Source organism: Streptomyces sp. NPDC087310, from assembly GCF_044744405.1.
Classification (GTDB): Bacteria; Actinomycetota; Actinomycetes; order Streptomycetales; family Streptomycetaceae; genus Streptomyces.
Genome location: NZ_JBIUYF010000012.1, coordinates 1 through 188392, shown reverse-complemented (window position 1 = coordinate 188392; position 188392 = coordinate 1). Strand labels below are relative to the sequence as shown.

Sequence of the window (188392 nt, the reverse complement as noted above, 5' to 3'; positions counted from 1 at the left end):
TCGGTACGCAGCGGGTTGATCTCCGAGACGGCGCCTACGAACGTGGTCTTGCCCACGCCGAAGCCGCCCGCCACCACGATCTTCGCGCTGGTGGTTGAGCGGGCCGCACCGCCGCTAGAGCTTGCGAAGTCCACTGAGCACCCTTTCGAGCAGTGTCACGTCTGGCTGGCCACCGGTGGCCTCGTCGCCACCGGGCTGATGGATGGCGACAAGGCCCGCCTCCGCCAGGTCGGCTACGAGGATCCGGGCCACGCCGAGGGGGATGGAGAGGAGCGCCGAGACTTCGGCGACCGATTTGATCTCGAAACACAGTTGGCAGATCCGCTGGTGCTCGGGCAACTGCCCCTGCAACTGGGACGGATCGGCCGTCGTACTGACCAGCGCCTCGATGGCGAGCTGGTACCGCGGCCGGGTCCGGCCGCCGGTCATGGCGTACGGGCGCACCAACGGATTGTGTGTGCCCATGGAAGGCTCGGCTTCCGGGGAACGCCTCGGCTGCACCGGCTGGATGCGGGGCTGCCGGGGCTGGTCGTACTCGTACGGCCGCGGCGGGGGAGGGGGAGGGGGCTGGTACGGCTGCCGCTGCGGTCCGCCGCGCCCACCGCCCTGCCCGCCGTGGCCCTGTCCGCCCTGGTCATGGCTCGGCTCACCCTGTCCACCGCCCTGTCCGCTGGGCGTGGAGGGAAAGTTGAACCGGTTCTGGGCATACTCACCCGGAGACCGGGGGCCACCGTCATAGGGATGCCCGCCTGGGGGTGTAGCCACGTTTCCTCCTCCGACTGCCGGGGCGCCGGGCCCGATCCTGGCGGACCTGTGAAATCCGCGCCACCGCACCCTAATGGTGCGGCGGCAAACAGCGCACTGTCTGTCAGTTCAGCAGACTTCCCTGGAGCTCCGCACGCAGGTCCGGGGTGAGGACCGTACCGGCACGGTCCACCAGGAGGGCCATCTCGTAGCCGACCAGGCCGATATCGGCCTCGGGGTGGGCCAGTACGGCGAGGGACGAGCCGTCGGAGATGGACATCAGGAAGAGGAAACCGCGCTCCATCTCGACGACGGTCTGGTTCACGGCCCCGCCCTCGAAGATCCGGGACGCCCCCGCGGTCAGCGAGGTCAGACCCGACGCGACGGCCGCGAGCTGATCGGCGCGGTCACGCGGGAATCCTTCGGACATGGCCAGCAGGAGTCCGTCGGCGGAGACCACCACCGTGTGGGACACCCCGGGGGTGTTGTCCACAAAGTTGGTGATCAACCAGTTCAGATTCTGCGCCGCCTGGCTCATCGGGCTCACACTAACGCTCCTGGTTGTAGGTACTGCCCGGGCCGCGGCCCGGTCCGTTCGTGTCCGCTCCAGCGTTGCGGCCCCGCTCGACGCCGCGCCGCAGGTTGCTCAACCGGCCCCGGATGTCCTCCGGGGCGCGGGAGACCTGGGGGCCGCTGTGCGTGGTCTGCTCCGCGGCGCCCTCGACCAGGTTGGCCTTGGGCACACGGCGCGGCAGACCGGACGAGGTGACGCCGCCGGCCTTGGGCTCGCGCAGCTTCTCCGCACGGTGCCAGCGCTCGTCGTTCCTCGCGCGCCAGTCGTCCGAACCGGCCGTCTCCGCCTGCCCGTTGCCATTCTGCCCGGCACCGCTCTGTGCACTGCCGTTCAGCCCGGCGCCGTCGCTCGGGAGACTGCCCTCGCCGCGGCCCGGGTCCTGCTCAACGCTCTGCTCGTCCTGGAAGTTGCCCGAAGTGGTGCTCCGGCCGTTCAGCGCCGTCGATGAGGTCTGTCCGGCCGGCTGCCCTTCACCCTCACCCGCGGGCTGCCACGGCGCTGGTGACTGCGGCTGCTGGGGCTGGCCGCCGCCACGGCGCGGCAGACCCGCGTCCGTCAACGCGTGACTGGCGCTCGGGGAGGGACCCGGACGGTTCAAGCCTACGTTGTCCCGGGCGTTCCCGGGAGCGCCGAGGCCCGATTCCGGTTCGGCCGGACGCTCGGAGTCGTACGTACCGGGGTAGGCACTCTGATCGGCCCACTCGCCCTGGTGGGGCTGGGGGTTGAACAGATTCTCGTACGTGCCCTCGGCGCCCTGCGCGGCGGGGTACGGGGACTCCGTATATCCCTGCTGCCCCGGGGACCCCTGCTGCTGCGGAAAGGCGTCGGACGGCTGGTACGTATCGGGCGAAGGGTATGTCTCGGACTGCTGGTACGTGCCGGGTGCGCGGTACTCCTCGAATCCGCCCGTGGCGAACTCGGCGCCCGCCGGGGGGAAATCGGCCGCGGGGGCCGGGAAGTCCGCGCCGGGTGCGGGCTGTTGCGGTGCGTAGCCCGGTTCGTACCCCTGCTCGTACGACGACTTCCCCTGTGCGTACCCGCCGTCCGCCCCGTCGCGGTACTGGCCGTCCACCTGGTCCTGGAACAGCGGCTGGTCGCCCACGGCGTCCCGCGGAGGCGTCCCGAGGGCCGCACGCCGCTCCTCGCGCTTGAGCGAGCGGTTGACGGAGTCGAGCGGCGCCGGCTGGTCCGCCTGCGGCTGCTGGTCGTACCGCGAGTCGTCGAAGCCCAGCTCCGCCGCCGTCAGCATCGGGGCGCTCTGGAAGACCTGCTGCTCACCCTCGGGGAGGTTCGGCTGGTCCGGCATGATCTGCGAGACGGTGAAGTCCTCGCCCTGTCCCGGGGCGCCGCCCCCGCCGCCGTGCGTGATCGCGTCCGGCAGCATGACCAGCGACGTCGTGCCCGCCTGCTCGCCCGAGGGGCGGAGCTGGACCCGTACACCGTGCCGGTCGGCGAGCCGGCCGACCACGAACAGGCCCATGCGCTGGGAGACCGTGGCGTCCACGGTCGGCGGGTTGGCCAGCTTGTGGTTGATGTCCGCGAAGTCCTCGGCGGTGAGACCGATGCCCTTGTCGTGGATCTCGATCATCACGCGGCCGTCGGGCAGCCGGGTCGCGGTGACACGGACCTTCGTCTGCGGCGAGGAGAACGTGGTGGCGTTCTCCAGCAGCTCGGCGAGCAGGTGCACGAGGTCGGTGACGGCCTGGCCGTGGATCTCCGTCTCCGGGACCCCGGTCAGCTCGATGCGCTCGTACGACTCCACCTCGGAGGAGGCGGCGCGCAGGACGTCCACCAGCGGCACCGGCTGGTTCCAGCGGCGGCCGGGCTCCTCGCCCGCGAGGACGAGGAGGTTCTCGCCGTTGCGGCGCATCCGGGTCGCGAGGTGGTCCAGCTTGAAGAGGTTGTCGAGCTGGTCCGGGTCGCCCTCGTTGTTCTCCAGATCGGAGATGAGGGTCAACTGGCCCTCGATCAGCGACTGGTTACGACGTGAGAGGTTGGTGAAGATCGCGTTGACGTTACCGCGGAGCATGGCCTGCTCGGCGGCGAGCCGCACCGCCTCGCGGTGGACCTGGTCGAAGGCGCGGGCGACCTCGCCTATCTCGTCGCGCGAGTCGATCGGGATGGGCTGCACCCGGGTGTCGACCCGGCCGGGCTCCGCCCGCGAGAGCTGGTCGACCAGCATCGGCAGCCGCTGCTCGGCGATCCCGAAGGCGGCCGTACGCAGCGACAGCATCGAGCGGCTCATCTGCCGCGCCATGATCCCGGCCAGGATGAAGGCGGCCAGCAGCGCGATCAGCACGATCGCGCCGTTGATGATCGCGTCGTTCCTGGCGTTGCCGGCGATCGAGGACGCCTCGGAGACGGCCTTGTCGACCAGGTCCGTCTCGATCGTGTTGTACCCGTCGAACTTGGCGGTGGAGGCCGCCATCCACGTCTCCGGGGTGACCCCGCGCTCGGCGAGCTTCTCGGGGCTGTCACCGGTGGCGATCGCCGCCACCATGCCGTCGAAGACGGAGCCGTCCTTGGTCGGCGGGGCGGTGAACTCCTTGCCCGCGGCGGCGGCCTGCTGCTGCGCGGCGGCGAGCTTCTCGCCCGCCTCGGCCGTCTGCGCCTTCATGACCTCCTGGAGCTTGACCGCGTCCGCCTGCGTGCCACCGGAGACGTACTCGCCGATGGCGATGTCCTCCAGGTAGGCGTACGAGGAGAACGCGATCGTCTGGCCGCTCTTGACGTCGTCCTTCTGGCTCGGCCTGACCAGCAGATGCGTCCCGATGGAGCGCTGCAGCGACTCGGCGCCCTTGGCCAGCCCGATGGCGTAGACCGTACGGCCGTAGCTGGTGATGTTCCCCGTGCCGAGACCGAGTTCGTTGGCGAACTCCATGAGGGTGTGCTCCAGCGGCACGTACGCCTCTTCGGTGGCCACGGGGCCGCCGTTGCCGCCGCTCTTGTCCGGGGTCTCGACCCCGGCGGTGAACGCGGTCTTGCGGATGCTCTCCAGCGTGGGCTCCACGCTGCGGAACAGCCCCAGGCGGCGTTCGAGACCCTGCTCGGCGGGCATGCTCCGCACCGCCAGGTCGAACTTCTTCTTCGCCGCGTCCGTGGCCGCGTAGCTCTCGGTGACGATCTGCGCGTCCCGCTTGTTGGTGAGCAGGGACTGCGCGGTGAGGTCGCGCTCGTTGAGCAGCGCGTGTCCGTATTCCGAGGCGGCCCGCACGACGAGGGCCGTCTTCTCGGCGTCCTGCGCCGCCTGCCAGGTGTCGATGGAACCCTTGACCTGGAAGCCGCCCATGACGAGGCCGACCATGACGGGGACGAGGAGAATCGCGTACAGCCGGGTGGTCACCCGCCAGTTGCGCGGGGAGAACCGGCTGGAGCTGCCGGCCGCCGGAGGCGGACCGGTCGTGACGGCAGGCGCCGCTGCGCGCGGCGGCGGGGTGAAGTTACCCCGCGCCTTCTGCTCCGCGGAGCTTGTCGTGCTTCGCCTCACTCGACCAACAACCTCTCGGCGTCGGCACCTACGTTGTGCCGTGTTTTGTTCAGGGCCGTACTACTCGGGAGTTCTCGAATTCCAGCACGGGGAACCCTCCCTTTCCAAACAGCAGGAATCAGCCATTCCGAGTGGTACAAGCCTCACATAAAACGGGCATAAAGAGCGAGCCCCGGCAAAAAGCGGGGCTGACATGAGCGCAGGGGCACCGGGCGAGTGCGCCGGGTGGCCGGAGGGCGTCAATTCTCTGTCGAAATGTTATGAACACAGAGATGGGCCGTGTCAATGGACCTGGCCCACCTCCGGGTATGCCTACGGCAACTTCCGTAGACGGCCGCCTACTTCAGTCGTGCCATGAGGGCGTGTTCGACGAGGGTGATGAGTCCGCTTTTGGCGTCGGCGCGGTGGCGGGCGTCGGTGGTGATGATGGGGGTGTCGGGGCCGATCTGGAGTGCTTCGCGTACTTCGTCGGGGGTGTAGGGCTGGTGTCCGTCGAAGCCGTTGAGGGCGATGACGAAGGGGAGTCCTGAGTTTTCGAAGTAGTCGACGGCGGGGAAGCAGTCGGCGAGGCGGCGGGTGTCGACGAGGACGACGGCGCCGATGGCGCCGCGGACGAGGTCGTCCCACATGAACCAGAAGCGGTCCTGGCCGGGGGTGCCGAAGAGGTAGAGGATGAGGTCTTGGTCGAGGGTGATGCGGCCGAAGTCCATGGCCACGGTGGTGGTGGTCTTGTCTCCGGTGTGGGTGAGGTCGTCGATGCCGGCGGAGGCGCTGGTCATGACGGCTTCGGTACGCAGCGGGTTGATCTCCGAGACGGCGCCTACGAACGTGGTCTTGCCCACGCCGAAGCCGCCCGCCACCACGATCTTCGCGCTGGTGGTCGATCGGGCCGCACCGCCGCTAGAGCTTGCGAAGTCCACTGAGCACCCTTTCGAGCAGTGTCACATCCGGCGTGCCGCCGGCCTCTCCGTTGCCCGGCTGGTGGATGGCCACCATGCCGGCCTCCGCCAGGTCGGCCACCAGGATGCGGGCGACGCCGAGCGGCATGGTCAGCAGCGCCGACACCTCCGCCACCGACTTGACCTCGCGGCACAGGTGGCAGATCCGCTGGTGCTCGGGGAGCAGGGTGGCGAGATGGGCCGGGTCTGCGGTCGTACTGACCAGCGCCTCGATGGCGAGCTGGTACCGCGGCCGGGTCCGGCCGCCGGTCATGGCGTACGGACGTACCAGCGGCTGATCGCCCTCAGGACCGTACGAGGCGTCGACAGAGACGCCGTACGGATCGTGAGAAGCGGGTGGCGGGGTCATGAATCCTCCGGGCGTGACAGCAAGATGTCTGCGTGCCGTCTGACTTGGCCGGTGGGGGGCCGGTTGGGCGGCCTGACGGTATGGAGCTGGGGAGTTCCTGGAAGCCTCAGTGCAGCAGACTTCCCTGGAGCTCGGCGCGCAGGTCCGGCGTGAGGACCGTACCGGCGCGATCGACCAGGAGGGCCATTTCGTACCCCACCAGACCGATGTCGCACTCGGGGTGGGCGAGCACGGCCAGGGAGGAACCGTCGGAGACGGACATGAGGAAGAGGAAGCCGCGCTCCATCTCCACCACGGTCTGGTTGACCGGGCCGCCTTCGAAGATCCGGGACGCCCCCGCGGTCAGCGAGGTCAGACCGGATGCCACGGCCGCGAGCTGATCGGCGCGGTCGCGGGGGAAGCCCTCGGACATGGCCAGCAGAAGTCCGTCTGCGGAGACCACCACGGTGTGGGACACCCCAGGGGTGTTGTCCACGAAATTGGTGATCAACCAGTTCAGATTCTGCGCAGCCTGACTCATCGGACTCAACTAACGCTCCTGCTGGTGAGAGGTGCCGAGGTTGAATCCGTTGCTCGCCGGGCCGGTGTTGCCCGCCTGACGACCTTGCTGGATACCCCGACGGAGATTGGTCAGCCGGCCGCGCACGTCAGCGGGCGCACGGGAGACCTGCGGACCGGCCTGGGTGTTCTGTTCCTGCGCGGTACCGGGCACCAGATTGGCGCGCGGCACCCTGCGGGGCAGACCGGAGGTGGTGATGCCGCCGGCCTGGGGCTTTTTGACCCGCTCGGCCTGGCGTACCAGCTCGTCGTTGGGAGACGTGCGCCAGGAGGAGGTGGCGGCCACGCCGTTGGCGGCCGAACCGTGCGTGTCCGAACCGTTGCCGCCGAAGTTGAAGCCGGCGCCGTTCGTTCCGGAGCCCTGGGTCTGCTGATGGAGCTGCCCGAGCCCCGGCCGCCGGCTCTGGCCAGAACCCTGCGCGTCCGATCCGTTGGCGCCCGGCCTGCTGAAGCCGGAGCCGTTCGTGTCGAAGCCGTTGGTGTCGAAGCCGGAGCCGTTGGTGTCGTAGCCGTTGGCGCCCGTGTCGTTCGCGCCGGAGCCGTTCGTCCCGAGGCTGTTCGCACCGGAGCCGTTGGTGGGCTCGCGGCGCGGCATCGGCGGCGCCGGCGGCTGCTGCTGCGGGGACAGGTTCTCCTGGCGCTCCGCGTCCGGGGTGGAGGCCGGCAGGCCCTCGTCGGCCGCGCCGCCCTGCTGTCCGCCGCCCTGGGTGGCGTGGAACCAGTTGGTCTCCAGGGTGTCGTACAGCGGCGTACGGCCGTCACCGGGGCCGGAGGCCGGGGGCAGTGCCTCCGGCTGCGGCTGCGGCGGCAGGCTCGGCTGGCGGTAGCCGCCCTCGGAGCCGGGAGCCGGGGCCGGGGCGGGCGGGCGCGGGGCGTTGAAGTCCTGCTGGGCGGAGCCGAAGTCCGACGACGGGCGGAAGCCCGAACCGTCGCTCTGGCCGCCCTGCGCGCCGTACTCCGGGGAGTAGCCGGCCGGGGAGTTGAAGTCCGGACGGGGGAACTGGGCCGTGGCCGCCGGGTCCTGGCCGCCGCCGAGCGGGGCGTTCTGGTCGGGCCGGGGCCCGTCGAAGTCCGGACGCGGGAACTCGGAGGTGGAGCCGGGCCCCTGCCGCTCACCCGTCGGACGGGCGAACTGGCCGCTGGAGTCGTGCTCCTCGTGGCCGCGCGGCGCGTCCAGCGAGGGACGGCCCGACTGCTGGTCGCTGCCCCAACTGGGGACCGGCGGGCCGCTCTGCGGGCGCGGCTGCGGGTTGCCGCCGGGCAGTTCGGCGCGCGGTCCGCCGGGCGGCGGGAGCTGCCGGCCGCGGTCGGGGGCGCCGCCCTGCTGGAAGGCGTTCTGGGCCCGCCCGCTGAAGCCGTTCTGGCCCTGGCCGCCCTGGTTGCCCTGGCCGCTCTGGCTGCCCGGACCACCCTGGTTGCCCTGGCCGCCCTGGTTGCCGGGGCCGCTCTGGCCGAAGGCGCCGCCGGGCCGGTCCGTACGCTGCTGGCCCTGGCCGGGGCCGCCCTGTCCCGCGCCCTGCGAGGGACCCTGCGACGAGGGGCCGAAGGCGTTCTGGGCGAAGATGTTGGGCTGTCCCGAGCTCTGGCCCTGGCCACCCTGGCCCTGGCGCTGCGAGTCCTGGGCACCGCCCTGCTTCCCGTCGCGGGACGGCAGCGCGGCACGCGGTCCCGCACCGGCGCCGACCTGGCCGCGCGGCGCACCCGCGCCGAGCAGACCGCCGGGGGCGGGCGCGCCGCCGGGGCCCGAACCGAGCCCGGGACGTCCGCCACCGGAGCCGCCGGAGCCGCCGGAGCCACCCGGGCCGCCGGGGAGCTGGCCGCCGCCCGCGGGCGCCTGGCCCAGCGGACCCTGGCCGGGGGCGCCGGGCCTGCCGCCGATGGGGCCCTTCTTGCCGCCGTGGGCGACATCGACGGGCAGCATGACCAGCGCGGTCGTACCACCGGAGTCGGAGGGGCGGAGCTGGATCCTGATGCCGTGGCGCAGCGACAGCCGGCCGACCACGAACAGACCCATGCGGCGCGAGACCGAGACGTCCACGGTGGGCGGCGAGGCCAGCCGCTCGTTGATCGCAGCGAGGTCCTCGGGGGAGAGGCCGATACCGGTGTCGTGGATCTCCACGAGCACCCGGCCGTCGGGCAGCGCGTGACCGGTGACGCGGACCTTCGTCTGCGGCGAGGAGAACGACGTTGCGTTCTCCAGCAGCTCGGCGAGGAGGTGCACGAGGTCGTTGACGACGCGTCCGGCGACCTCGCTCGTGGGTACGGAGGACAGCTCGATGCGCTCGTACTGCTCCACCTCGGAGGCGGCGGCACGGAGCACGTCGACCAGCGGTACGGGGCGGGTCCAGCGGCGGCCGGGCTCCTCGCCCGCGAGGACGAGGAGGTTCTCGCCGTTACGGCGCATACGGGTCGCGAGGTGGTCCAGCTTGAACAGCGAGGAGAGCTGGTCCGGGTCGGCCTCGCGGGACTCCAGTTCGGAGATGAGCGAGAGCTGACGCTGGATGAGGCCCTGGCTGCGGCGCGAGAGGTTGGTGAACATCGCGTTGACGTTGCCCCGCAGCAGGGCCTGCTCGGCGGCGAGCCGGACGGCCTCGCGGTGCACGTCGTCGAAGGCCGCGGCGACCTTTCCGATCTCGTCCTTGGAGTGGACACCGACCGACTCGACGGAGGTGTCGACGTCCTGCGGGTCGGAGTCGGAGAGCTGCTTGACCAGCTCGGGCAGCCGGTCCTGGGCGACCCGGGTGGCCGTGTCCTGGAGACGGCGCAGCGAGCGGATCATGGAGCGGGCGACCACGAAGGCGCCGACGAGCGAGACACCGAGGACGACGAGGATCAGCGCGGCGTTGAAGATCGCGTCACGCTGCGACTCGTCGCGCAGGTCGCGGGCCTTGGCCTCCATCTCACCGAGCAGCGTGGCCTCGATGGTCTTCATCGCGTTGATCCGGGTGGACGCCTGGTCGGTCCAGTCCAGATACGAGCGGTTGGGCTGGCTCGCCAGGCCGTCGGCCGTGCTGAGCACCCGGTCCGCGTACTTCTCGGACGACTGGATCTCGGGGTTGCCCTGCCCGTTGAGCGGGGCCATCAGCTCCGCGGCGTCGCCGCCCATCGACTCGTACAGGAAGCTGAAGGAGGTGAGGGCGTTCTTCTCCTTCGACGCCGCGGCCTGACCGTACAGCCGGTCGTTCTCGGTGAGATTGCCCTTGGTCGACGGGTCGGCGGGCAGCGCGGCGGCGATGACCGCCCGCTGGATCGACGCGTACTCCTTGGCGGACGAGAACGCGGCCAGCGCGCGGGTCCGCTTGATCATGTCCGGGTTGTTCGTCGCCTGCGCCATGTCCTGCGAGAGGCTCAGCAGCGAGGTGATCAGTCCGTCGTACGCGTCGACCGTCAGCGAGTCCGAACCCGCGCCGACGTACGCGCCCTTACGGATGGTGCTGATCTGGTTGACCTGGGTGGAGATCTGCCTGACGTTCGAGCGGATGCTCTCCAGCGCCTGGTCGCCGTCGGTGCTGCCGATGTCCAGCGTGGCGTCGAGGAAGGTCTTCGAGGCCCGGTCGGTCTTCGTACGGCGGTCCTGGACCTTGAAGTCCTTGGCGCTCGCCCCGTTGGTCAGCGGCCCCGCCGACTCGTCGCGCTCCGCCTGGAGCGCCTGGGCGAGCGTGGTCGCCTCTTTGGTCATCTTGGTGAGCAACTGCATGTGTTCGAGCTGCTGAATGTCGTTCAGCGACTCGTTGATCCGCAGTCCGCCCAGCGTGGTGGCGGCGACCACCGGCAGGGTCAGCAGCGCCACGAGGCGGGTGCTGATGCGCCAGTTGCGCAGGGCTATTCGCGACCCGGGGTCGGTCGGTGACTTCGCGTTCGGCGCCGTCTGCGGAGGCGGCGGCGTGGACGGCGCGCCGGAGCCGCTCTGTCCCGGACCGGGGCGTCCGCCCCGGCCGCCGCTCTGGTCGCCCGACGGAGCCGGGCCCGGGTTCTGGGTGTGCTGGGGCGAGGAGCCGCGGTCGGATCCGCCGCGGTGCTCCTGCTCCGCCGCAGCGCTGCCATCCCTCTTGTAACGTCCCTGCACTAGCGTCGCAACCTCTGGACCAGGCGTCCCCCCGCTGAACGGCGGAACGGTGTCGGCGTCGTGGGGCGCGGAAACGCTCCCCATGGTGGTCGTGAGTGACCGGCGCTGCTCCCCTTCCCCACCGCCACTCGGCGCTGCGTTGCGCCCCTGCGCGCCGGCACATCCAAACCCGCGGCGGTGGGGGGAATTCCAGCACAGTGCAGGATCTCCAACAAGGGCGGTGGGCAGGGCTGTGACGTGAATGACACGGAGTGATCGCCGGGTCACCAGCCGTAGAAAGTGTGGGCGGAGGAAACGGACTTTCACGTACGAGCCATGTACGGGTGGGGGGTGTCCCAGTCCGGATGATCAGCAGCGGAATGCCACGTTCAGTAACGCAATGTCCGTTTCCTTGGTCATCAACTGGCGCCCGGAATGAGGGAAATGCCGGGCAGGTCGTGAGCAAACTCACACAGTGATCGACGATCGATCGCCGCTCCGGTGGGGAATTGGATGTTTAGCCTGACGCTTTACAGGGATGGCCCATCCGACAACCGGCGCATCCGCGCCCGTAGCCCGACAAGGTCTGACACCACAGATGACTCCGCAGAAGACCACGATGATGTTCCGCAACACCGCCAACCCCCGGCGCACCACGCTGGCGCATCTGAAGGACGCCGAGGAACTGGCCCCCGCCGCGCAGCCGGAGCACCCCGTCGCCCTGCCGAACCGTACGGCCAACCCGCGCCGTACGACCCTGATGGTCGCCCCGTCCGGCCCGTCCGCCCCCGCGGACACCGCCGAGACCGCGCCCGCCGCCTCGTAGCGGCCGGGCACGGGGGACCGCCCCGCCCGCTCCGTATCCGTACGCCGCGTTCCGCCCACGTCCGGTAGTACGCGCCGCGGGCGCCCGTCGTTCATACGCCGTTCCCTTCGCGCGGGTGGCCGCCCCCGCCGCGTTAGCCTGGAGCGTCAGTCTCCGGACCTGGGGCGTCAGACTCCGGGCCGGCCAGCAAGTGAAGGGCGAACAGCTTCCGTGCGCATCGCCAGATTCTCCATCGACGGCAATGTCGCCTTCGGCGCGGTCGAGGGCGACGGCAGCGGCGACACCGCCGGCCTCGTCCTCGACATCATCAAGGGCATTCCGTACACCGACTTCGAGCTCTCCGGCACCAAGGTCCCGCTGAGCAAGGTCCGGCTGCTCCCGCCCGTCCTGCCCAACAAGGTGGTGGCGTTCGGCCGTAACTACGCGGAGCACGCGGCGGAGCTCGGCAACGCCGTCCCCGACGCGCCGTTCGCCTTCTTCAAGCCCACCACCTCCGTGATCGGCTCGGGCGACGCGATCGAGTACCCGTCGTTCTCGAACGAGGTGCACTACGAGGCCGAACTGGCCGTCGTCATCGGGCGGATGTGCCGCGAGGTGCCGCGCGAACGCGTCAAGGACGTCATCTTCGGCTACACCTGCGCCAACGACGTCAGCGCGCGCGACATCCAGAAGAGCGAGAAGCAGTGGGCGCGCGCGAAGGGCTTCGACACCTCGTGCCCGCTCGGCCCCTGGGTGGAGACCGAACTCGACCCCTCCGACGTCACCATCCAGTGCACCGTCAACGGGGAACAGCGGCAGCTCGGCCGTACGAGCGACATGATCAACTCCGTCGAGGACCTGATCGTCAACATCAGCGAGGCCATGACGCTCCTCCCCGGTGACGTCGTCCTCACGGGCACCCCCGCGGGGGTCGGCCCCCTCAGCGTCGGCGACGAGGTCGCCGTCACCATCGAAGGCATCGGCACTCTCACCAACAAGGTGATCAAGCGTGGCTAGCGCACCCGTCCGTGTACGTTTCTGTCCCTCCCCGACCGGCAACCCCCACGTGGGCCTGGTCCGTACCGCCCTGTTCAACTGGGCGTTCGCCCGCCACACCGGCGGCACCCTGGTCCTGCGCATCGAGGACACCGACGCGGCGCGCGACTCCGAGGAGTCGTACGTGCAGCTCCTCGACTCGCTGCGCTGGCTCGGGCTCGACTGGGACGAGGGCCCCGAGGTGGGCGGCCCGCACGCGCCGTACCGCCAGTCGCAGCGGATGGACATCTACCGCGACACCGCGGACAAGCTCCTCGCGGCCGGCCACGCGTACCACTGCTACTGCACGACCGAGGAGCTGGACGCCCGCCGGGAGGCGGCGCGCGCGGCGGGCAGGCCGTCGGGGTACGACGGCCACTGCCGCGACCTGACCGCCGAGCAGAAGGCGGCGTACGAGGCGGAGGGCCGCAGCGCCATCGTCCGCTTCCGGATGCCCGACGAGCCGATCACCTTCACGGACCTGGTCCGCGGCGAGCTGACCTTCACCCCGGAGAACGTCCCGGACTACGGCATCGTCCGCGCCAACGGCGCCCCGCTCTACACGCTCGTCAACCCGATCGACGACGCGCTGATGGAGATCACCCACGTCCTGCGCGGCGAGGACCTGCTCTCCTCCACGCCGCGCCAGGTCGCGCTCTACAAGGCGCTCACGGAACTGGGCATCGCCAAGGGCGTCCCGAGCTTCGGTCACCTTCCGTACGTCATGGGGGAGGGCAACAAGAAGCTCTCCAAGCGCGACCCCCAGGCGTCCCTCAACCTCTACCGCGAGCGCGGCTTCCTCCCGGAGGGGCTGCTCAACTACCTCTCGCTGCTGGGCTGGTCGCTCTCCGCGGACCGCGACCTCTTCTCCATGGACGAGATGGTCGCCGCGTTCGACATCGCGGACGTCAACGCCAACCCGGCCCGCTTCGACCTGAAGAAGGCCGAGGCGATCAACGCCGACCACATCCGGCAGCTCGACGTGAAGGCGTTCGCGGACGCCTGCGCCCCGTGGCTGAAGGCCCCGTACGCCCCCTGGGCGCCGGAGTCCTTCGACGCCGCGGCCTTCGAGGCGCTGGCCCCGCTGGCCCAGACCCGGGTCACGGTCCTCTCGGACATCACCGCCAACGTCGACTTCCTCTTCCTGGACCAGCCGGTCGAGGACGAGGCGTCCTGGACGAAGGCGATGAAGCCGGGCGCGGACGCGCTGCTCACCACGGCCCGCGCGAAGATCGCGGAGTCCGACTGGAACGCGGAGTCCCTGAAGAACGCGGTCCTCGCCGCCGGCGAGGAACACGGCCTGAAGCTCGGCAAGGCCCAGGCCCCGGTCCGCGTCGCCACCACGGGCCGCACGGTCGGCCTCCCGCTCTTCGAGTCCCTGGAACTCCTGGGCCGCGAGCGCACCCTGGCCCGCATCGACGCGGCACTGGCGAAGCTGACGGCGTAAGGCGGCACGCGGTACGCGTACCGCACACGAGGGCCCGGTGGCCCGCCCGCAGGTCGGGGCGGCCCACCGGGCCCTCCCGCATACCGTCACGGCTTCGGCGCACCCGCCCATACGACGCTGCCGAAGCTCCCCGGCCGCCGCGAGACCCACGCGGCGGCCCGCTCGGGCGAGGCCAGGGACAACCAGGCGGCCCCGTCAACGGCGGCGACCTGCGTACCCCCGCCGTCCGCGTGGGCGAGGCCCCAGCCGGCGACCCGGGCGTCCAGCTCGCCGTCCTCGCAGGTGTACTCCTCGACGACGGCGAAGAGACGGGGCGCGGTGTCGTCGACGAGCGCGCGGATCTCCTGGTCGAACCCTTCTGGGCGCTCGGGGCGGGGGAGGGGCGGGGATACGGTGTTCATGTGAAGTCTCCTATCCGTCGCAGCAGTTGGTACGTGGTAGGAATGTAACCCCTGGGGGATAAAGTTATCCTCGATTTCGCGATAGTTTTTAGACTTCACCTGTGTGGGTGACAGCTCGTATGGGGAGGGTGACCAGTGGCAAGAGACACGCCGCCGACGCTGCGGCAGCGAAGGCTGGGCGCCGAACTGCGCAAGCTGCGCGAGCGGGCCGGACTCAAGTCAACCGCCGCCGCGGCTCAAGTCGGCGTCCAGCAGGCCCGGATGAGCATGATGGAAGCGGGTCGATACGCGGTCGGCGCCGACCGGGTGCGTGCGATAGCGCATACCTACGCCTGCGACGACGCCGATCTGGTGGAGGCGCTGGCGGGCATGACCGGAGGCCGCGAGCGGGGGTGGTGGGACGAGTACCGTGAGCTGTTGCCTGCTGCCCTTGTGGAATTCGCGGAGTTCGAGCACGACGCCGTCTCGATGCGGGTAGCTGTCGTCATGAATGTGCCTGGTCTGCTGCAGACGGCCGCCCATGCGCGCGTTTCCTTCAAGCAGAGCGTTCCGTCCCTGCGTGCCCACGAGCTAGAGCATCGAACGTCGTTCCGGATGAAGCGGCAAGGAGTTCTGTACAGGGAGTCCGCGATGCCGTACACCGCGATCATCCATGAAGCCGCACTCCGGCTAGGGTTCGCCGGCCCTGAGGTCACGCGTGAGCAACTGCACCATCTGATCGAGATGGGTGAGCTCGACAACGTGAAGGTCTTGGTCATCCCTTTCGGGGGCAACGACTTCCCGGCCGCTGGTCAGCCCGTCACCTACGCGACCGGCTCTGTGCCACAACTCGACACCGTCGCGTTGGACACCGATCATGGCTGTGACTTCCTGGACGGAGAGGCGCAACTCGCTCGGTACCGCACGGTCCTGGACCGTATGGAGGGCTGCGCCCTTCCCCCTGGGAAGTCCCGTGACCTCATCCGGCGTGTCGCCAAGAGCATCTGAGGAAGATTGACCGTGCCCCGTTACGAATGGCAGAAGTCCTCCTACAGCTCTGAGGGGGGCAACTGTGTCAATGTCGCTGCTGCCCCTGATGGAACCCTCCGCCTTCGGGAGAGCGACGATCCCGACGTGCTCCTGTTTCTCGCACCGGGGCAACTGGGCTCACTCCTGATAGCGATCAAGGCCGACCGGTTGCGCGACCTGCCCCGCCCGTGAACGCTGGAGAGCGGTACTGGCCCTGGTGCTTCCCATCCGCTGATCACGGAGAAGCGGAGCAAATCGTGTCCTCATACGCCTGGCAGAAGTCCTCCTACAGTCCAGAGGGTGGTAACTGCGTCAACGTCGCCGCCGCTTCCGATGGCACTCTTCGCCTCCAGGAGAGCGACGACCCCGGAGGGATCCTGGCGACGACCCGCGCCCCGTTCGGCGCCCTGCTGACGGCCATCAAGGGTGGTCTGCGGGTTCAAACCGAGCGGTGACCGGGCTGGCCCGGGTCCCATGGGCGCCGCAGCCCGCCCCCTCCCTGGTTTGATGATCGCGGCTTCGGGGTGTGCGTCAAGGGCGCTCCTTTGTCGCGTCGGCTTCGCCGATGTCGCTGCGCTCCACCCTTGACTCACACCCCTGCGCCGCTGGAAGGGCAGTGGGGGGGGTCCCCTGGGAAACACCGATGTCGCGGGGGCCGGCCCCAGGCTGCCGGGCCGGTTCGCCCTGCGGGGCACGCGGTCGTGGAGTGGGGTGGTGGCGCGTTTCGTCAAGCGTCCGTCGACCGGTCGTGTGTTGGGCTTCATGCCCCGCTGGTCACCCGCCGTGGGTGGGGGCGGCGGAGGTCGAGGGGGTCGATCGGGTGTCTCCCCGGCCATAAGGTGGGTGATTTGTGGCGAATTGCCGTGCCTGGTTGATGGGTTGGCAACCCGGTGCTCCGTTTCTGCGTCCGTGGAGCACACCAAGTGGGGCTGTGGGTATGCGAGGCCCCTCGGTGGTGGCGGGATCGCGATATCGGTTGGCGGGTCGGCGTGTACCGGGCGCCGTATGCGCGCTCTAGCTTCGACGCATGACAGAGATCAGTTACCAGGCGACCGATGACTGCGCCCTGCATGCCACCGTCGTCGGGGAAGGGCGGGCCCTTGTCCTTCTGCACGCGGGCGGCCCCGACCGCAGGAGCATGCTCCCCCTGGCCGAACGGTTCGTGGACGACTTCATGGTCATCCTCCCCGACCTGCGGGGCTACGGCAGCGCGGTCTGCCGGGAGCCGGCTCGCTTCACCTGGGCCCAGTACGTCGAGGATGTGATGCGGCTCTTGGACCACCTGGGCCTCCCCGATGCCGTTTTCGCCGGGGCGGGCCTGGGCTCCACGATCACGCTTCGGGCGGCGGCCGCACATCCGGAACGGGTGCGGGCCGCTGTGCTCATCGGGGTCGAGGACATTGAGGACGACGAGGCTAAGGCGGCCGAGATCCGCTTCCTTGACGAGTTCGCCGCCCGTGTCGCGGCCGAGGGTATCGAGGCCGGTTGGGGGCCCATCCTCGCTGATCTCCCGCCCGTCGTCGGGGCCATGGTGCGCGATGCCATACCCCGGTCGGACCCCGACAGCATCGTGGCCGCCGCAGCCATCGGCCACGACCGCTCCTTCCGAAGCGTCGACGAACTCGCCGCGATCACCGTGCCGACCCTCGTCTTTCCCGGCACCGACCCCCGTCACCCCACCGTTCTTGCCGAAGGGGTCGCAAGGGTCCTCCCCAACGGCCAACTGGCCACGGTTTCGATCGGCGACGATCTTCGGACCGCCGAGGACCTCGCCCGCGCCGTCGCTCCCGAAATACGCGCGTTCCTCGGATGGGTCCAGCCCGTGATCGGCGCAGGATGAGGCGGTGTTCGGCAGGTCTTGGGCACCCGTAGTCCCGGTCCGGTGCACTCCACCTGCACAGGGAGGGAACATGGGCCCCCACCCACGGCGGGTGACCAGCGGGGCATGAAGCCCGGCGCACGGCCGGTCGGCAGGCGCTTGACGTACACCCCGGAGCCGCGATCACCGGATCAGGGAGGGGGCGGACCGCCCGCCATAAGACAACCTGGCCCGCTGAACCCCGGCCCGGACCGTGGCCCCGCGCGGTACCGTCGCCGTATGGCGATCCGTGCCGTCCTCTGGGACATCGACGACACCCTCTTCGACTACACCACCGCCGACCGCGCCGGCATGCAGCGGCATCTCGCCGCCGAGGGGATGGCCGACCCCGGCGAGACCGTCGATCAGGCTCTCGGGCGGTGGCGGGAGATCACCGATGCCCAGTGGCTGCGCTTCGCCGCCGGGGAGACCGACTTCCTGGGGCAGCGGCGCGACCGGGTGCGGATCTTTGTCGGTGCGGCGCTGAGCGATGCCGAGGCCGACGCGTGGTTCGACCGGTACATCACGCACTACGAGGCGGGCTGGAGCCTGTTCCCCGACAGCCTCGCCGCTCTCGATCTGCTCGCCGCCGACTACCGGCAGGCCGTGCTGTCGAATGCCTCGATCATCAACCAGGACCGCAAGCTGCGCGTCCTGGGCGTACGTGATCACTTCGAGGCCGTGCTCTGCGCCGCCGAGCTGGGGGTCTCCAAGCCCGACGCCGCCGCCTTCCACGCCGCCTGCGACGCGCTCGCGCTGGAGCCGGGCGAGGTGGCGTACGTCGGGAACGAGCCGGACATCGACGCCGGCGGGGCCACGGCCGCCGGGCTCGCCGGGGTGTGGCTGGACCGGGGCGGGCTCGGCGGGCGTCCCGAGCTGGTGCGGATCACCGATCTCGGTCAGCTTCCCGCCGTACTGCGCGGGGATACTCGTTTTGGAGCGCTGTCCGCGATCGGGTAATGTTCTTCCTGCGCCGCCCGGGAAAACCGCAAGGTACGACCGGGAAGCGCACGCCAGACAAGACCCCCGTACGGGGGTTCAGCTTTGGTGGGCTATGGTGTAATTGGCAGCACGACGGTTTCTGGTTCCGTTAGTCTAGGTTCGAGTCCTGGTAGCCCAGCGCAGACTGTAATCTGCAACGCCCCCGTTGTGTAGCGGCCTAGCACGCTGCCCTCTCACGGCAGTAGCGCCGGTTCGAATCCGGTCGGGGGTACAGATCCTTCTCTCCGACGTCTTCGGGTCGCACCTGGATACGTTGATGCAGGATCGCTAGGGCCCCCGTTGTGTAGCGGCCTAGCACGCTGCCCTCTCACGGCAGTAGCGCCGGTTCGAATCCGGTCGGGGGTACTGATTCTCAAGAATCACCATGGGCTATGGTGTAATTGGCAACACGACGGTTTCTGGTTCCGTTGTTCTAGGTTCGAGTCCTGGTAGCCCAGCTTGGCCCAGGGCCATGCCCCCGTTGTGTAGCGGCCTAGCACGCTGCCCTCTCACGGCAGTAGCGCCGGTTCGAATCCGGTCGGGGGTACCACGCAGGAAAGATCGCGATATCGACCCTCCCCTCGGGGAGGGTCTTTTTCGTTGCCCCGTGCGATCAACTGCCCTCGCCGAAACGGCGGTTGGACTCCTCCGCCTGGGCGAGCCGCCGCAGGCTCAGCAACACCGGTTCGTACAGCACTGTCTTGGCCACCGCCGCCTCGACCTGCCGCGTGCCCGGCTCGTACCGCTCGATCATGTCGATGTCCACGACGCCGAGTTGGTCCGCGCACCGCCCGTACGCGAGCAGATCCTCCACCGTGGTCGGATACCCGCTCCGCTCCAGCGCAGCGATCGCCCCGACGAGCGTCCGGAACGCGGGGGATTCGCCCCGCGCCGCACTGCCGAAGCCCCAGCCCAGCCGTACCAGCAACTCCGTCGCCTGCTGCTCGGCCGCCTCCACCGTGGCATCCGGTACGGGGGCCTCCGCGCCCGGGGCCGTCGTGTCCGGGGCCGTACCGGAAGGCGTGGCGGGGAAGGTGTCCGGGAGCGACCAGACCGCCGCGCCGATCCGGCTGTGGTGGTCCAGCGACTCGTCCTCCACCGCCACCAGCACCTCCCGCGCCGTGGCCACCGGCATCCGCCCCACCTGGATCAACGCCCGCACCAGCCGCAGCCGGCGCAGGTGTTCCTCGTCGTACGCGGCCTGCGTGGCGTTGATCCGGCGGCCCGGCCGGAGCAGCCCCTCGCGCAGGTAGTACTTGATCGTGGCGGTGGGGACCCCACTGCGTTCGCTCAGCTCCGCCATGCGCATCCCGGTTGCACCTTTCCTTGAATAGTGCCACTATCCAATCATGGATAGCGGCACTATCCAATCCAGGGGAGCCGCCCGGGAGGGCGGGAGCAGGGGAGATGAGGGCGTCATGGGTACGAAGGTGATCGAAGGCCGGATGACCGCGGCGGCGGAGCGGGAGGTGGTCGTCTTCATGATCGGGGCGCGGATCAACAAGTTCCGCTCCCCGCGCGACTGGTGGCCCGTGGTCAAGGGCATGCCGCGGATGCTGAAGGAGTTGTCCGGGGATGCGTCCAGCGGGCTGATAGGGTCCCGGATCCTGCTGGGCGGGCCGCGACTGGTCTACCTCGTCCAGTACTGGGAGTCCAAGGAGAAGCTGCTGGCGTACGCGGCGGCGCCGGATCAGGAGCACCGGCCGGCCTGGGCGGAGTTCAACCGCAGGGCGCGCGCGGGCGGCGGCGGGGTCGGGATCTGGCACGAGACCTATCTGGTCCCGGCCGGTTCGTACGAGTCCGTCTACGTCAACATGCCGGAGTTCGGCCTCGCGGCGGCGACCGGGGTGGTCCCGGTGGGCAGGCGCGGCGAGCGCGCGGCCGACCGGCTGGCCGCGCCGAGCCCGGCCGCGTAAGGCGGATCCGGGCGGGGGCCGGGAGGGTCGGGGCGGGCCGCTGCGGCGCTGGAGCGGCCTGCTGGGTTTTCGGGAACGCTGCCGGGTTTCGGGAACGCCCGGCGAGGTCAGCTCGCGCGGCGCAGGGCCTCGCTCAGCCGGCCCGCCGCGTCGATCACGGCCTGGGCGTGCATCCGGCCCGGGTGGCGCGTCAGACGTTCGATCGGTCCGGATACCGAGACGGCGGCGACCACCCGGTTCGACGGGCCCCGTACCGGCGCCGAGACCGAGGCCACGCCCGGCTCGCGCTCGCCGATCGACTGGGCCCAGCCCCTGCGCCGTACGCCCGAGAGCGCCGTCGCCGTGAAGCGCGCCCCCTGAAGGCCGCGGTGCAGCCGCTCCGGCTCCTCCCAGGCCATCAGGATCTGGGCCGAGGAGCCCGCCTTCATGGTCAGGGTCGAGCCGACCGGGACCGTGTCCCGCAGCCCCGAGAGCCGCTCCGCCGCCGCCACGCATATCCGCATGTCGCCCTGGCGGCGGTAGAGCTGCGCGCTCTCGCCGGTCAGGTCGCGCAGATGCGTGAGGACCGGCCCCGCCGTCGCCAGCAGGCGGTCCTCGCCCGCCGCCGCGGCCAGCTCGGCCAGCCGCGGGCCGAGAATGAACCGGCCCTGCATGTCCCTCGCCACCAGCCGGTGGTGTTCCAGTGCCACGGCCAGCCGGTGTGCCGTGGGTCGTGCGAGCCCGGTCGCCGCGACCAGCCCGGCGAGGGTGGCCGGACCGGACTCCAGGGCGCTCAATACCAGAGCCGCCTTGTCGAGAACGCCGACGCCGCTAGAGTTGTCCATGAAACGATACTCGCGTCTCACTCTGTGAAACGCAAGTTCAATTTTCCGGGGAAGTTGCCAACCTGTAGGTACGGGCCCGCGGAATCGGGCCCGCGGGAGACGGGCCCATGACCAAGGGTCCCCCGCCGACGTCCGGTGCGTGGGGTACGGGCGTAGGCCCACATATCTCTAGGAGAGCCGGCCACGAGAGGCCGGCCGGAGGGAAAGCGATGGGTAGGACACTCGCGGAGAAGGTCTGGGACGACCATGTCGTCCGGCGCGCGGAGGGCGAGCCCGACCTTCTCTTCATCGATCTGCACCTGCTGCACGAGGTGACCAGCCCCCAGGCGTTCGACGGCCTCCGCCAGAACGGCCGGAAGGTCCGGCGGCTCGACCTCACCATCGCGACCGAGGACCACAACACCCCGACCCTCGACATCGACAAGCCCATCGCGGACCCCGTCTCCCGCGTCCAGTTGGAGACCCTGCGCAAGAACTGCGCCGACTTCGGCGTACGGCTGCACCCGCTCGGCGATGTCGAGCAGGGCGTCGTCCACGTCGTGGGCCCCCAGCTCGGTCTGACCCAGCCCGGCACCACGGTGGTCTGCGGCGACAGCCACACCTCCACCCACGGCGCCTTCGGCGCGCTCGCGTTCGGCATCGGCACCAGCCAGGTCGAGCACGTCCTCGCGACCCAGACGCTGCCGCTGGCCCGCCCCAAGACCATGGCGATCACGGTCGAGGGCGAACTGCCCGACGACGTCACCGCCAAGGACCTGATCCTCGCGATCATCGCGAAGATCGGCACCGGCGGCGGCCAGGGCTACATCCTCGAATACCGGGGTTCCGCCATCGAGAGCCTGTCGATGGAGTCCCGGATGACCATCTGCAACATGTCGATCGAGGCCGGCGCCAGGGCGGGCATGATCGCCCCCGACGCGACCACCTTCGACTACCTCAAGGGCCGCGACCACGCCCCCGAGGGCGCCGACTGGGACGCGGCCGTCGCGTACTGGGAGACGCTGCGCACCGACGACGACGCGGTCTTCGACGCCGAGGTCTTCATCAAGGCCGAGGAACTCGCCCCGTTCGTCACCTGGGGCACCAACCCGGGCCAGGGCCTGCCGCTCTCCGCGCACGTCCCCGACCCGGCTTCGTACGAGGACGCTTCGGAGCGCCTCGCCGCCGAAAAGGCCCTGGAGTACATGGGGTTGACCGCCGGACAGGCGCTGCGCGACATCAAGGTCGACACCGTCTTCGTAGGCTCCTGCACCAACGGCCGTATCGAGGACCTGCGCTCGGCCGCCACCCTGCTGGAGGGCCGCAAAGTCGCCGACGGCGTACGGATGCTGGTCGTCCCCGGGTCGGTACGCGTCGCGCTCCAGGCCGTCGCCGAGGGCCTGGACAAGGTGTTCACCGCCGCCGGAGCCGAATGGCGGCACGCGGGCTGCTCGATGTGCCTGGGCATGAACCCCGACCAACTCGCGCCCGGCGAGCGTTCCGCGTCCACGTCCAACCGCAACTTCGAGGGCAGGCAGGGCAAGGGCGGCCGTACCCATCTCGTCTCTCCCCAGGTCGCCGCCGCCACCGCCGTACTGGGCCATCTGGCCTCGCCCGCCGATCTGTCCGACGCCGGTGCCGGCGACCGTACGCCCGCTGGAGCGCGATAACCATGGAAGCCTTCACCACCCACACCGGTCCCGCCGTGCCGCTGCGCCGCAGCAACGTCGACACCGACCAGATCATCCCCGCCCACTGGCTCAAGAAGGTCACCAGGGACGGGTTCGAGGACGGGCTGTTCGAGGCGTGGCGCAAGGACCCGTCCTTCGTCCTCAACCAGCCCGAGTACGCCGGGGCCTCGGTCCTGGTCGCCGGACCCGACTTCGGCACCGGATCGTCCCGGGAACACGCCGTCTGGGCCCTCCAGAACTTCGGTTTCAAGGCCGTCATCTCCTCGCGGTTCGCGGACATCTTCCGCGGCAACTCGCTCAAGAACGGTCTGCTGACCGTCGTTCTGGAGCAGTCCGTCGTGGACGCCCTCTGGGCGATCACCGAGAGCGACCCCACGGCGGAGGTCACGGTCGACCTGGAGCAGCGCCAGGTCCGCGCGACCGCCCCTGACGGAGCAACGCTTGTGGCCGATTTCGAGCTTGACGAGAACGCCCGCTGGCGCTTGCTGAACGGGCTCGACGACATCAGCCTCACCCTTCAGAACGAGTCCGACATCGCCGCGTACGAGGCCGCCAGGCCGTCCTTCAAACCGCGCACGATTGCCGCCTGATCAGCGCTTTTCCCCTACTGCACCCCCTGCCTCCAGGTAGGGGGTGCAGTTGCTTGTTGAGCCCCTGTCGGGCGACAACTCGCCCTAGATGGCACAATCGGCGCATGGAACGCGACAACCAACTCAAGCTCTACGGGTTAGTCGCCGAACAACTCAAAGATGCGCACGCAAGGGTGCGTGCACTGCAAGTCCCGGAGGGCGTGCGCCAGGCACTCTCCCGGAAGCTGCTGGTCATCACGGCCGCGGCGAAACACGATCTCCCGGGCGCGGCAAGGCGTCTGGACCGCTTGATGAAGGACCTGGACGAGGGTCGTTTTCCGGAAGGTCTCTGACCCTCCGCGGAACTCCGCCGGGCCGACTTCGTTGCGGCACTAGGGTGATTAGCCCGTTTCGTGTTTGATTTGCGGTATATATCTGCCTAACGTGCGAAAAAGCTTGAACACTTTCGTTCTGGCAATGTCTCCGAAGGGGAAGACGTGAACAAGGCGCAGCTCGTAGAAGCGATTGCGGACAAGGTCGGCGGCCGTCAGCAGGCCGCGGACGCGGTCGACGCGGTACTCGACGCGATCGTCCGCGCGGTGGTCGCCGGTGACCGGGTCTCGGTCACCGGCTTCGGTTCGTTCGAGAAGGTCGACCGTCCGGCGCGTTACGCCCGTAACCCGCAGACGGGCGAGCGCGTACGGGTCAAGAAGACCTCGGTGCCGCGCTTCCGCGCGGGCCAGGGCTTCAAGGACCTCGTGAGCGGCTCGAAGAAGCTCCCGAAGAACGACGTGGCCGTCAAGAAGGCCCCCAAGGGCAGCCTCTCGGGCGGATCTTCCACCCGTACGACCGTGAAGGCCGCGGCCAAGAAGGCCACCGCCAAGAAGGCGGCCACGGCGGCGAAGAAGACCGCGGTCAAGAAGACCACGGCCGCCAAGACCACCACCGCCAAGAAGACCAGCGCGGCGAAGAAGACCGCCAAGAAGACCACGGCCACGGCGAAGAAGACCGCCAAGAAGGCCACGGGCACGGCCAAGAAGGCCACCGCCAAGAAGACCGCGCCGGCCAAGAAGGCGACGGCCAAGAAGGCCCCCGCGCGCAAGGCCACCGCGCGCACCACGACGGCGAAGAAGGCCGTCGCCAGGAAGAAGTAAGCAGGAAGCGGTACAGGGCCGTACGCGCCGGGCCGGGCTCCCCTCGGGGAGCCCGGCCCGCGGCGTTTCCGGAAGAGCCGTACGCGTACGTGCCACCGTTCCAGGCGGCGTACGGGGCGCCACGGGGCGCCACGGGGCGGCTTCCGGGCCGCTATAAGGGCGCTGCAAGGGCGCTACGAGGTGGTGCGGCGGCCTCGGCGGGGTCCGGAGCTCAGAGGGTCTGGAGGGTGACCAGCGTGATGCGGGGCGACGCGCCCTTGCCCTGGCTCTCGGTCTCGATCCGTACGCGCTGACCCGGTCGGAGCAGTCGCAGCCCGCCGGCGTCGAAGGCCGCCGCGTCGAACTCCACCGGGGTGCCGTCGTCCAGCAGCACACTCCCGCAACGGGTCTCGGAATCGTATGTGTACGAGGTCGCCTGCATAGCCGCAGCGTATCGTCCGGGCCGTCGCGGCTCAGCAGCCCGGCCCCGGCGCCGGAAGCGGCCCGTACGCCTGATGCCCGTCCTGCTCTCCTCGCTCCCCTTGTTCTCCTCGCTCGCCTTTCCCGGTGGTCGCCCCGTACCGAAGCGCCGTACGCGCGCCGAGGCCCAGCTCCGCCGCCCGCAGCAGATCCTCGCCCGTATCGACATCCCGCCGTACGGAATCCACCCCGGCCAGAAGTATTTCCACCGCCCCTGTCGACAAATGTCCTCTGCGGGAGGGTCCGCCGAAAGCCGGATTCAATTCCACCCCGGGCCCCGCCGTCAGCAAAGTCGTACCGATTCCCGCGGCGTCCGCGAGAAAAGCGCGCGGAAATGGCTCCGCCGCGGTCAGGACCAGGGCGAGTTCCGCCGGGCGGAGCGCCGGGAGATCCGCGTTGAGTACGGCCACCGCCGCCCGGGGCCGCAGGTTCCTGACGGCCCGCGCCCCGTGCGCGAGCGCCGCGTTGAGACCGTCCGCCGGGGCGTCCGGGACGATGCGCGCGCCCAGCGCGGACAGCTCAGCCGCCGCGGTCGGGTCGTCGGTCACCACCGCCACGTCGCGGACGACGGGGCAGGCCAGGACCGCGGCCACGGTGTCCAGCGCGAACGCGAGGGCGAGCCGCGGGCGCAGGGCGTCGCCCGTCGCGGCGGCGAGCCTGCTCTTCGCGAGCCGGAGCGGTTTGAGCGGGACGACCAGGGACCATGGGGCGGCCGGGTCCGTGTGCGTGGCGAACTCTCCGTCCATCTCCGCGTCCGTTCTCCCGCCCTGTTCGGTGGCCCGTGTACAGCCCATGTGTATCGGCCCTCTATTGTGGCCCGGCACCGCCGCGACCCACAGGGCCGGTCCCCGGACCGGGGCGTACGGTGTTCTCGACAGAGCAGGGGACCGGGGCCACACTTGACCCCCGGCAGCCGGGGACAGGCCCGGCGAGAAGAGGAAGGTGTTCGAGTGTCCCGCCGTAGAATCGGCTTCTGGTACCGCCTGGCGGCGGTCATCGCAAAACCGCCGCTGATCCTTCTCCTCAAGAGGGACTGGCGGGGTACGGAGCACATTCCGGCCGACGGCGGATTCATCACCGCGGTGAACCACAATTCGCATCTCGACCCGTTCGCCTACGCACACTTCCAGTACAACACCGGCCGCGTTCCGCGCTTCCTCGCCAAGGACGGCCTTTTCACCAAGGGGTTCATCGGCGCCGTCATGCGCGGCACCGGGCAGATCCCCGTCTACCGCGAGACCAGCGACGCCCTGAGCGCCTTCAGGGCCGCCATCGACGCCGTCGAGCGGGGCGAGTGCGTGGCGTTCTACCCCGAGGGCACCCTCACCCGCGACCCCGACATGTGGCCCATGACCGCCAAGACCGGGGTCGCCCGGGTCGCCCTCCAGACCAAGTGCCCGGTCATCCCCGTCGCGCAGTGGGGCGCCAACCTGGTGCTGGCGCCGTACGCCACGAAACCCGACCTCTTCCCGCGCAAGACCCACCACGTCCTCGTCGGCCCGCCCGTCGACCTCACGCGCTTCTACGACCGGGAGATCGCTCCCGAATTGCTGCGCGAGGCCACCGAGGTCATCATGGCCGCCATCACGGAACTGCTGTCCGAGGTACGCGGCGAGCCGGTGCCCACCGTCTCGTACGACTACCGCAAGGCCAGGGAAGAACAGCGGCGCAAAGCCGCGGAAGAGGGGTCGAAGTGACGCGGGTCGCCGTCTTCGGAGCAGGTTCTTGGGGTACGGCGTTCGCCATGGTCCTCGCCGACGCGGGATGCGACGTGACGATCTGGGGCCGGCGCCCCGAGATCGCCGACGCCATCAACACCACCCGCGCCAACCCCGCCTACCTGCCGGGCTTCGAACTGCCCGCGGGCGTACGGGCCACCACCGACCCGGCCGAGGCCGCGCGCGACGCCGAGTTCACCGTGCTCACCGTGCCCTCGCAGACGCTGCGCGGCAACCTCGCGCGGTGGGCGCCCGTACTCCCCTCCGACACGGTCCTCGTCTCCCTGATGAAGGGCGTCGAACTCGGCACCGCCAAGCGGATGAGCGAGGTGATCGAGGAGGTCGCCAAGGCCCCCGCCGAGCGCGTCGCCGTGGTCACCGGACCCAACCTCGCCAAGGAGATCGCGGGCCGGATGCCGGCCGCCGCCGTCGTCGCCTGCGAGGACGAGGGGGTCGCCCAGCGGCTCCAGGCCGCCTGCCACACCCCGTACTTCCGCCCGTACACCAACACCGACGTGGTCGGCTGCGAACTCGGCGGCGCCGTCAAGAACGTGATCGGTCTCGCCGTCGGCATCGCCGACGGGATGGGCCTCGGCGACAACACCAAGGCGTCCCTGATGACCCGCGGACTCGCCGAGACCACCCGGCTCGGCCTTGCCATGGGCGCCGACCCGCACACCTTCTCCGGACTCGCCGGAATGGGCGATCTCATCGCCACGTGTTCCTCGCCGCTCTCCCGGAACCACACGTTCGGCACCAACCTCGGCCGCGGCATGACCCTCCAGGAGACCATCGCGGTCACCAAGCAGACCGCCGAGGGCGTCAAGTCCTGCGAGTCCGTGCTGGATCTGGCCCGCCGCCACGATGTCGACATGCCCATCACCGAAACCGTCGTGGACATCGTGCACAACGGGAAGCCGCCGCTCGTCGCGCTCAAGGAGCTGATGTCGCGCAGCGCCAAGCCCGAGCGGCGCTGACTCGGGCGGTACCAGCAGGTACGCTCGTCGCGATATGAGCAGCGAGAACTCCCCCCGAAGCCCCGAGCGCAGCCTTGGGCACAGCCCGGAGAGCGGCCCCGAGCAGCCGCTCCGCAAGCCGCGCGTGGCCGTCGTCTTCGGCGGCCGCAGCTCCGAGCACGCCATCTCGGTGGTCACGGCCGGCGCCGTACTGCGGTCCATCGACCGTACGAAGTACGACGTCCTCCCGATCGGTATCACCACCGACGGCCGCTGGGCGCTGACCGCCGACGACCCGGAGCGGATGGGTATCGCCGAGCGCTCCCTGCCGAGCGTCGAGCAGATCGCCGAGTCCACGGACGGCTCCGTCGTCCTCTCCGTCGACCCGGGCAGCCGTGAGGTCGTCTACAGCGAACCGGGCGCCGTGCCCAAGGTGCTGGGCGACGTCGACGTGGTCTTCCCGATGCTGCACGGCCCGTACGGGGAGGACGGCACCCTCCAGGGGCTGCTGGAGCTCTCCGGGATCCCGTACGTCGGCGCGGGCGTCCTCGCCTCGGCCGTCGGGCAGGACAAGGAGTACATGAAGCGGGTGTTCATCTCCTTCGGGCTGCCCGTCGGCCCGTACGTGGTGATCCGGCCCCGCGAGTGGGAGCAGGCCCCCGAAGGCGGCGGGGCGCCCGGCGCCGCCGCCCGTGCGAAGATCGTCGACTTCGCCGCCGAGCACGGCTGGCCGCTCTTCGTGAAGCCCGCCCGGGGCGGCTCCTCCATGGGCATCACCAAGGTCGACGACCCCTCGGGGCTCGACGAGGCGATCGCCGAGGCCCGCCGCCACGACCCCAAGATCCTGGTGGAGTCGCTGCTGCGCGGGCGCGAGATCGAGTGCGGCGTGCTGGAGTTCGAGGACGGTCCGCGCGCCAGCGTGCCCGCCGAGATCCCGCCCGTCACGGAGCACGACTTCTACGACTTCGAGGCCAAGTACATCGACTCGGCGGCCGGTCTGGTGCCCGCGCCCCTCACGCCCGAGGAGACCGCGGAGGTACAGCGGCTCGCGGTCGCGGCGTTCGAGGCCACCTCCTGCGAGGGACTGGTCCGCGCGGACTTCTTCCTCACCGAGGACGGCGAGTTCGTCATCAACGAGATCAACACGATGCCGGGCTTCACACCCATCTCCATGTACCCGCGCATGTGGCAGGAGAGCGGCGTCAGCTACGAGGCACTGGTCGACCGGCTCATCCAGGCGGCGCTGCGCCGCCCGACCGGCCTGCGCTGAGCGCGCCCGGGAACGTCCGTACCGTACGGCGCGCGTACGGCCCGGTGCGCCCGCCGCACCGGGCCCGCGTCGCTCCCGCGGGCCAGGAGCGTCTACAGGCTGCGCGGGACCGTCTTGGCGACGGCCTCGGCCAGCCCCGCGAGCGGGGTGGAGTCATGGGTGAACCGCGTGGTCATCGTGACCTCGACATAGGTCTGGCGGTAGGTCGTGGTGAACCGCGGACCGGAGTCCCGCTCCTCCAGCATCCAGTTGACGCCGTCCGCCTCCACCGCCTGCGCCTGCGGGTTGCCCATCTCCGCGGGCCGGGGGACCCCGCAGCGCAGTACGATCGCGCCGTCGCCCCACCCGGCGGTCAGTTCGGAGCGCGGCTCGGGATCGGCGCGGCCGAGGTCCGCGAGGGTCTTGGGCAGTTCCTTGTCCAGGGCGCGGCAGAGGGCTGCCTCTTCCTTGGAGGGGGTAGGAACCGTGACCGGCGCGTCCGTGGAAGAACAGCCCGCCGCCGCCGTCAGAAGGACGGCGACGGCGGGAAGACGGGCGATCGAACGGCCGGACAGCCTGCGGCTCGGAAGCGGGCGACGGGAACGTATCACCGGCCAAGCGTAGACGGGGGCGGTCTAGAGATGAACGACCGGGCAGGTCAGGGTGCGGGTGATGCCTTCTACTTGCTGGACCTTGGCGACGACCATGCGGCCGAGCTCATCGACGGTGTCCGCCTGAGCCCGCACGATCACGTCGTAAGGACCGGTGACGTCCTCGGCCTGGATCACTCCCGGAATCTTTGCGATGGTCTCGGCGACGGTCGTCGCCTTGCCCACCTCGGTCTGAATAAGGATGTACGCCTGTACCACGGAACCTCCAGGGCGGCCACGAGGATCATGTGGGGGAAAGAGACGCCACGGTATCGCGTCGCCGTGGGCCACGGGGAGACCCGGGCGCCCGGTGGCGCCCGCAGGGTGGCGTCGGCAAGTCCACGTTGACGCGAGCGGGCGACATGGCACGCGCGGCGCACGGCGCGGGGGTGTGACACCCCCGCCGTGACACGCGCGCGTGACCTGGCGTACGACGGTGTTGACGTGACGCGTGAACGTACCGACAGCAGTGAGGGGCCGCGACCGCAGACGCGGCCCGGTGAAGAGAGCAAGAGAAGGGGAGACTCGGTGAAGGGAACCGTGGGCGAGTTGGGGGAGTTCGGGCTCATCAGAGAGCTGACGTCCCGGCTCACCACCACCCCGGCGGTGCGGCTCGGGCCGGGCGACGACGCCGCGGTCGTGGCCGCCCCCGACCGCAGGGTCGTGGCGAGTACGGATCTGCTCCTCGAAGGGCGGCACTTCCGCCGTGACTGGTCGACGGCGTACGACGTGGGCCGCAAGGCCGCCGCGCAGAACCTGGCCGACATCGCGGCGATGGGCGCGGTGCCCACCGCGCTGCTGCTCGGGCTGGTCGTGCCGGCCGAACTCCCGGTCACCTGGCCCACCGAGCTGATGGACGGCATCCGCGACGAATGCCAGGTCGCGGGGGCCGCCGTGGTCGGCGGCGACGTGGTGCGCGGCGACTCCATCACGATCGCGATCACGGCGCTGGGCGATCTGCGCAACCACGAGCCCGTGGTCAGGTCGGGCGCCCGGCCCGGCGATGTGGTCGCCTACACCGGGTGGTTGGGCTGGTCCGCGGCGGGGCACGCGGTGCTCTCCCGGGGCTTCCGCTCGCCGCGCGCCTTCGTGGAGGCGCACCGCAGGCCGGAGCCGCCGTACCACGCGGGCCCGGCGGCGGCGGGTCTCGGCGCCACCGCGATGACCGACGTCAGCGACGGACTGGTAGCGGACCTCGGGCACATCGCGGAGGCGAGCCAGGTCCGTATCGACCTGCGGTCCGGTCTGATCGACATCCCCTCGCAGATGAACGACATCGGCCAGGCGGTCGGCGTCGATCCGCTCCAGTGGGTGCTGACCGGCGGGGAGGACCACGCGATCGTCGCGACGTTCCCCCCGGACGCCAAGCTCCCGGCGCGCTGGAAGGTGATCGGGGAGGTGCTCAACCCCTCCGCGCTGCCCCAGGTGACGGTCGACGGCGCCCCGTGGACCAGCAAGGGCGGCTGGGACCACTTCGGCGACATCGAGGACACGTAGATTCGTGGGTATGCCGATATCTGCACCTGTGCCTCCCCGTGTTCTCACCGTCGCCGGATCCGACTCCGGCGGCGGTGCGGGCATCCAGGCGGACCTCAAGACGATGCTGGCCTTCGGCGCGCACGGCATGAGCGTGCTCACCGCCGTCACGGCGCAGAACTCCCGGGGCGTCCAGGGCGCCTGGGAGCTGCCGGTGGAGGCGGTACGGGCGCAGTACCGCAGCGTCGTCGACGACATCGGGGTACAGGCCGTGAAGACCGGCATGCTCTCCTCCGCCGCCCTGGTCGACGCCGTGGCCGAACTGCTCGCCGCGACCGGTGTCCCCGTGGTCGTCGATCCGGTCGGGGTCTCCAAGCACGGCGATCCGCTGCTGGCCGCCTCGGCGCTGGACGGCGTACGGAAAAGGCTGCTGCCGGCCGCGGCGGTCGCCACCCCCAACCTGGACGAGGTGGCGCAGCTCACCGGCGTGCGGGTGGCGGACGAGGCGGACCTGCGGCGCGCGGCGCACGCCGTCCTGGAGTTCGGACCCCGCTGGGCGCTGATCAAGGGCGGGCATCTGCCGGGGGACGCGGTGGATCTGCTCACCGACGGCACCGAGGAGCACTGGCTGCGGGCGCCGCGCCACGACAACCGGCACACGCACGGCACGGGGTGCACCTACGCGTCGGCGATCGCCGCGGGGCTGGCGGGCGGACAGGACGTGGTGACGGCCGTCACGGCGGCCAAGGAGTACGTGACGGGCGCGATCGCGCACGGCTTCGCGCTGGGCACCGGCATCGGCCCGGTGGACCACGCCTGGCGCTTCCGGGCCTGAGGCGCCGGACCCCGAGCACGGCAAAGAGCCGGCCCACCGAGGTGGACCGGCTCTTCAAGGCAACCGCAGGGGCTGCGCTACGACGCAGGCGTCAGCGCGAGACCTTGCCGGCCTTGATGCACGATGTGCAGACATTGAGGCGCTTCGGCGTCCGACCGACCACGGCACGCACGCGCTGGATGTTCGGGTTCCAGCGACGGGGCGTACGGCGGTGCGAGTGGGAAATGCTGTTGCCGAAGCCCGGCCCCTTGCCGCAGACGTCGCAGTTGGCAGCCACGGGTCACTCCAAAGACTTCAGATGCTCGTACAGAGAAATCCGGCGTGGCTGAATCAACGAACAGAAGATGTCGATGTCGCTTTGCCGGGGGATTGGCCCGACTCTCATCGGGCAACCGCAGCAGCATACAACGACTGCCTCGGTACCCGGAAACTATACCCTTCTCGCATCACCCCGGCCGACGGAGGAGGACCCCGCAGGTGCCGCAGACCCTCGACGCCGCAGCGGTGCGGAGCTGGTGCGCGCTGGCGCTGGAGGCCCTGGGCCGGGAGCGCGAGGAGATCGACGCGATCAATGTCTATCCGGTCGCGGACGGAGACACCGGCACCAACCTCTATCTGACCGTGGAGTCCGCCGCACAGGCGGTCGAGGCGGTGTTCGCGGCACACGAGACGGGCGTCTCCGCGCCCGCCCCGGCCGACGCCGTACGGGCCATGGCGCACGGCGCGCTGATCGGCGCCCGGGGGAACTCCGGGACGATCCTGGCGCAGCTTCTGCGCGGGATGGCCGAGGTGCTCACGGAGGGGACTCCCGGTGACGGGGATCACGCGGACGAGGGGCACGGCGAGGGACACGGGCAGCGATACGCGCAGGGGTACGGCGGCCGGCTCGCCCCCGCGCTGCGGCGGGCCGCCGAACTGGCCCGCGAGGCCGTCGCGCACCCAGTAGAGGGCACGATCCTGAGCGTGGCGAGCGCCGCGGCCGACGCGGCGGAGGCGGCATCCCGCGCGGACGCCCCGTACGGCGTGGATGCCCCGTACGGCGCGGACGGGGCGTCCGGGGCGGACAGGGGCGCCGCGTACGGGGCGGACGCGGCCCGCGCCGTACGGGCCGCGTACGCGGGCGCTCGCGCCGCGCTCGACGCCACCCCGGGCCAGCTCGCCGTGCTCGGCCGCGCGGGCGTCGTCGACGCGGGCGGCCGGGGCCTGCTCACCGTGCTGGGCGCGCTGGTGCGCTGCCTCACGGGCGACGCGCCCCCGCCCTTCCCCGCGGGCCACCGCCGGTACGAGAACCCCGTAGCGGCGGAGTCCGCCGCCGAGGCGTGCGCCACGGAAGGCGGACCCGCCTTCGAGGTGATCTATCTGCTGGAGGCGGACGAGGCCGCCGTGGCCCGGCTGCGCGCCCGGCTCGACGGGCTCGGGGACTCCCTGGTGGTCGTCGGCGGCGACGGGCTGTGGAACGTGCACGTCCATGTCGACGACGCGGGCGCCGCAGTGGAGGCGGGCGTCGAGGCGGGCCGCCCCTACCGCATCCGTATCACCCACTTCGGCGCCGCCGCCGAGGAGCCGCGCGTCCAGCGCGCCGTCGTCGCCGTCGTCCCGGGGGAGGGCCTCGCGGGGCTCTGCGCCGAGGCCGGCGCGACGACAGTCCTCGCCCGCCCCGGGGAGCCGCCCGCCAGCGGCGAACTCGTCGAGGCGATCCGGCGCGCGCACGCCCGCGAAGTGGTCCTCATGCCGAACGACGAGGCCCTGCGGCACACTGCCGCTGCCGCCGCCGAACAGGCCCGCACCGAAGGCGTACGGGTCGCCCTCATCCCGACCAGGGCCGCCGTCCAGGGCATCGCCGCGCTCGCCGTGCACCAGCCCGACCGCCGCTTCGACGAGGACGTCGTCGCGATGACCAGCGCCGCCGGAGCCACCCGCTACGCCGAACTGGCCGTCGCGGAGCGCCAGTCCTGGACCATGGCGGGCATCTGCCAGGCCGGGGACGTCCTGGGGCTGATCGACGGGGACGTCGCGGTCATCGGCTCCGACCTCGCCGCTACGGCGGAGACGGTGCTCTCCCGGATGCTCTCCGCGGGCGGCGAACTCGTGACACTCGTCCTCGGGGAAGACGTACCCGAGACGCTCGCCGCCCGACTGGAGAGCTACGTACGAGAGGGCCATCTCGCCGTCGACACCGTCGTCTACCGGGGCGGCCGGCAGTCGGCGCCGCTGCTCGTCGGCGTGGAGTGAACCCGGCGCGTGCCCGAGCGGCACGGCTGTGACCTGCGGAAACCCGGGGGTGCGCGACGGCTGTCAGTGGTGTGGTGTGCAATGGATCGCGTGTCCGCGCTGGATGAACCACTCAAGAAGTCACTCGGCCCCGCCACCGCGAAGGTGATGGCCGAACACCTCGGCCTGCACACGGTCGGTGACCTGCTCCACCACTACCCACGGCGGTACGAGGAGCGCGGCCAGCTCACCACCCTGGCCGAACTCCCGCTGGACGAGGACGTGACGGTGGTCGCCCAGGTCGCCGACTCCCGGATCCTGACGTTCAACCACGGCCGGGGGCAGCGCCTGGAGATCACCCTCACCGACGGCAGCGGCCGGCTCCAGCTCGTCTTCTTCGGCCGGGGACTCCACAAGCCGCACAAGGAACTGCCGCCCGGCAGCCGTGGCATGTTCGCCGGCAAGGTGTCCGTCTTCAACCGCAAGCTCCAGCTCGCGCACCCCACGTACGTCCCGCTCGGCCGGCCCGACGGGGACGCGGGGGACGACGACGCGGCGAGCGCCGTGGACGCCTTCGCGGGCAAGCTGATCCCGATCTACCCGGCCTGCAAGGGCCTGGAGTCCTGGAAGATCACCAAAGCCGTCGACGCCGTCCTGCCCCGCGCCGTGGAGGCCGCCGACCCGCTGCCGCCCGCGCTGCGCGAGGGACGCGGCTTCGTCCCGCTGCCCGAGGCGCTGCTCAAGGTCCACCGGCCCGAGACCAAGGCCGACATCGAGGACGCCCGCGCCCGCCTCAAGTGGGACGAGGCGTTCGTCCTCCAGGTCGCGCTGGCCCGGCGGCGGTACGCGGACACCCAGCTCCCCGCCGTCGCCAGGAAGCCGGTGGCGGGCGGCCTGCTCGACGCCTTCGACGCCGAACTGCCCTTCACCCTCACGGAGGGCCAGCACAAGGTCACCGCCGAGATCTTCGCGGGCCTCGCCACCGAACACCCCATGCACCGGCTGCTCCAGGGCGAGGTCGGCTCCGGCAAGACGCTCGTCGCGCTGCGCGCGATGCTCACGGTCGTGGACGCGGGCGGGCAGGCCGCGCTGCTGGCGCCCACCGAGGTCCTCGCCCAGCAGCACCACCGTTCGATCACGGAGATGATGGGCGAGCTGGCCGAGGGGGGCACGCTCGGCGGCGCGGAGAACGCCACCAAGGTGGTGCTGCTCACCGGCTCCATGGGCACCGCCGCCCGCCGTCAGGCGCTGCTCGACCTGGTCACCGGCGAGGCCGGGATGGTCATCGGCACCCACGCGCTGATCGAGGACAAGGTGCGCTTCCACGACCTGGGGCTGGTCGTCGTGGACGAGCAGCACCGCTTCGGCGTGGAGCAGCGCGACGCGCTGCGCTCCAAGGGCAAGCAGCCGCCGCACCTGCTGGTCATGACGGCCACGCCCATCCCCCGTACGGTCGCCATGACCGTCTTCGGGGACCTGGAGACCTCCGTCCTGGACCAGCTCCCGGCGGGGCGCTCCCCGATCGCCAGCCATGTCGTCCCCGCCCAGGACAAGCCGCACTTCCTGGCCCGTGCCTGGGAGCGGGTGCGCGAGGAGGTCGGCAAGGGGCACCAGGCGTACGTGGTCTGCCCCCGGATCGGGGACGACGACGAGGAGAAGGGCGGGAAGGGCGGCAAAGGCGGGAAGGGCGGGGCGAAGAAGGCGTCCGCGGCCAAGGAGAAGGCCGCCGAGGCGGCCGAGGACGCCGAGAAGCGGCCCCCGCTCGCGGTCCTCGACGTGGCGGAGCAGCTCCGGGCGGGGCCGCTGGCCGGACTCCGCGTCGAGGTCCTGCACGGCCGGATGCAGCCGGACGACAAGGACGCCGTGATGCGCCGCTTCGCCGCGGGCGAGGTGGACGTCCTGGTCGCGACGACGGTCATCGAGGTCGGGGTGAACGTCCCCAACGCCACCGCGATGGTGATCATGGACGCGGACCGGTTCGGTGTCTCCCAGCTCCACCAGTTGCGCGGCCGGGTCGGCCGTGGCGCGGCCCCCGGGCTCTGCCTCCTGGTCACCGACATGCCGGAGGCGAGCCCCGCCAGGGCCCGGCTCGGCGCGGTCGCCGCCACGCTCGACGGCTTCGAGCTGTCCCGGATCGACCTCGAACAGCGCCGCGAGGGCGATGTGCTCGGCCAGGCCCAGTCCGGGGTGCGCTCCTCGCTGCGGATGCTCGCCGTCATCGAGGACGAGGAGATCATCGCCGCCGCCCGCGAGGAGGCCGTGGCGGTGGTCGCCGCCGACCCGGAGCTGGAGTCCAGCCCCGAGCTGCGTACGGCGCTGGACGCGCTGCTCGACACGGAGCGCGAGCAGTACCTCGACAAGGGCTGACGAGGAGGCGGTGCGGGCCGGTCGGCGGGCACCGGCCGGGCCCGGCCCCGGCGTACGCCATATCGTGGAGCCCGTGCGGTCGTCGCCGACCGCTGTCCCACCGCCGACCGTTCCAGCCTTTCCCTGTCCGCTCGACCCATCCGTCCGTTCCAGCCCTCCCACGAACCGAGGACCCGACACCCATGACCCGCGTGATCGCCGGTGCCGCCGGCGGACGCCGGCTCGCCGTCCCGCCCGGCACCGGCACCCGCCCCACCTCCGACCGGGCGCGTGAGGGCCTTTTCTCCACCTGGCAGTCGCTCCTCGGCACCCTGGACGGCGTCCGGATCGCCGATCTGTACGCCGGGTCCGGTGCCGTCGGCCTCGAAGCGCTCTCGCGCGGCGCCGCGCACGCCCTGCTCGTCGAGGTCGACGCCCGCGCCGCCCGCACGGTCCGCGAGAACGTCGCGACGCTCGGACTGCCCGGCGCCGAGGTCCGTACCGGCAAGGCGGAGCAGGTCGTCGCGGGACCGGCCCCGCAGGACCCGTACGACCTGGTCTTCCTCGATCCCCCGTACGCCGTCACCGACGACGATCTTCGGGAGATCCTGCTCACACTCCGGACCGGGGGGTGGCTCAGCGGCGATGCCGTCGCCACCGTGGAACGCGGCACCAGAGGCGGGCCATTCGGCTGGCCGGCGGGTTTCGTACCCCTGAGGTCCCGTCGCTACGGCGAGGGAACGCTTTGGTACGGTCGCGCCGCTCGTTACGAAGACGCACCATGACCGGACCGGAGAGCGAGGGAAATCAGTTGCGCCGCGCCGTCTGTCCGGGGTCCTTCGACCCCATCACCAATGGACATCTCGACATCATCGCCCGCGCCTCCAAGCTGTACGACGTCGTACACGTCGCAGTGATGATCAACCAGTCCAAGAAAGGGCTGTTCACGATCGAGGAGCGGATCGACCTGATCCGCGAGGTCACCGCCGAGTTCGGCAACGTCGAGGTGGAGTCCTTCCACGGCCTCCTCGTGGACTTCTGCAAGCAGCGCGACATCCCGGCCATCGTGAAGGGCCTGCGGGCCGTCAGCGACTTCGACTACGAGCTGCAGATGGCCCAGATGAACAACGGGCTCTCGGGCGTCGAGACCCTGTTCGTCCCCACCAACCCCACCTACAGCTTCCTCTCCTCCTCCCTGGTGAAGGAAGTGGCCACCTGGGGCGGCGACGTCTCCCACCTGCTGCCTCCCGCCGTCCACAGCGCGGTCATAGAGCGCCTCGGCAAGAAGTGACGCGCTGACCGCCCGTCACCCGGTGTCGGACGGACGCGGACTGGCCGTACAGTCGTTGCGTCCGTCTCCAAACCGGCCGAAAGAGTGGCGAGCACACGGTGGACGTGCAGAAGAAGCTCGACGAGATCGTCGACACGGTGGGCAACGCCCGCTCGATGCCCATGTCGGCGTCCTGTGTGGTCAACCGGGCCGAGCTGCTCGCGCTGCTCGAAGAGGTACGGGAGGCGCTGCCCGACTCCCTGGCCCAGGCGCGGGAGCTGATCGGCGGGCAGGAACAGCTCGCCGAACAGGCCCGTCAGGAGGCGGAGCGGATCATCGAGGGCGCGCACGCCCAGCGCTCCACGCTGATCTCGGACACCGCGGTCGCCCGCCGCTCCCAGGAGGAGGCCGACCGTATCCTCTCGGAGGCCCGCAGGGAGGCCGAGGAGATCCGCGCCGAGGCCGACGACTACGTCGACTCCAAGCTCGCCAACTTCGAGGTCGTCCTCACCAAGACCATCGGGTCCGTCGACCGGGGCCGCGAGAAGCTGCTCGGCCGCTCCCCGGGCTCCGGCGAGCCGGGGTACGCGGGCGGCGATGACGACGACGCCCCCGAGTACAGCGCGGACCCCAGCACCCTGATCCGGCGGGCCGACGAGTACGTCGACGCCAAGATCGGCGCCTTCGAGGCCGTCCTGACCAAGACGCTCGAAGCGGTCGGCCGGGGCCGGCAGAAGCTGCACGGCCGTACGGAGTCCGACGAGCTGGGGGCGCACATGGCCGCCCAGGACGCGGCGGGCCCGCAGGCGCGCACCAGCGACGCCGACTACCTGGCCGACCTCGCCGGGACCCCGCGAGAAGCCCTCCAGGCGCCCGTGGCGGCCCCGCGGCAGCCCCCCGCCCCTCCGGAGCCCGTTCTGCCCCCCGTGCCCGCCCAGCAGCCGTACACGGACCCCGCCTACGCGCAGACGGCGCAGCAGCCCGCAGGCACGGGCTACCAGGACGGCGGCTACGACACGACCGGCGGCTACCAGGACCCGGCGTACCCCGCCACCGACCCCGGCTACGGGGCGGGCTACCCGCAGCAGGACGCGTACGGCTACCAGCAGGACCCGTACACGTACCAGCAGCAGGGGCAGCAGGGGTACGGCCAGGACCTGGGCCAGGGCGCGCAGCAGGCCCAGCAGCAGGCCCAGGGGTACGACCCGAACTACGGCTGGCAACAGCAGCAGACGGACGGGCGGCCCGCGCTGCCGGCCCTGCCCGCCGCCCCCGCCGACCAGCAGCAGGGCGCGCTCGACGAGACCAGCTTCTTCGACACGAGCATGATCGACCTGGAGCAGCTCCGCCGCTACGAACAGGGCCACTGACCGGGCCGGGGGCCGGACAGGGATCCGGGCAGGGATCCGGACAGGGCCGGATTGGGTCTACGGCGGCCGTTCCAGTACCCTGGTTCTTCGGCCGTGTGCATGTCCGCGGCTCAGGCTGCCCGCTTCGCTTCCGCGACGGTGGCGGCCCCTCTCTCCACGATCCGAAAGCGGGAAACAGCCCTGAACGCGCGCCTCGACCACCACAACCCCCTCGTGTTCGACACACACGAGCTGGGGCGGCGTCCTGGTGCGCTCCGTAAGCTGACCCGCTCGGTGCCCGCCCCCAAGGACTTCGGTATCGACGGGGTCATCGGAGCGCCCGAGGGCGCCCCGGTGGAGCTGGACCTCCGCCTTGAGTCGGTCATGGAAGGGGTGCTCGTCACGGGCACCGCCCGTGTCTCGGCCGAGGGGGAGTGCGTAAGGTGTCTGGAGCCGCTCAGCCAGGAAGTGGCGGCGGAGTTCCAGGAGATGTTCTCGTACCACGACACCGACGACCGGGGCCGCGTCCGCGCGGAGCCGGCCGACGATGCCGAGGACGACGAGGACACGCTCTTCATCGAGGACGGCCTGTTCGACCTCGAACCCGTGCTGCGCGATGCGGTGGTGCTCGCACTGCCGATGCAGCCGGTGTGCCGGGAGACCTGCTCCGGTCTGTGTTCCACATGTGGGATCAGGCTGGACGAGAACCCGGACCACCACCACGAAGCCGTCGACATCCGTTGGGCGGCATTGCAGGGACTCGCCGAGACCGTCAAGGACGGCGAGAAGGACAACATGGGCGGCGCCGAAGCTGGCGTCGACGAGAAGCAGGAGAAGTAGCCGTGGCTGTTCCGAAGCGGAAGATGTCGCGCAGCAACACGCGCCACCGCCGGTCGCAGTGGAAGGCTGCGGTCCCCAACCTGGTTTCGTGCGAGCGCTGCCAGGAGCCGAAGCTCCAGCACATCGCGTGCCCGAGCTGCGGCACCTATAACAAGCGCCAGGTCCTCGAGGTCTGAGCGGCTGGTGAGAGGCTCGATGTCTGAACTGTCCCCTGCCAAGAAGCAGGCAGACACTGTCAGTACGGCCTCGTCCCACACGCTTCTGGGAGGGCGGCTCGGGTATGACCTCGAGACCGCCCTTCTGGTGCGTGCGCTGACCCACCGTTCGTTCGCGTACGAGAACGGCGGTCTGCCCACCAACGAGCGGCTCGAATTCCTCGGGGATTCGGTCCTCGGCCTGGTGGTCACGGACACGCTGTACCGCATCCACCCCGACCTGCCCGAAGGCCAACTGGCCAAGTTGCGGGCCGCGGTGGTCAACTCGCGTGCGCTGGCGGAAGTGGGCCGCGGCCTCGAACTCGGCTCCTTCATCCGGCTCGGCCGGGGCGAAGAGGGCACGGGTGGCCGGGACAAGGCATCCATCCTCGCCGACACCCTTGAAGCGGTGATCGGCGCCGTCTATCTCGATCAGGGCCTCGGAGCGGCGTCCGAGCTGGTGCACCGGCTCTTCGACCCGCTGATCGAGAAGTCCTCGAATCTCGGGGCGGGCCTGGACTGGAAGACCAGTCTCCAGGAACTGACCGCGGCGGAGGCCCTCGGCGTTCCCGAGTACCTCGTCACGGAGACAGGACCCGACCACGAGAAGACCTTCACTGCTGCCGCCCGCGTCGGTGGTGTCTCGTACGGCACCGGCACCGGCCGCAGCAAGAAGGAAGCGGAGCAGCAGGCGGCCGAGTCCGCCTGGCGGTCCATCCGGGCCTCGGCCGACGAGCGGGAAGCGGCGGCCAGATCCGGAACCGACTCCGGAGCGGGTGAGCCGTCCGGAACCGACTCCGGCACCGGCGAGCCGTCCGCTGCCGGAGCCGGTGAATCCGGCGCCGGTGACGACGCCGACGGGGCCGCCGACGCCGGTTCGGCCCCGTCCGGGCAGGCTCCGGCGGACACCGCGACGGGCTGACCGTCCGGCCGTACGCTCCCTCCCTGTACGCCCCTCGCGTCGTTCGCGGCGCGAGGGGCGTCTCCCGTGCGGCGTCGTCCGCCGGGCCCCGTACCCCCTGATCGCCGTTGTCCTGTTCCGAGGAGCCTCCCGTGCCCGAGCTGCCCGAGGTCGAAGTCGTCCGGCGCGGACTCGAACGCTGGATCAGCGGCCGGACCGTCGCCGAGACCGAGGTGCTCCACCCGCGCTCGGTACGGCGCCACCTCGCGGGCGGCACGGACTTCTCGGCGCGCCTCAAGGGGCACACCATCGGGGTCGCGCGCCGTCGCGGCAAATATCTGTGGCTGCCGCTCACCGACACCGACGCGTCGATCCTCGGCCACCTCGGGATGAGCGGTCAGCTCCTCGTCCAGCCCGAGACCGCCCCCGCCGAGAAGCATCTGCGGATCCGTATCCGCTTCGCCGACCCGCTCGCCACCGAGCTGCGCTTCGTCGACCAGCGCACCTTCGGTGGCCTCTCGCTCCACGACAACACCCCCGACGGGGTGCCGGACGTCATCGCGCACATCGCCCGCGACCCCCTGGACCCCGCCTTCGACGAGGACGCCTTCCTCACCGCGCTGAAGCTGCGCCGTACGACGGTCAAGCGCGCGCTCCTCGACCAGTCACTGATCAGCGGCGTCGGCAACATCTACGCGGACGAGGCGCTCTGGCGCGCCAGGCTCCACTACGAACGGCCCACCGAGACCCTGCCCCGGCCGCGCGCCGCCGAACTGCTCGGCCACGCGCGCGACGTCATGAACGAGGCGCTCTCCGTCGGCGGCACCAGCTTCGACAGCCTGTACGTCAACGTGAACGGCGAGTCCGGCTACTTCGACCGGTCGCTCGACGCGTACGGACGCGAGGGTGAGCCGTGCCGCCGCTGCGGGACCCCGATCCGCCGGCGCCCCTGGATGAACCGTTCCAGCTACTTCTGCCCGCGCTGTCAGCGACCGCCGCGCGCCACGTCGTAACGCTCCCGCGCCGCCAGCACCTCGGGCATCCGCCCCTCCAGCAGGTGGACGAGGCCGAGCAGCCGCCCGGCGACCTCGTGTCCCAGCGGCGTCAGCTCGTAGTCCACGCGCGGCGGATTGACCGGCTGCGCGTCGCGGCGTACGAGGCCGTCCCGCTCCAGCGCGTGCAGCGTCTGGGAGAGCATCTTCTCGCTCACCCCGTCGACGCGCCGACGCAGTTCGTTGAAGCGGAAGCCGCTCTCATGGAGCGCGCAGAGGGTGAGGCCGCCCCAGCGGCCCGTCACATGCTCCAGCGTGCCGCGCGAGGGGCACTGCCGGGAGAACACGTCGAAGGCGAGCCCGTCGAGCCCGGCGTCAGCGGAGAGAGTGTCCATATCCGCACCCTACTAGCGGAAAGCGCCCCCCGATGGGTGGCGCTTTCTCATGGTGAGTGCACCAGGGCCGGAACCGGGCACCGTACGGCGCGGTTCCGGGCCCTCCCTCCGGGCCCTGTCCGGGCCCCTCCGGGTCAGAAGCCGAAGTTCTGCGTCCACCACGGGCCACCGGAACCGGTGTGCACCCCGACGCCGAGCCGGGTGTAGTCGCAGTTCAGGATGTTCGCCCGGTGACCCTCGCTGTTCATCCAGGAGTCCATCACCGCCTCGGCGGTGGCCTGCCCCCGGGCTATGTTCTCGCCCCCGAGGTTCTTCACGCCGGCCTGCTCCGCGCGGTCCCAGGGCGTGTCGCCGTCGGGGTCCGTGTGGTCGAAGAAGCCGCGCGCCGCCATGTCGTCACTGAACGCCTGCGCCAGCGCGTTCAGGCTCGCGTCCGCCTTCAACGCGGAGCAGCCGACCTTGGCCCGCTCCTGGTTCACCAGCGAGAGCACGGCCGACGCCTCGGACGAGGGCGCCGCCTGGGACTGCTCGGCGGCGCGCTCCGTGGTCTGCGCGGGGGCCGGGGCCTCGTCCGCCTTGGTGGGCGAGGCGGCCGAGCCCGCGGAGCCGGAGTCCGTGTCCTTGGACGGCGTCTGCGGCTTCGCCTTGGGCGGCGCCGGGGCGGGCTTCGCCTGCGACGGGGAGGTGGAGGGAGCCGTGGGGGAGGGGGACGCCGACTTCTTCGGCCCTGTCGTCCGCTCCGCGCCGCGACTGGGCTCCACCGTCGACCTGCGCGTCGGATCCGTGGACGTACCGCCCTGCTGCTGCAGTTCGGGCGCGCCCTCGCTGCGGATCTGCTCACCAGTGGTGCCGCCGCCGCTCACCGAGAACTGGCTCCCGCCGGGCAGCAGACCGGAGGCGACCGCGACGGCGCCGACCGCCATCGCCGCGGAGGCGCCGAGCAGTCCCGTACGGACGGGCTTGGTGACCCGGCCCTTGCGGCGCGGCGCGCCCGCGGGGCCGTTGGCGGAGCCCTCAGGGGATACGACAGGTGCGCCGGGGGCGGCGGAGCGTCGGTGGCGTCCCATCTGTGGTGCCTTCCTCAGTCTCGACGGCAGCGTTACTCACTCGTACGAGTGAGGCTCATCGCGACGGGACTGTACGGCATGGCACGTGGGGGTGCCGGGTCCACAGAGCAATTGGCCGATTAGCTTTGCGCCTATGAAAGAAGATGTACGACTCACGGCTTGGGTCCGCGGCAGAGTGCAAGGAGTCGGCTTCCGCTGGTTCACCAGGGCGAACGCTCTGGAGATCGGCGGCCTCACCGGATTCGCCCTCAATCTCGACGACGGCAGGGTGCAGATCGTCGCGGAGGGACCGCGTGACAATTGCCACCGACTCCTGGAGTGGCTCCGCTCCGCCGACACACCCGGGCGAGTGGACGGAGTCACTGAGATCTGGGACACCCCGCGCGGTGGTTACGAGAGCTTCGCGATCCGCTGAGAAGTGCGACCGGGCGTTCGCCCGCGCGGCCGGGAATTGCCACCGGGATACCCGACTCTCCGCGATGACCAGCGATGACCTGGTGGTTGCCAAGAACGGCCGGCCGTGCCAGGCTGCCCGGTCAGCGAAGATCTCGACGCCCCCGGGCCCCGGGGAGAGCGCGCGCCGCCGCAGGCCGCGGCCCCGCGCCACCGGGCCGCCCGCCGGTACGGGCTGTGATCGTGTTGACCGTCAAACTTTTTGGTGAGACTCTGGAATCCCCGCGCACCTTAGCTGTTTGGCAGTAAGAACCGCAGTAGGAACCGCAGTGATGAACAAGCACTGCCAGGCACCGCGGGTGCGATTTCCCTCACGACCCACACCGCATTCGGTCGGTCACTCAGTGTGGAGGACCATTCATCATGGCAAAGGCGCTTCTCGGTTATGTCGGCGGTTCCGACCCGCGACTCCTCGCCGAGATGCGACGGCTTCAGCAGCGCGTCCAGGACCTCGAATCCGAGCTCGTACGGATCCAGTCCGAGAATGACGTGCTGAACGCCGCTGTCGCACAGCACCCCGGAGAGTCGCTGCTCAACGGCATCGACATTGACGTACCCCAGGCGGAGCCTGCGCTCACCTGACAACAGCCCCCGTCGGGGCCAGGTGAGAAACACTCTCGCAAGATATGCAAGGGACGCTTCGGCGTCCCTTCTTTCTTTCCATCTTCCCCTGTACGAAGCTTTGTTGGCGCTGCCACGCCTTTCTTAACGTCTGATGTGCCCTGCGCGTTCCACGGTGAAACCGCCGACGGACGATCCGGGCCCGGTAGAGTCCGGCGGCGTGCACCTCAAGGCCATGACCCTGCGCGGGTTCAAATCCTTCGCCTCCGCCACGACGCTGCGCTTCGAGCCGGGTATCACCTGCGTCGTGGGCCCGAACGGCTCCGGGAAATCCAATGTGGTGGACGCCCTCTCCTGGGTCATGGGAGAACAGGGCGCGAAGTCGCTGCGCGGCGGGAAAATGGAAGACGTGATCTTCGCCGGCACGACCGGGCGCCCCGCGCTCGGCCGCGCGGAGGTCTCTCTCACGATCGACAACTCCGACGGAGCGCTGCCGATCGAGTACGCCGAGGTCACCATTACGCGGATCATGTTCCGCAACGGCGGCAGCGAATACCAGCTCAATGGCGACACCTGCCGGTTGCTCGATATTCAGGAGCTGCTCTCCGACTCCGGTATCGGCCGCGAGATGCACGTGATCGTCGGACAGGGCCAGCTCGACTCCGTACTCCACGCCGATCCGATGGGCCGCCGCGCATTCATCGAGGAAGCCGCCGGGGTACTGAAGCACCGCAGGCGCAAGGAGAAGGCGCTGCGGAAGCTGGAGGCGATGAAGGCGAATCTCGCCCGCGTCCAGGACCTGACGGACGAGCTGCGCCGCCAGCTCAAGCCGCTCGGCCGGCAGGCGGCGGTCGCGCGGCGGGCCGCCGTCATCCAGGCCGATCTGCGCGACGCCCGGCTGCGGCTGCTCGCCGACGATCTCGTACGGCTCCGCGAGGCGCTGCGTACGGAGATCGCGGACGAGGCCGAGCTGAAGAGCCGCAAGGAGGAGACCGAGAACCGGCTGAAGGCCACGCTGACCCGCGAGGCGGAACTGGAGGAGGAGGTACGGCGGCTCGCGCCACGCCTCCGCAAGGCCCAGCAGACCTGGTACGAGCTGTCGCAGCTCGCCGAACGGGTGCGCGGCACCGTCTCGCTGGCCGACGCGCGGGTCACCAGCGCCACCAACGCCCCCGAGGAGGAGCGGCGGGGCCGCGACCCCGAGGACCTGGAGCGTGAGGCCGCCCGGATCCGTGAGCAGGAGGCGGAGCTGGCCGCCGCGCTGGAGGCGGCCGAGCACGCGCGCGAGGACACCGTCGCCCACCGCGCCGAGCTGGAGCGGGAACTCGCCGCCGAGGAACGCCGCCTCAGGGACGCCGCCCGCGCCCTCGCGGACCGCCGCGAGGGCCTGGCCCGGCTGCACGGCCAGGTCAGCGCGGCGCGCGGCCGGGCCGCCTCGGCCCAGGCGGAGATCGGCCGGCTCGCCGCGGCCAGGGACGAGGCGCGCGAGCGCGCGGCCCAGGCGCAGGAGGAGTACGAACAGCTCAAGGCCGAGGTCGACGGCCTCGACGCGGAGGACGACGCGCTCGCGGCACGGTACGAGGACGCCCGCCGCGCCCTCGCCGACGCGGAGACGGCGCAGGGCGCGGCGCGGGACGCCGCGACCACGGCGGAGCGCGAACACGCCGCCCTGACCGCCCGCCACGACGCCCTCGCCCTGGGGCTGCGCCGCAAGGACGGCACGGGGGCGCTGCTGGGCGCCCGCGATCGGCTCACCGGCCTGCTCGGGCCCGCCGCGGAACTGCTCACCGTCACCCCTGGCCAGGAGATCCCGGTGGCCGCGGCGCTGGGCGCGGCGGCCGACGCCATCGCGGTGAGCGGCCCCGCCGCGGCGGTGGAGGCCCTGCGGCTGCTGCGCGAACGGGACGCGGGCCGGGCCGCCCTGCTGCTGGGCACCCCGGGGTCCGCCCCGCACGGGCAGCCGTCCGCCCCGCACGCGCCCGGCGGGGTACCCGCGCAGAGCGGCGGCCCCGGCGCGCACACGGCGGAGACCGCCCGCGGCCCGGCCGGCTCCGTACGGACCGCGGTCTCCGCGCCGTACGTCGCCGACCTCGTCCAGGGACCCGCCGAGCTGATGGGCGCCGTACGGCGGCTCGTACGCGACATGGTGGTCGTCGCGACCCTCGAAGACGCCGGGGAACTGGTCGCCGCGCGGCCCACCCTCACCGCCGTGACCGCCGAAGGGGACCTGCTCGGGGCGCACTTCGCGCACGGCGGCTCCGCGGCGGCGCCCAGCCTGCTGGAGGTGCAAGCCTCCGTCGACCAGGCCGCCGGCGAGCTGGCGCTGCTCGCCGTACGGTGCGAGGAGCTGGACGGGGCGCGGCGCGCCGCCGCCGGGCGCCGCGCCGAACACGCCGCGCTCGTGGAGGAGCTGGGGGAGCGGCGCCGGGCCGCCGACCGGGAGAAGTCCGCCGTGTCGGGGCGGCTCGGGCGGCTCTCCGGGCAGGCCCGCGCCGCCGCCGCGGAGGCCGAACGGGCCGCCGGAGCCGCCGCCGAGGCGCAGGAGGCGCTGGAGCGGGCCACGGAGGAGGCGGAGGAGCTGACGGAGCGGCTGCTCGTCGCGGAGGAGGAGTCCCCCTTCGGGGAGGGCCACGAGGAACCGGATACCTCCGTACGCGACCGGCTCGCCGCCGACGGCGCGAACGCCCGGCAGACCGAGATGGAGGCGCGGCTCCAGGTCCGTACCCACGAGGAGCGCGTGAAGGGGCTCGCGGGCAGGGCCGACGGCCTCGACCGGGCGGCGCGCGCCGAGCGCGAGGCCCGGGCGCGCGCGGAGCAGCGGCGCGCCCGGCTGCGTCACGAGGCACGGGTCGCCGCGGCCGTCGCGGCCGGTGCCCGGCAACTGCTCGCGCATGTGGAGGTCTCGGTCGTACGGGCCGAGGCGGAGCGCGCCGCGGCCGAGGAGGCCAGGTCCGTACGCGACCGGGAGCTGACCGCCGAGCGGAACACCGGCCGTGACCTCAAGAGTGAGCTGGACAAGCTCACCGACTCGGTGCACCGGGGCGAGGTGCTCGGCGCCGAGAAGCGGTTGCGGATCGAGCAGCTTGAGGCGAAGGCGCTGGAGGAGCTGGGCGTGGAGCCGGCCGGGCTGATCGTCGACTACGGCCCCGACCAGCCCGTGCCGCCCTCGCCGGCGGCCGAGGGCGAGGAGCTTCCGGAGGACCCGGAGGATCCGCGGAACCGGCCCACGCCGTACGCGCGGGCCGAGCAGGAGAAGCGTCTGAAGGCCGCCGAACGGGCGTATCAGCAGCTCGGGAAGGTGAATCCGCTGGCCCTGGAGGAGTTCGCGGCGCTGGAGGAACGCCACCAGTTCCTCTCCGCGCAGCTCGAAGACCTGAAGAAGGCCCGGGCCGATCTGCTGGGGGTGGTGAAGGAGGTCGACGAGCGGGTGGAGCAGGTCTTCACCGAGGCGTTCCGGGACACCGCCGTCCAGTTCGAGGGCGTCTTCTCACGGCTCTTCCCGGGCGGCGAGGGGCGGCTGATCCTCACGGATCCGGAGAACATGCTGACCACGGGTGTGGACGTGGAGGCCAGGCCGCCGGGCAAGAAGGTCAAGCGGCTCTCGCTGCTCTCCGGTGGCGAACGGTCCCTGACCGCGGTGGCGCTGCTGGTGTCGATCTTCAAGGCCAGGCCGAGCCCGTTCTACGTGATGGACGAGGTCGAGGCGGCGCTCGACGACACCAATCTCCAGCGGCTGATCCGCATCATGCAGGAGCTCCAGGAGAGCTCCCAGCTCATCGTGATCACCCATCAGAAACGGACGATGGAGGTCGCCGACGCGCTCTACGGGGTGTCGATGCAGGGCGACGGGGTATCCAAGGTCATCAGCCAGCGGCTCCACTGAGGTTCATGGCGGCGCCGAGGTTCATGGCGTTTTCATCACTTGAAGATGTGGTGAAGGGCAAGGGGGGGATTTGTCGCACCGTGCCGCAAACAGCCCTGCAACAGCCCCGCGCCATCTCTTCAAAACATGAAGGCATAGTCTCTTGCGCGTTGCTTTTGTCTTCAAGTGGTGGCTGGCGAGACGTTATGCCTCACTTGAAAGGCTCGCCCACCCCACGCCCGGCAACGCAGCCGGGCGGCCTCAGGAGTACACGTGACCAGCACAGCGCAGGTTCCGCCGCCAGGAGGTCGAGCGGCCCACCCCGAACACCTCGGCCATGTCATCTTCATCACGGCCGCCGCCGCGATGGGCGGCTTCCTCTTCGGCTACGACAGTTCGGTGATCAACGGAGCCGTCGAGGCCATCCGGGACCGGTACGACATCGGCTCCGCGGCCCTCGCCCAGGTCATCGCCATCGCACTGATCGGCTGTGCGATCGGGGCCGCCACGGCGGGCCGGATCGCCGACCGGATCGGCCGGATCCGCTGCATGCAGATCTCCGCCGTCCTCTTCACGATCAGCGCGGTCGGCTCGGCCCTGCCGTTCAACATCTACGATCTGGCGTTCTGGCGGATCATCGGCGGCTTCGCGATCGGCATGGCGTCGGTGATCGGCCCCGCGTACATCGCCGAGGTCTCCCCGGCCGCCTACCGCGGCCGGCTCGGCTCCTTCCAGCAGGCCGCGATCGTCATCGGCATCGCCGTCTCGCAGCTCGTCAACTACGGCATCCTCCAGCTCGCCGACGGCGACCAGCGCGGCAAGCTGCTGGGCTTCGAAGCGTGGCAGTGGATGCTCGGTGTGATGGTCGTACCGGCGATGCTCTACGGTCTGCTCTCCTTCGCGATCCCCGAGTCCCCGCGCTTCCTGATCTCCGTCGGCCGGGTGGACCGCGCCAAGCAGGTGCTCGCCGAGGTCGAGAGCAAGGGCGTCGACCTGGACGCACGGGTCGCCGAGATCGAGCACGCGATGCACCGCGAGCACAAGTCGACCTTCAAGGACCTGCTGGGCGGTGGCGGCTTCTTCTTCCTGCCCATCGTGTGGGTGGGTATCGGGCTCTCGGTCTTCCAGCAGCTCGTCGGCATCAACGTCGCCTTCTACTACTCGGCGACGCTCTGGCAGTCCGTCGGGATCGACCCGTCCAGCTCGTTCTTCTATTCGTTCACGACATCGATCGTCAACATCATCGGCACCGTGATCGCGATGGTCCTGGTGGACCGGGTCGGCCGCAGGCCGCTCGCCCTCGTCGGCTCCGCCGGTATGGCCGTCGCGCTCGCCTGTGAGGCATGGGCGTTCTCCGCGAACCTGGTCGACGGCAAGCTCCCCAGCACCGAGGGCACCGTCGCCCTGGTCGCGGCGCATGTGTTCGTGCTCTTCTTCGCGCTGTCGTGGGGCGTCATCGTCTGGGTCTTCCTCGGCGAGATGTTCCCGAACCGGATCCGCGCCGCCGCGCTCGGTGTCGCCGCCTCCGCGCAGTGGATCGCCAACTGGGCCATCACGGCGAGCTTCCCGAGCCTGGCCGACTGGAACCTTTCGGGTACGTACGTCATTTACGCCTGCTTCGCCACGCTCTCCATTCCCTTCGTGCTCCTCTTCGTGAAGGAGACGAAGGGCAAGACGCTGGAGGAGATGGGCTAGCCCGTCCCGAAGCGCGGTCCCGAAACCGGGAAGCCGGGTGGCGGGGACGTCAGACGGTCAGTCTCGCCGACCCCGCGTCGGACGCGTCCGCACCTGTCCCCGTCCTGGCCCCGGCTCCGGCCTCGGCTCCGGCCTCCGCTTCGGCTTCGGCCCCGGCCTCCGCTTCTGCGGACGCCGGGGCCTTCGCGCGCTCCCGTGGCAGCACCCCGTACAGCCCCGCCGCCACCAGGACCGTGACGACCCAGCCCAGGCCGTTCTCCCCGACCCAGGTGCCGGCGAGGGGGCCCGAGAACCACTGGACCGAGGTGAAGAGCACCCCCACCACCAGCGCCGTACCCCAGGCGGCCATGGCCGACGGGGCGAAGCCGCCCCGGTACCAGTAGCCGCTGGTGCGGGTCGTGTCCATCAGCGCCGCACCGTCGTACGTACGCCGCCGCAGCATGTCCACGCCGAAGACGCCGATCCACGCGGAGAACGCCACCGCGAGCAGGGTGAGGAACGAGACGAACGAGCTGATGAAGCTCGTGGCGACCACCATCAGCAGGAAGCCGAGGATCAGGCTGATCACCGCGTTCACGCTGACCGCCCACGCGCGGGGCACCTTGATGCCCAGGGTCTGCGCCGTGAACCCGGCCGAGTACATCGACATCGAGTTGATCAGCACCATCCCCACCAGCGCGATCAGCAGGTACGGCACGGAAATCCAGGTGGGCAGCAGAGCGCCGATGAAGGAGACCGGGTCCTGCGCCCTGGCCAGATCCGGGGTTCCCACCGCCATCACCGCGCCCATCAGCACCAGGGGAAGCACCACGATCCCCGCGCCGCCCACCGTCGTGCCGACCATGGCCCGGCCCGACGCGGACCGGGGCAGATAGCGGGTGAAGTCGGGGCCGGAAGGGACCCAACTGAGGCCGCCCGCCGCGATCGTGCCGATGCCCGCGATCATCATCGCCGTCGAACCGGCCGGCTTGCCGAAGACCGCCGACCAGTCGGTCCCGGCGACGAGATGGACCAGCACCAGCACGCTGAACGCGCCGAAGAGGTACGCCGACCAGGTGCTGCAGACCCGTAGCGCCTTGATGCCCAGACCCGAGACCAGGAAGGTCCCGGCGACGAAGAGCAGCAGCGTGACCACGACGAGCGGGGTGCTGCGCTTGATCCCGAAGAGCAGATCGAGCACCGTCAGCACGGCGTACGCGCCGGTCACCGCGTTGATCGTCTCCCAGCCCCAGCGGGCGACCCAGATCAGCGACCCGGGGAAGAGATTCCCCCGCTGACCGAAGACCGCCCGGGAGAGCGCCATCCCGGGCGCTCCGCCACGCTTGCCCGCGATGGAGATCAGCCCGACCGTGCCGTACGAGACGAGCGGTGCCGTGACCCCGACGACCAGCGCCTGCCAGAAGTTGAGGCCGTTCAGGACGATCAGGCCGGCGCCCATCGTGAGCAGCAGCACGCTGATGTTGGCGGCGACCCAGGTGGGGAAGAGTCCCCGCACATGGCCGGTGCGCTCGTCGTCGGGGACGGGCTCCAGGCCACGGGTCTCCATCGCGCCTTCGGACGCGGAGGCGTGGGGCATGAACAGGCTCCGAACAGAGGTGGGGGCTCCTGCGGGGGAGTGGACCTCCGGGCGAACCCGGAACCTCCACCATCGTACGTTCGGGGTAAAACGTCCAAATCATCACGAGGGTCTTCGTGTGAACCTCTGACGTCATGGCCGGGGCGGACCCCGCCGGGACCAGTCCCGGCGAGGACCCTGCGGGGACGCGCCCCGGCATGGCCGAGAGCCGCGCCCGGCCGTGGCCGATACTGGGAGCGTTATGGAAATCGTCATCCTTGTTGTAGTCATCGCCCTGGTCGCGGTCGGCGCGATCAGCGGGCTCGTGGTCAGCAGCCGCAAGAAGAAGCTGCCGCCCTCGGCACCGTCGAGCACGCCGACCATCACAGCCCCACCCGCCGAACCGCACGTCGGTGACGAGGCGGAGACACCGCGCGACGAACCGCGCCGCACGATCGAGGAGGTCGGACTCCCCGACACCACCGGTGCGCCGGTCGCCGTCGAGGAGCCCGTAGCGGCCGCCGAGGCGCCCGCCATCGAGATCCCCGAGCCGTCCGCGGGCCGGCTGGTCCGGCTGCGCGCGCGGCTCGCCCGCTCGCAGAACTCCCTCGGCAAGGGGCTGCTCACCCTGCTCTCCCGTGAGCACCTGGACGAGGAGACCTGGGAGGAGATCGAGGAGACCCTCCTCACCGCCGACGTCGGCGTCGCACCGACCCAGGAGCTGGTCGAGCGGCTGCGCGAGCGCGTCCGGGTGCTGGGCACCCGCACCCCGGCGGAGCTACGCACCCTCCTCAGGGAGGAGCTGCTGGTGCTCCTCGACCCCGATCTCGACCGGGCCGTGAAGACGGAGAGCGGTCTGGACACGCCCGGCGTCGTGATGGTCGTCGGCGTCAACGGCACCGGCAAGACCACCACCACGGGCAAGCTGGCCCGAGTGCTCGTCGCGGACGGCAAGTCGGTCGTCCTCGGCGCGGCGGACACCTTCCGCGCCGCCGCCGCCGACCAGCTCCAGACCTGGGGCGAGCGCGTCGGCGCGCGCACCGTACGGGGCCCCGAGGGCGGCGACCCCGCCTCGATCGCCTTCGACGCCGTCAAGGAGGGCATCGCGGAGAGCGCGGATGTCGTCCTCATCGACACGGCGGGGCGGCTGCACACCAAGACCGGCCTGATGGACGAGCTGGGCAAGGTCAAGCGCGTCGTGGAGAAGCACGGTCCGCTGGACGAGGTGCTGCTCGTCCTGGACGCGACGACCGGGCAGAACGGCCTCGTGCAGGCACGGGTCTTCGCGGAGGTCGTCGAGATCACGGGGATCGTGCTGACCAAGCTGGACGGTACGGCCAAGGGCGGCATCGTGATCGCGGTCCAGCGGGAGCTGGGCGTACCGGTGAAGCTGGTCGGTCTGGGCGAGGGCCCGGACGACCTCGCGCCGTTCGAGCCCGGCGCGTTCGTCGACGCGCTGATCGGGGACTGACCCCGGTCCGGAGCGGTCCGGAGCGGTCTGGACCGGGGGTACGGGGTACGGGGCGGGAGACGGCCCCGTACCCCGTACCCCCGCCCCCGCCCCCGCCCCCGCCCTCGCCCCTGCCCTCGGCCTACCGGGTTACGGCGGCGGCATCGAGCGGTGGCAGATGTACGCCAGGGTGCCGAGCAGCAGCCGGGCCGGCGGGGGCGCCGCGGCCGTGTCCAGGGACGGTGGCCGCAGCCAGCGGACCGGACCGAGGCCCGCCAGGTCCGACGGGGGCGCCGTGACATGTGAGCCCGCGCCCCGGCCGTGCAGATCCAGATCCGCGTCGTCCCAGCCCATCCGGTAGAGCAGCTCCGGCAGCTCGGCCGCCGCGCCCGGAGCGACGAAGAAGTGGGCGCGGCCCGTCGGCGTCGCCAGCACCGGGCCCAGCGGGAGCCCCATCCTTTCGAGCCGCACCAGCGCGCGGCTGCCGGCCGGCTCCGCGACGTCGATGATGTCGAAACTCCGGCCCACCGGAAGCAGCACCGCCGCGCCCGGCACCTCCGACCACGCCTTCGCCGCGTCGGCCAGTGTGGCGCCCGCCGGGACCTCGGCTCCAAAGCCGAGCGGGTGGGCGCCCGGCGCCGTACACCCGGGATCGCCGCAGGAGCAGTGTCCGCCCGAGGCCCGCGCGCCGGGCACGACGTCCCAGCCCCAGAGTCCGGTGTACTCCGCCACCACGGTGCACTCTGTGGTGCGAACGCGGCGGCGCGAGCCGGACCGCATGTCCCGGATGCCGCCGATCGTGAAGCCCATGCCCCCTCCAACGGGTCGAACTCGCCGGTGGTTACGACTCGCAGTCTGCCTGTGACGCTCCGTTGCCGCTTGGGCCATTCGAGTGGCGCGAAGTTGCATTGGGGGTGGTGCGATCCGATTCGTGCGCCCCGGCGTGCACTGTTGCGCCACCCCTGAACGTTCTTCGTCAAGTCAATCGCGCCCCACGGGGGGCGAGTTCATTCGAAGGGGTGGCGAATGGTGGCGTTTGTGGAATCACCCTCGCCGGACGGGTGATCGTAGGATTACTTTCGGTGCACGAACCTCGGGGTAAGACAGTCTCGCGGGTATGCCAAGGGCAACTCGGTTTCCTGTTCGAAGGGGCGCAACCTCCGGACACGGGGTCGTCGCGCACGGCATTCTGATAGCGGTTCGCGAGACAAGGGCATTCGTCGGATGGGGGCTTTCCAGTGGGCAGCGGCGCAGGCGGTACGGATACCGGCAAGCGTCCGAATGGGCAACTCAACTCGTGGTTCCTGCGCAGTGGCTGGTCGAAGGGTGAGCTGGCGCGCCAGGTCAACCGCCGCGCGCGCCAGATGGGCGCGCATCACATCAGCACGGACACCTCGCGGGTACGCCGCTGGCTCGACGGCGAGCAGCCCCGCGAGCCGATCCCGCGCATCCTCTCCGAGCTGTTCTCCGAGCGTTTCGGCGCCGTGGTGGCCGTCGAGGAGCTGGGACTGCGCTCCGCCCACCGCTCCCCGTCGGTGTCCGGCGTCGACCTGCCCTGGGCGGGCCCCCAGACGGTCGCGCTGATCAGCGAGTTCTCCCGCAGCGACCTGATGCTGGCCCGGCGCGGCTTCCTCGGTACGTCCCTGAGCCTGGCCGCCGGGCCCGCCCTGGTCGAGCCGATGCAACGCTGGCTCGTGCCCACCCCCGCGGCCGACCCGGGCGAGCCGGTCCCGGACCCCGTCGCCCTGCCCCGCCCCACCCGCCTCTCCGACCCCGAGCTGGACCTGCTGGAATCGACCACGTCCTGCTTCCGGCTGTGGGACGCCCAATGCGGCGGCGGCCTGCGTCGCAAGGCGGTCGTCGGCCAACTCCACGAGGTCACCGAACTCCTCCAGGAGCCGCAGCCCGAGGCGACCTCCCGGCGGCTCTTCCGGTGCGCCGCCGAGCTGGCGGAGCTGGCCGGCTGGATGAGCTACGACGTGGGCCTCCAGCCCAACGCCCAGAAGTACTTCGTGCTGGCCCTGCACGCCGCCAAGGAGGCCGGGGACAAGCCGCTCGGCGCGTACATCCTCTCCTCCATGAGCCGCCAGATGATCCATCTGGGCCGGCCCGACGACGCCCTCGAACTCATCCATCTCGCGCAGTACGGCGGCAGGGAGGGCGCCACCCCCAGGACCCAGGCGATGCTGTATGCGATGGAGGCCAGGGCGTACGCGAACATGGGCCAGCCGAGCAAGACCAAGCGGGCCGTCAGAATGGCCGAGGACACCTTCTCCGACGTCGGGCTCGACGGCGAGCCGGAGCCCGACTGGATCCGCTTCTTCTCCGAGGCCGAGCTCAACGGCGAGAACGCCCACTCGTACCGCGATCTGGCCTATGTCGCCGGCCGCAGCCCCACCTACGCCTCCCTCGCCGAGCCCGTCATGCAGCGCGCCGTCGAACTCTTCGCCAAGGACGACGAACACCAGCGGTCCTACGCGCTGAACCTGATCGGCATGGCCACCGTCCACCTCCTCAACCGCGAGCCCGAACAGGCGACGGCCCTGGCCGAGAAGGCCCTGGACGTCGCCCGCAGCGTGCGCTCCGAGCGGGTCAACACCCGGCTGCGCAAGACGCTCGACACCGCCGCCAGGGACTTCGGTGACGTCGCCGAGGTCGTCGATCTGACCGAAGTGCTCGCCCAGAAGCTGCCCGAGTCCGCGGAGGCCGTCTGAGCCGCGGGCCCTCCCCCGGTCGTACACAGCCCGTCCCCGGCGCCGTACACGGCGCGCTCCAGCTCCGGCCGCGGCAACCACCCCGTACAGCCCGACACGGCTCCCCCGCCGCCAGGACAGCAGGGTGAATGCCGCGGCCGGTTTCCGCTGCCCGCGGGCCGCCCGCCGGGTGTCCGCAGAGGGTATCCGCGGCCCCCGTCCGAGATCTGCCGGTTCATCGGGGTGTAACACAGGGGACGCCTTCGTCACCGGCGTGAAACATCGAGCGGCACTGGCTGAAACCGCGCTGCGCCAATCTCCTGAGCACAGTCGGCCCCATACCCGCTTGAGCATCCGCACGGGCCGTATCCGACCCACGAGGAGACGCTGGCCTTGAATGGCGCAGATACCGCATTCGTACTGATCAGTGCCGCGCTCGTCATGCTGATGACGCCCGGCCTGGCATTCTTCTACGGCGGCATGGTGCGGGTGAAGAGCGCCCTCAACATGCTCATGATGTCCTTGATCTCGCTCGGGATCGTCAGCGTCCTGTGGGTCCTCTACGGATACTCACTGGCTTTCGGTGACGACATCGGCGGCGGTCTCCTGGGCAACTTCGACCACATCGGGCTCAAGGGCATTTCGGTCGACACCCTGACCGGAGGCAAGGAAGGCATCCCCGTCTTCGCCTTCGCCCTTTTCCAGCTCATGTTCGCCGTCCTGACCCCCGCGCTGATGAGCGGTGCGCTCGCCGACCGTGTGAAGTTCAGCGCCTGGGCGCTCTTCATCACGCTCTGGGTCACCGTGGTGTACTTCCCGATCGCGCACTGGGTCTGGCAGTCCGACGGCTGGCTCTTCAAGCTGGGCGTGATCGACTTCGCCGGCGGTACGGCGGTCCACATCAACGCCGGTGTCGGAGCGCTCGCCGCGGTCCTGGTCGTCGGCAAGCGGATCGGATTCAAGAAGGACCCGATGCGGCCGCACAGCCTGCCGCTCGTCGTCCTCGGCATGGCCCTGCTGTGGTTCGGCTGGTTCGGCTTCAACGCCGGCTCCGCGCTCGCCGCCAACGGCACCTCCGCGATCATGGCGTTCAACACCCAGATCGCCACCGGCGCGGCCATGCTCGGCTGGCTGATCTACGAGCGCATCCGGCACGGCGCGTTCACCACGCTGGGCGCCGCCTCCGGCGCCATCGCCGGCCTCGTCGCGATCACCCCGTCCGGTGCGAACGTCAGCCCCTTCGGTGCCATCCTCATCGGTCTCGTGGCCGGTCTGGTCTGCTCCTGGGCCGTCAGCCTCAAGTTCAAGCTGGGCTACGACGACTCCCTCGACGTGGTCGGCGTCCACCTCGTCGGCGGTGTCATCGGCACCCTGCTCGTCGGTGTCCTCGCGGTCGACGGTGTCGGCGGCCTCACGCAGCTCGGAAAGCAGGCCACCGGGGCCTTCTCCGTGATGGCGTACTCCTTCGTGGTTTCCTGGATCCTCGCCAAGATCGTCGACGTCACCATCGGTTTCCGCGCCTCCGAGGACGACGAGACCAGCGGTGTCGACATGGCGTACCACGCGGAATCGGCGTACGACTACAGCGCGGTCGGCGGCTCCCCGTCCGGCCGTAGCAGCCTCGCCGCCCCGCACCACGACGACAACGCCGCCGCGGCGAAGAACAAGAAGGTGGACGCATGAAGCTCATCACCGCAGTCGTGAAGCCACACCGGCTGGACGAGATCAAGGAGGCCCTCCAGGGCTTCGGCGTCCAGGGCCTCACGGTCACGGAGGCCAGCGGATACGGCCGGCAGCGCGGCCACACCGAGGTCTACCGGGGTGCGGAGTACACCGTCGACCTCGTACCGAAGATCCGTATCGAGGTACTGGTCGAGGACAGCGACGCCGACGAGCTCATCGAAGTGGTGGTGAAGGCCGCCCGCACCGGCAAGATCGGTGACGGCAAGGTATGGAGCGTCCCGGTCGACACGGCGGTCCGCGTACGGACCGGCGAGCGCGGCCCGGACGCCCTCTAGAGACGGGAACGACTGGGTGACGAGCCTCGAAGAGACACCCGAAAAGGCAGACTCGGGACCCAGCGGCTATGCGGCGGCCCGGCTGCGCCTCCTCCAGGAGAAGGCGCAGCCAGGGCCGCCGCGCCGTGGAGCGCTGGCCCGCCTGACCGACGACTGGCTGAACGCCCTGTTCACCACCGCCGCCCAGGAGACCGGGGTACGCGGCGCGGCCCTCGTCGCCGTGGGCGGCTACGGACGGGGCGAACTCTCCCCGCGCAGCGATCTCGACCTGCTGCTCCTGCACGACGGCAAGACCCCCGCGAAAGCGATCGCCGCCCTCGCCGACCGTGTCTGGTACCCGGTCTGGGACCTCGGACTCGCCCTCGACCACTCCGTACGCACCCCCGCCGAGGCGCGCAAGACCGCCGCCGAGGACCTCAAGGTGCAGCTCGGCCTGCTCGACGCCCGGCATGTCGCCGGAGACCTCGGCCTGGTCACCGGCGTACGCACCACGATCCTCGCCGACTGGCGCAACACCGCGCCCAAGCGCCTGCCCGAACTGGACGAACTGTGCCGGGAACGGGCCGAGCGCCAGGGCGAGCTCCAGTTCCTCCTGGAACCCGACCTCAAGGAGGCCAGGGGCGGACTGCGCGACGCCACCGCGCTGCGCGCCGTCGCCGCCTCCTGGCTCGCCGACGCGCCCCGCGAGGGCCTCGGCGACGCACGCCGCACACTGCTCGACGCCCGCGACGCCCTGCATCTGACCACCGGACGCGCCACCGACCGGCTCGCCCTCCAGGAGCAGGACCCCGTCGCAGCCGAACTCGGCCTGCTCGACGCCGACGCCCTGCTGCGCCAGGTGTACGAGGCCGCGCGCACCGTCTCGTATGCCTCCGACGTCACCTGGCGCGAGGTCAACCGCGTCCTGCGCTCCCGCTCCGTACGCCCGCGGCTGCGCGCCATGCTGGGCGGCAAGCCCGCCCCGGACCGCACCCCGCTCGCCGAGGGCGTCGTCGAGCAGGACGGCGAGGTCGTTCTCGCCCGCACCGCACGGCCCGAACGCGACCCCGTGCTGCCCCTGCGGGCCGCTGCCGCCGCCGCTCAGGCCGGACTGCCGATCTCCCTGCACGCCGTACGCCGCCTCGCCCGCGCCGTCAAACCCCTGCCGGTGCCCTGGCCCGCCGAGGCCCGCGAGGAACTGGTCACCCTGCTCGGCGCCGGCGAGTCGACCGTTCCCGTCTGGGAAGCCCTCGAAGCCGAAGGGCTGATCACCCAGCTCCTGCCCGACTGGGAGCGCGTACGGTGCCGCCCCCAGCGCAACCCCGTCCACACCTGGACCGTCGACCGCCACCTCGTCGAGGCGGCCGTCCAGGCGTCCTCGCTCACCCGCCGCGTCGGCCGCCCCGACCTGCTGCTCGTCTGCGCCCTGCTGCACGACATCGGCAAGGGCTGGCCCGGCGACCACTCCGTGGCCGGTGAGATCATCGCCCGCGACGTCGCCGCCCGGATCGGCTTCGACCGCGAGGACGTCGCCACTGTCGCCACCGTCGTACGCCACCACCTGCTCCTCGTCGACACGGCGACCCGGCGCGACCTGGACGACCCGGCGACCGTCAGCTCCGTCGCCACCCGCGTCGGCTCGCTGGCGACCCTGGAACTCCTGCACGCCCTTACCGAGGCCGACGCGCTCGCCACCGGACCCGCTGCCTGGTCGTCCTGGCGCTCCTCCCTCGTCACCGACCTGGTCGCCCGCGTCGCCGCCGTGCTCGCGGGCGACGACCCGGCGGAACCCGAGCCCACCGCGCCCAGCGCCGAGCAGGAACGCCTCGCCGTCGAGGCGCTGCGCACCGGCGGCCCCGTACTGGCCCTGCACGCGCAGACCGAGGCCCCGCAGCCGGGGACCGCACAGGACGAGCAGGACGAGCAGGAGGACGGCGCTCCGGAACCGGTGGGCGTCGAACTGCTCATCGCCCTGCCCGACCAGCCCGGCGTGCTGCCCGCGGCGGCGGGGGTGCTCGCCCTGCACCGGCTCACGGTACGGGCCGCCGACCTGCGCGCCGTCGAACTGCCGGGCGGGATGGGCGGTCCGCCGGGTGAACCGGGCTCCGCCCCAGGTGAAGGGGGTGCGTCGGGCAGGACCACCGGCGTCCTGCTGCTGAGCTGGCGCGTCGCGGCGGCGTACGGCTCGCTGCCGCAGGCCGCCCGGCTCCGCGCCGACCTCGTACGGGCCCTGGACGGCTCCCTGGACATCCCGGCCAGGCTCGCCGAGCGCGAGGCCGCCTACCCGCGCCGTCGCGGCGTCAAGGCCCCGCCGCCGCGCGTGACCGTGGCGCCGACCGCCTCCCGGCACGCGACGGTCATCGAGGTACGCGCCCAGGACGCCCCGGGGCTGCTGCACCGCATCGGCCGCGCCCTGGAGGACGCTCGGGTGATGGTGCGCAGCGCCCATGTGTCGACGCTGGGCGCCAACGCCGTCGACGCCTTCTACGTCACCTCGGACCGTGGACGGCCGTTGACGGCGGAGGCCGCCACCGAACTGGCACGCGCCGTGGAGACGGCACTGCGCTGAGTCCCGTGGCCCGCCGCTCCGGTCGGTGCTGTTTCGGACGGCGCCGGACCGGAGCTCGCCGGACCGGATGGCGCCGGACCGGAGCGCCCCGACCGGACCCGGCCGGAGTACGCGGACCGTGCCGCGGCGACGATTCCGGCCGCCCGGTGGCCTGCGGTCGTACGGGGCGCGTACGCCTCCCGTACGGCCGGGCCACCCACAGGGCAGACCCCACCACGCGCGGCCGGATACCCTGGGGGACGGTCTGTCCTTCACCGCGCGGGACAGTCCCCTCATCCGCTCCCGACCTGAGGATCCGCGACCACCGTGTTCGATACTCTCTCCGACCGCCTCGCAGCCACATTCAAGAGCCTCCGGGGCAAAGGGCGCCTCAGCCCGGAGGACATCGACGCCACGGCCCGCGAGATCCGTATCGCCCTGCTCGAAGCCGACGTGGCGCTGCCCGTCGTCCGCGCCTTCATCGCCAAGGTCAAGGAGCGCGCGGCCGGCGCGGAGGTCTCCCAGGCGCTGAACCCCGCGCAGCAGGTCGTCAAGATCGTCAACGAGGAACTGGTCGGCATCCTCGGCGGTGAGACCCGCGTCCTGCGCTTCGCGAAGCAGCCGCCGACCGTGATCATGCTGGCGGGCCTCCAGGGCGCCGGTAAGACCACCCTGGCCGGAAAGCTCGGCCTCTGGCTCAAGGGCCAGGGCCACACCCCGCTGCTCGTCGCCTGTGACCTCCAGCGCCCCAACGCCGTCACCCAGCTCTCCGTCGTCGCCGACCGCGCGGGCGTCGCGGTCTACGCGCCGGAGCCGGGCAACGGCGTCGGCGACCCGGTCAAGGTCGCCAAGGACTCGATCGAGTACGCGAAGACCAAGCAGCACGACGTCGTCATCGTCGACACCGCGGGCCGCCTCGGTATCGACGAGGAGCTGATGAAGCAGGCCGCGGACATCCGCGACGCCGTCAGCCCCGACGAGGTCCTCTTCGTCGTGGACGCGATGATCGGCCAGGACGCGGTCAACACCGCGGAGGCATTCCGCGACGGCGTCGGCTTCGACGGCGTGGTGCTCTCCAAGCTCGACGGTGACGCCCGCGGTGGCGCGGCCCTCTCCATCGCGCATGTCACCGGCAAGCAGATCATGTTCGCCTCCAACGGCGAGAAGCTGGACGAGTTCGACGCGTTCCACCCCGACCGGATGGCGTCCCGCATCCTCGACATGGGTGACCTGCTCACCCTCATCGAGCAGGCGGAGAAGACGTTCAGCCAGGCCGAGGCCGAGAAGATGGCCTCCAAGCTGGCGAGCAGCAAGGGCGGGAAGGACTTCACGCTCGACGACTTCCTGGCGCAGATGGAGCAGGTCAGGAAGATGGGCTCCATCTCCAAGCTGCTCGGCATGCTGCCCGGCATGGGGCAGATCAAGGACCAGATCAACAACATCGACGAGAAGGACGTGGACCGCACCGCCGCGATCATCAAGTCGATGACCCCGGCCGAGCGCCAGGACCCGGTCATCATCAACGGCTCGCGCCGCGCCCGTATCGCCCGGGGTTCCGGTGTCGAGGTCAGCGCAGTGAAGAACCTCGTGGAGCGGTTCTTCGACGCGCGCAAGATGATGTCGAAGATGGCGCAGGGCGGCGGGATGCCGGGCATGCCGGGCGTTCCGGGGATGGGCGGCGGCCCCGGCCGTACGAAGAAGAAGGTCAAGCAGGCCAAGGGCAAGCAGCGCTCCGGCAACCCGATGAAGCGCAAGGCCGAGGAGCAGGCGGCACTGGCGCGGCGCGAGGAGGCGGCGCAGTCGGGCGGCGCGTTCGGACTGCCGGCCGGGGACCAGGACAAGAACTTCGAACTGCCGGACGAGTTCAAGAAGTTCATGGGCTAGCCGTACGAGTAGAGGTACGGGTACGGAGGGCGGTGGCGCGGAGACAGCGGTCCGCGCGCCACCGCCGAGGCCGTCGGTGGCTGTCCTGCTCATAGGGCGGCTCCTTCGAGGGCCCGGCCCCGCGCGTCGTACAGCCCCGTGAGCCGGGGCTTTCCGCCGGTGAGCCCGGCGACGACCGCGACGGTCGAGCGAGTGACGAAGATCTGCGTACGGAACGCCAGGACGGCCGTGTCCCCGGCTCTCACCTCGCCGGATCCCGTACCGGGCGGGTCCAACAGCCGGTAGTAGTCGATGTTCTCCGCAGAGGCGTCGCCCACCCGGAGGCGCAGCCCCGTGCGGGGCAGCAGGGCGGAGCGGACCCCGGACCGGGCGTAGAACCCGCCGCCGAAGAGCGCGGGCCGGCCGTCCGCGAGCGTGTGGGCGACCTCGGTGACGTACACGTAGGCGGGCCGTTCCGGCTGGTGCGGATCCGCCGCGTGCAGGGGTGTGGTGCCGGTGAGGGAGTGGCCGGGCTCGCCGTGCGTGGCGCCCAGCCGGGCCAGCAGCGGCAACGCCGCCACGGAGGTTGCGCCCGGGGCACTGAGGCCCAGCCCCCGATGGCCGCGCGCGGTCAGCACCTCCCGCGCCTCGCGGACGAGTTCGAAGGTGGGCGTCGGGGCCGGCCGGCCGGTGTCGGGCGCGCACAGCACGCACGGGAACGCCGTCACCCCGGCGATCCGCACCGACGGCAGCCGCTCGACCGCGGCGGCGAAGCCGTCCAGGGCCTCCAGCGGTACGCCGCCCTCCTGCCCCGGATGGCCGGAGCCCGGTGCGGCCTCGATCCGTACGAACACGTCCTGGACGAGACCGAGCCCGCCCGCCGCGTCCGAGACGGCCCGCGCGTTGGCGAGATCGAAGACCGTGACCGCCTCGGGGCGCCAGGCCAGCATCCCGGGCAGGGCGCGGCGCGGGATCTGCACGAGATGGCCGAGGTTGCCCGCCCGGGCCCCCGCCGCGTGCAGTGCCCGCGCCTCGGACGGGTCGATCGCGGCGAACCGGGGGATGTGCCGGGCGACCGCGCGGATCAGCGCGGGGTTGCGGCCGAACTGCTTGACCACGAACCAGAGCGAGAGCCCCAGCCGCTCCGCCCCGGCCGCGAGCAGCGCCGCGTTGGCCTCCACGGCGTCGGCGTCCACGACATAGGTGTCGGGCCCGATGGCGCCCGAGACGTGCAGCGCGGTCGCCGTCTCGACGAGCGCGGGGTTGCGGGTGAGGACGGTGTCCAGGAACACGATCAGCCCTTCAGCTCGTGCAGCGAACGGCACAGGATGTCGATCACCAGGTCCGCGCCCGCCCGCATGGGGTTGATCCGTACGGTCCAGTCGGCGAGCTCGGGAGCGTCGTCGAGCGACGAGGCGGACATCCGGTGGACGAGCGGCGCGATCTCGTAACGGGAGTTGGAGCCCACGGGGTACGGCGCGGCGCCGTACCGCGCGGCGACGGCGGGCAGTTGGCGGGCGACGGGGCGGTCGAGCCGTACCAGCAGACAGCGGTCCTGCGCGTTGGCGATCCGTACCTCCGCGACGCCCGGCACCTCGCCCGCGGTCAGCCGCCCGGCGACCTCGGCGGAGACCCGGGACTGGAGCGCCCACAGGACGGGCACATGGGTGAGGGCGCGCAGCGCCTCCAGCGCCTGGGCGCCCTGGACCTGGCCGCCGCCCGAGTAGTTGTCGGCACGGACGCGCCCGACGAGATCACGGGCGCCGACGACCGCGCCCACGCCCTCCGGTCCGTGCAGCTTGAAGAGGGAGAAACAGGAGACGTCGGCGCCGAGCTGGACGCCGCAGGCGGGCACGCGCAGCACCGTGTAGTTGTCGTCGACGACCGTACGCACCCCCGCGGCACGGCAGGCCGCCAGCACCTCGCCCGGATCGTAGGAGTCCCCGAGCCGCTGCCTGCTGTGCTGGACGTACGCCCAGTCGAGGTCGGTCGACGCCAGGGCCTCGCGGAGCGCCGCACGGTCGTTGAAGTCGGCCTCGACGGTACGGACGCCGAGGCCGCGCAGGGTGACGGCGGTGGTCCGGTAGACCGGCGCCCGGTGGATCAGCAGCGCATCGCCGGGGGAGACGGCCGCCTGGAGCGCGGCCCGGATCGCGCCCGTACCGGCGCCCTGCACCAGCGCGGCGTCCTCGGCGCCGAACCAGTCGGCGAGAACGGCCTCGACGCGTGCGGTCGTACGGGGTCGGCCCAGCCCGGTGACCACACCGGCGTCCGCCTCGAAGAGCTGGGGCCCCTCGAAGTGCGCGGCGGTGTGCTCCAGCAGCCGGAACTGGAGTTGGACGGCGTCCTCCAGCGCGATCGTGGGCAGCGGGAAGGTCCGGGGAAGACGGGGAGGCATCTCAGATCTCCTCGGCGTCGGTGCCCGCGGCGCGGGCGGTGTCGGTGTCGGTCTCGGTGGCCGTGCGCGGGTTTTCGTCCGTGTCGGCGCCGGTCAGGAAGCGCAGGGGGTTGCGGCGTGTCATCAGGTCGATCAGGCCGTCGTCCACGCCCGCCGCGCGTGCTTCCGGCAGGAAGGAGCGGAAGAGATGCCCGTACCCCTGGCCGCCCTCGGCCGCCAGATAGCTGTGGCGGGAGATGTCGCAGCTCAGCAGGGCCCGGTCGGCGTGCCCCGCGTCCAGCAGGGCCAGCAGCAGCCGCAATCGGGTGTCGTCGCTCTGGTAGCGCTCCTTGCCCACGGTGTCGAACGCGACGTACGCGCCGCTCGCCGCGAGCTCACGGTGGACGCCTGGATCGTCCAGCAGGTCCTGATGGCCGATCGAGATCCGGTGCGGGGGCAGCCCCGTGCCGGTGAGCAGCTCCAGTTGGGCGAGCCCGCCGCGGCCGAGCTGGGCGTGGGTGGCGAGCGACAGGCCGGTGGCGCGCGCGGCATGGGCCGAGGCGAGCAGCGCACGGCTCTCGCGCCCGCTCGGCCGGTCGCCGTGGCTGCCGATCTCGCCGAGCACGCCAGGACGGACACCACTCGCCCCGATGCCGTCCTCGATCTCCCGCACCAGGATCTCCGTGAGCCGCGCGACGCTCGCCTCTCCCGTCTCCCGGAGGTGGAACGGCTCGTAGTACCAACCGGTGGCGGCGACCACCGCGATACCGGACTCCTCAGCGATACGCACCAGGGCGCGCGGATCGCGGCCCATGCCCCGGCAGGTCAGCTCGATGACCAGGGCGAGCCCGAACTCCGCCCGCAACGCGGCCAGTTCGGCGACGACGGCCGACCGGTGGCGCCCGGCTTCCAGGACGGCGGCGCCGTCGCCCGTACGGTCGAGATCGAGCACGAGATGCTCATGGGCGAGCGCCGGCCCGCGCACGGCGGAGACGGACAGCGGCCCGGCGACGGTGAGGACATGTGGCGGGTCGGAGAACGAAGTGGGGAGTGGGGGACGCATGGGTACGGGTGCCTTCCTGACGGGTCCGTCCGCGCCGGGACGCAGGGCATCAACTCTTCAGCGGGGTGAACAGGTCGAGCCAGTGGAGGAGGTTGAGCAGGACACCGCCGACGACGACCGCGGCGGGCGCCGCCGCCATCCGCACCACCGGTCTGCCCATCGCCTCGTTGAGGAGATAGAGCCCGCCGACGACGAGGATGGCCAGGCCGCCGCCCATCACCTGCGCCGCGAGCAGAGAGCCGAAGAGGATGGCCAGCCCCAGCGTCTCCGTGATCGCGGCGCGTAGATGCTCGGAGGAGTCGCGCACGGACGGGAGTTTGCCGAGGACCCTCCCGACGGAGGAGAGCGCCAGCACTTCGAGGGCGAGAACCACGGCGCCGACGACCGCCGCGAGGAACGGGTCCGGCAGCAGATAACCGAGGGGATAGACGAGCGTGAACCCGGCGATGCCGTACGCGCCGGAGGCGAGCGCGGTCGTCGCGATCAGCGGGACGAAGCCGAACACCCGGTAGAAGTCGACCTGGGCGGCTTCGCTGTACTGCCCCTTGGCGATCAGGAAGCTCGTCGCCTCCCCGCCGCCGAATATGTGCATCTGCGCCAGGACACACACTCCAGCGCCCAGCACCATGAAGAGCGGCAGATGGCGGCGCAGCCGCAGGGCGCTGCCGCTGAACAGGGAGACCATCGGATCGTCCCCGGTGTCCTCCCGCTCCTGCCCCTGTTCCAGCCGCTTCCCCTGCCCCTGCGGCTGCCGCCGTTCCTGGGCCCGCTCCTCTTTCCGCTGGAGCAGGTCCTTCCTGACGGCGAATCCGATGAGCAGCAGCACTCCCGCCGCCATCGCGAGCGAACCGGGAAAGACCTTCGGCCACAGCTTCATCGTCATGATGACCAGGGCCAGTTCCAGCACGGCCGCGAAAGCGCCGCGCGGCCGACCGAACTGTCTGGTGATGGCGAGCACCGGAAAGAGCGTGAACAGGAAGAGGATCGGAGTCGACATCTGCTGCATCGCGGTCAGGAAGTCGACGGGCAGATCGTGCGCCAGGTCATTGGCGCCGTCGAGACCGAAGACGACCACCGCACCCCAGACGCCGCCCAGCAGCGATGCGATCCACGCCCTGGGAGCAAGGATGCCCAGGATGTCGGTGGGGAGAAAGAGCAACCAGGGGTTGAGCACGCCGCTGGCGAGGGCCATGGGCGCACCGAGCCCGAAGATGAAGCCGGCCGAGAGTCCGAAGGACACCGCCGTGGTGGCGGAGCGCTTGGCGCGGCCCTGGATGAAGTCGAGCATGAAGGGGCGTACGCCGTCGTTGAAGACGGCCAGCGCCAGGTGGGAGACGAAGGCGGTCAGCGCGCACAGGGCTATCACGAACAGCTTCTGCGTCAGCGAGAGATCCAGACGGGTACTGGCTGCGAGGACGGTGTGCACAGGGAGGTCTCCTCTGCGGTCCGGTAGATCGTCGGGGTCAGCCGCGCGCCGCGATCGCGCGGGCCATGAGTGGGGCGAGCACGTCGATCTGGTCGACGGCGAAGCCGAAGACCTTCTTGCCGTCCGAGAGCAGCGCGGCCACCTGCTCCTCCGTCGGCACGGAGCGGCCGAAGGTGTGGCACAGGGGACTGCCCAGCAGCCCGACGAGGATGCCGAGCGAGGCACCGGCGCCGGTGTGACAGGTGCCCAGGTAGTAGTCGGCCTGGCCGGCCCGGAGCTTCATCGCGGCATCCATGTCGTTGGAGACCACGATCTCCAGGCCGTCGAGGCCGAGCCGCGAGACGGTGTCCGTGACCTCGGTCTTGCCGACGCCGCCGGTGAGGATCTTCATGACTGACTCCTTCGCTCTGACGTGTGGTGCCGGGTAGGAGGGGAGTTCTCCGCGAGCACGGCGAGATGCAGGCCCAGGAAGTTCACCTCGGAGCCGGGCAGCGGGGTACCGAGTGCCTTCTCGGCTCGTAGGGCCATGGCGCGCGCCCGGGCGATCGCCTCGGGGTGTCCGGCCAGCTCGGCCGCGACCTGTTCATCCGTACGGAACGCCTCGATCGGTGCGCCGTCCAGCAGCCGGGTGAGCGCCGCCATCAGATGGCTGGTGAGCACCCCGGCCGTGTCCTCGGTGACGGTGAGGCCCTCGGCGGCCAGGGCGTCCAGCTCCGCAGCGACGAACAGGGCGACCTCGGGACTGACCTGACGGGTCTCACGGAAGAGCTGGATACGGAGGGCGAGTTGGTCGTCCATGACGCTCCTTCTCCTTCCTACGGATCACGTGAACGGATCACGCGAAACGGACAAGTGGATAGAACAGTAACCAGTATTTTGTATTTTGTGGATCGATTGGCTGGGTGGCCGGAGGCGCTCGGACGTGTGGCCGGTCAGTACGAGGGCGTGCGCTCGCCGCGCAGTACCTCTGCCTGGAGTGCGGTGATGACGGACAGGTCGAGGGATGCGCGAACGGCGCCGAGCGCCTTCGCCCCCTCCGTTCTGCTGATGATCGCCGCGCTGGAGTTGCGCCGCGACAGGTCGCGCGTGATCTCGTCGTCGAGCGGCAGGACATCCACGTCCGTACCGATCAGACCTTGCGCCTCGTCCAGGTTCCAGACGGTGGCGTCGGCCTCGTCGTGCTCGAACAGCTCGCGCAGTTGGGTGCGCGAGGCTTCGATCCACTCGATGTCGTCCCGCCCCGCGAACGTGCGCTCCGCGAGTATGCGCTGGTCCTCCGAGGTGTGGTCGACGGCGACGCGCAGCCCGGGGCTCTCCAGGTCCGAGCCGTGCCGCAGCACTATGCCGTGCGCCCCGACATAGGTGATCGGGCCGAGGTCCGCGACGAGTTCGACCGGATACTCCTCGATCAGCCGGTCGGCGGCGAAGCGGGAGAGCACCACGAGATCGACCTTGCCTTCGAGCAGTGTGGTGGTGCGGGCGTCCGCACCGTGCATGAAGGTGATCGCGAAGGGTGCCCCGGCCTCCTCGAAGGCGGAGCGCAGCCCGGTGGCCAGCCCCTCGTAACGACGGGAGTGGGGCAGTGGCATGGCGGCGAGCAGGGTGCCCAGCCCGGAGAGCCGCCAGAGTATCGAGCGGTCGGCGCGGACGAGGAACGTGCCCAGGTGGCCCCGCGCCGTCGTCTCGATGGCGCCGGCGCTCTCCAGAAGGTGGAGCGCGGCCTGCACCGTGCCGTTCCCGACGCCCAGTTCCACGGCGAAGTCACGGACGCGCGGCAGCCGGGTGTCCGGCTCGTGGTTCAGCAGGAGCACCGCGAGCTGCCGGGCCGCGAGGCCGTTGCGGGTCAGGAAACGCTCGTCGAAGTCTGTCACGCAAATGACAGTAAACAGGATTCTGGATACTGGCAAGCGTCCCGCCGCATCTTGGCGTCCACACGCCATTTCGCCGCAGGGCGCCCGCCGCTCGCCGCCGACCGCGTCACCGCCAACGGCCGCCGGGCGGCGATGTCCTGCGGCCCGCCACACTTGCGTGCTCGCCCCGTCAGGGCGTACGGGCGATCAGATACCGGAAGACGTTCGGCATCCAGACCGTGCCGTCCCGCCGCAGATGCGGATGGAGCGCCTCGCCGATCTCCTTCTCCACCTGCCGCCGGTCGGTCGCCCGGATCGCACCGTCGAACACCCCGGTCGACAGCAGCCCGCGCACCGCGCTCTGCTGGTCCGCGTACCCGAACGGGCAGGCCACCCGTCCCGAACCGTCCGGTTTCAGCCCGGCTCGCGCCGCGACATCCTCCAGATCGTCCCGGTACGCGGGCCGCCGGGCACCCTTGCGCAGCCGGTCCGCCAGCCGGCCCGCGACACGCAGCACCGCGTCCGTGGCGCAGCGCTCCGGCGGACCCCAGCCGGCCAGTACCACCGGAGTGCCGCGCCCGGCCAGCGGTATCGCTGTTCTGAGGGCGGGATCGAGCCCTTTCGCGTCACCCGCCACGGAGCCGATGGGCTGAAAGGCGGTGATCAGGTCGTACCCGGCCCGGTCGGGTCCCGCGGCGGCGTCGGCCATCCGGTCGGCGGGCAGCAGTGCCCGGCAGCCGGTGTCGCCCGGCCGGTGCCCTGCTCCGTCCCTTCCGTCCTCCGCGAGCAGCCGCTCACGGGCCAGTGCCAGCCGTTCCCCGTCCGCTTCGACACCGGTCACGCGCGCGCCCCGCGCGGTGGCCAGCAGCAGGGCGAGCCCTGAGCCGCAGCCGAGACCGAGCACCCGGGTCCCGGCGCGGACCTCCAGGCGCTCGTACACCGCTTCGTAGAGCGGCACCAGCATCCGTTCCTGGATCTCGGCCCAGTCGCGGGCGCGCGTGCCCGCCTCCGGTGTCACGGGGAGCGCCGGATCCGTGGCTGTGCCCGAAGGGAGCTGATGATGCTGGACGAGCGTACGTGTCATGGATAGCGCCCCAATCCGCCGAGAGGTCGTTCGTACCCTGTTTGGCAGCCCCCCCCCGTGTACGTGTGAACACACACCCCCCGTATGTCAGGGAACTCCCCATCCGTGCCCGCGTCCAGTGGGTGACGGGCAAAGCGTGCGTGCCCCGGGCGTACGCCCCCGCGTGCATGGCCGATTCCTGTTCCCGGCTCCGGAACGGGTACCAGGATCTGAGCAGGACGGTCGAGCGGGCCGGTGGCCGAGCGGTGCGCGGCCCGGCCCCGATTGAGCCATTCGGGGCGTCGGCGCATCCGCGGGGGCGTTGCGGGAAGCAGGTGTCCGCCCCGGTACTGTCGCCGTCGTGGTTGGGGTAGACGTAGATCGTCTACGCGTCGATGCGTATCCAACGCTACGTACCACCTTGGTATGAGCTGTGAGCCTTCTCCGCAGATCGACGCACCCGCCCTCGTCAGGACGCATCAATGGCAACTGACGGGTACGTGCAAATTATTTGTGATGCCCCGTAATGGAACCCGGGAGGGATCCGGCTCGTTATTCACGACGTGAGCACGACACCACCTGTTCTCGCCGCAGAGCTGGCACAGGCGTGGGCCGACATTCAGCGGTCCCACCCCGAGCTGCCGGATCTTGCCGCGCCAGAGTCCCTGATCGGAGAGTCGTCGTCCGCCTGCGGCGCCGAGCTCTCTTTCGAACGACTGCTTCACGAAGCGGTCCATGGCATCGCCGCGGCCAGAGGTGTCCGCGACACCTCGCGCGCGGGCCGCTACCACAACCGCCGATTCCTTGCGATCGCCGAGGAGATGGGTCTCGATCATCCGGAGGAGCCGCATCCCAGCAGCGGCTTCTCCCTGGTCGCGCTCAGCCCCGAGGCGAAGCGCCGGTACCGCCCCACCATGGAGCGGCTCCAGCGTGCCCTCAAGGCGCACACCGTCGCGACGGCCGCCGACACCAAGCGCAGCTTCCGCGGCCCGGCCGCCCGGCACGGCTCGTCCGGCGGTGGGGTGCGGGTCAAGGCGGTCTGCGACTGCGGCCGGAATGTGCGCGTCGTCCCGTCGGTCCTCGCCCAGGCCCCGATCGTCTGCGGCGGCTGCGGCAAACCGTTCCGTATCCCGGAAGTGGTCGCCGCCGCGAGCTAGGGCGCTCGCCGGCACCCCGCGGGCTCCCGGCGGCCTTCATGCCGCCGGGGCGGCGACCCGTATCCGCGGCACTGCTCCGTCATCCACGGGGCCGGAGCCGTGCGCAGCAGGCCGTGCCCCGGCCGGGTCAACCCCGGTGCCGGGGTGTGGCAGAATGGCCAGCCGTACTCGACAGTCGCACAGGACCCCTCTCTCCTCCGGCTGACGCGTCCATCGGGCAGATCGGGTACCGCAACCCCACGCGGCATCCCGCTGTGCCCAACCACGTCAAGACCAGGAGACACCACTCCAGTGGCAGTCAAGATCAAGCTGAAGCGTCTGGGCAAGATCCGTTCGCCTCACTACCGCATCATCGTCGCCGACTCCCGTACCCGCCGTGACGGCCGGGCCATTGAGGAGATCGGTCTGTACCACCCGGTGCAGAACCCGTCGCGTATCGAGGTCGACTCGGACCGCGCGCGTTACTGGCTGTCCGTCGGCGCCCAGCCGACCGAGCCGGTTCTCGCGATCCTCAAGCTCACCGGTGACTGGCAGGCGCACAAGGGCCTTCCGGCCCCCGCGCCGCTGCTCCAGCCGGAGCCGAAGGCCGACAAGCGCGCCCTCTTCGAGGCCGCCGCGAAGGACGCCGGCGACGAGCCCAAGGGCGAGGCCATCACTCAGAAGGCCAAGAAGTCAGACAAGAAGGCCGACGAAGCCGGGACCGAGTCTTCGGCCGCCGCCGAGTCGACCGGGGCCTGAGCATGCTCGAGGAGGCTCTCGAGCACCTCGTGAAGGGCATTGTCGACAACCCGGACGAAGTGCAGGTCGCCTCGCGCAACCTGCGCCGCGGCCGGGTGCTGGAGGTCCGGGTCCACCCGGACGACCTCGGCAAGGTGATCGGCCGCAACGGCCGCACCGCGCGTGCGCTGCGGACGGTCGTGGGCGCCCTCGGCGGCCGTGGCATCCGCGTCGACCTCGTCGACGTGGACCAGGTCCGCTGACACACCAGAACACCGGCACGGGCCGGGAAGGGCATCCGCCTTCCCGGCCCGTGTTTGCGTGCTGGTACCAGAAACATCAATGGAGCAACCACGACGGCGAGCGACCACGTCCGCGGGAGCGGGCGGCGGTTCAGCCGCACAGAGGGCGGGCTTGGCAGTGCAGTTGGTAGTCGGGCGGATCGGCCGCGCCCACGGCATCAAGGGCGAGGTCACCGTCGAGGTGCGTACGGACGAGCCCGAGGTACGGCTCGGTCCCGGCGCCGTCCTCGCCACGGAACCGGCGTCGACCGGGCCGCTGACGATCGAGACGGGCCGGGTGCACAGCGGCAGGCTGCTGCTGCGCTTCGCCGGAGTGCGGGACCGTACGGGCGCCGAGGCCCTGCGCAACGTCCTCCTGATCGCCGAGGTGGACCCGGAGGAGCTTCCCGAGGATCCGGAAGAGTTCTACGACCATCAGTTGATGGACCTGGACGTCGTCCTGACCGACGGCACCGAGGTCGGCCGGATCACCGAGATCACACACCTGCCCTCGCAGGACCTGTTCATCGTGGAACGGCCCGACGGCAGCGAGGTCATGATCCCCTTCGTGGAGGAGATCGTCACCGAGATCGATCTGACCGAGCAGCGGGCCGTGATCGACCCGCCGCCGGGGCTGATCGACGACCGGGCGGAGATCGTGCCCGGCGGTGGAGAGGCCGACGACCGATGAGGCTCGACGTCCTCACGATCTTCCCGGAGTACCTGGAACCGCTGAACGTCTCGCTCGTCGGCAAGGCCCGGGCGCGCGGACGCCTCGACGTACACGTGCACGACCTGCGGGAGTGGACGTACGACCGGCACAACACGGTCGACGACACGCCCTACGGCGGTGGCCCCGGCATGGTCATGAAGACCGGCCCCTGGGGTGACGCCCTCGACGAGACCCTTGCGGACGGCTATGAGGCGGGCGCGTACGGCCCCGTCCTGGTCGTTCCCACGCCCAGTGGCCGCCCCTTCACCCAGAAGCTGGCCGTGGAGCTCTCCGAGCGTCCCTGGCTGCTCTTCGCTCCCGCCCGCTACGAAGGCATCGACAGCCGGGTCATCGACGAATACGCGACGCGGATCCCCGTGGTCGAGGTGTCCATCGGCGACTACGTGCTGGCCGGCGGCGAGGCCGCGGTCCTGGTGATCACCGAGGCCGTGGCCCGGCTGCTGCCCGGCGTGCTCGGCAACGCGGAGTCGCACCGCGACGACTCGTTCGCCCCCGGCGCGATGGCTGATCTGCTGGAGGGGCCCGTCTACACGAAGCCGCCCGAGTGGCGCGGGCGCGGCATCCCGGACGTCCTGCTCAGCGGCCACCACGGGAAGATCGCCCGGTGGCGCCGCGACGAGGCGTTCCGGCGTACGGCGCTCAACCGGCCCGATCTGATCGAACGGTGCGACCCCGCCGCCTTCGACAAGAAGGACCGGGAAACGCTCTCCATCCTGGGCTGGTCGCCGGAGCCCGGTGGCCGATTTTGGCGCAGGCCCGACGACGTGGAAGAATAGGCCGCTGCTGTACGTCCGGTGTGCGCCCCTGCCACAGGGGGACCGACGCCCGCCCGACGCGAACGGCACTCATACTCTCTCCCGATCATCCGCTGATGACCTGTGGCATCAGCGAGGAAGCAGACCTTCATGGCCAGCCTGCTCGACTCCGTCGACGCGTCGTCGCTCCGCAGCGACCTCCCCGCCTTCCGCCCCGGTGACACCGTGAACGTCCACGTACGCGTCATCGAGGGCAACCGCTCCCGTATCCAGCAGTTCAAGGGTGTCGTCATCCGCCGCCAGGGTTCGGGCGTCCGTGAGACCTTCACGGTCCGCAAGGTCTCGTTCTCCGTCGGCGTCGAGCGCACCTTCCCGGTCCACAGCCCGATCTTCGAGAAGATCGAGCTGGTCAGCCGCGGTGACGTCCGCCGCGCCAAGCTGTACTACCTCCGTGAGCTGCGCGGCAAGGCCGCGAAGATCAAGGAGAAGCGCGACCGCTGAGCCCCCACGGTCCTGGGCCTGAGACTTCTCAAGCCGAGGGCCGGGACTCTTCTCACGCCCGGTGTGACAGGGCCGCCGGATAAGATCTGGCCCCGATGGACACCGAAGCACAGCACGAGAAGCGGGGGGGGGGGGGGGGGCCCCCCCCCCGGGCGGGCGGGGGGGGGGGCGGGGGCGGGGGGGGGGCGGGGGCCGGGGGCGGGGGGGCGGGGGGGGGGGGGGGGGGGGGGGGGGGGCGGGGCGGGGTTGGGCAGCCCCCCCCCCCACCCCCCACACCCCCCCCCCCCCCCCCCCCCACCCCACCCCCCCCCCCCCCCCCCCCCCCCCCCCCCCCCCCCCCCCCCCCCCCCCGCCGCCCCCCCCCCCCCCCCGCTTCTCGCGTTCTCCCTGGCTCGCGACGGGCCGGGGCACGGTGGGGAGCTCGTGGCTCTCCTGGCGCCGTACGGGGCTCCTCGGCGTCTTCTGCACGGTCTTCGTGCTGCTCTTCAGCACGTTCGTACTCCAGCCATTTCTGATCCCCAGTGGCTCGATGGAACCCACCCTCCGTGTCGGAGACCGCTTGCTCGTCAACAAGTTGGCGTACCGTTTCGGTACCGCGCCGCAGCGTGGTGACGTGATCGTCTTCGACGGCACCGGCTCCTTCGTACAGGAGCCGGCCGGTGGGAACCCCGTCACCGGGCTGCTGCACGGGGCGGCCGCGGCCCTCGGACTCGCCGAGCCCGCCGAGACCGATTTCGTCAAGCGCGTGGTCGGTGTGGGGGGTGACCGTGTGGTCTGCTGCGACAAGGGGGGCAGGGTCGAAGTGAACGGCCGGGCCGTTGACGAGCGGTATGTGTACGCCGGTGACGCGCCCTCCCGCGTGCCTTTCGACATCGTCGTACCCGAGGGAACCCTGTGGGTGATGGGCGATCATCGCAGTAATTCGCGTGACTCCCGGGATCATCTCGGAGAGCCGGGAGGCGGGATGGTGCCCGTGGAGAGAGTGATCGGAAGGGCGGACTGGATCGGCTGGCCCGTGGGCCGCTGGGCCGTCCTGGAGCCCACAGACGCCTTCCGTGAGGTCCCGGCCCCGGGGAGCGGTGCCCATGGGTAAGCGCGGGCGTCCTGCCAATCACGGATACGACACCAGACTGCCGACCGGTTCCAGACCCACCACGGGGCGGGCGCTGCCGGGCCGCGCGGAGCGGCGCAAACTCGCCAGGAAGGTGAAGCGGCGCCGCAGCCGGTCCGCGGCCAAGGAGATCCCGCTGCTGATCACGGTGGCGCTGCTGATCGCCGTCGTCCTCAAGACGTTCCTGGTGCAGGCGTTCGTGATCCCTTCGGGATCCATGGAGCAGACGATCAGGATCAGCGACCGGGTGCTGGTGGACAAACTGACCCCCTGGTTCGGCTCCAAGCCGCAGCGCGGCGATGTCGTGGTCTTCAAGGACCCCGGTAACTGGCTCCAGGACGAGCAGCCCCCGCCGGACAACTCCCCGGTGGTGGTCAAGCAGCTCAAGGAAGGGCTGTCCGCCATCGGGCTGCTGCCGTCCGCGGATGACAAGGACCTGATCAAGCGGGTCGTCGCGGTCGGCGGTGACACCGTCAAGTGCTGTGACGTCAACGGCAAGGTGACCGTCAACGGCATGCCCCTCACCGAGCAGTACCTGAACCCCGGCAACGCGCCCTCCACGATCCCCTTCGAGGTACAGGTCCCCGCCGGACGCATCTTCGTCATGGGCGATCACCGCTCCAATTCGGCCGATTCCCGCTTTCATCTCCAGGAGGAGTACAGCGGTACGGTCTCCGAGGCCGGGGTCGTGGGCCGCGCGGTCGTCATCGCCTGGCCGCTCGACCACTGGAGCGGACTGGAGCAGCGGTCGACCTTCGCTTCCGTACCCGATGCGCGTGCCGCGCCGACCACGGCGGCCGGACCGTCGAATAGTCTGTCTTCCCAGGATCGAAACGGATTGGTCCGGCTCCCGACCCCTGCGGAACTCCCGCTCGTTATGGGAGTGGTGGGCCTGTCCCTTCTTCGGGACAGGCGATCACACAGAGTATTCGCGCGGAGTAAGGAGTGGATGTGGGGGATGTGGCGGTCGGCGCACGATCCGGACACGACGATCCCGAGGAGGGACGCGAGCAGCTCGCCGAGTCGCCCGAAGACGTGACGGACGAGTCGGCGGAACGGCGGGGCGACGGCGGGGACGGGCCGGACGGAGGCGGCGCGACGGCGCCGAGGAAGCCGCGTTCCTTCTGGAAGGAACTGCCCCTCCTGATCGGGATCGCGCTTCTTCTCGCCTTCCTGATCAAGGCTTTTCTCGTCCAGGCGTTCTCGATCCCCTCGGACTCGATGCAGGACACCCTGCAGCGCGGCGACCGGGTGCTGGTGGACAAGCTCACACCGTGGTTCGGCTCCGAGCCGCAGCGCGGCGAGGTCGTCGTCTTCAACGACCCGGGCGGCTGGCTGGACGGCGCGGAGACCCCCGAACCGAACGCGGTGCAGTGGGCCCTCGGCCTCATCGGGCTGATGCCCTCCTCCGACGAGAAGGACCTGATCAAGCGGGTCATCGCGGTCGGCGGCGACACGGTCGAATGCAAAAAGGGTGGAAAGGTCAACGTCAACGGCCACGCGCTGGACGAGACGGACTACATCTACCCGGGCAACACCCCTTGTGACGACGAGCCGTTCGGTCCGATCAAGGTGCCCAAGGGCAGCATCTGGGTGATGGGTGACCACCGGCAGAATTCGCTGGACTCCCGCTACCACCAAGAGCTTCCCGGCAACGGCACGGTCCAGAACTCGGACGTCGTGGGCCGCGCCTTCGTCGTCGCCTGGCCGGTCAACCGCTGGTCCTTCCTCCCGGTGCCCGGCACGTTCGACCAGTCCGGCCTGAATGCGGCGGCATCCGTCGCGACGGCCGCGACGCCCGGAGCGCTCGCCCTGGCCGGAGCCGTGCCGATCGTGCTGTGGCGCAGAAGGAGGCTGACCCGCCGGAGTACCGCCGGGTAGGGTGCCGTCCCAGATCGTTCTCCGAACGGGGGGAGTGCTGGGATGAGCACAACAGAACGTAAGAACAGCGGCCACGGCCGCCTTGGCAGTGCGCTGTCGGGGCTGGCCGTGGCCGTCGGCTGTGTGCTCTTCCTCGGAGGGTTCGTCTGGGCGGCGGTCGAGTACCGGCCGTACACCGTGCCCACCGACTCGATGGACCCGACCGTGAAGGCGGGGGACCGGGTGCTGGCCCAGCGGATCTCCGCCGGCGACATACGCCGGGGGGACGTGGTCGTCTTCACCGACTCCGAATGGAGCGACCTGCCGATGGTCAAGCGTGTGGTCGGCGTCGGCGGCGACACGGTCGCCTGCTGCGACGCGTCCGGCCGGCTGACCGTCAACGGCAAACCGGTCGAGGAGCCGTACGTACAAGGCATGCTCGGCGGACGGGCCTCCTCGACCGACTTCGACGCGAGCGTGCCCAAGGGCCAGCTCTTCCTGCTCGGCGACGAGCGCAGCGGCTCCCTGGACTCCCGCGTCCACCTCCAGGACCCCACGCAGGGCTCGGTGCCGCGCACGGCGGTGGACGCGCGCGTGGACGCCGTGGCCTGGCCGCTGGGCGGCATGATCGGCCGGCCCGCGGCCTTCGCCACGCTGCCGGGCGGCGTGTCCGCGCCCGGGCCGCTGCAAGCGCTCGTCGCGGCCGTGGTGGGCGGCGCGCTCCTGATCTTCGGAGGCGCGGCGTACGCACCGGTCGTACGGCTGATCGCGAAGAGGCGCCGGAGCGAGCCCCGTGGCGAGGGGGCGTCCGCCCATGCCGCCTGACGACCGCTCCGGGGCGGAGGCCGCTCGGGCACAGGCGCTCAGGAGGGTGGCGCGGGTGGTGCTGCTCGACCCTGAGGACCGCATTCTGCTGATGCACGGGTATGAGCCGAGCGATCCCGACCGCCGCTGGTGGTTCACGCCCGGTGGTGGCCTGGAGGGCGACGAGAGCCGAGAGGAGGCCGCGCTGCGCGAGCTGGCGGAGGAGACGGGGATCACACAGGTGGAGCTGGGGCCCGTGCTGTGGCGCCGTGTCTGCTCCTTCCCGTTCGACGGCCGCCGCTGGGACCAGGACGAGTGGTACTTCCTGGCACGTACGGCGCGGACCGAAGCCTCCCTCGGTGACCTCACCGACCTGGAACGACGCAGCGTCGCGGGGCTGAGGTGGTGGACCTCCGCCGAACTGTCGGCGGCGCGTGAGACGGTGTATCCGACCAGGCTCGCCGAGCTGCTGCGCACGCTGCTCGACGAGGGTCCCCCGGACACGCCGGTGGACCTCGCGCCCGAGCACGTCTAGCGGCGCGGGGGCCGGAGCACAATAGGGGAACGTACGGCTGAAGGGGAACATGCCATGAGCGCCGAGGACCTCGAAAAGTACGAGACCGAGATGGAGCTGAAGCTCTACCGGGAGTACCGCGATGTCGTCGGTCTGTTCAAATACGTGATCGAGACCGAGCGTCGTTTCTATCTCACCAACGACTACGAGATGCAGGTGCACTCGGTCCAGGGTGAGGTGTTTTTCGAGGTCACGATGGCAGATGCATGGGTCTGGGACATGTATAGGCCGGCCAGGTTCGTCAAGCAGGTGCGGGTGCTCACGTTCAAGGACGTGAATATCGAGGAGCTGAACAAGAGCGATCTCGAACTGCCCGGTGGCTGAAGCGTGTAAGGCCGGCCATCGGCCCTGAAGGCCCGGAGATCACCCGGACGGGTGAGCGAGTTATCCACACTCGATAGGTTTTCCACCAAGATCCACTCGTATCGGGAGATCGCGGCAGAGTCGGTGCCGGAGGTGGTGCCGAGATGAACGCGACGGGGGCACTGGGAAGGTACGGCGAGAGTCTCGCGGCGCGGCGGCTGGCCGCGGCGGGGATGATCGTGCTCGCCCGCAACTGGCGGTGCGGCAGGACGGGCGAGATCGACATCGTCGCCCGGGACAGCGATGCACAGGGCCGGGAGGCGCTGGTCGTCTGCGAGGTGAAGACCCGCAGAGCGGGTTCGTTCGAACACCCGATGGCCGCGGTCACTCCGGAGAAGGCCGACCGGCTGAGGCGGCTCGCCGCCTGCTGGCTGGACCGGCACGGCGGACCGCCGCCCGGCGGCGTACGGATCGACCTGATCGGCGTGGTGCTGCCCCGACGGGGTGCCCCCGAGGTCGAGCACGCGCGGGGGGTGGCCTGATGGGGTTCGCGCGTGCGTGTTCGGTCGCGCTGGTGGGTGTCGAGGGTGTGGTCGTCGAGGTCCAGGCCGATCTGGAGCCCGGCGTGGCCGCTTTCACCCTGGTCGGACTGCCCGACAAGAGCCTGGTGGAGAGCCGTGACCGGGTCAGGGCGGCCGTCGTCAACTCCGGCGGGGAGTGGCCGCAGAAGAAGCTCACGGTGGGGCTCAGCCCCGCCTCCGTCCCCAAGAGCGGCAGCGGCTTCGATCTCGCCGTCGCCTGCTCCGTCCTCGGGGCGGCCGAGCGTATCGACCCCAAGGTGATCGCCGATCTGGTGCTCATCGGGGAACTGGGCCTGGACGGGCGGGTCCGGCCGGTGCGCGGGGTGCTGCCCGCGGTGCTCGCGGCGGCCGAGGCCGGGTACCGCCAGGTCGTCGTCCCCGAGCAGACCGCGGGCGAGGCGTCCCTGGTGCCGGGAGTCTCCGTCCTCGGGGTACGGAGCCTGCGCCAGCTCATCGCCGTACTGACCGGCGAGGCGGTCCCGGACGAGCCGCAGGAGGCCGGGCAGGGCCGTCCTGACGCCATGCTGGCGGGACTGATGGTGCCCGGTGCCGGTGTGGGCACCGGACTCGCCACGGGCGCCGCGGGTGGCGGACACCGTCCTGACCTCGCGGACGTGGCGGGCCAGGCCGCCGCCCGTACCGCCCTTGAGGTGGCCGCGGCGGGCGGACATCATCTGCTGCTCCAAGGGCCGCCAGGCGCGGGCAAGACCATGCTCGCCGAGCGGCTGCCCGCCGTTCTGCCGCCGCTGACCGGCCAGGAATCCCTGGAGGTCACCGCGGTCCACTCGGTGGCGGGCATCCTCCCACCGGGTGAACCGCTCGTGCACACACCGCCGTACTGCGCACCGCACCACTCGGCGACCATGCAGTCACTGGTCGGTGGCGGGAACGGGCTGCCACGGCCCGGCGCGGTCTCGTTGGCACATCGCGGCGTACTTTTTCTGGACGAAGCGCCAGAATTCTCCGGACGGGCACTGGACGCCCTGCGGCAGCCCTTGGAGTCGGGCCACGTGGTCGTGGCACGCAGCGCGGGGGTGGTGCGGCTGCCGGCCCGCTTCCTCATGGTGCTCGCGGCCAACCCCTGCCCCTGCGGACGGCACACCCTGAACGGCGCGGGATGCGAGTGCCCGCCCTCGGTGATCCGCCGCTACCAGTCACGGCTCTCAGGGCCGCTGCTCGACCGGGTCGACCTGCGGGTGAATGTCCAGCCTGTCGGACGGGCCGATCTCCTGGGGCAGGGCGGCCGGGGCGAGTCGACGGCGGCGGTCGCCGCACGGGTACGGGAGGCCAGAGCGCGGTCCGCGGCCCGGCTGGACGGCACGCCCTGGTCGGTCAACAGCGAAGTCCCCGGCCATGAGCTGCGGACCCGCTGGCCCGTCGCCCCCGGAGCGCTCGGCGCCGCGGAACGGGATCTGGAGCGCGGGCTGCTCACCGCGCGCGGTCTCGACCGGGTCCTGAGAGTGGCCTGGACGGTCGCGGACCTCGCCGGCTGCGACCGGCCGGAAGCGCGCCACCTGGACCTCGCCCTGGAGCTGCGCACGGGCATCGCCCGGGGCGCCGGGGCCGCGGCGGGAGACGTCTCATGACCCACGTGGACCCCCAGGAGCGACTGGCGCGCGCCGCGCTCACCCGGGTCCTCGAACCGGGCGACGAACAGGGCGGCCGATGGCTGCGCGCGCTGGGCGCCGTCGGGCTGCTGGACCTGCTCGGCTCACCGGCCGGGGCCCAGGACGCCGTACGCGGGCAGCTCGCCGGAGCAACCGAGCGGCGGCTCGACGGCTACCGTGCCCGGGCGGCGCGGGCCATGCCCGAGCGCGATCTGTCGGCGATCACGGCGATCGGCGGCCGGTTCGTCTGCCCCGGCGACGCGGAGTGGCCGAGCCAGCTCGACGACCTCGGCGCGGCCCGGCCCATCGGCCTGTGGATCCGCGGCCGGCCGGATCTGCGGATCTGGTCCCTGCGCTCCGTCGCGGTCGTCGGAGCTCGGGCGTGTACTCCGTACGGGGCACATATGGCGGCCGCTCTCGGCTCCGGTCTCGCCGAACGCGGCTGGGTGGTGACCTCGGGCGCCGCGTTCGGCGTCGATGGAGCGGCCCACCGCGGCGCTCTGGCGGCCGACGGGGCGACCGTGGCCGTGCTCGCCTGCGGCGTCGACGTGGTCTACCCGCCGGGCCACGCCGAGTTGGTGGGCCGGATCGCTGAACAGGGCCTGGTCATCGGTGAATTACCCCCGGGTGACCATCCGACCCGCAGCAGATTCGTGCTGCGTAACCGTGTCATCGCGGCGCTCACCCGGGGCACCGTCGTGGTGGAGGCGGAGTACCGCAGCGGCTCCCTCGTCACGGCGCGCTGCGCACAGCGGCTCGGCCGTTTCACGATGGGCGTCCCGGGGCCCGCCACCAGCGGGCTCTCGGCAGGGGTGCACGAACTGCTGCGCGGCGAAGGCGTGCTGGTCACGGACGCCGCCGAAGTGGTCGAACTCGTCGGAGACATCGGAGACCTGGCCCCGGCCCGCCGGGGCCCCGTACTCCCCAGGGATCTGCTCGATCCGGCCAGCGCGCGGGTCCTTGAGGCATTGCCGGCCCGGGGCGCCGCCGACGGGCGGGAGATCGCGCGGGACGCGGGCACGACAGCGGACGAGGTGCTCGGCAGGCTGTACGAACTCCACTCGTTGGGGTTCGTCGAACGGCACGGCGACCGGTGGCAGTTGGCCTCCCGGACCACACCGGGGACGGTCGTGCGGCGAGGCGGTGCTTGACCTGGGGCATTCGGGTGAAAAGGTGAGAGGGATGATCCTCGAACCGCTACCGGCGACTCGCATCGGGCCGGTGCACGGACAGGACCTGGCGGGGTCGGCACCCGATCGAATACGTGGCCGACGGCATCCACCGGGGCGGGTCCGGCCGCCCACACCTCGCGCAGCGCGACGCCTCAGTCACGCTACGCTCACCTGGACTCCGGTCCAGCGAGATGTCCCCCGCACTTCACGGCAGAACGGCTCAAGGCGACGCATGCCCCAGCACACCTCCGGGTCTGATCGCGCGGCAGCGCCCCCGGCTGCCCGGAGCGCCGTGCGTTCCCCCGCGCCCTCGTCGCTCAACGAGTTGTGGCGGTCGTACAAGACCACGGGCGACGGCCGGCTGCGCGAGCAGCTCATCCTCCACTACTCGCCGCTGGTGAAGTATGTCGCGGGCCGGGTCAGTGTCGGGCTGCCCGCCAACGTCGAGCAGGCGGACTTCGTCTCCTCCGGGGTCTTCGGCCTCATCGACGCGATCGAGAAGTTCGACATCGAGCGATCGATCAAGTTCGAGACGTACGCGATCACCCGGATCCGCGGGGCCATGATCGACGAACTCCGGGCGCTGGACTGGATCCCGCGCTCCGTACGGCAGAAGGCACGAGCCGTCGAGCGCGCCTACGCCACCCTGGAAGCCCAGCTCAGGCGTACCCCCACCGAGGCGGAAGTGGCCGCGGAGATGGGTATCGCGCTGGAGGAACTGCACGCGGTTTTCAGCCAGTTGTCCCTGGCGAACGTCGTCGCGCTGGAGGAGCTCCTCCATGTCGGCGGCGAGGGCGGCGAGCGGCTCAGCCTGATGGACACCCTGGAGGACACCGCCGCCGACAATCCGGTGGAGGTCGCCGAGGACCGCGAGCTGAGACGGTTGCTGGCGCGCGCGATCAACACCCTCCCCGACCGCGAGAAAACGGTGGTCACGCTCTACTACTACGAGGGTCTGACCCTCGCCGAGATCGGCAATGTGCTCGGTGTGACCGAGAGCAGGGTCAGCCAGATCCACACAAAATCCGTGCTCCAACTGCGGGCCAAGCTGGCCGACGTCGGACGCTGAGGCTGTGCTGCCGCGATCGCATCCGTAAAGTGGAGGCGTGCCAAGGATTCGAGCGGCCTCCGTGGCCGAGCACCGGACCATGCAACGCGGCGCCCTGCTGGACGCCGCGCGCTCCCTCCTGTCCGAAGGCGGTACGGAAGCGCTGACCTTCCCCGCCCTCGCCGAGCGCACGGGCCTCGCCAGGTCCTCGGTCTACGAATACTTCCGCTCGCGCGCCGCCGTCGTCGAGGAACTGTGCGCCGTCGACTTCCCGGTCTGGGCGGCGGAGGTCGAAGCGGCCATGGCCGGTGCGGACACCCCCGAGGCCAAGATCGAGGCGTACGTACGGCAGCAGCTAGCCCTGGTCGGTGACCGGCGCCACCGCGCGGTCGTCGCCATCTCCGCGAGCGAGCTGGACGCCGGCGCCCGGGAGAAGATCCGTGCCGCGCACGGCGGCCTGATCGCCATGATCGTCGAAGCCCTGGCCGAACTGGGCCAGGAGCAGCCCCGGCTGGCCGCGATGCTGCTCCAGGGCGTGGTGGACGCGGCGGTCCGCCGTATCGAGCTCGGTGCGGCCGAGGCCCCGCAGGAGATCGCCGAGGCGGCCGTCGCCATGGCGCTGCGCGGCGTACGGGGCTGAACCCGGCGGGCCCGCGGCGCCCCGGACGGCGGGCCAGGACCGCCACCGCCAGCAGCACCAGCGCGTACGACCCGTACGCCCCGTGCGGAGCGCTGTACCCACCGGCCGGGACCGACTCCGCGGTCGTCCCCACCGGTCGCCTCGGCCTCGGAGGCGTGACCGTCGATGCCGGCGGTTCCGGCACTCCGAGCACCGGCAGCAGCCGGGACGGGCCCCGGCGGAGCATGCCCGGCGGCAGCAGCGACAGCGGGTCCAGGTAGGTGTCACCCCGTAGCAGCCCCCAGTGGAGGCAGGTCGTCGGGCAGTGGGAAGGGCCGGCCGCCAGCACCCCGACCACCTGGCCCGCCACGACCTGGTCCCCCTTCCTGACCAGCGGTTCCACCGGTTCGTAAGTGGTGCGCAGCGCTGGATCGCCCGTGCCGGGCAGGGTGATCGAGACCACCCCACGCCCCGCCACGGGGCCAGCGAACGAGACCCGCCCCGACGCGGCTGCCCGTACCGGCGCACCCGCGGGCGCCCCCAGGTCCACGCCGCGGTGACCGGGCCCGTACCCCGTCGCCGGCGGCTGCCAGCCGCGCAGCACCGTGGGCCGCGAGCCCACCGGCCAGGACCGGCGGCCGTCGGGGACGTCGGGCGGAACGGTGGACGGGGCGTCGGGAGGGGGCTCGGAAGGAGCGGGTGTCCCGGTCGGCGCGGGCGTCGGGGCGGCGGAGGCGTGAGGAGCCCAGAGCAGCCCCACGGCGAGCGTGAGGGCGATGGCGAGGGCAGGGGTGAAGGACGGCTTGCGGACATGGGCTCCGGCGCGGGCGAGCAGGCGCGGGAACAGGGAACGGCGGCTGACGCGATGGGTGATCATGCGATACACCGTGGACCCGAAACCCCGAACCGCGCTGATCATGAACCGGATCTGTGGACTACTGACCGGTTGTGGATAACGCCGTCACCCGAGGGTGCGAAGGTCCCGTACACTTCTTGTGGCGATCCGGGTCACCGGGTCGACTTCGCACGCCTCGTCATCGGCCTCTTCGCGCCGATGTCAGCGCTTCTCGGTCTCGGGCTCTTCCCGTGGCACAGCGCAATCGAGGCGTCAGGCGCGACTGCCGTCCGGCGGACGCGACAACCGAGTACCTCAAGGAGTACGGCCATGGCCGTCGTCACGATGCGGGAGCTGCTGGAAAGCGGCGTCCACTTCGGTCACCAGACCCGTCGTTGGAACCCGAAGATGAAGCGCTTCATCTTCACGGAGCGCAACGGCATCTACATCATCGACCTGCTCCAGTCGCTGTCGTACATCGACCGCGCCTACGAGTTCGTCAAGGAGACCGTCGCCCACGGCGGTTCCATCATGTTCGTCGGTACGAAGAAGCAGGCGCAGGAAGCCATCGCCGAGCAGGCGACGCGCGTAGGCATGCCCTACGTCAACCAGCGCTGGCTGGGCGGCATGCTCACCAACTTCTCCACCGTCTACAAGCGCCTTCAGCGTCTGAAGGAGCTTGAGCAGATCGACTTCGAGGACGTGGCCGCCTCCGGCCTCACCAAGAAGGAGCTGCTGGTTCTCTCCCGCGAGAAGGCCAAGCTGGAGAAGACCCTCGGTGGTATCCGCGAGATGCAGAAGGTGCCCAGCGCCGTCTGGATCGTCGACACCAAGAAGGAGCACATCGCCGTCGGTGAGGCGCGCAAGCTCCACATCCCGGTCGTCGCGATCCTCGACACCAACTGCGACCCCGACGAGGTCGACTACAAGATCCCGGGCAACGACGACGCGATCCGCTCCGTCACCCTGCTCACCCGCGTGATCGCCGACGCCGTCGCCGAGGGCCTCATCGCCCGTTCCGGCGTCGCCACCGGTGACTCGAAGCCGGGCGAGAAGGCCGCCGGCGAGCCCCTCGCCGAGTGGGAGCGCGACCTGCTTGAGGGCGAGAAGAAGGACGACGCCGAGAAGCCGGCCGAGGCCGCCACCGAGGCTCCGGCCGCTGAGGCTGCCGAGACCGTCGAGGCCGCCCCGGCCGCCGAGGCCGAGAAGCCCGCCGAGGAGGCGCCCGCCGCCGAGGCCCCGGCCGCGGACACCGAGCAGGCCTGACCTTCACCAGGTTCGGCAGTTGACGGCGGGGGCCCATCGGCCCCCGCCGTTCACCCGTAGATCTTTCAGACCTTCGAAAGAGAATTACAGATCATGGCGAACTTCACCGCCGCTGACGTCAAGAAGCTCCGCGAGCTCACCGGCGCCGGCATGATGGACTGCAAGAAGGCCCTGGAAGAGGCCGACGGCAGTGTCGACAAGGCCGTCGAGACGCTCCGCGTCAAGGGTCAGAAGGGCGTCGCCAAGCGCGAGGGCCGTTCGGCCGAGAACGGCGCTGTCGTCTCCCTCATCTCCGACGACAAGACCTCCGGCGTCCTCCTCGAGCTGAAGTGCGAGACGGACTTCGTCGCCAAGGGCGACAAGTTCCAGGCCGTGGCCAACACGCTCGCCGCCCACGTCGCCGCGACGTCCCCGGCCGACCTGGCCACGCTGCTCGCCTCCGAGATCGAGGCCGGCAAGACCGTCCAGGCGTACGTGGACGAGGCGAACGCGAACCTCGGCGAGAAGATCGTCCTGGACCGCTTCGCGCAGTTCACCGGCGGCTACGTCGCGGCGTACATGCACCGCACCATGCCCGACCTCCCGCCGCAGGTCGGCGTGCTGGTCGAGCTGGACAAGGAAGACGCCCAGGTCGCCAAGGACGTCGCGCAGCACATCACCGCCTTCGCGCCGAAGTACCTCAACCGCGACGAGGTCCCGGCCGAGACGGTCGAGAAGGAGCGCCGCGTCGCCGAGGCCACCTCGCGCGAGGAGGGCAAGCCCGAGGCCGCCCTTCCGAAGATCATCGAGGGTCGCGTCAACGGCTTCTTCAAGGAGAACGTCGTTCTGGAGCAGGCTTTCGCGAAGGACAACAAGAAGTCCGTTCAGAAGATCCTGGACGAGGCCGGTGTCACCCTGACGCGCTTCTCGCGCATCAAGGTCGGCGTCTGAGTCCGTACGCGATCAACCAAAGACCCCGATAGGGTCGGAGGCAGTCGCTCGCGTGTGCCTGACGGCATTACTTCGTAGGCGGCCGGGCGACCGCAGATCTGACGAGGAGGCCATTGCCGCACAGGGAACCGCAAGGACCCCGGCAATGGCCTTCTTCGTATGTGCACGAGGAGATCTCCATGGAACAGGCCGACAAGAGCGCCGAGAAGAGCGCCGACGGTGCGAAGCGCCGCTTCATGCTGAAGCTGTCCGGTGAGGCGTTCGCCGGCGGAGGCGCGCTCGGAGTCGATCCCGACGTCGTACACGCCATCGCCCGCGAGATCGCCGCCGTCGTCCGCGACGGCGCCCAGATCGCGGTCGTCCTCGGCGGCGGCAACTTCTTCCGCGGCGCCGAACTCCAGCAGCGCGGCATGGACCGGGCACGCTCCGACTACATGGGCATGCTCGGTACGGTCATGAACTGTCTGGCCCTCCAGGACTTCCTGGAGAAGGAAGGCATCGACTCCCGCGTCCAGACGGCCATCACCATGGGCCAGGTCGCGGAGCCGTACATCCCGCTGCGGGCCGTACGGCACCTGGAGAAGGGCCGCGTCGTCATCTTCGGCGCGGGTATGGGCATGCCGTACTTCTCCACCGACACCACCGCCGCCCAGCGCGCCCTGGAGATCGACGCCCAGGCGCTGTTGATGGGCAAGAACGGCGTGGACGGGGTGTACGACTCCGACCCCAAGACCAACCCCGACGCGGTCAAGTTCGACGCGCTCGAATACAGCGAGGTCATCGCCGGCGATCTGCGCGTCGCCGACATGACCGCGATCACGCTGTGCCAGGACAACCGGCTGCCGATCCTTGTATTCGAATTGCTGAAGGAAGGCAATATCGCGCGTGCGGTCAAGGGTGAGAAGATCGGCACGCTCGTGAGCGACCAGGGCACCCGGAGCTGATTCCGGGCTGCCCCGTACGGGGATGGACAAAGCCCTGCCGGTCGGACACCGTGCAGGACAGGACGCGACGCAGGTTCCGCCGGCCGGCAAGCATGCCGGGCCCACTCAAGACACGCAGGAGCAAGTGGTGATCGAAGAGACCCTCCTCGAGGCCGAGGAGAAGATGGAGAAGGCCGTCCTGGTCGCCAAAGACGACTTCGCCGCGATCCGCACCGGGCGTGCGCATCCGGCGATGTTCAACAAGATCGTGGCGGACTACTACGGTGCGCTCACCCCGATCAACCAGCTCGCCTCGTTCGCCGTACCCGAGGCGCGGATGGCCGTGGTGACCCCGTTCGACAAGAGCGCGCTGCGCAACATCGAGCAGGCCATCCGGGACTCCGACCTCGGCGTCAACCCGAGCAACGACGGCAACATCATCCGGGTGGTGTTCCCGGAGCTGACCCAGGACCGCCGCAAGGAGTTCATCAAGGTCGCCAAGACCAAGGCCGAGGACTCCAAGATCTCGATCCGCGCCGTACGCCGCAAGGCCAAGGAGACCATCGACAAGCTGGTCAAGGACGGAGAGGTCGGCGAGGACGAGGGACGCCGCGCCGAGAAGGAGCTCGACGACACCACCGCGAAGTACGTCGCGCAGGTGGACGAGCTGCTCAAGCACAAGGAAGCCGAGCTGCTCGAAGTCTGATGAACGACTCTTCCCGGGGGGCCTTGCCGACAGCCGGTTACTGGGGACCGACCGACCAGGGGGCTGCCCCGGCGGGTCCCGCATACGATGAGCATTCCGCACAGCAGACTCGGCCCATGCCCATCGTGCCCGACGAACCCGCGAACGGCGGGGACCAGAACGACGACCGGGGGGCTGCTCGGCCGGGCGGCCCCCTGTTCCGCGACGAGACTCCGCAGGAGCCCATGGCCGTCCCCCCGCCGTCCCCGCCGAAGAAGCGGGCCGGTCGTGATCTGCGCGCGGCCATAGGAGTCGGTGTCGGGCTCGGGGCGGTGGTCGCCGCGTCGCTCTTCATCGTCAAGGCCGTGTTCATCGGTGTCATAGCGATCGCCGTGGTCGTGGGGTTGTGGGAGCTGACCTCGCGGCTCGACGAGAAGAAGGGCATCAAGGCACCGCTCGTGCCGCTGGCCGTGGGCGGCGCCGCGATGGTCGTCGCCGGGTACGCGCGCGGCGCGGAGGGCGCCTGGGTCGCGATGGCCCTCACCGCGCTCGCCGTGCTGATCTGGCGCATGACGGAGCCGCCTGAGGGCTACCTCAAGGACGTCACCGCGGGGGTCTTCGCCGCGTTCTACGTGCCGTTCCTGGCGACCTTCGTCGCGATGATGCTCACGGCGGGGGACGGTTCGCAGCGTGTGCTGATGTTCCTCGTGCTGACCGTCGTCAGCGACACCGGCGCGTACGCCGTCGGCTGGCGCTTCGGTACGCACAAGCTCGCGCCGCGTATCAGCCCCGGCAAGACCTGGGAGGGGCTCGGCGGCGCCGTCACCTTCGCGATGGTGGCCGGCGCGCTGCTGATGGAGTTCCTGATCGACGGTGGCGCCTGGTGGCAGGGGCTGCTGATCGGCCTGGCCGTCGCGGCCAGCGCCACGCTCGGCGACCTCGGCGAGTCCATGATCAAGCGTGACCTCGGGATCAAGGACATGGGGACGCTGCTGCCGGGACACGGCGGGATCATGGACCGGCTCGACTCGCTGCTGCCCACGGCGCCGGTGGTCTGGCTGCTGCTGGTGCTCTTCGTCGGGTCCTGAACGTCCCGACCGCCCTGCCCGCTGTGACTGACGGTTTTGGCGGCTCCGACGGTTCTGACACGGGCAAAGGTGCTGCCAGGTACCGCTCGGGACCCGTGCGGGGACGGTGCGTGCTTCTGCGTGCTTCAGAGGAGGGGGTACGCCGCCCACAGGGCGGCGTACCCCCTCTCCCATGGTGCCGATGCACGGGGAACGGGCCACGCGGCGTCGTCTGCGACACTGGACGGACCATGCCTGCACCCGGAGAACTCACTTTCGTCGCGCCCCGCGGAGCCAAGAAGCCCCCGCGGCATCTCGCCGACCTCACCCCCGCCGAGCGCCGCGAGGCCGTCGCCGCCATCGGGGAGAAGGCGTTCCGCGCCAAGCAACTGTCGCAGCACTACTTCGCGCGCTACGCGCACGATCCCGAGCAGTGGACCGACATCCCGGCCGCCGCGCGACAGAAACTCGCGACGGAACTGCTGCCCGAGCTGATGTCGGTGGTACGGCACATCTCGTGCGACGACGACACGACCCGTAAGACGCTCTGGCGGCTGCATGACGGCACGCTCGTCGAGTCCGTACTGATGCGCTATCCCGACCGGGTCACCATGTGCATCTCGTCGCAGGCGGGCTGCGGGATGAACTGCCCCTTCTGCGCGACCGGACAGGCCGGGCTGGACCGCAACCTGTCCACCGCGGAGATCGTCCACCAGATCGTCGACGGGATGCGCGCCCTGCGCGACGGCGAGGTCCCCGGTGGCCCCGCGCGGCTGTCCAACATCGTCTTCATGGGCATGGGCGAGCCCCTCGCCAACTACAAGCGCGTCGTCGGCGCGATCCGCCGGCTCACCGACCCCGAGCCGGACGGTCTGGGCATCTCGCAGCGCGGGATCACCGTCTCCACGGTCGGACTGGTGCCCGCGATGCTGCGCTTCGCCGACGAGGGCTTCAAGTGCCGGCTCGCGGTCTCCCTGCACGCCCCCGACGACGAGCTGCGCGACACCCTCGTTCCGGTCAATACGCGCTGGAAGGTACGGGAGGTGCTGGACGCCGCGTGGGAGTACGCGGAGAAGTCCGGCCGCCGGATCTCCATCGAGTACGCCCTGATCCGCGACATCAACGACCAGGCATGGCGTGGCGACCGGCTGGGTCGGCTCCTCAAGGGCAAGCGGGTCCACGTCAACCTGATCCCGCTCAACCCGACGCCGGGCTCGAAGTGGACGGCGTCGCGCCCGGAGGACGAGAAGAAGTTCGTCGAGGCGATCGCGGCGCACGGCGTGCCGGTGACCGTGCGGGACACACGTGGTCAGGAGATCGACGGGGCGTGCGGACAGTTGGCCGCCACGGAGCGCTAGCGGGGCCTGGGGGTAACCTTGGCTCGAAACGCATTGCATATTTTCCGACAGGGGAGCGCCACAGCGCTGAGAGTGCGGCACATGTCCGTGAGAGCGGGCAGCGGTCGCAGACCCTCTGAACCTTGCCCAGGTCATTCTGGGTAGGAAGTTCGGACATCACTCAAGCTGTTGCGCCCTGTCCGGGGCCCGGACCGTACCTACGGCCGGCCCCCGGACAGGGCCGCGTCTTCTCCTGGACATCCCAGGAGGAAAATCAGTGAGCACCATCCGTACCCGTACCGGCGTCAGAAACGCGGCGTACGCCGCGCTCGCGGCGACCCTCGGTGTCGCCACCCTCGCCGCCTGTGGCGGCTCCGACGGCTCAGCGTCGTCCGGCGACGGGGGGAGCGGTGGCACGAAGTCCAAGACCGTCACCCTCGTCAGCCATGACTCGTTCAACGCGTCCCCCGCGGTGCTGAAGGAGTTCACCAAGGAGACCGGCTACACCGTCAAGGTGCTGAAGAGCGGCGATGCCGGCGCGGCGCTCAACAAGGAGATCCTGACCAAGGGATCGCCCCAGGGCGACGTCTTCTTCGGTGTCGACAACACCCTGCTCTCCCGCGCCCTCGACAACGGCCTGTTCACGCCGTACGAGGCGAAGGGCCTGGACCGGGTCGACGCGAGCGTGCGGCTCGACAAGGAGAAGCATCGGGTCACCCCGATCGACAACGGCGATATTTGTATTAACTACGACAAGAAGTACTTCGCGGACAAGAAGCTTGCGCCGCCGCAGTCCTTCGACGACCTGATCAAGCCCCAGTACAAGAACCTCCTCGTCACCGAGAACGCAGCGACCTCCTCGCCCGGCCTCGGCTTCCTCCTGGGTACCGTCGCGCGCTACGGGGACGACGGCTGGCAGGACTACTGGAAGAAGCTCAAGGCCAACGGCGTCCAGGTCGTCGACGGCTGGGAGCAGGCGTACAACGAGAGCTTCTCCGGCTCCGCGGGCGGCAAGAAGGCCAAGGGCGACCGGCCGCTGGTCGTCTCGTACGCCTCCAGCCCGCCTGTCGAGGTGCTGTACGCGAAGCCGCAGCCCCAGCAGGCCCCGACAGGAGTCTCCACGGGTACGTGCTTCCGGCAGACCGAGTTCGCGGGGCTGCTCGACGGCGCGAAGAACGTGGCGGGCGGCAAGGCCCTGCTGGACTTCCTGATCAGTGAGAAATTCCAGGCGGACATGCCGCTGAACATGTTCGTCAACCCGGTGGTCAAGGGCGTCGCGCTGCCCGAGCTGTTCACGAAGTTCGGCGCGACCGTCGACCGGCCCGAGACCGTGGCACCCGACCGCATCGCCGCCAACCGTGAGCAGTGGATCCAGTCGTGGTCCTCACTCGTAGTGAAGTAACCGCCGAGGAGAAGGGCCGGGCGGCGCGGGACGGCCGGAGCGGGCGAGGCGCCGTGCGGCGCGGTGGCGGCGTACGGGGCGGCCTACGGGGCGCTTTGCGGCGCCTGGAGCGGCAAGGGCGCCGACGTGGGCGTGGGCGTGGAAACGCTGTACGCCTCGCCCTCATGGCCGGGCCTCTCGCCTTCTTCGCCGTCTTCTTCGCCTATCCCGTGGCCGCGATCGTCGGCCGCGGCCTCAAGGCGGACGGTGCCTGGCAGTTCGGCCGCGTCGGCGACGTACTGAGCCGCCCCGACATCCTCGGCGTCCTGTGGTTCACCACGTGGCAGGCGCTCGCCTCCACCGCGCTCACACTGCTGATCGCGCTGCCCGGCGCCTATGTCTTCGCGCGCTTCGCCTTCCCGGGGAAGCAACTCCTGCGCGCCGTCGTCACCGTGCCCTTCGTGCTGCCCACCGTCGTCGTCGGCACCGCCTTCCTGGCCCTTCTCGGACGCGGCGGTCTCCTCGACGACCTGTGGGGCGTACGGCTCGACACCACCGTCTGGGCCATCCTTCTCGCCCATGTCTTCTTCAACTACGCGGTGGTCGTACGCACCGTGGGCGGCCTGTGGTCACAGCTCGACCCGCGCCAGGAGGAAGCCGCGCGTGTACTGGGCGCCGGGCGTCTCGCGGCGTGGTGGCGTGTGACGCTTCCCGCGCTCGCCCCCGCCGTCGCCGCCGCGGCGCTGATGGTCTTCCTCTTCACCTTCACCTCCTTCGGCGTCGTACAGATCCTCGGCGGTCCCGGCTTCTCCACCCTTGAGGTCGAGATCTACCGGCAGACCGCGCAACTCCTCGACCTTCCCACCGCCGCCGTGCTGACGCTGGTGCAGTTCGCGGCGGTCGGCGCGATCCTCGCCGTACACGCCGGGACCGTACGGAGGCGGGAGACCGCGCTGAAGCTGGTCGACCCGGCGCAGACCGCGCGCCGGCCCCGCGGAACCGGGCAGTGGGCGCTGCTAGGCGGCGTGCTCGCGACCGTCGCGCTGCTGATCCTTCTGCCGCTGGGGGTGCTCGTCGAGCGTTCCCTCGACGGCCCCGGCGGGTACGGATTCGCCCATTACCGGGCGCTCGCCTCGGTGGACGCGAGCGGCGGCACCTTCCTTGTGCCACCGCTGGAGGCGGTCTGGAACTCGCTGCGGTTCGCGCTGGTGGCCACGGCCATCGCGGTGGTGATCGGCGGCCTCGCCGCCGCCGCGCTGACCCGTCGCGCCGGACGCCTCGTACGGGGCTTCGACGCGCTGCTGATGCTGCCGCTCGGCGTCTCCGCCGTCACCGTCGGCTTCGGCTTCCTGATCACGCTCGACAAGCCGCCGCTCGACCTGCGGGCCTCCTGGATCCTCGTGCCGCTCGCCCAGGCGCTGGTGGGTGTGCCCTTCGTCGTACGGACCATGCTGCCGGTGCTGCGCGCGGTCGACGGGCGGCTGCGCGAGGCGGCGGCCGTCCTCGGGGCGTCCCCGCTGCGCGCTTGGCGGGAGATCGACCTGCCGTTGGTACGGCGGGCCACGCTCGTCGCGGCAGGGTTCGCCTTCGCCGTCTCGCTCGGTGAGTTCGGCGCGACGGTCTTCATCGCGCGTCCCGACCGGCCGACCCTGCCGGTGGCCGTGGCGCGGCTGCTGAGCCGGCCCGGCGAGCTCAACTACGGGCAGGCGATGGCACTGTCCACGGTCCTGATGGTGGTGTGCGCGGTGTCGCTGCTGGCGCTCGAACGTATCCGTACCGACCGCTCCGGAGAGTTCTGATGGCTTTGCTGACCCTGTCGGACGTGACCGTACGGTTCGGCACCGGCACCGCACCGTACGCCGCGCTCGACGCGGTCGATCTGGAGGTCGCCGAGCACGAGATCGTCTGTGTGCTCGGGCCGAGCGGCAGTGGCAAGTCGACACTGCTGCGCGTCGTGGCGGGTCTCCAGGCCCCGGACCGCGGGCAGGTCTCCCTCGACGGCGCCGACCAGTCGGGGGTGCCGGTGCACCGGCGTGGCGTCGGGCTGATGTTCCAGGACCACCAGCTCTTCCCACAGCGCGACGTGGCGGGGAACGTCGCCTTCGGCCTGCGGATGCGCGGCGCGTCCCGCGACGAGCAGTCCCGGCGGGTCGACGAACTGCTCGAACTCGTGGGACTGCCGGGCGCCGGACGGCGCGCCGTCGCCGCGCTGTCCGGCGGCGAACAGCAACGGGTCGCCCTGGCCCGGGCGCTCGCGCCCCGGCCGCGGCTGCTGATGCTGGACGAGCCGCTCGGCCAGTTGGACCGGAGCCTGCGCGAGCGTCTCGTGGTCGAACTGCGCGGCCTCTTCGGACGGCTCGGCACGACCGTGCTCGCCGTCACTCACGACCAGGGCGAGGCATTCGCGCTGGCCGACCGCGTCGTGGTGATGCGCGACGGCCGCATCGCCCAGAGCGGCACACCGCTGGAGGTCTGGCAGCGGCCGGCCTCCGCGTTCGTGGCACGGTTCCTCGGCTTCGACAATGTCGTGGCCGCGACGGTGCGCGACGGGGCCGCAGACACCGCCTGGGGCCGGATTCCCGTACCGAACGGCTCCGCACGGGGGGAACGTCTGCTCCTGGTACGGCCGGCCGGCGTACGGCTGGTCGACGCCGCGCAGGGGCTGCGCTGCACCGTCGAGGCCCGTACGTTCCGGGGCAGTCGCGTCGCCGTACTGCTGCGCCCGGACCGGCCCGGTGACGGACCGGTCCTGGAGGCCGAGTGCGGGCTGCACGAAGCCCCGGCGGAGGGTACGACGGTAGGGGTCGCCTTCGCCGCCGAGGACGTGGTGGTCCTGGAGGAGAGGGACGAGCGCCCCGTACGGGGCGTAGAGGCAGCGCCCTGAACCCGGCTCACGGAGTGCAGGCGGCGGCGATGGCGAGGCTGTCCTCGTAGACGCGGTAGCGGGTGATCAGGCCGTCCTCCACGGTCAGCCGCATGGCGAAGGGCGAGCGGAACGACCTGCCCGTGCCCCGTACGGTGCCCGCGAGCCGGCCACTGAGCGCGGCCTCCGCACCGTCCGCGACAAGAACGTCCACGGAGGAGCCGTCCGGGTCGGGATACTGTCCCTCGGCGAGTTCCCGGAAGTGGTCCGCGACGTCGGCGCGCGTCGTGCGGGGCCGGATCCACGGGACAGCGGAGTTGTCGGCGATGACCCAGTCCACCTTCTCCGCGAACAGTTCGGCGATACGGGCGGGGTCGCCCTCCGCGATCCGTTGGAGCAGAAGCCGGGCGGTGGAGCGAGTGCGTTCGGTGAGGGCGGTGCCGTCGGCCATGTGAGATCCCCTGCTCAAGCGTGCGTGTCCGTACAGGGGCGAGCCTGTCGCGCAGTGGCCGCGGCGTCGATTACCTCACGGGTCATGCCGTCGGCGGAGCGGCGGACGTTGACGCGGAGTCGGAGACCGCGTCGTTCAGTTGGAGAGCCTGGCGAGCGCCGCAGGGGCTTCGTCCACCGAGTCGACGAGCGCGATCCGTGCCTCCATCGGGCGTTCCTTCGCCAGCGCTTGGAGCAGCGGCCACGTCGGGAGCCGCTCGGTCCAGTGGGCGCGGTCGACCAGGACCATCGGGGTCGGTTCGCCGCGCGACTGGTAGTAGTTCGGCGTCGCGTTGTCGAAGATCTCCTGGACGGTGCCCGCCGCACCGGGCAGGAAGACCACCCCCGCGTTCGAGCGGGCCAGCAAGCCGTCCTCGCGGGTCGCGTTGGCGAAATACTTGGCGATGTGGCCGGCGAAGGCGTTGGGCGGTTCGTGGCCGTAGAACCAGGTGGGGATTCCGATCGAGCCGTCGCCCTTCGGCCAGCGCGCCCTGACCTCGAAGGCGGCCTGCGCCCATGCCGAGACGGAGGGGACGAACGACGGGGCCTCGGCGAGCACTTCGAGAGCCTTGTCCAGCATCTCGTCCGGGTGGGAAGCGGCGTACGCGCCCAGGTTCGCGGCCTCCATGGCGCCGGGGCCGCCACCGGTGGCCACGGTCAGCCCCGTACGGGTGAGGGAGCGTCCGAGGCGGGCCGCACCGGCGTACGCGTCGGTGCCACGGGCCATCGCGTGCCCGCCCATGACGCCCACGACGCGCGCGCCGACCACGAGTTCGTCCAGGGCGTCCGAGACCGCGTCGTCGTGCACGGAGCGCAGCATGGACGCGAATATGTCGCCGTCGGCCTTGGTCCGCTGGAACCAGGCGTAGGCGAGGGCGTCGGGGGTGGCCTCGTAGCCGCCGTCCGCAAGGCCCTCGAAGAGCTGCTCGGGGGAGTAGAGGAACCCCCGGTACGGGTCGAACGGCAGATTGGGCACGGGCGGGAAGACCATGGCATCGTCGGCGCGCACCTTCGACGCGGCGTCGGGCTCCATGGGGCAGCCGAGGAAGACGGTGTCGGCGGTGTCGACACGGAGGAGTTCCGGCGTACGGGCCGTCAGATCGACGGACTGCACGCGGTATCCGCGGAGTGTCCCCAGGGACCGTACGGTGCGGTCGAACTCGTCGAGGGACTCGATCTCGCGGTCCTGGCGGTGCGCGGTGGGCTGCTTGTCGTTCGACATGGGCTCACGATAGGGGATCCTCCTGAACCCGGTCCTTGGGGCGGGTGGAGGAGGCTGCGAGCTGAAGCGGCACCGTGCGACGGGGCGCGAGCGCGGACGCCCCGTGGGCTCCCTTGCGCGGCGTACGGCGCGTCGTACGCCGCGGCGCCACGGGGCCCCGGTGCGTCGTACGACGCGGCGTCACGGGGCGTACACCGCACCGCAGGGCCGGGCTGTCGGGCCGACGGCGCGGGGCCGCCGCCCTCGGGCCGCCCGCGCCCCGTGGTGCGGCGTACCCGTCGGCGCCGCGTCTACGTGGACAGCGGGATCGCCGCCAGCGCTGCCACGGCCCAGGTCAAGGGCGTGAAGACCGCCACCACGGTGGCCGCCCTCACCAGCACCGCCGTACGCAGCAGCGCCGCCGGGGCGCCCACAAGGCGGAGACTCTCGGTCGTCGAGGCTCGCGTCTGCCGCGTTTCCAAGGACGCCATCAGCACCGTGGCCGCTGTACAGCCGATGACCAGAGTCGCGCCGAGCGCGGTGAGTGGGCCGAAGGGGCGCTCGTCCGTAGGGCCGTACAAGGACGCCGCGGCGAACGTGCCCGACACCACCGCGCACAGCACGCCCACGGGGCGGCCGATACGTCGCGACTCGGCCATCAAGGTCCGTCCGGCCAGCAGACGGAGTGCCCCGGGGCGCATGACCTGGAGCAGCCAGCCACAGAGATGCATGATGCCCGGGCCTGCCAGCGCCAGGCCGACGGCGGTCAGTGACCAGCCGGCCAGGACTGCGGCGGAGCTTCCGTCGAACTGACCGGGCAGCGGCAGCGCGGAGCCTCCCCCTTCTCGGCTCGCGTACGTCTCGACCGCGAGGCCGGCGGCTGTGAGCGCGACGCCCCAGGGGAGACCCGCCGGCGTGGGCGCGGGATGCGGCGCGGCCACCGGCTCGGGCACCGGCGCGGGGACAGGCACAGGCACGGGGGAGAGGACGGACGTGCCCGTGTGCACCGTTACGGGCCCGTCGGCGGCGGGCGTGACCTCATCCGTATCCGAGGTTTCCGAGACGGAAGTGGCCGCGATGGAGGCACCGTTGCTGCTTCCGACGCTCGCCGTCACCCGGGCTCTCGAAACGGCCCGTACGGCGCCCGTGACCCTCGCCTCGGCGTATCCGCGCCTCCGTAGGGCAATCCCCGTCGCCATCGTCGCCAGGACCGGTGCGGCCGCCAGCAGCGTCAGCGCCGCGCCGAACGGCAGAGGCCGGCCCGCGGCCAGCAGCTCCGCCGCTTCACCGTCGAACGGCAGGCCCGTCAGGTCGCCGCGCAGATGCAGGAAGAACAGCAGCGCCACGGAGCTGCCCAGCGTGCAGGAGATCGCCGTCGACGTCGCCGCGAGCACCGTGAGCCGCGCCGGGCCTAGGCCCACCGCCGACAGTCCGGAGCGCGGTCGCATGCGCGGTTCGGTGCGTGCCACCGCCACGGCGAGCTGCACCGCCGCCGCGAGCGGGACCAGACACCAGAGGAGCCGGACCGGCGACCCCGCCGGGTGGCCCATCGCCCAGCCGAGAGTGCACAGCATCAGGAAGCCGACCCCCGCCGACGCCGCGACGACCAGCAGCCGCCGGATCAGGACCAAGGGGTGTGTGCCGCGGCTTAGACGGAGAGCGAGCACGCGGCGCGGCCTTCCGCCTCGGACGGCCGCGGCGAATTGTCGCGCCGCCCGTCGATCAGGGTGACCGTACGGTCGGCGAGCGTCGCGACCTCCGGGTCCAGGGTGGCGAGGACGACGGTGATCCGGTGCGAGCGCGCCGCGGTGGTCAGCGTACGGAGCACCTGCGCCCGGTCCGTACGGTGCAGCGGCGCCGTCGGTTCGTCGGCGAAGACGACCGAGGGCTCGGTGACCAGGGCGCGTGCGACGGCGACGCGTTGCTGCTGGGACCGGAAGAGGGCGTACGGCCGTTTACGGGCACAGGGGCCGATGTCCAGCCGTTCCAGCCACTCCAGAGCGGCGGTCTTGGCGGCACGGCGCGACGTACCGCGCATCAGCAGGGGCAGGGCGGCGTTCTCCCACGAGGTCAGCTCGGGAACGAGCGCAGGCTCGGGCCCGATCCAGCCGAAGCGGTCGCGGCGCAGCCGTTCACGCAGCAGCGGGCTCATGGTGTGCACCGGCGAGCTGTTGAACCAGACCTCGCCCTGCTGGGGAACCAACTGCCCCGACAGGCATCGGAGCAGCGTCGTCTTGCCGCTGCCGCGTGAACCGTTCACGGCGAGGATCTCGCCCTCGCGCACGCCGAGCGAGACGCCGTCGAGCGCGGGCGATCCGTTGTGGGAGTAGTTCAGGGAACGCGCCCAGAGCACGTCGTTGTCCGGCGGGGCCACCATGGCGTACACCTCGGTTCTGATCGGATGTGGGTGCGCCTCGGCGCTTCCCTGCCATCCTTCGTCCGGCGGAACGAGGGCGGCGACGATCGGTCATGGGGCACGCTAGGTATTCGGAGCGGGGAGAGCGCACATCACAGGCCCGGGTGCCGCCCTTCTCACCCGAAAGGGGGCACCCGGACGCTTCTCGGGCGCCGTACGGGCCGATCACGGCGGGCAGGCCCCCGGGGCACCTGACCGCCCGGGCAGGCCGCGTGCCGTCCGCTCAGAGCTTCGTCCACGCCTCCGTGAGCACGGACCGGAGGATCCCCTCGATCTCGTCGAACGTGGACTGGTCGGAGATCAGCGGCGGCGCGAGCTGCACCACCGGGTCGCCCCGGTCGTCGGCGCGGCAGTACAGGCCGCTGTCGTACAGCTTCTTGGAGAGGAAGCCGTAGAGGACGCGTTCCGTCTCCTCGTCGGTGAAGGTCTCCTTGGTGGTCTTGTCCTTCACCAGTTCGATGCCGTAGAAGTAGCCGTTGCCGCGTACGTCGCCCACGATGGGCAGGTCGTGCAGCTTCTTCAGGGTGTCGAAGAACGCGCCCTCGTTGTCGAGCACATGCTGGTTGAGGCCCTCGCGCTCGAAGATGTCGAGGTTGGCGAGGCCGACCGCCGCGGAGACCGGGTGGCCGCCGAACGTATAGCCGTGCAGGAACGTGTTGTCACCCTGGTAGAACGGCTCGGCGAGCCGGTCGGAGACGATGCAGGCGCCGATCGGGGAGTAGCCCGACGTCATGCCCTTGGCGCAGGTGATCATGTCGGGTATGTAGTCGAACTTGTCGCACGCGAACATCGTGCCGAGCCGGCCGAAGGCGCAGATGACCTCGTCGGAGACGAGCAGGACGTCGTACCGGTCGCAGATCTCGCGGACCCGCTGGAAGTAGCCGGGCGGCGGGGGGAAACAGCCACCGGCGTTCTGTACGGGCTCCAGGAAGACCGCAGCGACCGTCTCCGGCCCCTCGAAGAGGATCTCCTGCTCGATCTGGTCGGCCGCCCAGCGGCCGAACGCCTCCGGATCGTCCCCGTACAGCGGCGCGCGGTAGATGTTCGTGTTCGGGACCTTGTGCGCGCCCGGGACCAGCGGCTCGAACGGTGCCTTCAGAGCGGGCAGTCCGGTGATGGAGAGCGCCCCCTGAGGCGTCCCGTGGTAGGCGACGGCGCGTGAGACGACCTTGTACTTGGTCGGCTTCCCCGTCAACTTGAAGTACTGCTTGGCGAGCTTCCAGGCGGTCTCCACGGCCTCGCCGCCGCCCGTCGTGAAGAAGACCTTGTTGAGGTCGCCGGGCGCGTGGTGCGCGAGCCGCTCCGCGAGTTCGACGGCCTTCGGGTGGGCGTACGACCACACAGGGAAGAAGCCGAGCTCCTGGCCCTGCTTGTAGGCGGCTTCGGCCAACTCGTGGCGGCCGTGGCCGGCGTTGACCACGAACAGCCCCGAGAGGCCGTCCAGGTAGCGCTTGCCCTCGGCGTCGTAGATGTAGGTGCCCTCGCCGCGCACGATGGTGGGCACGGGGGCGTTCTCGTACGAGGACATGCGGGTGAAGTGCATCCACAGGTGGTCGTACGCGGTCTTGGAGAGGTCCTTGCTCACGGCTATCGGGTTCCCCACATGTAGGTCTGCTTCTTCAGCTTGAGGTAGACGAAGCTCTCGGTGGAGCGCACGCCGGGGAGCGCGCGGATCCGCTTGTTGATCACTTCGAGCAGGTGGTCGTCGTCCTCGCAGACGATCTCCACCATCAGGTCGAAGGAGCCCGCGGTCATCACCACGTACTCGCATTCGGCCATCTCCGACAGCGCGTCCGCGACCGTGTCCAAGTCGCCCTCGACATTGATGCCGACCATCGCCTGCCGCCGGAAGCCGACGGTGAGCGGGTCGGTGACGGCGACGATCTGCATCACGCCCTGGTCGAGCAGCTTCTGTACGCGCTGGCGTACGGCCGCCTCGGAGAGGCCGACCGCCTTGCCGATCGCGGCGTAGGGGCGGCGTCCGTCCTGCTGGAGCTGCTCGATGATCGCGAGCGATACGGAGTCGATCGTCGGCGAGGAGCCGTTCCCGGTCCGGGGCTCCGGCCTGGACTCGTGCTTCGAGTGCGCCTTGGAGGCAGGCGTGGGCCCCGGCTTCGAGTCCGCCTCGGACTGCGCCTGGGAGTGCGTTCTGGAGTCTGTGCTACGGCTGGCCACGCACTTCACTGTGCACCGGGACTCGTCCGTATAGCAACCCCGTATCGATGAAATTCGTTGTCCAAGGGATCGAATCTCACCGAATCCGAAGTTGCGGGGGGTCGGGCCTGTTGAAAGCGTTGACCGAGCGATTAGGGTGGGTGTCTCACCCATCGGACATCTGACAGGGAGGGGTGGCAGTGACCACCGAGCTGCGCCGGCTGCGTAACTACATCAACGGGGAGTTCCGGGACGCCGTTGACGGGCGGACCATCGAGGTGGTCGACCCGACCACGGGCGACGCGTACGCCACGTCCCCGCTCTCGGGGAAGGCCGATGTCGACGCCGCCATGGAGGCCGCTGCCGCCGCCTTCCCGGCGTGGCGGGACACCACTCCGGCCGAGCGCCAGAAGGTGCTGCTGAAGATCGCGGACGCCTTCGAGGAGCGCGCGGAGGACCTGATCGCCGCCGAGTCCGAGAACACGGGCAAGCCGATCGAACTCACCCGCACCGAAGAGATCCCGCCGATGGTGGACCAGATCCGCTTCTTCGCGGGCGCCGCCCGGATGCTCGAAGGCCGATCGGCCGGGGAGTACATGGACGGGTTCACCTCCATCGTCCGGCGGGAGCCGGTCGGCGTCTGCGCGCAGGTCGCGCCGTGGAACTACCCGATGATGATGGCGGTGTGGAAGTTCGCACCGGCGCTCGCCGCGGGTAACACCGTCGTGCTCAAGCCGTCGGACACCACCCCCGCGTCGACGGTGCTGATGGCGGAGATCATCGGCGCGATCGTCCCCAAGGGCGTCTTCAACGTCATCTGCGGCGACCGCGACAGCGGCCGGGCCATGGTCGAGCACCCGACGCCCGCGATGGCCTCCATCACCGGCTCCGTACGGGCCGGCATGCAGGTCGCGGAGTCGGCGGCCAAGGACCTCAAGCGGGTCCACCTGGAACTGGGCGGCAAGGCGCCGGTCGTCGTCTTCGAGGACGTCGACCTGGCGAAGGCCGTCGAGGACATCGCGGTGGCGGGGTACTTCAACGCGGGGCAGGACTGTACGGCGGCGACGCGCGTCCTCGTCCACGAGTCGATCCACGACGAGTTCGTGACCGCGCTCGCCAAGGCGGCGGCCGACACGAAGACGGGCGCGCCGGACGACGAGGACGTGCTCTACGGGCCGCTCAACAACGCCCGGCAGCTCCAGCAGGTCTCCGGCTTCATCGAGCGGCTGCCGGCCCACGCACGGGTCGAGGCGGGCGGTCACCGGGTCGGCGAGAAGGGCTACTTCTACGCCCCGACCGTCGTCTCCGGACTCAAGCAGGACGACGAGATCATCCAGAACGAGGTGTTCGGTCCCGTCATCACCGTCCAGTCCTTCACGGACGAGGCCCAGGCCCTGGAGTACGCCAACGGCGTGGAGTTCGCGCTCGCCTCGTCCGTGTGGACGAAGGACCACGCGCGGGCGATGCGGATGTCGAAGGCGCTGGACTTCGGCTGCGTGTGGATCAACACGCACATTCCGCTGGTCGCGGAGATGCCGCACGGAGGCTTCAAGAAGTCGGGTTACGGCAAGGACCTGTCGGCGTACGGCTTCGACGACTACACGCGCATCAAGCACGTGATGACGTCGCTTGACGGCTGAGGGGCTGCGGGCTGACGGCTGGCGGCCTCTGCCGTGAGCGCGGCGCGGCGTACGGGCCCGCCCCGTACGCCGCCGTACGGGGCGGGAGCGCGGCGACGGTACGGCGCTACACGCGCGGGCCCGCCGCGCGGTCGGCGCCCTGCGTACCGGGCGCCCCGCGGAGCAGGCCGGACAGGACGTCGATTCGGTTCGTGGTGATCGAGTCGACCCCCCGCTCGATCAGTCTGCGCATGCTGCGCCGCGTGTCCACGGTCCAGGCGGAGACCAGCAGCCCGTCCCGGTGATTGCGGTCGGCCAGCTCACGGCTGACCAGCCCGAAGCGGTAGTTGAGCCAGCGTGGCCGCACCGTCGCGAGCAGTACGGGGCGCGGCGGTGCCAGCGTCGTCCACGTCATCGCGATCTCGGCGCGCGCGTCGGCGGCGCGGACGGCGAGCATCGTGTCCGGGCCGGCGCAGTAGTACACGCGCTCCTCGGCGCCGCACTCGCGCACCGTGCCGACTACGGTGCGCACCGACGCCGCGGTGGCACCCGGCAGATCGATCATGAACCGGCCCTCCGCCCCGTACGGGGCCCGTCCCGGCACCAGGACGCCGCCGTGGTCCCCGTCCGGGGGCGGGAGGAGCACGGCGCGCAGGGTCGGTACCTCGCCGCGCGTCAGCTCGCACAGTTCGTCGTACGTCACCTCGGCGAGCCGCTGCTCGTGGCCCCAGAGCCGCGCCAGCGACGCGTCGTGCAGCAGGACGGGTACGCCGTCCCGGGTGAGCCGTACGTCGACCTCGACGGCGTCCGCGCCCCGTTGCCGCGCGGAACGGACCGACGGGAGGGTGTTCTCCCGGACGCGGTAGGGGTCGCCGCGGTGGCCCACGGCGACGACCGCGCGCCCCGTACCGGCTCCGTGGCCACGTTCGCCGCCGCCGTCGGCCATGGTCAGCGCGCGAGCCACTGGGCGGTGTACGTGTCGATCTCCTCGGCGAGCCGCTTCTTGTCGGCCGCGTCGAGGAACGATGCCTCGATCCCGTTCTTCGCGAGATCCGCGATACCGCGCTCGTCCAGGCCGAGCAGCCGCGCCGCGACGCGGTACTCGTTGTTCAGATCCGTGCCGAACATGGGCGGGTCGTCGCTGTTGACCGTCACCAGTACGCCCGCCGAGACCATCGCCTTGATCGGGTGCTCGTCGAGATCGGCGACGGCGCGGGTGGCGATGTTGGACGTGGGGCACACCTCCAGAGGGATGCGGTGCTGGGCGAGATGCGCCAGCAGCTCCGGGTCCTGGACGGAGCTGGTGCCGTGGCCGATGCGTTCCGCGCGCAGTTCGCGCAGCGCGTCCCAGACCGTCTCCGGCCCCGTCGTCTCCCCGGCGTGTGGTACGGAGCGCAGCCCCGCCGCGATCGCCCGGTCGAAGTACGGCTTGAACTGCGGCCGGGGCACGCCGATCTCGGGGCCGCCCAGTCCGAAGCCGATCAGCCCCTCGGGGCGCAGGTCCACCGCGAGCCGGGTGGTCTCCTCGGCGGCCTCCAGCCCCGCCTCTCCGGGAATGTCGAAGATCCAGCGCAGTACGACGCCCAGTTCGGCCTCGGCGGCCTTCCGCGCGTCCTCGATGGCCTCCATGAAGGCATGGTCGGGGATGCCGCGGTTGGTCGAGCTGAACGGTGTGACGGTCAGCTCGGCGTAGCGGATGTTCTGCCGGGCCATGTCGCGGGCGACCTCGAAGGTCAGCAGCCGCACGTCCTCCGGGGTCCGGATCAGATCGACGACCGAGAGGTAGACGTCGATGAAGTGGGCGAAGTCCGTGAAGGTGAAGAAGTCGACGAGCGCGCCGGGGTCGGTGGGTACCTTGGAGTCCGGGTGCCGGGACGCCAGTTCGGCGACGATGCGCGGCGACGCGGAGCCGACATGGTGGACATGGAGCTCGGCCTTGGGCAGACCGGCGATGAAAGCGCTCGGATCGGTCATCGTGATCCTCCGTGGAAGGGGACGGTACGGGGCGGGGTGCCGGCGGTACGGATGCCGGAAGCGCGGCCTCGACGGGGCGGCGCGCGGGGCCGCCTGCCGGACGGTTTCCGGGGCACGGATCATCGTAGGCCGGGCCGGTTCCGCGCGGAGCCGAGCCCGTAGCATGACGGAATGACGAGTGGGGGAGGCCCATGTCAGACAAGAGCGAGCAGCCGTCGGACGGCTACGAGCCGAGCGATCCCTGGGCGCCGCCGGAGCGCAAGGTGCCGCTGGACAAGCCGTCGTCCGCACAGCCGCACACCCCCCAGGGCTCGCAGGCGCCGCCGCAGCAGCCCGCCCGGAGCGTGCACGACCAGCCGACGATCACCGGGATGCCGACCGGTGGGTTGGGGCACGCTTCCGGCGCGGGCATCGGAAGCGGTACGGGGCCGGGGCCGGGCGCCGGTGAGGGCGCCGTACCGCCGCCGCCCACCGCTCCCGGTGGCCCTGCGAGGCCGACCCCGGGACCGTACGGCTACCCGGGGGCCCAGCAGTCCGGCGCCCCGTACGGGGCCGGTACGGGAGCAGGGGCGGGCGCCGGCTACGGCTACCCGGGCTACCCCAGCGCCCCGTACCAGGGTTACGGCCAGACCGGGTGGCAGCAGGCGCCGTCGAACGGCATGGGGATCACGGCGCTGGTGCTCGGGATCCTCGCCGTTGTGACCTTCTGCTTCTGGGGGGTCGGCATCATCCTCGGCGTCCTGGCGCTGATCTTCGGGTTCGTGGGCCGCGGGCGCGCTGAGCGGGGCGAGGCGAACAACGCGGGGATGGCGCTGGCGGGCATCATCCTCGGTGCGATCGGCACCCTGATCAGCGCGGCTTTCCTCGGCTTCCTGATCTGGGCGGTCGTAAAGGGGGAGGAGCTGACCTCGGAGACCACCGAGGACCCGTTCGCCACCTCGCTCGTCGTCGGCGTCGCGTCCAGCCGGTAGATCCGGTCCGGCGGTTACCCCCGGTCCACCCGGAGCTGGTCGCGCGCCTCCATGAGGGCGAAGCCCAGCAGGTTGAGTCCGCGCCAGCGTGCGGGGTCCGCCGCCCGCTCGTCGTCCGAGGCGAGTCCGATGCCCCAGATCCGGTCCATCGGGCTCGCCTCGACGAGAACCCGGTCACCCGTGGTCAGCAGAAAGTCGCGCAGCGCCGCGTCCTGCCCGAACTTGTGGATGCTGCCCGCCACCACGATGCCGTAGCGCTCACGCTCCCAGACGGTCTGGTCGAACTCGCGTACCAGCCGTCCCGCCTTCTTGGCGAGCGCCGGATTCGCGGCGCCCAGGGCCGCGCGTTCGGCCTCCTCGTCCCCGAAGAGCCGGGCCTTGGCCGCCATCATCCAGTGCTCGGCCGTCGCGTACTCGACCCCGTCGACCGTGAACGGCGCCGGCCACCACTGGCTCAGACAGCTCGTGCCGAGCGTGCCGTCCCGCCGTGGGGTGTGCCCCCAGAAGTGCAGATACTTGACCGTCTCGCCGCCCTGGGCCCGCTCGACCAGCTCGGCTGCCGTACGTACGGAACTCCCCGTATTCATCCCCATGCCCGCGAGTCTGCCAGCCACCACTGACAGCGCCCGTCGGCGCTGCGTACGGCTACGGTCCTGAGGCGCCGCCCCGTCCACCGATTCCGTCGCGTAACCAAAAGGCAACAACGGAATCCCTTGTTGAGGTGGATGCTCTCTGTCAGGATCGGCACTCAATCCAAGCCGGAACAACACTTCGCACAGGGGTCGGCGCCGTCGGCCGGGACATCGGAGAGCGTCATGGGCAACCGCTTCCAGGTGCGGGACCGATTCGCGGAGGGCGCGCAGTTCATCGGCGGGCGGTCGCGGCCGGGCACCTCGGGACGTCTGCACACCGTCGTGAACCCGGCGACCGGCAAGGACATCCACGCGTACGAACTGGCCGGTCCCGCTGACGTGGACGACGCCGTCGCCGCCGCGCACGCGGCCTTCCCCGGCTGGGCCGGCACCACGCCCGGCGGGCGCTCCGACGCCCTGCACCGCCTGGCGGACGTCCTCGCCGCTCAGGCGGACGACTTCGCGTACGCAGAGTCGTTGCAGTGCGGCAAGCCGATCAAGCTCTCCACCGAGTTCGACGTTCCCGGGACCGTCGACAACGCGGCCTTCTTCGCGGGCGCCGCACGCCGCCTGGACGGGGCCTCGGCGGGTGAGTACAGCGGTGACCACACCTCCTCCGTACGCCGCGAGCCGATCGGGGTCGTCGGCTCCGTCGCACCGTGGAACTACCCGCTCCAGATGGCCGCCTGGAAGATCCTCCCCGCCGTCGCCGCGGGCAACACGGTCGTCCTGAAGCCTGCCGAACTCACGCCCTTCACGTCGCTGATGTTCGCCCGGGCCGCCCAGGAGGCCGGAGTGCCCGACGGCGTGATCAACATCGTCACCGGGGCGGGCCCCGACGCGGGCGAGCGCCTTGTGGGCCACCCTGATGTCGCCATGACGTCGTTCACCGGCTCCACCGCCGTCGGGAGGCGCGTCGCGGCGATCGCCACCGCCGCCGTCCCCGTCAAGCGCCTCCACCTCGAACTCGGCGGCAAGGCCCCCTTCCTCGTCTTCGACGACGCGGACCTGGAGGCCGCCGTCCACGGCGCCGTCGCCGCGTCGCTCATCAACGGCGGCCAGGACTGCACGGCGGCCACTCGCGCCTACGTCCAACGGCCGCTGTACGACGCCTTCGTCGCCGGTGTCGCCGATCTCATGGCAACGGTCCGCCTCGGTGATCCCTTCGACGAGGCGACGGACCTCGGCCCGCTCATCTCGCACGCCCACCGCGACCGCGTCGCGGGCTTCGTCGACCGGGCGCGCGGCTACGCCCGCGTCGTCACCGGTGGGGAGTCCCCAGGGGGTGACTGGAAGAACGGCGCCTTCTACCGCCCCACGCTCATCACGGACGCCGCGCAGGACAGCGAGATCGTCCAGTCCGAGGTCTTCGGGCCCGTCCTCGCCGTGCTCCCCTTCGACTCCGACGACGAAGGCGTGCGGCTCGCCAACGACACCCCGTACGGCCTCGCCGCCTCCACTTGGAGCCGCGACGTCTACCGCACGGGGCGGGCGGTCCGCGAGATCAGGGCGGGCTGCGTCTGGGTCAACGACCACATCCCGATCATCAGCGAGATGCCGCACGGCGGCTACAAGGCCAGCGGGTTCGGCAAGGACATGTCGGCGTACTCATTCGACGAGTACACGCAGCTCAAACATGTGATGTACGACAACACGGCGGTGGCCAGGAAGGACTGGCATCGCACGGTCTTCGGCGACCGGCAGCACAGCCACCCGTGAGGCCACGCAGGAAGCCTGGCCGCCCCCTTCGACGCCCCGGAGGAACCCGCTCCCGGAAACGCCGAAGCCCCGAACCCTCGAACCCCGAAGCCCCCGAACCGTCGTAATCGTCAACGTCCAGCCGAAGGGCAGAGTGCATGGAGCAGATGGAGCAGTACGAGCCCGACCGCCCGTCCGGGGCGCAGTGGGCCGCGATACGCCGCACCATGACCAGCGGCCGGGGCGCCCTCACTCGCCGCTCCGTACTGCGCGCCACCGGCGCCGGCGCCGTCACGCTCGGCGGGCTCGCCGCACTGGGCGGCTGCGGTATCCCGCCCGCGAAGAGGGAGGGGGAAGGGCCCGCCTCCACCGACCACTCGGCCGAGGAGAAGCGCGTCGTCTTCTCCAACTGGACCGAGTACATGGACGTCAGTGATGACGAGAAGCACTACCCGACGCTGGAGGCGTTCACCAAACGCACCGGGGTCACGGTCAAATACACCGCGGACATCAATGACAACGTCGAGTTCTTCGGCAAGATCCAGCCACAGCTCGCCGCCGGTCAGGACACCGGACGGGACCTCATCTGCGTCACGGACTGGCTGGCCGCCCGCATCATCAGGCTCGGCTGGGCGCAGAAACTCGACCCGTCCCACCTCCCGCACGCGTTCGCGAACCTCTCCGCGCCGTTCCGCTCGCCCGACTGGGACCCGGGCCGCGCCTACACGTACCCGTGGACCGGGATCCCCGCCGTCATCGCGTACAACACCAAGGCGACCGGCGGGCGCACGGTCGACTCGGTCTCCCAGCTCCTGGACGATCCAAAGCTCAAGGGGCGGGTGGCCTTCCTCTCCGAGATGCGCGACACCGTCGGGATGACCCTCCTGGACCTCGGCAAGGACCCGGCAGCCTTCACCGACGACGATTTCGACGCCGCACTGGCCCGGATCCAGAAGGCCGTCGACAGGAAGCAGATACGCCGGTTCACCGGCAACGACTACACCGCGGATCTCGACAAGGGCGACATCGCGGCGTGCGTCGCGTGGGCGGGGGACATCGTCCAGCTCCAGAACGACAACCCGGACATCAGGTTCGCCATCCCACGGGCCGGCTACATGCTCTCCAGCGACAACCTGCTGGTCCCGGCCAAGGCGCGGCACAAGACCAACGCCGAGGAGCTCATCGACCACTACTACCGGCCGCCGGTCGCCGCACGGCTCGCCGCGTACATCAACTACGTCTGCCCGGTCGACGGTGTGCGCGCCGAGCTGGCCAAGATCGACAAGTCGATGGCTGACAACCCTCTGATCCTCCCGGACGCCGCGATGGCCGCCGCCTCGCACGCCTTCCGTTCCCTCAGCGCCAAGGAAGAGACGGCGTACGAGCAGAAGTTCGCCAAGCTCATCGGTGCGTAGGTGCGTAGGTGCGTAGGTGCGTAGGTGCGTGGTCCGCGGCCCGCGCCGTACGCCGCGCAGCACCCCCGCGCCCCGGAGTATCCGGCGGCCGGTCCGGCCAGCTCCGTACGCCGCGCCCCGCGCCCCGTACGGCCTTCTGTACGTAGCTCACCGCGCCCCGTCGCACCCCGCCCCGTACGCCCCGTCCGTCCACCTCTCTCCTCCCTGGGACCGTGACCCATGACAGAGACCGCATCCACCAGCCAGGGCGGCGGCGACGTCCGCCTCACCGGGATCAGCAAGACGTACGGCTCCTTCCGCGCCGTACGGCCCCTTGACCTCACCGTGCCGCAGGGGTCCTTCTTCGCCCTCCTCGGTGCGTCGGGCTGCGGCAAGACCACCACCCTGCGGATGATCGCCGGCCTGGAGGAACCCACCACCGGCACGGTCTTCCTGGGCGACAGGGACGTCACGGGGCTCCCTCCGTACAAGCGCCCCGTCAACACCGTGTTCCAGAGCTACGCCCTGTTCCCGCATCTCGACATCTACGAGAACGTCGCCTTCGGACTGCGCCGTCGCGGCATCAGATCCGTACGCAAGCAGGTCGGTGACATGCTCGACCTCGTCCAGCTCGGCGACCACGCCAGGCGCAAGCCCCATCAGCTCTCCGGCGGCCAGCAGCAGCGCGTCGCGGTGGCCCGCGCGCTGATCAACCATCCGCAGGTACTCCTCCTCGACGAGCCGCTGGGCGCCCTCGACCTCAAGCTGCGCCGCCAGATGCAGGGGGAGCTGAAGCGCATCCAGACCGAGGTCGGCATCACCTTCATCCATGTCACCCACGACCAGGAGGAGGCCATGACGATGGCCGACACGGTCGCGGTGATGAACGCGGGGAGAGTCGAACAGCTCGGCAGCCCCGCCGACCTCTACGAGAAACCGCACACCACCTTCGTCGCCAACTTCCTCGGTACGTCCAACCTCATAGAGGCAGAGATCGCCGACGTACGGGGCGACGACGTGGCGGTCACGGCGGGCGGTACCAGGCTCCTTCTCCCCGGTGGCCGATGTTCCGCGCCGACGACGCGCGGTGGCAGGCTGCTGGTCGGCGTGCGCCCCGAGAAGATATCCCTCACCCACGTGGACGACGCGGAGTCGATCCCCGGCGGACGCAACCGCATACCCGGCCGGATCGCCGACTCCCGCTTCATCGGCGTCTCCACGCAGTACGTGATCGAGAGCGCCGTCTGCCCTGGGCTGGAGGTGTACGCGCAGAACATCGAGCGTGACAGCCGGCTCGCCCCCGGCGCGGAGGTCGTCCTGCACTGGAACCCGGCGCACACCTTCGGCCTGGACGCCGCGCAGTCGCCACTGGCCGGCACTACGGGCGACGCCGGCGTCAACACGGCCCCCGACGGCGGCGGCGCGGGCCCCGACGCCGAGACCGGCGCTCCCGCAGGAGGCACCACAGGCGGCGTCGGCGCCGCTACGGCGCGCGCAGAGGCACGGGCCCGGGCCCAGGGGCCCGCCCGCGTCGGCAAGGCCGGAGAGGAGGGCGCGTGACCGCCACGCAAGCCCCGCCCACGACACCGCCCGCCGCGGAGCCCGGCCGTCCCGTGCGCAAGCCCGCCGCGCGCAGGCGCCTCGCCCCGTACTGGCTGCTTCTGCCCGGCATCCTCTGGCTGCTGGTCTTCTTCGCGCTGCCGATGGTCTACCAGGCGTCGACCTCCGTACAGACCGGCTCCCTGGAGGAGGGCTTCAAGGTCACCTGGCACTTCCGGACGTACTGGGACGCGCTCCAGGAGTACTACCCGCAGTTCGTCCGCTCCCTGCTGTACGCGGGCACCGCCACGCTCCTGTGCCTGCTGCTGGGCTACCCCCTCGCGTATCTCATCGCCTTCAAGGCGGGCCGCCGGCGCAATCTCCTCCTGGTCCTCGTCATCGCGCCGTTCTTCACCAGCTTCCTGATCCGTACGCTCGCCTGGAAGACGATCCTCGCGGACGGGGGCACCGTCGTCGGCGTACTGGACGCCCTGCACGTCCTCGACGTGACCAGTTGGCTCGGCTGGACCGAGGGCGACCGCGTCCTGGCGACACCTATGGCGGTGGTCTGCGGTCTGACGTACAACTTCCTGCCCTTCATGATCCTGCCGCTCTACACGTCGCTGGAGCGCATCGACGGCCGGCTGCACGAGGCCGCGGGCGACCTGTACGCCACACCACTGACGACCTTCCGCACGGTGACGTTCCCGCTCTCCATGCCCGGCGTCGTCTCCGGCACGCTGCTCACCTTCATCCCCGCGAGCGGCGACTACGTCAACGCCGAACTGCTCGGCTCCACCGACACCAAGATGGTCGGCAGCGTCATCCAGACGCAGTTCCTGCGCGTCCTCGACTACCCGACGGCCGCCGCGCTCTCCTTCATCCTCATGGCGGTCGTCCTGCTGATGGTCACCGTCTACATCCGCCGAGCAGGGACGGAGGACCTGGTCTGATGAGTCCGACGAGTGGTGTTCCAAGGGGCGGCCTCACGGCCGTGACGCGCTGGGTACGGCGCAACCTGGTGGTCATCGCGGGGTTGCTCACGCTCGGCTACATGATCGTGCCCAATGTCGTCGTGATGGTCTTCTCCTTCAACAAGCCGAACGGCCGCTTCAACTACACGTGGCAGCGCTTCTCCCTGGACGCCTGGAAGGATCCGTGCGGTGTCGCCGATCTGTGCGGCTCGCTGGCGCTCTCCCTCCGGATCGCCACCTGGGCGACGCTCGGCGCGACCGTCCTCGGCACCATGATCGCCTTCGCGCTGGTCCGCTACCGCTTCCGGGCGCGCGGCCCGATCAACTCGCTGATCTTCCTGCCGATGGCCATGCCCGAGGTCGTGATGGCGGCGTCGCTGCTGACGCTCTTCCTCAACCTGGGTGCGCCGCTCGGCTTCTGGACGGTCCTGGTCGCCCACATCATGTTCTGCCTCAGCTTTGTCGTGACCGCCGTCAAGGCGCGCGTCATGTCCATGGATCCGCGTCTCGAAGAAGCGGCGCGCGATCTCTACGCGGGGCCGGTGCAGACCTTCGTACGGGTCACCCTGCCGATCGCCGCGCCCGGTATCGCGGCGGGAGCGCTGCTCGCCTTCGCACTCTCGTTCGACGATTTCATCATCACCAACTTCAACGCCGGGTCGACCGTGACCTTCCCGATGTTCGTATGGGGCTCCGCGCAGCGCGGCACGCCGGTGCAGATCAACGTCATCGGGACGGCAATGTTCGTCGTTGCCGTACTGGTGGTCGTCGTCGGCCACATGGTCAGCAACCGGCGGAAGAAGACCGCCGCGACCACCTGAACGGCTTCTTTGAGCCGTCCGCGTCGCGCAGCGTCCAACTCGACGACCGTCCGCGACAGTCAGCATCCGGAGCAGTTCGACGGAGAAGGAGCCGGAACACATGCCCGTGGACCTTGGAGCCGTGCGCGCCGCCGCCGCGGCGTCCCTCGCCGGCGCGCGCCCCGTACCGTACTGGCTGGACTCCCCGGACCGGCCGGCCGCGCGCCCCGCGCTCACCGGCGACGAACGCTGCGACCTGCTCGTCGTCGGCGGCGGATACAGCGGCCTGTGGACCGCCCTCCTCGCCAAGGAGCGGGCCCCGGAGCGCGACGTCGTCCTGATCGAGGGCCAGGAGGTCGGCTGGGCCGCCTCAGGCCGCAACGGAGGCTTCTGCGCGGCCTCCCTCACCCACGGCTTCGGCAACGGGCTCACCCGCTGGCCCGACGAACTGCGCACGCTGGAGGAACTGGGCGAGCGCAACCTCGACGCCATCGAGGCGGCCGTCGCCCGGTACGGCATCGACTGCGCCTTCGAGCGCACCGGCGAGCTCGACGTCGCCACGGAGCCGTACCAGCTCGACGGACTCCGCGACCTGTACGAGGAACGGACACGGCGCGGCGGCGAGGGGCTCGAACTCCTCGACCGCGACGCGGTGCGCGCCGAGGTCGACTCGCCGACCTTCCTGGGCGGACTGTGGGACCGGCGCGGCGTCGCCATGCTGGACCCGGCGCGGCTCGCCTGGGGACTCAAACGTGTCTGCACGGAACTGGGCGTACGGATCTACGAGAACACTCGCGGCCTGGCGCTGGCCCGGTACGGCGCCGGAATGGCCGTCCGTACCCCGTACGGACGGATCTTCGCCCGGCGCGTCGCGCTCGGTACCAATGTCTTCCCGTCACTGGTCAGACGGGCGCGCCCGTACACCGTCCCCGTCTACGACTACGCGCTGATGACGGAGCCGCTGACGGCGCGGCAACGGGGCGCGATCGGCTGGCGCAACCGTCAGGGGCTGGGGGACAGCGCCAACTAGTTCCACTACTTCAGGATCACCGCCGACCACCGTGTCCTGTGGGGCGGTTACGACGCGATCTACCCGTACGGCGGTCGGCTCAGCGCCGAGATGGAGCAGCGGCCGCAGACGTACCTCAGACTCGCCGCCCACTTCTTCCGCTGCTTCCCGCAGTTGGAGGGCGTGCGCTTCAGCCACGCGTGGGGCGGGGCGATCGACACCTGTTCACGGTTTGCGGCGTTCTTCGGCACGGCGTACGGCGGCCGGGTGGCGTACGCGGCGGGCTACACCGGCCTGGGGGTCGGTGCGACGCGCTTCGGCGGCGACGTGATGCTCGACCTCCTCGCGGGGGAGCGTACGGAGCGCACCGAACTGGCCATGGTCCGCGACAAACCACTGCCGTTCCCGCCCGAACCGGTCGCCTGGGCCGGGATCGGCCTCACCCGATGGTCGCTGGCGCGCGCGGACGCCCACGACGGCCGGCGCAACGTCTGGCTGCGGACGATGGACCGGCTCGGGCTGGGCTTCGACAGTTGAACCGGAGCCTCTTTCTCCCCTCCTGTACCAGGACCTGTGAGTCAGATCACCGGAAGATGGTGAGCGGAACCCGCGTAATCGATCGGCCCCGCCGCCCTCCCTCTTGTGGACAGACTGTCCAACAACACGGATGGGAGGCCGGGCAGATGACTGGCTCGGGGGCAAAGGCCGCAGTGGACTGGCTGGCATCGGTGGCACCGGACCCTGACGCCTGCCGGTGGGAATGGGAGCGCAGCCCGAACGGGGTGGCTCTCCTTCCGGCAGGCAGGCGCTGGGACGTACTGATCCTGCCGGGCGACCTCGGTTACCCGACGCTCGACGTGCTGACCCGGCTCGTCGACCGCCCGGGCCCGGTACTCGCCGACTTCGGCGACGCCCGGATGGGCTTCTTCGTACCACCGGGGACGGTCGCACGCTGGATCGGTACGGGGGTACGGGGCGCAGGCCGGGGCACCTGGATCGTCGTCCCGTACCCGGGCCGGGCGAGCGGCGGGGTGCGCTGGCTGATCCCGCCGGACGGCGCGGGGACCCTCACGGACGCGGCGTTGCTGGAGCTGGCGATGCACGAGGCGGCGGCGGGGATGGCGCGCGCGGGGGGCGCGCGGGAGGACTGGGAGGACGACGTCGGGGAGTGAGGTGTGAGCCGACCCCCGGCCGGCCTCGCACCGCCTCAGCCGGAACGTCGCCGATCGGCCGGAGGGTCCGCCGCGTCGCTGAGCACGGTGCGGTGCGAACGGGTGCCGTGTTCGCGTTCGTGTTCGCCGGCACGGTCACGCTCGCGTTCGTGTACGCGTTCGTGTGAGCGGAATCCGCCGATCGCCGCCTCCGTAAGAAGGAGCAGCATGCCGCACAGCGCCAGGCTCCCCAGGACGTCCAGTGGCCAGTGGTAGCCGCGCAGTACGAGGCCCACGCCCGTGGCCAGAGTGAGCAGCACAGCGACCGGAAACGTCCTGTTCCGTCCGGTGTACGGGGCGAGGAGCAGCGCGGCGCCGCCGTACGCGACCATCGCCGTCGCCGTGTGACCTGACGGGTAGTAGCCGGTCGCGTCCGTGAGCGGACCCGGCCGGTCGATCCACATCTTGAGCGGTACGACCAGGGCGGGGACGGCGGCCATCGCCACGGCGGCCCCCAGCGGCCGTAGGCGCTGCCCGCGCCGCAGCGCCTCGCCGAGTGCGAGGGCCAGTACCGGCAGGGCGACCGGCATGCCGCCGAGGTCGGAGAGGAGCTGCGTCAGAGGTTCGGGCCCCTTGCCGGCGAGCGCGAGACCGAACCGTTCGTCGGCGGCGCGCAGCGGCCCGCCGGCGGCCGTCTGCCAGGTGATGAGCGCGAAGAGGGCCGCGCACAGGGCGAACGCCGCGCGAGCACGAGGGGAGAAAAAAGGCGGCCGCCCGGGAACAGGGGGGGTTGTTCCGGGGCGGCCGTCAGGACCGGTGTACCGCACGCCCCGGGGGGTTTGGGGCGGGCGGCCATCCGATCGGTGAGGAGATCCAGAGCCAGAAGCTCCAGTGGTGTGCGCGAAGGCACGACCAAGGCGACGCTGGGGATGCCCCGCATTGGTGTCGCCCACAGTTCCCTGTGCAGTTCCCTGTGAGCGGGGTGTTTCTCTCATCTGGCAAAACCGTACGTCAGGGCCGGGGGCTCCAACAGTCGGAACCCCATCCCGCCATGGCCCTCGCACACCTTCTTCACAGGCCCTCACCCGTGTGACGGGCCCCGTCACGCCGCGGGAACGCCGCGACGGCGCCGCAGCGCGCCGCGGTGCGCCGTGCTGCGGCGTAACGGGGCGTAACGGGGCGTAGGGGAGCTCAAAGGGCCCGTACCGGCGGTGAGGAGACGCCTTGAGGGGCGCTCTCCGGACCGGAGGCTCAGAGAGCGGCGAGCGCCCGCTCGATGATGTCCAGGCCCTCGTTCAGCAGCTCCTCGCCGATCACCAGGGGAGGCAGGAAGCGCAGGACGTTGCCGTACGTGCCACAGGTGAGGACCAGCAGCCCCTCGGCGTGGCACGCCTTGGCGAGCGCCGCGGTCGACTGCGGGTCCGGCTCCTTGGTGTCGCGGTCCTTCACCAGCTCGACCGCGATCATCGCGCCGCGCCCGCGGACGTCGCCGATCACGTCGTACTTCTCCCGCAGTGCGGAGAGACGGTCCTTCATGACCGTCTCGATGCGGCGCGCCTTCGCGTTGAGGTCCAGCTCCTTCATCGTCTCGATGGAGCCGAGGGCGGCGGCGCAGGCCACCGGGTTCCCGCCGTACGTACCGCCGAGGCCGCCCGCGTGCGCGGCGTCCATGATGTCGGCGCGGCCGGTGACGGCGGCGAGCGGCAGGCCGCCCGCGATGCCCTTCGCCGTGGTGATCAAGTCGGGGACGACGCCCTCGTCCTCGCACGCGAACCACTGGCCGGTGCGGCAGAAGCCCGACTGGATCTCGTCCGCCACGAACACGATGCCGTTCTCCCGGGCGAACTGCGCGAGGGCGGGCAGGAAGCCCTTCGCCGGCTCGATGAAGCCGCCCTCGCCGAGTACGGGCTCGATGATGATCGCGGCGACGTTCTCCGCGCCGATCTGCTTGCTGATCTGGTCGATGGCCTGGGCGGACGCCTCGGCGCCACAGTTCTCGGGGCCGGTGGGCCAGCGGTAGCCGTAGGCGACCGGTACCCGGTAGACCTCCGGCGCGAACGGTCCGAAGCCGTTCTTGTACGGCATGTTCTTGGCGGTCAGCGCCATGGTGAGGTTCGTACGGCCGTGATAGCCGTGGTCGAACACGACGACCGCCTGGCGCTTGGTGTGCGCGCGGGCGATCTTGACGGCGTTCTCCACCGCCTCGGCTCCCGAGTTGAAGAGGGCCGACTTCTTGGGGTGGTCGCCCGGCGTCAGCTCGGCGAGCTGCTCACAGACCTCCACGTACCCCTCGTACGGCGTGACCATGAAACAGGTGTGGGTGAAGTCGGCGAGCTGGGCGGTGGCGCGGCGTACGACGGCCTCGGCGCTGGCGCCGACCGAGGTCACGGCGATACCGGAACCGAAGTCGATCAGCCGGTTGCCGTCCACATCCTCAAGGATGCCGCCGCCGGCGCGCGCGGCGAAGACGGGCAGCACGGACCCCACACCCGCGGCGACCGCGGCGGTACGGCGGGTCTGCAGCTCCCGCGACTTGGGTCCGGGGATGTCGGTGACGACGCGGCGCTCCTGCGGAATGGCGGTCATGAGGGGCTCCTGGGGGTATTCCGGGTCTTTCTCCGCAGGCTAGGGGCGGGAACGGAAAGCGGGCATGCTCCGATCGGGAGTGGTGAGGGGCGTGTCGTTGTCCGCGGCGGACATAGCGACGGGGTTTCGCGCCGTACGGGGCGGACATAGCGACGGGGTTCGCGCCGTACGGGGCGGACATAGCGACAGGGTTCGTGCCGTACGGGGCGGTGCGCCGCCCGCCGTACTGCGCGGCGCGCCGTGCGCGGAAGAGCGGGCAACGACGCCCCGTGGGCGGGACGGTGGCGGTGGGCCACCCGCTCAACGCCCGGCGGTGGCCATACATTGAGCGGGTACAGAGCGGGCAGGACGGACTGCGCAGGGGGCAGGAGTTCACATGGACAGCGACGGCACACACGACGCACGGGTCACACGCGCCAACCCCGTGCCGCGCCCGGCGGGGCCGCCGCCCATGCCGTCCTCAGCGCCGTTCGAGTCGCCCCCGCCCCCCGCACCGGGGCATGCGCCGCACTCCGGCCCGACCCTGGCGGAGTGGCTGCGCGTCCCACGGGTCACGGACGCGCCGGGAACCTGGGCGTACGGCCATCGGGCCCGGCCCGCCGAGGAACCGGAGCTGACGCCCCTGCGGCAGCTCGTCAGCGGGGCGCTGATCTCGCTCCTCGCCGGCCTGCTGCTCTGGTCGCTGCTGTGGAACGGCTACCTGGGCGGCTTCTGGCTCTGGCCGCTCTACCTCTTCACACCGGACCGCTGGTGGATCGGCACGGTCGAAGGCGCGATCGCCCAGGACGTCTACTACGCGCTGGTCATCGGCGGAATGCTGTTCCTCTTCGGCCGACTCGGCCGCTGGCCCGAACTGGCGCGGCGCGTGGTCGGCCGAGGCCCCGGTACGGCTCCCAAGGAGGCCGCCCCGCCGTCCCCGGAGCCCGAGGACGATCTCGCCGAGTGGCCCGAGCTGCGGACCGCGGGGCAGAGCGACATCGCCGTACGCCTCGCCTCCGAGGTACGGAGCGGGCGGATGAACGACGTCGACTACGCCCGGATCCGCCGCGCCTGGCACTCCGTACGGGCCGACCCCTCGCGCCTGACGGCCTTCGGAGAGGCCGTACGGGGCGACGGCGCGGGCGCCTGCGTCCATCCCTCGGGCAAGCGCGATCTCCCCGTCCGGGCCGCCCGGCACGATCTGCTCGTACGGCAGGTCAGGCTCGGCACCGTGCACGACGGCGAGCGCAACCCGTACCCCCGCAGGGGATCGGGGCTGGCGCTGGACCCGGTCCTGCTGGGGACCTCGCTGCTCGCCGTCGGCCCGCCCGGTGCCGGGAAGACGCACGCCCTGGTACGCCCCGTCGTCGAGTCGCTGTCGCTCCAGGCGCTCGCCGGGCAGGCCGCCGTCATCGCCGTCTGCGCCACCGGCACGCAGCTCGGGCCGGACAGCGCCTACGACGTGGTCGTCAGGCTCGGTGATCCCGATTCGGTGTACGACCTGGATCTGTACGGCGGCACGAACGACCCCGACGAGGCCGCTGTCGTCCTCGCCGAGGGCCTCGTGGGCGATCTCGCGGACACCGACAGCCGGCGGGCTTCCACGGCCCTCGCACAGCTTCTGGGGCCGTTCCGCGCCGTGCACGGCCGACTGCCCGCCGTACCGGAGCTGCGCGAGCTGCTCGACGGTGAGCCCGCCGCGCTCGCCGTACTGCGGGAGGCCCTGGACGCCGAGGGGCATCTCGCCATGCGGCGCGAGCTCGACACCCGCGAACGGCAGTCCGGCGCGCCCGGGGACCCGGGGCGGGCGCTCGCCGACCGGGTCGCGCTGCTCGACCGGCCCGCCTTCGCCGGCTTCTTCGACACGAGTGGGAGGACCCGGCCGTTCTCCCTGCGCACGCTGGAGCACCCGCTGCGCGTCCGCATCGACCTGCCCGAGCGCGGGCACGCCGAGGCGTCGCGGATGCTGGCCAGGATCGTCCTCGCCCAGTTCACGGCGAACGCCGCGACCCGGGCCGACCGGTCCCTCTTCGCCTGCCTTGTCCTGGACGACGCGACGCGCACCCTCACCCCCGAGACCCTGCGCGGCGTGCAGCGTCTCCGTTCGGTCAACGCGGGCGCGGTGCTCACGCTGCGCACCCTCGACGACGTGCCCGAGGCGTTGCACACCGCGCTGCTCGGCGCCGTGGGCTGCCGGATGGCCTTCTCCGGTATCACCACCTGGGACGGCAAGCGCTTCGCTGAGGCGTGGGGCACCGAGTGGGTGGAGACGCGCGACGTCACGCAGCGCACCGTCTTCGCGGACCAGCCGCTGACCCGGGCCATTCACGCCTTCCGCAAGCTGGTCACCGGCAAGGCCGTGACCACGGACGCCGTGACCGTACGGAAGGTCGAGCGCGAGCGCTGGTCGGCCTCCGAACTGGCGCATTCGGTGCCGGCGGGCCACGCGGTCCTGTCGCTGCGGACGGTGAGTGGCGAGCACGCGCCACCCCTCCTGGTCGACCTGCGGAACTGAGCGCACGGGGCGGGGCGGCCCATCGGCATCAGGACGCCTGCACTTCGTACAGGCTGGCAGAATCGGGACAAGCCGTTGCTACAAGACGGCAAAATGGTCGTGTGGCCCCGTACCGGGCCCGATGAACGCTCCGCCTCCTGATCGGCCTGCGTCCGTCGCCCTGCCCCTCCGCTGCCGAAGGTCCTACGGTTCCACCATGCCGCCCACCCTCGCCTCGCTCGTCCAGCACTCGGCGCTCCACCTCACCGTGCACGCGGGGGAGGACCGGCTGAGCACGCCCGTCCGCTGGGTTCACGCCAGTGAGCTGGCCGACCCCGTGCCGTACATGGAGGGCGGCGAACTGCTGCTCATCACGGCGACGACCCTGGACGCCGCGGACGCCGGGGCGATGCGGCGGTACGTACGGCGGCTGGCGGACGCCGGGATCGCCGGGCTCGGCTTCGCTGTAGGCGTCAACTACGAGGACATCCCCGAGGCGCTTGTCGGCGCGGCGCGCGACGTGGGGCTGCCCCTGCTGGGCGTGCCGCGGCGTACCCCCTTCCTCGCCATCAGCAAGGCGGTCTCGGCGGCGCTCGCCGCCGACCAGTACCGCGCTGTGACCGCGGGGTTCGAGGTCCAGCGCGAGCTGACCCGCGCGGCGCTCTCCGAGGGGCCCGCGGCGCTGCTGGAGCGGCTCGCGGCGCACGTGGACGGCTGGGCGGCGCTGTACGACGCCTCCGGCGCCGTCGTCGCCGCCGCGCCCGAATGGGCGGCGCGGCGCGCGGCCCGGCTGACGGGCGAGGTCGAGCGGCTGAGCGAGCGCCCCGCGCCCGCGAGCGCGGTGGTCGGCGGCGCGGACGCGGGCGACGCGTCCGGGGACGCCGAGGACCGCGTGGAACTCCAGTCGCTCGGCACGGGCAGACGCGTCCGCGGCGCCCTCGCGGTCGGTACGGGGGCGGCGCTCGGCACCGCGGAGCGGTACGCGGTGCACTCCGCGGTCGCGCTGCTGACGCTGACGACGGAGCGTTCACGAGCCCTCCAGGCGGCCGAGCAGCGGCTGGGCGCCGCCGTGCTGCGCATGCTGCTGTCCGGGCAGCCGGACCACGCGCGGACCGTGGCGGGGGACCTGTACGGCGGGCTGCTCGACGCCCCGTTCCGGCTGCTGATCGCGGAGTCCACGCCGGGCGCAGGGAGCGCCGCAGCCGCGCAGGGGGGCACCGAGACGGACCATCCGCTCCAGGTGCTGACGGATGCCATCGAGGCGGTGGCCTCACGGGCCGGCGAGGCGGTGCTCGTGGTCCCGGACGGCGAGCACCGCCTCGCCGCGGTGGCCTCCGACGGAGGGGCGGTGGTCACCTCCCTGGCGGGGTACGCGCGGCTCGAATCGGAGGAAGTGGGCGTGGTCACCGGCCTCTCCGCGCCGACGGGGCCGATCGCGACGGCCGGTGCCTACAAACAGGCCGAGCAGGCGCTGTCGGTGGCCCGGCGGCGTGGCATGGCGCTCGTCGAGCACGAGGAACTGGCGGCGGGATCGATCCTGCCCCTGTTGGCCGACGACGCGGTGCGGGCCTTCGCGGAGGGGATGCTGCGGGCGTTGCGCGACCACGACGCGAAGGGCCGCGGCGATCTGGTCGCGTCGCTGCGGGCCTGGCTGTCCCGCCACGGCCAGTGGGACGCGGCGGCGGCGGACCTGGGCGTGCACCGCCATACGCTCCGCTACCGCATGCGCAGGGTGGAAGAGATCCTCGGCCGTTCGCTGGACGACCCGGACGTGCGGATGGAGCTGTGGCTGGCGCTGAAGACCACGGCGTCACCGACGCTGCCCGCCCCTTCGGGCCCGGAGGCCCCGGAGGATCGGGAAACGCGGGAGTAGCGGGAACCGGTGGGGCGGGGGAGCGAGGGCGGCGTACGGGGCCGGTACGACGCCCGGGACGGGCGGGCACCGTACCTACGGTCGGAGCCACGGCCAGGCCCGTCCCGCGGCCGAGATGACGGGCACCGTAGGGGCGCGCACGGCCCACGTCTCGGTACGCAGGTCGCCGGAAGCCGTGCGCGCCGTACGGGGCTGCCGCGGCGTGCGGCCGCCCTGTAGCCGCAGCCGCGCGCCGCTGCCCCGTACGCCGCGGCCGCCCCGTCTCCGCGCCCTACTGGTCGCAGCCTTTAGGCCGCAGCCTTCGCGCACGGAGCGCACCGCGCACCGTGCGCCCCGTACGCCGCGCGCCGCGCACGGAGCGAGAGCGGCACCTTCATAGGCGCGCGGTTCGTCTTGCCGACAGGGAAGTCGTTCCGTTCCACCCCGTCCCCACGCAGCCTCGTCAGCAGCTCGTTAGGTCCGAACCCCGCGTGTGACATTGCGTAGCACAGCCTCGGCCGCACCACTCCACTGCGGACAATCCGCCTCGTGCCTCCGCACCCCTACCGTGGGATGGACACGCCGTCTCCTCGGAAGGGCCCGGACTCGCAATGACTTCCACCCACGCTTTCTGGCTCGCCGGCCGCCAGGCCACCGGCGAGGACAACCTCGACGTCACCTCCCCCTGGGACGGCCGCCTCGTCGGAACCGTCTCCCTGCCGACCGACGCGCAGGTCGAGGACGCCGTCGCCGCCGCGCACGCGGTGGTCGACGAGTTCGCCGCGACGCCCGCGCATGTACGGGCCGCCGCCCTCGACCATGTCTCGCGCCGCCTCGTGGAGCGCACCGAGGAGATCGCCCGGCTGATCTCCGCCGAGAACGGCAAGCCCCTGAAGTGGGCCCGCGGCGAGGTCGGCCGCGCTGTTTCCGTCTTCCGGTTCGCCGCCGAGGAGGCTCGCCGTTTCAACGCCGGTGACGCGCAGCGGCTCGACACCGACGCGGGCGGCACCGGCCGCCTCGCCCTGACCCGTCGCTTCCCCCGCGGCGTCGTCCTCGGCATCGCGCCGTTCAACTTCCCGCTCAACCTCTGCGCCCACAAGATCGCCCCGGCCATCGCCGCCGGTGCCCCAATCATCCTCAAGCCCGCCCCGGCGACGCCGCTCTCGGGCCTCCTCATCGGCGAGCTGCTCGCGGAGACCGATCTCCCCGCCGGCGCCTGGTCCGTACTGCCCGTGCCCAACGACCGGATGCCCGCCCTCGTGCAGGACGAGCGGCTGCCGGTGATCTCCTTCACCGGTTCCGACAAGGTCGGCTTCGCGATCATGGACTCCGTCCCGCGCAAGCACTGCACCCTCGAACTCGGCGGCAACGGCGCGGCCGTCGTCCTCGCGGACTACGCGAGCGACCAGGACCTCGACTGGGCCGCGGCGCGGATCGCCACGTTCTCGAACTACCAGGGTGGCCAGTCCTGCATCTCCGTGCAGCGCGTGATCGCGGACGCCACGGTGTACGAGCGCCTCGTGCCCCGCATCGTCGCCGCCGTCGAGGCGCAGGTCACCGGTGACCCCCAGGACGACGCCACCGATGTGGGCCCTCTCGTCAGCGAGGACGCCGCCAAGCGCGTCGAGTCGTGGGTCGACGAGGCCGTACGGGCGGGCGCGCAGCTCCTCGCGGGCGGCAAGCGCGACGGGGCGAGCTACGCGCCCACCGTCCTCGCCGAGGTCCCCGAGGACACCACCCTTGCCTGCGAGGAGGTCTTCGGCCCCGTTCTCACGCTGCGCCGCGTGGAGAGCGAGAAGGAGGCGTTCGAGCGGGTGAACGACTCCAAGTACGGCCTCCAGGCCGGCGTCTTCACCCACGACCTGAAGGCCGCGTTCCGCGCCCACCGCGTTCTGGAGGTCGGCGGCGTGGTCGTCGGCGACGTCCCGTCGTACCGCGCCGACCAGATGCCGTACGGCGGCGCCAAGCAGTCCGGTGTGGGCCGCGAGGGCGTGCGGTACGCGATGGACGACTACACGTACGAGCGCGTCCTCGTGCTCACGGGCCTGGACCTGTAGACCGCCACCCGTACGGCGCCCCGTACGCCCCGTACGCCCCATACCGGGCGTGCGGGGCGCCGTACGGGGCGTACGAGCCCACCGGCAGCGGCCGGAGCCCAGCAGGGGGCTCCGGCCGCTGCCGTTCGTCCGGGTGCGGTTCGTGTACGGGGCGGGGCAGGGCGAGCGGTCCGGGTACGGGGACGAAACGGTCCGTTCCACGACTGGTGCGTGTGCCAGGAATCGGGTAGATACGGACGAGTAGCAACAGTCGGTATATCGACACCGTCACCCGGTAGGTCGGCACCGTCCCGCACTGCCGCGTACCGGCCCGCACCGCCAGGCATCGTCCTTGGCCCCGACTCCGCGGCGAGGTGAGTTCCTCATGTCCGCCCCATCCGCACCCTCAGCAGCGTCCACGCCACAGGAACCACGGAAACCACAAGATCCACAAGTATCGCAGGGACCGCCCAAGGTCTCGGAGCGGGAAGCGCGGCAGGTCGCCGAAGCAGCCCGTGAGCAGGGCTGGCGCAAGCCCAGCTTCGCGAAGGAGATGTTCCTCGGCCGCTTCCGTCTCGACCTCATCCATCCGCACCCGATGCCGGCCCCCGAGGACGTCAGGCGCGGTGAGGAGTTCCTCACGAAGCTGCGCGCGTTCTGCGAGACAGGCATCGACGGTGCGGTGATCGAGCGCGACGCCAGGATCCCCGACGAGGTGATCAACGGCCTCAAGGAACTGGGCGCGCTCGGCATGAAGATCGACATCAAGTACGGCGGGCTCGGCCTCACCCAGGTGTACTACAACAAGGCCCTGGCGCTCGTCGGCACCGCCAGCCCCGCCGTCGGGGCGCTTCTCTCGGCCCATCAGTCGATCGGCGTACCGCAGCCGCTCAAGATCTTCGGCACCCAGGAGCAGAAGGACCTCTTCCTGCCGCGCCTGGCCCGGAGCGCCATCTCGGCGTTCCTGCTCACCGAGCCCGACGTGGGCTCCGACCCCGCCCGGCTGGCCACGACGGCCGTTCCCGACGGTGACGCGTACGTCCTCGACGGCGTGAAGCTCTGGACGACCAACGGCGTCGTCGCCGATCTGCTCGTGGTGATGGCCCGGGTTCCCAAGGAAGAAGGCCGTAAGGGCGGCATCACCGCGTTCGTCGTCGAGGCGGACTCCCCCGGCATCACGGTCGAGAACCGTAACGCCTTCATGGGGCTGCGCGGCCTGGAGAACGGCGTCACGCGCTTCCACCAGGTCCGCGTCCCCGCCGCGAACCGCATCGGCCCCGAGGGCGCGGGTCTCAAGATCGCGCTCACCACCCTCAACACGGGGCGCCTCTCCCTGCCCGCGATGTGCGTGGGCGCGGGCAAGTGGTGTCTGAAGATCGCCCGCGAGTGGTCGGCCGCGCGCGAGCAGTGGGGCAAGCCCGTCGCCCGCCACGAGGCCGTGGCGGCGAAGATCTCGTTCATCGCCGCCACCACGTTCGCGCTGGAGGCGGTCGTCGACCTCTCCTCCCAGATGGCTGACGAGGACCGCAACGACATCAGGATCGAGGCCGCCCTCGCCAAGCTGTACGGCTCCGAGATGGCCTGGCTGATGGCGGATGAACTGGTTCAGATCCGTGGCGGCCGGGGCTTCGAGACGGCGGACTCCCTGGCGGCCCGCGGCGAACGCGCCGTACCCGCCGAACAGATGCTCCGCGACCTGCGCATCAACCGGATCTTCGAGGGCTCCACGGAGATCATGCACCTGCTGATCGCCCGTGAGGCCGTCGACGCCCATCTCGCGGTGGCCGGCGACATCATCGATCCCGACAAAACCCTCCAGGACAAGGCCAGGGCGGGGGCGCAGGCAGGGAAGTTCTACGCCCGCTGGCTGCCGAAGCTGGTGGCCGGGCCGGGGCAACTGCCCGGTTCGTACGCCGCGTTCCATCCGGCCGGGCACCCGGACCTGTCGTCGCATCTGCGCTACGTCGAGCGCACCGCCCGCAAACTCGCCCGCTCCACCTTCTACGCCATGTCACGCTGGCAGGGCCGCATGGAGACCAAACAGGGCTTCCTCGGCCGGATCGTGGACATCGGCGCGGAACTGTTCGCGATGAGCGCCGCGTGCGTACGGGCCGAACTGCTGCGTACGAGCGGTGACCACGGCCGCGAGGCGTACCAACTGGCCGATGTGTTCTGCAAGCAGGCCCGGATCCGCGTCGAGGCGCTTTTCGCCCGGCTCTGGTCCAACACGGACGACCTGGACCACAAGGTCGTGGACGGCGTTCTGTCGGGTACGTACGCCTGGCTGGAGGACGGCATCGTCGACCCGAGCGGCGAGGGCCCCTGGATCGCGGACGCGACGCCGGGCCCGTCGCGACGGGAGAACGTGCACCGCCCGATCCGGTGAGCCGCTGAGACGCACCGTACGGGGCGTCTCAGCGGGCGGCACGAGGCGTCACAGGGCGCCGCCGACTAGGCCCCCCAGCGGCCCGCTGTTCCCCGGCTCATGGGCCGGGGAACAGTCCGGGCTCCGCCTCGCGCCTCCTGGGGCCTCTCGTCCGGATCTTATGGATCTTGCTGGACTCGCGTGCCCTGGTGCCGCGCCTCGTGGCGTTGCCGGCGGTCATCCCCGAGGTCTCGGCTTCGCTCGACCTGGGGAGACCCCGTCCGCTCCCGCGTCGCTTCTTTCCTCCGCCTTGCGATCCACGGCACCAACGGCGACGTCAGCCGCTGACGCGGCGGACGCTCCCTGGTCCGGCCAGATCCAAACGAACGACCCTAGTTGAACGGATCGAGGGTGATGTACGCCTCCTGCGGGTTGCTGTCGGTCACCAGCGACTCGTGGTTGCCGACGTCGTCGAAGGCGAAGGCGTACGCCTTGCCGTCCGCCATCTGTGCGTGGATCTTCCGGGCGTAGTGGTTGGTCACCGAGTCCTGGTAGAAGCCCGCAGCTCCGGTGTCGGGCTGGTTGGGGTTCGACAAGAGGGTGGAGCGGTTGTAGCCCGCGCACAGGGTGCGCGAGATCGGGCCGCGTACGGCGTCGTTCGGGGCGTCCAGGAACTTGTAGCAGCCGAAGACGCTGTCCGCGTCGGGCTTCTGGAACGAGGTGACGACCGCGCCCGAGGTGTTGGTGAAGTTCATGACGTTGCCCGAGACCCGGCCGAAGTACTTGGTGTTCGGCTGGTCGGCGAACGGAGTCACCGTCAGGGTGGAGGAGGCGTACTTGCTCCACACGCGGTTGATGTAGTCGTCCATGACGGAAGCCGGCAGCGTGCCCGCCCCGATGCCGTGGCCGGGTGCGAGAGCGCGCAGAACGGTGCCGTCGGAGCGCGTCTGGATCAGATTGGCCCAGCCGCCCGGCTGGTCCCGCAGAGAGCTGTAGAAGCCGTTGTAGCCCCCTGCCTTGAGGTGGCCGGTGTTCTTCGTCGTACCGTTCGCGAGCTTGACGCCCACCGCGTACGGGGCCGAGAACATGTCGACCTGCGTGCTGTTGATCCAGAGCCCGCCGCCGTTGAGCGTGTACTCGGTCCAGTTGAAGAGGATGTCGCGGTTCGGGTCGGACGGGTTCTGTACGGCGGGCTGTACGAGGCCGCCTGTGGTCAGCTTGAAGACGAGCTTCTTACCGTACGAGAAGTAGACCCGGCCGGAGAACTGCGGCATCCGGATCGTCATCGACTGCCCGTTGGCGGGCCCGGCGATGGACGCGTCCGGTGCGGGGGTGGGCGGATTGCCCCCGGCGGGCCAGGGGTGGAACGTACCGTTCGCGTCGGCCCAGCCCTGCTGGCCCGTCGAGAGCTGCGTTCCGATGTTGTACACGTAGACCTGATCGCCGCGCGCGGAGCTGTTCTTGATGGTGAGCGGGATGGTCGCGGGGACCGCGGCCTCGGTCGACGGCGCGGTTGCGGCGGCCGTGGCGGCGGGCGCGGGGCCGGCGGCTGTGAACCCCGTCGCGAAGACCACGGTCGCGGCCAGGTAGGTCAGTACCTTCCGTAGGGCAGGCACGCTCTTCCTCCTTAGGAGGTGGATTCCAGTGGGGGTGGAACAGAGGGTCTGAGAGCGCTCTCAGGATCGGGCCGCGAGGCAGGCGTGTCAATGAAAGTGGCTCAACGGACCAGAGTTGAACGAGTGGTTGACGAGCCGCGCCCTCCCCGGCTCGGCGCTCGGCGGCGCACGGCGCGCCCCACCCCGCAACGCCGTGCTCCCGGCCCTCCGTGATCTCGTGCGTTCCAAAGCGCACAATGCGGCCGTCGGGACGGCACCGTGCGCGCAGTACGGAGCGAGTACGGCGCGGAGCATGGGCGCGATCAACTCAAGGACGGGTGGGGAATGTTCGGGGCCGGTCAACGGGACGGGACGACCGAACGGCGGCAACGTCGCTTCGCGGTCGCGGCGGTTGGCGCCGTACTCGTCGCCACGTGTACGGCGGCGTGCGGCGCCGACGGGGCGATCGGCGACAGGCCGGGCGACGCGAAGAGCGCCGCGAGCCGAGAAGGCGTGGACAGCCGGAGGGACGGGGCGGACGGGAAGGGCGGACCGCGTGTCACGCTCACGTGGCCCGCGACCACAACGGTCCTCCCCGCCGCCGGCCCCGCGCCCACGCCCCTCACGGACGCACAGCTCACCGCGGGGTCCTTCACCGACGGCGAGCGGATCGGCGCCTACACAGCCTCTGCCTACGCGCTCGGCGCCCCGCTGGGCGAGAACTACACCGCCGAGCCCACGGGCTGCCAGCCGCTGGTCAGCCTCGCCAGGGGAGCCACTGGGCACGCCCTTGTGGCCGAGGTGAACCGCGGGTTCGAGGACGCCGACGAGATCTATGGCGTCACCGTCGCGGTCCAATTGCGCTCGTACGCCGCCCATGGTGCGGCCGGGGTGCTCGGGGCGCTCCGTGCGGCGGGGCGGCAGTGCGCCGACGGGTTCACCGAGGACCGGGGGCTCGCGCGGGCGAGGTACCTGTCCGTGGAGTCGGCCGACGCGCCCGACCTGGGGGACGAGGCGGTGGCGTACCGGTTCACGATCCTCGACGTTCGAGACGTTCGAGACGTTCGAGAGGTACGAGACGTACGAGGGGAGACAAAGCTCTACGAATATCTGACCGTCGTACGGGACGGTGCCTGCACGCTCTCCTTCCGTGCCGAGACCACGGACGGCGAGGACATCGGGGGAGTGCCCGAGGAGATCGTCCGGGCCCAGTGGGAGAAGTTCCGCGCCGCCGCCGGGTGACCTCGCCCAACCCCGGCCCCCCCAGCCCTGAGCCCTGCCCAGCGCTGAGCCCTGCCTCGTGCCGGAGGAGCCCGCCGTACGCCGCGCCCACGGGGCGTGTCCGAGGCGAACCCGACACACACCCGGGCCCCGCGCGGACCGCTCACGGGGCGGCGCGGGCCCCGCGCGCGGGGCCACCCACAGGGGAGCGCTGTCCTACCGGTTCGCGGATGAGGCAAGAATGGGGGGCATGAGCGACAGCCCAGCCCCTCTCGCCGATCCGCATATCGTCTTCGACCCGATCGAAGGCCGCCGTGACATCGTCGTCCTCGGCTCCACCGGATCCATCGGCACGCAGGCCATCGACCTGGTCCTGCGCAACCCCGACCGTTTCCGTGTCACCGCGCTGTCCGCCGCGGGCGGCCGCGTGGCGCTCCTCGCCGAGCAGGCGTGGCGGCTGCGGGTCCGTACCGTGGCCGTCGCGCGCGAGAGCGCCGTACCCGCCCTCCGGGAGGCACTCGGGGCGCGGTACGGGGCGGGCGAACCGCTCCCCGAGATCCTCGCCGGCCCCGACGCCGCGACCGAACTGGCCGCCTCCGAGTGCCACACCGTACTGAACGGCATCACCGGCTCCATCGGGCTCGCCCCCACGCTCGCCGCGCTGACGGCGGGCCGTACGCTCGCGCTCGCCAACAAGGAGTCGCTGATCGTCGGCGGCCCCCTGGTCAAGGCCGTGGCCAAGCCCGGCCAGATCATCCCCGTCGACTCCGAGCACGCCGCGCTCTTCCAGGCGCTGGCCGCCGGTACCCGCGCCGATGTGCGAAAGCTCGTCGTGACGGCCTCGGGAGGGCCGTTCAGGGGCCGTACGAAGGCCGATCTGGCGGGCGTCACCCCCAAGGACGCCCTCGCGCACCCCACCTGGGCGATGGGCCCGGTGATCACGGTCAACTCCGCGACCCTTGTGAACAAGGGGCTTGAGGTGATCGAGGCGCACCTCCTCTACGACATCCCCTTCGAACGTATTGAGGTGGTTGTCCACCCTCAGTCGTATGTGCACTCGATGGTGGAATTCAAGGACGGTTCGACACTCGCCCAGGCGACCCCGCCCGACATGCGCGGGCCCATCGCCCTCGGTCTGGGCTGGCCCGAGCGGGTGCCCGACGCCGCGCCGGCGTTCGACTGGACCAAGGCTTCGACCTGGGAGTTCTTCCCGCTCGACGGTGAGGCGTTCCCGTCCGTGGCACTCGCCCGGCACGTGGGCACTGTGGGCGGTACGGCCCCGGCGGTGTTCAACGCCGCGAACGAGGAGTGCGTGGACGCGTTCCTGGCGGGGCGCCTGCCGTTCAACGGCATTATGGAGACCGTCACCGCGGTCGTCGCGGAGGCGGAACACGACGGGCCCCGTACGCCCCGTACAAGCGACGGTGGGGCCTCGGAACGGGGCGGAGCGGCGGGAACCTCGCTCACCCTGGCCGACGTCCTCGAAGCCGAGACCTGGGCGCGTGCCCGGGCCCGCGAGGCAGCAGCGCAATTCAGTGACGTACGTCAGCCAAGCGAAGAACAGTCGGCGGAGGCTCGCGCATGACGATTCTGTTGACGGTCCTCGGGATCCTTGTGTTCCTCGCGGGGCTGCTCTTCTCCATCGCCTGGCACGAACTCGGCCATCTGTCCACGGCCAAGTACTTCGGTATCCGGGTGCCCCAGTACATGGTCGGCTTCGGGCCGACCATCTGGTCACGTAAGAAGGGCGATACGGAGTACGGCCTTAAAGCGATCCCCATGGGCGGCTTCGTCCGCATGATCGGGATGTTCCCGCCGGGACCCGACGGACGCATCGAGGCGCGTTCCACATCGCCGTGGCGTTCGATGATAGAAGACGCCCGCTCCGCCGCTTACGAAGAGCTCGAGCCCGGCGACGAGAAGCGCCTCTTCTACACGCGCGCGCCGTGGAAGCGCGTCATCGTGATGTTCGCCGGTCCCTTCATGAACCTCGTACTCGCCGCCGTGATCTTCATCAGCGTCGCGATGGGCTTCGGCTTCCAGACGCAGACCACGACGGTCGCCGGGGTCCAGAAGTGCGTGATCTCGCAGAGCGACAAGCGTGACTCGTGCGAGAAGGGCGACCCCGTCTCGCCCGCCCAGGCGGCCGGCCTCAAAGAAGGCGACAAGATCGTCGCCTTCAACGGCAAGCCCGTCGACGACTGGTCCACGCTCTCCAACCTGATCCGCGGCACGATCGGCCCCGCCACCATCACCGTCCAGCGCGACGGTACGGAGCGGGTCCTGCACGCCACGCTCGCCAAGAACATGGTGGCCGCGAAGGACTCCGACGGGCAGGCCGTTCCCGACAAGTACGTCCCCGCCGGCTATCTCGGGTTCGCCGCCTCCACGGAGATCATTCCGCTCTCCTTCGTCGATTCCGTGGACCGGATGGGCGACATGATCGGGAACGGCGTCGAGTCGATCATCGCGCTGCCTTCCAAGATCCCCGACCTGTGGAGCGCGGCCTTCGGGGACGGCCCGCGCAAGGACGACTCGCCGGTCGGCGTGGTCGGCGCGGCGCGCATCGGCGGCGAGGTGCTGACGCTCGACATCCCCGCGCAGAACCAGATCGCGATGATGCTGTTCCTGCTCGCGGGGTTCAACCTCTCGCTCTTCCTCTTCAACATGCTGCCGCTGCTGCCCTTCGACGGCGGCCATGTCGCGGGCGCGCTCTGGGAGGCCCTGCGGCGCAGGCTCGCGCGGTTGTTCAAGCGCCCCGATCCGGGCCCCTTCGACGTGGCGAGGCTGATGCCGGTCGCGTACGTCGTGGCCGGGATCTTCATTTGCTTCACCCTGCTCGTCCTGGTAGCCGACGTTTTCAACCCCGTCAAAATCAGTTGATATCACCCTTTTCGTGGCGGCCGGACATTATATGTGTCCGGCCGCTTACCTTTGGGCGGACTTTTCGCGAGGATGTGCCCACGCGGCACACGGTGGCGTAATCTCGGGTGCTGGAGCCCGCCGATCTCGGGACCTTGATCCACACCTTGGGGTTGCAGAGCAGATGACCGCAATTTCTCTCGGAATGCCGTCCGTTCCGACGAAGCTCGCCGATCGAAGGGTCAGCCGTCAGATCCAGGTGGGGTCGGTGGCGGTTGGCGGGGATGCGCCGGTGTCGGTGCAGTCGATGACGACGACGCGTACGTCGGACATCGGTGCGACGTTGCAGCAGATCGCCGAGTTGACGGCGTCGGGGTGCCAGATCGTACGGGTGGCGTGCCCGACGCAGGATGACGCGGACGCGCTGGCGGTGATCGCGCGGAAGTCGCAGATCCCGGTGATCGCGGATATTCATTTCCAGCCCAAGTACGTGTTCGCGGCGATTGACGCCGGGTGTGCGGCGGTGCGGGTGAATCCCGGGAACATCAAGCAGTTCGACGACAAGGTGCGGGAGATCGCTCGGGCGGCCGGGGACGCGGGGACGCCGATCCGTATCGGGGTGAACGCGGGTTCGTTGGACGCGCGGTTGCTGGCGAAGTACGGGAAGGCGACGCCGGAGGCCCTGGTGGAGTCGGCGTTGTGGGAGGCGTCGCTGTTCGAGGAGCACGGTTTCCGTGACATCAAGATCTCGGTGAAGCACAACGATCCCGTGGTCATGGTGAACGCCTACCGGCAGCTCGCGGCGCAGTCCGACTATCCGCTGCACCTGGGCGTGACGGAGGCCGGTCCGGCGTTCCAGGGCACCATCAAGTCCGCCGTCGCGTTCGGCGCGCTGTTGGCGGAGGGGATCGGGGACACGATCCGGGTCTCGCTGTCGGCCCCGCCGGCGGAGGAAGTCAAGGTCGGCATCCAGATTCTGGAGTCGTTGAACCTGCGCCAGCGGCGTCTGGAGATCGTGTCGTGTCCGTCGTGCGGGCGGGCGCAGGTGGATGTGTACAAGCTGGCGGACGAGGTGTCCGCGGGGCTGGAGGGCATGGAGGTCCCGCTGCGGGTGGCGGTGATGGGCTGCGTGGTGAACGGTCCTGGAGAGGCCCGTGAGGCCGATCTCGGGGTGGCGTCGGGCAACGGCAAGGGCCAGATCTTCGTCAAGGGCGAGGTCATCAAGACCGTCCCGGAGTCGAAGATCGTGGAGACCCTGATCGACGAGGCCATGAAGATCGCTGAACAGATGGAGAAGGACGGCATCGCCTCGGGCGAGCCCGAGGTCTCCGTGAGCTGATCGCGATCCGCGAATCGCGATCCCTGCGCCTGGCGCGGAGTCTTCTTACGCGGTACGCGGCCCCGCAGCCACCGTTCCTCGGACGCCGGCTGCGGGGCCGCGGCTGTCAGGGACGGCACACGGGGCGGGGCGCAGGCGAGAGGCCCGCGCGCAGAAGGAACCGGAGGCGCCCCGTACCGGGCGCCTCCGCCCCGTCCCCCGTACGTCGCGGCGAGGTCCGCCCCGTACGCCGCGACCTCGCCCCGTACGCCGCGGCTACGTCCGGCCCCGTACGCCGCCCGGCCCACGTGGCCCCGTACGCCCCGTACCGCCCCGTACGGGGCCACGTACGGCGGGCCACAGCGCGCCCCGTGTGAGCGGCTCCGGACGCGCGGCGCCCCGTACGGGGCGTACGGGCCTTGGTTGCGCATGCGAGCGGCGCGTCACAGAGCCGCCGGGTACAGTGCGGAGATCGGCATACGTATGGTGAGGCCCCCTCGTGTTGACGCAGACCACCACCCGGGTCCTCGAACCCAGTGAACTCGGCGCCGCGCTCGCCATCCTGGAGAGCGAGCCCGTCGCCAACGCATTCGTCACGTCCCGCGTCCAGGTCGCCGGACTCGACCCCTGGCGCCTCGGCGGCGAGATGTGGGGCTGGTACGCGGACGGCAGGCTCCGCTCGCTCTGTTACGCCGGAGCCAATCTCGTCCCGATCTGCGCCACCCCCGAGGCCGTCCGTGCCTTCGCCGACCGCGCCCGCAGGACCGGCCGCCGCTGTTCCTCCATCGTCGGCCCCGCGGGCCCCACCGCCGCGCTGTGGCGCCTTCTGGAGCCGAACTGGGGCCCCGCCCGCGAGGTTCGCGCCCATCAGCCGCTGATGGTCACCGAACAGCTCCCCGCCGCCGTCGCACCCGACCCTTTCGTCCGCCGCATCCGCAAGGACGAACTCGAAGTGATCATGCCCGCCTGCGTGGCCATGTTCACCGAGGAGGTCGGCGTCTCCCCGCTCGCGGGCGACGGCGGACTGCTCTACCAGGCGCGTGTCGCCGAACTCGTCGGCTCGGGGCGTTCGTTCGCCCGCATAGAGGACGGCAGAGTCCTCTTCAAGGCCGAGATCGGTGCGGCCACCTCGCAGGCATGCCAGGTCCAGGGCGTCTGGGTCGACCCCGAGTTCCGCGGCCGCGGCCTCTCCGAGTCCGGGATGGCGGCCGTCGTACAGTACGCGCTCGCCGATGTCGCGCCCATAGTGAGCCTCTACGTGAACGACTACAACGCCCCCGCCAGAGCCGCCTACCGGCGCGTCGGTTTCCACGAAGTGGGCGCCTTCATGAGCGTGCTCTTCTGAAAGTAAGGTTCGGCCATGCCGAGCATCCCCGGGGGCACCCCCCGTACCCCCGACGTACAGGTAGGGCCGGTCGATCTCGCCGCGCGCGTCGACGAGGCGCTCGCCGTCCAGGCCCTCGCCTTCGGTCTCAGCGACGACGAGGTCGGCGTACGGCGCCACATCGTGCTCCGGCACGTGCTGCACCGCGGCTGCCGCGCGCTCGGCGCCACCACCGCGTCGGGGCGGCTCGTCGGATTCGTGTACGGCATGCCCAACGACCGTGCCCACTGGTGGTCCACGATCGTCGAGCCCTATCTGCGCGCCAATGGTTCCGACGGCTGGCTCGACGACTCCTTCGTGATCACCGAGCTCCATGTGCACCCCGAGTTCCAGGCACGCGGCATCGGCCGCACCCTGATCACCGCCATCACGGACGCCGCAGCGCAGCCGCGGTCCATCCTGTCCGCCATCGACATCGAGAGCCCCGCCCGCAGGCTGTACCGCACCCTCGGGTACGAGGACCTCGCCCGCCGGGTCCACTTCCCCAGCGCACCCAAGCCGTACGCCGTGATGGGCGCCCCGCTCCCGCTGCGTGGCACGGCGCGGCGCACATACTGATTTCCGCCTGCTGGCGGACCCCGGCTAACCTCCTGGCAACACCCGAGAGAAGCAGAACGCAGGAGTGCTCCCCATGTCCCAGGTCCAGCGCATGTCCCGGTTGATGGTCAAGACATTGCGCGACGACCCGGCGGACGCCGAGACCCTCAGCCACAAGCTGCTCGTCCGCGCCGGCTACGTCCGCCGTACGTCCGCCGGTATCTGGAGCTGGCTGCCGCTCGGCAAGAAGGTCCTCGACAACATCTCGCGCGTCGTACGCGAGGAGATGGACGCCATCGGCGCGCAGGAGGTGCTGCTGCCCGCGCTGCTGCCCAGGGAGCCGTACGAGGCGAGCGGGCGCTGGGAGGAGTACGGCGACCTGTTGTTCCGCCTCAAGGACCGCAAGGGCGGGGACTACCTTCTTGGTCCGACGCACGAGGAGATCTTCACCCAGGTCGTCAAGGACCAGTGCGCGTCCTACAAGGACCTGCCGGTGATGCTCTACCAGATCCAGACGAAGTACCGCGACGAGGCGCGTCCGCGCTCCGGCGTACTGCGCGGCCGTGAGTTCCAGATGAAGGACTCGTACTCCTTCGACACCACCGACGAGGGCCTGGCCGAGTCGTACGCGCTGCACCGCGCCGCCTACCAGAAGATCTTCGCCAGGATCGGGCTCGACTTCCGCATCGTCTCGGCGGTCTCCGGTGCGATGGGCGGCTCCGCGTCCGAGGAGTTCCTGGCGCCCGCCGCGGCGGGCGAGGACACCTTCGTCGACTGCCCCGCCTGCGACTACGCCGCCAACACCGAGGCCGTCACCTTCGCCGCCCCGGTGATGGAGCCCGTCGAGCACGGCCCCGTCGAGGAGCTGGACACCCCCGACACCCCGACCATCGAGACGCTCGCCGCGCACCTCGGCGTGCCGGCCTCCGCCACCCTGAAGAACCTGCTGGTCAAGGTTGACGGCGAGATCACCGCGGTCGGCGTCCCCGGCGACCGCGAGGTGGACCTCGGCAAGCTCGGCGAGCACCTGGCGCCCGCCGTCGTGGAACTGGTGACGGCCGAGGACTTCGTGGACCGTCCGGATCTCGTACGCGGCTACGTCGGCCCCCAGGGCCTCAAGATCCGCTACATCGCCGACCCGCGCGTCGCGGCCGGCACGGCCTGGGTCACCGGCGCCAACAAGCCCGACACCCACGCCCGCAACGTCGTCGCGGGCCGCGACTTCGAGGTCGACCAGTACCTGGACGTCGTCGTCGTCGAGGAGGGCGACCCCTGCCCCTCCTGCGGCTCCGGCCTCAAGCTGGACCGTGCGATCGAGATCGGCCACATCTTCCAGCTCGGCCGCAAGTACGCCGACACCTTCCAGCTCGACGTACTGGGCCAGCAGGGCAAGCCGGTGCGGGTGACCATGGGCTCGTACGGCATCGGCGTGTCGCGCGCCGTGGCCGCCCTGGCAGAGCAGAGCGCCGACGAGCAGGGCCTGTGCTGGCCGAAGGAGATCGCCCCGGCCGACGTCCATGTCGTGGCGGCGGGCAAGGCGCTCCAGACGGAGCTGGCGCTGGACGTCTCCGAGCAGCTTTCGGCGGCCGGACTGCGCGTCCTGGTCGACGAGCGCCCCGGTGTCTCGCCGGGCGTGAAGTTCACCGACGCCGAGCTGATCGGTGTCCCGCAGATCCTGGTGGCGGGCCGCCGCGCCTCGGAGGGCGTCGTGGAGCTGAAGGACCGCCGTACAGGGGAGCGCGAGGAGCTGACGGTCGCGGAGGCGATCGCCCGCCTGACGGCCTGACGGCCTGACGGCCGGCTGCCGCGCTGCGCGCGCCGTACGGGGCGGGGTTTCCGCCCCGTACGGCGCGCGGCGCGGCCCCGTACGGGGCGCAGCGGTACGAAGGGGCGGCCCGCCCCGTACGGGGTGCACGTGGCTACGTATGGGGCGCGGTAGGACTGCGCGCGGTAGGACGGGGCGGGCGGCTCCGCCTCAGAGCCAGCCCGCGAACTCCAGCAGTGACTCCGCACTCTGGCGGTGACCCGAGGCCAGAGCGCGTGTGCCCGACTCCACCGCGCGGAAGAGCGTCCAGCCGCGCAGCCGCTCCCGGTCCACGTCCAGGGAGTCGGCCAGCCGGTTGACCCGGCGGCGCGCCGAGGAGGCGCCGGACGAGGCCGCCACAAGGTCCTCCACCCGGTCGCGCACCAGCCGCGCCAGATCGTAGGCGCGCTCGCCCACGACGGGCTCGGGACCGACCGCCAGCCAGGGCGTGCGGTCGCCCGCCAGCACCTTGCCCTGGCGGAACGCCCCGTGCAGCAAAAGTGCCTCGGGGGACGTCGCGCACAGTTCGTCGCGTGCCGCCAGCGCGGCCGTGACGAGCGGCGCGAGACTCTCGTCGGACGACGCGCGCAGCGCCGCCGCCTCGACGGCGGTCCGTTCGGTCACCGTCTCGAAGCCGTGGCCTGCGGGAGGCTCGATCCACAGGCGGCGCACCGTGCCTGCCGCTTCGAGCAGGGCCTTGGCCTCCGGCAGGGAACGCAGCGACATCTCGGGGTGCAGACGCTCCAGGAGCAGCGCACCGTCCTCCGCGGCGCCCCCGTCGCCTCCGCCCCGTACGGTGCCCGACGCGGCGCTGTACGGGGCGTCGAGGAGCCGGACCGTCCCCCAGCCCTGCCAGTGCGCCAGCGCCGCCCGCTCCAGCGCCGGGCCCGCGAACGGCGGCGCGATCTTGAGCGTGGCGGGGGAGCCGCCGGGCCGCCGTACCAGCAGCACCAGCCCGCTCCTGCCGCCCGGCGCGATCGCCCGTTCGACCTCAAGGCCCCGCCGCGCGACGGCCTCCGCGACAAGCCCGGGAAGCCGTCCGAGCCATTCGGCGGCTGCGGTTTCCCCGCTCAGCTCACCGAGGGTGCGCGCCAGACGCTGCGGCGGTTCGAAACCCATACGCGCGTAGATCCCTTTCGGAGCCATGGGGGACGTGCAGGGCTCACGCTCTCTCGGCGAGCCCAGGAAAGGCTACGCCGCTCCCACGCCAGCGCACGGCACGTACCGCCGCCTCACGCAGCGCCCCCGCCGCCTCGCGCCGCAGGGGTCCCTCCGAGGCCCTGACGAGATCCGAGTAGACGCCCGAGATCCGGTCCTCCAACTCGGCGGCGAGCCGTTCGGCCGCGGGGCCGTCGGGCACGTCGAAGGGCAGCGCGTACGCCGCCGCCGCGACGGCGGGCCTGCCGCCCATGTCGCGTACGGTGCGCGCCAGCGCGTCGCGCCGGGCACGGTGCGCGGTGTACGCCGCGGTGGCCTCCGCCCGGCGCGCGCGGCCGACGCGGCCGCCGACGACTCCGTACCCGTAGACGGCGGCGTGCTCCGCGGCGAGTGCGGCCTGCGCGGCCTCCAGCGCACGGGTGGTCACGGGCGGGCTCCTTCCGTCAGCAGATAGGCGTGGCCGGCGCTCGCCGCGGCGAGGGAGGCCAGTAGCCGGGCGAGTTCCGGGGGCGCTTCCATGAGCGTGGCGGTGTGCGCGTCGCAGGTACGGCGCTCGGCGGCGGCCAGGTCCTTGAGCGCCGCCGCGGGATCGGCCGGTACTTGGGGGGCAGCGGTGACCCCCGCGTCGGGGGTGGTGATGGAGGCAGGAGCGGCGGATGAACCTGGTGCGCCGGTCCTGCCCGATGAGCCGGGCGAGTCGGATGGGCCGGACGTGGCGGAAGGTTTTTCCGGCGCACGCGTCGCGCCGTCGTCCGTGCCGCGCGCCGCGCCGTCCGACGCACCATTCGCCCCGTACGGCGCTCCGCCCGATGCCCCGCCAGACGCCCCGTGGCGCGCCCCGTGCGTCGCGCCGTCGCCCGCGCCGCGCGCCGCCCCGTCCGACGCGCCGGACGCCTTAGGCGCTTCCTCCTCGCGGGCCTCGGGCGTCAACACCGTGATGTGCCGCGCCACCGCGTCGCGCAACGGCGCCAGCCGCGCTTCCTGCCCCGGATGGCGCTCCCGTACCGCGTCGTACCGTGCGAGCAGCACCCGGCTGGTGTCCGCGGACCGCGACCGCAGCGCCTTCTCCGTACGCGCCGCCCGTACCGCGGCGCCGTCCGGTCCCACGGAGGTCTGCCCGTTCCCGGAGTCCGACGAGGAGCACGCTGCGGTCAGCAGACCGGCCGTCGCGGCGCCCGCGGCCAAGAGGGCATGCCTCCGTGTCGTCCCCGTGCGCCCCACGCGTCTCTCCTCGGGCTCGTGAAGATCTCCATGATCAACGCAGGCGAGCGTACCCGCGGGTCACCCTTGGGTGGACGGCAACACCCCTTGGGACCGGATACCCTTTGATCCGACACACGACTGATCTGATACGCGACGATCCCACAACAGCACACGCGGCCGAGGAGTCACCCGGATGAGCACCACCCAGAGCGAAAGGCTGCGCGGACTGCTGGAACCGCTCGTCAGCGCCAAGGACCTGGATCTGGAAGAGATCGAGGTGTCCCGGGCCGGCAGGCGTCGTGTGCTGAGAATCGTGGTCGACTCCGACGAGGGCGTGGACCTCGACGAGTGCGCCGAGCTGAGCCGCTCCATCTCCGAGAAACTCGATGAGACGGACGCGATGGGCGAGGACGAATACCAGCTCGAAGTCACCTCCCCAGGAGCGGAACGCCCGCTGACCGAGCAGCGCCACTATCTGCGCGCCGTCGGCCGGCTGGCCCGGATCCAGCTCCATGAGGGCGACGAACTGGTCGCACGCATCCTCACCGTGGACGACGAGGGACTCGACCTCGAAGTGCCGGGCGTGAAGGGGCGCAAGCCCACCGCCCGCCGGGTCGAGTTCGCGCAGATCGCCAAGGCGCGCGTCGAGATCGAGTTCAACCGCAAGGACAAGAAGGAAGAGGAGGCGTAGCCGTGGACATCGATGTGAAGCTCCTGAAGGGCTTGGCACAAGAGAAGGAGATCCCCTTCGATCTGCTGGTCGAGGCGATCGAATCCGCCCTCCTCATCGCCTACCACCGCACGGACGGCAGCCACCGGCGCGCCCGCGTCGTCCTCAGCCGCGAGACCGGCCACGTCACGGTCTGGGCCAAGGAGGACCCGGCCGATCTGGAGGAGGGCCAGGAGCCCAAGGAGTTCGACGACACCCCGTCGGACTTCGGCCGGATCGCCGCGACCACCGCGCGCCAGGTCATCCAGCAGCGGCTGCGCGACGCCGAGAACGACGTCACCTTCGGCGAGTACGCGCGCCGCGAGGGCGATGTCGTCGCCGGCATGGTGCAGCAGGGCAAGGACCCCAAGAACGTCCTCGTCAAGCTGGACGACAAGCTCGAAGCCATCCTCCCGGTGCAGGAGCAGGTGCCGGGCGAGGAGTACACGCACGGGCTGCGGCTGCGTACGTACGTGGTCCGCGTGGCCCGCGGCGTACGGGGCCCCTCGGTGACCCTCTCCCGTACCCACCCCAATCTGGTCAAGAAGCTCTTCGCGCTGGAGGTCCCGGAGATCGCGGACGGTTCCGTGGAGATCACGGCGATCGCCCGCGAGGCCGGGCACCGCACCAAGATCGCCGTGCGTTCGACACGTTCCGGTCTCAATGCCAAGGGCGCCTGCATCGGCCCGATGGGCGCTCGTGTGCGTAATGTCATGGCCGAGCTGCTCGGCGAGAAGATCGACATCGTCGACTGGTCGGACGACCCGGCCGAGATGGTGGCGAACGCGCTGTCGCCCGCCCGGGTCAGCAAGGTCGAGGTCGTGGATCTGGGCGCCAGGTCGGCGCGGGTGACGGTGCCGGACTACCAGCTGTCGCTGGCCATCGGCAAGGAAGGGCAGAACGCCCGGCTCGCCGCGCGACTCACCGGCTGGCGCATCGACATCCGTCCCGACACGGAGCAGCCGGACGACGACGGCGACCGCAGCGCGGACCGCGACCGTGACCGCGGCGTGGACCGTGGCCGTGGCGACGACCGGGCCCGTGGCGACGACCGGCCCCGTGGCGGCGATCGGGGCGCCGACCGGAGCAGGGACCGCGAGCGCGGCTGATACCCGCCGGTAACGATCCGGGTGTGATCTTTCGGGTGTACGGCGGCGAGATCCCGCCGTACACCGTCGCGCCCTTTTGTGTACGCGAGCGTTCGAACGTTGCCCCAAAGGGGTGAGGTCGGCGCGGGGAGGTAGACTTGAACGTGTCTGGCCGGACGAGCGACCGACCCTGCCCTGAGCGAACGTGCGTGGGCTGTCGGAAGCGAGCGGCCAAGAGCGATCTGCTGCGCATCGTGGCGATGGGTGAACAATGTGTTCCCGATCAACGCGGTACGCTGCCCGGCCGGGGTGCGTACACGCATCCCGCCTTGATCTGTCTCGACCTGGCGATCCGCCGCCGGGCGTTCTCCAGGGCCTTCAAGGTCCAGGGGTCGCTCGACAGCACGGAACTGCGCCGGTATGTCGAGCAGTCGGCACTGTAAGAAGAAGTACGGCACGGGTCCCCGTGCGGTTCAGGTACCTCGCGAGTTGGAAGTAGGTCGAGATTGCGATGAGCACTCGATGAGTACGCGATGAGTACGCCCATGAAGTAGCGACGGTCCGGCGGTAACCCGGACCTAAAAGGAGCGAAGTGGCTAAGGTCCGGGTATACGAACTCGCCAAGGAGTTCGGTGTGGAGAGCAAGGTCGTCATGGCCAAGCTCCAAGAACTCGGTGAATTCGTCCGTTCGGCGTCCTCGACGATCGAGGCGCCGGTCGTGCGCAAATTGACTGACGCTTTGCAGGGGCCCGGCGGCAACGCCGGCAAGTCCGCTGCCAAGCCCGGGGCGCCCCGCAAGGCGACCCCCGCAAGGCCCACCCCCCCGTCTCCGGCCTCCCCGGCCCAGACGGCACGTCCCGCTGCCCCCAAGCCCGGTGTCCCGGCCCCCAAGCCGGCCGCCGCCGAGGCCCCCAGGAGCAGCACCCCCTCTTCCGCGCCGAGCCCCGGCCCGCGTCCGGCTCCGGCCGCCCCGCGGCCCCCGGCCAAGCCGGCGCCCGCCGCCCCGGCGGCTCCGGAGTTCACCGCGCCCCCGTCGGCCCCGGCCGCCGGTCCCCGGCCCGGTGCCACCCCCGGCCCGCGTCCCTCCAACCGCCCCACGGGCGGTCAGGGAGACCAGCGCCAGGGTGACCGTCAGGGTGACCAGCGCGGCGAGCAGCGCCAGGGCGGCCGCCCCGGCGGCGCGCGTCCCGGCCAGGCCCCGCGTCCCGGTGCCCGCCCCGCGGGCCCGCGTCCGGGCAACAACCCCTTCACGTCCGGCGGTTCCACCGGCATGGCGCGCCCGCAGGCGCCCCGTCCCGGCGGCGCCCCGCGTCCCGGCGGCCCCGGTGCCCCCGGTGCCCCGCGCCCCCAGGGTGCCGGTCAGGGCGGTCCCCGTCCGCAGGCCGGCCCCGGTGGACAGACCGGTGGCCGTCCGACCCCGGGCGGCATGCCGCGTCCGCAGGCCCCGCGCGCCGCGGGTCCCGGCGGTGGCCCCGGTGGTAACCGTCCGAATCCGGGCATGATGCCGCAGCGTCCCGCTGCCGGCCCGCGTCCCGGTGGTGGCCCCGGCGGTGGCCGTGGTCCCGGCGGCCCCGGTCGCCCGGGTGGCGGCGGTGGCGGTCGTCCCGGTGGCGGCGGCGGTTTCGCCGGTCGTCCGGGTGGCGGCGGCGGTGGCGGTTTCGCCGGTCGCCCCGGTGGCGGCGGCGGTGCCCCGGGTCGTCCCGGTGGCGGTGGCTTCGGTGGCGGCGGTGGCCGTCCCGGCTTCGGCGGACGTCCGGGTGGTCCCGGCGGCCGTGGTGGCACACAGGGCGCGTTCGGCCGTCCCGGCGGGCCCGCCCGTCGTGGCCGTAAGTCGAAGCGGCAGAGGCGCCAGGAGTACGAGGCCATGCAGGCCCCGTCGGTCGGCGGCGTGATGCTGCCGCAGGGCCAGGGCCAGACGGTCCGGCTCTCGCGCGGTGCGTCGCTCACCGACTTCGCGGAGAAGATCAACGCCAACCCGGCGTCGCTCGTCGCCGTGATGATGAACCTCGGCGAGATGGTCACGGCCACGCAGTCCGTCTCCGACGAGACCCTTCAGGTCCTCGCCGGCGAGATGAACTACGTCATCGAGATCGTCAGCCCCGAGGAGGAGGACCGCGAGCTGCTCGAGTCCTTCGACATCGAGTTCGGCGAGGACGAGGGCGGCGAGGAAGCACTCGTGTCCCGTCCGCCGGTCGTCACCGTCATGGGCCACGTCGACCACGGTAAGACCCGGCTGCTGGACGCGATCCGCAAGACGAACGTCGTCGCGGGCGAGGCCGGCGGGATCACGCAGCACATCGGTGCGTACCAGGTCGCCACGGACGTCAACGGTGAAGAGCGCAAGATCACCTTCATCGACACCCCGGGTCACGAGGCGTTCACCGCCATGCGTGCCCGTGGTGCGAAGTCCACCGACATCGCGATCCTCGTGGTCGCGGCCAACGACGGTGTGATGCCCCAGACGATCGAGGCGCTGAACCACGCCAAGGCGGCCGACGTGCCGATCGTGGTCGCGGTCAACAAGATCGACGTCGAGGGTGCCGACCCGACCAAGGTGCGCGGTCAGCTCACCGAGTTCGGTCTGGTGGCCGAGGAGTACGGCGGCGACACCATGTTCGTCGACATCTCCGCCAAGCAGGGTCTGAACATCGACAGCCTGCTGGAGGCCGTGGTCCTCACCGCGGACGCCTCGCTCGACCTGCGGGCCAACCCGGAGCAGGACGCGCAGGGTATCGCCATCGAGGCCCACCTCGACCGCGGTCGCGGCGCCGTAGCCACCGTGCTCGTCCAGCGCGGCACGCTGCGCGTCGGTGACACGATGGTCGCCGGTGACGCGTACGGCCGTGTCCGGGCGATGCTCGACGACAACGGCAACAACGTCGACGTGGCGACGCCTTCCACGCCCGTCCTGGTCCTGGGTCTCACCAACGTCCCCGGCGCCGGCGACAACTTCCTCGTCGTGGACGAGGACCGCACCGCCCGGCAGATCGCGGAGAAGCGCGCCGCCCGTGAGCGGAACGCGGCCTTCGCCCGCAGGGGCGTCCGGTTCTCCCTGGAGAACCTGGACGAGGCCCTCAAGGCCGGCCTGGTGCAGGAACTCAACCTCATCATCAAGGGCGACGCGTCCGGTTCGGTGGAGGCTCTCGAGTCCTCGCTGCTCCAGCTCGACGTCGGCGAAGAGGTCGACATCCGCGTCCTGCACCGCGGCGTGGGTGCGGTCACGGAGTCGGACATCGACCTGGCCATGGGCTCCGACGCCATCGTGATCGGCTTCAACGTGCGCGCCGCAGGGCGTGCCGCGCAGATGGCCGACCGCGAAGGTGTGGACGTCCGCTACTACTCGGTCATCTACCAGGCGATCGAGGAGATCGAAGCGGCCCTCAAGGGCATGCTCAAGCCGGAGTACGAAGAGGTCGAGCTGGGTACGGCGGAGATCCGCGAGATCTTCCGCTCGTCCAAGCTGGGCAACATCGCGGGTGTTCTCATCCGCTCCGGCGAGGTCAAGCGCAACACCAAGGCCCGGCTCATCCGCGACGGCAAGGTCATCGCGGAGGACCTCAACATCCAGGGTCTGCGCCGCTTCAAGGACGATGTCACCGAGATCCGCGAAGGCTTCGAGGGCGGTATCAACCTCGGAAACTTCAACGACATCAAGATCGACGACGTCATCGCGACGTACGAGATGCGGGAGAAGCCGCGCGGCTGACGTGCGGTAGCCGGTCCGGGGCCGGTCGACGGGACGTATTTCCGTCGATCGGCCCCGGCCGTTCCGTGTACGGTTCTTGTGTCCCTGCCAAGCGTCGGCAGGGCCTCCGAACCCGTACCGGCGGGACATCCGGACATACATGTATGTGGGGACACTGTCCTTCGATCTGCTTCTCGGCGACGTACGGTCGTTGAAGGAGAAACGCTCCGTCGTCCGGCCGATCGTCGCCGAGCTGCAGCGGAAATTCGCGGTGAGCGTGGCGGAGACCGGCGGCCAGGACCTCCATCGCAGGGCCGAGATCGGTCTGGCGGTGGTCTCCGGTGACTGGGCGCATCTCACCGATGTGCTGGACCGGTGCGAGCGCATGGTCGCCGGCCGGCCCGAGGTGGAGCTGCTGTCGGTACGGCGCCGGCTCCACGGCGACGACGAGGATTGACCTGTACGGGGCGTACGGGCGTACGGAAGGCCCCGTACGCCCCGTACGGGGCGTCGCACGGCAAGGGGCCCCGCACCGGGCCCCGGTCGGCGAAGCAGTAAGAGAACCAGCAAGAACAGCAGCTAGTGAACCAGCAAGAATCCCAGAAGGAAGAGTGACGGACCGGTGACCGACAACGCGCGGGCCCGCAAGCTGGCCGATCGCATCCAGGTCGTGGTCGCGGAGACCCTGGACCGGCGTATCAAGGACCCGCGACTCGGCTTCGTGACCATCACGGACGCCCGCGTCACCGGCGACCTGCGGGAGGCCACGGTCTTCTACACGGTCTACGGCGACGACGAGGAGCGCGCCGCCTCCGCGGCGGCGCTGGAGAGCGCCAAGGGCGTCCTCCGCTCCGAGGTGGGCCGTCAGACCGGCGTCCGCTTCACCCCGACGCTGGCGTTCGTGCCCGACGCCCTCCCGGACAACGCGCGCACCATCGAGGACCTCCTCGACAAGGCGCGCGCCAAGGACGCCGAGGTACGGAACGTGTCGACCGGCAAGACCTACGCGGCCGGGGCCGACCCGTACCGCAAGCCCGACGCCGACGACGAGGGCGACGGCGAGGCCGAAGGCGGCGCGGACGGCACCACGGGTGGCAACACGAACGGCGCCGCCGCGGAATGACACAGCAGAACAAGACGCCCGACGGCCTGATCATCGTGGACAAGCCGTCGGGCTTCACTTCGCACGACGTCGTCGCCAAGATGCGCGGCATCGCCAGGACCCGGCGGGTCGGCCACGCCGGCACCCTCGACCCGATGGCGACCGGAGTCCTCGTCCTCGGTGTGGAGCGCGCCACGAAGCTCCTCGGCCACCTCGCGCTGACCGAGAAGGAGTACCTCGGTACGATCCGGCTCGGCCAGGACACCGTCACGGACGACGCGGAGGGGGAGATCATCTCCGCCACCGACGCCTCCGCCGTGAAGCGCGAGGCCATCGACGCCGGGATCGCCACCCTCACCGGCGCGATCATGCAGGTGCCGTCCAAGGTCAGCGCCATCAAGATCGACGGCAAGCGGTCGTACGCGCGGGTCCGCGGCGGCGAGGAGTTCGAGATCCCGGCCCGGCCGGTGACCGTCTCGTCCTTCCGGTTGTACGACGTCCGCGACGCCGTCGCGGAGGACGGCACCCCGGTCCTCGACCTGGTCGTCTCCGTCGTCTGCTCCTCGGGCACGTACATCCGCGCCCTCGCCCGCGACCTCGGCGCCGGGCTCGGGGTGGGCGGCCACCTCACCGCGCTGCGCAGGACCCGCGTGGGACCGTACGCGCTGGACGGCGCGCGGACCCTCGACCAGCTCCAGGAGGAGCTGACCGTCATGCCCGTCGCCGATGCCGCCGCCGCGGCGTTCGCGCGCTGGGACGTGGACGAGAGGCGTGCGGGGCTCCTGCTCAACGGTGTACGGCTCGACATGCCCGCGTACGGCACGGGGCCGGTCGCCGTCTTCGGCCCGCAGGGCCGCTTCCTGGCGCTCGTCGAGGAGCAGCACGGCAAGGCGAAGAGCCTCGCGGTCTTCGGCTGACCCGTCGGTCCTCGGCCGACCCGTCCCGTCGGACCTCGGCCGACCGTTCGGCCCGTTCCCTGGCGGATTCTCCGGCGGATCGCCGCGTCGCGGGGCGCCCGGATCTCCCGCCGTGGGGGGGGCGGGCCCCCCCCCCCCCCCCACGGCCCCCCTCCGGGAAGGATCTCTGTCCAACCGTGACCGCTCCTTCACCCCTTCAGCGGGGCGTGCGGAATGCACCACGGGGGCATTGGGGGGCGCGAGGGCGGGGCATGGCAGTCTTAGCATTGCGTAACTGGAAATGACGTACATGGGTTCGGGCGAGGAGCGGTCTCAGTGCAGCGCTGGCGTGGCTTGGAGGACATTCCCCAGGACTGGGGGCGCAGCGTCGTCACCATCGGCTCCTACGACGGCGTGCACCGCGGGCACCAGCTCATCATCGGGCGGGCCGTCGAGCGGGCGCGTGAGCTGGGCGTACCGTCGGTCGTGGTGACCTTCGACCCGCACCCCAGCGAGGTCGTGCGCCCCGGCAGCCACCCGCCGCTGCTCGCCCCGCACCACCGGCGCGCGGAGCTGATGGCGGGGCTGGGCGTGGACGCGCTGCTGATCCTGCCGTTCACGCTGGAGTTCTCGAAACTGTCGCCGGCCGACTTCATCGTGAAGGTACTTGTCGACAAGCTGCACGCCCGCGCCGTCATCGAGGGCCCGAACTTCCGCTTCGGCCACAAGGCGGCGGGCAATGTCGCCGTCCTCTCCGACCTGGGTATGTCGTACGACTACGAGGTCGAGGTCGTCGACCTGTACGTGAGCGGTGCGGCGGGCGGCGGGGAGCCCTTCTCCTCCACCTTGACCCGCCGCCTCGTCGCCGAGGGCGACGTCGAGGGCGCGGCGGAGATCCTGGGCCGGCCGCACCGTGTCGAGGGCGTGGTGGTGCGCGGCGCGCAGCGCGGACGCGAACTCGGCTTCCCGACGGCCAATGTGGAGACCCTGCCGCACACCGCGATCCCCGCCGACGGCGTCTACGCGGGATGGCTCACGGCCGACGGCGAGCGGATGCCCGCCGCGATCTCCGTGGGCACGAACCCGCAGTTCGAGGGCGTCGACCGGAGCGTCGAGGCGTACGCGATCGACCGGGTGGGCCTGGACCTGTACGGGCTCCACGTCACGGTCGACTTCCTGTCGTACGTGCGCGGCATGCGGAAGTTCGAGTCCATCGAGGGGCTGCTCGACGCCATGGGCGACGACGTGAAGCGCGCGCGGGCCCTGACGGAGGCATACGACGCGGCGTAGCGCCGTACGCGCTTCTTACCGCTGGTGATGCCGCCCCGTACGGCGCGGTGACGCCGCCTGGTAGGGCGCCGCGATGCGCCCGGTACGGGGCCGTGATGCCGCCCCGTACCGCCCCATGCCGCGCCGTACGGCGCGACGATGTCGCCGCGCCGTGACTCGCTGCCCGGCCCCGTCACTCGGCCGTGCGCCCCGCCGTCGCGACGTGGCAGGCCACCTGGGCCCCGGAGCCGCCCGTCAGTATCGGCAGCGGCGCCGTACGGCAGCGGTCCGCGACACCCGCGCGCTCCGCCGCGCCCGACGCGAGTACCTGGCACCGCGCGTGGAAGCGGCACCCGTCCGGGATCCGGGACGGGTCCGGCGGCTCGCCGGTGAGGACGACCGGAGCACCGTCCGACTCGGGCAGTACGGAGAGCAGCGCCTGCGTGTACGGGTGCTGAGGCGCTGTCAGGACGTCCTCGACGGGGCCCGTCTCCACGATCCGGCCGAGATACATCACGGCCACCCGGTCCGCGATGTTCCACGCGAGCCCCAGATCGTGCGTCACCACCAGCGCGGAGAGCCCGAGTTCGTCGCGCAGCGACAGCAGCAGCGCCAGGATCTCGCCCCGTACGGAGGCGTCCAGGGACGCCACCGGCTCGTCCGCGACGATCAGTTCGGGCTTCAGGACCAGCGCCCCCGCGATGACGACGCGCTGGCGCTGCCCGCCCGACAACTCGTGCGGGTAGCGCAGGAAGAAACGCTCGGGCGGTCGCAGCCCCGCGCGGGACAGCGCCTCCGCGACGGCGGCGCGCTCGTCGCCCGGGTAGCCGTGGATCCGCAGGCCCTCGGCGACCGCGTCGTACACGGTGTGGCGTGGGTTGAGCGACCCGCTCGGGTCCTGGAGCACGAGCTGGACGCGCTTGCGGTACGCCTTGAGGGCGCGTGAGCCGTACCCCAGCGGCTCCCCGGCGAAGGTGACCCCGCCCGCCGTGGGCGGCACCAGACCGAGCAGCGAGCGCGCCAGGGTGGTCTTGCCGCAGCCGGACTCGCCGACCAGGGCGACGATCTCCCCGGGGGCGATGTCGAGGTCGACCCCGTCGACGGCGCGGGCGGGCGCGGCGCCGCGCCGGCCCTGGAAGGTCACGCTCAGCCCGGCGGCGGAGAGCAGCGGCGCCGGCGGCAGGGGCACCGACGGCGCGGGGGTGGTCGTCATGGCTGGCTCCTGGGAGAAGGCCGTCCGGCGGCCGTACGGACCACTGGGGTGCGTTGCCGGACCGTACGGAGCGTACGAAGGGGACGACGCCCGGCGGGGCGCTTGGACGGCGCGGTGCGGATACGTTTCGCCATGCCCCGTACGCGGCGTACTGCGCGGCGTACGGGGCGACGCGCAACGCGGCGTACGGGGCGTACGGGGCGCCCCACGGTGCGGCGTACGGCGCCCGTCACAGCAGCGGCTCCGCCGCGGCGGCGGTGATCGGCGCGCCCGCCCGCACGCACGCCGCGCGCCGCCCGGGGCCCACGTCGCGCAGCGCCTGGTCGTCGTGGGCGCAGGCGTCCAGCGCGACGGGGCAGCGCGGATGGAACGTACAGCCGGACGGCAGCGCCGCCGGGTCCGGCGGGTCGCCGGGCAGCCCGCGCGGCGCACGGCGCGACGCGAGGTCCCCGATCCGGGGGAACGCGGCGGAGAGGGCGCGGCCGTACGGGTGCTCCGCCGCGTCGTACACGCCCCGTGCGGGGCCCTCCTCGACGATCCGGCCCGCGTACATCACGGCGAGCCGGTCGCACGTGTCCGCCAGCACGGCCAGGTCGTGACTGATCATCAGCAGGCTGATGTTCTGATCGGCGACGAGTTGTTCGATCAGCCGCAGGATCTGCGCCTGGATCATCACGTCGAGCGCCGTGGTCGGCTCGTCCGCGACGATCAGGCGCGGATCGCAGGCGAGCGCCATCGCGATCATGACGCGCTGGCGCTGGCCGCCGGACAGCTCGTGCGGGTACGCGTCGGCGCGGGCGGCCGAGAGCCCGACCTGCTCCAGCAACTCGGCGGCGCGCGACCGCGCGGCGCCGGGGGTGACACGCCGGTGCAGCAGCAACGGTTCGGCGATCTGGTCGCCGATCCGGTGCACCGCGTTGAGCGAGTGCATCGCCCCCTGGAAGACGATCGAAGCGCCCGCCCACCGTACGGCGCGCAGCCGGCCCCACTTCATGGTGAGGACGTCCTCGCCGTCGAGCAGGATCTCTCCGGAGAGCTTCGCCGCGGGCGGCAGCAGCCGGAGCAGCGCCAGGGCCAGCGTGGACTTCCCGCACCCCGACTCGCCCGCGATGCCCAGCTTGCTGCCGGCCTCGACGGTCAGGTCGACGCCCCGTACGGCGGGCACGGCGCGTGGCCCCGTACCGTACGTCACCCGCAGGTTCCTGACCTCCAGCAGGCTGACGGCGCCTCCTGCGCCCGCCTGCGGTGTCTCGCTTGTCGTGGTGGTCAACGGGGAACCCCCAGCTTCGGGTTGAGCACGGCCTCGATCGCCCGGCCGCAGAGCGTGAAGGCGAGCGCGACGAACGCGATCGCGATACCGGGCGGCGCCAGGTACCACCAGTGTCCGGAGGACACCGCGCCCGCCTCGCGCGCGTCCTGGAGCATGCCGCCCCACGAGATGATGATCGGGTCGCCGAGGCCGAGGAAGGCGAGCGTCGCCTCCGTCAGGATGGCGCTGGAGATGCCGAGCGTCGTCTGGGCGAGGACCAGGGGCATCACATTGGGCAGCACGTGGCGCGTCATGACGTGGCGGTGCCCGCCGCCGAGCGCGCGGGCGCGTTCGATGTACGGGCGGGACTCGACGGCGATCGTCTGCGCCCGGACCAGCCGCGCCGTCGTCGGCCAGCTCGTCACGCCGATCGCCAGGATCACCGTCCAGATGGACCGGGACATGACCGTCGCCAGCACGATGGCCAGCACCAGGGTCGGCATCACCAGGAACCAGTCCGTGATCCGCATGACCACGGTGGCGAACCAGCCGCCGTAGTGCCCGGCGATGACGCCGACCAGCGTGCCGATGGCCACCGAGAGCGCGGCGGCCAGCAGACCGACGGTCAGCGAGACCCGCGCCCCCCAGATCAGCAGCCCCAGCAGCGACCGGCCGAACTGGTCCGTGCCGAGCGGGAACGCGCCGCTGGGCTTCTCCAGGGCCGTCCCCGGGGCATCCGTCACACTCGCCACGTCGCCGCCGACGAGCAGCGGGGCGAGGAGCGCGAGCAGCGCGATGAGGGCGAGTCCGGCGAGGCCGAAGAGCCCCGTACGGTGCGTACGGTACTGCGCCCAGAAGCGGGCCACCGAGCCGCGCCGCCGGGCCCAGGCGAGCGCGGAAGCGGACGGTGCCGCGTCGGACGGTGCCACGTCGGACGGTCCCGCACCCGAGGGCGCCCCATCGGACGACGAGGCCGACCCGGACGGGACGGGCGGCGTCGGCGGGGTCTTCTCCACAGTCATCGGCCCACCCGGGGATCGAGCAGCGGATACAACAGGTCGGCGAGGAGGTTCATCAGGATCATCGCGCCGGCGAAGACGACGAACAGCCCCTGGACGAGGGGCAGGTCGGGCACGCTCAGCGCCGAGTAGAACAGCCCTCCCAGGCCCGGCCAGGAGAACACCGTCTCGACGAGGATCGAACCGGCGGCAACATGGCCCAGATTGATGAAGACCATGGTGACGGTGGGCAGCATCGCGTTGGGCACCGCGTGGCGGCGGCGCACGAGGTCGTCCCGCAGCCCCTTCGCGCGCGCCGTCGTCAGATAGTCGCTGCCCATCTCGTCCAGCAGTGAGGACCGCATGACGAGCAGCGTCTGCGCGTAGCCGACCGCGACCAGCGTGGTCACCGGCAGCACCATGTGGTGCGCCACGTCCACGACGTACGCGAAGCCGGTCGTGTCACCCGACTCCATGCCACCGGTAGGGAACATGCCGGGAATCGGCCCTATACCCACCGAGAAGAAGATGATCAGCAGCAGCCCGAGCCAGAAGGCGGGTACGGACCACAGGGTGAGCGCCACGCCGGTGTTCAGCCGGTCGCCGAGGCTGCCGTTGCGCCACGCGGAGCGCGTACCGAGCCAGAGCCCGAGCGCCGAGTAGAGCACCACGGCGACGCCCGTGAGCAGCAGCGTCGCTGGCAGCTTCTGGACGATCAGCTCGCCCACCGGCGCGTGGAACTGGTACGAGGTGCCCAGATCGCCGCTGAGCGCCTTGGCACAGTAGTCGGTGAACTGCTGCCACAGCGGCAGATCCAGACCGAACTGGCGGCGCAGCGTCGCCAACTGCTCGGCGGACGTCGGAACCCCGTGCGTCATCGCCTTGACCGGGTCCCCGGGGATGATCCGGAAGAGGAAGAAGCTGGTGACGAGGACGGCGAAGAGGGACACGAGCGCCCCGCCCAGCTTCCCCGCCACATAGAGCGGATACGCGGTCCTGGTGCCCGAGGCGGCGCGGGCGGCGGGGCCGGACGGCCCGGCGAGGACCGGGCCGTCCGCCGCGTCCCGCACCGTACCGGGCGTGCTCGCGGTGCTCATGAGTTATTCACGGTCTTCCGCGGTGGACCGGCGCCGCAGCACGAAGAAGCCCCCGAGCGCCGCGGCGACCACCACGACGGCGCCGATCCCGATCAGCACACCGGTCGAGGAGGAGCCCCCCGAGCCACTGTCGTCGGCGGGCGCCGCGGACCACCAGCTCCAGTAGCCGTCCTGGCCCCAGATGTTTCCGGCGGCCTCCGGCATCGTCGTGATCGACTTGATCTGGTCGGTGCGGTACGCCTCGACCGCGTTCGGATACGCCATGACGTTCATGTACCCGGTGTCGTACAGCCGCGACTCCATCTGCTTGACCAGATCCGCCCGCTTGGCGGTGTCGTACTCCGCCGACTGCTGCGCGTACAGCTCGTCGAACCGCTGGTCGCACATGAAGTTGTCGGTCGCGCCGGTGTCCTTCGGCGTGGCGGGCAGCGCCCCGCAGGTGTGGATGGAGAGGACGAAGTCGGGATCGGGGTTGACGGACCAGCCGTCGAAGGCGAGGTCGTAGTCACCGGCCATCCACGGGTCGGAGACATTGTCGAGGCACTCGACCTTCAGCCCGATGCCGAGCGCGCCCCACCACTCCTGGAGGTACTTGCCGATCGCCTTGTCGTTCGGGTCGGTGGCGTGGCAGAGGATCCGGAGGTCGAGCGGCTTGCCGTCCTTGCCCAGACGCTTGCCGGCGGCGTTCTTGCGGTAGCCGGCGGCGTCGAGCGTGCCGGCCGCCGCGGCCGGGTCGTACGCGATCTTCTGGCTGTCCGAGGGCTGCCAGAAGTACGAGGCGAAGCGCGGCGGGATGTACCCCTGGCCCTCGACCGCGTACCCCTGGAACACCTTGTCGATGATCGTGCCGCGGTCCACGGCCTGGAAGAGCGCCTTGCGTACCGCCGGGTCGAGCAGCGCGGCGTTCCCGTTGCCGAACTTCTTACCGTCCTTCGACCGCGCGCCGGGGTTGGTGGCGAGCGCGTAGAAGCGCCGCCCCGGGGCGTTGTTCACCTTGATGTCCTTGGCGCTCTTCAACGCCGTGGCCTGGGCCGGGGTGAGGTTGGAGGCGAAGGACACCTCGCCCTTCTGGAGCGCCGCGACGGCCGCGTCCCCGTCCTTGTAGTACTTGAATACCAGTTCGTCGAACTTGGGTGCGCCGCGCCAGAAGTCCTTGTTGGGCTTGAGCTTGACGTACTGGTCGACCTTGTAGTCCGTGATGACGAACGGACCGTTGCCGACGACCGGGAACGTCTTGTCGTTGTTGAACGTGGAGAAGTCGCCGACCTTCTCCCAGATGTGCTTCGGCACGATCGGCACGTCCAGCGCCGTCATGGTCGCCTGAGGCTTCTTCAGCTTCACGACCAGCGTGGCCGGGTCGGGCGCCGTGACCTTCTCGAAGTTGGCGGTGAAGCTGCCGTTGGCGGTGGCGGCGTCCGGGTCCGTCATCATCTTGTTGAACGTCCAGGCGGCGTCCTCGGACGTCGCCTTCTGTCCGTCGGACCACTTCGAGTCCCCACGGATGGTGAACGTCCACGTCAACTTGTCGGCGGACGACTTCCACGCGGTGGCGAAGCCGGGGACCGGACGGGCGTCCTTGGGGTCGTAGTTGACGAGGTACTCGTACGCCAGCCGGTGGATGCTGGTACTGGTCAGCCGCTGCGCCAGGAACGGGCTGAGCGAGTCGACGCTCTGACTGACCGCGACAGTGAGGACGTTCTTACCGTCGGCGGCCCGGGCCTGCTCGGGCGCGGGGAGCAGCGGCCCGAGCGGGACCACCGATCCGGCCACGAGCGCGGCGGAGGCGGCGACGGAGGCCAGAAGGTGACGGAGACGGGGACGGCGGCGCTGCCGTACGGGGCGGGGTTCGGGCCGGTGCAAGGGCCGGGGCGCGGCCTGCCGCGGCGTACGCGGCGGAACTCTTTCGACCATGGGACGGTGACCTCGTGTTATCACTCGTACGGAGAAGCCGGGTTGATGCTGGTTCGTCAACTGGTGAAGCGAAGGTTTATCAGCGCTCGTCGGCCGCGTCAACGGCCGCCCAAACCCCGTGTGGTCTGCGGGAATGCGCTGAGGGGCCGCACCGTGAAGACGGTGCGGCCCCTCATTGGTCTCTACCTCTGACGCCCTACTGCTGAGGCGCTGGCGGTGCTGCCGGGGGCTGCTGCTGAGGCCACCCGGCCGGCGGTACGGGGCGCTGCGCGTCGGGCTGTTCCGACGGGTCCGCCGACGGGGTGTGCGGCGGGGCGTGCGGGGGGCGCAGACCGTACGCGTCCGGCTGGGCAGGCCCTCCGGGCTGCGGCTGCGGCGGCCCCGCGGGGCCCGCGGGGGGCTGCGCCTGGGACGGCGGGGACTGCTGCCACCCCTGCTGGACGCCCGGCCCCGGCTGCGGCGCGCCGTACTGCTGCTGCGGCGGGTACGGGTACGCCGGGGGCTGGGCCTGCTGGGGCGGGTGCGGGTGCGGGTGCTGAGCCTGCTGGGGCACCGGCGGCTGCGGGTACTGCTGGGGCGGATACGGCCGGCCCTGCGGGGGGCCCTGGACCGGCTGTCCCTGTTGCGGCAGCCCCTGGACCGGCTGTCCCTGTTGCGGCAGCCCCTGCGCGTGCTGCGCGGGGTGCGGCGCCCCGTACGGCGGCTGACCGTGCATCGGCTGCCCGTACGGCGGGCCCTGCGGCGGCTGCCCGTACGGCGCCTGCCCCTGCGGCCCCGGCCCCTGACCCTGCATCGGCTGGCCCTGGTAGCCCGGCATCGGCGGCGCGAGATGCGGCGGCGGCTGGCCGTCCGCCGTCCACAGACCCTGCGCCTGCTGCGCCCGTACGAAGTCCTCGGCGACCAGCGCCGAGAGATGGAAGTACGCCTCGCGCGTCTTGGGGCGCATCATGTCGAGGTCCACCTCGGCGCCCGCCGAGAGGTGTTCGTCGAAGGGCACCACGACGACGCCGCGGCAGCGGGTCTCGAAGTGCTGCACGATGTCGTCCACCTTGATCATCTTGCCGGTCTCGCGGACCCCGGAGATGACCGTCAGAGAGCGCTGCACAAGATCGGCGTACCCGTGCGCGGAGAGCCAGTCGAGCGTCGTCGACGCGCTGCTCGCGCCGTCCACGGAGGGCGTCGAGATGATGATGAGCTGATCGGCGAGGTCCAGCACGCCGCGCATCGCGCTGTAGAGCAGACCGGTGCCCGAGTCCGTGAGGATGATCGGGTACTGCTTGCCGAGGACATCGATCGCGCGCCGGTAGTCCTCGTCGTTGAACGTCGTGGAGACGGCCGGGTCCACATCGTTGGCGATGATCTCCAGACCGGACGAGGCCTGCGAGGTGAACCGGCGGATGTCCATGTAGCTGTGGAGGTGCGGGATCGCCTGCACCAGGTCGCGGATGGTCGCCCCGGTCTCGCGCCGTACGCGGCGGCCGAGTGTGCCGGCGTCGGGGTTGGCGTCGATCGCCAGGATCTTGTCCTGCCGCTCGGAGGCCAGCGTCGAGCCCAGCGCGGTCGTCGTCGTGGTCTTGCCGACGCCGCCCTTGAGGCTGATGACCGCGATCCGGTAGCAGGAGAGCACCGGCGTACGAATCAGTTCGAGCTTGCGCTGCCGCTCCGCCTCCGCGGCCTTCCCGCCGATCTTGAAGCGCGAACCACCGGACGGATTGCGGCTGCTCTTGGCCTTCTGCTTGTTGTTGCGCAGCAGACGGTCCGAGGACAGCTCCACGGCCGCCGTGTAGCCGAGCGGGGCGCCCGGTACGGAGCGCTCGCGGTGGTCGTGCGCGACGGCGGAGGGCCACGCCGCGCCGGTACGGGGGTCGACGGGCGGCGCACCGGGCGCGGCCTGCGGCAGCGCCTGGTGGAGCTGCTGCGGCTCGCCGGGCCGGGGCGGGGGAGTCTGCCCCTGGGGCGGCTGGGCGGCCTGCTGGGCCGGGAGGTGGGGCACCTGCGGAGACGGCGGTACGGGAGCCTCCGCGCCCGGTCGGCCCTGCTGCTGCGGGAACCCGTAACCCGCCTGCGGGGGCTGCTGCGGCCCGGGGCCGCCCGGGGCGCCGGACTGCGGGAATCCGTATCCGCCCTGCTGGGGGAAGCCGTACCCGCTCTGCGGCGCGGGCGGCTGCGGCGCGGTCGCGGGGACGGGGAGGCCCGGGTGCCCCTGCTGCTGCGGGAAGCCGTAACCGGCGGGCGGTACGGGGGCGTTCTGGCCCGGGAAGTTCGGCGCGTGGCCCGTGGGCGGCGCGGACGCCGCGGGCGGCAGCGCGGCGGGCGGCTGCGGCGCAGGCGGTACGGGGGCGGGCGGCGCCGGTACGGCAGCGGCCGACGGGCCCTGGCCGCTCTGACCGGCCTGCTGCGGGAAGCCGTAGCCACCCTGAGGCTGCGGGGCGGGGGGCAGCGCGGGCCACGTGTGCGCGCCCTGAGGCGGCCCCTGGGGCGCACTCGGGGGCTGGTCCTGCGGCTGCGGCTGCGCCTGGGCCACCGGGGCCTGGCTCTGCGGCGGGGCGGACTGCTCGGCGGACTGCGCCGATACGGGCCACTGCGGCGCGGACACCGGCGCGGCCGGCTGGAACGCCGGCGGGAGCGGTGGCAGCCCGGCGCCCGGTACGGCGCCGGGCTGGGGCGCCCAGGGCTGGGCCGGCGCGGGGGCCGGGGGAGCGTCCTGGGGCTCGTCGGCGGGCACCGCGTCCTGCGGGGCGGCGTCGGCGACATCGGCCACGGCGTCCGCCGGTTCGGCCACGGGCACCGCGTCGGAGGGCTCGTCGGCCGCCCCGTCCTTCAGGGACGCGGGGACCGCGTCCGAGACGCCGTCCTCGCGTGTGTCGGACGCGGCCTCGGACATGGCGTCGGACGCGGCCTCGGGCTTCGGGGCCGGCTCGGGAGCCGCCTCCGGTGCCGGTACGTCCGCAGCGCCGTCCTCCGCGTCCGGTCCGGCCGGACCTCGCGCCGCGTCCGGCGCCGTCGCGCCGTCGGCCGCACCGTCGTCGGCCGACGCCCCGTCCGCGGCGGACGGGGCGGGGGATGCCTCTTCGGACGCCTGCGCCACGGATGTCGGCGTCACGGGCGTCGGTGTCACGGGCGTCGGCGCTACGGACGGAGCGCTCGCGTTCTCCGCCTCTGCGTCTGCCTCTGCGCCGGCCGCACCGTTCGCGGCGCTCCCGGAGTTCTCCACGTCCGGGGCCGTGTGCGTGGCGGTTTCCGGGCTCGCGTCGGCGTCGGGCCGTGCGTCGGCCTCAGCCGTCCCCGCCGTCTCCGCCGTCCCGGGCGCACCGTTCTTCGCCGCCTCGTGCTTCTCGATCTCGCGCTTCAGCGCCGTCGGGGAGAACCGCATCGTCGCGCCGCTCTCCACGTCGCCACCGCCGAACGGCTCCGACGCTCCGGGCGCGGACGCAGGAGGCGTCGGAGGCGTTGGAGTCGTCGGGTCTGCGGCGCGCGCGGGCTCGGCCCCGGGCGGCCCCGACTGCGGCGCGGGCTGCGCCGGAGGCGGCGTCGGCTGCGCCTGGGTTCCGGGCTGCGGTGCGGGCGGGGGCTGCGGCGCCCAGTGGGGCTCGAAGCCGCCGCCCGCGGGCAGCCCAGGCACCGCGACGGGCGCGCCGCCGGGCGGCGGGGGAGAGTTCGTGAAGGCCGGTGCGCTCGTCGCACCGCCACCGGTCGTGTCCCCCGGCGCGTTCTGCGTGTACCAGGCGGGCGGGGTGTAGTCGATGGTGAACTCACCCGTCATCTCGGGCTCCGCGTCGGACTGATCGTCCGCGGCAGGCCGGTTCCAGCCGCCGCGGATCTCGTCCCGATCGCCGTTCACTTTGCCTCCTGGTGTGGTCGAGCACCCTTGTGCCGTGGTGGGTGGGGGCGGCCGAAATCCGTCACTCCGGTCCGCCCGGCTCTTCCCCTTGCGGCGCGGCCGGTCTGCCCGCAGGTTCTCTGCTCCCGCGCCCACACCCACCCTAATCGCCAACGGTGCCGATACGGCAGGGCGGACCGCCCCGTCAACGCCCGCCCCGTACGTCGCGTCCTGTCCCCAAGTGACCCCGGTGGCGCGGAACGTGAGGTTCCGGCCCCGTACGGGGCGGGCGTACCGGGGGACGAGAACGGTGCAAGGGTGGTCGAATCGGTATATCCGCCCCTGTGTTGACAGGCGGAATCGCGCCGGGTGGGCCGCACCGTGGGCGTACGGCGCCGCCTCAGTCCATCCGGCGCGCGCTGCCCAACAATCCGGTCTCGGCGTCCGTCGCCTGTGTCATCACGAACTGCCGGTCCCGCGCGGTGCACCAGAGGGTGACCCCGTCCGAGAGCGTCGACAGTGCCTCCGTCTCGGCGCGCGGCAGGCTCATGATCCGGCCGATCTGCACCGCCTCGTCCGGCGACACCCGCTGAAGGCCGACGAGCGCCGACTTCTCCATCAGCCTCGGCGCCACCGGGCTGAGATACGGCAGCAGCGTCAGCACCGACTGCCACGGCGCCGACACCACGCGCCCGCGCGGCGGCCGCATCCCGCAGTCCCGCACCACGAGCACCGGACTGCCGGCCGAGGCGCCCTGCGGCGGCACCCGCCCCACGTCGTGCAGCGAGATGCAGGGGGTTCCCCCGCCCGCCGCCTGCGCCAGCCCCGTCCAGACATGCGCCCGGCCCGTCTCCACCGCGATCCGCGCGCCGGTCGCGGCGGCCCTGAGCACCAGCACCTGGGCCGTCCACAGGCCACCGATCAGCGTGATGTCGTACGGAGTGGGCCGGTTGACGCCGAGCACGGCGGGCCGGTTCCCCGCGTCCACGCCGATCACCACCCCGTCGTCCCCGACCGGCAGCGCGAGCGCCTCCAACTGGTCGAAGGAGAGCGCGTGGCGCTCACGGCGCGGCCCGAGCAGCCCGAAGCCGATCCGCGGCTTGCCCCGGCCCCTGACCGGCTCCCGCATCATCGCGGGCATCGAAGCCCCGGCGGACCCCGTTGTCGGTACGGACATCAGCGAGTACCCCCGAGCGGAAGAGTGGCGAGCATCGCGGGCACCTGCTCGCGGTCCAGACGCACCAGCCCGGTCTTCACCCCGCGGGCCGCGCGCTCCAGTTCATGACGGGCGGTCACCAGCTCCTCGTCGCTGCGCCCCGTGATCCGTACGTGTCCGCTGACCGTCACCCCCTGCCGCTCGCCGCGCCCCAGCGTGAGACTGAAGGTCGTGGCCAGCGCCGGGATCGACGTGAGCAGCGCGACGAGTTGCGGCATCGGCGCACCGCCGCCGCCCAGCTCCGGCCAGCGTGCCACCCAGTACGAGGTGTGCCTGCGGTCGTCGCAGCGCCACGTACGCGATGTCTCCGTCGTCCGCCGCACGGGCGTCTCCGTGCGTCCCGCCTGCGCTATGGCCAGGGGATTGGCGCACGACGAGACGGCTATCGCCGCGGTCAGCTCCTGCTCGGTCAGCACCGCCGCGCGGAATCCGGCACCCGCCAGTCGGCTGGAGAGCTGGTCCGCCGCGCGCACCACACACTTCTGGGCGCCCACCAGGCCGCCGCCCCGCGCCGCCACCGCTTCGGGGCAGAGCTCGGGGTCGAGCTTGAGCGCTATCCACGTGATCCGCACGGCCGGGGAGCCGGTCTGGGCCTGCAGCGGCGCGTAGTTGCGGGCCGCCACCGACTGCTCCGGCAGGTGCGGGGCGGGCGCGGGCTGCGTGTGCTGCACGATCTGGGCCGACTCCAGCCGTACGTCGTCCACGTCCAGCGCGTCCCGTACGAGACGGACGGGCAGCGGCCTGGCCGAGCGGTCGGGCCGCAGCGCCGTGGCGTCCGACTCGATCTGGAGCACCACCGTCAGGAACGTACCGTCGCCGATCATCCCGACCGGGCGCCGGTCACGGTCGCTGTACGCGTACGTACGCAGCGCCGGGTCGCACTCCACGGCGGGCGCCAGCCCCGGCTCCGTACCCGCGGGAACGACCAGGGAGGCGGCCCTGCGCGTCCGGGCGCGCAGCGCGAGGGCCGTCGCGAGCCAGTCGGGCAGCGCGCGCCGGTGCCTGCGCACCAGGGCGAGCAGCACCAGCAGCGCGGCGAGCACACCGGCCGGGACCAGCAGCAGGGGGCTGATCACCCACGCCACCAGCAGCAGAGCGGCCGCCAGCTCGATCAGTACGAGTTGTTGCATTCGAAAAGGTCCGAAATGCCCTGGCCGCGCCTTCAGTCCGGGCGTCGCCTGGCCTGGGGAGGCGGCGGCGGACGGCGCGGTCGCGGCAGGCCGCGTCTGCGTCGCTGAAGCCATGATGGAGAAACCCCCCAATTCGTCCCGATCACCCTGGCCGACCAGGGTGTTGGCAGCTCGGTCACCCTACCCGCCCCACCACCACGCCCGGCCTACAGGCATAGTAGGGGGCCGGTCCGACAGTCAGGCAGGGCCCGGGGGCCATGCCGACGTGCCCTGCCCCCGGGGGCGACCGAGCCTTTTTTCATCGATGGGGACTCATGGCATCACGGCGGGATGAGCTCAACGCGTACACCTTCGCGAAGAAGCGCACGGTGGCCGCATTTCTCCAACCCTCGGCCACCACCGTGGAGGAAGGCGCGCCCAGACCGTTGCGCGCCGTCGTCCCCGGCCTGATCGTCGGCGCGCTGATCCTGGCGGGGTTCGGGGCATGGGGGATGTTCAAGCCCACCGCGCCCAAGGACTGGGCCAAGCCGGACACCAAGGTGATCGTCGGCAAGGACTCCACCACCCGTTACGTCGTGCTGAGCACCGGCAAGGGGAAGCAGAAGGAGACGCTCCTCCACCCCGTGCTGAACCTGGCGTCGGCGCGGCTCCTGCTCACTCCGAAGGAGTTCGCGGTCATCCAGGTGCCCGACAAGATCCTGGACGCGGGCAAGCCCCCGCGCGGCCCCGTTCTCGGCATTCCGTACGCCCCGGACCGGCTCCCCAGCGACACGGAGGCGGCCGAGCCCAAGCGGTGGGCCGTCTGCGAGCAGCCGGGCGGTGGCAAGGGCGGCAGCGTACAGAAGGCCGCGTTCCTCTTCGCCGACCGCGACTTCGCCAGGACGGACGGCGGCCAGCGGCTGACCGGCGCGCAGGTGCTGTACGTGAAGGGCCAGAAGGGGGCGCGCTATCTGGTCGACGCCAACGGTACGAAGTACCTGGTCAGCGACAAGCCGAGCGACAACCTCACCCGCGCGCTCGTCGGCGACCGAGAGCCGCAGTCCGTCACCGACGACTGGCTGGCCACGCTGCACACCGGCAGCTCCGTCGACTTCCCCGAGGTCCCCGGCGAGGTCGCCTCGGACGCGGGCGTCGGCGGCGGGCTCACCGAGGAGCAGGACCGGGTCGGGAAGGTGCTGCTCGCGCAGACCGGCGCGGGGCCGCAGCACTACGTCGTCCTCCAGGGCAAGGTCCAGCCCGTGTCGGAGTTCACCGCCTGGCTGCTGATCAACTCCCCGCAGACCGGCGACCTGGACATGGGCGGCGAGGCCGACACCGTGGACGCGCAGTCGATCACCCCGGACGCGGAGACCTTCGGCGCGGAGAACCGCTGGCCCGAGCGGCGCGCCACCCAGGTCAACACGGAGAGCGGCGAAGGCGCCCGCGACACCGTGTGCAGCGTGCTCCGCTCCGTCGACGACAAGGGCCGCGCGACCCTCTCCACCTGGGCCGGCGCCGCGTACCCCGCGGACATCACCGCGGCGGGCACGAGCACGTACGTCACCCCGGGCAGCGGGCTGCTCTACACGCAGGTGCGGGGCCGGCAGACCAACCCCGACGGTTCGCTCTTCCTGGTGACGGACACCGGGCTGCGGTACGCGGTCCAGGCGAACGGGGACAGCGACGCCGCGCGTTCGGACATCGGCACGGGGGAGCGGCAGGAGCAGCAGGACGGCCGCCCCGAGCCCAGTGAGGCACAGATAAGGCTCGGCTACGAGAAGGTCACCCCGGCCCTGGTCCCGATCGCCTGGTCGGAGTTCCTGTCGAAGGGGCCGCGCCTCGACACCAACAGCGCCCGTCAGCCGCAGGGCTCGTGAGGGAGGACCGGGACCCGATGCCGCAGAATCCTCACGTACGCCTGCCTCACGTACGCCTGCCCCACCCGCGCCTGCCTCACGTACGCCTGAAAACCGCCGTGGTGGCCGCTGTGACGGCCCTGACGGGGCTGACGGCGCTTCCTCCCGCCCACGCCGCACAACGGCCCGGAGAGGGCCCTGGAGCGGCGTCCTGGAGCCTCGGGATAAACGGCAGCGGCGAATGCTCGTTCCCGATGAAGAAGCAGATCGAGGGCACCCCCTGGCCCCTCCAGCGCGTGATACTCGACGAGCTGTGGGCGGACACCAAGGGCAAGGGGGTGCGCGTCGCGGTCATCGACACCGGGGTCGACAACACCAACCGGCAGCTCAGGAAGGCCGTCGACACCTCCGCGGGAACCGAGTTCCTGGCCAAGAAGATGGAGAAGGGCGCCGACGGCGACGGTACGGACGACAAGGTCGGCCACGGCACCAAGGTCGCCGGGATCATCGCCGCGCGCCCCCGTAAGGGCACCGGATTCGTCGGACTGGCCCCTGAGGCCACCATCATCCCGATCCGCCAGAACGACGAGAAGAACAGCGGCCAGGACACCACGATGGCCGACGCGATCGACCACGCGATCGCCAAGGACGCCGATGTCATCAACATCTCCCAGGACACGACGAAGCCGTTGACGGCGGACTCCGCCCTGGGGCGCGCCGTACGCCGCGCACTCGACCAGGAGATCGTGGTCGTCGCCTCGGCCGGCAACGACGGGGTCGACGGGGCGCGCAAGAACACCTACCCGGCGGCCTTCGAGGGCGTCCTCGCGGTCGCCGCCTCCGACCGCAACAACGAACGCGCCGCGTTCTCCCAGTCCGGCGGGTTCGTGGGGGTGGCGGCGCCGGGCGTGGACATCGTCTCCACCGTCCCCGGCAACGGCCAGTGCGTCGACAACGGCACGAGCTTCTCCGCCCCGTACGTCGCGGGCGTCGCCGCGCTGCTGCGCGCCAAGCACCCGCAGTGGAAGGCCCACCAGATCGTCGCGCAGATCGAGCAGACCGCCGAACGCAGCGTCAACGGCCATGACGACTTCGTCGGTTGGGGTGTCGTCGACCCGCTCCGCGCGCTGACCGAGGACGACCGCGCGCCCGAGTCCCCGCGCCCCGACCCGGGCCCGCCCAAGGCGCCCGCGCCCGAGCCCGCGCACCTCGCGCTCTCCGAGACGAGCCAGGAGCGGTCGGAACGGTACGCCACGTACGCCTTGGGGATCGGCGGAGTGCTCGTCGCGGTCGTCGCGGGATCGGCCACGGTGCTACGGGACCTGCGACGACGGGACGCACGGCGCCGCGGCCCGCGACGGCGGACCTGAAGACGGCGGACCTGAAGACAGCGGACCTGAAGACAGCGGACCTGAGACGACGGACCGGAAGCGGGCGGCGGACCTGAGGCGGCGCCGTACGGCGCCGCCCCGCTGTGCGACGAGTTCCGCTGTGCGGTGAGTTCCGGCGAGTGAAGACGAGTGAAGTCGATCTCTCTCCCGAAACCGGTGTTGGGGCCGGGAGGGGATATGGCTAAAGTGACCGTGGCTTCACGAGTGCGATGAAGCCCATGGGGTCGACGGGGGTCATGGGGGACCTGACATGGCGGGGGACAAGCTGGACGGCGGAGAGGATTCCCGCCCTCCGGTCAGCGAGGCGTACCGCCCCTTCCGACGGGAAATCCATCCTCACCCATTGCTTCCCCCTCTTCTGAGACACGGGGGCAAGCGCGACGTACGTACGGGAACGTCCGGGGCACACACCACGGCCGGTTCCTGCGGCGCGCGCGAAGAGAAGAAGCCCGGCGGCGATCGCGTGTGCCGGGCCGGGAACCGATAGATAGGACTCCGGATGAGCAGCCCCGCAGGTGGGTTCGGACTTTCAGACGACCCGATCGTCCAGGCGAAGACCAAGATCACGGAGACCAAGGAGCAGGTCTCCAAGCAGGCCAGGGAGCTGGCCGACATCATCGCGACGGTCAGCGCCGGATGGACGGGTGTCGGCGCCTCGGGCTTCGTCTCGGCCCAGGTGATGATCAACGAGGATCACGACGCGATCCTCCGCCTGCTCAGCGTTCTGGAGAACGCCGTCGGCCAGACGAAGAACCTGAGCAACGAGCAGGACGACGAGGTCCGGGCCCAGTTCGCGGCCGCCAGGACCGAGGCCGCCCAGAACACCTCGGGTCTCAACAACATCTGACACGACCGACCCGCTCGCGGCCGTACGGCCGATCGACCACATATCGAGGAGAACAGCATGGCCGGCACAGATCCGGGCACCCGGGTTCGGTACGAGAGCGTCCAGGAGATGGCCAACCGCATCCGGACGGTCTCGAAGAACATCATCAAGGACCTTGAGGAGATGGACCAGGCGCTCAAGGTGGTGACCGACACCTGGGACGGTGAGGCCCACGGGGAGTACGAGGCGCTCCAGCGCAAGTACAAGGGCAACGCCACGCACATGAGGGATCAGTTGGAGAAGGTCGCCAAGCTGATCGAGAGCGGCAAGGACGGATACCGCGCCACCGATGTGAAGGCGTCGCGGTACTTCACCGAGGCGTACTGACCGGTCCAGGCCGGGAAACACGTCCAGGCCGGGAAACACGGGGAGGGGCACGCACCGTACCGGGCGTGCCCCTCGGCCGTCCTGCGGCAGCCTTCCGGCCCTACCGGGGCTCCCGGCTCACTTCAGGTCGAACTCCCCGTCCCTCGCCCCGAGTACGAACGCCCGCCACTCGGCCTCGGTGTACCGCAGCACGGTGTCGTGGTCCATCGACGACCGCATCGCGACGGCCCCGCCCGGGAGATAGGCGATCTCCACCCGCTCCTCGTCCGGACTCGTGCCGGGAGCGCCCTGCCACTCCACGCCACTGATGTCGAGCGCGTACAGCTCGTCCTTCTCCTGCTGAGTACCCATCAGGGGCCTCCCCTTCTTCGTCACGGTACGGAGTCGCAGACCAAGGTATCCGTAGTCGGCGGCGCCCCTCGCGCCGGATGCCGGACAGCACCCCCTTCACGCGCCCGGGGACATCAGGAGTTGAGGTCCAGGAGCCTGGCCAGAGCGGATCTGACGGCCCCTGGCACGGTGAGATTGGCCAAATTGGCGCCGGTGAAGACAACCGCGATGGAGAGGTCGACCGGCTCGGCCGGACCGTGCACCTCGACCGTCTGACGCCTCCTGCTCCCACGCCCCTTCGGGGAGACCCTGACACGCACGCCTTCACGGGCCACGACATAGCCCTTTCCGCGTCGGGTGGCCGTGCAGGTGTACGTGTGTCCGCCGTGGGCCAGGCGCAGAGAACGGCCCTTCTTCGTCAGGGCCCACCGCCTTCTGCTCAGTGGAACCGGTGTGGTGCCCACCCGGAACTCCATGAGCGACAGGGACGGGCGGCTGCCGTCCGCGAAGCCCTCGAACGACGATGCGGGGATGCGCTCCCCGTCCACTCCGATCCGGGCCCAGGTGCTCCGGCGGGCAACGGGGTAGGTCACCACGATTTCGCCGAAGACCTCCGAGGTACCGCGCCAGCCGTACTGATGAGTGCTGCGATGGCCCTGCTGGGTCTCCCACGATTCAAGCGTGAACGACATGCTGTCCGTTGTTCTCACGGACCTTCCGATACGGAGTGGATGAGCCCCTGGGCGGCCGGAATTCCGTCACGAGCAGTCGAGAGCCCCGTGCGCGGCCGTGGCGAAGAGGTCGCTCAGTTCCTTCTCGGACGGAAACCCCGTCGCCGCGCGCTCCTTCGGCTCCCAGGGGTAGTCGACGTTGTCGAGCAGGAAGTACGTCTCCTCGCCCCCGCACACGGCCTTTTCGACGCCTCGGTCCTTGAGCGACGCGGCCAGTTCCGGGTCCTTCACGACGGCCAGTCCGGTGAACGGGCCGTTCCCTTCGTCCTCCGTGAAGGAGAGGTCGCAGAACCACGCGCTGTCGAAGTCGCCGGACGTCCGCTCCTCTACGGACTGCCCCTTCGGCCCCATGACCTTGCCGAGCCGGAATCCGGGCCCGAACCACCGCCCTGTCACCCGGAGCCGCCGGGTCGGCGAGCGCCGTACAGGACGAGGGCAGCAGGAGCCGACCGCCCCGCTCCTCCGCCGCCCCGGGCGCTGGACGTTGTCGGCCGACAGCCTGCCGTGACAGACCTTCTCCGGGCCGAGGGCATTGGTGTTGAAGGTGAGGAACAGCCCGCCGACGAGAGCGAGAACAGTCAGCACGGCAGCGGCCGACCATTGCGCGCGTCGGGAGCGCGGCATACGTACGGGCAGGTCACTCATCCAGCGAGCGCAGCGCGGCGTTGTAGGCCGAGTCGGCGGAAGCGCGGCAGGTCCGCACCAGGCTGTCCGACGTCTTGTCGTCCGTCTCTCCGGCCGCCGACCAGATCTCCACGAGCCGGACACCCTGTTCCCGCAGGGCCGGGAAGGCGTCCTCGCCCTTGGCGGAGCGCAACGCGGCCCTCCATGTCCCCACGAGGTGGCGGACGGGATCGTCCGCGTACGAGGGCGGCCGGACCGGCCCGTCCGCCAGCTTCGCCACCACCGTGCTCCGCCAGCCCTCCGCCTCCTCGCCGTCGCGGCCGCGGTCGCGCAGAACGTCCTCCGCGACGGCGTCCAGAGTCGCCAGTACCCGCGCGCTGTTCGACGTGGGAGCGGACAGGTCGAAGCCACGGGCGTCCTCGGCCACGTCCGACAGCGCCTCGGAGGCGCGCAGTGTCTGCGCGTCGCGTACGGCTACGTAGGCGAGCGGGTCCTCCGACACCGCTCGGACGACCAGGAGCAGGCTGTCCCGGGGCACGGCCATGTGATAGCCGTCCTTCTCCTGCCAAGGACCCGCGGACGGAGCGCCGTTCTTCACGGACGCGGCGTTCCCGGAGCCGAGGAGAGCGTGGACGTCGCCCGCGTAGTCCGCCAGCGCGTCGGCCACGGGACGACGGAGACCGGGATCGAGCGTGTGGTCCCCACGCCGCTGGACGTCCTTGGCGAGCGCCGACAGCACCGTTCTCATGGCGAGGGCCTGCCCGGAGGTGTGCCGGCCCGACGAGTCGGCGACGGTTGCCTTCCGGATGGCCTCACCGAGGCCCGCACAACCCGTCCCGGACCGGCTCTCCTCGCTGAGCACCTCCTGGACCCGCCGGTCCGCGAGGAGGCCGTCACAGGGCGTCGGGCCCTCGTCGGTCCCGAGGAGTTGCCAGGCGCCGAGCCCTCCGATTGCCGCCAGTGCGGCGGCGACCACCAGACCGGTGGTGCGGAGTCGGCGCGTACGGTTCGGGGGCTGTTCGGACATGACCTTCCTTACGGTTCACGAGCCTGGTGCTTTCACGAAGCGGGCTGTCCGAAGCTCGGTCGAGAACACGAGGAACACTCGTGCACCGTAACGACAGGAATGTCCGACACGCGGCTAACGCCTGGGGACGCTGATGTCGGGGCAGTGGTGTTTCTTCCCTGCGGCATCGACGAACGACTGGAAAAGCTTCCGAGTGTTTTCAGTGTAGTGATCTTTCCCCTGGTCCAGGTTTCAGATCCCGGTACTCATCGCTCCAGTTCATTCCGAAATGGATACTGGTGTCGCCGCAGTTCAGTACCGCACTGTCCGGATTGATCCTGCCTGTGCTGTTCCGTAGATCACGAAAATCCTTCTGCCGAAGGGTCGCTCGTGAGGTCACGCTCTGCGCATTCCCGGGCGACGCGTTTCCCCGGTGGAGCGTCCCCACCCGGTCCCAGCAGGACGCCTGCGGCATGATCCACCCTCAGGCGCCGAGACCGCCCCGGTGGCCCCTCCGGTGAGGAACGACATGCCGGAGGGGCCCCGCCAGGCGCGGGTCTGGAACTGGAAGTCGGCTTTCGCCGGCGCGGCTCAACGGTGGGCGATCTCGTTCTCCTCAGGGAGCATGCCGGTGATCATTTCCCATACTCTCTTTGCCGGTACGGGGACGAGTTTCAGGGGGCTTTCGGGCCCGACCTGCCCTTCCAGCACGGGTTCCGCGGGCAGCTCCCGGTGCCAGTAGCCGAGCGGTCCGCAGTCCCAGATGCCGAAACCACGTACCTTCGTTCCTCTTTTCCCCTCGTCCTCGCCGTGCCAGGCCGTGGTCATCCGCCAACTCGACCGCAGCTCACCGATCATGTTGGCGAGGAGGGAGAGTGCGGGATCTGACAGGCTTCCGGTTTGAGCCAACGCCTTCGCGACATGGTCAGCGGATTCCTCGGAGCCCGTGGGTGCGCTGCTCAGGCTGTCGAGCCCCGCGTCGAGCACTCCGACGGTGCTTTCCACACACGGAACTCCGGTGCTGATGGGGTCGGCCCTCTGGAGGTTCACCATGTGGGCCAGAGCCCATACCAGCATCTGCGGCTCGACCTGCGCGTAGGACGACTCGACCTCATCCGGCCAGGACTCGCGGGAGAAGACGTATCCGTTGCTTATGGTCAACTCGTGAACCAGTCGGCCGTGTTCTCCGAGCATTTCCACGGTGACGACTGCTACGGGATCCATCAGCGTGGCGACCAAAGGCGCGACGTCGGCGGAAAACTCGCCCGCATCATTGATCAACCTGCAATCCTTCAACTCTTTCTCGGCGGAGTTGAGGGAAGTGGGTATCGGCTCACCCGTGACCAGGTGACTGAAGACCGCTATGTGATCTCCGGAGAGACGGAAACGTGCTCGGGATGTGTCGTGGGACGGCATTTATCAACTCCTCGTCGGTTGTTCAGGAAAGCGTGTCGAAAAATCTTGCCACTGCGGATCTGGCAGCTCCTACCAGAGTCAGGTTTGCCCTGTTGGCGCCGGAAAAGAGGATTGCCAGGGAGATGTCGACCGGCTCGGCCGGTCCATCCACGTCGACAGTGACATGCTTCCTGCTGCCACTCCCTTTTTGCGCTACTTTGATCCGGACGTCGTCGCGTGACACGACGTAGCCCTTGCCGCGTCCCGACGCCGTACACGTGTACTTTTTTCCGTCATGGCTGAATCGCAGGGATCGCCCTCTTTTTGTGAGAGCCCAGCCTCTTCTTCTCACCGGAAGCGGTGAGGTGCCGACCCGGAGCTTCATGAGGGAGAGAGAGGGACTCTTTCCTTCTCCGAACCCCTCGAACCAGGTCTCCGGGATACGGTCCCCTTTGGCTCCGATGAGAACGCTGAGGTTCTGACGCGCCACGGGATACGTCACCACGACCTCGCCGAAATCCGCCGATTCGCCCCGCCAGCCGAATTGATGGGTCGCTCGCGCTCCGTTGCGGGTCTCCCACGGATCCAGCTTGAAGGTTGTTCTGCCCACCGCCTGTATACCCTTCTGCTGCGGATTGTTTTCCTAGTCGAACGGGTTGAGGAATTTTCCAACATTCTTTGCACCGGAGGAAATCTTCGAGCCAACATCGCTCGCTGTGTCGCCGGCCCAATCGGTTGCTTTCCCGATCCCTTTCCCGATGGCTTCGTGGTTGTCCCAGATCAAAGCTCCCCCGTAGGCAATTCCCGTTCCTACGGCGAGCCCGATAGTGACAGGGGTGGGCGCGACCATTGCCATGGTGAGCGAACCGTTGAATGCTGTTCCGGTGAGATCGGATGCGAATTTGGCGGGATCCTTGCTGATTTTTTCCGAATCGTATGTGGCGAGGTTGGCCGCCCCCCACACCGTCGCTCCTGCGGATCCCACGACCCCCAACCCGCGCATCGCTCCGGCAGCCTTTGCCGCATTGGCGAGGCCGCCGTTCTTCGCGACGGTCAGCAGATTCGCCTCGGAGGCCGCCGGCATGAAGAAAGTGCCATTTTTCATGTGCCCGGCGAGCATGGCCGCCTCGTCGGATCCCGCGATGGCGTTGATGGCCCCATTGGGAAGTCGGTTGAGGAGCCCTCCGGCGCTCAGCAGCCGGGTTCCGCCCTTCTGGAGGAGCCGTGCCTTGAAGGTTCCCGGGGCGTTGAGTATCCGAGTGGGGTCCTTGAAGTACTTGGCCAAGCTGATGCCCGTGCCGAGAGAGACACCGGCCGCCGTGGTGAACCCGAGGAGAGTGGTCGACCCGGAGAGATAACTCTTCAGGAGGTTCCCGAACTGCTCGCTCCCCGTGAGCCGCGTGGCCATCTGGCCCTGGACGCGGAGAAGGTAATCGTTGAGGGTTTCATCGCTCCGCATCTTCCACGCATTGAGATTCATCTGCGTCTCGGATCCAGGAGTTTCGAGCGTGCCCATCGCGTCACGGTTGAAACCGTTGCCGCCGTTGGTCCCCTCGGCCGCCGCCACGAGAGCCTTCTTGATCTCCTGGTCGAATTCCTGGACGGCCTTGACCCGGTCCTTGATGAGCTTCGCCCACGACTCCTCCGACTTGCGCACACTCGTCAAGTAGTCGGGATCGTGGCGCAGGGCGTTCTTCTCTCCGACGGTGAGCTTGTCGTAGTCGTACGACACGTCCCCCTGGGCGGAGACCTTCATTCCCGCCGCGATGGCATCGTCGCGTGCGGACTGGACCTTCTTCTTGAGCTCGACGAATTCTGTGTGCGCCTGACGCAGCAGGCTCGCTATCGCCTTCGCCTCCGTCTGCGCCCCCGAGTATTCGCCGCGCGTGGCGGCGGACCGCACAGAGGCGGCGCTGGCGCTGGCGCCGCTCCATGCGGGCCCGTTGGTGACCTTCTGGACCGCTTCTTCGTAGCGATCGTCCACCTTTTTGAATTCGCCCGCCATGCTCTGCCACTTGTCGGCGGCGCTGGTGAGCTTGCCGAGGTCGGCCGTCATGACATCGTTATACGTCAGCATGGTTCATTCCCCGTATGTGAGCCGACGGACTACAGATTGTTGAGCTTCGACCTGAGCGGAGCGAAGCCGGAATCAATCTCGACATCGTTCTTCACGAAGAGGCCGGATGTGGCCCGGAGGGCGCCCTTTTCCGCGGAGAGTCGTCCCATCAGGGCCTTCACCTGCTTTTCCCAGGTCTCCTGCACCTTTTTCAGGCCCGCTGCCGTTTCCCAGCCCTCCAGGCCGGTGACAGCGCTTCCGGACGTCTCGTCCGCCCAGACACCGGCCTTTTTGGTGTTCGGCTCCAGTTCCGTCTCTATGGTGTTCGCCGCCGACGCCTTCTGGGCGGGTGTCGCCGCCAGGTCCTCTGTTCCTGGAAGCAGCGGGCCCGTTCCGGCGCTGTTCAGCCGCATCCCCGTCGACTGGCTCGCGGTGGCGTCGGAGCGCAGTCGGCCCCACTCCTCGTCAAATCCCATGATTTGTCTCCCCGTTGTGATGAAATCTCGTCAGGCGCGCGCTGCCGCGCGCACCTCACACTCCCGGCAGGCGCCCCGTCTGCACCAGCGGATTGCCGCGCTTGCGCGAGGCGAAGTAGCCACGGCCCGGCGGCATCGGAGTCGCCCGTACGCGGCCGATCAGGTCGCCCTCGGACGGGTCGCCCGACAGGACCACGCCCTGGGCGCCCAGTTCCAGTACGCGCTGCATGAACGGCTCGTACAGGGCTCGTGAGGCGCCCGCCGCGTTGCGCGCGATGATGAAGCGGACCCCGGTGTCCCGGGCGAAGGGCAGGTACTCCGCGAGCGGGGCCAGCGGATTGCCCGAGTTGGTCGCCACCAGGTCGTAGTCGTCGACGATGATGAAGATCTGCGGCCCGCTCCACCAGCTCCGGTCCCTGAGCTGCTGCGGTGTGACGTCCGTCGGGGGCTGGCGGCGCGCGAAGACGCCGCCGAGCGCCTCCATGTGCATCTGCATGGACGAGGCCATCGGCGCGTACTCCAGCAGGTGGGGCTCCGACAGCGCCCCCAGCAGCGTCCGGCGGTAGTCACCGACCACGAACTTCGCCTGGTCGGGGGTGTACCGCTCGGCGAGCTGCTTCGCGATCAGCCGCAGCAGGTTGGTCTTGCCCGACTCGCTCTCGCCGAAGACCAAGAAGAACGGGTCGGTCTCGAAGTCGACGAACACCGGCTCCAGATTGGTCTCGTCGATCGCGACCGCGATGCCGGCCTGTGGGAACTCGAACCCCTTGGGCAACTGGTCGGCGGGGAGCTTGCGCGGCAACAGCCGCACCGTCGGGGCCGCCTGGCCCGCCCAGTGCGTCCTCGCCGCCCGTACGAACGCCGCCGTACCCTCCGAGAGGTCAGCGGCGCCGCTCACCCCGTCGACGCGCGGCAGGCCGCCCATGAAGTGCAGCTTCTGCGGCACCTGGCCGCGGCCCGGCACCCCCGGCGGGACGTTCGCCGCGACCTTGCGGTCGAACTCGGAGTCCATGACGTCGCCGAGCCGCAGCTCCAGCCGGCCGAGCATCTGGTCCTTGAGCGCCGCACGCACCTCCATGTAGCGCGCGGCGGTGACCACGACATGGACGCCGTAACCGAGACCGCGCGCGGCGATGTCGGAGATGATCGGCTCCAGCATGTCGTAGTCGTTCCTGAAGCCTCCCCAGCCGTCGATGACCAGGAAGACGTCGCCCCACGCCTCGCCGGGCAGCTCGCCCGCGGCGCGCTTGCGCCGGTACGTGGCGATCGAGTCGATGCCGTTCGCGCGGAAGAACTCCTCGCGCCGGTTGAGGACGCCCAGGACCTCCGCGACGGTGCGCCGCACCCGCTCAGGGTCCAGCCGTGACGCGACCCCGCCGACATGCGGCAGCTCCGCCAGCGAGGCGAGCCCGCCGCCGCCGAAGTCCAGCGCGTAGAACTGCACTTCACGCGGCGTGTGGGTGAGGGCGAACGACGAGATCAGCGTCCGCATCAGCGTCGACTTGCCGGACTGCGGGCCGCCCACGACCAGCATGTGCCCCGCCGCCCCGGAGAAGTCCCGGTAGAGCACCTCACGGCGCTGCTCGAAGGGCTTGTCGATCAGCCCGAGCGGTACGGTCAGCCCGCCGGGCCGCGAGTACTCCGTCGCGTTCAGCCCGCGCGCCTCCGTCACCGCGATCCCCGGCAGCAACTGGTCCAGCGTCGGCGCCTCGTCCAGCGGCGGCAGCCACACCTGATGCGCGGGCACCCCCTGCCCGTCCAGCCGGCGCACGATGACGTCCAGCACCGTGTCCGCCAGCGCCTCGTCCTCCGACGGCGGTACGAACGCCGCCGACGGGTCCGGCGCCGCGTACACCACCGGCACCGGCGTCGCGGTGAACAGCACCGGCCGCCGCTCGACGGGGAGCTGACCCACCGACAGGTCCGGTCCGCCCCCGCGGTACGTGCCCGAGACGTACGCCGCCTTGAAGCGCGTCATCTCGTCCGTACCGAACTTCAGATACCCGGAGCCGGGCACCGACGGCAGGTGGTACGCGTCCGGCACCCCCAGCGCCGTACGCGACTCCGCAGCCGAGAACGTGCGCAGACCGATGCGGTACGAGAGATACGTGTCGAGACCGCGCAGCTTGCCCTCCTCCAGCCGCTGCGAGGCCAGCAGCAGATGCACACCCAGCGAACGGCCGATCCGGCCGATCTGGATGAACATGTCGATGAAGTCGGGCTTGGCCGTCAGCAACTCGGAGAACTCGTCGATGACGAGGACCAGGGAGGCGAGCGGTTCCAGCGCCGCGCCGGCCGCCCGCGCCTTCTCGTAGTCATGGATGTTGGCGTAGTTGCCGGCCGAACGCAGCAGCTCCTGACGGCGCTGCAGCTCTCCGCGGATCGCGTCCCCCATGCGGTCCACCAGCGTCAAGTCGTCCGCCAGGTTGGTGATGACCGCCGCCACGTGCGGCATCTGCGACATCCCCGCGAACGTGGCACCTCCTTTGAAGTCCGCGAGAACGAAGTTCAGCGTCTCCGAGGAGTGCGTGACCGCCAGCCCCAGCACCAGCGTGCGCAGCAGCTCCGACTTGCCGGACCCCGTCGCGCCGACACAGAGCCCGTGCGGCCCCATGCCCTCCTGCGCGGCCTCCTTGAGGTCCAGCATCACCGGACCGCCGTCCTCGCCGACCCCGATCGGCACCCGCAGCCGCTCCGCCGTCGACCGGGGCCGCCACGTACGGGCCACGTCCACGGCCCCCGCGTCGCCCAGGCCCAGCAGATCCGTGAAGTCCAGGTTGGCCAGGAGGGGTTCGTCGTCGTCGCCCCCGCCCGTACGCAACGGGGCGAGCTGGCGCGCCAGCGCCTCCGCCGCGGGCAGCGAGATCCCGTCGGGCACCCCCTCGTACGCCAGGCCCCCGCCGGACTCCAGCCGCAGCCGCCCCGGCCGTACGACCACCGACAGGCCGCCCCGCGGCTCGTCCAGCTCCCCGGGCACCACCTCGACGATCGTCACGCCCTGCAGACCCTCGGCCGCCGCGAACAGCGAGTCCGGCGGCACCATCCCGCCGTCCAGCACGACGAGCACATGCGGCTGGTCCAGCACCGGCGAACTGTCCCTGCCGAACCGCGGACGCCCCTCCAGCCTGCTCTGCAGCAGCCCCTCCAGCTCCCCGAGGTCGTCGCCGAACAGCCGCTTCGTACCGGCCCCGTCGATCTGCCCGGGTACCTGCGTGTGCGGCAGCCACTTCGTCCACTCCCAGCGCCCCGCCGCGCCCGGCGACACCACCACCGCGACCATCAGGTCCTCGCAGGAGTGCAGCGTCACCAACTGGGCGACCAGCGCGCGCGCCGAGGCATGCGCCGACTCCTGCTCACCGGAGACCGTCACGTGGTAGAAGGCGCGCATCGACACCGCCATCGGCAGCCCGTCCAGCGAGCCGTGCACCGCCAGGAACTGCTGCATCGCACCGGCGCACAACGGCTCCAGCTCATCCACCGGCGCCGTCTCCGGGGCCACCAGCGGCGTGGCGAGCTGCTGCGCCCCCAGACCGATCCGCACCTGGACGAAGTCCTTGTCGCCCACGCGCCGTTCCCACACCCGCGACCCCTCGGCCACCACCGACCAGAGCTGTTCGGGGGAGGGGTGCAGATAGAGCTGCGCGTCGCGCTGCGCCCGCGCCGTCCTGCGCACCGTACGCCGCGTCTGCGCCAGGTACTTGAGGTAGTCGCGCCGTACGTCGGCAATTTGCCCCTGCGTACCGCGGCGATACCGGACGATCTGCGCGGCGATCATCGCGACCGTCGAGAACAGCATGAGCACGCCCATGATCCGCATGAACGGCGGCGCCTGGGGCGAGAAGAAGAAGACCACCGACGAGCCCATGCCGAGCACCGGCAGGACCTGCATCAGCATGCCCTCCTGCTGACCGCGCGGCAGTTCGGGCGGCGCTTCCAAGGTCAGCGCATCCGAGGGCACTTCCGGCGGAAGGGACCGTGGCGGGCGTTTGACAATGATCTGGCTCACCGGCGTATCAATCCCTCAAGACGGACGGGCGATTCCGTACCGGCGCCCCCGTGGCGACGGCGTCGCTCCGCGCGACGGTGATCCTACGTGCAGCCGCACCGCACCCCTCCCGGTAGGGTGGCGCGCGCACCGTGCGCAACCGCGAATCAGGGGGTCCAGACACGTGAGTACGACCACAGCGACCGGCTTCTGCCGCGTCACTGTCGTGGCGCCGGACAGCAGGATCGATGTCGCTCTGCCGGAGGACATCGCCGTCGCCGACGTCCATCCGGAGATCCTGCGACTCACCGGCCAGACCCAGACACCGGGCACCCCCACCGGCTATCACCTCGTACGGCGCGACGGGACCGTCCTCGACGGCGCCCGCACCCTCGCCGCCCAGCAGGTCCTCGACGGCGAGATCCTCAGCCTGCGCCCCTTCGCCGAGTCCCTGCCGCCCGCCGTGTTCGACGACGTCTCGGACGCCGTCGCCTCCGCCGTACGCCGCGACCGCCACCTGTGGAGCGACGACCTGCTGCGCGGCGCCGGCCTCGTCGGCGGCGTCCTGCTCCTCGTCCTCATGGGCTTCGTCCTGTGGTTCGCCGATCCCGTACGCCACGACATGCACGGCCTGCCCGGCATCATCGCGGGCGTCGCCGGCGTGCTGCTGACCGCCTTCGCGGGCGTACGGGCCCGGGTGTACGCGGACCGCGCCACCGCCGTCGCACTCGGCTTCGGCGCGCTGCCGCTGCTGCTGATCGCCGGCTCCGGCATCCTGGCCCCCGACCCGGGCCAGGGGCCGGGACGGCTCCAGTTCCTGCTCGGCTGCGTCACGGTCCTCGTCGCGTCCGTCGTCCTCGTCGCGCTCACCCCGAGCGGCGACGCGCCCTTCGTCGCCGCCACGTTCCTGGCGACCGTCGGCACCCTCGCCACCTTCGTCATGATCCTCACCGAGGCGTCGGCCACCGACACCGCGGCCGTGTGCGTCCCCGTCGCCGTCGGCCTCATCGCCTTCCTGCCCGGCCTCTCCGCGCGCTTCGCCCGCCTCCCCATCGGCTACGCCTCGCCGCGCGCCGCCGGGAACGACACGTCCGGCGACGCCTACGGCACGTACGACCCGCTCGGCGACCCGAACGCCACCCCCGACGCCGAGCCCGTCGACGCCGCACGCATCGCCGCACAGGCCCGACGCGGCCACGAGATGCTCCTCGGCCTGGTCGGCGGCTGCGCGGCGGTCGTCGTCGGCTCCGCCGCGGTCCTCGGCTTCTCGGACACCGTCTGGGCCCAGCTCCTCGCCCTCACGGCGGGCCTCGCGACGCTGCTGCGCGCCCGCCTGTTCCGCTACACCTCCCAGGTCGTCTGCGCGCTCGCCGCGGGCATCTCCGCGATCGCCCTGCTGATCCTCGGGCTCTCGCTCAACCCGCCCGTCGACCACGTCAGGGAGCTCCTGGTGTACGGCGACCGCGGCGCCCTCGACATCCGTACGATCTGGCTCACCGCGAGCGTCGCGGCCGGCGCCGCCCTGATCACCGCGATCGGCCTGATCATCCCGCGCAAGGGCCTCTCCCCGTTCTGGGGACGCCTCCTCGACCTCGCCGAGGGCGCGGTACTGCTCGCGCTGGTGCCGCTCTGCCTCGCCGTGCTCGACGTCTTCAGCGCGGCCCGCGCGCTCACGAGCTGACCGAGGCCCCGCAGCTACGGGGCGGGGCGACGGGGCGGCGTGACGGGGCGGGGGGCGAGGGCTCACCCCGGGGCTGATACCCTGGGCGACGGCCGTTTGTGTACGTGACCACCGAAGCCACTGGCTCCGCGGTCGGCGCGCAACGGATCTCCCGCCTCCCGAGTAACGGAAGCTCCCCAGAGTATTCGACCTGGGGCACTCGGTGGCCAAGAAGACTCACGAGGAGTACGCGTGTCGCTCGACGCCGCTACGAAGAAGCAGATCATGACCGAGTTCGGCACCAAGGAAGGTGACACCGGCTCCCCCGAGGTCCAGGTCGCCATGCTGTCGCGCCGGATCTCGGACCTGACCGAGCACCTCAAGCTCCACAAGCACGACCACCACTCGCGTCGTGGTCTGCTCATCCTGGTCGGGCAGCGCCGCCGCCTGCTCCAGTACCTGGCCAAGAAGGACATCCAGCGCTTCCGTGCGCTGGTCGACCGCCTGGGCATCCGCCGCGGTGCGGCCGGCGGCGCCAAGTAAGACGCCGTGAAGGGAGCGGTTCCCACATCCAGGGAATCGCTCCCTTCGCCGTATGTACGGGGCATCTCACGGAGGCGGGACCACACGCCGCCACCACGCGCCCCGTACGGAGGCGGACCGGGCGCCTCGCCCGGGACGGCCGGAATGCCATCCCGCGGCCAAGCTCAGTAACCTGGACGCACGAGCACAACTGAAGAGGGGGAGCGACCTCCACCGCCGCCGGTCCTCGGTAGTGGCGCCCGGAAAGGCGCGCGGCCCATGCCGCCGCCCCGGGTGCTTCGATCGAAGACCGGCCCGCACCAAGGAGCGCTCCTCCGCCACGTCCCCTGCCACACGGGCACCGGACGAAGACGAGGAGAAATCACTAGTGGAGAACGAGACCCACTACGCCGAGGCCGTTATCGACAACGGAACCTTCGGCACCCGCACCATCCGCTTCGAGACGGGACGGCTGGCCAAGCAGGCCGCCGGTTCCGCCGTGGCCTACCTGGACGACGACACCATGGTGCTGTCGGCCACCACCGCCTCCAAGAAGCCCAAGGACCAGCTCGACTTCTTCCCCCTCACGGTGGACGTCGAGGAGCGGCAGTACGCGGCCGGCAAGATCCCCGGCTCCTTCTTCCGCCGTGAGGGCCGGCCCTCCGAGGACGCGATCCTCACCTGCCGCCTCATCGACCGTCCGCTGCGCCCCTCCTTCAAGAAGGGCCTGCGCAACGAGATCCAGATCGTCGAGACGATCATGGCGCTCAACCCCGACCACCTGTACGACGTGGTCGCGATCAACGCCGCCTCCTGCTCCACGCAGCTCGCGGGCCTGCCCTTCTCCGGCCCGATCGGCGGCACCCGTGTCGCCCTGATCAAGGGCCAGTGGGTCGCGTTCCCGACCCACACGGAGCTGGAGGACGCCGTCTTCGACATGGTCGTCGCCGGCCGTGTCCTGGAGGACGGCGACGTCGCGATCATGATGGTCGAGGCCGAGGCCACCACGAAGACCATCCAGCTCGTCAAGGACGGCGCCGACGCCCCCACCGAGGAGGTCGTCGCCGCCGGTCTGGAAGCCGCGAAGCCCTTCATCAAGGCGCTCTGCAAGGCCCAGGCCGACCTCGCCGCCAAGGCCGCCAAGCCCACCGGCGAGTTCCCGGTCTTCCTCGACTACCAGGACGACGTCCTGGAGGCCCTCACCGCGGCCGTCAGGTCCGAGCTGGCCCAGGCGCTCACCATCGCGGGCAAGCAGGACCGCGAGGCCGAGCTGGACCGCGTCAAGGAGCTCGCCGCCGAGAAGCTGCTCCCGCAGTTCGAGGGCCGCGAGAAGGAGATCTCCGGCGCCTACCGCGCGCTGACGAAGGCCCTGGTCCGCGAGCGCGTCATCAAGGACAAGGTCCGCATCGACGGCCGCGGCGTCACGGACATCCGTACGCTCGCCGCCGAGGTCGAGGCCATCCCGCGCGTGCACGGCTCCGCGCTGTTCGAGCGTGGCGAGACCCAGATCCTGGGCGTCACCACCCTCAACATGCTCCGCATGGAGCAGCAGCTCGACACCCTCTCCCCGGTGACGCGCAAGCGCTACATGCACAACTACAACTTCCCGCCGTACTCCGTCGGTGAGACCGGCCGCGTCGGCTCGCCGAAGCGCCGCGAGATCGGCCACGGCGCGCTCGCCGAGCGCGCCATCGTGCCGGTCCTGCCGACGCGCGAGGAGTTCCCGTACGCGATCCGCCAGGTCTCCGAGGCGCTGGGCTCCAACGGCTCGACGTCCATGGGCTCGGTCTGCGCCTCCACCATGTCGCTGCTGAACGCCGGTGTGCCGCTCAAGGCCCCCGTCGCCGGTATCGCCATGGGCCTGATCTCGCAGGAGATCGACGGCAAGACCCACTACGTCGCCCTCACCGACATCCTCGGTGCGGAGGACGCCTACGGCGACATGGACTTCAAGGTCGCCGGTACGAAGACGTTCGTCACCGCGCTCCAGCTCGACACCAAGCTCGACGGCATCCCCGCCTCGGTCCTGGCCGCCGCGCTGAAGCAGGCCCGCGACGCCCGCCTCCACATCCTCGATGTGATGAACGAGGCCATCGACGTCCCGGACGAGATGTCCCCGAACGCCCCGCGGATCATCACCGTCAAGATCCCCGTGGACAAGATCGGCGAGGTCATCGGCCCCAAGGGCAAGATGATCAACCAGATCCAGGAGGACACCGGCGCCGACATCACGATCGAGGACGACGGCACGATCTACATCGGTGCCGCCGACGGTCCGGCCGCCGAGGCCGCCCGCGCCACGATCAACGGCATCGCCAACCCGACCATGCCGGAGGTCGGCGAGCGCTACCTGGGCACGGTCGTCAAGACGACCACCTTCGGTGCGTTCGTGTCGCTGCTCCCGGGCAAGGACGGACTGCTGCACATCTCGCAGATCCGCAAGCTCGCCGGTGGCAAGCGCGTCGAGAACGTCGAGGACGTCCTCGGGGTGGGCCAGAAGGTCCAGGTCGAGATCGCCGAGATCGACCAGCGCGGCAAGCTCTCCCTCATCCCCGTGATCGAGGGCGAGGAGTCCGGCGAGTCCGAGGACGCGAAGGACGAAGCCGCGAAGTGACAGCCAGCTCCAGGACGACGGCCCGCACCTCCTCGGAGGCGCGGGCCGTCGCCCGTACCCAAACACTGCTCAAGGGCGAGAACGGGATCGGTACGGTCCGCCGTACGACCCTCCCCGGCGGCCTGCGCGTGGTCACCGAAACCCTGCCGTCGGTACGTTCCGCGACCTTCGGCATCTGGGTACAGGTCGGCTCCCGCGACGAGACGCCCGCCCTCAACGGCGCCACGCACTATCTGGAGCACCTGCTCTTCAAGGGCACGGAGCGGCGCAGCGCCCTCGACATCTCCTCGGCGATCGACGCGGTCGGCGGCGAAATGAACGCGTTCACCGCCAAGGAGTACACCTGCTACTACGCGCGGGTGCTCGACACGGATCTGCCGCTCGCCATCGACGTCGTCTGCGACATGCTCACCGGTTCGCTCATCGAGGCGTCGGACGTCGACGCCGAGCGCGGTGTCATCCTCGAAGAGATCGCGATGACCGAGGACGACCCGGGCGACTGCGTGCACGACCTGTTCGCGCAGACCATGTTCGGCGACAGCCCCCTCGGACGCCCCGTCCTGGGCACGGTGGACACCGTCAACGCCCTGGACCGCGACCGGATCAGCCGCTTCTACAAGAAGCACTACGACCCGACGCGCCTTGTCGTCGCCGCCGCGGGCAACGTCGACCACGCCACGGTGGTACGCCAGGTCCGCAAGGCGTTCGACCGGGCCGGCGCCCTCTCCCGTACGGACGCGGCCCCCGTCGCGCCCCGTGACGGCAGCCGCGCCGTACGGGCCGCGGGCCGCGTCGACCTGCTGAACCGCAGGACCGAGCAGGCCCACGTCGTCCTCGGCATGCCGGGCCTGTCCCGTACCGACGAGCGCCGCTGGGCGCTCGGCGTACTGAACACGGCGCTCGGCGGCGGCATGAGTTCCCGGCTCTTCCAGGAGGTACGGGAGAAGCGCGGCCTCGCCTACAGCGTCTACTCGTACACCTCGGGCTTCGCCGACTGCGGGCTCTTCGGGGTGTACGCGGGCTGCCGCCCGAACCAGGTACACGACGTCCTGAAGATCTGCCGCGACGAGCTCGACCGGGTCGCCGCGGACGGACTCCCCGACGACGAGATCGAGCGCGCCGTCGGCCAGCTCTCCGGCTCCACCGTCCTCGGCCTGGAGGACACCGGCGCGCTGATGAACCGTATCGGCAAGAGCGAGCTGTGCTGGGGCACCCAGATGTCCGTCGACGAGATGCTGGGACGGATAGCGGCGGTCACCCCCGACGACGTACGCGCGGTCGCCCGCGATGTACTGGGACAGCGTCCCTCGCTGTCCGTCATCGGACCGCTCAAGGACAAGCAGGCCGCCCGCCTCGACGAAGCGGTCTCCTGACCGGGCCACCGGCCGGGCCGTACCCCCGAAGGTGAAGGAAACAGAGCAATGAGCAAGCTGCGCGTGGCCGTTCTGGGCGCGAAGGGCCGTATCGGCGCCGAGGCCGTACGGGCCGTCGAGGCCGCCGAGGACCTCGAACTGGTCGCCGCCCTCGGCCGGGGCGACAGGCTGGAGAACCTGGTGGAGGCCGGCGCCGAGGTCGTGGTGGAGCTGACCACACCGGCCTCGGTGATGGGCAACCTCGACTTCTGCGTACGCCACGGCATCCACGCGGTCGTCGGCACCACCGGCTGGACCGACGAACGGCTCGCGCAGCTTCACACCTCGCTCGACGCCTCCCCGCGGACGGGCGTGCTGATCGCGGCGAACTTCTCCATCGGCGCGGTCCTCACCATGAAGTTCTCCGAGACGGCCGCCCGCTACTTCGAGTCGGTCGAGGTCATCGAGCTGCACCACCCGAACAAGGCCGACGCGCCGTCCGGGACGGCCACCCGCACCGCCCAGCTCATCGCCGCCGCCCGGGACCGGGCGGGCAGCGCCCCGCAGCCCGACGCGACGGTCACGGCGCTGGACGGGGCGCGCGGCGCCGACGTCGACGGCGTACCGGTGCACTCCGTACGGCTGCGCGGCCTTCTCGCGCACCAGGAGGTCATCCTGGGGGGTGAGGGCGAGACGCTCACCGTCCGCCACGACTCGCTGCACCACAGCAGCTTCATGCCGGGCATCCTGCTCGGTGTACGGCGCGTGGTCTCCACCCCGGGGCTCACCGTCGGCCTCGAACACTTCCTCGACCTGAGCTGACCCCATGCGCGCGAAGATCACTTACTGTGTCACGGCCGCCGTCCTGGTCGTCTATTTCGTCCTGGTCGGCAGCCGCGGCGTGCTGTTGATCGAGCACGGCACGGCGCTCACCGTGACCTTCGGTGTCGCGGTGCTGATCCTGCCCGTCATCGGTGTCTGGTTCCTCTGGAAGAACACCCAGTTCGTCAGCCGCGCGAACCGGCTCGCGACGGAGCTGGAGGCCGAGGGCGGGCTGCCGGTCGACGAGCTGGTCCGCACGCCGGGCGGCCGGATCGACCGGGACTCCGCGGACGCCGTCTTCGCGGCGCGCCGCGCCGAGACCGAGGACTCGCCGGACGACTGGCGCTGCTGGTTCCGGCTCGCGGTCGCCTACCACGACGCCCGGGACACCCCGCGCGCCCGCAAGGCGATGCAGCGGGCCATCGCACTCCACGCCGGCAGACCCGTCCAGATCTGACCCCGGTCCGACGTCCGACGTGCGACGCCGGTCCGTCCAGGATTCCTGTACGCCCAGGTCAGCCGCTCCGTACGGTGCGAGGGGCCCGACGCGACGGAGCGGGGCCCGGCCATCGTGGCCGGGCCCCGCTCCGTCGTTTTCGCTCAGGCGCCGCGGTACTCGTCGCCCCACACCTCGACCGTGTCGGCCGCCCGGTCGAACGCCTCCGTACGGGACAGGAAGTCCGCGTTGTGGTCGGTGAGCAGCGCCAGAGGTTCACCCTGACGGCGTACGACGACCAGCGCCTGTCCCTGCACGGTACGGGGCAGTCCGAGCCAGCGGACCGGCTGCTGGACCGTACGGACGGCTGTGGCCTGGCTCCACGGCAAGGTCGTCGTACGGAGCAGGCTCACGCGCCGTACACCGTGGCGGCTCACCCACGCGCCGACCCGCAGCAGACGCAGCGCGACGGTGATGGCCACGGCCGCGACGCCCAGGCAGAGCATCGCCCCCGACATCCCGCCCGCGAAGGCGGTGATCATCGCGGCGAGCAGAACGAACGAGGCCAGCAGCAGAAGCAGCGCCGAGGCCGCCACCCGCCAGGGGCCCGGGCGGTACGGACGCCGCCATTGATCATGATCGTCGAAGGGCAGTGCGACATCCTCGGTGGTCGCGTCAAACGCCCGGTCGGCCGTCAGGAAGGGCAGGGGCACGACTGATCCTCACTCACAAGCACGCTCGATTGCTGTGCCCGGTGAGGTTATCGATCACGCCCCCGCCCGGACCACCCCAGGGGGGCCGGATGTGTCAGCGGCCCTGTGATGCTTCCGACTGCTGTGTGTGGCCGGACGACTGCTCCGTACTCAGCGCCGGCATCCCGAGGAGCAGCGCACCGGCGAAACCGGCGGCGATGGTGAGCGCGATCAGCGTACGGCCCATGAGCTGCGAGGTACTCGCGCGCTGTCGGGGCGGGGGAGTGACATTACTGCGGAAGCGGTCGGCCTCGGCGACAAATGTGAACGGGACGGCTTCTCGCCGGCGGAACATGGAGGGACTCCTCCTTGCGGTCTTGTGCGGTCGTGGTGCGTAACGCCGCTGGTGTGTCGATTGCTACTTCTTAGGACGAACAACAGCGCCATTCGGTGCCCGAATTCCCCGGATTGGCCGAGGAACACCGGTAGTGGCCGACGCTCTCCGTCACCGGCACTGTCGGTGCCGCGCCGTAGAGTGGGCGCCGCCCGAGATGAGACTGGAAGGACCCCGCAGGTGAGCGACACCCCCGCCGAGACCAAACCGAGCTTCCGCAGCGATGTCACCGTGGAGCTGGTGAAGCACGCCGCAGGCGACTCCGACGTGCTGTGGGCCGCGCGCGTCTCCACCGCAGGTGAGCACTCCCTCGAAGAGCTGACGAAGGACCCCGAGCGCTCGAAGGGCCTCATCAACTTCCTGATGCGGGACCGCCACGGCAGCCCGTTCGAGCACAACTCGATGACCTTCTTCATCAGCGCCCCGATCTTCGTCTTCCGCGAGTTCATGCGCCATCGCGTCGGCTGGTCGTACAACGAGGAATCCGGCCGCTACCGGGAGCTCCAGCCGGTCTTCTACGTCCCGGGACAGGACCGCAAGCTCGTCCAGCAGGGCCGTCCCGGCAAGTACGAGTTCGTGGCCGGGACGGAGGCCCAGCAGGCGCTCACGGAGCGTGCGCTGCAGAGCTCGTACGTCCAGGCGTACGAGGCGTACCAGGAGATGCTGGCGGCGGGCGTGGCCCGCGAGGTGGCCCGTGCGGCACTGCCGGTCGGCCTCTTCTCCTCGATGTACGCCACGTGCAACGCGCGCTCGCTGATGCACTTCCTCGGGCTGCGCACCCAGCACGAGCAGGCGAAGGTGCCGTCCTTCCCGCAGCGGGAGATCGAGATGGTCGGAGAGCGGATGGAGGAGCACTGGGCGACGCTCATGCCGCTCACCCACGCGGCTTTCAACATGAACGGCCGCGTGGCCCCGTAGCTGCGCAGGGCCCTAGGGCGGACTGGGCTCCAGGGGTTTCGCGCCGGTCGCCGGACAGCCTTCCGGAGCCCGTTCGCGACCCGTCCGGGGCACAGATGTACGGTCGGTCGAGTGAAGTGTCCGTATTGCGGCGTTTCGAGAAGTTCATCTAGGCTGATCAAACGGACCCGGCACTGCCTGAACCCCCGAGCAGGCAGTGCCGGGCTCCTCTTGTCCCGTCCCCCAAGGGGACACGGCGAGCTGAGCAGCGAGTAGCGTGTTACCCATGGCTCCGATCTCCACTCCGCAGACCCCCTTCGGGCGGGTCCTCACCGCCATGGTCACGCCCTTCACGGCTGACGGCGCAATCGACCTCGACGGTGCCCAGCGGCTCGCCGTCCATCTGGTGGACGCAGGCAACGACGGCCTGGTCCTGAACGGCACCACCGGTGAGTCGCCGACCACCAGTGATGCGGAGAAAGACCAGCTCGTACGGGCGGTACTGGAGGCCGTAGGAGACCGGGCCCACATCGTCGCCGGCGTCGGCACCAACGACACCCGGCACAGCCTGGAGCTGGCCCGCGCAGCCGAACGCGCCGGAGCGCACGGCCTGCTCGCCGTGACCCCGTACTACAACAAGCCGCCGCAGGAAGGACTCCTGCGGCACTTCACCGCCATCGCCGACGCCACCGGCCTGCCGGTCATGCTCTACGACATCCCCGGCCGCAGCGGTGTCCCCATCGACACCGAGACGATCATCCGGCTGGCACAGCACCCGCGGATCGTCGCCAACAAGGACGCCAAGGGCGACCTCGGCCGCGCGAGCTGGGCCATCGCCCAGTCGGACCTGGCCTGGTACTCCGGCGACGACATGCTCAACCTGCCGCTGCTCTCCGTCGGCGCGGTCGGATTCGTCTCCGTCGTCGGCCACGTGGTCACCCCGGAGCTGTGCGCCCTGCTCGACGCCCACCTCACCGGTGACGTCCAGAAGGCCACGGAGATCCACCAGAAGCTGCTCCCGGTCTTCACCGGCATGTTCCGCACCCAGGGCGTGATCACCACCAAGGCCGCCCTCACCCTGCAGAAGCTGCCGGCCGGACCGCTGCGCCTCCCGCTCGTCGAGCTGTCGGCCCACGAAACGGCCCAGCTCAAGATCGATCTGGCCGCGGGCGGGGTACAGCTCTAACCACAGACTTCACAACTGAATACGCGAAGACAGCAGATCAAGATCGCGGCCAGTGACCGACGGTCATGGCCATTACCGGCACATCGGTATACACAGACAACTGCAAGTGCACGAATGTCATGCGCGCCACGTGCCTCAGCGGTACGTGGCGCGTGTGGTGAGGAGAGTCTTTTGAGTCATCCGCATCCTGAGCTCGGCGCCCCGCCGAAGCTGCCCAAGAACGGCCTGCGCGTAACCCCGCTCGGTGGTCTGGGCGAAATCGGCCGGAACATGACGGTCTTCGAGTACAACGGCCGTCTGCTCATCGTCGACTGCGGCGTGCTCTTCCCGGAGGAGGAGCAGCCCGGCATCGACCTGATCCTGCCGGACTTCAGCACCATCAGGGACCGTCTCGACGACATCGACGGGATCGTGCTCACGCACGGCCACGAGGACCACATCGGTGGCGTCCCCTACCTGCTCCGGCTGAAGCCCGACATCCCGCTGATCGGCTCCAAGCTGACCCTCGCGCTGATCGAGGCGAAGCTCCAGGAGCACCGCATCCGCCCGTACACCCTTGAGGTCACCGAGGGGCACCGCGAGCGCATCGGTCCGTTCGACTGCGAGTTCGTCGCGGTGAACCACTCCATCCCGGACGCCCTGGCGGTCGCCATCCGCACCCCCGCGGGCATGGTCGTCCACACGGGCGACTTCAAGATGGACCAGCTCCCGCTGGACCGCAGGCTGACCGACCTGCCCACCTTCGCCAAGCTCGGCGAGGAGGGCATCGATCTGCTGCTCTCGGACTCCACCAACGCCGAGGTGCCGGGCTTCGTCCCGCCGGAGCGGGACATCTCCAACGTCCTGCGCCAGGTCTTCGGAAGCGCCCAGAAGCGGATCATCGTGGCGAGCTTCGCCAGCCACGTCCACCGCATCCAGCAGATCCTCGACGCCGCGCACGAGTACGGCCGCAGGGTCGCCTTCGTCGGCCGTTCGATGGTCCGGAACATGGGCATCGCCCGTGACCTGGGCTACCTGAGGGTGCCGCCGGGCCTGGTCGTCGACGTCAAGACCCTCGACGACCTCCCCGACCACGAAGTGGTCCTGGTCTGCACGGGCTCCCAGGGCGAGCCGATGGCCGCGCTCTCCCGGATGGCCAACCGCGACCACCAGATCCGGATCGTCCAGGGCGACACGGTGATCCTCGCGTCGTCCCTGATCCCGGGCAACGAGAACGCGGTCTACCGCGTGATCAACGGCCTGACCAGGTGGGGCGCGAACGTCATCCACAAGGGCAACGCCAAGGTCCATGTCTCGGGCCACGCCTCGGCCGGCGAGCTGCTGTACTTCTACAACATCTGCAAGCCGAAGAACCTGATGCCGGTCCACGGCGAATGGCGCCATCTGCGGGCCAACGCCGAACTGGGCGCGCTGACGGGGGTCCCCAAGGACCACATCGTCATCGCGGAGGACGGCGTCGTCGTCGACCTGGTCGACGGCAAGGCCAGAATCGTGGGCAAGGTCCAGGCCGGCTACGTCTACGTCGACGGCCTCTCGGTCGGCGATGTGACGGAGACGTCCCTGAAGGACCGCCGCATCCTGGGCGACGAGGGCATCATCTCGGTCTTCGTGGTGGTCGACTCGACCACCGGCAAGGTCGTCGGCGGCCCGCACTTCCACGCCCGCGGCTCCGGTATCGAGGACTCCGCGTTCTCGGCCGTACTGCCCAAGGTGGAAGAGGTCATCGCGAGGTCGGGCTCGGACGGTGTGGCGGAGCCGCACCAGATCCAGCAGCTCGTGCGCCGTACGGTCGGCAAGTGGGTCTCCGACACCTACCGCCGGCGCCCGATGATCCTCCCCGTGGTGGTCGAGGTCTGACGGTTCGACGCGCAACGTGGAGCGGGGGGCCTCGATTTGCTTCGAGGCCCCCCGCTCCAGTACGTTTACGGCTCCACCTGAACGGGAACGCCGGGTTATTCATGTGCCTGGAGTCGAACCCCGGAGGGTGGGAATCCGACTCGGAGAACTTCTGATAAAGTCGGAATCGCCGGAAAGGGAAAGCGCGAAAGCGAAGAACTGGAAAGCGAACCCCGCTCCGACGGGGAATCGGACACGAAAGAGTCTGATAGAGTCGGAAACG

At 70.8% G+C, this 188392-nt stretch carries 163 protein-coding genes, 5 tRNA genes, 4 pseudogenes and 1 riboswitch; of the genes and pseudogenes, 109 read left to right on the top strand and 63 right to left on the bottom strand.

The window, feature by feature from the left end:
- The 8 genes and pseudogenes from ACIO3P_RS36510 to ACIO3P_RS36475 form a co-directional block, all read right to left on the bottom strand.
- Positions 1-134 (bottom strand): annotated as a pseudogene (locus ACIO3P_RS36510) (ATP/GTP-binding protein); the annotation flags it as partial.
- The gene (locus ACIO3P_RS36505; protein ID WP_329821406.1) at positions 115-765 is read right to left on the bottom strand and encodes a DUF742 domain-containing protein; all 651 of its coding nucleotides are present in this window, start codon (positions 763-765) and stop codon (positions 115-117) included. The gene ACIO3P_RS36505 and the pseudogene ACIO3P_RS36510, both read right to left, overlap by 20 nt.
- Before the next feature lie 103 nt (positions 766-868).
- Entirely contained in the window at positions 869-1282 is a 414-nt protein-coding gene (locus ACIO3P_RS36500) for a roadblock/LC7 domain-containing protein (protein ID WP_010984131.1), read from the bottom strand.
- A gap of 10 nt (positions 1283-1292) precedes the next feature.
- Positions 1293-4805, bottom strand: coding sequence for a nitrate- and nitrite sensing domain-containing protein (locus tag ACIO3P_RS36495; RefSeq protein ID WP_401855442.1), 3513 nt, complete (start codon positions 4803-4805; stop codon positions 1293-1295).
- 338 nt (positions 4806-5143) lie between these two features.
- The gene (locus ACIO3P_RS36490) at positions 5144-5725 is read right to left on the bottom strand and encodes an ATP/GTP-binding protein (protein ID WP_189282429.1); all 582 of its coding nucleotides are present in this window, start codon (positions 5723-5725) and stop codon (positions 5144-5146) included.
- Positions 5706-6113 (bottom strand): DUF742 domain-containing protein, encoded by a 408-nt coding sequence (locus tag ACIO3P_RS36485; RefSeq protein ID WP_319683976.1) that lies wholly within the window; start codon positions 6111-6113, stop codon positions 5706-5708. Before ACIO3P_RS36485 ends, ACIO3P_RS36490 begins: the two co-directional genes overlap by 20 nt.
- Positions 6114-6219: 106 nt before the next feature.
- The gene (locus tag ACIO3P_RS36480) at positions 6220-6633 is read right to left on the bottom strand and encodes a roadblock/LC7 domain-containing protein (RefSeq protein ID WP_030351794.1); all 414 of its coding nucleotides are present in this window, start codon (positions 6631-6633) and stop codon (positions 6220-6222) included.
- A gap of 9 nt (positions 6634-6642) precedes the next feature.
- Complete coding sequence (locus tag ACIO3P_RS36475; RefSeq protein ID WP_401855440.1) at positions 6643-10737, bottom strand: nitrate- and nitrite sensing domain-containing protein; 4095 nt, start codon at positions 10735-10737, stop codon at positions 6643-6645.
- A 577-nt stretch (positions 10738-11314) separates the two neighbouring features.
- Here ACIO3P_RS36475 and ACIO3P_RS36470 point away from each other — a divergent pair.
- From ACIO3P_RS36470 to gltX, 3 genes are all read left to right on the top strand, one after another.
- Complete coding sequence (locus ACIO3P_RS36470) at positions 11315-11542, top strand: hypothetical protein (RefSeq protein WP_401791040.1); 228 nt, start codon at positions 11315-11317, stop codon at positions 11540-11542.
- 210 nt (positions 11543-11752) lie between these two features.
- Positions 11753-12538, top strand: a complete 786-nt coding sequence (locus ACIO3P_RS36465; protein WP_329823078.1) for a fumarylacetoacetate hydrolase family protein — start codon at positions 11753-11755, stop codon at positions 12536-12538.
- Positions 12531-14003 (top strand): glutamate--tRNA ligase, encoded by a 1473-nt coding sequence (gene gltX / locus ACIO3P_RS36460; protein WP_329823077.1) that lies wholly within the window; start codon positions 12531-12533, stop codon positions 14001-14003. The genes ACIO3P_RS36465 and gltX overlap by 8 nt, the downstream gene beginning before the upstream one ends.
- An 86-nt stretch (positions 14004-14089) precedes the next feature.
- Here the strand turns inward: gltX and ACIO3P_RS36455 are convergent, their stop codons facing one another.
- Positions 14090-14404, bottom strand: coding sequence for a hypothetical protein (locus ACIO3P_RS36455; protein ID WP_401855439.1), 315 nt, complete (start codon positions 14402-14404; stop codon positions 14090-14092).
- A gap of 135 nt (positions 14405-14539) precedes the next feature.
- Between ACIO3P_RS36455 and ACIO3P_RS36450 the strand changes: the two genes are divergently transcribed.
- The 10 genes from ACIO3P_RS36450 to ACIO3P_RS36405 all read left to right on the top strand — a co-directional run bounded on the left by ACIO3P_RS36450 (position 14540) and on the right by ACIO3P_RS36405 (position 18801).
- On the top strand, positions 14540-15391 hold the full coding sequence (locus ACIO3P_RS36450; RefSeq protein ID WP_329823075.1) for a helix-turn-helix transcriptional regulator: 852 nt from the start codon (positions 14540-14542) through the stop codon (positions 15389-15391).
- Between the two features lie 12 nt (positions 15392-15403).
- Complete coding sequence (locus tag ACIO3P_RS36445) at positions 15404-15604, top strand: DUF397 domain-containing protein (RefSeq protein WP_329823074.1); 201 nt, start codon at positions 15404-15406, stop codon at positions 15602-15604.
- 65 nt (positions 15605-15669) lie between these two features.
- The gene (locus tag ACIO3P_RS36440; protein ID WP_329823073.1) at positions 15670-15867 is read left to right on the top strand and encodes a DUF397 domain-containing protein; all 198 of its coding nucleotides are present in this window, start codon (positions 15670-15672) and stop codon (positions 15865-15867) included.
- Between the two features lie 572 nt (positions 15868-16439).
- Complete coding sequence (locus ACIO3P_RS36435) at positions 16440-17252, top strand: alpha/beta hydrolase (RefSeq protein WP_329823072.1); 813 nt, start codon at positions 16440-16442, stop codon at positions 17250-17252.
- A gap of 258 nt (positions 17253-17510) precedes the next feature.
- Complete coding sequence (locus ACIO3P_RS36430) at positions 17511-18230, top strand: HAD family hydrolase (RefSeq protein ID WP_401797437.1); 720 nt, start codon at positions 17511-17513, stop codon at positions 18228-18230.
- Positions 18231-18318: 88 nt separating this feature from the next.
- A tRNA-Gln gene (locus tag ACIO3P_RS36425) sits at positions 18319-18390 on the top strand.
- A gap of 20 nt (positions 18391-18410) precedes the next feature.
- Positions 18411-18483: transfer RNA gene (locus tag ACIO3P_RS36420), tRNA-Glu, on the top strand.
- Between the two features lie 61 nt (positions 18484-18544).
- Positions 18545-18617, top strand: a tRNA-Glu gene (locus ACIO3P_RS36415).
- Between the two features lie 20 nt (positions 18618-18637).
- Positions 18638-18709 (top strand) — tRNA-Gln (locus ACIO3P_RS36410).
- A 16-nt stretch (positions 18710-18725) separates the two neighbouring features.
- Positions 18726-18801, top strand: a tRNA-Glu gene (locus ACIO3P_RS36405).
- A 63-nt stretch (positions 18802-18864) separates the two neighbouring features.
- Here the strand turns inward: ACIO3P_RS36405 and ACIO3P_RS36400 are convergent.
- Positions 18865-19560, bottom strand: coding sequence for a MerR family transcriptional regulator (locus tag ACIO3P_RS36400; RefSeq protein WP_401797440.1), 696 nt, complete (start codon positions 19558-19560; stop codon positions 18865-18867).
- Between the two features lie 109 nt (positions 19561-19669).
- Between ACIO3P_RS36400 and ACIO3P_RS36395 the strand changes: the two genes are divergently transcribed.
- On the top strand, positions 19670-20167 hold the full coding sequence (locus ACIO3P_RS36395; protein WP_329823069.1) for a DUF4188 domain-containing protein: 498 nt from the start codon (positions 19670-19672) through the stop codon (positions 20165-20167).
- 107 nt (positions 20168-20274) lie between these two features.
- On the opposite strand, the gene ndgR is transcribed toward ACIO3P_RS36395, so the two are convergent.
- Positions 20275-20991, bottom strand: coding sequence for an IclR family transcriptional regulator NdgR (ndgR, locus tag ACIO3P_RS36390; protein WP_329823068.1), 717 nt, complete (start codon positions 20989-20991; stop codon positions 20275-20277).
- Between the two features lie 209 nt (positions 20992-21200).
- Between ndgR and leuC the strand changes: the two genes are divergently transcribed.
- From leuC to ACIO3P_RS36370, 4 genes are all read left to right on the top strand, one after another.
- Positions 21201-22640, top strand: a complete 1440-nt coding sequence (gene leuC, locus ACIO3P_RS36385) for a 3-isopropylmalate dehydratase large subunit (protein WP_401855437.1) — start codon at positions 21201-21203, stop codon at positions 22638-22640.
- A 2-nt stretch (positions 22641-22642) separates the two neighbouring features.
- Positions 22643-23251 (top strand): 3-isopropylmalate dehydratase small subunit, encoded by a 609-nt coding sequence (gene leuD, locus ACIO3P_RS36380; protein WP_329823066.1) that lies wholly within the window; start codon positions 22643-22645, stop codon positions 23249-23251.
- A 104-nt stretch (positions 23252-23355) separates the two neighbouring features.
- The gene (locus ACIO3P_RS36375; RefSeq protein ID WP_329823065.1) at positions 23356-23583 is read left to right on the top strand and encodes a hypothetical protein; all 228 of its coding nucleotides are present in this window, start codon (positions 23356-23358) and stop codon (positions 23581-23583) included.
- Between the two features lie 144 nt (positions 23584-23727).
- On the top strand, positions 23728-24384 hold the full coding sequence (locus tag ACIO3P_RS36370) for an HU family DNA-binding protein (RefSeq protein ID WP_329823064.1): 657 nt from the start codon (positions 23728-23730) through the stop codon (positions 24382-24384).
- A 211-nt stretch (positions 24385-24595) separates the two neighbouring features.
- Here ACIO3P_RS36370 and ACIO3P_RS36365 read toward each other — a convergent pair whose 3' ends face one another.
- A complete protein-coding gene (locus ACIO3P_RS36365; protein ID WP_401797447.1) occupies positions 24596-24805 on the bottom strand; it encodes a hypothetical protein in 210 nt (69 codons plus the stop codon).
- 31 nt (positions 24806-24836) lie between these two features.
- Entirely contained in the window at positions 24837-25589 is a 753-nt protein-coding gene (gene cofC, locus ACIO3P_RS36360; RefSeq protein WP_401797512.1) for a 2-phospho-L-lactate guanylyltransferase, read from the bottom strand.
- 204 nt (positions 25590-25793) lie between these two features.
- Between cofC and ACIO3P_RS36355 the strand changes: the two genes are divergently transcribed.
- The 3 genes from ACIO3P_RS36355 to ACIO3P_RS36345 are packed head-to-tail and all read left to right on the top strand — an operon-like array spanning position 25794 to position 28787.
- Positions 25794-26540: a lysophospholipid acyltransferase family protein gene (locus ACIO3P_RS36355; RefSeq protein WP_329823061.1), complete on the top strand. Its 747-nt coding sequence runs from the start codon at positions 25794-25796 to the stop codon at positions 26538-26540.
- Positions 26537-27538 (top strand): NAD(P)H-dependent glycerol-3-phosphate dehydrogenase, encoded by a 1002-nt coding sequence (locus tag ACIO3P_RS36350; RefSeq protein ID WP_329823060.1) that lies wholly within the window; start codon positions 26537-26539, stop codon positions 27536-27538. The genes ACIO3P_RS36355 and ACIO3P_RS36350 overlap by 4 nt, the downstream gene beginning before the upstream one ends.
- 34 nt (positions 27539-27572) lie before the next feature.
- On the top strand, positions 27573-28787 hold the full coding sequence (locus tag ACIO3P_RS36345) for a D-alanine--D-alanine ligase family protein (RefSeq protein WP_329823059.1): 1215 nt from the start codon (positions 27573-27575) through the stop codon (positions 28785-28787).
- A 92-nt stretch (positions 28788-28879) separates the two neighbouring features.
- Here the strand turns inward: ACIO3P_RS36345 and ACIO3P_RS36340 are convergent, their stop codons facing one another.
- Together ACIO3P_RS36340 and ACIO3P_RS36335 are read right to left on the bottom strand one after the other, a co-directional pair.
- Positions 28880-29374, bottom strand: coding sequence for a DUF3515 domain-containing protein (locus tag ACIO3P_RS36340; RefSeq protein ID WP_401797514.1), 495 nt, complete (start codon positions 29372-29374; stop codon positions 28880-28882).
- A gap of 27 nt (positions 29375-29401) precedes the next feature.
- Positions 29402-29635 carry an Lrp/AsnC ligand binding domain-containing protein gene (locus ACIO3P_RS36335; protein WP_329823058.1) on the bottom strand — a complete coding sequence of 78 codons (234 nt, stop codon included), beginning with the start codon at positions 29633-29635 and terminating at the stop codon, positions 29402-29404.
- A 309-nt stretch (positions 29636-29944) separates the two neighbouring features.
- Between ACIO3P_RS36335 and ACIO3P_RS36330 the strand changes: the two genes are divergently transcribed.
- Complete coding sequence (locus ACIO3P_RS36330) at positions 29945-30913, top strand: thiamine-phosphate kinase (RefSeq protein WP_329823057.1); 969 nt, start codon at positions 29945-29947, stop codon at positions 30911-30913.
- A gap of 10 nt (positions 30914-30923) precedes the next feature.
- The gene (gene thiD / locus ACIO3P_RS36325; protein WP_329823056.1) at positions 30924-31727 is read left to right on the top strand and encodes a bifunctional hydroxymethylpyrimidine kinase/phosphomethylpyrimidine kinase; all 804 of its coding nucleotides are present in this window, start codon (positions 30924-30926) and stop codon (positions 31725-31727) included.
- Between the two features lie 91 nt (positions 31728-31818).
- Here the strand turns inward: thiD and rpmB are convergent, their stop codons facing one another.
- On the bottom strand, positions 31819-32004 hold the full coding sequence (rpmB, locus tag ACIO3P_RS36320; protein ID WP_028426177.1) for a 50S ribosomal protein L28: 186 nt from the start codon (positions 32002-32004) through the stop codon (positions 31819-31821).
- 200 nt (positions 32005-32204) lie between these two features.
- On the opposite strand from rpmB, the gene ACIO3P_RS36315 reads away from it, so the two are divergent.
- From ACIO3P_RS36315 to mutM, 9 genes are all read left to right on the top strand, one after another.
- Entirely contained in the window at positions 32205-33959 is a 1755-nt protein-coding gene (locus tag ACIO3P_RS36315) for a DAK2 domain-containing protein (RefSeq protein ID WP_329823055.1), read from the top strand.
- A gap of 81 nt (positions 33960-34040) precedes the next feature.
- Positions 34041-36305 (top strand): ATP-dependent DNA helicase RecG, encoded by a 2265-nt coding sequence (gene recG / locus ACIO3P_RS36310; RefSeq protein WP_401855434.1) that lies wholly within the window; start codon positions 34041-34043, stop codon positions 36303-36305.
- A gap of 182 nt (positions 36306-36487) precedes the next feature.
- Positions 36488-37069 carry a 16S rRNA (guanine(966)-N(2))-methyltransferase RsmD gene (gene rsmD / locus ACIO3P_RS36305; protein WP_401855431.1) on the top strand — a complete coding sequence of 194 codons (582 nt, stop codon included), beginning with the start codon at positions 36488-36490 and terminating at the stop codon, positions 37067-37069.
- A gap of 26 nt (positions 37070-37095) precedes the next feature.
- Positions 37096-37575 (top strand): pantetheine-phosphate adenylyltransferase, encoded by a 480-nt coding sequence (gene coaD / locus ACIO3P_RS36300; protein ID WP_329823093.1) that lies wholly within the window; start codon positions 37096-37098, stop codon positions 37573-37575.
- A 98-nt stretch (positions 37576-37673) separates the two neighbouring features.
- Positions 37674-38924, top strand: a complete 1251-nt coding sequence (locus tag ACIO3P_RS36295; RefSeq protein WP_329823052.1) for an ATP synthase F0 subunit B — start codon at positions 37674-37676, stop codon at positions 38922-38924.
- A gap of 180 nt (positions 38925-39104) precedes the next feature.
- Positions 39105-39743, top strand: a complete 639-nt coding sequence (locus ACIO3P_RS36290) for a DUF177 domain-containing protein (protein WP_329823092.1) — start codon at positions 39105-39107, stop codon at positions 39741-39743.
- Between the two features lie 2 nt (positions 39744-39745).
- Positions 39746-39919, top strand: a complete 174-nt coding sequence (rpmF, locus tag ACIO3P_RS36285) for a 50S ribosomal protein L32 (RefSeq protein WP_053675094.1) — start codon at positions 39746-39748, stop codon at positions 39917-39919.
- Between the two features lie 19 nt (positions 39920-39938).
- Positions 39939-40859, top strand: coding sequence for a ribonuclease III (gene rnc / locus ACIO3P_RS36280; RefSeq protein ID WP_329823051.1), 921 nt, complete (start codon positions 39939-39941; stop codon positions 40857-40859).
- Positions 40860-40990: 131 nt separating this feature from the next.
- A complete protein-coding gene (mutM, locus tag ACIO3P_RS36275; RefSeq protein WP_401855428.1) occupies positions 40991-41851 on the top strand; it encodes a bifunctional DNA-formamidopyrimidine glycosylase/DNA-(apurinic or apyrimidinic site) lyase in 861 nt (286 codons plus the stop codon).
- Here the strand turns inward: mutM and ACIO3P_RS36270 are convergent.
- Complete coding sequence (locus ACIO3P_RS36270; protein ID WP_329823049.1) at positions 41824-42225, bottom strand: helix-turn-helix domain-containing protein; 402 nt, start codon at positions 42223-42225, stop codon at positions 41824-41826. The genes mutM and ACIO3P_RS36270 overlap by 28 nt on opposite strands.
- A 134-nt stretch (positions 42226-42359) precedes the next feature.
- Positions 42360-43292 carry a CAP domain-containing protein gene (locus tag ACIO3P_RS36265; protein WP_329823048.1) on the bottom strand — a complete coding sequence of 311 codons (933 nt, stop codon included), beginning with the start codon at positions 43290-43292 and terminating at the stop codon, positions 42360-42362.
- 133 nt (positions 43293-43425) lie between these two features.
- Here ACIO3P_RS36265 and ACIO3P_RS36260 point away from each other — a divergent pair, with 133 nt between their 5' ends.
- The 4 genes from ACIO3P_RS36260 (at position 43426) to ACIO3P_RS36245 (ending at position 49863) form a co-directional block, all read left to right on the top strand.
- Positions 43426-43707: an acylphosphatase gene (locus tag ACIO3P_RS36260; RefSeq protein ID WP_329823047.1), complete on the top strand. Its 282-nt coding sequence runs from the start codon at positions 43426-43428 to the stop codon at positions 43705-43707.
- A 401-nt stretch (positions 43708-44108) separates the two neighbouring features.
- Positions 44109-44327: a hypothetical protein gene (locus tag ACIO3P_RS36255; protein WP_030351764.1), complete on the top strand. Its 219-nt coding sequence runs from the start codon at positions 44109-44111 to the stop codon at positions 44325-44327.
- Positions 44328-44526: 199 nt separating this feature from the next.
- Positions 44527-48189 (top strand): AAA family ATPase, encoded by a 3663-nt coding sequence (locus tag ACIO3P_RS36250; RefSeq protein WP_401855425.1) that lies wholly within the window; start codon positions 44527-44529, stop codon positions 48187-48189.
- A 252-nt stretch (positions 48190-48441) separates the two neighbouring features.
- Positions 48442-49863 (top strand): sugar porter family MFS transporter, encoded by a 1422-nt coding sequence (locus ACIO3P_RS36245; RefSeq protein ID WP_329823045.1) that lies wholly within the window; start codon positions 48442-48444, stop codon positions 49861-49863.
- A gap of 49 nt (positions 49864-49912) precedes the next feature.
- Here ACIO3P_RS36245 and ACIO3P_RS36240 read toward each other — a convergent pair whose 3' ends face one another.
- Positions 49913-51439, bottom strand: coding sequence for a purine-cytosine permease family protein (locus ACIO3P_RS36240; protein ID WP_401855424.1), 1527 nt, complete (start codon positions 51437-51439; stop codon positions 49913-49915).
- A 241-nt stretch (positions 51440-51680) separates the two neighbouring features.
- Between ACIO3P_RS36240 and ftsY the strand changes: the two genes are divergently transcribed.
- The gene (gene ftsY / locus ACIO3P_RS36235) at positions 51681-52889 is read left to right on the top strand and encodes a signal recognition particle-docking protein FtsY (RefSeq protein ID WP_401797473.1); all 1209 of its coding nucleotides are present in this window, start codon (positions 51681-51683) and stop codon (positions 52887-52889) included.
- Between the two features lie 129 nt (positions 52890-53018).
- Here the strand turns inward: ftsY and ACIO3P_RS36230 are convergent, their stop codons facing one another.
- Complete coding sequence (locus ACIO3P_RS36230) at positions 53019-53678, bottom strand: bifunctional DNA primase/polymerase (protein WP_329823043.1); 660 nt, start codon at positions 53676-53678, stop codon at positions 53019-53021.
- A 554-nt stretch (positions 53679-54232) separates the two neighbouring features.
- On the opposite strand from ACIO3P_RS36230, the gene ACIO3P_RS36225 reads away from it, so the two are divergent.
- The 5 genes from ACIO3P_RS36225 to ffh all read left to right on the top strand — a co-directional run bounded on the left by ACIO3P_RS36225 (position 54233) and on the right by ffh (position 61990).
- Positions 54233-55582, top strand: coding sequence for a hypothetical protein (locus ACIO3P_RS36225; protein WP_401855455.1), 1350 nt, complete (start codon positions 54233-54235; stop codon positions 55580-55582).
- Between the two features lie 372 nt (positions 55583-55954).
- Positions 55955-57244, top strand: a complete 1290-nt coding sequence (locus ACIO3P_RS36220; protein WP_329823042.1) for an ammonium transporter — start codon at positions 55955-55957, stop codon at positions 57242-57244.
- Positions 57241-57579, top strand: coding sequence for a P-II family nitrogen regulator (locus tag ACIO3P_RS36215; RefSeq protein WP_329823041.1), 339 nt, complete (start codon positions 57241-57243; stop codon positions 57577-57579). Before ACIO3P_RS36220 ends, ACIO3P_RS36215 begins: the two co-directional genes overlap by 4 nt.
- A gap of 16 nt (positions 57580-57595) precedes the next feature.
- The gene (locus tag ACIO3P_RS36210) at positions 57596-60127 is read left to right on the top strand and encodes a [protein-PII] uridylyltransferase (protein WP_329823040.1); all 2532 of its coding nucleotides are present in this window, start codon (positions 57596-57598) and stop codon (positions 60125-60127) included.
- A gap of 306 nt (positions 60128-60433) precedes the next feature.
- A complete protein-coding gene (ffh, locus tag ACIO3P_RS36205; protein WP_329823039.1) occupies positions 60434-61990 on the top strand; it encodes a signal recognition particle protein in 1557 nt (518 codons plus the stop codon).
- 89 nt (positions 61991-62079) lie between these two features.
- Here ffh and ACIO3P_RS36200 read toward each other — a convergent pair whose 3' ends face one another.
- The 8 genes from ACIO3P_RS36200 to ACIO3P_RS36165 form a co-directional block, all read right to left on the bottom strand.
- Entirely contained in the window at positions 62080-63261 is a 1182-nt protein-coding gene (locus tag ACIO3P_RS36200) for an alanine racemase (protein ID WP_401855422.1), read from the bottom strand.
- 2 nt (positions 63262-63263) lie between these two features.
- Positions 63264-64367, bottom strand: coding sequence for an aminotransferase class V-fold PLP-dependent enzyme (locus ACIO3P_RS36195; protein ID WP_329823037.1), 1104 nt, complete (start codon positions 64365-64367; stop codon positions 63264-63266).
- A gap of 1 nt (position 64368) precedes the next feature.
- Positions 64369-65409, bottom strand: a complete 1041-nt coding sequence (locus ACIO3P_RS36190) for a phosphotriesterase (protein ID WP_401855420.1) — start codon at positions 65407-65409, stop codon at positions 64369-64371.
- A gap of 49 nt (positions 65410-65458) precedes the next feature.
- Positions 65459-66835, bottom strand: a complete 1377-nt coding sequence (locus ACIO3P_RS36185) for a YhfT family protein (protein WP_401855418.1) — start codon at positions 66833-66835, stop codon at positions 65459-65461.
- 37 nt (positions 66836-66872) lie between these two features.
- Entirely contained in the window at positions 66873-67226 is a 354-nt protein-coding gene (locus tag ACIO3P_RS36180) for a DUF2620 domain-containing protein (RefSeq protein WP_329823034.1), read from the bottom strand.
- Positions 67223-67633, bottom strand: coding sequence for a transcriptional antiterminator (locus ACIO3P_RS36175; protein ID WP_329823033.1), 411 nt, complete (start codon positions 67631-67633; stop codon positions 67223-67225). Before ACIO3P_RS36175 ends, ACIO3P_RS36180 begins: the two co-directional genes overlap by 4 nt.
- A gap of 134 nt (positions 67634-67767) precedes the next feature.
- Entirely contained in the window at positions 67768-68706 is a 939-nt protein-coding gene (yhfZ, locus tag ACIO3P_RS36170) for a GntR family transcriptional regulator YhfZ (protein WP_401855416.1), read from the bottom strand.
- Positions 68707-68875: 169 nt separating this feature from the next.
- Positions 68876-69769 carry an SAM-dependent methyltransferase gene (locus ACIO3P_RS36165; protein WP_329823031.1) on the bottom strand — a complete coding sequence of 298 codons (894 nt, stop codon included), beginning with the start codon at positions 69767-69769 and terminating at the stop codon, positions 68876-68878.
- A gap of 542 nt (positions 69770-70311) precedes the next feature.
- On the opposite strand from ACIO3P_RS36165, the gene ACIO3P_RS36160 reads away from it, so the two are divergent.
- The 17 genes and pseudogenes from ACIO3P_RS36160 to ACIO3P_RS36080 all read left to right on the top strand — a co-directional run bounded on the left by ACIO3P_RS36160 (position 70312) and on the right by ACIO3P_RS36080 (position 83592).
- Positions 70312-70905, top strand: coding sequence for a hypothetical protein (locus ACIO3P_RS36160; protein WP_329823030.1), 594 nt, complete (start codon positions 70312-70314; stop codon positions 70903-70905).
- 291 nt (positions 70906-71196) lie between these two features.
- Positions 71197-71643 (top strand): 30S ribosomal protein S16, encoded by a 447-nt coding sequence (gene rpsP / locus ACIO3P_RS36155; protein ID WP_329823029.1) that lies wholly within the window; start codon positions 71197-71199, stop codon positions 71641-71643.
- A 2-nt stretch (positions 71644-71645) separates the two neighbouring features.
- Positions 71646-71885, top strand: a complete 240-nt coding sequence (locus tag ACIO3P_RS36150) for an RNA-binding protein (protein WP_329823028.1) — start codon at positions 71646-71648, stop codon at positions 71883-71885.
- 157 nt (positions 71886-72042) lie between these two features.
- Complete coding sequence (gene rimM / locus ACIO3P_RS36145) at positions 72043-72594, top strand: ribosome maturation factor RimM (protein ID WP_329823027.1); 552 nt, start codon at positions 72043-72045, stop codon at positions 72592-72594.
- A complete protein-coding gene (gene trmD, locus ACIO3P_RS36140) occupies positions 72591-73412 on the top strand; it encodes a tRNA (guanosine(37)-N1)-methyltransferase TrmD (protein WP_401855415.1) in 822 nt (273 codons plus the stop codon). Before rimM ends, trmD begins: the two co-directional genes overlap by 4 nt.
- Positions 73413-73541: 129 nt before the next feature.
- Positions 73542-73892, top strand: a complete 351-nt coding sequence (rplS, locus tag ACIO3P_RS36135; RefSeq protein ID WP_329823025.1) for a 50S ribosomal protein L19 — start codon at positions 73542-73544, stop codon at positions 73890-73892.
- A gap of 412 nt (positions 73893-74304) precedes the next feature.
- Positions 74305-74985, top strand: a complete 681-nt coding sequence (gene lepB, locus ACIO3P_RS36130) for a signal peptidase I (protein ID WP_401978271.1) — start codon at positions 74305-74307, stop codon at positions 74983-74985.
- Positions 74978-76067 (top strand): annotated as a pseudogene (gene lepB, locus ACIO3P_RS36125) (signal peptidase I); the annotation flags it as partial. The gene lepB (ACIO3P_RS36130) and the pseudogene lepB (ACIO3P_RS36125), both read left to right, overlap by 8 nt.
- Positions 75964-76884 carry a signal peptidase I gene (gene lepB, locus ACIO3P_RS36120; protein WP_401855452.1) on the top strand — a complete coding sequence of 307 codons (921 nt, stop codon included), beginning with the start codon at positions 75964-75966 and terminating at the stop codon, positions 76882-76884. The pseudogene lepB (ACIO3P_RS36125) and the gene lepB (ACIO3P_RS36120), both read left to right, overlap by 104 nt.
- Positions 76885-76926: 42 nt before the next feature.
- Positions 76927-77688, top strand: coding sequence for a signal peptidase I (gene lepB / locus ACIO3P_RS36115; RefSeq protein WP_401855410.1), 762 nt, complete (start codon positions 76927-76929; stop codon positions 77686-77688).
- Entirely contained in the window at positions 77678-78202 is a 525-nt protein-coding gene (locus ACIO3P_RS36110) for an NUDIX hydrolase (protein WP_329823022.1), read from the top strand. The genes lepB (ACIO3P_RS36115) and ACIO3P_RS36110 overlap by 11 nt, the downstream gene beginning before the upstream one ends.
- A 54-nt stretch (positions 78203-78256) precedes the next feature.
- Positions 78257-78565, top strand: a complete 309-nt coding sequence (locus ACIO3P_RS36105) for a DUF2469 domain-containing protein (protein ID WP_014675276.1) — start codon at positions 78257-78259, stop codon at positions 78563-78565.
- A 143-nt stretch (positions 78566-78708) separates the two neighbouring features.
- Entirely contained in the window at positions 78709-79086 is a 378-nt protein-coding gene (locus ACIO3P_RS36100) for a YraN family protein (protein WP_401855407.1), read from the top strand.
- Positions 79086-80711 carry a YifB family Mg chelatase-like AAA ATPase gene (locus ACIO3P_RS36095; protein ID WP_401855406.1) on the top strand — a complete coding sequence of 542 codons (1626 nt, stop codon included), beginning with the start codon at positions 79086-79088 and terminating at the stop codon, positions 80709-80711. The genes ACIO3P_RS36100 and ACIO3P_RS36095 overlap by 1 nt, the downstream gene beginning before the upstream one ends.
- Complete coding sequence (gene dprA, locus ACIO3P_RS36090) at positions 80708-81883, top strand: DNA-processing protein DprA (RefSeq protein ID WP_401855404.1); 1176 nt, start codon at positions 80708-80710, stop codon at positions 81881-81883. Before ACIO3P_RS36095 ends, dprA begins: the two co-directional genes overlap by 4 nt.
- Before the next feature lie 253 nt (positions 81884-82136).
- On the top strand, positions 82137-82973 hold the full coding sequence (gene whiG / locus ACIO3P_RS36085) for an RNA polymerase sigma factor WhiG (RefSeq protein ID WP_329823018.1): 837 nt from the start codon (positions 82137-82139) through the stop codon (positions 82971-82973).
- A 61-nt stretch (positions 82974-83034) separates the two neighbouring features.
- On the top strand, positions 83035-83592 hold the full coding sequence (locus tag ACIO3P_RS36080; protein ID WP_329823089.1) for a TetR/AcrR family transcriptional regulator: 558 nt from the start codon (positions 83035-83037) through the stop codon (positions 83590-83592).
- Positions 83593-83764: 172 nt separating this feature from the next.
- Here ACIO3P_RS36080 and ACIO3P_RS36075 read toward each other — a convergent pair.
- Positions 83765-84331, bottom strand: a pseudogene (locus ACIO3P_RS36075) (peptidoglycan DD-metalloendopeptidase family protein); the annotation flags it as partial.
- Between the two features lie 405 nt (positions 84332-84736).
- On the opposite strand from ACIO3P_RS36075, the gene rpsB reads away from it, so the two are divergent.
- The 9 genes from rpsB (at position 84737) to ACIO3P_RS36030 (ending at position 94879) form a co-directional block, all read left to right on the top strand.
- Positions 84737-85672, top strand: coding sequence for a 30S ribosomal protein S2 (gene rpsB, locus ACIO3P_RS36070; protein ID WP_329823017.1), 936 nt, complete (start codon positions 84737-84739; stop codon positions 85670-85672).
- Positions 85673-85765: 93 nt separating this feature from the next.
- Complete coding sequence (tsf, locus tag ACIO3P_RS36065) at positions 85766-86602, top strand: translation elongation factor Ts (RefSeq protein WP_329823016.1); 837 nt, start codon at positions 85766-85768, stop codon at positions 86600-86602.
- 179 nt (positions 86603-86781) lie between these two features.
- On the top strand, positions 86782-87546 hold the full coding sequence (gene pyrH, locus ACIO3P_RS36060; protein ID WP_329823015.1) for a UMP kinase: 765 nt from the start codon (positions 86782-86784) through the stop codon (positions 87544-87546).
- Between the two features lie 127 nt (positions 87547-87673).
- Positions 87674-88231, top strand: coding sequence for a ribosome recycling factor (frr, locus tag ACIO3P_RS36055; RefSeq protein WP_046499668.1), 558 nt, complete (start codon positions 87674-87676; stop codon positions 88229-88231).
- Positions 88231-89298, top strand: a complete 1068-nt coding sequence (locus tag ACIO3P_RS36050) for a phosphatidate cytidylyltransferase (RefSeq protein WP_329823014.1) — start codon at positions 88231-88233, stop codon at positions 89296-89298. The genes frr and ACIO3P_RS36050 overlap by 1 nt, the downstream gene beginning before the upstream one ends.
- Before the next feature lie 230 nt (positions 89299-89528).
- Entirely contained in the window at positions 89529-90635 is a 1107-nt protein-coding gene (gene rlmN / locus ACIO3P_RS36045) for a 23S rRNA (adenine(2503)-C(2))-methyltransferase RlmN (RefSeq protein ID WP_329823013.1), read from the top strand.
- Positions 90636-90674: 39 nt separating this feature from the next.
- A riboswitch (TPP riboswitch) is annotated at positions 90675-90800 on the top strand.
- Positions 90801-90891: 91 nt separating this feature from the next.
- A complete protein-coding gene (locus tag ACIO3P_RS36040; protein ID WP_401855401.1) occupies positions 90892-92016 on the top strand; it encodes a thiamine ABC transporter substrate binding subunit in 1125 nt (374 codons plus the stop codon).
- Between the two features lie 164 nt (positions 92017-92180).
- A complete protein-coding gene (locus tag ACIO3P_RS36035; protein ID WP_401855399.1) occupies positions 92181-93794 on the top strand; it encodes an ABC transporter permease in 1614 nt (537 codons plus the stop codon).
- Positions 93794-94879 (top strand): ABC transporter ATP-binding protein, encoded by a 1086-nt coding sequence (locus ACIO3P_RS36030; protein WP_329823010.1) that lies wholly within the window; start codon positions 93794-93796, stop codon positions 94877-94879. The genes ACIO3P_RS36035 and ACIO3P_RS36030 overlap by 1 nt, the downstream gene beginning before the upstream one ends.
- 7 nt (positions 94880-94886) lie before the next feature.
- Here ACIO3P_RS36030 and ACIO3P_RS36025 read toward each other — a convergent pair whose 3' ends face one another.
- The 6 genes from ACIO3P_RS36025 to ACIO3P_RS36000 all read right to left on the bottom strand — a co-directional run bounded on the left by ACIO3P_RS36025 (position 94887) and on the right by ACIO3P_RS36000 (position 100992).
- The gene (locus ACIO3P_RS36025) at positions 94887-95309 is read right to left on the bottom strand and encodes a nuclear transport factor 2 family protein (protein WP_401855396.1); all 423 of its coding nucleotides are present in this window, start codon (positions 95307-95309) and stop codon (positions 94887-94889) included.
- A gap of 135 nt (positions 95310-95444) precedes the next feature.
- A complete protein-coding gene (locus ACIO3P_RS36020) occupies positions 95445-96569 on the bottom strand; it encodes an LOG family protein (protein WP_401855394.1) in 1125 nt (374 codons plus the stop codon).
- 290 nt (positions 96570-96859) lie between these two features.
- The gene (locus ACIO3P_RS36015; protein WP_401855391.1) at positions 96860-98215 is read right to left on the bottom strand and encodes a hypothetical protein; all 1356 of its coding nucleotides are present in this window, start codon (positions 98213-98215) and stop codon (positions 96860-96862) included.
- Positions 98197-98925 carry an ABC transporter ATP-binding protein gene (locus tag ACIO3P_RS36010; RefSeq protein ID WP_401797091.1) on the bottom strand — a complete coding sequence of 243 codons (729 nt, stop codon included), beginning with the start codon at positions 98923-98925 and terminating at the stop codon, positions 98197-98199. Before ACIO3P_RS36010 ends, ACIO3P_RS36015 begins: the two co-directional genes overlap by 19 nt.
- A gap of 262 nt (positions 98926-99187) precedes the next feature.
- A complete protein-coding gene (locus ACIO3P_RS36005) occupies positions 99188-100567 on the bottom strand; it encodes an aspartate aminotransferase family protein (RefSeq protein WP_401855389.1) in 1380 nt (459 codons plus the stop codon).
- Positions 100552-100992: an Lrp/AsnC family transcriptional regulator gene (locus ACIO3P_RS36000; protein ID WP_329823088.1), complete on the bottom strand. Its 441-nt coding sequence runs from the start codon at positions 100990-100992 to the stop codon at positions 100552-100554. The genes ACIO3P_RS36005 and ACIO3P_RS36000 overlap by 16 nt, the downstream gene beginning before the upstream one ends.
- Positions 100993-101318: 326 nt before the next feature.
- Between ACIO3P_RS36000 and ACIO3P_RS35995 the strand changes: the two genes are divergently transcribed.
- Positions 101319-102758, top strand: coding sequence for a gamma-aminobutyraldehyde dehydrogenase (locus ACIO3P_RS35995; RefSeq protein WP_329823005.1), 1440 nt, complete (start codon positions 101319-101321; stop codon positions 102756-102758).
- Between the two features lie 106 nt (positions 102759-102864).
- Here the strand turns inward: ACIO3P_RS35995 and ACIO3P_RS35990 are convergent, their stop codons facing one another.
- The gene (locus ACIO3P_RS35990; RefSeq protein ID WP_401855449.1) at positions 102865-103683 is read right to left on the bottom strand and encodes a glycerophosphodiester phosphodiesterase; all 819 of its coding nucleotides are present in this window, start codon (positions 103681-103683) and stop codon (positions 102865-102867) included.
- 2 nt (positions 103684-103685) lie between these two features.
- Positions 103686-104711 carry an adenosine deaminase gene (locus tag ACIO3P_RS35985; protein WP_401855386.1) on the bottom strand — a complete coding sequence of 342 codons (1026 nt, stop codon included), beginning with the start codon at positions 104709-104711 and terminating at the stop codon, positions 103686-103688.
- Between the two features lie 191 nt (positions 104712-104902).
- On the opposite strand from ACIO3P_RS35985, the gene ACIO3P_RS35980 reads away from it, so the two are divergent.
- On the top strand, positions 104903-105682 hold the full coding sequence (locus ACIO3P_RS35980) for a DUF4190 domain-containing protein (RefSeq protein ID WP_401855385.1): 780 nt from the start codon (positions 104903-104905) through the stop codon (positions 105680-105682).
- A gap of 14 nt (positions 105683-105696) precedes the next feature.
- Here the strand turns inward: ACIO3P_RS35980 and ACIO3P_RS35975 are convergent, their stop codons facing one another.
- Positions 105697-106269 (bottom strand): NADAR family protein, encoded by a 573-nt coding sequence (locus tag ACIO3P_RS35975; RefSeq protein ID WP_329823086.1) that lies wholly within the window; start codon positions 106267-106269, stop codon positions 105697-105699.
- A gap of 228 nt (positions 106270-106497) precedes the next feature.
- Here ACIO3P_RS35975 and ACIO3P_RS35970 point away from each other — a divergent pair, with 228 nt between their 5' ends.
- The 7 genes and pseudogenes from ACIO3P_RS35970 (at position 106498) to ACIO3P_RS35940 (ending at position 114900) form a co-directional block, all read left to right on the top strand.
- The gene (locus tag ACIO3P_RS35970) at positions 106498-108033 is read left to right on the top strand and encodes a gamma-aminobutyraldehyde dehydrogenase (protein WP_401855382.1); all 1536 of its coding nucleotides are present in this window, start codon (positions 106498-106500) and stop codon (positions 108031-108033) included.
- Between the two features lie 146 nt (positions 108034-108179).
- Positions 108180-109427 (top strand): spermidine/putrescine ABC transporter substrate-binding protein, encoded by a 1248-nt coding sequence (locus ACIO3P_RS35965; protein WP_401855446.1) that lies wholly within the window; start codon positions 108180-108182, stop codon positions 109425-109427.
- A gap of 219 nt (positions 109428-109646) precedes the next feature.
- Positions 109647-110966, top strand: a complete 1320-nt coding sequence (locus ACIO3P_RS35960; RefSeq protein WP_401855380.1) for an ABC transporter ATP-binding protein — start codon at positions 109647-109649, stop codon at positions 110964-110966.
- A complete protein-coding gene (locus ACIO3P_RS35955) occupies positions 110963-111898 on the top strand; it encodes an ABC transporter permease (RefSeq protein WP_401855377.1) in 936 nt (311 codons plus the stop codon). The genes ACIO3P_RS35960 and ACIO3P_RS35955 overlap by 4 nt, the downstream gene beginning before the upstream one ends.
- Positions 111898-112740: an ABC transporter permease gene (locus tag ACIO3P_RS35950; protein ID WP_401855374.1), complete on the top strand. Its 843-nt coding sequence runs from the start codon at positions 111898-111900 to the stop codon at positions 112738-112740. Before ACIO3P_RS35955 ends, ACIO3P_RS35950 begins: the two co-directional genes overlap by 1 nt.
- A 100-nt stretch (positions 112741-112840) precedes the next feature.
- Positions 112841-114265 (top strand): annotated as a pseudogene (locus ACIO3P_RS35945) (NAD(P)/FAD-dependent oxidoreductase).
- A gap of 146 nt (positions 114266-114411) precedes the next feature.
- Positions 114412-114900 (top strand): hypothetical protein, encoded by a 489-nt coding sequence (locus ACIO3P_RS35940; protein WP_329822997.1) that lies wholly within the window; start codon positions 114412-114414, stop codon positions 114898-114900.
- 35 nt (positions 114901-114935) lie between these two features.
- Here ACIO3P_RS35940 and ACIO3P_RS35935 read toward each other — a convergent pair whose 3' ends face one another.
- Together ACIO3P_RS35935 and gabT are read right to left on the bottom strand one after the other, a co-directional pair.
- A complete protein-coding gene (locus tag ACIO3P_RS35935) occupies positions 114936-115706 on the bottom strand; it encodes a phosphatase PAP2 family protein (protein ID WP_329822996.1) in 771 nt (256 codons plus the stop codon).
- 424 nt (positions 115707-116130) lie between these two features.
- Positions 116131-117465, bottom strand: a complete 1335-nt coding sequence (gene gabT / locus ACIO3P_RS35930; RefSeq protein WP_401855371.1) for a 4-aminobutyrate--2-oxoglutarate transaminase — start codon at positions 117463-117465, stop codon at positions 116131-116133.
- Positions 117466-117841: 376 nt separating this feature from the next.
- Here gabT and ACIO3P_RS35925 point away from each other — a divergent pair, with 376 nt between their 5' ends.
- From ACIO3P_RS35925 to ACIO3P_RS35910, 4 genes are all read left to right on the top strand, one after another.
- Positions 117842-119959, top strand: coding sequence for an ATP-binding protein (locus tag ACIO3P_RS35925; RefSeq protein WP_401855369.1), 2118 nt, complete (start codon positions 117842-117844; stop codon positions 119957-119959).
- A gap of 196 nt (positions 119960-120155) precedes the next feature.
- Positions 120156-121811 (top strand): PucR family transcriptional regulator, encoded by a 1656-nt coding sequence (locus ACIO3P_RS35920; RefSeq protein ID WP_401855367.1) that lies wholly within the window; start codon positions 120156-120158, stop codon positions 121809-121811.
- A 590-nt stretch (positions 121812-122401) separates the two neighbouring features.
- On the top strand, positions 122402-123847 hold the full coding sequence (locus tag ACIO3P_RS35915) for an aldehyde dehydrogenase family protein (RefSeq protein WP_401855364.1): 1446 nt from the start codon (positions 122402-122404) through the stop codon (positions 123845-123847).
- A gap of 364 nt (positions 123848-124211) precedes the next feature.
- Entirely contained in the window at positions 124212-126212 is a 2001-nt protein-coding gene (locus tag ACIO3P_RS35910) for an acyl-CoA dehydrogenase family protein (RefSeq protein WP_401855361.1), read from the top strand.
- A 371-nt stretch (positions 126213-126583) separates the two neighbouring features.
- Here the strand turns inward: ACIO3P_RS35910 and ACIO3P_RS35905 are convergent, their stop codons facing one another.
- Positions 126584-127807, bottom strand: coding sequence for a glycoside hydrolase family 64 protein (locus tag ACIO3P_RS35905; RefSeq protein WP_329822990.1), 1224 nt, complete (start codon positions 127805-127807; stop codon positions 126584-126586).
- 324 nt (positions 127808-128131) lie between these two features.
- On the opposite strand from ACIO3P_RS35905, the gene ACIO3P_RS35900 reads away from it, so the two are divergent.
- The 7 genes from ACIO3P_RS35900 to ACIO3P_RS35870 all read left to right on the top strand — a co-directional run bounded on the left by ACIO3P_RS35900 (position 128132) and on the right by ACIO3P_RS35870 (position 136894).
- Positions 128132-129028 carry a hypothetical protein gene (locus ACIO3P_RS35900; protein WP_401855358.1) on the top strand — a complete coding sequence of 299 codons (897 nt, stop codon included), beginning with the start codon at positions 128132-128134 and terminating at the stop codon, positions 129026-129028.
- A gap of 229 nt (positions 129029-129257) precedes the next feature.
- A complete protein-coding gene (dxr, locus tag ACIO3P_RS35895) occupies positions 129258-130592 on the top strand; it encodes a 1-deoxy-D-xylulose-5-phosphate reductoisomerase (RefSeq protein WP_401855355.1) in 1335 nt (444 codons plus the stop codon).
- Positions 130589-131890: a M50 family metallopeptidase gene (locus ACIO3P_RS35890; protein ID WP_401855353.1), complete on the top strand. Its 1302-nt coding sequence runs from the start codon at positions 130589-130591 to the stop codon at positions 131888-131890. Before dxr ends, ACIO3P_RS35890 begins: the two co-directional genes overlap by 4 nt.
- 163 nt (positions 131891-132053) lie before the next feature.
- Entirely contained in the window at positions 132054-133208 is a 1155-nt protein-coding gene (gene ispG / locus ACIO3P_RS35885; RefSeq protein WP_329822986.1) for a flavodoxin-dependent (E)-4-hydroxy-3-methylbut-2-enyl-diphosphate synthase, read from the top strand.
- A 481-nt stretch (positions 133209-133689) separates the two neighbouring features.
- Positions 133690-134532 carry a GNAT family N-acetyltransferase gene (locus ACIO3P_RS35880; RefSeq protein ID WP_401855445.1) on the top strand — a complete coding sequence of 281 codons (843 nt, stop codon included), beginning with the start codon at positions 133690-133692 and terminating at the stop codon, positions 134530-134532.
- 15 nt (positions 134533-134547) lie between these two features.
- On the top strand, positions 134548-135129 hold the full coding sequence (locus ACIO3P_RS35875) for a GNAT family N-acetyltransferase (RefSeq protein WP_329822985.1): 582 nt from the start codon (positions 134548-134550) through the stop codon (positions 135127-135129).
- Positions 135130-135202: 73 nt separating this feature from the next.
- Positions 135203-136894: a proline--tRNA ligase gene (locus ACIO3P_RS35870; RefSeq protein WP_329822984.1), complete on the top strand. Its 1692-nt coding sequence runs from the start codon at positions 135203-135205 to the stop codon at positions 136892-136894.
- A gap of 189 nt (positions 136895-137083) precedes the next feature.
- Here the strand turns inward: ACIO3P_RS35870 and ACIO3P_RS35865 are convergent, their stop codons facing one another.
- The 3 genes from ACIO3P_RS35865 to ACIO3P_RS35855 are packed head-to-tail and all read right to left on the bottom strand — an operon-like array spanning position 137084 to position 139255.
- Positions 137084-138031 (bottom strand): aminoglycoside phosphotransferase family protein, encoded by a 948-nt coding sequence (locus ACIO3P_RS35865; RefSeq protein ID WP_401855350.1) that lies wholly within the window; start codon positions 138029-138031, stop codon positions 137084-137086.
- A gap of 43 nt (positions 138032-138074) precedes the next feature.
- A complete protein-coding gene (locus tag ACIO3P_RS35860) occupies positions 138075-138497 on the bottom strand; it encodes a DUF4439 domain-containing protein (protein WP_329822982.1) in 423 nt (140 codons plus the stop codon).
- The gene (locus ACIO3P_RS35855) at positions 138494-139255 is read right to left on the bottom strand and encodes a hypothetical protein (RefSeq protein WP_401855348.1); all 762 of its coding nucleotides are present in this window, start codon (positions 139253-139255) and stop codon (positions 138494-138496) included. Before ACIO3P_RS35855 ends, ACIO3P_RS35860 begins: the two co-directional genes overlap by 4 nt.
- 211 nt (positions 139256-139466) lie before the next feature.
- Here ACIO3P_RS35855 and rimP point away from each other — a divergent pair, with 211 nt between their 5' ends.
- From rimP to ACIO3P_RS35815, 8 genes are all read left to right on the top strand, one after another.
- Positions 139467-139964, top strand: a complete 498-nt coding sequence (rimP, locus tag ACIO3P_RS35850; protein WP_329822980.1) for a ribosome maturation factor RimP — start codon at positions 139467-139469, stop codon at positions 139962-139964.
- A 2-nt stretch (positions 139965-139966) separates the two neighbouring features.
- Positions 139967-141091, top strand: a complete 1125-nt coding sequence (gene nusA / locus ACIO3P_RS35845) for a transcription termination factor NusA (RefSeq protein WP_401855345.1) — start codon at positions 139967-139969, stop codon at positions 141089-141091.
- A 143-nt stretch (positions 141092-141234) separates the two neighbouring features.
- Complete coding sequence (locus ACIO3P_RS35840; protein WP_401855443.1) at positions 141235-141513, top strand: YlxR family protein; 279 nt, start codon at positions 141235-141237, stop codon at positions 141511-141513.
- Positions 141514-141662: 149 nt separating this feature from the next.
- On the top strand, positions 141663-144776 hold the full coding sequence (gene infB, locus ACIO3P_RS35835; RefSeq protein WP_329822978.1) for a translation initiation factor IF-2: 3114 nt from the start codon (positions 141663-141665) through the stop codon (positions 144774-144776).
- Between the two features lie 139 nt (positions 144777-144915).
- A complete protein-coding gene (locus tag ACIO3P_RS35830; RefSeq protein WP_329822977.1) occupies positions 144916-145212 on the top strand; it encodes a DUF503 domain-containing protein in 297 nt (98 codons plus the stop codon).
- A gap of 165 nt (positions 145213-145377) precedes the next feature.
- The gene (rbfA, locus tag ACIO3P_RS35825) at positions 145378-145878 is read left to right on the top strand and encodes a 30S ribosome-binding factor RbfA (protein ID WP_329822976.1); all 501 of its coding nucleotides are present in this window, start codon (positions 145378-145380) and stop codon (positions 145876-145878) included.
- Positions 145875-146774, top strand: a complete 900-nt coding sequence (truB, locus tag ACIO3P_RS35820; protein ID WP_401855344.1) for a tRNA pseudouridine(55) synthase TruB — start codon at positions 145875-145877, stop codon at positions 146772-146774. The genes rbfA and truB overlap by 4 nt, the downstream gene beginning before the upstream one ends.
- A 315-nt stretch (positions 146775-147089) precedes the next feature.
- Positions 147090-148043 (top strand): bifunctional riboflavin kinase/FAD synthetase, encoded by a 954-nt coding sequence (locus ACIO3P_RS35815; protein WP_329822974.1) that lies wholly within the window; start codon positions 147090-147092, stop codon positions 148041-148043.
- 172 nt (positions 148044-148215) lie between these two features.
- Here ACIO3P_RS35815 and ACIO3P_RS35810 read toward each other — a convergent pair whose 3' ends face one another.
- From ACIO3P_RS35810 to eccE, 8 genes are all read right to left on the bottom strand, one after another.
- Entirely contained in the window at positions 148216-149235 is a 1020-nt protein-coding gene (locus ACIO3P_RS35810) for an ABC transporter ATP-binding protein (RefSeq protein WP_329822973.1), read from the bottom strand.
- Between the two features lie 229 nt (positions 149236-149464).
- Positions 149465-150505, bottom strand: coding sequence for an ABC transporter ATP-binding protein (locus ACIO3P_RS35805; RefSeq protein ID WP_401855341.1), 1041 nt, complete (start codon positions 150503-150505; stop codon positions 149465-149467).
- The gene (locus tag ACIO3P_RS35800) at positions 150502-151506 is read right to left on the bottom strand and encodes an ABC transporter permease (protein ID WP_401855338.1); all 1005 of its coding nucleotides are present in this window, start codon (positions 151504-151506) and stop codon (positions 150502-150504) included. The genes ACIO3P_RS35805 and ACIO3P_RS35800 overlap by 4 nt, the downstream gene beginning before the upstream one ends.
- On the bottom strand, positions 151503-152579 hold the full coding sequence (locus ACIO3P_RS35795; RefSeq protein WP_329822970.1) for an ABC transporter permease: 1077 nt from the start codon (positions 152577-152579) through the stop codon (positions 151503-151505). Before ACIO3P_RS35795 ends, ACIO3P_RS35800 begins: the two co-directional genes overlap by 4 nt.
- Positions 152580-152582: 3 nt before the next feature.
- On the bottom strand, positions 152583-154490 hold the full coding sequence (locus ACIO3P_RS35790; protein ID WP_329822969.1) for an ABC transporter substrate-binding protein: 1908 nt from the start codon (positions 154488-154490) through the stop codon (positions 152583-152585).
- A 196-nt stretch (positions 154491-154686) separates the two neighbouring features.
- Positions 154687-158331 (bottom strand): SCO5717 family growth-regulating ATPase, encoded by a 3645-nt coding sequence (locus tag ACIO3P_RS35785; protein WP_401855336.1) that lies wholly within the window; start codon positions 158329-158331, stop codon positions 154687-154689.
- 379 nt (positions 158332-158710) lie between these two features.
- Positions 158711-159451, bottom strand: a complete 741-nt coding sequence (locus tag ACIO3P_RS35780; RefSeq protein ID WP_329823082.1) for a hypothetical protein — start codon at positions 159449-159451, stop codon at positions 158711-158713.
- Between the two features lie 35 nt (positions 159452-159486).
- Positions 159487-160770, bottom strand: a complete 1284-nt coding sequence (gene eccE / locus ACIO3P_RS35775; protein ID WP_401855333.1) for a type VII secretion protein EccE — start codon at positions 160768-160770, stop codon at positions 159487-159489.
- 200 nt (positions 160771-160970) lie between these two features.
- Between eccE and eccB the strand changes: the two genes are divergently transcribed.
- The 4 genes from eccB (at position 160971) to ACIO3P_RS35755 (ending at position 165095) form a co-directional block, all read left to right on the top strand.
- Positions 160971-162512: a type VII secretion protein EccB gene (eccB, locus tag ACIO3P_RS35770; RefSeq protein ID WP_329822966.1), complete on the top strand. Its 1542-nt coding sequence runs from the start codon at positions 160971-160973 to the stop codon at positions 162510-162512.
- 233 nt (positions 162513-162745) lie between these two features.
- Positions 162746-163861 carry a type VII secretion-associated serine protease mycosin gene (gene mycP, locus ACIO3P_RS35765; RefSeq protein WP_401855330.1) on the top strand — a complete coding sequence of 372 codons (1116 nt, stop codon included), beginning with the start codon at positions 162746-162748 and terminating at the stop codon, positions 163859-163861.
- A 520-nt stretch (positions 163862-164381) separates the two neighbouring features.
- Positions 164382-164729, top strand: a complete 348-nt coding sequence (locus ACIO3P_RS35760) for a WXG100 family type VII secretion target (protein WP_329822965.1) — start codon at positions 164382-164384, stop codon at positions 164727-164729.
- Between the two features lie 57 nt (positions 164730-164786).
- On the top strand, positions 164787-165095 hold the full coding sequence (locus ACIO3P_RS35755; RefSeq protein WP_329822964.1) for a WXG100 family type VII secretion target: 309 nt from the start codon (positions 164787-164789) through the stop codon (positions 165093-165095).
- Between the two features lie 117 nt (positions 165096-165212).
- Here ACIO3P_RS35755 and ACIO3P_RS35750 read toward each other — a convergent pair whose 3' ends face one another.
- The 9 genes from ACIO3P_RS35750 to eccCa form a co-directional block, all read right to left on the bottom strand.
- Positions 165213-165446 carry a DUF397 domain-containing protein gene (locus ACIO3P_RS35750; protein WP_329822963.1) on the bottom strand — a complete coding sequence of 78 codons (234 nt, stop codon included), beginning with the start codon at positions 165444-165446 and terminating at the stop codon, positions 165213-165215.
- A gap of 113 nt (positions 165447-165559) precedes the next feature.
- On the bottom strand, positions 165560-166117 hold the full coding sequence (locus ACIO3P_RS35745) for a hypothetical protein (protein ID WP_329822962.1): 558 nt from the start codon (positions 166115-166117) through the stop codon (positions 165560-165562).
- 66 nt (positions 166118-166183) lie between these two features.
- Positions 166184-166741, bottom strand: coding sequence for a hypothetical protein (locus tag ACIO3P_RS35740; protein WP_401855327.1), 558 nt, complete (start codon positions 166739-166741; stop codon positions 166184-166186).
- 52 nt (positions 166742-166793) lie between these two features.
- Positions 166794-167807 (bottom strand): hypothetical protein, encoded by a 1014-nt coding sequence (locus ACIO3P_RS35735; RefSeq protein WP_401855325.1) that lies wholly within the window; start codon positions 167805-167807, stop codon positions 166794-166796.
- 570 nt (positions 167808-168377) lie between these two features.
- Positions 168378-169202 carry a hypothetical protein gene (locus tag ACIO3P_RS35730; RefSeq protein WP_401855322.1) on the bottom strand — a complete coding sequence of 275 codons (825 nt, stop codon included), beginning with the start codon at positions 169200-169202 and terminating at the stop codon, positions 168378-168380.
- Between the two features lie 22 nt (positions 169203-169224).
- Entirely contained in the window at positions 169225-169791 is a 567-nt protein-coding gene (locus tag ACIO3P_RS35725) for a hypothetical protein (protein WP_329822958.1), read from the bottom strand.
- 33 nt (positions 169792-169824) lie between these two features.
- On the bottom strand, positions 169825-171258 hold the full coding sequence (locus ACIO3P_RS35720; protein WP_401855319.1) for a hypothetical protein: 1434 nt from the start codon (positions 171256-171258) through the stop codon (positions 169825-169827).
- Positions 171259-171287: 29 nt separating this feature from the next.
- Positions 171288-171713: a hypothetical protein gene (locus ACIO3P_RS35715; protein WP_401855316.1), complete on the bottom strand. Its 426-nt coding sequence runs from the start codon at positions 171711-171713 to the stop codon at positions 171288-171290.
- 55 nt (positions 171714-171768) lie between these two features.
- Complete coding sequence (eccCa, locus tag ACIO3P_RS35710) at positions 171769-175719, bottom strand: type VII secretion protein EccCa (RefSeq protein ID WP_329822955.1); 3951 nt, start codon at positions 175717-175719, stop codon at positions 171769-171771.
- A gap of 163 nt (positions 175720-175882) precedes the next feature.
- Between eccCa and eccD the strand changes: the two genes are divergently transcribed.
- The 6 genes from eccD to ACIO3P_RS35680 all read left to right on the top strand — a co-directional run bounded on the left by eccD (position 175883) and on the right by ACIO3P_RS35680 (position 183125).
- The gene (eccD, locus tag ACIO3P_RS35705) at positions 175883-177379 is read left to right on the top strand and encodes a type VII secretion integral membrane protein EccD (RefSeq protein ID WP_401855314.1); all 1497 of its coding nucleotides are present in this window, start codon (positions 175883-175885) and stop codon (positions 177377-177379) included.
- 231 nt (positions 177380-177610) lie between these two features.
- Positions 177611-177901 carry a 30S ribosomal protein S15 gene (gene rpsO, locus ACIO3P_RS35700; RefSeq protein WP_319685150.1) on the top strand — a complete coding sequence of 97 codons (291 nt, stop codon included), beginning with the start codon at positions 177611-177613 and terminating at the stop codon, positions 177899-177901.
- A 367-nt stretch (positions 177902-178268) separates the two neighbouring features.
- Entirely contained in the window at positions 178269-180494 is a 2226-nt protein-coding gene (locus ACIO3P_RS35695; protein WP_329822953.1) for a polyribonucleotide nucleotidyltransferase, read from the top strand.
- Positions 180491-181867, top strand: a complete 1377-nt coding sequence (locus ACIO3P_RS35690; RefSeq protein WP_329822952.1) for a pitrilysin family protein — start codon at positions 180491-180493, stop codon at positions 181865-181867. Before ACIO3P_RS35695 ends, ACIO3P_RS35690 begins: the two co-directional genes overlap by 4 nt.
- A 48-nt stretch (positions 181868-181915) precedes the next feature.
- Positions 181916-182668, top strand: a complete 753-nt coding sequence (gene dapB / locus ACIO3P_RS35685; protein WP_401855311.1) for a 4-hydroxy-tetrahydrodipicolinate reductase — start codon at positions 181916-181918, stop codon at positions 182666-182668.
- 4 nt (positions 182669-182672) lie between these two features.
- Positions 182673-183125 carry a tetratricopeptide repeat protein gene (locus tag ACIO3P_RS35680; RefSeq protein WP_329822950.1) on the top strand — a complete coding sequence of 151 codons (453 nt, stop codon included), beginning with the start codon at positions 182673-182675 and terminating at the stop codon, positions 183123-183125.
- Positions 183126-183268: 143 nt separating this feature from the next.
- Here ACIO3P_RS35680 and ACIO3P_RS35675 read toward each other — a convergent pair whose 3' ends face one another.
- Both ACIO3P_RS35675 and ACIO3P_RS35670 read right to left on the bottom strand, forming a co-directional pair.
- The gene (locus ACIO3P_RS35675; protein WP_401855309.1) at positions 183269-183817 is read right to left on the bottom strand and encodes a hypothetical protein; all 549 of its coding nucleotides are present in this window, start codon (positions 183815-183817) and stop codon (positions 183269-183271) included.
- Between the two features lie 94 nt (positions 183818-183911).
- Complete coding sequence (locus ACIO3P_RS35670) at positions 183912-184151, bottom strand: hypothetical protein (protein ID WP_329822948.1); 240 nt, start codon at positions 184149-184151, stop codon at positions 183912-183914.
- Between the two features lie 219 nt (positions 184152-184370).
- Here ACIO3P_RS35670 and thyX point away from each other — a divergent pair, with 219 nt between their 5' ends.
- The 3 genes from thyX (at position 184371) to ACIO3P_RS35655 (ending at position 188130) form a co-directional block, all read left to right on the top strand.
- Positions 184371-185108, top strand: coding sequence for an FAD-dependent thymidylate synthase (gene thyX, locus ACIO3P_RS35665; protein WP_401796958.1), 738 nt, complete (start codon positions 184371-184373; stop codon positions 185106-185108).
- 265 nt (positions 185109-185373) lie between these two features.
- A complete protein-coding gene (dapA, locus tag ACIO3P_RS35660; protein WP_329822946.1) occupies positions 185374-186273 on the top strand; it encodes a 4-hydroxy-tetrahydrodipicolinate synthase in 900 nt (299 codons plus the stop codon).
- A 171-nt stretch (positions 186274-186444) separates the two neighbouring features.
- Positions 186445-188130, top strand: a complete 1686-nt coding sequence (locus tag ACIO3P_RS35655; RefSeq protein ID WP_329822945.1) for a ribonuclease J — start codon at positions 186445-186447, stop codon at positions 188128-188130.
- Positions 188131-188392 lie beyond the last annotated feature (262 nt).

What these genes read in the sequence shown, in the direction of transcription:
- ACIO3P_RS36500 (WP_010984131.1), bottom strand. Translation starts at nt 1,282, where the DNA reads ATGAGCCAGGCGGCGCAGAATCTGAACTGGTTGATCACCAACTTTGTG.
- ACIO3P_RS36485 (WP_319683976.1), bottom strand. Translation starts at nt 6,113, where the DNA reads ATGACCCCGCCACCCGCTTCTCACGATCCGTACGGCGTCTCTGTCGAC.
- ACIO3P_RS36480 (WP_030351794.1), bottom strand. Translation starts at nt 6,633, where the DNA reads ATGAGTCAGGCTGCGCAGAATCTGAACTGGTTGATCACCAATTTCGTG.
- ACIO3P_RS36470 (WP_401791040.1), top strand. Translation starts at nt 11,315, where the DNA reads ATGACTCCGCAGAAGACCACGATGATGTTCCGCAACACCGCCAACCCC.
- ACIO3P_RS36455 (WP_401855439.1), bottom strand. Translation starts at nt 14,404, where the DNA reads ATGAACACCGTATCCCCGCCCCTCCCCCGCCCCGAGCGCCCAGAAGGG.
- ACIO3P_RS36435 (WP_329823072.1), top strand. Translation starts at nt 16,440, where the DNA reads ATGACAGAGATCAGTTACCAGGCGACCGATGACTGCGCCCTGCATGCC.
- ACIO3P_RS36430 (WP_401797437.1), top strand. Translation starts at nt 17,511, where the DNA reads ATGGCGATCCGTGCCGTCCTCTGGGACATCGACGACACCCTCTTCGAC.
- ACIO3P_RS36400 (WP_401797440.1), bottom strand. Translation starts at nt 19,560, where the DNA reads ATGCGCATGGCGGAGCTGAGCGAACGCAGTGGGGTCCCCACCGCCACG.
- ACIO3P_RS36395 (WP_329823069.1), top strand. Translation starts at nt 19,670, where the DNA reads ATGGGTACGAAGGTGATCGAAGGCCGGATGACCGCGGCGGCGGAGCGG.
- ndgR (WP_329823068.1), bottom strand. Translation starts at nt 20,991, where the DNA reads ATGGACAACTCTAGCGGCGTCGGCGTTCTCGACAAGGCGGCTCTGGTA.
- leuC (WP_401855437.1), top strand. Translation starts at nt 21,201, where the DNA reads ATGGGTAGGACACTCGCGGAGAAGGTCTGGGACGACCATGTCGTCCGG.
- leuD (WP_329823066.1), top strand. Translation starts at nt 22,643, where the DNA reads ATGGAAGCCTTCACCACCCACACCGGTCCCGCCGTGCCGCTGCGCCGC.
- ACIO3P_RS36375 (WP_329823065.1), top strand. Translation starts at nt 23,356, where the DNA reads ATGGAACGCGACAACCAACTCAAGCTCTACGGGTTAGTCGCCGAACAA.
- ACIO3P_RS36365 (WP_401797447.1), bottom strand. Translation starts at nt 24,805, where the DNA reads ATGCAGGCGACCTCGTACACATACGATTCCGAGACCCGTTGCGGGAGT.
- cofC (WP_401797512.1), bottom strand. Translation starts at nt 25,589, where the DNA reads ATGGACGGAGAGTTCGCCACGCACACGGACCCGGCCGCCCCATGGTCC.
- ACIO3P_RS36345 (WP_329823059.1), top strand. Translation starts at nt 27,573, where the DNA reads ATGAGCAGCGAGAACTCCCCCCGAAGCCCCGAGCGCAGCCTTGGGCAC.
- thiD (WP_329823056.1), top strand. Translation starts at nt 30,924, where the DNA reads ATGCCGATATCTGCACCTGTGCCTCCCCGTGTTCTCACCGTCGCCGGA.
- recG (WP_401855434.1), top strand. Translation starts at nt 34,041, where the DNA reads ATGGATCGCGTGTCCGCGCTGGATGAACCACTCAAGAAGTCACTCGGC.
- rsmD (WP_401855431.1), top strand. Translation starts at nt 36,488, where the DNA reads ATGACCCGCGTGATCGCCGGTGCCGCCGGCGGACGCCGGCTCGCCGTC.
- rnc (WP_329823051.1), top strand. Translation starts at nt 39,939, where the DNA reads ATGTCTGAACTGTCCCCTGCCAAGAAGCAGGCAGACACTGTCAGTACG.
- ACIO3P_RS36270 (WP_329823049.1), bottom strand. Translation starts at nt 42,225, where the DNA reads ATGGACACTCTCTCCGCTGACGCCGGGCTCGACGGGCTCGCCTTCGAC.
- ACIO3P_RS36265 (WP_329823048.1), bottom strand. Translation starts at nt 43,292, where the DNA reads ATGGGACGCCACCGACGCTCCGCCGCCCCCGGCGCACCTGTCGTATCC.
- ACIO3P_RS36260 (WP_329823047.1), top strand. Translation starts at nt 43,426, where the DNA reads ATGAAAGAAGATGTACGACTCACGGCTTGGGTCCGCGGCAGAGTGCAA.
- ACIO3P_RS36255 (WP_030351764.1), top strand. Translation starts at nt 44,109, where the DNA reads ATGGCAAAGGCGCTTCTCGGTTATGTCGGCGGTTCCGACCCGCGACTC.
- ACIO3P_RS36240 (WP_401855424.1), bottom strand. Translation starts at nt 51,439, where the DNA reads ATGCCCCACGCCTCCGCGTCCGAAGGCGCGATGGAGACCCGTGGCCTG.
- ftsY (WP_401797473.1), top strand. Translation starts at nt 51,681, where the DNA reads ATGGAAATCGTCATCCTTGTTGTAGTCATCGCCCTGGTCGCGGTCGGC.
- ACIO3P_RS36230 (WP_329823043.1), bottom strand. Translation starts at nt 53,678, where the DNA reads ATGGGCTTCACGATCGGCGGCATCCGGGACATGCGGTCCGGCTCGCGC.
- ACIO3P_RS36225 (WP_401855455.1), top strand. Translation starts at nt 54,233, where the DNA reads ATGGGCGCGCATCACATCAGCACGGACACCTCGCGGGTACGCCGCTGG.
- ACIO3P_RS36215 (WP_329823041.1), top strand. Translation starts at nt 57,241, where the DNA reads ATGAAGCTCATCACCGCAGTCGTGAAGCCACACCGGCTGGACGAGATC.
- ACIO3P_RS36195 (WP_329823037.1), bottom strand. Translation starts at nt 64,367, where the DNA reads ATGCCTCCCCGTCTTCCCCGGACCTTCCCGCTGCCCACGATCGCGCTG.
- ACIO3P_RS36190 (WP_401855420.1), bottom strand. Translation starts at nt 65,409, where the DNA reads ATGCGTCCCCCACTCCCCACTTCGTTCTCCGACCCGCCACATGTCCTC.
- ACIO3P_RS36180 (WP_329823034.1), bottom strand. Translation starts at nt 67,226, where the DNA reads ATGAAGATCCTCACCGGCGGCGTCGGCAAGACCGAGGTCACGGACACC.
- ACIO3P_RS36175 (WP_329823033.1), bottom strand. Translation starts at nt 67,633, where the DNA reads ATGGACGACCAACTCGCCCTCCGTATCCAGCTCTTCCGTGAGACCCGT.
- ACIO3P_RS36165 (WP_329823031.1), bottom strand. Translation starts at nt 69,769, where the DNA reads ATGACACGTACGCTCGTCCAGCATCATCAGCTCCCTTCGGGCACAGCC.
- ACIO3P_RS36150 (WP_329823028.1), top strand. Translation starts at nt 71,646, where the DNA reads ATGCTCGAGGAGGCTCTCGAGCACCTCGTGAAGGGCATTGTCGACAAC.
- trmD (WP_401855415.1), top strand. Translation starts at nt 72,591, where the DNA reads ATGAGGCTCGACGTCCTCACGATCTTCCCGGAGTACCTGGAACCGCTG.
- rplS (WP_329823025.1), top strand. Translation starts at nt 73,542, where the DNA reads ATGGCCAGCCTGCTCGACTCCGTCGACGCGTCGTCGCTCCGCAGCGAC.
- lepB (WP_401855410.1), top strand. Translation starts at nt 76,927, where the DNA reads ATGAGCACAACAGAACGTAAGAACAGCGGCCACGGCCGCCTTGGCAGT.
- ACIO3P_RS36110 (WP_329823022.1), top strand. Translation starts at nt 77,678, where the DNA reads ATGCCGCCTGACGACCGCTCCGGGGCGGAGGCCGCTCGGGCACAGGCG.
- ACIO3P_RS36105 (WP_014675276.1), top strand. Translation starts at nt 78,257, where the DNA reads ATGAGCGCCGAGGACCTCGAAAAGTACGAGACCGAGATGGAGCTGAAG.
- ACIO3P_RS36100 (WP_401855407.1), top strand. Translation starts at nt 78,709, where the DNA reads ATGAACGCGACGGGGGCACTGGGAAGGTACGGCGAGAGTCTCGCGGCG.
- ACIO3P_RS36095 (WP_401855406.1), top strand. Translation starts at nt 79,086, where the DNA reads ATGGGGTTCGCGCGTGCGTGTTCGGTCGCGCTGGTGGGTGTCGAGGGT.
- dprA (WP_401855404.1), top strand. Translation starts at nt 80,708, where the DNA reads ATGACCCACGTGGACCCCCAGGAGCGACTGGCGCGCGCCGCGCTCACC.
- whiG (WP_329823018.1), top strand. Translation starts at nt 82,137, where the DNA reads ATGCCCCAGCACACCTCCGGGTCTGATCGCGCGGCAGCGCCCCCGGCT.
- rpsB (WP_329823017.1), top strand. Translation starts at nt 84,737, where the DNA reads ATGGCCGTCGTCACGATGCGGGAGCTGCTGGAAAGCGGCGTCCACTTC.
- tsf (WP_329823016.1), top strand. Translation starts at nt 85,766, where the DNA reads ATGGCGAACTTCACCGCCGCTGACGTCAAGAAGCTCCGCGAGCTCACC.
- pyrH (WP_329823015.1), top strand. Translation starts at nt 86,782, where the DNA reads ATGGAACAGGCCGACAAGAGCGCCGAGAAGAGCGCCGACGGTGCGAAG.
- ACIO3P_RS36050 (WP_329823014.1), top strand. Translation starts at nt 88,231, where the DNA reads ATGAACGACTCTTCCCGGGGGGCCTTGCCGACAGCCGGTTACTGGGGA.
- rlmN (WP_329823013.1), top strand. Translation starts at nt 89,529, where the DNA reads ATGCCTGCACCCGGAGAACTCACTTTCGTCGCGCCCCGCGGAGCCAAG.
- ACIO3P_RS36035 (WP_401855399.1), top strand. Translation starts at nt 92,181, where the DNA reads ATGGCCGGGCCTCTCGCCTTCTTCGCCGTCTTCTTCGCCTATCCCGTG.
- ACIO3P_RS36030 (WP_329823010.1), top strand. Translation starts at nt 93,794, where the DNA reads ATGGCTTTGCTGACCCTGTCGGACGTGACCGTACGGTTCGGCACCGGC.
- ACIO3P_RS36025 (WP_401855396.1), bottom strand. Translation starts at nt 95,309, where the DNA reads ATGGCCGACGGCACCGCCCTCACCGAACGCACTCGCTCCACCGCCCGG.
- ACIO3P_RS36020 (WP_401855394.1), bottom strand. Translation starts at nt 96,569, where the DNA reads ATGTCGAACGACAAGCAGCCCACCGCGCACCGCCAGGACCGCGAGATC.
- ACIO3P_RS36010 (WP_401797091.1), bottom strand. Translation starts at nt 98,925, where the DNA reads ATGGTGGCCCCGCCGGACAACGACGTGCTCTGGGCGCGTTCCCTGAAC.
- ACIO3P_RS35990 (WP_401855449.1), bottom strand. Translation starts at nt 103,683, where the DNA reads ATGGCCGACGGCGGCGGCGAACGTGGCCACGGAGCCGGTACGGGGCGC.
- ACIO3P_RS35985 (WP_401855386.1), bottom strand. Translation starts at nt 104,711, where the DNA reads ATGACCGATCCGAGCGCTTTCATCGCCGGTCTGCCCAAGGCCGAGCTC.
- ACIO3P_RS35980 (WP_401855385.1), top strand. Translation starts at nt 104,903, where the DNA reads ATGTCAGACAAGAGCGAGCAGCCGTCGGACGGCTACGAGCCGAGCGAT.
- ACIO3P_RS35975 (WP_329823086.1), bottom strand. Translation starts at nt 106,269, where the DNA reads ATGAATACGGGGAGTTCCGTACGTACGGCAGCCGAGCTGGTCGAGCGG.
- ACIO3P_RS35970 (WP_401855382.1), top strand. Translation starts at nt 106,498, where the DNA reads ATGGGCAACCGCTTCCAGGTGCGGGACCGATTCGCGGAGGGCGCGCAG.
- ACIO3P_RS35965 (WP_401855446.1), top strand. Translation starts at nt 108,180, where the DNA reads ATGGAGCAGTACGAGCCCGACCGCCCGTCCGGGGCGCAGTGGGCCGCG.
- ACIO3P_RS35960 (WP_401855380.1), top strand. Translation starts at nt 109,647, where the DNA reads ATGACAGAGACCGCATCCACCAGCCAGGGCGGCGGCGACGTCCGCCTC.
- ACIO3P_RS35950 (WP_401855374.1), top strand. Translation starts at nt 111,898, where the DNA reads ATGAGTCCGACGAGTGGTGTTCCAAGGGGCGGCCTCACGGCCGTGACG.
- ACIO3P_RS35940 (WP_329822997.1), top strand. Translation starts at nt 114,412, where the DNA reads ATGACTGGCTCGGGGGCAAAGGCCGCAGTGGACTGGCTGGCATCGGTG.
- gabT (WP_401855371.1), bottom strand. Translation starts at nt 117,465, where the DNA reads ATGACCGCCATTCCGCAGGAGCGCCGCGTCGTCACCGACATCCCCGGA.
- ACIO3P_RS35925 (WP_401855369.1), top strand. Translation starts at nt 117,842, where the DNA reads ATGGACAGCGACGGCACACACGACGCACGGGTCACACGCGCCAACCCC.
- ACIO3P_RS35920 (WP_401855367.1), top strand. Translation starts at nt 120,156, where the DNA reads ATGCCGCCCACCCTCGCCTCGCTCGTCCAGCACTCGGCGCTCCACCTC.
- ACIO3P_RS35915 (WP_401855364.1), top strand. Translation starts at nt 122,402, where the DNA reads ATGACTTCCACCCACGCTTTCTGGCTCGCCGGCCGCCAGGCCACCGGC.
- ACIO3P_RS35910 (WP_401855361.1), top strand. Translation starts at nt 124,212, where the DNA reads ATGTCCGCCCCATCCGCACCCTCAGCAGCGTCCACGCCACAGGAACCA.
- ACIO3P_RS35900 (WP_401855358.1), top strand. Translation starts at nt 128,132, where the DNA reads ATGTTCGGGGCCGGTCAACGGGACGGGACGACCGAACGGCGGCAACGT.
- dxr (WP_401855355.1), top strand. Translation starts at nt 129,258, where the DNA reads ATGAGCGACAGCCCAGCCCCTCTCGCCGATCCGCATATCGTCTTCGAC.
- ACIO3P_RS35890 (WP_401855353.1), top strand. Translation starts at nt 130,589, where the DNA reads ATGACGATTCTGTTGACGGTCCTCGGGATCCTTGTGTTCCTCGCGGGG.
- ispG (WP_329822986.1), top strand. Translation starts at nt 132,054, where the DNA reads ATGACCGCAATTTCTCTCGGAATGCCGTCCGTTCCGACGAAGCTCGCC.
- ACIO3P_RS35875 (WP_329822985.1), top strand. Translation starts at nt 134,548, where the DNA reads ATGCCGAGCATCCCCGGGGGCACCCCCCGTACCCCCGACGTACAGGTA.
- ACIO3P_RS35870 (WP_329822984.1), top strand. Translation starts at nt 135,203, where the DNA reads ATGTCCCAGGTCCAGCGCATGTCCCGGTTGATGGTCAAGACATTGCGC.
- ACIO3P_RS35865 (WP_401855350.1), bottom strand. Translation starts at nt 138,031, where the DNA reads ATGGGTTTCGAACCGCCGCAGCGTCTGGCGCGCACCCTCGGTGAGCTG.
- rimP (WP_329822980.1), top strand. Translation starts at nt 139,467, where the DNA reads ATGAGCACCACCCAGAGCGAAAGGCTGCGCGGACTGCTGGAACCGCTC.
- ACIO3P_RS35830 (WP_329822977.1), top strand. Translation starts at nt 144,916, where the DNA reads ATGTATGTGGGGACACTGTCCTTCGATCTGCTTCTCGGCGACGTACGG.
- truB (WP_401855344.1), top strand. Translation starts at nt 145,875, where the DNA reads ATGACACAGCAGAACAAGACGCCCGACGGCCTGATCATCGTGGACAAG.
- ACIO3P_RS35810 (WP_329822973.1), bottom strand. Translation starts at nt 149,235, where the DNA reads ATGACGACCACCCCCGCGCCGTCGGTGCCCCTGCCGCCGGCGCCGCTG.
- ACIO3P_RS35800 (WP_401855338.1), bottom strand. Translation starts at nt 151,506, where the DNA reads ATGACTGTGGAGAAGACCCCGCCGACGCCGCCCGTCCCGTCCGGGTCG.
- ACIO3P_RS35795 (WP_329822970.1), bottom strand. Translation starts at nt 152,579, where the DNA reads ATGAGCACCGCGAGCACGCCCGGTACGGTGCGGGACGCGGCGGACGGC.
- ACIO3P_RS35790 (WP_329822969.1), bottom strand. Translation starts at nt 154,490, where the DNA reads ATGGTCGAAAGAGTTCCGCCGCGTACGCCGCGGCAGGCCGCGCCCCGG.
- ACIO3P_RS35780 (WP_329823082.1), bottom strand. Translation starts at nt 159,451, where the DNA reads ATGCCCGCGATGATGCGGGAGCCGGTCAGGGGCCGGGGCAAGCCGCGG.
- eccE (WP_401855333.1), bottom strand. Translation starts at nt 160,770, where the DNA reads ATGGCTTCAGCGACGCAGACGCGGCCTGCCGCGACCGCGCCGTCCGCC.
- eccB (WP_329822966.1), top strand. Translation starts at nt 160,971, where the DNA reads ATGGCATCACGGCGGGATGAGCTCAACGCGTACACCTTCGCGAAGAAG.
- mycP (WP_401855330.1), top strand. Translation starts at nt 162,746, where the DNA reads ATGAAGAAGCAGATCGAGGGCACCCCCTGGCCCCTCCAGCGCGTGATA.
- ACIO3P_RS35760 (WP_329822965.1), top strand. Translation starts at nt 164,382, where the DNA reads ATGAGCAGCCCCGCAGGTGGGTTCGGACTTTCAGACGACCCGATCGTC.
- ACIO3P_RS35755 (WP_329822964.1), top strand. Translation starts at nt 164,787, where the DNA reads ATGGCCGGCACAGATCCGGGCACCCGGGTTCGGTACGAGAGCGTCCAG.
- ACIO3P_RS35750 (WP_329822963.1), bottom strand. Translation starts at nt 165,446, where the DNA reads ATGGGTACTCAGCAGGAGAAGGACGAGCTGTACGCGCTCGACATCAGT.
- ACIO3P_RS35745 (WP_329822962.1), bottom strand. Translation starts at nt 166,117, where the DNA reads ATGTCGTTCACGCTTGAATCGTGGGAGACCCAGCAGGGCCATCGCAGC.
- ACIO3P_RS35735 (WP_401855325.1), bottom strand. Translation starts at nt 167,807, where the DNA reads ATGTCCGAACAGCCCCCGAACCGTACGCGCCGACTCCGCACCACCGGT.
- ACIO3P_RS35730 (WP_401855322.1), bottom strand. Translation starts at nt 169,202, where the DNA reads ATGCCGTCCCACGACACATCCCGAGCACGTTTCCGTCTCTCCGGAGAT.
- ACIO3P_RS35720 (WP_401855319.1), bottom strand. Translation starts at nt 171,258, where the DNA reads ATGCTGACGTATAACGATGTCATGACGGCCGACCTCGGCAAGCTCACC.
- ACIO3P_RS35715 (WP_401855316.1), bottom strand. Translation starts at nt 171,713, where the DNA reads ATGGGATTTGACGAGGAGTGGGGCCGACTGCGCTCCGACGCCACCGCG.
- dapB (WP_401855311.1), top strand. Translation starts at nt 181,916, where the DNA reads ATGAGCAAGCTGCGCGTGGCCGTTCTGGGCGCGAAGGGCCGTATCGGC.
- ACIO3P_RS35680 (WP_329822950.1), top strand. Translation starts at nt 182,673, where the DNA reads ATGCGCGCGAAGATCACTTACTGTGTCACGGCCGCCGTCCTGGTCGTC.
- ACIO3P_RS35670 (WP_329822948.1), bottom strand. Translation starts at nt 184,151, where the DNA reads ATGTTCCGCCGGCGAGAAGCCGTCCCGTTCACATTTGTCGCCGAGGCC.
- dapA (WP_329822946.1), top strand. Translation starts at nt 185,374, where the DNA reads ATGGCTCCGATCTCCACTCCGCAGACCCCCTTCGGGCGGGTCCTCACC.